Below are 220,381 nucleotides of genomic sequence, written 5' to 3'. Positions count from 1 at the left end.
CGTGCCAGCCCAGCGGGACCAGATGGGCGACCGACTCGGCGTGGTTGGCCCCGGCCGCCTGCCGGTAGGCCAGGTGACCGCCGAGCTGGCCGCCCAGCCCGGCCGCGCCCAGCGCCGCGAACGCCAGCATCCGGCCCTTCCGCTCGTCCCCGGACAGCCGCAGCGCCAGCGAGCCGGCGTAGAGCCCGAAGGCGGTCAGGTTGGCGATCGCGTGCACGAATCCGACCCGCTGCTGCTCCCGGTGGAGGGCGGACCAGTCGGTGATCCCGGCCGCGACGGAGGGCAGGGCCGTCGCGAGGCCGGTGGCGAGCACCGTCCGCGCCGCGCGCGGCTCGGAGTGGGTCAGGTCGAGCACCGCGGTCGCCGCCCAGCAGCCCAGGGTGAAGGTGACGAGCGGCGGGTGGAGGGGCTTGCCGGTGGGGACCCCGTGCAGCAGGTCGCGCAGCCGTCCAGGGCCGATCCGCCGGCGTACGGCCTTGGCCGCTATCCGGATCGGCCGGTCCATCCTGGTCGACCGTTCGATACGGCCGGCGAGGTCGACCGGGGGCACCAGGTGCCTGAAGCTGCGGCGTTTCGTTTTGACGGTTTCCTTCACGATCGCCCCCTTCTCAACCCATAGGGACCTACCCGGGAACCAGGTTATGCACGCGCCAAATGTCCCCGGCTGATGGACAGCTCGATGATCTCGGTGGCATAGGCCCCCAGCGTCGCCGATCCCTCCTCGATGATCTTCACCTTCTCCAGCACCTGCTCGGCCGTCACCTTGTAGAGCGACCAGGTGCCGCCCTCGTTGTGGTGGTTGGCCATGATCGGCGCGATCCTGTCGAGGGCCTTGGCGAACCTGGCCTCGGGGGTCTTGCGCTCCTCGAACTCGTCCCAGAGCGCGCGCAGCCGCGCCGCCTGGTCCTCGGGGAGCAGCCCGAAGATCCGGTCGGCGGCCTTGCGCTCGATGCCGAGCTGGGCCTCGACGGCGTGGGCGTCGTAGATGAAGGTGTCTCCGGCGTCGATCTCGACGATGTCGTGGACGAGCAGCATCGCGACGACCTTGTCCAGGTCAGTGTCCGGCGGGGCGTGCTCGGCCAGGATCATCGCCAGCATCCCCACGTACCACGAATGCTCGGCGTCGTTCTCCCGCCGCGACCCGTCCATCAGGGTGTTGCGGCGGACGATGCGTCTGAGCTTGTCGATCTCCATGGCGAAGGCGAGCTGAGCGTGCAGGCGGTCCTGTTCTGGAGGGGTGGTCACCCGCGCAAGCCTAATGCGCGCCGATCCCCCTTTACCGAACGATCATGTGATCACGCGGGACTGAGCGTGACCGGCACCCCGTTGAACACGGCGTTCCCCGAAGGGACGTCGATCACAGACCCGTCCGTCAGCGTGTTCGCGTTGACCCCCGCGTGCTCGGCCGCGACCAGTTGCGCGCTCCCGGCGTGCCCCCAGCCGTGGGGCAGGCTCACCACCCCCGGCATGATCGTGTCGGTGGGTTCCAGCGGCACGACGAGCTGACCGCCCGCCGAGCGCACGAGCGCGTGCTCGCCGAGCCCGAGCCGGGTCACGTCGCCGGGGTTGATCTGCAGGGTGCAGCGGTTGCTCCCGCCGACCAGCGGTCCCACGTTGTGCAGCCAGCTGTTGTTGGAGCGCAGGTGACGGCGGCCGATCAGCACCATCTCCGTGGGCGGCGCGGCCGGCCGGCCGCGCAGCCGCGCGAGGTCGGCCACCAACTGCGGGGGCGCCAGCTCCACCCGGCCCGAGGCGGTGCACAGCACCTCCGCCAGCCGGGGCCGGAGCGGGCCCAGGTCGATGCCGTGCGGGTTGGCGAGCAGCTCGGCCAGCGACAGGCCGTAGGGGCCGAGCTTCAACATGGCGTCCAGCCGCCGCTCGGCCCCGGTGCTCCCTTCCAGCGTGGCGCGCAGCTCCGCCACCTCGCAGCCCTCGAACGGCGAGCCGGGCGTCCCGGCGGCCTTGCGGAGCAGCTGGTCGAGGATCAGCTCGTCGAGCGCGGCCGGGTCGGCCTCCGCCCCCTGTCCCGAAGCGATCATCGTCAGCCGCGCCAGGATCTCGGCCTCCGACGGCCGCCCCGGCTCCAGCGGCAGGACCGGCGGGGAGAACCTGGCGTAGTTGCGCACCGCGACGAACAGCAGCGAGAGGTCGTAGTGCGGCGTCTGCAGCACGCGCGGCGGCGGCAGGATGACGTGCGCGTGCCTGGTCGTCTCGTTCAGGTAGGGGTCCACGCAGACCATGAACTCCAGGTCGCCGAAGGCCCGGTCCAGCCGGGGGCCGCCCGGCGCCGACAGCACCGGGTTGCCCGCCACCGTCACCAGTGCCCTGACCTGCCCCTCACCCGGGGTCTCGATCTCGTCGGCGAGGGTGGCCACCGGCAGCTCGCCGTTCGCCTCCGGCAGCCCGCGGACGCGGCTGTGCCAGCGTCCCGTGGTGTACGGTCTGCGCCTGCGGCCGTTCTCCACGGCGGTCCTGGCGAACATCACCCCGCCGGGCCGGTCGAAGTTGCCGGTCAGGATGTTGACCACGTCGACCAGCCACTGCGCGACGGTGCCGAACTCCGCGGTGCAGGTCCCGATGCGGGCGTAGACCGCGGCCGCGGGGGCCGCGGCCAGCTCGCGGGCCAGCCGCGCGATCTCCCCGGCGGGCACCCCGCACACCTGGGCCATGGCCTCCGGGGTGAACTCCGCCGCCAGCCGCCGCACCTCCTCCAGGCCCTCGACCTCGACCTCGGGCGCGGTGAGGCCCTCGGCGAAGAGCGTGTGGACGATGCCGAGCAGCAGGTGGGCGTCGGTGCCGGGCCGGACGAACAGGTGCTCGTCGGCGAGGGCGGCGGTCCTGGTGCGGCGCGGGTCGACGACCACGAGTTTGCCGCCGCGCCTGCGCAGCGCCTTGAGGCGGCCGGGGAAGTCGGGGGCGGTGCAGAGCGAGCCGTTGGACTCCAGCGGGTTGGCGCCGAGCATCAGCAGGTAGCCGGTCCGGTCCAGGTCGGGCACCGCGATGGCCAGCGGGTCGCCGAGCATGAGGCCGCAGGCGACGTGTTTGGGCATCTGGTCGGCGGTGCTGGCGGAGAAGACGTTGCGGGTGCCGAGCGCGCGGATCAGCGGCGGGCCGTACAGGGCGCCGGCCATGGAGTGGGCGTTCGGGTTGCCCAGGTAGACGGCCAGCGACTGGCGGCCGTGGGCGTCGATGACGCCCCGGAGACCTCGGTCGACCGCGCGGAAGGCCTCCTCCCAGGTGGCCTCGTGCCACTGGTCGCCGGTGCGGATCATCGGGACGCGGAGCCGGTCGGGATCCTCGTCCAGGCGGCCCAGGCTCGCGCCCTTGGGACAGATGAACCCCTGGGAGAACGGGTCGTCCGGGTCGCCCTTGACCGATGTGACGTGCCCGGTGTCGTCGAGTGTGAGCCGCAGGCCGCAGACGGCCTCGCAGAGGGGACAGGTCCGGTGCGCGGTTCTCATCGGCACTCCTGAGTTCGACGAATGAACTCATGATGGCCTCCGGTGGGGGGCGAGGGAAGCCCCGCACCGGTCCCGCGCGGATCATCGGGCAGACCGGTCCCGCGCGGACGCCCGGGGGAGTCTCGGCGCGGACGTTCGGGGGAGTCTCGGCGCGGATGCCAGGGAAGGTCTCCTGCGCGGACGCCCCGGGGAGTCTCCGTGCGGACGCCCGGGAAAGCGGGAGGACCCGCGCGGGCGCGCGGGTCCTCCGAGGCCGTACGGCCCGCACCCCGGCGAGGCGCGGGCGGTACGGCGAGGGCGGGGACGGGTCAGCTGCTGATGCCCAGACCCTGGGCGACGCCCTGCCCCAGGTCCTTGTGGATGTTGGTCCAGTACTCCACGACGCGCTTCTTCATCTCGGCCGTGACCTCCGGGGCGGAGGCGTGGCCGACGACGTTGCTCACCAGGTGGGCGCGGTCGGTCTCGGACAGGACGTTCTCCCACAGGGCGCGGGGCTGGACGTAGTCGTCGTCCTCGCGGTGGAGGGTGTAGGCGGAGCGGATGATCTCGCCGCTCACCTGGTAGTTCTCACCCTCGTACAGCGCCGGGTCGGCAGCGGGGCCGCCCACCGTGTTCGGCGCGTAGACCGGGTCGGCGGGGTTGACGAAGGCCATCTGGCCGTCCTTGTTGTAGCTGTGGACGGGCGACAGCGGCCGGTTGATCGGCAGTTGCAGGTAGTTGGCGCCGATGCGGTAGCGGTGGGCGTCGGGGTAGGAGAACAGCCGGCCCTGGAGCATCTTGTCCGGGGACGGGCCGATGCCCGGCACCAGGTTGGCGGGCTCGAAGCTGGCCTGCTCCACCTCGGCGAAGTAGTTCTCCGGGTTCCGGTTCAGGACGAACTTGCCGATCGTGATCTCGGGGTAGTCGGAGTGCGGCCACACCTTGGTCAGGTCGAAGGGGTTGAACCGGTAGTCGGCGGCGTCCTCGAACGGCATGACCTGGACGTTCACGGTCCAGGACGGGTGGTCGCCGTTCTTGATCGCGGTGTGCAGGTCACGGATGTGGTAGTCCGCGTCCTGCGCGATGACCGCGCCGGCCTCGGCGTCGGTGAAGTTCTTGATGCCCTGGTCGGTCTTGAAGTGGTACTTGATCCAGAACTTCTCGCCGGCCGCGTTGTACCACAGGAAGGTGTGCGAGCCGAAGCCGTGCACGTGACGCCAGGACGCCGGGGTGCCGCGGTCGGTCATCAGGAAGGTGACCTGGTGGGCGGTCTCCGGGGAGAGCGTCCAGAAGTCCCACTGCATGTTGTGGTCGCGCAGGTTGGTGTCGGCGCGGCGCTTCTGGCTGTGGATGAAGTCGGAGAACTTCTGCGGGTCGCGGATGAAGAAGATCGGCGTGTTGTTGCCGACGATGTCGTAGTTGCCCTCTTCGGTATAGAACTTGATCGCGAAGCCGCGCGGGTCACGCTGGGTGTCGGGGCTGCCCAGCTCGCCGGCCACCGAGGAGAAGCGCAGGAAGAGGGGGGTCTCCTTGCCCTTCTGGAACAGGCCGGCCTTGGTGAACTGGCTGACGTCCTCGGTGATCTGAAGGATGCCGTGCGCGCCGCCGCCCTTGGCGTGGACCACCCGCTCGGGCACGCGCTCCCGGTTGAAGTGCGCCATCTTCTGGATCAGGTAGTGGTCCTGCAGAAGCAGGGGCCCGTTCGGGCCGACCGACTGCGAGTGCTCGTCACTCGGAGCGGGGATTCCCGCATCGGTCGTGGTGATGGGCCTGGTGCTCATACGCGGTCCTCCGGGGGTTCTCTTCATCGAGCGTCTTCGGAACGGCATTCAGGACACACGCCCCAGTAGATGACGTCCGCCTCGTCGACCATGTATCCGGCGTCCGACGCGGGGGCGAGGCAGGGAGCGTGTCCCACGGCACAGTCGACGTCCGTGACCTTTCCGCACTGCCGGCAGACGAGGTGGTGATGGTTGTCACCGACCCGCGTCTCGTATCGGGCGGGACTGCCGGCGGGTTCGATCCGCCGGAGCAGGCCGCCGCGGTGCAGTGCGTGCAGGGAGTCGTAGACGGCCTGCAGGGAGACATGGCCGACCCGGTCCCGCACGCCACGGTGGACGGCGTCCACATCCAGGTGGTCGCCCTCCCGCACGGTCTGCATGATCGCCAGGCGGGCCGCGGTCACCCGCAGGCCTGCCTCACGGAGCCGGTCCTCATCTCCCATGGCCCCACATTATGGGGCAAACCGGAATCATTCAAGTAAATGAGTCATCCAAGTTTGGGAGAATCAGATCTCCAACGGCCGGGTTGTGCCGCTTAGGGACGATCAGATGGCATCCTCGGATACCGATGGACACGTATATTCCGCGCCGCCTCGCTGTGGCCACCGCTGTCGCCCTCTCCTGCCTGCTCCTGGCGGCGTGCACGGCGGTCGGCGCCGCCGCGCCGACGCCGGAGCCGGACGTCGCGGAGAAGCCCACCGCCTCGGGTGAGGCCGCGCCCACGCCCGAGCGCGAGCCCTACACCATCTCCTTCGGGGGCGACGTGCACTTCGAGGGGGTGCTGCTGTCCCGGCTGCGGGCCAACCCGCGGACCGCGCTCGGCCCGATCGCCAAGGTGCTCAGCCGTTCCGACCTCGCGATGGTCAACCTGGAGACCGCGATCACCACGGGTGGCACCCGCGCCCCCGGCAAGCAGTTCACCTTCCGGGCCCCCGCCTCCGCGCTGACCGCGCTGAAGGCCGCCGGCGTCGACGTCGCCTCCATGGCCAACAACCACGGCATGGACTACATGGACAGCGGGCTGTCCGACTCGCTGGCGGCGATCAGGCGCGCGAAGTTCCCCGTCGTGGGCGTGGGCGCGGACGAGGCCCAGGCATACCGGCCGTGGCGGACGACCGTGAACGGCAACCGCGTCGCCGTCATCGGCGCGACCCAGGTGCTGGACTCCGAGTTCGTCCAGGCATGGACGGCCTCCGGCGACAAGGGCGGCCTGGCCTCGGCCAAGAACGAGGCGCGGCTGATCCAGGAGGTCCGCAAGGCGCGCAAGAACTCCGACACGGTGATCGTCCACCTGCACTGGGGCACTGAGCTGCAGAAGTGCCCGAACGAGGCCCAGCGCAGCCTGGCCCCCAAGCTGGTCGCGGCCGGGGCCGACGTCATCGTGGGCGGCCACGCGCACATCCTGCTCGGCAGCGGTTACCTGAAGAACAGCTACGTCAACTACGGCATGGGCAACTTCGTCTTCTACAACTGGGGCCCGGAGACCGGCCGGACCGGCGTGCTCACCCTGACGATCAACGGCCGCAAGGTGCTCAAGGACCAGTGGACCCCGGCCACCATCCAGGGCGGGGTGCCGGTCCCGCTCACCGGGGCGGGCCGGCAGCAGGCCGTCGCCGGCTGGAAGGCGCTGCGCGGCTGCACCGGCCTGGCCGCCAAGCCCGGCTAGGAAGATCCCCTCCTGGCCGGTTACTGTTTGGACAGTCCGTCCAACAGGAGGCCGTGATGCGGTGGGTCGAGTCCGGTGACGTGCGGCTGGCGCTGTTCGAGGAGGGAGACCCGGCCGCTCCCACGGTCCTGCTGGTGCATGGCTACCCCGACACGCACCGGGTCTGGGACGAGGTCGCCGCCCTGCTGCGGGACCGCTTCCACGTGGCCCGCTACGACGTCCGGGGCGCCGGGCGCTCCGGTGCCCCGCGCGACGGCGCGGACTACACCTACGACCACCTGGCCGCCGACATGGCGGCCGTCCTCGACGCGCTGGACAGGCCGGCCGTGCACCTTGTGGGGCACGACTGGGGCTCCATCCAGGGCTGGGACCTGATCGGCCGGCCGGGGATCAAGGAGAGGATCGCCTCCTTCACCTCCTTCGGCGGGCCCGGCCTGGAGCAGGCCGCCCACTTCATGCGGCACGGCCGGCGCCGGGACGTCGCCGGGCAGCTGCTGAGGTCCTGGTACATCGGGGCGTTCCAGGCCCCGGTGGCCCCCGAGCTGGCCTGGCGCACCGTGCTGCCGCGCGTCCTGACACGGGTCATGCGGGTCTCCGAGGGGATCGCCCCGCGCCCCGGCCATCCGGCGGACACCCTCGGCAAGGACGGTGCGAACGGCCTCGGCCTGTACCGGGCGAACATGTTCACCGCCGGCCGCGCGCCCCGCAGCGAGCCGGTCGTCGAGACGCCGATCCAGCTCATCGAGGCCACCAGGGACGCCTTCGTCTCGCCCGCGCTCCTGGCCGCCCTGCGCCCGTGGGCGCCGCGGATGTGGCACCGGCGGATCACCGCGGGCCACTGGGCGCAGCGCAGCCGTCCCGAGACGATCGCCAGGATGATCGCCGAGTTCGCCGAGCACGTCGAGGGCGCGCCGCCGTCCAGGGAACTGCGCCGGGCCCGGGTGGGGGACCACACGCCGTACGGCGACGGGCCGGTGGGCGACCACACCTCGTACGGCGACGGGCCGGTGGGCGACCACGCGCCGTACGACGACGGGCTGGTGGTCACCGGGCCGTACGACGACGGGCCGGCGGGAGCCGCCGGGCCGTTCGAGGACCGGCTGGTGGTGGTCACCGGGGCGGGCGCCGGGATCGGGCGGGCCACCGCGCGGGCCTTCGCCTCGCACGGGGCGGAGGTGATCTGCTCCGACATCGACCTCGCCGCCGCCCGGCGCACCGCCGACGACATCTCCAGGACCTGGCGTACGGCGCACGCCTACCGGGTGGACGTCGCGGACGCCGCGGAGATGGAGCGGTTCGCCCGGCTCGTCCGGGACGAGCATGGAGTGCCCGACATCGTGGTCAACAACGCCGGGATCGCGGTCGCCGGCCCGTTCCTCGCCCACTCGCTCGAGGACTGGCGGCGGACCCTCGACGTCAACCTGTGGGGCGTCATCCACGGCTGCCGGCTGTTCGCCGCCCAGATGGTCGAGCGCGGCGAGGGCGGCCACATCGTCAACATCGCCTCGCTCGCCGCCTTCGCCCCCAGCAGGACGCTGCCCGCCTACTCGACGTCGAAGGCGGCGGTGAAGATGCTCAGCGACTGCCTCCGGGCGGAGCTGGCCGGCCAGGGGATCGGGGTCACCGCGATCTGCCCCGGCTTCGTGTCCACCGCGATCGCCGGCAGCACGACCTACGTGGGCGGCCGAGCGCCGCAGGCCCGGGCGGTCACGGCCGCGAGGGCGGAGAGGGCGCTGGCCATGCGCGGATACCGGCCGGAGCGGGTGGCCGCGCACATCCTGCGGGCGGTCCACCGCGACCGGCCGGTCGTCGCCGTGAACGCCGAAGGGAAGATCGGCTACGCGCTCTCGCGGATCTCCCCGGCCGTCCTGCGCCGCCTGGCCAGGCTCTCCGGCCCGGGAGAAATCCCGTGATTGCCGAAGAGAGACTGACCTGGAGGGGGTCCGGCGGGCAAGATGGTGGGGTGTCCCCCCTGTCTGCGGAGGAGCCCGACGAGGCCCCACTACGGCGTCAGCCCACCCAGCGGCGGAGCGCGCGGCGCGTCGAGAGGATGCTCGACGCCTGTGCCGACCTGCTGGACGAGGTCGGCTACGACGCGCTGTCCACCACCCGCATCGCCGAGCGCGCCGGGGTCGCGATCGGCTCGGTCTACCAGTTCTTCCCCGACAAACGGGCCATCACCCAGGCGGTGACCCGGCGGCACGTGGAACGCTTCATCTCCCGCGTCGGCAGGCGCTTCCTGTGGGAGGACTACGCCGGCTGGTGGGACGCGGTCGACGCGATCATCGACGAATACGTGGAGATGCACAGGACCGTTCCGGGCTTCCGGTCCCTGCACTTCGGCGACGTGGTCGACCTCAACCTGCTCGACGGGGTCTCCGACAACAACACGGTGATCGCGGGCCGGCTGCGCGGGCTCCTCCTCAAGGAGTACGGCCTGGCCGACAGCGAGGAGCTCGACCTGGCCATCCTCGTGGCGGTCGAGGCCGGGGACGCGGTGCTCAAGCTGGCCTTCCGGCGTGACCCCGCCGGGGCCCCGGAGATCGTGGCCGAGGCCAAGCGCCTGGTCCGGGGCTACCTCAACCGTCAGTTCGCCGGCAGCTCGGCCTGATCGGGCCCGGTCCCCGTGGGGATCCGCCGGAAGGGGCCGGACAGTGGCGGTGCTCCCTCGCCGGACACGCGCCGGTCTTCGAGCGGGCTCCGCTCCTCGGACATGCTCTGCTCGGAGATGACCAACTGCTCCTGGGGCTCCCGCTGGCCGCGCCCGCGCCGCTGCTCGGCGGAGGGGGGCCGGCCCCAGGTCTCGCTCCCGCGGGGCTCGGCCGCCTCGGGGCCGGCCGGTCTCGGCTCGGGCGGCAGAGGCTCGAACCTCAGCCCCTCGGTCGGCCGGGGCTCGGCGGACGTCGGCCCGGCAGGCGGCGGCTCGGCCGGCAGGGCCTCCACCGGGACGGGGATGAGCGCGGCGGGCATGGGCGCCTTCCGCCGCCTCGGATGGGACGGCGGCAGGACCTCACAGGGCATCGCCGGCACGGCGATCGTCTGGATCTGGGGCACGTCCTGGACCGGTGCGAGAAGCCGCTCCTCGCGGAGCCGGCTCTCCAGGGTCACGAGATCGCGGTAGGTCCGCTGGACGGCGTCCATCCTGGCGGAGAGGTATCCGGCCGAACCCGGGACGAGCACGGAGAGACCGACCAAGAACGTCAGCGTGAAGGTGGTCTGCTTGGACATGCCCATCGCAGCTCCTTCGAACAGTAGCGTCCCGCTGGCAGGAGTCGCCTGCCATATGCCCGTTTTCCTGCGGTAACACGCGTACTGTAGTCAATCGTTTACGAGGGGTTGCGTAAGGAATACCTGCCGTTGTGCGGACGTAGTCGAGCGCCGCTCGGTACTCTCGCGATGTGGCGCATGTGACACATGAGCAACTTGATCGGTTGCTTGAGCGGGCACTTCTGGCCGATGATCATGGAGACCTCGCCCGGCGGCTGGAAGCGCTGGTAGAGGCATACGTGTCCGGCGACATCTCGCGGGCGGAGATCCTGATGATCGCCGCAGAGGAGTGGCGGCAGGCCGGACAGCCCGCCCGCGCTCTCGACTGCCTCCAGCGGGCGGTGGACGACGGCGGCGAGGTGAGCATCGACCCCCGGGCCGAGATCGCCGACACCCTCTTCGAGCTTGAGCAGGCGGACGAGGGGCGGGAGGTGATCGAGGCGATCCGGGCCGACGGCGGGGTCACCCCGGCCACCGCGCTCACGGTCGCCGAGACCCTGGTCGCCTACGGGGACCTGCGTGAGGCCCATCGCTGGGCCACCGAGGGGGCCCAGGGGGCGGCGAGGGGCAGCGGGGAGCACACCGCGCTGCTCCGCACCCGCTACCGGATCCGGGTGGATCTCGGCCTCCCTGAGGACGAGCTCGACGCCCTCCTCGACGCCTCCCACTGACCCGGCGGGCCACACCGGCTCACCGGGACGGACCGTTCCACCGGTGCCGCACCCCGTGCGGCACCGGTCCCCGGGACGTCGCCGCACGGGCCGTACCGGGCTCCACGGGCGGCGACTCGCTGGGGCGGCCCTGCTCGGGCGGCCCTGCTCGGGCGCTCCTGCTCGGGTGGTCCTGCCGGTGTCTAGCGGAGCCCGAGGTCCGGGAGCACCCGGTCCAGGACCGGGAGCTCAGCGGTCTCCTCGGTGACCTTCGGCGGGGCGACCTCGACCGGGGCGGTCTCCGGCAGGTCCGGGACCTTCACCTCGGGCTCGACGGCGGCGGGGAGCTCCTCCGCCACGCCCTTCACCGAGACCGGGCGCTGCAGCGGCACGGGCAGCGGCACAGTCGTGCCGGACAGCGCGCCGGACGGGTCCGTCAGGCCCGGGACCTCGGGGACCGAGGGGACCGCCGGGGCCGGGAACCTGACGAGGTCGGTGCCCGGGGTGCCCGGCAGGCCGGGCAGGTCCGGCGCGGCGGCCAGGGTGCCGGCCGGGGCGTGGCCCGCGAAGCCGGGCATCCCGGAGGGCAGCGCGGGCATGCCGGCGCCCGCCGCGACGCCGGCCGTGTCGGCGAAGCTGGTCACCGCCGAGGCATGGGAGAGACCGGGCAGCCCGGCGAGCCGTGCGAGCCGCTCCATGGCCATCGGCACCTCGCCGTCGGCCGGGACCGTCATCCGGCCGACGCCCGTGGCCGCCCTGACGTCGCCGGTCTCGTCGCAGACGGCCGCCACCGACCCCGGTGTCTCCAGCAGCTCCACCATGTCCCGTCCCTGGCAGGACACGTCGCCGGCCGACGCGGGAGCGGCCCCCGACCAGCTCACCCCGGCCGTGAGCGCCGCCACCGCGAGGATCCCCCGGATGCGCCGTGATGTGTTGGACATTCACGTCCCCCTGTTGTTTTCGGTAGTCCGACGACTGCCGAAGGTAACATCGGGGGTCTGCCGAGGGGTGGGCTTAACCCAATGCTGGTCAAGCCCTTACCCGGACGGTGCAGTCAGGCCCTCACCGGGCCGATCTCCAGGGTGTCGTTCGCCTTGTCGAGGTCGACCAGGACCTCGTCGCCGTCCTGGACCTCGCCGGAGAGCACCTCCTTGGCCAGCTTGTCGCCGATCGACGACTGGACGAGGCGGCGCAGCGGCCGGGCGCCGTACAGCGGGTCGTAGCCCGTCAGCGCCAGCCAGTCGCGCGCGGCCGGGGTCACCGTCAGCGTGAGCCGCCGGTCGGCCAGCCGTCTGGCCAGGTGCGTCACCTGCAGGTCCACGATCCTGGACAGCTCCTCCACGCCGAGCGCGTCGAACAGGATCACCTCGTCGAGCCGGTTGAGGAACTCCGGCTTGAAGGAACTCCTGACCGCGTTCATCACGGCCTCGCGCTTGGCACCGTTCTCCAGCGCCGGGTCCACGAGGTATTGGGAGCCGATGTTGGAGGTGAGGATCAGGATGACGTTGCGGAAGTCGACGGTCCGGCCCTGCCCGTCGGTGAGCCGCCCGTCGTCGAGCACCTGGAGCAGGATGTCGAAGACCTCGGGGTGGGCCTTCTCGACCTCGTCCAGCAGCACCACGGTGTACGGCCTGCGCCGCACGGCCTCGGTGAGCTGGCCGCCCTCCTCGTAGCCGATGTAGCCGGGCGGGGCCCCGACCAGGCGCGCCACGCTGTGCTTCTCGCCGTATTCGCTCATGTCGATGCGGACCATCGCCCGCTCGTCGTCGAACAGGAAGTCGGCCAGCGACTTGGCCAGCTCGGTCTTGCCGACGCCGGTGGGGCCGAGGAACAGGAAGCTGCCGGTCGGCCGGTCCGGGTCGGAGATGCCCGCGCGTGCCCGCCGTACGGCGTCGGAGACCGCCTGGACGGCCTCCTTCTGGCCGATCAGGCGCCTGCCCAGCTCCTCCTCCATGCGGAGCAGCTTGGCGGTCTCTCCCTCCAGCAGGCGTCCCGAGGGGATGCCGGTCCAGGAGGAGATGACCTGGGCGATGTCGTCCGGGCCCACCTCCTCCTTGACCATCGGGTCCTCCGGCTGGGCGGCCGCGCTGGCCTCGGCCAGCTCGGCCTCCAGCTTGGGCACCTCGGCGTACATCAGCCGGGAGGCGGCCTCGAAGTCGCCGTCGCGCTGCGCCCGTTCGGCGGCGCCGCGCACCTCGTCGAGCTTCTTCTTCAGGTCGCCGACCCGGTTGAGCCCGGCCTTCTCCCGCTCCCAGCGCCCGACCAGCGCGTTGAGCTCCTCCTGCCGGTCGGCGAGCTCCTTGCGGAGCCGCTCCAGCCGCTGGATGCTGCCCTCGTCGGTCTCCTTGGCGAGCGCGAGCTCCTCCATCTTCATCCGGTCGACGTTCCGCTGGAGCTGGTCGATCTCCACCGGGCGGGAGTCGATCTCCATGCGGAGCCGGGAGGCGGCCTCGTCGATGAGGTCGATCGCCTTGTCCGGCAGGAACCGGGAGGTGATGTAGCGGTCGGAGAGGGCGGCGGCGGCCACCAGCGCGCTGTCGGCGATCTGGACCTGGTGGTGCGCCTCGTAGCGGCCCTTGAGGCCGCGCAGGATCGCGATGGTGTCCTCGACCGTGGGCTCGCCCACGTAGACCTGCTGGAAGCGCCGCTCCAGCGCGGGGTCCTTCTCGATGCGCTCGCGGTATTCGTCGAGCGTCGTCGCGCCGATCATCCGCAGCTCGCCCCGGGCAAGCATGGGCTTGAGCATGTTGCCCGCGTCCATCGCGCCCTCGGCGGCACCCGCGCCGACCATGGTGTGCAGCTCGTCGATGAAGGTGACGACCTGGCCGTTGCTCTCCTTGATCTCGCTGAGCACGGCCTTGAGGCGCTCTTCGAACTCGCCGCGGTATTTCGCCCCGGCGACCATCGCGCCCAGGTCCAGCGCGACGAGGCGCTTGTCGCGCAGGCTGGAGGGGACATCGCCGGCGACGATCCGCTGGGCCAGGCCCTCCACCACGGCGGTCTTGCCGACCCCGGGCTCCCCGATGAGCACCGGGTTGTTCTTGGTCCGCCGGCTGAGCACCTGGATGACCCTGCGGATCTCCGAGTCACGGCCGATCACCGGGTCCAGCTTGCCGGCCCTGGCCCGCTCGGTCAGGTCGACGCCGTATTTCTCCAGCGCCTGGTAGGTGTCCTCGGGCGTCTCGCTGGTCACCCGGGCGTGCCCGCGCACTTTCTCGAAGGCGTCGAGCAGGGCGTTGGGGGTGGCGCCGCGGGACTTGAGCAGCTCGGCGATCGGGCCGCCGTCGGTGGCGAGGCCGACCAGCAGGTGCTCGGTGGAGACGTATTCGTCCTCCAGCCGGCGGGCGCGCTGGGCGGCGGTGTTCAGCGCGGTGAGCAGCTGCCGCGAGCTCGACGGGGCGCTGACCGTGGCGCCCTGCGCCTTGGGCAGGGTGGCGAGCTGCCGCTCGGCCTCGGTGCGCAGCTGCTTCCAGTCGGCGCCGACGGCCTCCAGCAGGGGTATGGCGGTGCCGCCGGTCTGGCCGAGCAGCGAGGTGAACAGGTGAGCCGGGGCGACCTCCGGGTTGCCCTCGGCGGCGGCGCGCCTGATGGCGGAGGAGACCGCCTCCTGGCTCTTCTGGGTGAGCTTGTAGTCCATGGTTGTCTGCCCTCACTCCGTTCGGCGGCTGAGGCGCCGATGACCGGTGCCCTCACCGGTCGCGGGTCCGCCTGGCCCCCGCGCTCCGCAGGTGAAGGTCACCGACGCGCCCTCGCGTGTCGGTTGCGACGCTGAGCGTCGCGGCTCGCCCCCCGAGCCTCCGTGACTCAGGCGGGTGGCAGTTGGTACTGGATCAGTGCGCGGATCATGGTCATCTCCGCGCGCAGCCGGTGGTTCTCGTCGCGCAGGCGCAGGGCCTCGGTCTCCAGCGCCAGGATGCGTTTGATGCCCGCGAGGTTGATGCCCTCCTCCTGGGAGAGCCGCTGGACCTCGCGGAGCATCACGATGTCACGGGTGGAGTAGAGCCGCCCGCGTCCTGACGTGCGGCCCGGACTGACCAGGCCGAGGCGGTCGTACTGCCGGAGGGTCTGCGGATGCAGACCCGACAGCTGCGCGGCCACCGAGATCACGTAGACGGGGGTGTCGTCCGACAGATCGAAGTAGTTGGCTTCCATGGCTACTCGCTTCTGGCCTGTTGGATGAGGTCGGCCCGCGGGTCACCGCCCGCCGTGGCGTCGCGGAACTCCTCCAGAGCGTTGCGCGCCTTGTCCTCGAGCTGCTGGGGCACCAGGACCTCGACCGTGGCGAGCAGGTCGCCCTTGGTGCCGTCCTTGCGGGGCACGCCCCTGCCCCGCACCCGGAAGGTGCGGCCGTTCGGGGTCCCCTCGGGGATGCGCAGGGTGACCGGCATTCCCTTGAGGATCGGCACCTTGATCTCGGCGCCGAGCGCCGCCTCGGTGAAGGTGACCGGAACGGTGATCGTCAGGTTCTCGCCGGTCCGGCCGAAGACCGGGTGCGACTTGACGTGGATCTGGACGTACAGGTCACCGGCCGGCCCGCCGTTCTCGCCGGGCGCGCCCTTGCCCTTGAGCTTGATGCGCTGGCCGTCGCCGACCCCGGCCGGGATGCGCGCCTGGATCGTGCGGGTGCTCCTGCCCCGCCCGCTCCCCTCGCACACCGGGCACGGGTCGTCCACCAGCAGGCCGCGGCCCTTGCAGTCGCGGCACGGCTCGGAGAAGGCGAAGTTGCCCAGGTTACGGCTGGCCGCGCCGGTGCCCTCGCAGGTCGGGCAGACCCGCGGGGTGGTCCCGGCCTTGGCGCCGGTGCCGCTGCACGCCGTGCACGCCGAGGAGCTGGTGAGCCGGAGCGAGACGGTGGCGCCGTCCACGGCCTCGCCGAACGAGAGCGTGACCTCCGACTCGATGTCCTGGCCGCGCCGTGCCCTGGTGCTGGTCGTCCCGCCGGTGCGGCCGGCGGAGCCCCGGTTGAACAGGCCGCCGAAGATGTCGCCGATGCGCTCCCCGGCGCCGCCCTGCTGCTGGTTGGTGCCGCCGAACAGGTCCCCCAGGTCGAAGGGGAACCCGCCCCCGCGGGAAGCCCCCCCGGCTCCCGCGTAACCGCCGAGTCCCGATCCGAACAGCGTCCGCGCCTCGTCGTACTCCTTGCGGCGCTTGGTGTCGGACAGGATGTCGTAGGCCTCGGAGACCTCCTTGAACTTGGCCTCGGTCTCCGTGCTGCCCTGGTTGGCATCCGGGTGGTACTGCCTGGCCAGCTTCCGGTATGCCTTCTTGATCTCTTCGGCGGTGGCGGTCTTGGGCACACCAAGGACGGCGTAGTAGTCCTTCTCCAGGTAGTCCTTGGTGCTCATCTTCCGTTCCTTCTCAAAGAGGGGGTGTCAGTTGTCGTTCGAGGTGGACTCTTCGGGCTCGGCGACCGCGACCCGCGCCGGGCGGAGCACACGCTCGCCGATCCGGTAACCGGACTGCAGGATCTCCACGCAGGTCGGCTCGGTGACGTCGGGGGAGTAGCTGTGCAGGAGCGCCTCGTGCACCGTCGGGTCGAAAGGCTCGCCCTTGGTGCCGAAGGCACTCAGTCCCAGCTTCCCGGTGGCCGCCTCCAGCGACTCGCTCACCTTGGCGAAGCCGCCGGTGAGCTCTCCGTGGTCACGGGCCCGGCCGATGTCGTCGAGGACCGGCAGCAGCTCGGCCAGCACGCCGGCCACCGCCTGCTCCTTGACCGCGCTCCGGTCCCGCTCGACCCGCTTGCGGTAGTTGGAATACTCCGCCTGGAGGCGCTGCAGGTCCGCGGTGCGCTCGGCGAGCTGGGTGGCCAGCTCGACCGAGGCGAGGTCGGCGGCCGGAGCAGGCTGTCCGGCCTGCTCCTTGACCGCCTCGCGGACCTCGCCCGTCTCCGGGTCGATCTTGCGGTTGTCGCGGATCACCGGCTCCTCCGCGGAACCGTTCTCACGCGTGTTCACGCTCGCGCTCCCCTCGGCTCTCCCGCCGTCACTTCTTGCCGTCTTCGCGCTTCGGCTCGTCGTCCACGATCTCGGCCTCGACCACGTCCTCGTCGGCCTTCTGGCCGGCCGCGTCGTCGGCGCCGGCGGCGCCGGCCTGAGCCTCGGAGCCCTGGGACTGGGCGTAGATCGCCGAGCCCATCTTCTGGCTGACGGTGGCGAGCTTCTCGGCCGCGGTGCGGATCTCGGCCGAGTCGGTGCCCTCAAGCGTCTTCTTGAGCTCGGCGAGCGCCTCGTTGACCTCGGTCTTGATGTCGTCCGGGACCTTCTCGGCGTTCTCGCCGAGGAACTTCTCGGTCTGGTAGACGAGCGAGTCGGCGTTGTTGCGCGTCTCGGCGTCCTCGCGGCGCTTCTTGTCCTCTTCGGCGTAGGACTCGGCCTCGCGCATCATGCGCTCGATGTCGTCCTTCGGCAGCGCGGAGCCGCCGGTGATCGTCATCGTCTGCTCCTTGCCGGTGCCGAGGTCCTTGGCGGAGACGTTGACGATGCCGTTGGCGTCGATGTCGAAGGTGACCTCGATCTGCGGGATGCCGCGCGGCGCCGGGGCGATGCCGGTCAGCTCGAAGGTGGCCAGCTTCTTGTTGTAGGCGGCGATCTCGCGCTCGCCCTGGTAGACCTGGATCTGCACCGACGGCTGGTTGTCCTCGGCCGTGGTGAAGACCTCCGAGCGCTTGGTCGGGATCGTGGTGTTGCGCTCAATGATCTTGGTGAAGATGCCGCCCTTGGTCTCGATGCCCAGCGACAGCGGGGTCACGTCGAGCAGCAGGACGTCCTTGACCTCACCCTTGAGCACACCGGCCTGGAGGGCGGCGCCGATGGCCACGACCTCGTCCGGGTTGACGCCCTTGTTGGGCTCCTTGCCGCCGGTCAGCTCCTTGACGAGCTCGGCGACCGCGGGCATGCGGGTCGAGCCGCCGACGAGCACCACGTGGGCGATGTCGGAGACCTTGATGCCGGCGTCCTTGATGACCTGGTTGAACGGGCCCTTGGTCCGCTCGAGCAGGTCGGCGGTGATCCGCTGGAACTCGGCGCGGGTGAGCTTCTCCTCCAGGTGGAGGGGGCCCTCGGCCGAGGCGGTGATGTAGGGGAGGTTGACGGAGGTCTCCGACTGGCTGGAGAGCTCGATCTTGGCCTTCTCCGCCGCCTCGCGCAGGCGCTGGAGGGCCATCTTGTCCTTGGTCAGGTCCACGCCGTGGGCGTTCTTGAACCGGGTCGCGAGCTCGTCGACGACGCGCTGGTCCCAGTCGTCACCACCGAGGTGGTTGTCGCCGCTGGTGGCCTTGACCTCGACGAAGCCGTGGCCGTCCTCCTGGCCGACGTCGAGCAGGGACACGTCGAAGGTGCCGCCGCCGAGGTCGAAGACGAGGATGGTCTCGTCCTTCTCCTTGTCCAGGCCGTAGGCGAGCGCCGCCGCGGTGGGCTCGTTGATGATGCGCAGGACGTTGAGGCCGGCGATGGTGCCGGCTTCCTGCGTCGCCTGGCGCTGGGCGTCGTTGAAGTAGGCCGGGACGGTGATCACCGCGTCGGTGATCTTCTCGCCCAGGTAGGCCTCGGCGTCCTGCTTGAGCTTCTGCAGGACGAAGGCGCTGATCTGCTGCGGGGAGAACTTCTTGCCGTCGATCTCGACGGACCAGTTGGTGCCCATCTCGCGCTTGACCGAGCGGATCGTGCGGTCCACGTTGGTGACGGCCTGCCGCTTGGCGACCTCACCGACGAGGACCTCGCCGTTCTTGGCGAAGGCGACCACGGACGGCGTGGTCCGCGAGCCCTGCGCGTTGGCGATGACGGTGGGCTCACCGCCCTCGAGGATCGAGACGACGGAGTTGGTCGTCCCCAGGTCGATACCTACCGCACGTGCCATGAGTACGTCCTTGTAGTCAAAGTTGAGTCGGTCAGACTCATAGTGGAACCTCGCACGAGGTTTGTCAAACGACTTGAGTCTATGTCGCTCAACCCTGTGGGGCGTGAAAGCATTCCCGCCTTCCGGGAAACAGGAGGCGTTCCCTGTCTCCAACGAAGGAGCACGCATGATCGCTCCCACTGATCCCGGTCCGGGGGCCGAGACGTGATCGGCTCCCCCGATCTCGGGCTCGGGCTCGGGCCCGGGGCCGGGGCCGGCGAGTGGTCGCCGCGCGACGACTTCGACCGGGTCTTCGACGCCCACTTCGCCGAGATCCACCGCTACGTCGCCCGGCGCCTGGACACCGACGCCGCCGACGACATCGCGGCCGAGACCTTCCTCGTGGCCTTCCGCGACCGCGACCGCTTCGACGCCGAGCGGGGCGGCGTCCGGCCCTGGCTGTACGGCATCGCCACCAACCTGCTGGCCAGACACCGGCGGAGCGAGGTACGCCGCTGGAAGGCGCTCAGCCGTATCGAGGCGGCAGGTCATGTGGACAGCCACGAGAACGCCGTGGCCGTCAGGGTCGTCGCCGGGCAGGTGACCGGCCGGCTCGCGGGGGCGCTGGCCGGCCTGGCCAAGCGCGACCGCGACGTCGTCCTGCTCGTCGCGCTCGGCGGGCTCGCCCACGCCGAGGTGGCGGCCGCGCTGGACATTCCCTACGGGACCGTGGCGTCCCGGCTGAACCGCGCCCGCAAGCAGCTCCGCAGGGCACTGGGCGACGTCAACCCACTGGAGGCCGCCGATGGATGAGATCACCCTGCTGGCGTCCGCCCTGCCGGACGCGCCGCCGCCGACACCCGAGGCCGTCGCCCGCGCCCGCGCCCGCCTGACCACTCATGAGGTACGGCGCCGCCGTCACCCCACCTGGACACTGATCATTGGAGCCTCCATGGCCACCACCGCCGTCATCACCGCAGTCGCGCTGGCCGCGACCCTTCTGGCGCCGGCGTCACCCCCGGCGCTGGGGACACCGAAGACCGGTGGGCAACTGCTCCTGGAACTCGCCGACAGGGTGGAGAAGCTGCCGTCCGGGACCGGCGCCTACTGGCGTCTCCAGGCGACCAACGTCAGCCGCTATCCGGTCGGCAAGGAATCCGCGCGCTACTGGATCGCGTTCAGAAAGAACACGGTCCAGTGGACCCCGCGGGAGCCGGGAGACCTGTACGTCGAGGCGAAGGAGTCATCCGGCACCGGGCCGGACACACCGGGGGACGAGAAGATCTGGCGGAAGCAGGGCTCGCCCAGGCGCTGGAACCCGTTCGCGTGCGAGGACTCTTCTCCCGGCTGTCCCATCCTCACCGACAAGCCGTCGCCACGTCAGTACCGGATCATGGACAAGATCACCGACATCGGCATGGCCGGCCTCACCGTCGCCGAGCTGGACGCCCTCCCGACCGATCCGGCGCGGCTGCGGGAGCGCCTTGAGGGCTACCGCAAGGACTTGCAGAAGCAGGGCATCACACATCCCGGGGAGACATTCCTCCAGCAGGCCATGTTCGATCTGGCGGTCATGCCGGCCCCTCCCGGACTCCGGGCGGCGTTGCTGCGCCTGTACGCGGAAGAGCCCGAGGCCAGGACGGCACGGGAGGACAACGATCCGCTGGGCCGCCCCGCCGTCGCCGTCGGCCTCGGCGCGAGCCGTGCCCAAGTGGGCACCCGCGGGGTGCCGACCAAGCAGGAAATCCTCCTCGATCCTCGGACCGGTGAGGGCATGGCCCTGAGAATGGTCACGACGGCCGCGGAAGGCGGGGTCCCGAAGGGCACCGTGATGATCTACAGGGTCATCGACAAGATGGGTTGGACCGATGAGCGGCCCAAGCTTCCCTCGGGCTGCCGGCTGAAGGCCGGCGTCACCTGCCGCTGACCCCTCCGCCACGGCTCCCGCCGCGCGGCGGGAGCCGTGGCGGGCACAGGTCAGGGCTTGGCGCCGTCGACGACCTTGCGATCGCCGAGGGGGGCCTTGAGCTTGACGGTCGTCACCTTCTGGACGGCGATGGCGATGCAGGCCATGTTCCGGGCCTTGGCGCTCGGGCCCTCCCAGAGGGTGACGGTCACCCGCTTGGAGGTCTCCTTGACGCTCACACGGTCGAGCACGGTGCACGGCTCCACCCCGGACCACCAGGTGATCCGCAGGCTCCGGCCGTCCTTGGACGGCTTCGCCGTCAGCCACCGCACCTTGCGGGGGTTGACGGTGTGGCCCTGGGGCCTGGTCGCCCGGGGGCCCTGGGAGGGCTCGACCCGGGGGGCCACCGTGTGGGCCACCGGCCTGGAAGGGCCCGCGCCGGTGGTCGCGGCACCGGTGACGGCGCCGGCGTTGTGTTCGGCGCCGCAGCCCACGGCCAGCAGCAGGCTTCCGGCCAGAAGAGAGGTCGCGATCATACGCATACCCTTACAACGGACCGGGCCCCGGCCCGGTTCAGTGCATCCGGACGTCGCGCTGCAGGACCTCGGTCATGACCATCGAGACGGTGACGAAGTCGTCGTCGATGTGCAGCACGGTCAACCCGTGGTGCACGGCCGTCGCGCACAGCAGCAGGTCGATCGGTCCGGCGGAACGGTGCTGCCCTTTCTGGGTGAGTTTGTACTGGGCGTTCTCCACCCAGCGCCATGCGGCCTTGGGGACCGGGACGGACTTGCACAGGGCCTCCAGCTCGGCCTCCAGATCGTCGCGATGTGCGGGACCGGTCGCCGAGTAGAGGAACTCCGTCCTGGTCGGTTCGCAGATGCTCAGCACCCCGGATGCGATCCGGTCGGACCAGGCGTCTCGGGTCTCGGGGGTGCGCAGCAGGTGCCAGATGGCCGAGGTGTCGGCGAGATAGCGGATCAAGAGAGGAACTGCCGCCGCGCCACCTTGGCCGCCTGCCGAGCCTTCATCGCCTCGTCGAACTCACCCCGTTCCGCACGGGCCGCCAGCTTCTCCAGCGCTTCGATCCGCTTGACCCGGGCGACGTATTCGCGCAGGGCCGCGTTCACGGTGTCCTTCTTCGTCGAGGTGCCCAGCATCCTCATGGCTTCGGCGAGAGCTTCGTCGTCTATGTCGATCTGGGTGACGGTCACTCCACCCCTCCAATGTTGGTTACCACTAAATGCATTGTATATCGCCACCATAGGCGGCTGCCGGGGTCCGCGTGGGTGGATCCCATAGGCTGGTCAACCACTTCTCCTCAGGCAAGGTGCGCTGACATGATCGCGATTCTGGGAACCGGAAAGATGGGCGAGGCGCTGCTGTCGGGGCTGCTCCGGGCCGGGTTCAGGCCGGGTGACGTGATGGCGACCGCGCGGCGTGCCGAGCGGGCCGCGGCCCTCAGGGAGCGCTACGGCGTGCAGGTGGTCTCCAACGCCGAGGCCGCCAAGGGCGCCGACACGATCATCCTCGCGGTCAAGCCGCAGGACATGGGGTCCCTGCTGGCCGAGATCGCGGCGCACGTCCCGGCCGACCGGCTGGTGATCTCGGCGGCTGCGGGCATCACCACCTCGTTCGTGGAGTCGCGGCTCGGCGCCGACATCCCGGTGGTCCGGGTCATGTCCAACACACCGGTCCTGGTGGACGAGGCGATGAGCGTGATCTCGGCGGGCGCCCACGCCTCGGAGGAGCACCTCAGGCGGGCCGAGGACCTGCTCAAGCCGGTCGGCAAGGTGCTGCGCATCCCCGAGACGCAGCAGGACGCCGCCACCGCCCTGTCCGGCAGCGGCCCGGCCTACTTCTTCTATCTCGTCGAGGCCATGGTCGACGCGGGCATCCTGCTCGGCATGCCCCGCACCGCGGCCCTCGACATGGTCACCCAGTCGATCGTCGGCGCGGCCATCATGCTCCGCGACTCCGGGGAGCACCCGGTGATCCTGCGCGAGGCCGTCACCTCCCCGGGGGGCACCACCATCGCGGCCATCGCCGAGCTGGAGAGGCACAGCGTCCGCGCCGCCTTCCTGGCCGCCATCGAGGCCGCCAGGGACCGCAGCCGCCAGCTCGCCGGGGGCTGATCACCCGTCTTTTAGGAAACTTTCCTTAATAATGCATAATTCCCGCAGGACTCCGGCGGGAATGAGGCGATCGTGGCGCAGGCCGTACAGACCGGTGATCGGCGGGGACAGGCGGGGCCTGCGGTCTGGTCACGGAGTTTCGCGCTGTTCTTCACCGCGCGGTCCGTCTCCATGCTCGGGGCCGCGATGATCCCGTTCGCGACGGCGGTCGGCGTGGGCGGGCTCGGCTACGGCACCACCGGCGTCGGGCTGGCGCTGGCCGCGTGGATGGCGCCCTTCGCGGTGCTCATCCTGTTCGGCGGGGTGTTCGCCGACCGGTTCACGCCGCGGCGCATGATGATCGGCGCCGACACCGTCCGGGTGATGACCCAGGGGGCCGGCGCGGCGCTGTTCATCTTCGACCGGCCGCAGCTCTGGCAGATCCTGGCCGTCTCCGCGGTCAACGGCGTCGCCGCGGCGATGTACCAGCCCGGCGTATCCAGCACGGTCCCGCGGGTGGCCGCCGACGTGCAGCGGGCCAACGCCACCCTGCGCGTCTCCGAGTCGATCATGATGCTGGCCGGACCGGGCGTCGCGGGCGCCATCGTCGGGTTCTCCGGGGTGGGGGCCGTCTTCGCGATCGACGCGGCCGGGTTCGCGATCAGTGCGACCTGCCTGCTCCTGCTCCGCCTGCCGACGGTCGCGGCGCCCGCGGCCGAGGACTCGATGTGGCGCAACCTGCGCGGCGGCTGGCGGGAGTTCCGCTCCAGGACCTGGATGTGGTCGGTGATCCTGGTCTGGGCGGTCTTCGGCGTCACCCTGTTCGGCCCGATGATCCCGCTGGGCTCGGTGCTCATCACCGGGCGGCTCGACGAGGCCGCCTACGGCCTGGTCATGTCCGCCTCCGGGGCGGGCACCGTCGTCGGCGGCCTGATCGCGATGCGGATGCGCCCGGTCCGGCCGCTGATGGCCGGGGCGGTCGGCCTGTTCGGCTTCGGGCTGGAGCCGCTGTCCATCGCCGCCGGGGCGCCGCTGGCGGTCCTGATGGCCGCGCACGTGATCGGCGGCGCGGGCTGGGCGTTCTGGTCGGTCATGTGGGCCACGAGCGTGCAGACCCAGGTGCCGCCGGAGGCGCTCAACCGCGTCACTGCCTACGAGGTCGCCGGATCGACCCTCTTCGTCCCGATCGGCCAGGTGCTCGCCGGGCCGGTGGCGGGGGTGGTCGGGGCGCCGGAGCTGCTGATCGTGTCCGCGGCCGTCGCGGTCGCCGGCTGCGCCGCCCTGCTGCTGGTGCCCGCGGTCCGGGGCCTGCGCCGGGTGGTGCCGGCCTGACCGGCCCGGCATCCGGAGGTACGGCACGCCGTACTTCCGCGGAGCTGTACTTCCGCGGAGTCGTACTTCCGTGAAGGGGACGGATCTCCGTGAAGCCGTGTGATTAATCGGAATAAGACTGGATATTTCGCTCAGATGAAAACCGCCTTCTCCTCCGCGACAGCCGTGTAAACCCGTCCGCTCATCGGTGCGGTAACGTCGGCCGGGGTGGGAGATCGACCAGCGAGCGCGCCGCGACGCGTAGCGTCGCGATCAGACAGGGAGGGCGCATGAGCCGGTCCGTTCGGGTCGTCTGGGACGACGCGCTCACCTCCTACGACTTCGGCCCCGGCCACCCGCTCGCGCCCGTGCGGGTCGAGCTGACCATGGCACTGGCCAGGGAGCTCGGCGTGCTGGACGCGGTCGAGGTGGCCGGCTGTGCCCCCGCCACCGACGACGAGCTGGCGCTGGTCCACAAGCGTGACTACATCGAGGCCGTCAAGCGGGTCTCCGCGACCGGGCGGCCCGACATGGCCCACGGGCTCGGCAGCGAGGACAACCCCGCCTTCACCGGGGTGCACGAGGCCTCCGCGCTGATCACCGGCGCGAGCCTGGCCGCGGCCCGCGCGGTGTGGACGGGCGAGGCCGAGCACGCGGTGAACATCGCGGGCGGGCTGCACCACGCCATGGCCGCCACCGCGAGCGGGTTCTGCGTGTACAACGACCCCGCGGTGGCGATCGGCTGGCTGCTGGCGCAGGGGGCCTCCAGGGTCGCCTACGTGGACGTGGACGTCCATCACGGGGACGGCGTCCAGGCGCTGTTCCACGACGACCCCAGGGTCCTCACCGTCAGCCTGCACGAGAGCCCCCGCACCCTCTTCCCGGGCACGGGCTTCCCCGAGGAGACCGGGGCGGAGGGCAGCGCGGTCAACGTGGCGCTGCCGGCCGGCTGCGGCGACAGCGGCTGGCTGAGGGCCTTCCACGCGGTGGTGCCGCCGCTGCTGCGGGAGTTCGCCCCGGAGATCCTGGTCACCCAGCACGGCTGCGACAGCCACGCGCTGGACCCGCTGGCCCACATGATGCTCAGCCTGGACGGCCAGCGCACCGCCTACGCCGCGCTGCACGCGCTGGCCCACGAGACGGCGGGCGGCCGGTGGGTCGTGACCGGCGGCGGGGGATACGAGCTGGTGCAGGTGGTGCCCCGGGCGTGGACCCATCTGATCGCCGAGGTCTCCGGACACCCCCTCGCCCCGGCGACCGCCACCCCGCAGGCGTGGCGGCGGCTGGTCAGGGAGCGGACCAGGCAGACGCCGCCGCTGTCGCTGACCGATGGCAGAGATCCGGAATTTAGTGATTTCTCCGCTGGTTATGATCCAGCAGACCCGATCGACCGGGCCATCATGGCGACCAGGAAGGCCGTGTTCCCCTTCCACGGGCTGGATCCCCTCCCGTGACGCCGGCGGACACGCCCACCGGCCGGACGGGGAGTGCGGAGCGAGTGACGGAGGAGGTCACAGTTTGACAGCGCCCGGACCACGACGCACGGTGTCGCCGTTGACACGAGACGACCTCCGCGAGCACCTGATCCGCACCCGGATCGCCGGCGACGTGGCGACGAGCCGGGAGAACAACCTCGATCACTACAGGTCGCTGGCCAACCGGGACCCGCACCACATGTTCGGGCTGACGCCGGAGGGCCACTGGTCCTACCGCGACGTGCTGGCGCTGATGGCCAAGTCCGCCGGGGTGGTGGCCGACCCGGACCACTACGAGGGCCAGGACACCATCGACCCGGACCGCACGATCGGCGCGGTCGAGGCGATGGGCGACACGATCGCCGGCGTGCTCCGGACCGGCGCTCCCCGGATCCTCTTCGCCACCGGCCACCCCACCGGCCTGCTCACCATCCACATGGCCCTGGCCAGGCTGGCGCGCGAGCACGGCGCGACCCTGCTGGGCCCGGCCGAGGGCTGGTCCTACTGGAGCGCCGGGTTCGGCCGCAAGCGTGAGATCCGCTACATGGACGACGTCGCCATGCTGGCCGACCGGGGCGCCTTCGTGCACACCCACGACGCGGCCCCGATGCGGGCCATGCTCGATGAGCTCGGCGCCGACCGCCCCGATCTGGTGATCGCCGACCACGGCTGGGCCGGCGCGGCCGGCGAGGCGGGCGTCCTCACCGTCGGCTTCGCCGACAGCAACGACCCCGCGCTCTTCGTCGGGGAGGCGGAAGGCAAGATCGCCGTGACCGTCCCGCTCGATGACAACGTGCTACCAAGATATTACGATCCGCTGACACGCCATCTGGTCGAGAGGGTCGTGCGAGCCCTCTGAGACGGGGGTTGCGCAAAATGGGCCATCCCTATACGGGCTTTTCGCGCCTGCATTCCGTGGTGCTCGCCGACCGTTTGCCAACTTTTTGATGATTGTGGGCGACTCTAATAAGAGACAGTTGGTCCGTTCCAAGATCGAGGCGAGGGGCACGGTCCGGCTGCTGGCCAGCGAGTTTCTCCATTTCGCTGACATGGGGCTGCGGAGACTGAGAAAGTAGGGGGTTTGCGCACCCGGAGTCCCGACTTACGCTGACGGCAGTACACGTGCGTGAGCAATGGCACCAGTGGGGATAACCCGGAAACACGTGCGGAAGAGGCGTCCGATGGGTGCAGGCGAAAGACCTCTCAGCGAGGTGAAGTTCCTGACGGTGGCCGAAGTGGCCACAGTCATGAGGGTGTCCAAGATGACTGTGTACCGACTCGTGCATTCGGGCGAGCTGCCGGCCATCCGGGTCGGTCGATCCTTCCGAGTGCCGGAGCAGGCGGTGCACGACTATCTCAGGGATGCCTACATCGAGGCGGGTTGAAGCGGGCGGGCCCCGGGCGACGGGCGGGGTGACCGGTGAGGAGCCGGCCGGCCGCGTGGCCAGCGCGGAACGGCGGGCGACCAGCGGGCCGGAGTCTCCCGGCCGGACCGGCCGGACCGGCGGCGGAGGACCCATGCTTCAGTGAGGTAGCGGCGTGATCGCCACGCCGTGAGTTCCAGTACCCGGGATCCCCCCAGGGGCGATCTACCATGGATCGCCGGTAGTCTGTTGAGCCGGTGTGTTGTTCGCGCACCGGATTGACAATCTCGGCTACCAGCTACCTGGGGGTCCCGTGGGCTCTGTGATCAAGAAGCGCCGTAAGCGCATGGCGAAGAAGAAGCACCGCAAGCTTCTCAAGAAGACCCGTATTCAGCGGCGTAACAAGAAGTAGTAACGCGGATCTGCGAGGCGCCGATGACCCACACCGTGCTTGTCACCGGGGTCTCGCGCCACATCGGCGCCCGAGTGGCGAGCGTTCTCGCGGCTGACCCGGACATCGACCGGGTCATCGGAGTAGACACGGTGCCGCCGCCCTCGCTCTCACGTGATGGCGGCGTACCTCTCGGCCGGACGGAGTTCGTCCGCGTCGATCTGCGCAGCCCCGACATCGCCCAGGTGATCGCGGCCGCCGACATCGACACAGTGGTCCACATGAGCCTGGTGAGCGCCCCTCCCCGGAGTGGCGGCCGGATGCTCATGAAGGAGCACAACGTCATCGGCACCATGCAACTGCTCGGTGCCTGTCAGCGGTCCGCGACGGTCCGCCGTGTCGTCGTCCGCTCCACCACGGCGGTCTACGGCTCGTCCCCCCGCGATCCCGCGGTCTTCACCGAGGACGCGGAGCCGGGGGAGCCGCCGGCTCACGGATACGCCAAGGACGCCGCGGAGGTCGAGGGCTACGTCCGTGGCTTCGCCCGGCGGCGCCGTGACGTGACCGTGTCGACGCTCAGGTTCGCCAACTTCATGGGGCCCGGCGTCGATTCGCCGCTGACCCGTTACTTCACCCAGTCCGTGGTGCCGACCGTGTTCGGCTTCGACCCCCGGCTGCAGTTCGTCCACGAGGACGACGCGGTCGAGGTGCTCAGACGGATGGCGATGGAGGACCACCCCGGCACGTTCAACGTGGCCGGGGACGGCGTGCTCCTGCTGTCGCAGTGCGCCCGCAGGGCGGGCCTGCTCGCGCTGCCCGTGCCCTCTCCCGCCTTCCGTCTCCTGGGCGACCTCGCCCGCGGCGCGGGACTGGTCGACTTCTCCCCCGAGCAGCTCCGCCTGATGTGCCACGGCCGCGTGGTCGACACCGCCCGGCTGGCCGCCCGCCTCGGCTGGAGGCCCAAGTTCTCGACCGCCGCCGCCTTCGAGGACTTCGTCCGCGCCCGGGATCTGGCCGGCGGGCTCCCCGCGGCCATGGTGGACGCGCTGTCCCGGGTGATGACAGGGTGACTCGGATGGCAGGCGAACCCGCTGAGACAGATGACGCCGAGGTGATCCCCATCACCCGGGGGCGCTCCACGCACGTGCCGCCGCCCGTCGGCCCCGGGCCGTCGTCCGGCGCGGGGGACCCGCCGCCCGGCGCGGAGGAGCCGCCGCCGGACGACGGCGACGACCGCGGCCTCGCCGAGCTGTTCGCCTTCCTGCGCCGCCGCGTCACGGGCGACTACGAGGTCGACGAGTTCGGCTTCGACCCCGAGCTCACCGACAAGGTGCTGCTGGAGCTGATCCGCCCGCTCTACCGCCACTGGTTCCGCGTCGAGACCGTCGGCATGCACAACGTGCCGGGCGACTCCGGCGCCCTCGTGGTGGCCAACCACTCGGGCACCCTCCCGCTGGACGGGCTCATGCTCCAGGTGGCGCTCCACGACGACCATCCCGAGCGCCGCGCGGTCCGTCTCCTCGGCGCCGACCTGGTCTACCAGCTCCCGCTGCTCGGCCACCTGTCCCGCAAGACCGGCCACACCCTGGCCTGCCGTGACGACGCCGACCGCCTGCTGCGCAAGGGCGAGCTCGTCGGCGTCTTCCCCGAGGGCTTCAAGGGCGTCGGCAAGCCGTTCTCCGAGCGTTACAAGCTGCAGCGCTTCGGCCGCGGAGGCTTCGTCGCCTCCGCCATCCGCGCCGGGGTCCCGATCGTCCCCTGCTCCATCGTGGGCGCCGAGGAGATCTATCCCAAGATCGGTGACCTGCGTTTCCTGGCCAGGGCCCTGGGCCTGCCCTACCTGCCGGTCACCCCGCTGTTCCCCTGGCTGGGGCCCCTCGGCCTGGTGCCGCTGCCGTCCAAGTGGCTGATCGGTTTCGGCGAGCCCATCCGCACCGACCAGTTCGATCCCGCGGAGGCGGACGACCCCATGCTGGTCTTCAACCTCACCGACCAGGTCCGCGAGGTCATCCAGCAGCAGCTGAACGAGCTCCGCCTCCAGCGCGGCCACGCCTTCCCGCCCTTCTTCTGACCCCGGCCCCGCCCTTCTTCTGACCCCGGCCCTTCTTCCCCTGGCTCTGACTCGGTTCTGCCCCTGGCTCTTCTGGCCGCCGGCGCCGTTCCCCGCCCGCCGCGCACGCTCACCGCGCTGACCGGTCACGCCGGTTTTTTATTAGCCCTCGCGTCTAACAGTGGGCGCCCCGGGTGGCTATGGTGTCCTCGACATCGAGCCTCCGAACGCGCGGGAGTGGTCATGGGCGCACGCCGTACCGGGAGAAGGGCCGTCGTCACCGGGCTCGCTGTGGGAGCGGCGCTGGGGATCGCCGCGCGGCGGCGCAGGGCGCACGCAAAGACGGCCCTCGGCGGGCACCGCGGCAGGCAGGTCACCGTCACCACCGACGACGGGGTACGGCTCGCGGTGGACGTCGAGGAGGCCGAGTCGCCCGAGTTCGCCGTGGTCTTCGCGCACGGCTGGGTGATGAACCGGCACTGCTGGCACTTCCAACGGGAGGCGCTGGCGGGCAGGGCCACGCTGGTCTTCTACGACCAGCGCGGGCACGGGGACTCCTCGGCCGGGGCGCTCGACGCGTGCACGGTCGACCGGCTCGGCGACGACCTGGCCGCCGTGGTCGAGCAGGCCGTGCCCGGAGGGCTGCCGGTGGTGCTCGTCGGCCACTCGATGGGCGGGATGACGGTCATGGCGTTCGCCGGACGCCATCCCGGTGTCCTCGCCGCGCGCGTGGCCGGGGTGGCGCTGCTGAGCACCTCCTCCGGCCTGCTGGCCCGCAGCACGTTCGGGCTCCCCGGCCCGATCGGGCGGCTCGTCCCGCGCGTCACACCCGTCGTGTTCGAGCGCATGCTGACCCGCGCCACGCTCATCGACCGCAGCGCCGCCCTCAAGTCACGCACCAACCTGCCGGTGACCCGCTACATCGCCTTCGGTCCGCGGGCGCCACGCGGGCACGTGCGCTTCGTCAACGACATGGCCGCGGCCACCCCCACCGAGGTGATGGTCGGCTTCTTCCGCGACTTCCTCGTCCACGACAAATACGCGGCGCTGGCCGCGCTCGGCTCGGTGGAGACGCTGGTCATGGTCGGCGGCCGTGACCGGCTCATCCCGCCCGCCCACAGCCGCCGCATCGCCGAGGCGATCCCCGGCGCCGAGCTGGCCGTGCTCCCCGGGGCCGGCCACATGATCGGCCTCGAACGTCCGGAGGCCGTCAACCAGGCCCTGGTGGACCTGTTCGACCGGGCCGCCCGCCGTACGGGGGCCCGCCCGGAGCGGTAGGGGCGGCGCTCATCCGTTCTGTGGTGCCGCTCTGTTCTGTGGTGCCGGGTGCCCACCCGGGACGCTGGACGGCCATCCGGGCCGTGGGCGGTCACCCGGGACGCTGGACGGTCAACCGGAGGGCCGCGGGGCGGTGGTGGCCGGGCTCGCCTGGAGTCCCCGGGCGGTGGCCGCCGGGCTCGTCTGGAGCCGTCGGGCGGCGGTGGCCGGGGGCACTTGGGTTTCGGGTGGTGGTGACCGGGCTCGTCTGGAGCCGCCGGGCGGTGGCCGCCGGGTTCACCTGGAGTGCCGGGCGGTGGCCGCCGGGCTCACTTGGCGCGGTAGAGGCGGCGCAGGGCGACGGCGGCGGCCACGCCACCGGCGACGGCTCCGGCGCCCGCGGCGATGGGCAGGGCGACCATGGTGGCCTTACGCCCGGTGCGAAAGTCCTTGATGTCCCACTTGTTCTCCCGGGCGTGGTCACGCAGCTCGCCGTCGGGGTTGATCGCGACGGCGTTGCCGACCAGGGAGAGCAGCGGCAGGTCGTTGGCCGAGTCGCTGTAGGCCGAGCAGCGCGACAGGTCGAGCCCCTCCCGGCGGGCCAGCGCCCGGACCGCCTCGGCCTTGGCGGGGCCGTGGAGCAGGTCGCCGACCAGGCGGCCGGTGTAGACGCCGTCGACGGTCTCGGAGACGGTGCCGAGTGCGCCGGTCAGGCCGAGGCGCTGGGCGATCACGCGGGCGAGCTCCACCGGGGTCGCGGTGACCAGCCAGACGCGCTGACCGGCGTCCAGGTGGCTCTGCGCGAGGGCGCGGGTGCCCGGCCAGATCCGGTCGGCCATGGCCTCGTCGAAGATCTCCTCGCCCAGGCGGACGATGTCTTCGACCCTGCTGCCTGCCACGAACGCCAGCGCGGTCTCCCTGGCCTGGGCGATGTGCTCGGGGTTCTCGTCGCCGCGGACCCGGAACACCGCCTGGCCGAGCGCGAACTTGACCAGGTCCTTGGTGGTGAACAGCCCCCGCGAGGCCAGGCCCCGCGCGAAGTGGTAGATGGAGGCCCCGCGCATCATGGTGTTGTCGACGTCGAAGAAAGCGGCGGCGGTCGGGTCGGGATCGGCCATCGGCATCGCGACCGCTGCCGCGGCCGCCACCTCTCCGGCTATCTCCGGTCCGCCCCGCCGTCGTATCAGCCGCTTCATAGCACCTCAGCTTAACTGGCACAGGTGGGTGAAATCGGTGTACATCGCGTTAGCGGAAGGTGATGTCTCGCATGTGCGAAGGTCTTCATCCGGGCGGGGCCAGGCCCTCGATGTAGTTGAGATAGCCGTTGGCCCTGCGCCGTTCCTCGACGTCCATCTTGGGGAGCATCCCCTCGATCTGGTTGCGCTGCTTCTGGACGAAGCGCTTGAGCCGGCCCGTGCTCCTGGCGTCGCTTTTCGCGTCGCGGCGCCGCACCCGGGTCAGGGAGGTGACCGCGGAGCGGGTGGTGTCCTCCATGGCCTGGAGGGTCTCCTCGATGAGGTCGCTCTGGCGCCGGGTGGCGCCGAGGAGCTCCTCGACCTCGTGGGCGCGGGTCTCGGCGTAGTCGAAGGAGCGGCCCGCCCGTTCGGCGTCGTCGGTGCTCAGGTGGAACAGCGTGCTCTCGGCGGCGCGCTTGAGCGGGTAGAGCGTGTCTCCCGGCATCGACCGGTAGGTCGCCAGGCCCGCCAGGACCATCGTGGCCGCCAGGCCCAGGCTCAGGAACCGGGCCAGCGGACCCGGGCGCGGCCTCGGCCGTGCCGGGGCGGGCCGTTCGGCGGGCGGGCCGTCCTGGCCGGAGGCGTCCATGAGGCGGTCGCGGAGCGCGGAGCGGAACTCCGGACGGGGACCGCCTCCCATCCGGGAGCCGAGCCTCGTCACGCGGTTCTGGATGCGCGCCTGCGATCTCCGTGAGATCCCGGGCAGCCACTTACCCATGAACGCTCCCTGCCGCCCCCAGCTCACGATCCATCGTTGTCACTTGCCTAACGAGGGCTCGGCGCGCCAGGTTACGCGGTACGTCGCCATCGGAATCCGGCATGGCGGCCAAGGTCAGCTGAGGTCCGAGGGGAGTGCGCGGGCGAGCGCCCGGATCGCCCGGAACTGCAGCGCCTTGATCGCCCCGCTCTTCTTGCCCATGATGAGCGCGGTCTCCGCCAGCGACATGCCGTGCAGGAAGCGCAGGACCACGCACTCCTGCTGCTCGGGGCCGAGATCGCGGACGGCGCTGAGCACCCGATCGCTGATCATTGCGGTGACGACGGCGTTCTCCGGGATGTGCGGGCCGTCGAGCGGGGTGTCGATCACCTCGGCCGTCGAGACCTCAAGCCGGTACCTGCCGGATTTGAAGTGGTCGGTGATCAGGTTCCTGGCGATCGTCACGAGCCAGGCTCCGAAGTCGCGTCCCTGCCAGGTGAAGTCGGCGATCCGGCGGAGCGCGCGCAGGAAGGTCTCGCTCGTGAGGTCCTCGGCCAGCGGGTGGGATCCGACCCGGAAGTAGATGTAGCGGTAGACGAGGTCGAGATAGCGGTCGTAGAGCGTGCCAAACGCGTCCGTGTCTCCCGTTTTGGCACGCAGAACGAGCCTCCGGAGATCCTCCGAGGCGTCCTCGCGGGCGGCGAGCTCATTTCTGCGGACAGGCTGGGCCGCCCCGGAAGCGGTGGGGACAGGCCCGGCGAATGGCCACGTGTCTGGCATCCGGTATCCCTGTGGGGGAGGGGGTGCGGCGTGCTCGCTCACTCTAGAAATGAACAGGAAATTCCACAATCCACTTCGTAACGTCGTGACTAGGGGTAATCGGTCGATACGGTGTGGGGCCGGTAGTTTCTGGCCGGACCGAGGAGCCGACTACCAGTTCGGCTACCGGTTAGGGGGTAATGTCCGGCAGCATTGGAGACACCATGGAAGTCCTCGTCGCTGTCATCGCCTTTGCCGGTGCGCTGCTCGCCGCCATTGCCACAGTCGCCCTCGTCGGCCGTCTCCGCGAGGAGCCCAAAGGCTGGCTGATCGCCTGGAGCATTACGACGGCGGCGCTCTGCCTGTCACTCGGAGTGATCGGTACCGGTCATTTAGTGGGATTTGGGTCGGCCACATTCCGGATTTACCAGCTGACCGGCTCGCTGCTCGCCCCGCTCTGGCTGGCCGTCGGAGTGGTCCAGCTCCTGGCGCGCAAGTCCAGCGCCAGGTTCGCCTCCTGGCTGCTGGGGACCGCGTTCACCGTCGTCGCCGCGGTGATCATGATGGTCGACCCGCTCCGGCTGGACACGGCGTTCTCCAAGACGCTGCCCGGCAGGAACTACTGGGGGTTGCCGCCGACCTACCTGCTCGGGGCCGTCCACCTGGCCGTCGCGCTCGTCCTGCTGGCCGGCATCGCGTTCGCGGTCCTGCGCTGGCGCGGGGGCGACGACTACGACGCCGACAACATGCACGCGCTTCTGGCACTCGGTCCGACGGGCCTGGCCCTGCTCGGAGCCGTGAGCTTCACGGTCCCGGGGATGTTCACCGCGCTCCTGCTGTGCGTCACCGCCGCCGCGGTCTGGTACGTCGTGCTCCGCCCGCTCGCGCCCTACGAGGACGAGGACGACGAGGACGACGAGCCGGACGACGGCTGGGAGGAGCGCCGGCCGGCCGGCCGCCGCGCGGCCACCGATCCGCCCCGGGACGTGCAGGTCGCCGGCCGCCGCCGGGCGCTGCCCGAGGAGCCGTCCCGGCGCTCGGGCCTCGGCGACCTGGTGGCCGAATACCGCGCGGGCGAGCAGGAGGTCGACTACGCGGCACGCATGCAGCAGCCTCCCGCCCAGGGCGATCCGTTCGGCGGCCCCGCCACCGGCACCTTCATGGCCGGCGAGTACGGCATGCCGTCCCCCGGCCGGCCCGGGGGCGGCGAATACACCCAGCCGCCCCCGGTGACCGGCCAGTTCGGGATGGCGCCGGCCGGCCAGGCGACCGGCGAGTACGACATCCCGGCCAACGAGTACGGCAGGCACACGGGCCCCGGCGGGCCGGGCGGAGCCGGCAGGGCCGCCGGTCCCAGCACCGGGGAGTTCGCCAGACCCGACGCGGCCTACGGCACCCAGCCGGGCGGCAGCCTCCAGCCGATGCCCGCCGACCAGGCGTTCGGCACATCCTCCGGATACGGTCAGGGCGCCCCCGGACACGGCGCCCCCGGACACGGCACGGCCGGTTACGGCCAGGCCCCGGACCGCGGCCTCGGCGGCGCCCCCGGTTACGGCCAGGGCCCCGACCTGGGGCGCGGCGGCCCGCAGGCGGCCGGGCCCGGCTATCCGGGCGCCGCGGCCGAGCAGCCGGGCGGCTCCTCCCGCCCGTCCCCCAGCATCTTCGGCCTGCTGACCGTGTTCACCCTGATCGACGGCAGCGGGGAGCGGTTCGACCGGCTGGCCGAGGAGACGCTTGAGGCCGTCCGCCACTCCGAGCCCGACACGCTCATCTACGTGTGCCACTCGGTGAAGTCGGCCCCGCTCCAGCGCATCATCTACGAGCTCTACCGCGACGAGGTCGCCTACTCCGACCACCAGCGCCAGCCGCACGTGGAGCGTTTCGTCAGCGAGCGGCAGAACATGGTGCTGGCCACCAACGTGATCGAGCTCAATGTGAACGCCGCGAAGGTGATGCCGCTCCCGACGGCCTTCAGGCTCTGAGCGCGGCGCGCAGGCGGTTCTCGTCGACGCGCCAGAAGTCGTGCTGGACGCCGTCGACGAGGGTGACCGGGATCATCTCCCAGTATCGGGCCTGGTCCTCCTCGGAGGCGGTGATGTCGCGCTCCTCCCAGGGGACGCCCAGCTCCGTGGCGACCCGCTCGATCACCGTTCGAGCGTCGTCGCACAGGTGACAGCCGGGCTTGCCGAGCAACGTGATGCGGTGGTCCTGCGGTGCCATGCCCGTCACGGTAGCCGAGTCGCGGGCATGTACCGGCGATCTCCCCTTCCGCAATCAGGGAGAAAGCCATCGAGAGCGCGGCAGGTTACGCTGCTGGCACCGGGAGAGTGATCTCTCCGTAGTCGGAGGAGCGACGGGGAGGACACGCACCGTCAGCGCCGCGGCGGCGCCGCCGGCCCCCACTTTGTGCACCGGTTCACAAAGGGACTAACCTGAATGACAGTGGCCTCACCTCGTCATCCGTCGCGTCCGGGCCGCGCCGGCCGCCTGTCCCCCTGGAGCTCCGGCACGTGATCCGCCGTCTGTCCCAAGCCCGTGAACGTGGCATCCCCGAGGCGACCGTCGCCCGGCTGCCGCTCTACCTGCGCGCGCTGAACGGCATGGCCGAGCGGGGTCTGGCGACCGTGAGCTCGGAGGATCTTGCCGTGGCGGCCGGGGTCAACTCGGCCAAGCTCCGCAAGGACCTGTCCCACCTGGGCTCCTACGGCACCCGCGGGGTCGGCTACGACGTCGAATACCTCATCTACCAGATCTCCCGCGAGCTGGGTCTGACCCAGGACTGGGCCGTTGCCATCGTCGGAGTGGGTAACCTCGGTCGTGCACTTGCCAACTACGGCGGGTTCGTCTCGCGTGGATTCCGGGTCGCCGCTCTCCTCGACGCCGACCCCGAAGTGGTGGGCGACCATATCGCCGGATTGAATGTGGAGCACATCGACGAGCTGGAAGCCGTGATAAAGCGGCGGGGAGTGTCGATCGTGGTGCTCGCGACGCCGGCGGCGGCGGCCCAGCAGGTGGCCGACCGGGTCATCGCCGCTGGGGTCACCAGCATCCTGAACTTCGCCCCCGTCGTACTTGCCGTGCCAGAAGGCGTCGATATCCGTAAAGTCGACCTATCTATTGAATTGCAGATCCTTGCGTTCCACGAGCAGCGCAAAACGGATCGGATGACTGGGGGGCCTGCGATGGCCGAGGAGTGGCCTGAGGCGGTGGACCTGTGAGCGAGCACGAGGTGCGGGCCCAGGGTCGCCGCGTCTCTCGAAACGACGCGGGAGACCGGGCACGTCCGCGTCCGGGGAGAGGCGGGGAAGGCCGATGAGCGTTCTCGTCGTCGGCCTCAGCCACCGGACCGCTCCGGTGGCCCTGCTGGAGCGGGTCTCCGTCTCCGGTGACGCGCTGGTCAAGCTGCTCCACGCCGTCCAGCGGGATGCCTGCGTGGCCGAGGCCATGGTCGTCTCGACCTGCAACCGGGTCGAGGTCTACGCCACCGTGGACCGCTTCCACGCCGCGGTGACCGCGATCTCCGAGCTGCTGTCCGTCCACTCGGGCGTGCCCATGGAGCAGCTCTCGGCCCACCTCTACGTGCACTACGAGGACCGGGCCGTCGAGCACCTGTTCTCGATGGGGTCGGGCCTCGACTCGATGGTCCTGGGCGAGGGGCAGATCCTCGGCCAGGTCCGCACGGCCCTCAAGCTCGCCCAGGAGCAGGGCACGCTGGGCCCGACGCTCAACGAGCTGGTCCAGCAGGCGCTGCGGGTGGGCAAGCGTTCCCACACCGAGACCGGGATCGACCGGGCGGGCGCCTCCCTCGTGGGCGTGGGGCTCACCCTCGCCGAGCGCACACTCGGCCCGATCCAGGGCAGGCGCGCCCTGGTGGTCGGCGCCGGCTCGATGAGCGCCCTGTCGGCCGCGACCCTGCAGCGGGCCGGCGTCACCGACATCGTGGTGGTCAACCGGACCCACGAGCGCGCCGTACGGCTGGCCCAGACGGTGGGCGGCCGGGCCGCCGAGTTCGGCGACCTGACCCGCGAGCTGGCCGAGGCCGACCTCGTCATCTCGTGCACCGGCGCCACCGACGTGGTCATCACCGCCGACATGGTGGCGGCCCGGGAGATGTTCCTGCTGGACCTCGCGCTGCCCCACGACGTGGACCCCGCCGTACGGCGGCTGCCCGGCGTCACCCTCGTCGACCTGGAGTCGATGCAGGACGGCGCGGCCGACGCGGACACCGACGACGGCGGGCGCGCCGAGGCGGTCACCGCCGTCCGCCGGATCGTCGCCGCCGAGGTGGAGGCATACCTGTCGGCCGAGCGCGCCGCGCGGGTGACCCCGACCGTGGTCGCGCTGCGGACCAAGGCCGCGGACGTGGTCGAGGCGGAGCTCGGGCGGCTCACCGCGCGGCTCCCGGAGCTCGACGGGCGGGTCCGCGACGAGGTCACGCAGACGATCCGGCGCGTGGTCGACAAACTGCTCCATGAGCCCACCGTGCGTGTCAAACAGCTCGCGGAGTCTCCGGCAGGCGATCATTATGCGGAGGCGTTGCGTGAGCTGTTCGACCTGGACCCGAAGGTCCCGCGCGCGGTGAGAAGCATCGAGAGGGCGGACACCGAGACAACCAGGACGACCAAGAAGGGGGTGGGCAGGTGAGCGACGTCTCCTCGCCGCTCAGGCTGGGCACCAGGCGCAGCCTCATGGCGACGACCCAGTCGGGGCTGGTCGCCGACCGGCTCACCGAGCTGACCGGCCGGGCCGTCGAGCTCGTCGGCGTCACCACCTTCGGCGACGTCACCAAGGCCAACCTCACCCAGCTCGGCGGGACGGGTGTCTTCGTCAGCGCGCTGCGCGACAAGCTGATCGAGGGCGAGATCGACTTCGCGGTCCACTCGCTGAAGGACCTCCCCACCACGCAGGACCCGCGCGTGGTCATCGCGGCGATCCCGCCGCGCGACGATCCCAGGGACGCCCTGGTCGCCGCGGTCAAGCTGGCCGACCTGCCGCCCGGCGCGAAGATCGGCACGGGGTCCCCGCGCCGGGTCGCCCAGCTCAGGCTGCTCCGGCCCGACCTCGACTACGTCCCGATCCGCGGCAACGCCGACACCCGGATCGGCAAGGTCACCTCCGGTGAGCTGCAGGGTGTCGTGCTGGCCGCCGCCGGGCTCGGACGGCTGGGCCGCGAGGCCGAGATCTCCCAGGTCTTCGACGTGGAGGAGATGCTCCCGGCCCCCGGCCAGGGCGCGCTGGCCGTGGAGTGCCGGGCCGACCGGGCCGACCTCGTCGAGTTCCTGAGCGTGCTCGACGACGCCCGCACCCGCGCCGCGGTGACCGCCGAACGCGCGGTGCTCAACGCCCTGGAGGCGGGGTGCGCCGCTCCCGTGGGTGCGTATTCGGCCGATGACGGGCAAAATCTGATTCTGACCGCCGCTGTCGTCGCCGTCGACGGCAGGCAGGCGGTGCGCAAGTCCACCGCCGGGACCCTTTCGGCGCCGCTGGATCTGGGCCGCGACCTCGCTGCCCAGATGATCGCTGAAGGGGCCGGCACGTTGATAGGGGAGCAAGCACATTGAGCTCCGGAAGTACCACCTTCGAGCGCCCGGCCGGGTTCGTCGCCTTCGTGGGGGCGGGCCCCGGTGACGAGGGCCTGCTCACGCTCCGTGGCGCCGACCTGCTGTCGAAGGCCGATGTCGTCGTGCTCGATCAGGAGGCGTACGGAGCGTTGCTCCGCCACTGCAGAGAGAACGTCGAAGTCGTCGACGCGGCCGAGGAGGGCGCGGTCTCGCTGAGGGCCGTGGCGGAGGCCAAGGGCGGGCGCGGCGTCGTACGGCTCTGCGCCGGCGATCCGATGTTCTTCTCCTCGATCACCGAGGAGGTCGCGGCCTGCACCAAGGCGGAGGTGGACTTCGAGATCGTGCCGGGCGTGCCCCCGGCGACGGCGGTGCTCACCTACGCGGGCATCCCCGCCGCGGTGGCGGTGCCGGAGTTCCGGGTCGTGGACGCGGCCCAGGTCGACGACTGGTCCGCCCACGCCATGGGTGCGGGCACCCTGGTGATCTACAACGGCGTCTCGGCGGCGGTCGCGATCGGCAAGGCGCTGATCGCCGCGGGCCGTCCCGACTCGACGCCGGTTGCGATCAGCAGCGCGGGCACCACCACCGAGCAGTACACCGTGGTGACCACGCTCGGCCGGATGGCGCCCGACCTCAAGCACGCCGGGATGACCGAGCCCGCGCTGATCGTGGTCGGCGAGGCCGTCGCCATGCGCGACCGGCTGTCGTGGTTCGAGACCAAGCCGCTGTTCGGCTGGCGGGTGCTCGTGCCCCGGACCAAGGAGCAGTCGGCCGCGCTGGTCGAGCAGCTGCATTCCTACGGCGCGGTGCCGGAGGAGGTCCCCACGATCTCCGTCGAGCCGCCGCGCACCCCGCAGCAGATGGACCGGGCGATCAAGGGCCTGGTCACCGGCCGCTACGAATGGGTGGCCTTCACCAGCGCGAACGCGGTCAAGGCCGTGCGCGAGAAGTTCGAGGAGTACGGCCTGGACGCCCGCGCGTTCGCCGGGCTCAAGGTCGCGGCCGTGGGCGAGGCGACCTCCCGCGCGCTGGTGCAGTTCGGCGTCAAGCCGGACCTGATGCCCTCGGGCGAGCAGTCGTCGGAGGGCCTGCTGGCCGAGTGGCCGCCCTACGACTCGATGCTCGACCCGATCAACCGGGTGCTGCTGCCCCGGGCCGACATCGCGACCGAGACGCTGGTCGCCGGGCTGACCGAGCTCGGCTGGGAGTGCGACGACGTGACCGCCTACCGGACCGTCCGCGCGGCGCCGCCGCCGGCGCCGATCCGGGAGGCCATCAAGGGCGGCGGGTTCGACGCGGTGCTGTTCACCTCGTCGAGCACCGTGCGCAACCTGGTGGGCATCGCGGGCAAGCCGCACAACGTCACGGTCATCGCGGTGATCGGGCCGCAGACCGCCAAGACGGCCGAGGAGTTCGGGCTCCGCGTCGATGTGATGGCCGACAAGCCATCGGCTTCCGCCCTCGCGGCCGCGCTGGCCGAGTATGGTGCGAAGCAGCGGCAGGCCGCGCTCGCGGCCGGAGACGTCCCCCGCAGGCCCTCACAGACCCGGCGGGGAGCCCGGCGCCGCGCCAAGTAATCTGGAACCGTCGCGGACGCCCGCCGGACGAGGCGTCCGTGACGGTTCCCGTGAGCTCAGCGAGCCACATCCGAACACGGTCCCCCGGTTCCTGATCCCCTATGGCCGGGGGAGAGGGAGAGACCATGACCGCCCAGTTCCCCGTAGCGCGTCCGCGCAGGCTCCGCCGTACGGCGACGATGCGCCGGATGGTCGCCGGCACCAGACTGCACCCGGCGGAGCTGGTGCTGCCGATGTTCGTCAAGGAGGGCATCGACGAGCCGAACCCGATCGGCTCGATGCCCGGAGTGTTCCAGCACACCCGTGACTCACTGCGCAAGGCCGCCCACGAGGCGGCCGAGGCGGGGGTCGGCGCGCTGATCCTGTTCGGCGTCCCCGCGGTGAAGGACGCCCGCGGGTCGGCCGCCGACGACCCGGACGGGATCGTCCAGCAGGCCGTCGCCGACCTGGTCGCCGACGTGGGCGACGCGATGGTCGTGATGACCGACACCTGCCTGGACGAGTTCACCGACCACGGGCACTGCGGCATCCTGACGCCTGACGGCGAGGTCGACAACGACGCCACCCTGGAGCGCTACGCCGCCGCCGCGGTCTCCCAGGCCCGCGCCGGATCACAGGTCATCGCGCCCAGCGGGATGATGGACGGCCAGGTCGCCGCGATCCGCGCGGCGCTGGACGGCGACGGCTTCGAGCAGATCCCGATCCTCGCCTACTCGGCGAAGTACGCCTCGGCCTTCTACGGGCCGTTCCGGGAGGCGGCCGAGTGCGCGCCGCAGTTCGGCGACCGCAACGCCTACCAGCAGGACGCGGCCGGGCCGGTCGGCGAGGCGCTGCGCGAGGTGCGGCTGGACCTCGACGAGGGCGCCGACGGCGTGATGGTCAAGCCCGCGCTGGCCTACCTCGACATCCTGCGCCAGGTGCGCGACGCGGTCGACGTGCCGGTGGCCGCCTACCAGGTCAGCGGGGAGTACGCCATGGTCGAGGCCGCGGCGGCGAACGGCTGGATCGACCGGGACCGGGTGATCATGGAGTCACTGATCGCGATCCGCCGGGCCGGCGCCGACATGATCCTCACCTACTGGGCGACCGAGGTGGCCAAGAAGCTCCACTGAGACCAGCGGCACATAGCGAGAACTGGGGGTTTGCCGCTTGCTCGGGTGGTCTGTGCGTTAGAGTGCGGATACCGGTGCGGATGTGTCCCAGGTGGTGTGAGCCCTGGCTGTCTGACTTCCCTTGCTGACCAGAACGTGGCTACGCCATCGCATCCGAGGGCATCCGGGCGGGCGGACGACGGAGGACACAATGGTGGGGGTACCGCTGACTCGTCGTGGCAGGCGACGTGCTCATCCGAAGCAGATGATCGGCTCCGTGCTGGAGTACGCCGCCCTTGGCTGGGCGAGCTGTCCCGGCGCGCGGCCGCTGCAGGGCGGTCCCCGCGCCTGCTCCTGTGACCGCGTCGGCTGTCCCGACCCGGGCGCGCACCCGCTCTCGCGGGCCTGGCAGATGCAGGCCACGGCCGACCCGGCCCTGCTCAGCCACTGGTGGCAGCGCGACCCGGAGGCGAATGTGATCCTCCCCACGGGCCGCGTCTTCGACGTGTTCGACGTACCGGCCGCCGCCGGGCTCACCGCCCTCGCGAGCATGGACTCCGCCGGATCCGCAACGGGCCCGGTCGCCGCCAACGGCGACCGGGTCCTTTTCTATGTGGCCACCCGCAACATCGCCGAGGACGAGGACGAATGGTGGTCCTGCCCTCTCGACTTCGGCCCGGCGACCATCGACGAGATGCCCGGCCTGCGCTGGCACTGCCGCGACAGCTACGTCCTCGCCCCGCCCTCGACCCTGCCGGCCGGCAGGGCGACGTCATGGCTGCGCCCTCCGGACGGCCGTCCGCTGCCCGACCCGCTCCGCGTCCTCGACACGCTCGCCGACGTCTGCGAGTGAGCCCCGCCCCGGTCGGCCCCGCTCCGGTCGGCCCCGCTCCGGTCGGCCCTGCCCCGGTGAAGCCCGCCTCAGTGAGTTCCGCCTTGCTGGGCCCCGTCGCCCGCGCCCGTTGACGGGCCAGGCCGGGGGGAGCCGCCCAGGCCGGCCTCGCGGGCCCGGACGATGGCCTGGGCGCGGTCGGCCACCTGCAGCTTCATGAAGATGTTGGAGATGTGGTTGCGCACGGTCTTGCCGGACAGGAAGAGGATCCCGGCGATCTCGCTGTTCCCCCGGCCTTGGGCGACCAACTGGAGCACCTCCCGCTCCCGCTCGGTGAGCTCGGGGAAGGCGGTGCGCGACGGGTCGGGCATGCCGGTGAAGTAGGCCAGGACCCGGCGGGCGATCTCGGGGCCGTAGATGGCCTCGCCCGCGGCGACGGCGCGCACGGCGCGGCCGATCTCCTCGGCGCCGGCCTCCTTCAGCAGGTAGCCGCGCGCACCGGCGCGCATGGCGGCGAACACCGAGTCGTCGTCCCGGAACATGGTCAGCACCAGCACCCCGATCCGCGGGCTGGTCCTGGTGATCGTCCGGGTCGCCTCGACGCCGTTCCCACCGGGCATCTGCAGGTCCATCACGACCACGTCCGGCTGGAGCTCGGCGGCCAGCGCCACCGCCTCCTGCCCGCCGCCGGCCTCCCCGACGACCTCGATGTCCATGGCCGCAAGCAGACCGCGCAGGCCCCGCCGGAAGACCGGGTGGTCGTCCACGATCAGCACGGTGATCATCCGGCCCCCTCCGTCGGCAGTCTGGCGGTCACCTCCGTGCCGCCGCCCGGCCTGCGGCCGATCACACAGCAGCCTCCCACCTCGGCCGCCCGCTCGCGCATCGAGGTCAGCCCGACGCCCGCGGCCGGATTCTCGGGCAGGCCGATCCCGTCGTCGGTCACCTCCACCCGCAGCTCGCCCGGGAGCCTGCGCAGCCGGAGGAGGATCGTGGCCGGCCCGGCGTGGCGGCGGGCGTTGGTGAGCGCCTCCTGGGTGATGCGGTAGGCGGCGACCTCGACGGCGGCGGGCAGGTCGTCCAGCGGGCCGTCGACCGTCACCGCGCCCTCCCCGGCGCAGGCCCGCAGCGCGCCCTCCAGGCCCAGGTCGTCCAGCGCGGGCGGGCGCAGGCCGTACACCAACTCGCGGACCGACGCGATCGTCGCGGTCATCTCCTCGCGGACCCGGACCAGCAGCTTCTCGACGGCCCGCGGGTCGGCCTCCAGCCGCCTGCGCGCCTCGTCGATGGTGAGCGTGACGCTGGTCAGCGCCGGGCCGAGTCCGTCGTGCAGCTCCCGGCCCAGCCTGCGGCGCTCCTCGTCGCGGGTGGTGAGGATGCGCTCCCGGGAGCGGTGCAGGTCGGCGGTGAGCCGTACGGCGTGCGCCAGTTCGGCCAGGTGCCGGGCCAGCACCGCCATCGGCTCGCGGCCCGGCCGGACCCCCGCCACCAGCAGGGTCCCCACCCGCTCGGCGTGCCAGAGCAGCGGCACCTCCTGGGTCTGCGGCCGCAGTTCCCCGTCGGTGAACACGCGCGCCGCCCCGCCCTGCCCGGTGCGGACCTCGACGCGGACCCCGCTCGCGCCCAGCGCCCCGCGGATCACCGCCACGGCCTCGCCGAGCGCCGCCGCCGGGTCCCGCGCCCCCTGCCCGGTACGGCCCAGCAGGTCGGCGACCCGGTAGGGGTCGCGCTCGACGGCGAACACCCGGTCCACCGCCCGTTGCAGGCGCAGCCGCGCCGGGTGGAAGATGCCGCCCACGGCCAGTGCCGCGACCGCCCCCGCGACCGGGCCCAGGCCGCTGGCCAGGGCGTTGGCCAGCCAGATCAGCCCGAAGTAGACCCCTCCGGTGATCGCGACCAGGCAGCCGTAGACCAGCGTCCGGTTGGCCACGACGTCGATGCCGTAGAGGCGGTAGCGCAGCACCGCCGCGATGATCGACAGGGGGACCACGGCGATGAAGACGGTCTCCAGGGTGGCCAGCAGCCAGGAGCCGGTCACCACCCGGAGGATCCAGGAGACCAGGACCACCGCCAGCGCGCCGGTGTACCAGCCGATCTGGCGCCGGAGCTCGGCGTCGCCCGCCCGGTAGCGGAAGGCCAGCGACAGCACGCCGAGCGCGGTGAGCGCCATCATCGGGCCGCCGATCCACGCCTCCACGGCCGGCGAGATGTCACGCAGCGCCTCGACGCCGAACGGGTTCGCGATCGGGAGCTGGCTCTCGAACCCCGGATCCGGGGCCAGTCCCAGGAACAGGGAGTGCCCGGCCATGAGGACCAGGTTGGCGTACAGGACCGGCCGCCAGCGCCGGGAGGGCAGCCGGCCGTCGGGGAACAGCAGCGGCAGCAGCGAGATGTACACCGGCACGTACCACAGCCACAGCCACAGGCCCAGCCACATGAGGTAGGGGGTGATCCCCCCGGGGTCGGTGAGGTAGCGCCAGTGGGCGCCGCTGTAGGCCAGGTAGTAGAGGCTGCCGACGATCCCGCTGGCCCACAGCATCCACGGGACGGGCAGCCGGGGCCGGCGCGTGATGAGGAACGCGCCGGCGGCGGGGAAGAGGATGACGGTCGGGTCCATGGTGACGAAGCGGTCGGTCCAGGTCGAGGCGCTCAGCTCCACCATCCGGACCGCCAGGAGGTTGCCCACCGGCGCCAGCACCGCGCCGGTCCAGACGAGGACGGCCAGCGCCGTCCGCCGCCCCCCACCCGCGATCCCCGCGCCTCCGGGGGAGACCGCCGTGTCCCTGGGCGAGGCCGCCGTGTCCGCGTCTGAGGGGGAGGTCATGGCGTCTCCGTTCCGAGGGGGAGGCGGACGACGACCTCTGTGCCGCCGCCGGGACGTGGCCTGACCGTGCACGATCCGCCCGCCTCCGCCGCCCGCTCGCGCATGGACGCCAGGCCCACGCCGCCGCGGATCCGTCCGGGCAGTCCGATGCCGTCGTCGGCGACCGACAGGCGCAGCTCCCTTGACAGGCGTGGCCCCTTGTCCTCCGCCCCGTCCCCGGCCTCGGCCCCCCCGGCGTGCTCCGCCCCGGCCGGGAGCAGCTCGGCCCGTACCAGGGCGGTGGTGGCCTGGGCGTGGCGGCGGACGTTGGTGAGCGCCTCCTGGGCGATCCGGTAGGCGGCCGTCTCCACCGCCGGGGGCAGCTCGCCCAGCGGGCCGGTCACCGCGACGTCCACCCGTGGCCCCGGTGCGTCGGCCAGCGAGCGCAGCGAGCCGGTCAGCCCGAGGTCGTCCAGCGCGGGCGGGCGCAGGCCGTACACCAGGTCCCTGACATCGATGATCGCGACGCCGAGCTGGTCGCGCACCCGGATCAGCAGCCGCTCCACGGCCTCGGGATCCCGCTCCAGCCGGAGCCTGGCCTCGTCCACGGTCATCGCCAGGCTGGCCAGTGTCGGCCCCAGCCCGTCGTGCAGGTCGCGGCGGAGCCTGCGCCGCTCCTCTTCCCGGGTGGTGAGGATGCGCTCCCTGGAGCGCCGCAGGTCGGCGGTGAGCCGTACGGCGTGCGCCAGCTCGGCCAGGTGCCGGGCCAGCACCTCCAGCAGGTCCGGCGCGGTGTCGGGACCGCTGCTGAGCAGCCGCCCCACCGGCTCCCCGTGCCAGACCAGCGGGGTCTCGACCGGCCGCTCGCCCAGCTCGCCGTCGTGGACGGTCGCGGCGTGTCCGCCGTGGACCTCGACGGCGACGCCGTCGGCGTGGAGCGCCCGGCGGACCAGTGCCGCGGCGGTGGCCAGTCCCTGGGCGGGGTCGACGGTCTCCTGAAGGGTGCGGCTCAGCCGGTCGGCGACCCGGTAGGGGTCGCGCTCGACCCGGAACAACCGGTCCACCGCCCGCTGCAGGCGCAGCCGCGCCGGGTGGAAGACCGCGCCCGCGGCCAGCGCCGCGACCAGCCCGGCCACCGGGTCCCGGCCGCCGGACAGCGTGCCGGCCAGCCAGGTCAGCCCGGAGTAGATCCCGCCGGTGACCGCCGCCAGCGCGCCGTAGACCAGGACGCGGTTGAGTATCACGTGGACGCCGGGCGGCCGGTTGGCCGGGCGCCGGGCAGGGGGTGTCGTCACTGCCATGACCGAAGGATCCCGCACCCCATGTCCCGCTGTCCCGGGGCAGATGTCCCGTTCTGAGATGGATTCCGGGAAGTCGCCGGGGTCGGGCACGCCCGCGTGAGCCTGAAGGAGAACGGGGCCTCCGATCGCCGCCCCGGAGCCTTCAGCGGGAGACGCGGCCCACCCTGCCCGTACCGGCCAACCGGATCACCGGCTCCGGCGGAAGCTGTCCTGTCGGTGACCATCGAGGAGATGCCAGCTCGATCGGCTCGCCGACCTCTGCGGCTAAGCCGCATTCCAGAAGTTCCGCTTGTAACCGGCCGGGAGCCAGGGCTGGTCCACGGAGCGGCCTCACACCCGGTCACGCGCAGAACTTTTGGATAGGCACTTAGCTCACATCACTGGGAAGTGTGATGTTTGACACACGTCAACATTCTTGCCGTCTCTGGGTCAAGATGGATTGGCCGACTGTCGGCCACATTGTTCTGCCGAATGCTCCGTAATATGCACGCAAGCCTGAAGCGGGCTGCTGAAGGCCTCGCGGATGTTCTGGTCACCGCGAGTGCCGCCGAGTCGTGATGGACGCTGAATTTGATAGAGGCGGAAGGTCGGTGCGCTGATCGTCAAAGGGCGGGCCCGCCATCGAGCGGGCCCGCTCTCCGCAAGGTGAAGCAGTCGGAGAGGTTGTCGGTGGAGTTCGTATTCGAGGTAGAGGGCCTGGTGCAGGGATATGGTTCCCGTCGGGTGATCTCAGGTCTTTCCATGAAAGCCACCCGAGGCGCGGTGGGACTCCTGGGGCCGAACGGTGCGGGAAAGACAACTTTGCTGCGCACCCTGGCTACAGTGACGCCCCCCGGCGAGGGAACGATCCGGGTCTTCGGCCGAGAGTTGCGTGGCGATGCGGACGTGCGGGAAGCGCGGCGGGCAATCGGCTATCTACCACAGGATTTCGGCTACCACCCGGGATTCTCGGTGTACGAATTCGTGCGCTACTGCGCTTGGTTGAGAATGGTGCCGGATCGTACGGCAGGCAAGGCCGCGCTACGAGCGCTTGATCAGGTGGGCCTTGCGGACATGCGATCCCGGAAGATGAAGGAACTCTCCGGAGGCATGCTCCGCAGGGTAGGCATCGCCCAGGCCATCGTCGGTGACGTGAAGCTCGTTCTGCTGGATGAGCCAACGGTAGGGCTGGATCCCGAACAGCGACTGGAGTTCCGCGACCTTATCCGTGAAATCTCTTCGGAGGCGGCGGTCGTTCTCAGTACCCACCTGGTGGAGGACGTGGCTGCGGCGTGCAGCACCCTGCACGTCGTTCGCGATGGCACCGTGGTCTTCTCCGGAACGCCTCGGCAACTCGCCGACTGCGCGGCGCCGGATGGCCGAGGAGACACTCCGTTGGAGCGCGGCTACACCACTGCGCTTCGGGCGCCGGCGGTGACGACGTGAGTGGCACGGTCAATGGGCACTGCGGCCTTCCGATATGGCGCCTGGCGACCGAGGAGGGCACATGCGCTGGATGATCTGGGTGGAGTTGCGCCGTTCATCAGCTAAATGGGCATTTCTTCTCCTCCTCGCCCTGGGGGGCGGGTTGATGACGGTATGGGGCCAAGGGTGGTACCTGGTCTGGCCGGAGGCCAGTGTGATGGCGGCCAACGCCGCGACGTATTTCGCCGCGGCTGTCCTGGCCGGAATGGCCGCGTGGTCAGCGCAGCGCGATGTGCGGCAGGCGATGCGAGACCAGTTGACCGTGGTCGCCCGCCGCTCTTGGCAGGTCGAAGGTGCTCATCTGTCAGCGACCCTGATCTACGCTTGGTCGGGTATCGCGGTTTTCGCCGTGGTGGCAGCCGTGGTGGCAGCCGGTCCAGCTGGAGCAGGGTTTCTCTGGACCTCTTATCTGTTGCTGGTGTTCACGACGCTCACCGTATGCGTGGCGAGCGGTCATGTGGCGGGGCGCCTCTGGCCGTCACGGATTACCCCACCCCTCACGGCGGTGACCGTGCTCGTGATTCAGTTCCTGACCCCGACGAACGCTCCGTTTGACTTTTCGGTGGTCACCGGTCCGGCCCGCCTGGAGCTGAGCACCGGTGTGCTTGTGGCGCGCTGTTTTTTCGCCCTCGGCATCGTTGCTCTGGCGGTGTTGACGCCTTCCATGAAGTCTCGGACGGAGTCGTCACGGACACGGCCCTTGGTGCTGCTGGCAAGTGTGGTTGGGTTATTGGGATGGGTTGTCCTTTCCGGTCCTTTGCAGGTCGCCCGTACCCCTCCGGTGAAGCCGTTGTGCGCAAAACCTGGGGCTGGGGTGCCGACTGTCTGCCTCTGGCCGGAGAACCATGCCTACCTCGGTGCCGCCTCGGAGGCTGCCCGGCGAATCTCGGACGCCGCAGGAGACGCCATCCCCCTTCCGAAGGCGTACTACGACGGCGGACTGAAGCCGGATGGTGGCGGATACCCGTACTTCACCGCGTTGCCGGAGGTGGAGGCGATCAGCGCCAGCATGGCCCTCTCGGGCTTCCTCCCCCCGGGGAAATGTCCGGACGCCAGTGACGCCGCGATGGCGGCGAGATATGACATCGGGGGGAGAGTCTGGGTCTGGCACGCCGCAGTGGCGAAGGGGGCAAACCGGGTCAGCGATGACGATTCCTTCATCCTCCCGCCTGAGGTGGCCAGGGAAGTGGACACTGTTCTCGCCAAGCCCAGAGCTGAACAGCTCGCATGGGTCAAGAACCAGGTCAAGCGGACGTGGGCAGGCTGCGATGGCTGATGATTTCAGCGCCCTGCGGTCCTTCGTGGAGACCCGTAGGCTCCGGCCGGCGCTCGGTGCCTTGCTTGCGCTCTCTGTCGCAGCAGGACTCTGGGGGCGGCTGGACATGACCTTCCCCCAGGCGTTCGGTCATCTCCTCACGCCTGTGCCAGTCGCGGTGTTGATGCCTATTCCCTTCGCCTGTGTCGTCGTCGTAAGTTTGCACAGCACGATGGCCGGATTCGAGGCGGGGGCCGCTCGTCAGGTGCGCCGTATCGACGTGGGGCAGTTGGGAACTCTGGCCGTTATTTCCGCGATCGGGTTGATTGCCGGTCTGTGGCTGACTGGAACAGCGGAAACCGTGCCTGCGGCCTTGCGGAACTTGCTGTGGTGGCTCGGCATCGCTTGTCTGTCGGGATGGGGGTTCGGTAGACGGCTCGCTTGGGTGCTTCCCTTGGCCATAGCCGTGCCGGTCTATGTCTTCGGCGTTGTCGATGGGGAGGTCTCACCATGGGCGATTCCCAAATTGGAGGTGAACGTCCCCCACTCCTGGGTGGTGTCGGGATCCGTCCTTTTGCTCGGCTTCACGGTTCTGTTCCTGGAGCGGCGTTGGAGAGTGCCGCGCTGAGCCGAAGGGTCGTCGTTCGGTCATGAGGGTGATATCGCGGTAGGTGAAGCCCCTGTTTGTTTGTACGGGCCCCGCCTGGAGGGTGGATCTTGACCGCGAATCCTCTCGTGTCGACGGGGCGGGGCCTTGGCGGAATCTCCTTCTTCCGTGGCTACCCTGGAGGGCGTGAGCCGTACTGAGAACTCCGAGGAACTGTTCGCCCGCGCCCGTGAGATCGTTCCGGGAGGTGTCAACTCCCCGGTCCGCGCCTTCGGAGCCGTCGGCGGCACACCCCGCTTCATGGCCTCCGGCCAGGGCCCCTACATCACCGACGTCGACGGCAACCGTTACGTGGACCTGGTCTGCTCCTGGGGGCCGATGATCCTCGGGCACCGCCACCCGGCCGTGGTCGAGGCGCTGCAGGAGGCCCTCGCGGCGGGCACCTCGTTCGGCACGGCGACGCCCGGCGAGGTCGAACTGGCCGAGGAGATCGTCGCCCGGGTGGAGCCGGTGGAGAAGGTCCGCCTGGTCAGCTCCGGCACCGAGGCCACCATGTCCGCCGTACGGCTGGCCCGCGGCTTCACCGGCCGGTCCAAGGTCGTCAAGTTCGCCGGCTGCTACCACGGCCACGTCGACGCCCTGCTCGCCTCCGCCGGGTCCGGCCTGGTCACCTTCGGCCTGCCCGACACCCCCGGCGTGACCGGCGCCTCGGCGGCCGACACCGTGGTGCTGCCCTACAACTCGATCGAGGCGGTGACGGAGGCGTTCCAGACCTTCGGCGCCGAGATCGCGTGCGTGATCACCGAGGCGTGCCCGGCCAACATGGGCGTCGTCCCGCCGCTCGACGGGTTCAACGCCAAGCTCCGCGAGCTCTGCACCGCGCACGGCGCCCTGCTGATCATCGACGAGGTGCTCACCGGTTTCCGGGTCTCGGAGGCCGGATGGTACGGACTGGACCCGGTGGACGCCGACCTGATGACCTTCGGCAAGGTCATGGGCGGCGGCCTGCCCGCCGCCGCGTTCGGCGGACGCGCCGACGTGATGGCCAACCTCGCCCCCGAGGGCCCGGTCTACCAGGCCGGCACCCTGTCCGGTAACCCGCTGGCCTGCGCCGCGGGCCTGGCCACCCTGCGCGCCTGCGACGACGAGGTCTACGACCGGGTCGACGCCGCCGCCCTGGTCATCGGCCGCGCCGCCGCCGACGCCCTGGCCGCCGCCGGAGTGCCGCACCGCCTGCAGCGCGCCGGCAGCCTGTTCTCCGTCTTCTTCACCGACGAGCAGGTCACCGACTTCGCCGGAGCCCAGAGGCAGAACACCGCCGCCTACCGGGCGTTCTTCCACGCCATGCTCGACCAGGGCGTCTACCTGCCCCCGTCGGCCTACGAGGCGTGGTTCCTGTCGGCCGCCCACGACGACGAGGCACTGTCCCGCATCGCCGAGGCACTCCCGCTCGCCGCCAAGGCCGCCGCCCAGGCCTCCTAGCGGGGCAGCTTGTCCAGGTCGATGTCGAGGGGGAAGGGGACCGGGACGGTCAGCCGTCCGTGGTGGATGCCGGTCAGGCCGTAGGCGCCGGTGGCGGGGTCGAGCTCGTAGACGTAGACGACGGGGCTGCCGTCGTTGTTCTCGACCCGCCAGAAGTGCGCGATCCCGGCCTCGGCGTAGCGGAACGGCTTGGTCTTGCGGTCCCGGTCCTCGGACTCGGGGGAGACCACCTCGATGACGAGGTGGACCTCGTCAGGGGTGTAGAAGGTCCGGTCGTCGTCGTCGGCCGCCGCCGTGTCGACGATGACGACGTCAGGACAGGGCCGCATCCGGTGGCCGAGCTTGACGTCCATCTGATCAACCGCTGACAGTCGCTCCGGCGTCTGGATGTCGAGCGCCTCGGTGAGCCGGCGGATCATGCGCTGGTGGAAGCGCTTCTGGGGGGACATGAAGACGAGAGCTCCATCGATCAGTTCGACGTGCTTGAAGAAGTCGGGCTCGCCGTTCGGCCCCTCTGCCGGGAGGCGATCGAGGTCGTCGGCGGTCCATCCCCACGGGGGTGGGGACGGCCAGTAGTCAAGAGCGCTACTCACGTCGGTCACCGTAACATCGTCTCCGTCACCGGGTGTGTTCATTCAGATCATCTCCGTTGCCCTCAGTTCATTCTCTCCTGCTTCCGCCGCCGACGGCAGGGGTGTGCCTCTTCTCAAGGGGGCGAGTCGCGATCTGCATTTGAACACTATGTTTGCTTCAAATTGTTGACAACATAATATTGGGCAATCATGCTGGGCGTATGAACGCCGAATCCGATCAGACGTCCGACCCCTTCACCCCGCCCGACCCCGCTCAGGCGCGGGCGCACCGGGTGTACGCCTCGCTGATGCGCATCGCCGAGCGGCACGCGGCCACCGAGGCGCAGCGTTCCCGGCAGGTCCATCCCGACGTTCTCGGCCCGCACGAGGCCATCAGGCTCGTGTCCTTCCTCGCGGGGGGCAGCGCGGTGCGGGAGGAGACCGAGCCGGAGGTGGACGGCGCCGACATCACCGCCGCCCTGACCCTCATCCCGCTGGCGCGCGCGGAGATGGACCAGCTGGAGGCCGGGCTCCTGCTGATGGCGCGGGGCCGTGGCCTCACCTGGCAGGAGATCGCCTTCGGCCTCGGCCTGGGCACCTCCCAGGCCGCCAGGCAGCGCTACGAACGGCTGGCCGGCCGGGTGGCCGCCGAGACGGACCGGTAGCGCCCCCGCTCCGCGGCCGGCGGGGCGGGCCTCAGCGCGGCAGCTCGATCTGGTATCTGATGAAGCCGCGGTTCTCGGCGACCTTGTCGTACAGGCGCCGTGCCGTGCTGTTCGACTCGTGGGTGTTCCAGTAGACGCGGCTGCAGCCGCGGATCCGGGCCCGGTCGGTCACGGCCGCGATCAGCGCGCGGGCCACACCCCTGCCGCGCACGGCCGGATCGGTGAACAGGTCCTGCAGGTAGCAGACGTCGGTGTCGGGGGCCGAGGTGCTGGCGTGGACGAGGAAATGCGTGATGCCGACGAGCTCGCCGTCCAGCGTCGCCCCGAGGGCGTGCAGGCGCGTGTCCGCCTGGAACTCCCGCCACGCCCGGTCGTACATCTCCGCCGGCTCGGCCCGCTGGTAGAAGTCGATGTAGGCGCGGAACAGGTCTTCCCAGACGGCCCTGTCGGAGGGCAGGAGCCTGCGGACGTCGATCATGTGGTCTCCCCCTGGATCGCGCGGCCCGGAGGTCCGCGAGGCCGGCTCGCTCCCCGGCGTGGCGGGAGCGTCCTGCCGGCCGGCTGTGACGCGTTCAGGCGCCACAGCCTAGGGACAGGTGGCCTGCCGCCATACGGCCACTTTCCGGGGAAAGCAGGTGACCACTTCGGGCCGGCCCCTGGCGCGGTCCGGGCCGGGACCGTACGGGTCCCGATGCCGGACGGGCGTGTCCGGCCGGGGCGCGTGCGGTCAGCGGGCCGCCGCGTCCGTCCTGGGGCGGTCCGGCGGGGCCTGCGGCCCGCCGTGATCGTGGGGACGCGCGGCCGTTCCGGAGTGGGAGGGGGCGGCGCGGGACGTGCCGCGCGGGCGGCTGCCGGCGTACAGGACGCCGGGGATGATGAGGGCCGCGGCGGCGAGCTCCGCCGGGGAGATCGACTCGCCGGTGACCAGGAACGCCGAGGACATGCCGAAGACGGGGACGAGCAGGCTGTAGGGGGCGACCACGGAGGCGTCGTAGCGCCTGAGCAGGTAGCCCCAGACGCCGAAGCCGCCGAGGGTGGAGATCAGCGCCACGTAGAGCACCGACAGGGTGCCCTCCATCGAGAACTCCAGCCGAGGGACCCCCTCCACCAGCAGGGACAGCCCTAGCATGGGGACGGCCGCCACCGCGCTCAGCCAGACCATGAAGCGGAGCGAGTCCGGAGGGGACGCCTTCCTGACCGCGATGTTGCCCGCGCCCCAGCCCAGCGCGGCGCCGACGACCAGGACGAACGCGCCGACCGGGCCGCCACCGCCCAGGTCCAGGGCGATCAGGGCCAGTCCCGCGAACGCGACGCACATGCCGGTGACGCGGCGGGCGGTGATCCGCTCCTTGAGCAGGGCCACGGCGAGGACCACGGTGAAGACCGCCTGCACCTGGACGACGAGCGAGGTGAGGCCGGCGGGCATACCCGCCCGCATGCCCAGCAGGAGCAGGCCGTACTGCGTGACGCCGAGTGTGGCCCCGGCGATGAGGACCCACCGCCAGGGCACCCGCGGGCCGCCGACGAACAGCAGCGCGGGGAAGGCGGCCAGGGTGAAGCGCAGCGCCACGTACAGCAGCGGTGGGAAGTGCCGGAGCCCCGCCTCCATGACCACGAAGTTGAAGCCCCACACGGCGGCGAGGCCGATGGCCAGGAAGAGATGCCTGGTTCGCATCCACTCATCCTTATTTATAACGATAATTCAGCACAAGCGAGACTTTCTTACCTCGGTCGTTTAGAATCGCTTACATGTTGGATCTCAACCGTCTCAAGGCCCTGCACGCCGTGTCCGTCTACGGATCGGTCGGGGCGGCGGCCGACGCGCTCATGGTGACCCCGTCCGCGGTGTCGCAGCAGCTCGCCAAACTGGAGCGGGAGACCGGCGCGACGCTGCTGGAGCGCAATGGCCGCGGGGTGCGGCTGACCGACGCGGCCGGGCTCCTGGCCGACCACGCCGAGCGCATCCTCGCGCTGGTGGAGACCGCCGAGGCCGACTTCGAGGCGCTGCGCGGGGAGGTCGTGGGGCGGCTGAGCATCGGGGCCTTCCCCACGGCGGCCCGGGGGCTGGTGCCCGCGGCCCTGGTCCACCTGCGGGAGCGCCATCCCGACCTCCGGCTCCAGCTCATCGAACGGGAGCCCGAGCGGCAGATCCGCGAGGTGGCCAGGGGCGAGCTCGACCTCGCGGTCGTCCAGGACTGGACGAACCGGCCGATGGCCGTCCCCGAGGGACTGTCGCGCGCGACGCTCTTCGACGACATCGCCGACGTGATGTTGCCCGAGGCCCATCCGCTGGCCGGCCGCTCCGAGATCGAGCTGGCCGAGCTGTCGGGGGAGCGGTGGATCAGCTCCTCGCCCGGCACGGTCTGCCACGACTGGCTGGTCCACACGCTGCGCTCGGCCGGCCTGGAGCCGGACATCGCCTGCATGGCGGACGAATATCCGACCCAGCTCGCCCTGGTCGCGGCCGAGCAGGGGTGCGCCATCATCCCCCGGCTGGGCCGCGACTCCGTCCCCGCCGGGGTGCGGGTCGTCCCGATCCTGCCGCGCCCGGTCCGCAAGATCTACACGCTCTGGCGGAGCGACGCGGCCCGGCGCCCGGCGATCCGGGCCGCGGTCGAGGCGCTCAGGATCGCCTCCCTGCCTCACCAGCCGGTCGAGCCGGCCGACGGGCGGGCCGCCGGCTGAGGGCGACCGTCACCGCCGGCTAGGGCGATGTCACCACCGGTTGGGGGCGACGGTCACCGCTGGCTGAGGGCGATCGTCACCACGCCGCCGACGATGACGGCGGCGGCGAGCAGCCGGCGGGGCAGGTCGCCCTCGGCCAGCAGCCTGCCACCGAGCACCACCGCGACGAGCACCCCGATCTCCCGCACCGGGGCGACCACGCTGACCGGTGAGAACGTGAACGCGACCAGCACCAGCAGGTAGGAGAGCGGCACCAGCACGGCCGCGCCCAGCACGCGCGTCCGGTGCTCGCGCCAGACCGGCGGGATCAGGCCCCGGCGGCGGGCGGCCAGCGCCGATGGGGCCAGGACGAGGGCCCGGCCGAGCTCGCCGCCGTAGTTGAGCAGGATCGGCGCGACCGCGAAGGCGCTGACGACCTGCTTGTCCCAGACGGTGTAGGCCGCGATGAACACCCCGGTGACCAGCCCGAACCCGATCCCGGCCAGATCCTCGCGGCTGGGCCTGCGGACCGTGCCGAGCAGCAGGACGCCCACGCCGATCAGCAGGATCCCCGCGATTCCGCTCGGGCCCGGCTGCTCGCCCAGCAGCAGCACGGCGACGAGGCTGGCCAGCAGCGGTCCGGTGCCGCGTGCGATCGGGTAGACCACCGACAGGTCGCCGTGGCGGTAACCGCGCTGGAGCAGCAGGAAGTAGCCCAGGTGCAGCGCGGTGCTCACGGCGATCACCCCGGCGCCCGCCCAGGAGAGGCGGTCGCCGGTGAAGGCCAGATAGCCGAGCGCGACCGGGCTCCAGAGCACCGTGGAGGCGGCGGCCACCAGCCAGATGAAGACGATCGAGTCGGCCCCGGCCGCCTGCTTGCTCAGCAGGTTCCAGCTCGCGTGGGCCACGGCCGAGGACAGGACGAGGACCAGCGCGAACAGGCTCAAAGGCGTCCTTTCGAGCACGGGCCCCGGATCCGATCGTCTATGACACTAACCGCCCCCTCATGGCACGGTCAGAACCGCCCCTCCATACGCGCTATCCACCACTACCAGTCGGTAGGCTTGCGACACCATGGCTGAGACCACCGTCGTTCACCTCCTGCGCCACGGTGAGGTGCACAACCCCGCTAACGTCCTGTACGGCAGGCTGCCCGGCTACCACCTGTCGGAGACCGGCAGGCAGATGGCCGAGACGGTCGCCAAGTCGGTCGCCGGGCGCGACGTCGTCGCCCTGTTCTCCTCTCCGCTGGAGCGGGCGCAGGAGACCGCGGCCCCGCTCGCCGCGGCCTTCCAGCTGGAGGTCGCGACCGACGACCGGCTCATCGAGGCCGAGAACATCTTCGAGGGCATCTCGGTCGGCAACGGCGACGGCGTCTTCCGCAGCCCGCGTCACTACCGCTACCTGTGGAACCCGCTCCGCCCCTCCTGGGGGGAGCGCTACACCGACGTGGTCCGGCGGATGAAGGGCGCGATCGACACCGCCCGCGAGGCGGCGCGCGGCCACGAGGCGATCATGGTCAGCCACCAGCTCCCGATCTGGATGATCCGGCTCGCGGCCGAGCGCAGGCGGCTGCCGCACGACCCCCGCCGCCGGCAGTGCGGCCTGGCCAGCCTCACCAGTTTCTCCTTCGAGGGAGACCGGCTGATCAGCGTCGGCTACAGCGAACCCGCGGGCGCGCTCGCCAAGCGCCCCACTGTGCCGGGCGCGTGACCTCGCCGGTAGAGTGACTGCTCTACCGGTTGTAGTACAGGGAGACCCTTCCTCTGATGCGCGCACAATCCTTCGCCGCTGCCGTGCTGCTGCTGACCGTGGCCGGATGCGCCGGTAACCAGGGAACGCAGCCGCAGACCGGGGACACCCGTTTCGTGGCCGGTGACGGCAAGATCACCCTGTTCGAGGCCGCCGACCGCAAGGCCGCCCCCGCCGTCGAGGGGGAGACCCTCGACGGGGGCTCGGTGAACCTGGCCACGCACAAGGGCAAGGTCGTGGTGCTGAATTTCTGGGCCTCCTGGTGCGCGCCCTGCCGGGCCGAGGCCCCGGTGCTCAAGGACATCGCCGCCAAGACCAAGGCCACCGGCGTGGAGTTCCTCGGCATCGACTTCAAGGACCGCAAGGCCGACGCGCTCGCCTTCGAGCGCAGCCAGCAGTCCGGCTACCCCAGCATCTTCGACCAGCCCGGCAAGGTCGCGCTCTCCTTCCAGGGCACGGTCCCCCCGGCGGCGATCCCCTCGACGCTGATCATCGACCGCCAGGGCCGGATCGCCGCCCGGGCGCTCGGCGCGGTCAAATACAACGACCTGCTCAGCGCCGTCACCAAGATCGGCGATGAGAAGTGACCGCGGAGCGGCGGTGGACCCCCGATGAGCGCTGATCTGGTGAACACGGTGGCGAGCGGATCGCTCGCCCTCGCGCTGCCGATCGCGGTGGCGGCCGGCCTGGTCTCCTTCCTGTCGCCCTGCGTGCTGCCGCTGGTGCCCGGCTACCTGTCCTACGTGACCGGGATGAGCGCCGACCCCAAGCGGGGACGCATGGTCGCGGGGATCGCGCTGTTCATCCTCGGCTTCGCCGTGGTGTTCGTGGCGGGCGGGGCGCTCTTCGGCGGGCTCGGCGCGGTGCTGCTCGGCAACGCCGACATCATCACGCGGGTGCTGGGCGCGCTCACCGTCGTGCTGGGCCTGGCCTTCATGGGGGTCGTCCCGGGCCTGCAGCGCGACTTCCGCATCCACCGGCTCCCGGCCGCCGGCCTCGCCGGGGCGCCGCTGCTCGGCGTGGTGTTCGGCCTCGGCTGGACGCCCTGCATCGGGCCCACCCTCGGGGTCGTGCTCACCCTCGGCCTCACCGAGGGCAGCGCCGGCCGCGGCGCGCTGCTGGCCTTCGCCTACGCCCTCGGTCTCGGCCTGCCGTTCCTGGCGGCCGGGCTGGCCTACCGCAAGGCCCTGCACACCTTCAAGGCGGTCCGCCGCCACTCGCAGCTGATCACCCGGGTGGGCGGGGTCATGCTGGTCGCGGTCGGCCTGCTGCTCGTCACCGGGCTCTGGGGCCAGCTCATCGTGACGATGCAGGGGTGGATCGGCGGATTCGAGCCGGTGATCTGATGGAGGAAGTCGAGCGGACCGCGGCGCAGCGGGCGGCGAGCGCAACCAGTCCCGAGCCAACGAGCAGCCGAGCGAGTGCGAGCGTGAACACGACTCTGACCGAGGACAGACCCGACGTACGGCCGGTGGGGCTCGGCCCCGTGGGGTGGGCGCGCTGGTTCTGGCGCACGCTCACCTCGATGAAGACCGCGCTGATCCTGCTGTTCCTGTTCGCCCTGGCCTCGATCCCCGGGTCGATCTGGCCGCAGCGCGGCGTCTCCGACGCCAAGGTCTCCCAATACTTCACCGACAGCCCGACGCTCGCCGAGTGGCTGGACCGGTTCTGGCTGTTCGACGTGTTCAGGGCGCCGTGGTTCGCGGCGATCTACCTGCTGCTGTTCCTGTCGCTGATCGGCTGCGTGCTCCCGCGCACCACGGCCCACCTGCGTGAGCTGCGCAAGAAGCCGCCCACGCCGCCGCGCAACCTGGGCCGGCTGCCCCAGTACGCCTCCTTCGACGGCGACCTGATCGTGGAGGAGGCGGCCGCGCGGCTGCGGGCCAGGCGGTTCCGGGTGACCACGGGCCCCGGCTGGGTCTCGGCCGAGAAGGGCTACCTGCGCGAGACCGGCAACCTCCTCTTCCACGTCGCGCTGCTCGGCCTGCTGGTCGCCGTGGGGGTGGGCGCGCTGTACGGCTACCGCGGCAACGTGCTGGTCGTGGAGGGGGACGGGTTCGCCAACACGGTCGCGGCCTACGACCGCTACATGCCCGGCCAGCAGGTGAACGCCGAGTCGCTGGAGCCGTTCTCCTTCACCGTCGACGACTTCCAGGCCAGCTACATCGCCACGGGCGAGCGGCGCGGGCAGCCCCTGGACTTCGCGGCCGCGCTCAAGGTCACCGACGCCCCCGGAGCGCCCGAGCGCGACTACGTCCTGAAGGTCAACGAGCCGCTGGAGGTCAACGGCACGCAGACCTATCTGATCGACCACGGCTACGCGCCCACCTTCAAGATCACTGACGGCAAGGGGCAGGTCGCCTTCGACGGCCCGGTCCCGTGCCTGGTCGCCCAGCCGGCCAACTTCACCTCCGAGTGCGTGATCAAGGTGCCGGACGCCCAGCCGGAACAGCTCGGTCTCCTGGTGGCCTTCCGGCCGACCACCGTGCCGATGAACGGCGACTGGGTGTCGGTCTTCCCCGGGGCCGCCAACCCCACGGCCCAGGTCTACGGCGCGTTCGCCGGCGACCTGGGCATGAAGGACGGCCGGCCGCAGTCGGTCTACGAGCTCGACCCGACGAGCCTGAAGAAGATGAAGCCGCTGGTCATGAAGGCCGACCCGCTGGCCGTGGGCAAGAAGCTCGACCTGCCCGGCGGCATGGGCTCCATCGAGTTCACCGGCGTCAAGGAGTGGATCGCCCTCCAGATCGCCTACGACCCGGGCCGGATGCCCGCGTTCGTGGCCTCCGCCCTCGCCGTCGTCGGCCTGGTGCTGTCCCTGACCGTCCGCCGCCGCCGGGTGTGGGTACGGTTGAAGGGCGCGCCCACGCCGGCCGGACAGGCGGCGGGCGGGCCGGAGAGGACCGGGGGGCAGGCGGCGCGAGGCCGCGACCATGACCGTGGACACATCGAGGTGGGCGGTCTCACGCGCACCGAAGGCAGCGATTTCAGCGAGGAGTTCGCCGAGATCGTCTCTGTTCTGAACCCAGGAGTTAAGGATGTCCGCTGAGGTCGACGCCGGCCTCGCCCTGTTGAGCGATCAGCTCATCTTGGCGACGGTGCTGCTCTACGTCTTCGCAATGATCGGTTACGCCCTCGACCTCGGCTTCGGCCGGCCCAGGGCCGAGGCCAAGGCCAGGGCCAGGGCGGAGGCCGAACCCGCGCTCGTCACGGTCGGTGGAAGCACGGCCGCCGCCGCCCCGTCCGGTGCCGAGGAGGACCAGGGCCCCGCCGAGAAGGCGCCCGCCGCCTGGACGGTGTGGGCCGGCCCGGTCGCGGTCGGGCTGTCATGGCTCGGCTGGGCGACGAACCTCGGCTCCATCCTCACCCGCGGCCTGGCCGTGGACCGGTGGCCGTGGGGCAACATGTACGAGTTCGTGGTCGCGATGTGCTTCGCGGCGGTGAGCGCGTTCCTGCTCATGAACCTCCGCTACCGGGTCCGTTTCCTCGGCGCGTTCGTCACGGTCGCCGCCGCCCTCGGGCTGGGCTTCGCCGTACGGTATCTGCAGGTGCAGGCCGGTCCGGTGGTGCCCGCGCTCAACTCCTACTGGGTGGCGATCCACGTGTCGGCGGCGATCATCGCCAGCGGGCTGTTCATCATGGCCGGGGTCTCCGGCATCCTCTATCTGGTCAGGAAGGACACCGCGGTCCGCCTGCCGTCGCTGGCGGACCTCGACCGGGTCGCGCACCGGGCCATCGTGATCGCCTTCCCGATCTGGACCTTCGCCGTCATCGCCGGCGCCCTCTGGGCCGACAAGGCCTGGGGCCGCTACTGGGGCTGGGACCCCAAGGAGGTCTGGGCCTTCATCACCTGGATCGCCTACGCCGCCTACCTGCACGCCCGGGCGACCGCCGGCTTCAAGGGCAGGGCCGCCATGATCGTGCAGCTCATCGCCTTCGCCTGCCTGCTGTTCAACCTGGTCGGGGTGAACATCTTCCTCGGCGGCCTGCACTCCTACGCGGAGGTCCCGGGCTGATCGCGGCGCCGCGCGCCGCGGCCGGGTGACCCGGCGGCCGATCCCTCTCCCACGGGCCGGCCGCCCCGCCCCGGCGGGTCCGGCCTACTCCTCGTCGCGCAGCCGCCGGTCGAGGTCCTTGAGGAAGTCGGGGTCGTCGTCGGGGCCCTTCGGGGCCGCGGGCGGGGCCGGCCTGTCCTTGGGCAGGGGCGTGCGGGGCGCGTGGGGACCGAGGGGACGGCCGAGCAGCAACCAGAACAGGCCGCCCACGGGCGGCAGCAGCGCGATGATGATCACCCACAGGAGTTTGGGCAGGTTTCTGGCCTCCTCGTCCGGCGTGGTGATGGCGTCGAACAAGCAGTAGAGCCAGAAGGCGAGCAGCGCCAGACCGACAAGCAGGGGCATGCCCGAACTGTAAGCCATCCGGAGCCGGGGTGCGGCAAGGCACCTGTTCCGGGTGACTGTCGACGGGTCCACGTCGTACGGTGGGGGCCGATGCCACTTCCCCTGGGGGCGTGATGGCGAATTCGGCGGACAAGGGGCGTCACCGACGGCGCTGGTGGCAGCGGGGCCCGTCCCAGCGCACCGACGGTGCTCTCAAGGAGACGCCGCGTGAGGTCCCGCCGGGGCCCGAGCGCCGGGTGGGCACCGTGACGGCGCCGGTGGTGGACCGCCCGCAATACACCTGGCGGGATTTCGAGCTGGAGGACGAGCGCCCCAGGGCCCAGCCCAACGCCCCGGACGTCCCCGACCTGGGCGACGGCCTGCGGCACTGCGGCAGCCTCGAACGCATCCTGCACCGCCAGTGGGACTCCTGGCAGGGGCCGCCGTCCCCGGAGACCGTGCGGGCGGTGGAGAGCCTCGCCCGGCTGCCGGACGGGCTGAAGGCCAAGCTGGCCGACGGACTCACGGGCATCTACGTCGGCGAGGGCGGGGTCCCCGACCTGGACGACATGGGCTACCTGCGGGGCGCGCCGCTGCCCTCGGGCCGGGCCACCTGGGACATCTGCGCGGGGGCGTACGGCGATCGCAAGATCGTGGTGGGCGACCGCCCCTCGCCCACCCCCGACGTGATGATGCACGAGGTCGGGCACGCCCTGGACGACGTGGACGCGCCCCACGGGGAGTGGGTCTCCGACTCCCCGGAGTTCGCCGCCCTCTACGCCCAGTGCGTCCCGGCACTGGCCTCCGGCTTCCACCTGCAGCCGGGGGACCTGGGGCGCAAGGAGTTCTTCGCCGACGCCTTCGCCGCCATCGCCTCCCGGCAGCGCCCCGCGCTGGTGGACATGCTCGGCGGGGACACGCGGATGGCGCTCAATGTCATGTTGTTCTTCAACCGGCGTTACGGAATCTAGGTGATCTGGGATGTACGTCATCCGGCTCGCTGACGGCACGCTGCGGGTGCCGCAGAGCCTGTCCAGCGATGACGGGCGTCTGATCGGCAACGCGTACGTGGAGCTCTCACCGGGGGATCCGGACTACGACCGCTGGCTGCCCGAGGCGCTCACCGAGGAGGAGTCGGCGCGGCGGCGGCTGCGCTGGCTTGAGGAGAACGACGAGCTGGAGCGGGAGTTCCTGGCCTTCAAGGCCGAGCAGGAAAGTTAGCGCCTGAGGGCGCTGCGGGTCGGTCACGGGGGAGGTCACCGGCCGCGACGCCGGACGTGACGGTCTGTACGGCGCGATGGTCTGCACGGTGTGACGGTCCGGACGGTTACGACTCCACGGTGACCCTGCGGCTTCCGGGTAAGGCGCGCAGGATCACCGATGGTGTGACGTCATAAGTCGTCAGACGCGCGGGGACTCGCCTGCCGGCCGTTCGGCCGTCAGTACGTCCTCTCCGCGCAGAAGGGCGTGCACTTCCGACTCGCGGAAACGCCGGTGCCCTCCGGGGGTACGGATGCTGCTGATGCGGCCTGCCGCGGCCCAGCGTGTAACCGTCTTTGGGTCGACCCGGAAGAGGGCGGCAACCTCTCCAGGCGTCAGCAGACGCTCGCTGCTACTCTCCACAATCTCTCCCCCTCGCATCCCGCTTCCTGCCAGCGGGCGGACAGGTAACCAGTGTGCCGAGCGAAGCCTGATTTATCCGTGCTTTTCAACAAAGATCACGGGTTGTTATCGACTGACTGCCCGATTGTTATATGATAGAGCCTCTTTGGGACTCTCGTGGTTGTTTCTTTACGAAACTGATCTGATGGGCACACTAGCAGCGCTCGTGCTCGGTGCGAAGGGTGTCCGCGCCGTCTTCATGTCAGCGCTCATGCGGGCAGAGTGACGTAACCTCGACGCTGTGCATCCTGTCTTCGTTTACACCGCGTCCCGGCTGGGTCTGCTGGCCGTGACCCTCGGTGTGCTCTATCTCCTCGGCCTGCGCCAGCCATTGATCCTCCTGGTCGCCGCATTCCTGGTCAGTGGTGTGGCCAGTTACGTTCTGCTGTCAAAGCAGCGCGACGCGGTGAGCGAGCGAATCGCCAAGAATCGGGAGTGATCACGGCAGCGGGAACATGCCGACTCGGGCATGGTACTCGCGACCAAGCCGCGTTGTGTCGCTACCAACGAGTAGCCCACCCCGGTGGGCGAGGAATGCCTTGACGCCGATTCCGCGCTCCCTTGTCGGATTCCACTCCAGGGCCTTGCCGGTCCGCGGGTGGATCGCCCCGACGCCCGGCCGCTCCACCGCCCCCGGGCCGGCCGAGTCGCGGCCGAGCGGATTGTCCAGCCAGCGCTGGTGGCCGCCCACGTAGACGGCCGCCCCGGTGACCGCCACCGAGTAGAGCGAGTCGCCGCCGGTGTGGTTGACCCAGGTCGGCCGCACCTCGCCCCGCGCGTAGGTCTCGAACCGCGCGGCGGTGTCGCACGGCTTGCCCCGCCCGGCCGGGCCGCCGGTCGTGACGACCGCGAAGTAGCTGCCGTCGGGGGCGAAGTCCAGGCCCCGCACGTAACTGGGGAAGACCTCCAGGCACTTGGCGGCGTAGGCGTCGGTCCGCCAGTCGGCGACCTTCGCGGGCAGCGCGCCGACGTCGATCAGGCCGAGCTGGGGCCGTGACAGCCCGTCGAGGGTGGTGAAGTTGCCGTCGACGGCCAGGCGGTCCCGGCTGAGGGACATCGCCTGCACCCTGGTCCGGCCGCCCAGGGGCGCGCCGGGCCGGACGGCGAAGCCGGGGTCCACGGCGCCGGTGGCGGCCTCCAGCCGGGCGACGGCCGTGCGGAAGACGCGGCCCACGCCGGTGAAGTCGCCCCCCACGTAGAGGTGGGAGCCGCTCCGGGCCAGGCTGGTGACCGTGCCCCCGTAGACCTGGGCGCCGAAGCCGGGCACCGGCGAGCCGTCGGACAGCCGCAGGAGAGCCAGGCCCCGGGTCCTCGCCTCGCCGGTCACCGTGAACTCGCCGCCGGCGTAGACGGTGCCGCCGGTGCCCGCGGCGAGGGCGTTGACCGGCCGGTCGAGGTAGGGCGCGAAATCGGGCAGGATCCGCCCGGTGGCCAGGTCGTAGGCGAAGATGTTGTCGCGTTCCAGGACCGTCGCGTCACCGGCGTCGCGGACCTGGCTGAACCAGCCGCCGACCACGACCGTGCCCCCCACCAGGGCGATGGCGTTGACGATGCCGTCGAGCACGTGCGGGGTGGTGTCCACCGGATCGGCCGAGACGACCTTGCTGTGCTTGGTGGTGCCGGCTGCGGCGACCCCTGCGGGGAGCAGCATCAGGGCCGCGGTCAGCACGGAAGCGGTTCTGGCAAACATTCGGCAATTTCTAGCAGACTCTCGGTAATCGAGTAGCTACTTTCCGTGGATTGTCCGGTCGGGCCTAGGCTTGTCCCTATGACGCGCGCTTCGCTGGACAAACAACCGCATGAGGTCGCCGCGATGTTCGATCGCACGGCCCGGCGCTACGACCTGGTCAATGACGTGATCTCCCTCGGGCAGGTGCGGCTGTGGCGCAAGGCGGCCGCGGCGGCCGTCGACGCGGGCCCCGGCGAGCTCGTCCTCGACCTGGGCGCGGGCACCGGCACCTCCACCGACGCGTTCACCGCGCTGGGCGCCCGCGCGATCGCCTCGGACTTCTCGCTCGGCATGCTGCGCACCGGCGTGCGGCGGCGGGGCGGCTCCGGCCTCTCCGGCGGCGGGGTGCGCGGCGTCACCTTCGTCGCCGGTGACGCGCTGCGGCTGCCCTTCGCCGACGACACTTTCGACGCGGTGACGATCTCGACCGCGCTGCGCAACGTCCACGACACCGGCCAGGCGCTGCGCGAGATGCTCCGGGTGGCCAAGCCGGGGGCCCGGCTGGTGATCCTTGAGTTCTCCCACCCGACGAACAAGTCTTTCGACCTCGTCTACTGCCAATACCTCATGAAGCTGATGCCGCAGGCCGCCAAGTTGGTCGGCTCCAACGACGATTCATACGAGTATCTGGCGGAGTCGATCAGGGAGTGGCCGGACCAGGCGGCACTGGCGAAGATCATCCAGGCTGCGGGCTGGGAGCGGGTCGCCTGGCGTAACCTCACCATGGGCATCGTGGCGCTTCATCGTGCGTATAAGCCCGCTTAGAAGATTCGTCGGCGATAGCCGCACCCGACTGACACTCCGCCTCGTAAAGGGGTTAGACTTCGGGCCGACAAGTTTGTGAAGACCTTCACAAAGGAACGAAAGGCCCCTCACCCCGAGGCCGTCAAAGCTTGTAGGACAGGACAGGTCCCGTGACCGTGCCAGCCGCCACACAGCGGAATGTCGCTGAGGCTGACGCCGACGTAATCGTCGTCGGCGCCGGGCCCGCCGGTTCGACAACCGCATTCCATCTCGCACAGGCCGGACTCGACGTCCTGTTGCTCGAGAAGACCACATTCCCCCGCGAGAAGGTCTGCGGCGACGGGCTGACGCCCCGAGCGGTCAAGCAGCTCATCGCCATGGGGATCGACATCGACGCTCCCGGCTGGGTCAGGAACAAGGGCCTGCGCGTGGTCGGCGGCGGGCTGCGCTTCGAGCTCGACTGGCCGGAGCTGTCCAGCTACCCCGACTTCGGGCTGGTCCGCACCCGGCAGGACTTCGACGAGATCCTCGCCGCCAACGCGGTGCGCGGCGGCGTCCGCCTGCTGCAGGGGGTCAACGTCACCGCCCCGATCCTCGACGACCGCAGCGGCCACATCGTGGGCGTGGTCGCCAAGAAGGACGGCGAGGAGGTCTCCTACAGGTCGCGCCTGGTGGTGGCCGCCGACGGCAACTCCACCCGGATCTCCCTGGCGATGGGGCTGCACAAGCGCGAGGACCGCCCGATGGGCGTCGCCGTACGGACCTATTTCGAGAGTCCGCGCCACGACGACGACTACCTGGAGACCTGGCTGGAGCTGTGGGACGGCGACACCCTGCTGCCCGGCTACGGCTGGATCTTCGGCGTCGGCGACGGCACCTCCAACGTGGGCCTCGGCCTGCTCAACACCTCCGAGTCCTTCAAGGGCATGGACTACCGCGACCTGCTCAGGCGCTGGGTCAAGAACATGCCTCCGGAGTGGGGCTACACCGAGGAGAACATGACCACCCCCATCAGGGGGGCGGCGCTGCCGATGGCCTTCAACCGCCAGCCGCACTACACGCGGGGCCTGGTGCTGGTCGGCGACGCGGGCGGGATGATCAACCCGTTCAACGGGGAGGGCATCGCCTACGCGATGGAGACCGGCCAGATCGCGGCCGAGACCATCGTCCAGGCGCTGGCCCGGACGACCCCCGCCCAGCGGGAGCGCGTGCTGCGCGCCTATCCCCAGATGTTGAAGGACGCCTACGGCGGTTACTTCACCCTGGGCAGGGGCTTCGTGGAGCTCATCGGGCGCCGCGGCGTGATGGACTTCTTCACCCGTCACGCGCTGCCCCACCCCCACCTGATGCGGTTCGCGCTCAAGCTCCTTGCTAATCTCACCGACCGGCGAGGCGACGCGTCAGACCGCATCATCAACGCTCTGTCGAAGGCCGCGCCGTCGGCATGACCACACCAGCCGCCTCCCCACGTGGAACCAGAGCGATGATCCCCCTGCATAAACTTGCAAAACAAAACAACGTGATGAGCTGCGCGCCGGCGCGCGTGGAGATGGGAGAGGAGGCGTAGCGATGGAGCTGTATGCACCCATCCTGGTGCTCGCCGTTCTCGCGGCGGGATTCGCGGTCTTCTCGGTGACGATCGCGCCCTTCACCGGTCCCAGGCGCTGGAACCGCGCGAAACTCGACGCCTACGAATGCGGCATCGAGCCGACGCCCCAGCCGGTCGGAGGTGGTCGCTTCCCGCTGAAGTACATGATCACCGCGATGCTCTTCATCGTGTTCGACATCGAGATCATCTTCCTCTACCCGTGGGCGGTCGCGTTCGACCAGCTCGGGATGTTCGGGTTGGTCGAGATGGTGCTGTTCATCGTCACCGTGCTCGTGGCCTACGCGTATGTGTGGCGCCGCAAGGGTCTGGACTGGGACTAGATATGGGTCTTGAAGAGAAACTTCCGAGCGGGTTCATGCTCAGCACGGTCGAGCAGGTGGCCGGCTGGGCGCGCAAGAACTCCGTGTGGCCGGCGACCTTCGGTCTCGCCTGCTGCGCCATCGAGCTGATGTCCACCGGCGGTCCCAAGCACGACCTGGCGCGCTTCGGCATGGAGCGCGCTTCGGCGTCTCCGCGGCAGGCCGACCTGATGATCGTGGCCGGCCGGCTGTCGCAGAAGATGGCCCCGGTGCTCCGCCAGATCTACGACCAGATGGCCGAGCCCAAGTGGGTCATCGCCATGGGCGTGTGCGCCTCCAGCGGCGGCATGTTCAACAACTACGCCATCGTGCAGGGCGTGGACCACGTCGTCCCCGTCGACATCTACCTGCCCGGCTGCCCGCCGCGGCCCGAGATGCTCATCGACGCGATCGTGAAGCTGCACGACAAGATCCAGAACATGAAGTTCGGCGCGCACCGCGCCAAGCAGATCGACGAGCTCGAACTGCAGGCGCTGCGGACGCTGCCGCTGATCGACCAGGGGACCGCCAAATGAGCCGGAGCGGACCCGGCGCGGTGCGCGCGGTGAATGAGGAGTTGGTGAGCGACCGATGAGCACGGACAATCTCCCCGAGATCCCGGAGGAGCCGATCGCCCATCTGGGCATGTTCGGCGCCTCGGGCTCCGGTGACACCTCCGGCTACGGCGGCCTGGTCGTACGGCGCAAGCCCCAGCTGTCCACTCCCCGCCCCTACGGCGGCTACTTCGACACCGTCGCCGACGAGCTGGAGCGCGCGCTGGGCGGCGACCTCGGCGACGCGATCGAGCGCGTGGTCGTCGACCGCGACGAGCTGACCTTCCACGTCAAGCGCGAGCGCCTGCTGGAGGTCGCCAGGCTCCTGCGCGACGACCCCGCCCTCCGCTTCGAGCTCTCGCTCGGCGTCTCCGGCGTGCACTACCCCCACATGGAGGGGGAGGAGCTGCGCGCGGTGATCCACCTGTGCTCGATCACGCACAACCGCCGCCTGCGCCTCGAGGTGTCCTGCCCCGACGCCGACCCGCACATCCCCTCCACGGTCTCGGTCTACCCGACCCACGACTGGCACGAGCGGGAGACCTGGGACTTCTTCGGGATCGTCTTCGACGGCCACCCGGCGCTGACCCGCATCATGATGCCCGACGACTGGGACGGTCATCCCCAGCGCAAGGACTACCCGCTGGGCGGCATCCCGGTCGAATACCGCGGCGCCCAGGTTCCCGCGCCGGACCAGAGGAGGTCCTACAAGTGAGCGCCCCCTACGAGGAGGCCACCGAGGGCAAGGTCTACACCGTCTCCGGCAACGACTGGACGGAGCTGGTCGAGACCCTCACCGGCCAGCAGGACGAGCAGCTCGTCATCAACATGGGCCCGCAGCACCCGTCCACGCACGGCGTGCTCCGCCTGGTCCTGAACCTGGACGGCGAGACGGTCACCGAGGCCCGCACGGTCATCGGCTACCTGCACACCGGCATCGAGAAGAACATCGAGTTCCGGACGTGGACCCAGGGGACCACGTTCGTCACCCGGATGGACTACCTCGCGCCGATCTTCAACGAGACCGCCTACTGCCTGGGCGTCGAGAAGCTGCTCGGCATCACCGACCGGATCCCCGAGCGGGCCCAGGCCATCCGCGTGATGATGATGGAGCTCACCCGCATCTCCTCGCACATGGTCGCCATCGGCACCTTCGGCATGGAGCTGGGCGCGACCACGCCGTTCCTCTTCGGCTCCCGCGAGCGCGAGATGGTGCTCGACGTGATGGAATACATCACCGGCCTGCGGATGAACATGGCCTACGTCCGGCCCGGCGGCGTCTCCGTCGACCTCCCGGCCGGCGCCGTGGACAAGGTCGGCGAGCTGCTGAAGGTCATGCCGGGGCGCATCAAGGACATGCGCAAGATGCTCGACGCGAACCCGGTCTACCTGGCCCGCACCAAGGACGTCGCCTACCTCGACCTCACCGGCTGCATGGCGCTGGGCGTCACCGGCCCGATGCTGCGGGCCGCGGGCCTGCCGTGGGACCTGCGCAAGTCGCAGCCCTACTGCGGCTACGAGACCTACGAGTTCGACGTCCCGACCGAGAAGACCGCCGACGTCTACGGCCGTTACCTGGTCCGGGTGGCCGAGATGGAGGAGTCGCTCAAGATCATCGAGCAGGCTCTGGACCGGCTGTCCGGCCCGCTCAAGGGCGGCCGCGTGATGGTCGACGACAAGAAGATCGGCTGGCCCGCGCAGCTCGCGCTCGGCCCCGACGGTCTCGGCAACTCGCCCGACCACATCGCGCACATCATGAGCGGCTCGATGGAGGCGCTGATCCACCACTTCAAGCTGGTGACCGAGGGCTTCCGGGTCCCGGCGGGGCAGGCGTACGCCTCGGTGGAGTCGCCCCGCGGCGAGCTCGGCGCCCACGTGGTCAGCGACGGAGGCACCCGGCCCTACCGCGTGCACTTCCGCGACCCGTCCTTCACGAACCTGCAGGCCATGCCGGCCACGTGCGAGGGCGGCATGGTCGCCGACGTCATCTCGGCAGTGGCCTCGATCGACCCCGTCATGGGAGGTGTGGACCGGTGACGTATACGCCGGAAGTCCGCGAGCGTCTGGAACGGGACGCCAAGGAGATCATCGGCCGTTACCCCAAGACCAGGTCGGCCCTGCTGCCCCTGCTGCACCTGGTGCAGTCGGAGGACGGCTACGTCTCCGACGCCGGTCAGGAGTTCTGCGCGGAGATGCTCGGCCTGAGCAAGGCCGAGGTCGTGGGCGTGTCCACCTTCTACACGATGTACAAGCGCAAGCCGATGGGCGACTATCACGTCGGCGTGTGCATCAACACGCTGTGCGCGGTCATGGGCGGCGACCAGATCTGGGACGAGCTGTCCGAGCACGTCGGCGTCGGCCACGACGAGGCGACCCCGGACGGCAAGGTCTCGCTGGAGCGGCTGGAGTGCAACGCCGCCTGCGACTTCGCCCCGGTGATGATGGTCAACTGGGAGTTCTTCGACAACCAGACCCCCGACTCGGCCAAGCAGCTCGTCGACGACCTGAAGGACGGCAAGGAGGTCTCGCCGACCCGCGGCCCCAAGAAGCTGTGCACCTTCAAGGAGGCCTCGCGCGTGCTGTCGGGCCTGCCCGACGGCCTGGCCGGCGACGGCCCCTCGGCGAGCGGCCCCTCCCTTGAGGGACTCAAGATCGCCAAGGCCAACGGATGGAAGGCCCCCGAGGCACCATGACGACTCTCACCCCGGTCCTCACCGCGAACTGGGACCAGCCCAACTCCTTCACCCTGGAGGGCTACGGCGACTACTCGGCGGCCAGGAAGGCGCTGAGCATGGACCCCGACGCCGTCATCCAGGCCGTCAAGGACTCCGGTCTGCGCGGCCGCGGCGGTGCGGGCTTCCCCACCGGCATGAAGTGGGGCTTCATCCCCCAGGGCGACGGCAAGCCGCACTATCTGGTGGTCAACGCCGACGAGTCCGAGCCGGGCACCTGCAAGGACATCCCGCTGATGATGGCCAACCCGCACTCGCTGGTCGAGGGCGTCATCATCACCTCCTACGCGATCCGCGCCAACCACGCCTTCATCTACGTGCGCGGCGAGGTGCTGCACGTCATCCGCCGCCTGCAGGCGGCCGTGGCCGAGGCCTACGACAAGGGCCTGCTCGGCAAGGACCTCTTCGGCTCCGGTTTCGACCTGGAGCTCGTGGTCCACAGCGGAGCCGGCGCCTACATCTGTGGCGAGGAGACGGCGCTGCTCGACTCGCTGGAGGGCTATCGCGGCCAACCTCGGCTCAAGCCCCCCTTCCCGGCCGTGGCGGGCCTCTACGCCTCGCCTACTGTCGTGAACAACGTGGAGTCGGTGGCCAGTGTTCCCTCGATCATCTCCAACGGGGCCGAATGGTTCGCGGGGATGGGCACCGAGAAGTCCAAGGGCTTCGGAATCTTCTCGCTGAGCGGCCACGTCACCCGTCCCGGCCAGTACGAGGCCCCGCTCGGCATCACGCTGCGCGAGCTGCTCGACATGGCGGGCGGCATCCGCGAGGGGCACCGGATCAAGTTCTGGACCCCCGGCGGGTCGAGCACCCCGATCTTCACCGACGAGCACCTGGACGTCCCGCTCGACTTCGAGTCGGTCGGCGCCAAGGGGTCCATGCTCGGCACCCGGGCCCTGCAGATCTTCGACGAGACCACCTGCGTGGTCCGCGCCGTGCTGCGCTGGACCGAGTTCTACGCGCACGAGTCCTGCGGCAAGTGCACTCCCTGCCGGGAGGGCACCTACTGGCTCAAGCAGGTGCTCAAGCGGCTGGAGAAGGGTCAGGGCACCGAAGAGGACCTGACCACGATCACCGACATCGCCGACAACATCCTGGGCCGCTCCTTCTGCGCCCTGGGCGACGGTGCGACCAGCCCCATCCACTCGTCGGTGAAGTACTTCCGCGACGAATACCTCAAGCACTTCGAGATCGGCGGCTGCCCGTTCGATCACGCTCCGTCCACGGTCTGGGGTGTCAAGTGAGCGGGCGGATCGCGGCAACCAGCAAGCACAGCACCGTTTCGGTCATGGGGCCGACGGAGGAGGCGCCATGACCGTCGAAGCGACGACCCCGGCCCAGGCGCCGGTAGACCTGGTGACCGTCACGATCGACGGTTTCCAGGTGAGCGTCCCCAAGGGCACGATGATCATCCGGGCGGCGGAGCTGCTCGGCATCCAGATCCCCCGATTCTGCGACCACCCGCTCCTGGAGCCGGCGGCCAACTGCCGCCAGTGCCTGGTGGACATCCCGGACGCGGGCAACGGCCGCGGCTTCCCCAAGCCGCAGCCCTCCTGCGCCATCGAGGTCGCCCCGGGCATGGTCATCCAGACCCAGCTCACCTCCCCGGTCGCGGAGAAGGCCCAGCGCGGCGTCATGGAGCTGCTGCTCCTGAACCACCCGCTCGACTGCCCGGTCTGCGACAAGGGCGGCGAGTGCCCGCTGCAGAACCAGGCCATGTCCAACGGCCAGGGCGAGAGCCGCTTCGAGGAGAAGAAGCGCACCTTCGACAAGCCGGTCGCGCTCTCCACCGAGGTGCTGCTCGACCGTGAGCGCTGCGTCCAGTGCGCCCGCTGCATCCGCTTCTCCGACGAGATCGCCGGTGACCCGCTCATCGACTTCTTCGAGCGCGGGGCCAAGGAGCAGGTCGGCGCCGCCGACGGCGAGCCGTTCGAGTCCTACTTCTCGGGCAACACCATCCAGATCTGCCCCGTGGGCGCGCTGACCGGTGCCGCCTACCGGTTCCAGGCCCGCCCGTTCGACCTGGTCTCCACGCCCAGCGCGTGCGAGCACTGCGCCAGCGGCTGCTCGCTCCGGACCGACCACCGCCGGGGCAAGGTCACCCGCCGGCTGGCCGGGGACGACCCGGAGGTCAACGAGGAGTGGAACTGCGACAAGGGCCGCTGGGCCTTCACCTACGCGACCCAGCCCGACCGGCTGAAGACCCCCCTCGTCCGTGACGAGGAGGGCCGCCTGGTTCCGGCCTCCTGGCCCGAGGCGCTCGCCGCCGCGGCCCGGGGCCTGTCGGCGGCCCGCGGCAGCGCGGGCGTGCTCGTCGGCGGCCGCGTCACCGTCGAGGAGGCCTACGGCTACGCCAAGTTCGCCCGGATCGCGCTCGGCAGCAACGACGTCGACTTCCGCTCCCGGCCCCACTCCGCGGAGGAGGCGCAGTTCCTCGCGCACGCCGTCGCGGGCAAGGGCATCGAGATCCGCTACCGCGACCTGGAGAAGGCCCCGGCCGTGCTCCTGGTGGGCTTCGAGCCCGAGGACGAGTCGCCGATCGTCTTCCTGCGCCTGCGCAAGGCGTGGCGGAAGAAGGGCCTGAAGGTCTTCTCGGTCGCGCCGTTCGCCGGTGAGGGCCTGGCCAAGATGGGCGGCACGCTGGTCCGCGCGCTGCCCGGCGCCGAGGCCGCCGCCGTCGAGGACCTGATCTCCGGGACCTCGCCGGTCGCCGAGGCGGTCAGGCAGCCGGGCGCGGTCATCCTCGCCGGTGAGCGCCTGGCCACCACGCCGGGCGCCCTGTCGGCGCTGGTACGGCTGGCCGAGTCCACCGGCGCCCGCCTGGGCTGGGTCCCGCGCCGCGCCGGTGAGCGCGGTGCGATCGAGGCCGGAGCGCTGCCGAACCTGCTGCCCATCGGCCGCCCGGCCGACGACGAGACCGCCCGCGCCGAAGTGGCCAGGGCGTGGAACGTCGCCTCCCTCCCCGAGACCCCGGGCCGCGACACCTCCGCCATCCTGGCGGCGGCGCTGAACGGGGAGCTCGACGCCCTCGTCGTCGCCGGTGTCGACCCCTACGACCTGGCCGACCCCGAGGCCGCCCTGGCGGCCCTGGAGAACACGCCGTTCATCGTGAGCCTGGAGCAGCGCGCCAGCGCGGTCACCGACCGCGCCGACGTGGTGCTGCCGGTCGCCACGGTGAGCGAGAAGTCCGGCACGTTCGTCAACTGGGAGGGGCGTGGCCGCACCTTCGAGGAGGCGCTCCCGGTCCCCGGGATCATGAGCGACCTGCGGGCCGTCTCCGCGATCGCCGACCACATGGACGTGCACCTCGGTCTCCCGGACCCCGCCGCCGCCCGCCGCGAGCTCGGCTCCATCGGCGCGTGGCGCGGCTCCCGGGCCGCCGCCCCGGAGGTGGGCGCGCGGGCGACCGCCGCCCCGCGGGCCGGCGAGGCGGTCCTGGCCACCTGGCACCTGCTGCTCGACGACGGCCGCCTGCAGGACGGCGAGCCGTACCTCGCGGGCACCGCCCGCGCGGGTGAGGCACTGGTGTCGGCGGCCACCGCCGCGGAGTCCGGCGTCGCCGACGGCGACAAGATCATCGTCACCACCGGGCAGGGCTCGCTGAGCCTGCCGGTGCGGATCGCCGACCTGCCCGACAGGGTGGTGTGGCTGCCGTCGAACTCCGCCGGCCGCTCGGTGACCCGCGACCTGTGCGCCACGGCCGGTGACATCGTCAAGATCGGGAGTGCCTACGGGAACGGCCCCGACGCAATGAGCACCGCGCCCGCGGAGCGCGCCTCCGGCCCGACGGCCGGCGACGGACAGGCCGCCCCCGGCGCGGACGAGGAGCGGTGAGCGACCAATGAATGCCCGGACTCTTCTAGCGGCGGCCGATCCGACCCTTGCCGACTTCGGTAAAGACCCGATCTGGATCAGCATCATCAAGGCCGTCGTCATCTTCGCCGTCCTGATGCTGGGCGTGCTCTTCGGCGTGTGGTTCGAGCGCAAGCTGATCTCCCGGATGCAGAACCGGTACGGCCCCAACCGGGCCGGCAAGTTCGGCCTGCTCCAGTCGGTGGCGGACGGCCTGAAGATGGGTCTCAAGGAAGACCTGATGCCGCGGACCGTGGACAAGGTGATCTACTTCATCGCCCCGGTCGTCCTCGCGGTCCCCGCCTTCCTGGCCTTCTCGGTCATCCCCATGGGGCCGATGGTCTCGATGTTCGGCGTCCAGACGCCGCTGCAGCTCACCGACCTGCCGGTCGCGGTGCTGCTGGTGCTGGCGATGGCCTCGATCGGCGTGTACGGCGTCGTGCTCGCCGGCTGGGGGTCGCGCTCGCCGTACACCATCCTGGGCGGCCTGCGGGCCAGCGCCCAGGTGGTCTCCTACGAGATCGCGATGGGCCTGTCGTTCGTGGGCGTGTTCCTGTTCGCCGGGACGCTCTCCACCTCGGAGATCGTCAGCGCGCAGGCGTCCGGCGGCACGTTCACGCTCGGCGGCCTCAGCATCCCGATGCCCTCGTGGTACATGATCCTGCTGATCCCGTCCTTCCTGATCTACATCGTCACGATGCTGGGCGAGACCAACCGGGTCCCCTTCGACCTGCCCGAGGGTGAGGGCGAGCTGGTCGGCGGCTTCCAGACCGAATACTCCAACTCGCTGAAGTTCGCGGTCATCATGCTGGCCGAGTACGTCAACGTCTTCGTGGTCTCGGCCGTGTCGATCACCCTGTTCATGGGCGGCTGGCGGGCTCCGTTCCCGATCTCCATGTGGGACGGGGCGAACACCGGCTGGTGGCCGCTGCTGTGGTTCTTCCTCAAGATGGTGCTGGTCTTCTCCTTCTTCATCTGGTGCCGCGCCTCGCTGCCGCGAGTCCGCTACGACCAGCTCATGGCCCTCGGCTGGAAGATCCTCATCCCGATCAACCTCGGCTGGATCCTGCTGGTCGCCACCGTCCGGGCCCTGCAGATGGACACCGTCAACCGGTCGCTGGTGCTGATCCTGGCCGCGCTCGTGCTCATCGGCTGCATCGGCGTCTGGTGGCGTTTCGACAGCGTGCTGCAGAAGCGCAAGGAGGACAAGGCCGCTCAGGTCCAGGCCGAGTTCGAGCGTCTCGAAGCCGAACCGACCGCGGGTGGTTTCCCTGTGCCGCCGCTCGACCTGCCGCACTACCACGGGGTGGAGCGCAAGGAGGTTCCCAGTGGGAGCAACTGATTGGCTGAACCCCATCAAGGGGTTCGGCGTGACCTTCCACACCATGTTCAAGAAGGTCGAGACGGTCAACTACCCCGAGGAGAAGCGGCCCACGGCTCCGCGCTTCCACGGCCGGCACCAGCTCAACCGCTGGCCCGACGGCCTGGAGAAGTGCGTCGGCTGTGAGCTCTGCGCCTGGGCCTGCCCGGCCGACGCGATCTTCGTCGAGGGCGCGGACAACACCGACGAGGAGCGTTTCTCGCCGGGTGAGCGCTACGGGCGCACCTACCAGATCAACTATCTGCGGTGCATCCTGTGCGGCCTGTGCATCGAGGCCTGCCCGACCCGCGCGCTGACCATGACGAACGAGTACGAGCTCGCCGACTCCAGCCGCGAGAGCCTCATCTACACCAAGGAGATGCTCCTCGCGCCGCTCGGTCCCGGCATGGAGCTCCCCCCTCACCCCATGCGCCTGGGTGAGACCGAAGAGGACTACTACCGGCTGGGACGTAACAATGGGTGAGACCATCACGTTCTGGGTGCTGGCCGTCGTCTCGGTGTCGGCCGCACTCGGACTTGTCTTCAGCCGCAAGGCGGTCTACTCGGCTCTGATGCTGGGCGTCGTCATGCTCTCCCTGGCGGTGCTCTACGCCGTCCAGGACGCCCCCTTCCTCGCCGCGGTGCAGATCATCGTCTACACCGGCGCCGTCATGATGCTCTTCCTGTTCGTGCTGATGCTCGTCGGCGTCGACTCCGCCGACTCGCTGGTGGAGACGATCAAGGGACAGCGCTTCTGGGCGGCCGTCGCGGGCCTGGGCTTCGCCGCCCTGCTCGCCCTGGGGGTCGGCAACACGGTCTTCGCCCCCGCGGTGGGCGTCGGCGGCGCCACCCAGCAGGCGGGCGGCAACGTCCCGGCGCTGGCCCAGCTCATCTTCACCAGGCACGTCTTCGCCTTCGAGGTCACCTCGGCGCTGCTGATCACCGCCGCGCTCGGCGCGATGGTCCTGGCCCACCGTGAGCGGGTCCGGCCCAAGGCGACCCAGCGCGACCTGTCCCGGGCCCGGTTCACCGGCCCGCAGCCGTCGCCGCTGCCCGGCCCGGGCACCTACGCGCTGCACAACGCCATCGACATGCCGGCCCTGCTGCCCGACGGCTCGGTGTCGCCCAAGTCGATCAACCGGGTGCTCGCCCGGCACGAGGAGGACGGCGTCAGGCCGACCGACCCGGCGAAGGCGGCCCTCGTCAAGCAGGTCATCGACAATGACGTCGCCGCTGAGGAAGACGTCGTCGCGGAGGACGCGGCCCATCAGGAGGAAGCCAAGTGACCACTCACTACCTGGTGCTCTCCGCGCTGCTGTTCGCGATCGGTGGCATCGGCGTGCTGACGCGGCGTAACGCGATCGTGGTGTTCATGTGCGTGGAGCTCATGCTCAACGCCTGCAACCTCGCCTTCGTCACCTTCGCCAGGCAGCACGGCAACCTGGACGGCCAGCTCATCGCGTTCTTCGTGATGGTGGTGGCCGCGGCCGAGGTCGTGATCGGCCTTGCCATCATCGTGATGATCTTCCGAACCCGCAGGTCCGCGTCGGTGGACGACGCCAACCTGCTGAAGTACTAAGAGGTGGCCGGTGCAATCTCCTGTTGAGATCGTCCCGCACTCCGGTGGAGTGATCGGGGTCTCCTGGCTGATGATCGCGCTGCCGCTGCTCGGGGCCGCGATCCTGCTGCTCGGCGGACGCCGTACCGACCGCTGGGGCCACCTCCTCGGTGTCGCCATGTCGCTGGCCGCCTTCGTGGTGGCCGTCGTCTCCTTCGTCGAACTGCTCGGCCTGCCCGAGTCGGAGCGGCGCCGGGGGATCGAGCTCTACCAGTTCATCCCCGGCATCGCCGACATGGGGCTGCTGATCGACCCGCTGTCGATCAGCTTCGCCCTGCTGATCACCGGTGTGGGCTCGCTGATCCACATCTACTCGATCGGCTACATGTCGCACGACACCGACCGGCGCCGGTTCTTCGCCTACCTGAACCTGTTCGTCGCGGCGATGCTCCTGCTGGTGCTGGCCGACAACTACGTCGCCCTGTTCGTCGGCTGGGAGGGCGTGGGTCTCGCCTCCTACCTGCTGATCGGCTTCTGGCAGTTCAAGCCCACGGCGGCGGCCGCCGCCAAGAAGGCCTTCATCGTCAACCGTGTCGGTGACTTCGGCCTGCTGATCGCCATCTTCACGGTCTGGACGACGTTCGGCTCGGTCACCTTCGGCAAGGTCTTCCCGCTCGCGGGCGAGGCCTCCGACGGCACCATGACCGCCATCGGCCTGCTGCTGCTCCTGGGCGCCTGCGGCAAGTCGGCCCAGCTCCCGCTGCAGTCGTGGCTGCTGGACGCGATGGAGGGCCCGACCCCGGTCTCGGCCCTCATCCACGCCGCGACCATGGTCACCGCCGGCGTCTACCTGGTCGTCCGGTCCGGCGCGTTCTTCGAGGCCGCCCCGACCGCGCAGCTCGTCGTGACGATCGTCGGCGTGGCCACGCTGCTCGCCGGTGCGATCATCGGTTGCGCCAAGGACGACATCAAGAAGGGCCTGGCGGGCTCGACGATGTCGCAGATCGGCTACATGATGCTCGGCGCGGGCCTCGGCCCGGCGGGCTACGCCTTCGCCATCGCGCACCTGATCACGCACGGCTTCTTCAAGGCCAACATGTTCCTCGGCGCCGGCTCGGTCATGCACGCCATGAACGACGAGGTCGACATGCGCCGCTACGGCGGGCTGTTCTCGGTGATGAAGGTCACCGCGATCACCTTCATCGTCGGCTACCTGGCGATCATCGGCTTCCCGCTGCTGTCCGGTTACTTCACCAAGGACGGCATCATCGAGACGGCCATGGAGCACAACGAGATCCTCGGCTGGCTCGCGGTCGTGGGCGCCGGGATCACCGGCTTCTACATGTCGCGGATGATCTTCATGACCTTCTTCGGCAAGAAGCGCTGGGCCGACGACGCCCACCCGCACGAGTCGCCCTCGGTCATGACCGTGCCGCTGGTCATCCTGTCCATCGGTTCGATCTTCCTGGGCGCCTTCCTGATCCTGGACAACCGGTTCATGAAGTTCCTCACCCCGGCCGTCGGCCGCCCCGAGGAGCTGCCGGTGTTCCACTTCTTCAGCGTCCCCGGGCTGGCCACGCTGGCCCTGGTGGCCGCCGGCGCCGCCTTCGCCTGGTTCCGCTACGGCGCGGCCGAGGTGCCCCAGGTCGCCCCGCGCGGCTCCTTCCTCACCACCTTCGCCCGTCGTGACCTGTACGGCGACGCCCTGAACGAGACGCTGTTCATGCGCCCCGGCCAGTGGCTGGCCCGGATCGCGGTGTTCGTCGACAACCGCGGCATCGACGGCCTGGTCAATGGGCTGGCCGCGACGATCGGCGGGACCTCCGGCCGGCTGCGCCGTATCCAGACCGGCTACGTGCGGTCCTACGCGTTGTCCATTCTCTTCGGTGCCGCCGTGGTCGTTGGCGCGCTGCTCTACGTAGGGAACATGTGATGCCCTGGCTCTCGATCCTGATGGCCGTGCCCGTACTGGGCGCGGTCGGGGTCTCCCTCACCAAGAGCGACAAGCTCGCCAAGCAGGTGGCCCTCGCGGTCTCGCTGGTCGTGCTGGCGCTGACCGGTGTCGTGGCGGCCCAGTTCAACCCCTCCTCGGAGACGCGCTTCCAGTTCGCCGAGGTCTACGAGTGGATCCCCCGCTTCGGGGTGCACTACGGCGTCGGCGTGGACGGCATCGCCCTGGTGCTGATCGCGCTGTCGGTGGTGCTCGTGCCGATCGTGATCCTCGCCTCCTGGCACGACGCCGACGGCACCGGCGCCGCCGCACCGCCCAAGCGGTCGGTGAAGACCTACTTCGCGCTGCTGCTGGTGCTGGAAGCGATGATGATCGGCGTCTTCGCGGCGACCGACATCTTCCTCTTCTACGTCTTCTTCGAAGCCATGCTGATCCCGATGTATTTCATGATCGGGTCGTACGGCGGCGCCCAGCGGTCCTACGCGGCCGTGAAGTTCCTGCTCTACTCGCTGTTCGGCGGGCTGCTCATGCTGGTCGCGGTGATCGCGCTCTACGTGATCGCCGCCAAGGGCACGTTCATGTTCCCCGAGCTGGTCGGGGTCATCAAGGACCCGAACACGCAGAAGTGGCTGTTCCTCGGCTTCTTCGTCGCCTTCGCCGTCAAGGCGCCGCTGTGGCCGTTCCACACCTGGCTGCCCGACGCGGCCGCCCAGGCCCCGGCCGGCGCCGCGGTGCTGCTGGTCGGCGTGCTGGACAAGGTCGGCACCTACGGCATGCTCCGCTTCTGCCTGGAGCTGTTCCCGGACGCGGCGAAGTTCTTCACGCCGCTGGTGATCGTGCTGTCGGTGGTGGGCATCGTCTACGGCGCGATCGTGGCGATCGGCCAGACCGACATGAAGCGCCTGATCGCCTACACCTCGATCTCGCACTTCGGCTTCATCGCGCTGGGCGTCTTCGCGATGACCGCGAACGGCGGCGCGGGCGCCACCCTCTACATGGTCAACCACGGCTTCTCGACCGGCGCGCTCTTCCTGATCGCCGGATTCCTGATCTACCGCCGGGGGTCCAGCCAGATCGCCGACTACGGCGGCGTGCAGAAGGTCGCCCCGCTGCTGGCCGGCACCTTCCTGATCGCCGGCCTGTCCGGCCTCTCCCTGCCGGGCCTGTCCTCGTTCGTGAGCGAGTTCATGGTCCTGCTCGGCACCTACGAGCGTTACATGGTCCCGGCGATCATCGCCACGAGCGGTGTGGTCCTGGCGGCCATCTACATCCTGTGGATGTACCAGCGCACGATGACCGGGCCCACGGCCGAGTCGGTCAAGGGCTTCACCGACCTGAACGCGCGGGAGAGGTGGGTGGTGGCCCCGCTGATCGCGGTGATCATCGCCCTTGGCTTCTTCCCCAAGCCGGTCCTCGACGTGATCAACCCCGCGGTGGACCAGACGCTGTCCAACGTCCATGTGGACCAGTTCACCCCAGCCGTCGCTGACAAGAAGGGGGCCGGGCAGTGAACGGCACCATCCAAGCTCCGACGATCGAATACGCGCTGCTGTCCCCGATGCTGATCGTGTTCGGCGCGGCGATCATCGGGGTGCTGGTCGAGGCGTTCGCGCCCCGATACCTGCGCAAGTCGATCCACGTGCCGCTCACGCTGCTGGCGCTGCTCGGCGCGTTCGTCACGACCATCCTGACGGCCGCCAACGGCCTGCCGGACAAGGCCGCGGCCATGGGCGCGGTCGCGGTGGACGGGCCCTCCCTGTTCATCTGGGGCATCATCCTCATCCTGGCCTTCGTCAGCGCGCTGCTGATCAACGACGACGAGCAGTTCGTCGCGCAGGCGGCCGCCGTACCGGGCAGCCCCGACGAGGAGGAGGCGGTCCGCAGCGGGTTCGCCCAGACCGAGGTCTACCCGCTGCTGCTGTTCGCGGTCGGCGGCATGCTGCTGTTCCCCGCGTCCAACGACCTGCTGGTGATGTTCGTGGCCCTTGAGGTCATGTCCCTGCCGCTCTACCTGCTGTGCGGCCTGGCCCGCCGTCGCCGCCTGCTCTCGCAGGAGGCCTCGGTCAAATACTTCCTGCTCGGCGCGTTCTCCTCGGCCTTCTTCCTGTACGGCATGGCCCTGGTGTACGGCTACGCCGGCTCGATCGACCTGAAGGCCATCGCCGACTCGCTCGGCACGGTCGCCGGCCAGGACACGCTGCTGCTCATCGGCACCGCGATGCTCGGCGTCGGCCTGCTGTTCAAGATCGGTGCCGCGCCGTTCCAGGCGTGGAAGCCCGACGTCTACCAGGGCGCGCCCACCGCGGTCACCGCCCTGATGGCCTCCACCGTGCTGGTGGCGGCCTTCGGCGCCGTGCTCCGGGTCTTCTGGGTCGCCCTGGGCGGCCTGGAGTGGAACTGGCAGCCGGTCATGTGGGGCGTCGCGATCCTGACCATGATCGTCGGTGCGATCCTGGCCATCACCCAGACCGACATCAAGCGCATGCTGGCCTACTCGTCGGTGGCGCACGCGGGCTTCCTGCTCACCGGTGTGATCGCGATCGGCACCTTCGAGCAGAACGCGCAGGCCCTGTCGGCCATCCTGTTCTACCTGGCCGCCTACGGCTTCACCACGGTCGGCGCCTTCGCGGTGGTCACCATGGTCCGCGACGCGGGCGGCGAGGCCGGGCACCTGTCCCGGTGGGCCGGTCTCGGCAAGCGGTCCCCGGTGCTGGCGGGCATCTTCGCGTTCTTCCTGCTGGCCTTCGCGGGCATCCCGCTGACCAGCGGGTTCTTCGGCAAGTACGCCGTCTTCGCGGCGGCGGTCGCCGGTAACGCGCTGCCGCTGGTCGTCGTGGGTGTGGTGAGCTCGGCGATCGCCGCGTTCTTCTACGTCCGCGTGATCGTGCTGATGTTCTTCAGCGAGCCGGCCGCCGACGGGCCGACCATCGCCGCGCCCACCGTGGGCACCTCGGCTGTGGTCGCTCTGGCGGCAGCGGCTACGGTAGTGCTGGGGGTCTTCCCGCAGCCGGTGCTCGATCTGGCGGACCAGGCTGCGTCCGCACTGTTCATTCGTTAGAGGAGTAAGGCTTCATGGCTGCGCCACCGGTTGTTGATCTGCCATTCATCGACGAGCGGCTGGCGCAGGACCTCGCTAGCGGGCTGGCCGAGGTCGAGAAGCTGCTGCGGACCTCGGTCGAGAGCGAGGACGCCTTCGTCACGGAGGCGTCCAAGCACCTCATCGAGGCAGGCGGCAAGCGGTTCCGGGCCATGCTGGTCCTGCTCGCCGCCCAGTTCGGCTCGCCGGAGGCCCCCGAGGTGGTGCCCGGGGCCGTGGTCATCGAGCTGACCCATCTGGGATCGCTCTACCACGACGACGTCATGGACGAGGCCCCGGTGCGCCGGGGCTCTCCCTCGGCCAACGCCCGCTGGGACAACACCGTGGCCATCCTGACCGGCGACTACCTGTTCGCCCAGGCCTCGGACATCCTCGCCGACCTCGGCGCCGAGGTCATCCGCATCCAGGCCCAGACGTTCTCCCGCCTGGTCCGCGGCCAGATCCGTGAGACCATCGGTCCCCGTCCCGGTGAGGACCCGGTGGCCCATTACATCGACGTCCTGGCCGACAAGACAGGCTCCCTGATCGCCACCTCGGGCCGGTTCGGCGCCCTGCTGAGCGGCGCCTCGCCCGAGATCGTCGACCGGCTGACCCGGGCCTGCGAGGCCATCGGGGTGGGCTGGCAGCTCGGCGACGACCTGCTCGACGTCGCCTCCGACTCGGTCGAGTCCGGCAAGACGCCCGGCACCGACCTCCGGGAGGGCATCCGGACGCTGCCGGTCCTGTACGTATTGTCCTCCGACGCCCCCGAGGACGCCCGCCTGCGCGAGCTGCTGGCCGGGCCGGTGGCCGAGGAGGACGTCGAGGAGGCGCTCCGCCTGCTGCGCGCGAACCCGGCCATGGCCCGTGCCCGTGCCGAGCTCGCCGCCTGGGTCGACCGGGCCCGCGAAGATCTGAACGGCCTGCCGGACATCCCCGCCCGCGCCGCCTACCTCGCCCTCTGCGACTACGTCGTCGAGCGCTCCGGCTGACCGCGCGCGGGCTCCGACGGGGGCCCGCCCGGCCGTCAGATCCCTGCGGCGATCTTGAGCAGGACGACGCCGCCGATGATCGAGGCGAAGGAGACGAGCTTGGCCGGGGTGATCCGCTCCTTGTAGATGAGGGCCCCGAGCACGACCGTGCCGATGGAGCCGACGCCGGTCCAGATGGTGTAGCCGACGCCGACGTCCAGGGTTTTCAGGGCCAGGCTGAGGGTGAAGACGCCGCCGGCGGCCGAGAGCAGGGTGAAGACGGACGGCCACAGCCGGGTGAAGCCCTGGGTGGCGTTGGTGCCGAGCGCGAAGCCGATCTCGAAGACGATCGCGACGGAGAGATAGATCCAGGCCATGGTGGTGCTCCTTGGGTGGGGCGCGGGATGGGTAGCGCCGGGTGTGGTGTGCGGGACGGGCGTGGCGCGGGACGGGTCGAGCCGGGTGTCGTGTGCGGAACGGGCGCGGTGCGGGACGGGGCGTGCCGGCGGGTGCGGCGCGGAGCCGGGGAGATCGTGCGGGGTCAGGCGGCGACGTGCTCGGAGGCCGCCTGCTGGGGCTCGGCCCCGCGCTGGGAGACGCGGTCGGCGAGCTTGAGGCCCAGCACGCCGCCGATGATCAGGAGGAACGCCAGCACCTTCCACGTGTTGAGCTCCTCGCCGAAGATCACGGTGCCGAGGATGACCGTGCCGACCGAGCCGATGCCGGTCCAGACGGTGTAGCCGACGCCGACGTCCAGGGTCTTCAGGGCCAGGCTCAGGAAGAAGATGCCGCCGCCGGCGGCGGCCACCGTGAGCAGTGAGGGACCCAGCTGGGTGAAGCCCTCGGTGGCGTTGGTGGCCAGGGCGAAGACGACCTCGAAGACGGCGGCGATGAGCAGGTAGATCCAGGCCATTGGCGGGACTCCTCACGTAGGATATATTTGCATGTATATGCATGTTTTTGGCGACACGACAAAGCATGTATGCACATGTATATTGTGTCAAGTCCGGCTCATGGAGGGTCGGATGTGAAAGGAGGTGTGTGTGACCGTTTCAGCCCCCTCCGGGGTCCAGTTCCCCGCGCCGCCGGCGCCGTCCGGAGACGCCTCGATGTGGAACCGCGTCCTGGCCTTGCATGTGCGTGTGGAGAACCGGCTGGCCGCCGTGCTCCAGCGCCGGCACGGCATCGGCCTGTCGGAATACCGCGCGCTCGGCCATCTGGCCGCGGCCCCCGACCACGAGCTGCGCATGCAGGAGCTGGCCGACAGGATCGGCCTCAACCAGAGTTCGGTGACCCGCCTCGTGGCGCGCCTGCACGAGGCCGAGTTCACCTACCGGGACCTGTGCCCCAACGACAGGCGCGGGGTCTACACCGTGCTCACCGACGCCGGCCGCACCCGACACGCCGAGGCGGCGGCCACCTACGAGGAGACCCTGCGGGAGGCGCTGGAGGAGGCCGCGCGGGCCGACCCGGACCTCGCCGCCGTGGTGACCGCGCTGCGCGCCGCCTGAGCCTTCCCGGCCGCCGGGGTGGGTCCGCCCTGACCGCCCGCCGGCGTCCGCCCGCCCGAGCTTCTGCGGGCCGCCCGTCGCGGTGGCACGCGGATCCGGAGTTCCCCTCCCGGCCCCTACACGGTCACGGTCTCCAGTGCCGTACGGCGGGCCGCGTGGGCGGCGCGGAGGCTGTCCCAGGTGAAGACCGACAGCGCCAGCCAGACGATGGCGAACCCGATCCAGCGGCTGGGCGGCATGACCTCGTGGATGACGAACACGCCGACGAGGAACTGCAGCACCGGGGCGATGTACTGGAGCAGGCCGATGGTGGTGAGCGGCACCCGGATTGCGGCCGCCGAGAAGCAGAGCAGCGGGACGGCCGTGATCACACCGCTGCCGGCCAGGAGGAGGGTGTGGCCGAGGCCCAGGCTCCCGAAGGTGCCCGTGCCCTGCCCCTGCAGGTAGATCACATAGCCGAGCGCGGGTGCCAGCAGCACCAGCGTCTCGATGGTCATGCTCTCCGCCGCGCCGACCTGCGCGATCTTCTTGACCAGCCCGTAGGTGCCGAAGCTGAACGCCAGCACCAGCGCGATCCACGGCAGCCGGCCGTAGTCGAGGGTGAGGACGACGACGGCCAGGGTGCCCAGCCCGACCGCGCCCCACTGCCACGGCCGCAGGCGCTCCTTGAGGAGGAAGACGCCGAAGAGCACACTGACCAGAGGGTTGATGAAGTAGCCGAGCGCGCTCTCGACCACATGCCCGGTGTTGACGGCGTAGATGTAGACACCCCAGTTGACCGTGACGATCGCCGCGGCCAGGGCGAGGAGGCCGACCTTCCGGGGGGTGCGCAGCAGCTCGCGGATCCAGGACCAGTGGCGCCGCACCGCCAGGATGGCGACGACGGCGACGAGGGACCAGGCGACGCGGTGGGCCAGGATCTCCAGGGCGCCTGAGGGTTTCAGGAGCGGCCAGTACAGCGGGAACAGGCCCCACATGGTGTAGGCGGCGATGCCGTACAGGACTCCTTGGCGCGATTCAGGCATGTAGCCCATTTTGACTGCTTACGCGATTTAACACAAATTAGTGGTTCTTGCGTTACTGTTAAGTTGCTCTTACGGGAACACCGCACACCCCAGGATGGTTGCCTCTGTCAAAGGTGTCAGGAGGAGGTTCGCAATGGGCTGGCTGTTCGGTAAGGACAAGACTTCCATGGTGTCCCCGGAGAACGCGCTCCCGGGGCGGGACGTCCGCATGGCGGTGCCTGCGCGTCACGCGGTCCTCGACGCCCCGCTGGCTCCGCCGTACCCAGAGGGGAGCGAGATCGCCGACTTCGGCCTCGGCTGTTTCTGGGGCGCCGAGCGCAAGTTCTGGCAGACTCCCGGCGTGGTCTCCACCTCGGTCGGCTACGCGGGCGGCTACACCCGGAACCCGTCCTACGAAGAGGTCTGCAGCGGCCAGACCGGCCACACGGAGGTCGTCCGCGTGGTCTTCGACCCGTCCCGGATCTCCTACGAGGAGCTGCTGCGCGTCTTCTGGGAGGCCCACAACCCCACCCAGGGCATGCGCCAGGGCAACGACGTCGGCACCCAGTATCGCTCGGCCGTCTACTTCCACTCGCCCGAGCAGGAGAAGTCCGCCCTGGCCTCGCGTGACGCCTACCAGAAGGTGCTCACCGAGTCCGGCTACGGCCAGATCACCACCGAGATCGCCCCGGCCGGGGACTACTTCTTTGCCGAGGAATATCACCAGCAATACCTTTTCAAGAACCCCGGTGGCTACTGCGGCATCGGCGGCACCAACGTCAAGCTAGGTGACCCATCGGGATGGGGTGCTTGCCAGACAGGTCTGGTCCCGACCGAGGAGTAGCTTCACAGCGCTCCGCTGTACGGCTCGCGCTCAATTCCTGGGCGCGAGCCGTATTCGTTGATCGTCCGGTTCCACTGTCGTCCTCACCGAGGATGCTCCTTCGGTGGGCGACTGTGTTCGGTTGAAAGCAGAGTGCGATGGAAGTGTGGCCCATAGCATCAACGCTATGAGCTGGGGGTACCGTAGGACTGGAACCGGAAGTTCGGAAGTGGCTTGAAGGTCTACCTGCGGCATCGTTCGCGAGGGCGGCTTTCTATGTTGAGCTGCTTGCGGCGGAAGGGCCTCTGCTAGGGGAGCCCTACACGAAGCAGCTTGACGGCAAGCTACGTGAGCTCCGGTTTCATCTTGACGAGTTCGCCATGCGCATCACCTACTGGATCGCACCTCATCGCCGGATTGTGCTCTTGACCGTGTTTCACAAGACGCGGATGCGTGATGAACGTGAGGTTGAGCGGGCTCGGCGAGCCATGCGTCGCTGTGTCGAACTGGCGCACACCGTCGACGAGGAAGAAGAGACAGCATGAGCGAGCAGGGGAGCTGGCGAGAGCTCAGAGATCGTCGGATGGCCGAGCCGGGCGCGGCTGAGGCCTATGAGGCCACACGTCTCGCCTATGAACTGGGTAAGACGGTCAGGGGGATGCGTGAGGGGCGGGGCTGGAGTCAGAACGACCTGGCTCGTGCAGCAGGCATGACACAGTCGGCGGTGGCGCGGTTCGAGGCGGGCGGGACTATTCCCACGTTGCCGGTTCTGGAGCGTCTGGCGCGTGCCCTGGACGCGGATGTCGAGGTCCGCCTGACGCCACGGGCTCCCGCTGCTTGAGCTGAGGCCTCAACGCCGACAGGAAACCTATCGTCATGCTGCCGCCCCCTCGCGGGTTACTGCAGCGTTGGCGGCACCAGCGTCAAGCTAAGTGACCCATCCGAGTGGACAGCTTGCCGGCCGAGCCTAGTTCCCACCGAGGAGTAATCCTCTGGATCGCGCTGTATGGCTTTACTTACCTTCCGGTATGAGCTGTCTGGCTGGTGGGTGTGATCGAGTTGTTGATCTATCAACCCGGGCGGTACCACCGCCCGATAGCGTTCCTGCACCCCTTCATTGCGAGGGGAAGGCAGACACCTCGTCAGCGGGATTTTGCCCTATCCAGATGGTGGTCGCGGATCGGTGGAGAGCGATCCTGTAAGGCGGTGTTGCTGTATCGACGTTGTACACCACCTCTATGGACGCAATCCTTAGTGCACCCTCTCGTCGCGCGGAATGCTCGCTGCCCCAGCCTGCAGACTCCTTCTGGACAAGCGCACGCCCACCTGCTCGACTTCGAAAGTCCAAATGCAGCAAGTCGAAAGAGGACTTTACGAGCCCGTGACTCTCATCACCCTGCGGCAAGCCGCCGTCCGCCTCAACCTCTCCTCCACCGCCCTACAGAAGATTGCGGCCGCGGGTCTGCTTCCTGCGGCCGGCCAACACGGTGACAAGCTGGTCATCCCTGCGGACATGGCGCAACGAATCCGGGCCCGCTCCGCTGTAGCGCTACACCATCTCCTGCCAACGACAACGGGTAACGCCACGATGGCGGTGTTGCGCGTCGACGTGGCGAAGCATGTCCCCGATGAAGATCGCCCCTTCATCGGCTTTCGTACCGATCTAACACCTGCAGACCTGCTGGAGGCGCTGCGCGGATGGTGGGTAGGGAGACCTGAAAAGATCGCCCAAGCTGGCATTCTCCCGGTGACACTCGGCGGATTCGTCGTCGCCGTATTAACGGGGCTAAGCAGCTGGGACACCAAACTGGCCGACAATGGCCTGATCCGTCATCGTTTCGACGCGAGACTCGCCGGCTACATCAGCGACCTCGACACGGCCACCAACATGATCGATATCGGCACAGCCGACGACCTGCGAATCGCTGAACTCCTTCTCGGCAAGCGCCTCACATCAACGTCTGGCGGCCCGATTGCCTACGTGAGCGCAGCCAAAGCCTCCATATAGATGTAAACAGTTGGCTACCGTCATAAGGATGATCCCCAGGATGGAAATGCCGCGCTCCTCTTCGAGGCGCAGACCGGAGTGGCCTGAACCCGTGGACCGCCATTCGGCTGCTGGGGCACTGTTCGAGGAGCGGCCACCATTGCGGAAGCTGACCGTCCTCGTGGATACGGACGTCCTTGACCTCGACGAGCCTCCTGAGTGGGATCAATCCTTGATCTTGAAAGGGCTCCTCACACATTCCTATATAGCCCGCTACTGGTATGCGGACCAGGGGCCGCCCGCCGATGCGCCCCGCGTGAGCTTGGAACTTTGGACTGCTGTCAAAGACTGGGCGGTCCTGGGAAAGCGGGATGAGGACGGCTTTGCTCGGCCCGTCTCTTATGCGAACGATCATCAGATCCACCGCGGCGCCGTCGTAGGCAACGCGGCCGAGGTGGCCCGCTCAGACACGCGAGCGAAGTCCTACCGACAGCTCTCCCTTGAGGAAGCGGCCGAGAAGCGAGAAGCCGACGCACTTGCTGTGAGGGTGGCCGAGGTCATTGGTGCGGACATCTTCGTCACCCGCCGCTCCTACGTGCGTGAAAGCAAATGGGCGAGGAACTCGGGCCTCACCATTTGTGATGTGGATGAGTGCTTAGCGCTTGTGGGGCTCTATCTGCGATCGCAGCATGAGCATCTCTATTGGAAGTCTCCAGACGGCACAGGGACCTGCCAGATGAACCGAGGTTTATTCTTCTGGGTAGGCACGCGCGAGCTGATGCCATCGGCATGGCGATGGTTCTACGCCTGTGTGCAGCATTCCGTCGGCACTGGCAACGATGCACTGTCCTACCTGGGTGGTTCCGTTCTCCAGCGAATAGAACGTGCGCTCCAGACACGGGACGATGTCCACAGGGCGCTCAACCAACCCCAGAACAACGATACGGCAGACGCGGCGCTGGCCAGCCTGGACACAGTTCTCCTCCTGCTCATGGGGGCATTAGACGCGGCTGCGCGAGTGGCGCACACGGCCTTGGCCATGGACCCGGACAAGCTGTACACCGCCGCATGGCATCAGAAGAGCTGGCAAAAGGAACTCAAGAAAGTATGTCCCAAGCTGGCCGCCCTTGTGACCAACGACAGTCCAGGTCAGCACGTACTGACGATCCTCAAGCACCTGCGCAACTCTGTACATGGCTCCGCGCTGCAAGCGCTCAGCTTCCGCAAGGGAATTGAATCACCCCAAACCCTCCTGGGCCTGCCTAAAGCGGAGATGGCTGAGATCCGCGCCGCTATGAGGACCTTGGGTGGTGAGAAGCTATGGGGCGTGAGCCACGCGCTTCCGGATCGCCCCCATGTGGATCCGGGAACTTTGTTGGAGAGGCTGTTCCCTCTTGTGTTGGAACTGACTAACGGTCTGATGGACGAGACACCTGTTGAGAACCTCTCTCACGTGAACATCCGTCCGGAGAACACGAAGCCTCCGGAGAAGGGGCCTGACGACCCCTTCCATGAGCGGACCCGCCTCAGCATCCGCTGGCAGCTCGGCTTCTAGTACTTCTGATCTGTAGCCAGATCAAGGATGTCCGTGAGCGTCCACCTGAGGCTTCCTACACTGCTCACGGACACTTGACGCCGGGCAGGGTTCCATGGCCGTCCATGGTCATCCAGGACCGTTGTTAGCACTCGTGTTAGCAAGATCGACACTCGGCCGCGTCATTCGTTGGCAAGCGGACCCGGAGCGCAGGGCCGCTAAGGCCTGAGCACCGGAAGCCGCGCGGCAGTTCCAAACGCCGCGGCATTTTAATGACCGGTGCTGCATGGGTGAGCTTACCCTCTTCACCCTCTTTGCTTGCCTCTCACCGAATTTCGCGCATTCCGCCCAATGCGCGCAACTTCTCTACGGTGAGCAAAGAACTCTCGCCACCAGTATAGGCGATCCTTTGAGTTGGATGGAATTAAGGCTCTAATAATTCGGATTAGGATGCAGCCGACGGCGAAAACGATCGCTATGACAGAAATTACCCAGCTCGGTATGGCATTCAGCCACTCTATCGGGAGTCCGGGAATCACGGCCTTGGCCCCCTGATAGTGAGTGATGCACTACCAAGGAAAATTTTGCACACATTCTCGTGGATCTCAAATCCAACTCCGGAAATTCCTGACTCCGGATGCGTGAGCGCCGCAAAGAGGTCGTCTTGGTAAGGGTACCCATCCCATTCAAGCGTCCAGGAATCGCCCTCCCCAACAAGCCTTCGATCGTCGCCTCTAGGGCGATCATCAAATTTCCTACGCTGTAAGGGGTCCCAGAAGCACTGACCGATAGCCCATTTTCCGTCCGGATCTCGGAGCGAGATACGAGCCGCGAGTCCTGCTAGAAGTTTTTGCGCATCCCGAGACCACCTGGGAATACCAGCAAGGAGATCTTCGTCTCTATCGTCTAGTGGAAGGTCGATCCAGGAACGACGAGTACACGTCCCCTCTTTTCCCAGGGTCTTGCCGGACCTATTATCCGTAATAACTAGATTTGTCTGCGTTGGTAAATGTCTCAGCACGAAGCTGCCATACCCGTAGCGGGCCTCTAGTCGTATTCCTGGGAACCAGGAAAGGCTTGACTGTGATCGCGCCACATAGTTAGTAACATTATCTGGAGCTTCGGCAATCAGAACGAAGCGATCCCATCGGGGAGATATGGTGATGGTGTACGCGCTGAGGTAATGAATTCCCCATTTGGCGGCCGTACTTTCAGTGCGCGAAGTATTGAAAAATCCGAGCGCAAAAAGGGCCCTGAATTGCTGTTGTGTTGGGGTGCACTCATCTAGGCCAAGCGTTTTCCCGCGGCCAATTCCTTGACGGGCGGCATCCAGGCACTCACCTGTGAACTGAGCGCGACGTCTCGCGAGGGATTTACGAGTAGATTCGGGCATAGCTCCGCCTAAGCATCGCCTGGCCGATGACTAAGCTAGCTGCCGCTTTATGTCTCTCGCGTTTGCGAAGCAGGTGCACCACACCCTCGCACACATACATGGGAGCCAGGACCACATGTGTCGTGCGCCGCCGGGCCTTCGCGACCGGATGGGCGAACTCTAACACGCTGAGCACACGAAGCGGACGAAAGCTCAATTTTGGGTTCACAGCTCCGAGAGTCACCTTGTATGCATCGACTCACCGCGTAGCGACAGCGGGCTATAGGCGAAGTGTCAAGCCCGCCTTCGCGTGTCCGTTCACTGGTGGAGTTCTCGATCGTGCGGTGTCTCCGCCTGTACAGCTGGGTTTAGGTAGGAAGGAGCTGACCTGCTGGGCTCTGCCTGGGTCGATGGCAGACGCAATGGTCAGCCTTCCATCTCAACCGCTCGCAAGCGCAGTATTCACGAGGTGATCACCTCAGGGTCCGAGATCCACGCCGGAGGCAAGGTCTGACTATCACCGGCTGTGACCGGTAAGGGCTGCGCGTGGTCCTGCGTGTGCTGAGCTTTGATAGTCGTAGACATTCGCTGTGGCAGCTCAGCGCGTAGGCGGTGCTGGCCCGGACCGGCCGAAGAGCCGCAGCCGGGCCAGCGACCGTCCAACGCGCGGCGAGACGCCGCAGGCGGATCGCCTTTAAAGACGTATAGAAAGTTCTCATTCAGCAGGGCATCGGCTGTGCTGAGCTGGCCTCATGCGGCGTCGCGGTTGACGCCGGAGTATCGGTTGATGCTTGACACCTCGGGCCGTGTACCTCGCCTGTGATGACCTGTTGTCCTCGGGGAGTGCTGAGCTATTCGGCGGTGCTCTGGTCGCCGTCGGGTTGGCCGGCGAAGCTGCCGAGTCCTCGGACGGTGTAGATGGAGCCCTCGGCGCGGAGCGCCTTCATCACCTTGTGGGCGGTCATGCGGGCGATGCCGAACTCCTGCATCAGGTCGTTCTCGCTGGGGACGCGTGATCCGGGGCGGTAGGTGCCGGAGGCGATGCGCTCGCGGATGACCTCCGCTACCTGCTGCCACCTGGGCTGATCCTCGCGCCATTCGATCATGAGACCACTGTAGGAACCTCTGCTCAACCATCGGTCTCCGGATGGCCCTACAGTGCCTATAGACATCCATGAACCACCGTCTCTACGCTCGACTCATGACAACGACGGGATACGACCTCGATGCGCTCCGTGTGACGTTCCCCCGCTGGGTGATCTTCCGCAGCGACGCAGGCGCGTTCTATGCCACCAGACGCGGAGTCGCGCTCAGCGCGGCAGAGATCAGCGCCGGGATCCAGCAGACGGTCTGCGCCGATGACCTCGGTGGCCTCGTCGGCGTGCTCCAGGAGCAGGACATCCGGCGGTGAGACCATGACCAACCGTTCTCCTGGCATCGGGACGTATCACGGTGTCCATCCCGCCGCCCCGCAAGCAGACTACGAACGACTCATGTGGCGTGACTGCGCGCCGCGCGCCGACCGCGTGCGGATTCGCGAACACACCTGTGAGTGCCGGACGGTCGTCTACGAACTCTGCCAGGCGGGCGGGCTGCTGTTCATCCGGCGCACGTATCGCTCCGATGCCGTGCTCATGCACGAGAGCGAGTGGCTGCGGACCGCCGATGGAGAGCGGCTGTGGCTGCGGGTCCTGCTCGGCCAGGCACGCTGATCAGTCCAAACGGCCATGACGTGGTCGGCCGAAGCGGCCGGATAGGCGTCGGGACGGGTCGGCGGTCGTCGGCCGACTCCGGCAACGCGTGTGTAAGCGCTCGTGTAGATCACGTCCAGACGGGGGTGTAAGAGCCCGGCTAGATCAGCGTGATACCGAAACTCCCCTGCTCGCGGTGGACTTGCGGCATCCCGAAAGGCGATCAGACGCCTCGGGAGAGCAGGGGAGACCGCCGTGACCGCAGCCACCGGAGACACCCGGTGGCCTGCTGACGAGCATCTCCGGTCGTGGAGTCGTCGTCCCATCCGGCGGCCGTCATGAATGACGAGATAAGGGCGCGGGTCGCCGCCTCCCGCGCCGCACAAGGACTACCGCCGGTGGTGGAGGACCTGGCCGTGATCGAACGCGTCGCCGCCGTCTTCCGCCTCGTCGATCTCCCTGAGCCGCCTGCCGTGCCGGAAGCGGCTGCTTAGGCGATCCAGTCGAAGCTGAACCGGTCGGGGTCCCAGCGCTTGCGCGGGTTGGCCGGTCCGACCGCGACCGTGCGAACGGCTGAGGCGATGATCGCTCGTTGCTGAGAGACGTTCATCGCCTCCCAGCGGCTCAGCATCTCCTCGGCCGTGCCGATGAAGCCCAGCAGCGGCGACGTACGCGACATACGGGCCAGTTGGGCGCGGGACCTCTCCAACCGCGCGTCGATCGGAGCGCGGGCGGCCATCCACTCCTTACGGCTGATCTCCCGCGCCGCCCACGCCTGGGCCAGCTCCTCCAACTGCTCCTCATCCGCCCGCACCTCCTCGGCCAGGCCGTCATCGTCTCCGGCCTGGTGCCGTACCCGCTTGGCCAACTCGGCAGAGTCCAGCGCGGTCAGCACCATGTCCCGTACGTGCTCATCAGTGCGGGCGGCGTTGGTGGCCACTCCACTGCAGGCCGCAGTGCCCGGCACGTTCGGGCACACGTAGCGCGGCACGCCGGAGCGCGGGCGTCCGCTCATCCGCCAGCCACACCGGCCGCACCGCAGGATCCCGGACAGCAGATAGCTCCGGCCGGTGGCGGCCTGGGCGCGGAAGGCACGGGCCGGATCGCTCAGCAGGGTGCGCAGCCGGTCGGAGTCGGTGGCACTGATGATGGCGGGCCAGACGGCGTCGGCCACGATCTCACCCAGCAGCGGGCGCGTGGTCTCAGCAGCGCTGCGGGGCGTGTGCTCGCGCCGCCCGCTGATCCGCGCCGATGCCAGCAGCCGGCGCAACGTCGTCGGGACCCAGTGACCCCCGGCCGGAGTCGTGATCTCACGCGTGCGGAAGTCCCGGCACACGCTCGACAGCGACTCCCCGGCGAGCAGCCGTCGAGCGGCCTCCCGGATAACCTCGGCTTCCTCGTCGATGACCGTGATGCGATCCTCGGCGTAGCCGTACGGGCGCATCCCGCCGCCGGAGACCTTCCCGGCCTCGGCGCTCTGACGGCGCTGACGCTTCTGCCGCTCGGCCTTGTGCTCGGCCTCATGCCGAGCAGCGGCCCCGAGCATCCGGGCGATCAGACGCCCGGTCGGGGTGGCGAGATCGATCTCCCCGGTGACGGTGGCCAACTCCACGCCACGCCGGTCAGCCAGGTCGATCACGTCTTCCAGCTCACGAGGGGAGCGGGTCAGCCGGTCCACGTGCCAGCAGACGATGGCATCGACCGTCCCGTCTTCAATGTCGGCCAGCAGCCGCTTCCACGCGGGACGCGGTGCTCCCGAGTAGGCGCTGACGTCGTTGTCGGGGTAGACGTCCACGACAGTCCACCCTTTGCGTTCGATCAGGGCTCGGCAGTCGGCCTCCTGGCGGGCGATGCCCAACCCTGCGCCCTCGCGGTCCTGGCTGATCCGGCAGTAGATCGCGGCTCGTCGCATGGGTCACATAGATACACGTTGGTAGGGACGGGCGTCTCCTGCCCGGTCGGGCTGACGTCCTGAAAGGCATGGGCCTCGCTTCGCTCGGGCCGCTCTGATCGGGGGGGCGGAGCCCCCCGGGTGGGGGCTCCGCCCCGCACCGCTTGACTGCCTCGGTTTCGAGAGTCGAAGGCGGTGCGGATAGTGCTTGGGCGCCATAAGCTCAGGGGGCCACTGTGATAACCAGTGGCGGTCGCTGAGGATCCGTGCCGACGTGGTTGTCGGCACAAGAAAGCATCTCGCGCTCGCCCCGGCGGGCGCTCGGCGATCCCCGCTCGCCCACACAGTTCACGCCGGTATGTGCCTGAGGGGAATTATCGCTTCCTGGCGCGTGAACGTAGTGACTAGTCTGATCCCGGCCGATGATCAACATGGACAAGAGGTACATGCGGTGGGCGCCAGATCCCTAGTCGTTGCTGCGAGCGTGCTGCTAGCGAGCTGGTTTGGAGATCCTGCCGCAGTAGCGGCAGATCCGGTCGACGATCTGATCTGCGCTCTTGGTCCACTGGAAGGGACGGGCGTTGTCGTTCCAGACCTTGATCCAGCGTTCGAGGGCGGCGGTAAGCGCATCAAGTGAGCAGAACACACCACGATCGAGACAACACCGCTGCAGCTCGGCGAACCAGCGCTCGACCTGATTGATCCATGACGCGTAAGTCGGAGTGAAGTGCAGCACGAAGCGCGGGTGCGCCAAGAGCCAGCGATGCACCGCCGGAGCCTTGCGCGTGGAAAGGTTGTCGCAGATCACATGTACCGCCAGGCCGGGCTCGGTCTGGCGGTCGATCTCATCGAGGAAGTTCCGGAAGTCGATGGCCCGGTGCCGGGCCGACAGACGGCCGATCACCTTGCCGGTCGCGGTGTTCAATGCCGCGAACAGATCCACGGTGCCGTGCCGGATGTAGTCGAAGCTGCGCCGTTCAGGGGTCCCCGGCAGCATCGGCAGCACCGGCGTGCTGCGTTCCACCGCTTGGATCTGGGGTTTCTCGTCCACGGCGAACACCGCTGCGCCTGCCGGCGGGGCCAGATACAGCCCGACCACGTCGCGGATCTTGTCGATCAGCAGCGGGTCCGGGGAGATCTTGAAGTCCTGGGTCCGCCAGGGTTGCAGGCCAAAGGCCCGCCAGATCCGCAGCACGCCGGCGGGCGAGATCCCCACCTGTCTGGCCAGTTCCCGCTTCGACCAATGCGTTGCCCCCTCGGGTGCCGCTTCCAGGGGGCGGACCACCACCTCTTCCACCTGAGCGTCGGTGATGGTCCGTGGTGCCCCGGGCCGAGGCTCATCGCTCAGGCCGTCCAGGCGATCGGCCAGGAACCGGCTTCGCCGGCGGGCCACGGTCTTGCGATGGATCCGCAGCCCTCCGGCCACCGCCATGTTGCTGCCGCCCTCGGCGCAGGCCAGCACGATCCGGGCGCGTGAAGCCAGTCCTTGCGCAGTCGTACGGCGTCTGGCCCACCCCTGCAATGTCAGCCGCTCGGCCTCCGACAGCACCAGCGGCTTCAGTCGGTTGTCTCCCATTTCTCCAGCACAGCGCACTGCGAGGGCTCTACTGCTCCGGCCCCCCATTTGAGACGAAACGCGACTCATGTGGTGACGCCGAAACTCCGAACCAGCTCACTAGGTGACCCGTCCTCAATGGGACGCCTGCCAGACAGGTATGGTTCCGACCGAGAAGTAGCGCCTATTCGGGTCCTGCCGCGTCTCCTCTGAAGGTTGTTCCGGCACGGCTTGCGTCACTGTGGCGGGAGCCGGAGGTCGCGCCCATTACTCAACGTGTTTGCGCGAAAGTAAGCTGTGGCAGTACCCCAGCTCATAGCATCGATACTATGAGCTGGGGTGCCGTGGAGCTGGAACCAGAAGTTCGCAAGTGGCTTGAAGACCTGCCTTCGGCGCTGTTCGCAAGGGTGGCCTTTTATGTCGATCTTCTTGCGGCAGAGGGGCCTCTGCTGGGGGAGCCCTACACCAAGCAGCTGGACGGCAAGCTGCGCGAACTCCGGTTCCATCTCGACGAGCTCGCGATGCGCATCACGTAATGGATCGCGCCCGGTCGCCGGATCGTGCTCCTGACCGTGTTCCACAAGACGCGGGTACGTGACGATCGGGAGATCGATCGGGCTCGGCGGGCCATGCGTCGCTGCATCGAGTTGGCGCACGCCGTTGACGAGGAAGAAGAGGCGGTATGAGCGAACAGAGAAGCTGGCGGGAGCTCAGGGATCGCCGGATGGCCGAGCCGGGTGCAGCCGAGGCGTATGAGGCTGCGCGTATTGCCTACGAGCTGGGCAGAACGGTTCGTGCGCGAGGGGCGGGGATGGAGCCAGAGTGACCTGGCCCGGGAGGCCGGCATGACCCAGTCCGCGGTGGCTCGCTTCGAGGCAGGCGGGACCATCCCCACATTGCCGGTTCTGGAACGCCTGGCGCGCGCCCTGGACGCGGATGTCGAGGTCCGTCTGACGCCCCGGGCTCCCGCTGCTTGAGCTGAGATCCAATACGCCCGAAAACCACCGTTACGCTGTCGAGAGCCCTAACGGACACTGTGGGATCGGTGGCATCAACGTCAAGGTAGGTGGCCCGTCCGAGGAATAGCGCCGACTTCACCGATACGGCTCGCGCCCGGCTCCCGGGGTGAGCCCGTACCCGCTTGTGGGGCTCGCCTCTGCCTTCCTGGTCGTGAGCCGTGTCCGTCCGCGTAGCTTCGCCATTGCTCCTTCATCGAGCTGGGAACTGATTCAGGGCGACCTTTCAAGGGCTTCTGTGCGATTCATGGCCGTTTTTTGCGCTGAGAGTCATTTGGCCGCTCGATTTGGCCTGCTTACTGACGGGCGGTCGTGTGACGCGCCTTCCCTGGTCCACCAACTTCAGAACGTGTTCTGACTTACGATGGCAGGGTGAGCACCAGCAACGCCGACGCCGTCACCTTCTCGGACCTGTCGAGAAACCCCCGCGCCGTCGCCGAACGCGCCGCGCGCCTGGGGCGAGTACGCGTCACCCACCGCGATGCCCCGGACTTCTACCTGACCGCCGCCGATCGTGAGGATCAGCGAGGGCAGACACTGGCCACGGCATCCCGTCTGTTCCTCGCCCTCATCAAGCATGATCCGACCGCCCGCGCGCTGGTCATCGCCATGCCTGAGGTCTTCCCCTGGGTTCGCCACCTCACCTCCGCCGAACTGCGTGCCTTCACCCTCGAACTGGTGGAGGCGCTCTCCGACGCCGCGGAACTTGATGTCGATGTCACCACACAGGAAGTCATCGCAGGATGGCGGGCGACCGCTCGGATCAAGGCCGACCCCGCGGACTACGCCCAGGCTCGCAAGGCCACAAGTGGCGACTTCGGGTCGGTAGAGGTCTCAGCGTGAGCCCGAAGCGCGGTGACCGGGTCACGGTCCCGCCCCCGGATGACGAATGGGATATCCGGTTCGGTACCGGCGATGCGGTCAAGGGATGGGAGGAGTTGTGCCGTCACGCCCTGGGCAACACACGCCGATGTTTCGAGGCACTGCGCGCCGATCCACGCTCACGGGCGGATCGTGAGCGTCAACATCGCTTACGCGGTGACCTCGCGACTCATCGTCATAATGGCCAGGACCTGGAGCAATGGGAGTTCGAGGTCACCAGTGGCGGACGTGTCCGCTATGCCATTGATGACGCCACTCGCACTGTCTGGATCGTCTATGCCTCACCCCGCCACCCGAAAGACACCGACGGCTGAACCTGGAGGCGGGGAGCCAACCAGGTGATCTCTCATCCAGGCCACGGCCGCCTCCCGAACTCCGGCGGCTACTGCGGCATCGGCGGCACCAACGTCAAGCCAGGTGACCCGTCCCAGTGGGGCGCCTGCCAGACAGGCATGGTTCCGACCGAGAAGTAACTCCGCAGCACTCCGTCGTACGGCTCGCGCTCAACTCCGGGTCGTGAGCCGTACTGCTGTCCGGCCACATTTGATCCGCGACCGTCCGCCGTGTCGGCTGTCCGAACCTCAGCCGCTGCCTACAGCTCGGTGGGGACGTGCAGCAGCGCGGCCATGCTGGTACCGCTCATCGGTGACCATGGCACCGGATCCGGGTGCGGTGCGGATCAGTCGGCAATCCAGATGACAGCCTCATCGCTTGCGTTTATTTCGTTCGTTGCGGATACTGCGAGAAGGAGGTATGGCGATGACAGATGTGCAGGCCAAGCGAGTACAGCCCGGAAGCATCGATGCTGAGATGGCTGGCCGTGCTGTACGCCGCATCAAGGATTACCTCATGCGGTCTCACGAGCAGTCGGCCATCCGTGTTGTCGGGGAACACGGTGCTGAGGACCCATTGATCTTGCCTCGGGAAGCTGTGAGCCTGTTGGCCTTCATCCTTGCCCAGGCGGCTGAAGGACGAGGGGTTACGGTCATTCCCTCTCACGCCGAGCTGACGACCCAGCAGGCGGCGGACATGCTGAACGTTTCGCGCCCCTACCTGATCAAGCTTCTGGAGGAAGGAGGGATTCCCTTTCGCTTGGTCGGCAAGCACAGGCGTGTCACATATGAGGACCTTCAGGAGTACAAACGTCGCGATGATGCCAAGCGCCGTACGGCTGCCGATCAGCTTGCTGCGCTAGGCCAGGAGCTGGGCATCTGAGCATGAGCTTTGTGGTGGTCTACGACGCGAACGTGCTCTATGGCAACACACTTCGCGATCTGCTCATCCGCCTGGCCATGACGGGACGGCTTCAGGCCAAGTGGACCAGCAGGATCCTCGACGAAATGCAGCGCAACCTTGCCGCTGATCGTCCAGACATTCCGGAGGGGAAACTGGGCAAGCTTCGCCTGCTCATGAACTCTGCGGTCCGAGACTGCCTGGTCGAGGGGTACGAACCCCTTATCGAGGGACTTAAGCTACCTGACCCGGATGACCGGCATGTGCTTGCTGCGGCGATCAAAGTAGGAGCGCAGGTCATCGTCACGTCAAATCTCAGGGACTTTCCTTCAGAACACTTGGCGCCCTGGGAGATTGAGGCCAAGTCTCCCGATGACTTCGTACTGGACCAGATCGATCTCGATGGACGAGTGGTCTGGGCCTGTGTTCAGCAGATTGCGGACTCGCGGGTCAACCCGCCGGAGGCCGTAGAGGATGTGCTTGACGCTTTGGAGAAAGCAGGTCTGGTCGAGTCGGTCGCGGCCCTCCGGGCCGGTTAGCGGGCCGCCGAGGCTGGGGTGACAGTGAGAATGATTTGCTGGCTGAAGCGAACCGTTACGCTATCACCAGCAATATTTGTTCAGGTGCCCAGCGGCTACTGCGGGATCGGCGGCATCGGAGGTGACTGGCCGGTGGGCTTGACCTCCGGTGAGGCGTAGACCTGCGGAGGCAGTGAGGATCTGGCCACGCTCGGGCGCTACGCCGCACCCGTCAGGAGATCAGGGATGCCGGCCGCCATTTGAGATCAACATCCTTGACCGGAGATGGCGGCCAGATCCATGGCCATGTACTGCTTGTGGGCGTCATTCCTCCAGAACAGCAGCGGTCCGCCGGATGTGGAACCACCGACGCGGATGGACTCCGGCCCACGCTCGGCCGGCTCGTCTCTCTTCGGCCGGAGTACTGCTGTTTTTCCGGTGCAGCGGTCATAGATCACGCTGGCGTCTCCCAGCGATCCGACATGCCGGCCCGCGAAACCGATCAGCCCTCCACCGGACACCTGCGGCGGGTCGAAGAATCCGAACCTCTCATGGAGAAGGGGCTCCCTGCGGAACTGGCCGGGCACGGTCCTGCGCGCTGAGCCGTCCCGGCGCTGCACGATGACCTGTGTCAGCTCGTAGTTGCCGATATCGGCGCCGCTGACACACCACTCGGGGCCACAGCGCCGGTCGATACCGTCGACGTCTTCTGCGGTCCGTTTCTCTTTGGTGATGAGGTTGGTGACGGTCTCTTCCCCGTCGTGGACCCAGGGCCAGGTGGAGATGTAGCCGGATCCCAGCAGGGTCGGCGTCCCGCCCGCGAGGGGGACGCCATGGACGGGACCTCCGTTGTCGTCCCACCAGACGATCTGATCGCCCACGATCTCCAGCCGGTACTCCTGACCGCTGTGGGTGCTGATCCCGACCGGTTTGGGCGACACCGGGGCCACGGACCGGACCTGGCCTCCCGCGATCGGCACCGTCCACAGTTCCAGCCCGGCGGTCGTCCGGTCCGGACGGCGGACTGCGGCGATCCACACGATGTGCGAGTCGCTCACGGTCACGTTCTGGATCCAGTGATAGCGCGCGCCCTCGGGGACGGTGGCCAAGATCTTGTGCTTGCCGGTCCGTCGGTCGTAGCGGACCAGGACCGGCCGCCGCTCGTCGGGATCGGCCAGCAGCACCTCATGCTTGCTGAGCATGGCCAGCGGCTGAACGTCACGGACGTCGCTGAACCGACGCGGCACCGGAAAGAACGCCTCGGGCCAGACATTCTCAGCCGCCGGTAGCGTTGGCGCCCGGGGAAGAACGGCCGGTCGGGTCACCGGCTCCGGGACGTTGACCGTGCAGCCAACCGCACCGGCAGCGAGCACGACCACGAGCGACCCCAAATACCCCTGACGTCTCACGTGCTCTCAGACGTTTGGTCTCGCGAGCCGGTTCCCGGGGCCGTTCCCTCGTTGGGTCAGAGTCTGCGGTCTTTCGACCGGATGGGCCGGCGACGGAACGGAGGGGTATCCGCGCCTGGGTCCCCGTTCCAGTACTGCGGCCTGGGCTCCGCCGATCTCTCAGGCGCAGGTCGTCTCGCTGCGACGGTCCGGGCGCGGTCCGGTGATTGCTGTTCTGTATAGTTGTCTATATAGTTTTTGTATGGCTGTTCTCCATGACGCGACCGCGCTCACGGTCACCGAGGCCGCGCAGCGCGGGGTGGCCCGCCTGGTGGCCGAGGCGGAGCAGGGGGCGGATCTGGTGGTGACCCGTCGGCACCAGCCTGTCGCGGCGGTCGTGAGCATGCGGCGTCTCAACGAGCTGGAAGAGGCTGCGGCCGATCTGCGCGACCTGGCGCTGGTTCTCGTGCGGGCGGCGACCGACAGCGGGCGGCGAACGTCGATCGACGACGTCCTCTCCGCTTTCGGACATACCCGTGAGTCGCTGACCGCGCTCCCCGATGACGACGAGTAGCGGTGCCCGACGTCGTATTCACCGACCCGGCCATTGACGATCTCCGCAGGATCGGTCCGGACGCCGTACCCAAGATCCTGAAAAAGATCCTTCTGCTGCTGGAGAACGCCGAGGCCGGTTACCCGCTCGGTGGGGAACTGACCGGATTCCGCAAGCTTGTCGTCGGCCGGAACACCTGGCGGGTCGTCTACCGGATCACCGACGACAAGGTGGTCGAGATCTGTGAGGTCTGGGCGGTCGGGGAGAGGGCCGACGCGGAGATCTATGCCGAGGCCAAGGCGCGGGTCCGGGCGGCCGGCGGCTCGCGTCCCGAGGTTGTCCGTCTCGGTGAGGTCATCGACCGTCTCGGAGCTCTGACCGATCACATTCACACCGGCGAGGTCCCCGCGCGGGAGCCGGTTCCCGACTGGCTCGCCAGTCGGTTGATCTACACAGCTGGCATGGCCCGCGAGGATGTGGCGGCACTCGACCTGGAGGAAGCCGTCGATCTCTGGACGGAGTTCCGCTCGGGGCCGCGTTAGCCCGTGGTCGCCGTTCACGGACTGGAACCGCGTACGGCGAGAGCCGTTCGACGCTGGGCCGCTGCGGCACCGGCGTCACCGGCGTCAAGCTGGGTGACCCGTCCGAGTGGGGCGCCTGCCGGACAGGTCCGGCCGTGACCGAGAAGTAGTTCGATGGTGTTGAAACCTCTGCCTCGGTGCCGCGGAGGCCGAGGCGTGCGCCTCATCAGGAACATCCGTCACTCTGACCCAGCGGTTTGTCAGCCAGATCCAAGAGAAAGCAAGTCGTGGTGGCCACCATCTGAACAGGGCCGTAGATCGCGGTCCTGTGCAACCAGATGGGGTGTGTGCCATGAGTGGCATGCTGCGGATTGATGATCTTCCTGCCGGGGTCTCCGAGCTCGCGGGCGCGGACCTGGACACGGTCGCGGGGCTCGACGTCGTCCTGGACGACGGCATCTCGGCGGGCATGAACCCGGGGACGGGCTACGTGTCCACCTCCTACAACAACGGGAAGAGCACGGACACCCTCCCCGCCGACCGCTGACGGTGCGATGCCCGGCCGCGATGACCGCGGTCCGGCGCAGGCGATGACCGGCCGATCAGGTGCGGCCGAGGCCTGGCCCGGTAGTCCGGTCACGGACTGAAACACAAGGGGAGCCGGCGTCCGCGGGCGCCGGCTCCCCGACGCATGATGGCAAGGAGCCCCCGACAGTGTTGTTGATCATCAGCAGCTCCCGCGACGACTCGGTGCACACCGTGCTGCCGAAGCTGAAGGAGCGCGGTGTGCCGCTGCTGTGGTGGGACGAGGCCGACTATCCCAGGGCTTCCACGCTCACCATCGGCTATCTGGACGGCCGGTGGCGGCAGACGCTGACGTACCGGGGCGAGACGCACGACCTGTCGAGGATCACCGCGGTCTGGGACCGCCGACCCGACCGGCTGTCCTCTCCTGACGTGCGGGATCCGTCGCAGCGAGAGTTCGCCGAGCATGTGGCGAAGGTGGCGCTCACCGGTGCGTACGACCTCATGGTGGGGACGAGGTGGATGCCGGCGCTGCCGCAGCACGCCCGGGCGATCGACAACAAGCTGCTGCACCTGTACCGGGCCACCGAACTCGGGTTCACCGTTGTCGACACGGTCGTGACGAACGATCCGGACGAGCTCGTCCCGGCGTGGAACCGGGCCGGTGGCCGTCTCATCACCAAGACGCTCGGCTTCCGGTCGTTCACGCTGGACGGCGAGTACGGTCACCTCTACACGGCGGTGGTGCCCCGGCGGCGGCTGTCCGGCCGGCACCGGCTCCGGTACGCCCCCGCGATGCTTCAGCCCAATGTGCCCAAGGCGTACGAGCTGCGGGTGACCGTCGTCGGCGAGCAGGTGTTCGCCGCCCGCATCGACTCCCAGGCGTCACGGCTGACCTCCGTCGACTGGCGGCACTACGACGATCCCAAGGTGGGCTACTCCGCCTACGACCTGCCGCCGGACATCGCCGAACGCTGCGTCCGCCTGGTCGCGGGGCTCGGCCTGGCCTACGGCGCCCTGGACTTCATCGTGACCCCGGACGGCCGGTACGTCTTCCTGGAGCTCAACGTCAACGGGCAGTGGGCCTTCGTCGAGATGCTGACCGGCATGCCCATCAGCGACGCGATCGCCGACTGGCTGGCCGAGGCCGCCGCCCATCCCCATACCAAGGATCTCGCCGATGTCCACTGACCAGAGCGCCTTCCCCTCTCCGACCGGCCCCGCACCCGCCGGCGCGGCACCCGCCCACGCCGCCTTCGCGACGGATCTCGCCGACGCGGTCACGCTGCTGCGCGGGTTGCCGACCAGCCGGGACACGGTCGACGACGCGCACCGGTGCGTGCGGGGCTGGGGCGCCCAGCGGCCGTGGCTGCGCGCCCAGCTCGTGGTCGACGGGCCGCCGGGGACGACCCGGGTCGGCTACGACCTGCTCCTCGAACATCCCGAGGGCGGCTCTGTCGCGCTGTCCGCCGAGACGGCCGACGGCATTCCCTGGCTCGTCGACCACTCCACCCACTGGGCCGCGGGGCAGGTCCTCAGCGTCGACGGGACCGGGCTTTCGGTCCCGGCCGCGCTGTCCGCCATCCGCGCCCTCGGCACCCGCGACCGGCAACTGCATGAGCGGCTGGTGGACCGCTGCATCCTCCTCGGCGAAGTGGAGGATGACACCGAGCCGCTGACTGTCGCCGAGACGCAGCAGGCCGCCGACGAGTTCCGCCGGCGGCGCGGGCTCAGCAGCCGCGCGCAGACGCTGGACTGGCTCGCCGAAACAGGCATGTCCGAGGAGGCGTTCTGGAACCACGTCAAGACACAGGCACGCACCGCTCGGGTCCGGGGGCGCTTCGCCGGTGAGCCCGCCCGGCGCCATCTCGCCGAACACCCGGAGGAATTCACCCTGCGGCGCGCCGCGTGGGTGACCGGACCGCGGCCGGAGGAACTGCGCGCCCTCGTCGACGGCCCGGTGACGGAGTTCGTGAGCCGGGCCGCGACGGCGCTGGTGTCCGCGCCCGGAGCCGGGTCCCCGACCGTGCGGCGCGACGGGGGACGAGGGACGCACCTGCAAGCCGCCGCGATGCTCACTTCCCGGCTGCCGGAGCCCCTCCGGACCGTACCCGGGGGAACGGCGATCGGGCCGGTCCCCTACAAGGGCGGCCACCTGGCCGGGGTCGTGTACGAGGTCCTCCCTCCGGATCCCGGGGCTGCGGAGGTGCTCGACGCGGCGCGTGACGCGGCGTTCCAGGCGTGGCTGGACGAGCGGCGGCGCACATCGGATATCAGGTGGTTCTGGCTGTGAGAAGGCGAGTGCCGCTGCGGATGCAACTCACCCGCAGTGAGTGCGGCGCCGCCTGCCTGGCCATGGTGCTCAGCGGCCTGGGACGCCGCACCACCCTCGCGGAGGTACGCGAGCATCTCGCCGAAGGCGTCGACGGCGTGAGCATGCGCGAGATGATCCAGGCCGGTGCCCGCTTCGGGCTGCGGCTGCGTGCCTGCCGCGCCCCGATGGACACCATCGCCGGACTTCCCACGCCGTTCATCGCCCTGTGGGAGAACAACCACTTCGTCGTGGTCGAGCGGGTCACCCCCCGCGGTATCACCGTCCTCGACCCGGAGCGAGGACGGCGGTCACTGTCGAGGCGGCAGTTCAGGACCGGGTACTCCGACAAGGTGCTGCTCGCCGACGCTCCCGCCGGGCTCACCCCCATCACCAGGTCCCGGCCGTGGCGGGTGCTCCGCCCGCTGATCGCGCCCGCGCTGGTCAACCGGGGACTGATCGCCGCCGTGCTGCTGGCCTCGCTCGGCACGCAACTCCTCGGGCTGGCCGTACCGCTGTTCACCAAACTCGTGGTGGACCGGCCGGCGGCCATGGACGTGACGACGCTCGCGGCGGCCGCCCTCTGCGTCATCGTCGTGCACGCGCTGGTCTCGTGGGCCCGTGCCTGGGCGCTGATCAGACTGCAGACCTCGGTAGCGGCCGAGGTGATGCGCAAGCTCGTCGGCCACACGCTGGCCCTGCCGTACCGCTTCTTCCAACGCCGTTCCAAGGGTGACCTGCTGAGCAGGCTCAGCGGGGTCGCGATGCTGCGCGACCTGCTCACCGAACGGGCGCTGACCTTCCTCTTCGACCTCTTCACCGCGGTGTCGTACCTGACCCTGCTGTCCGTGGCCTCGCCCTGGCTGGCGCTGTTGACCCTCGCGACGGCCGCCGCCCAAGGCGCCGTGGTGCTGGCCACGGCCCGCCGCGGAATGCACCTGGCCCTCGCCGCGCTGCACACCAATGCCACCACCCAGTCCACCCTGGTCGACAGCCTCGCCGGCATCGAGGCCATCAAGGCCTCCGGTGGCGAAGCCGCCGCCGTCGCCCGCTGGCGTGCCCATCACGACGAGGAACTGAAGACCGGGGCGGCCCGTAACCGGCACGTGGCCGGGGTGCAGACGGCGAGCAACGCTCTGGGGATGGCGCTCGACCTGGGGTTGCTCGTCGCGGTGTTCGCCACCACCGGCGACGGTGCGACATTGGGCGACCAGCTCGCTCTGGTGTCCCTCGCCGCCTCGGCGACCACGCCGCTCACGTCGCTGCTCGGCATCGCGTACCAGCTCCAGCTCGCCGCCGCGCACTTCGGGCGGATCGCCGACCTGATGGGCACCGCGCCGGAGCGCACCGGCGGCGTCCGGCTGGACGGCCGGCTGCGTGGTGGGATCACCGTAACCGGGCTCAGCGCCGGCTATGACGCCCGCACACCGGTGCTGCGGAACATCCATCTGCGCATCCCGCCCGGCTCCAGGGTCGCGATCGTCGGCACCTCCGGATCCGGCAAGACCACCCTCGGACGTGTGCTGGTCGGTCTGGTGGAGCCGACCGCCGGGCAGGTCTGCTTCGACGGGACACCGCTGGAGGAACTCGACCCGCAGTGGCTCCGCCGGCAGGTGGGGGTCGTCACCCAGCAGCCGCACCTGTTCGCCGGAACCGTCATGGCGAACATCGCCGGCTTCTCCGGGTTGAGCAGACCCGCGGTCGAGTACGCCGCCCGCGTGGCCGAGATCCACGACGAGATCGTGCGGCTCCCGCAGGGTTACGACACCGACATCGGCGAGGGCGGCGGGCGCCTGTCCGGTGGCCAGCGCCAGCGTCTCGCCCTGGCCCGCGCGCTCGCCCAGCGGCCCCGGATCCTGCTGCTGGACGAGTCGACCGCCAGCCTGGACGCGGTCACCGAAGAGCGCATCCGCCGGAACCTGCTCAGGCTCGGGCAGACGCAGATCATCATCGCCCACCGGCTGTCGACCGTCCAGGACGCCGACCTGATCGTCGTGCTCGACCGCGGCCAGGTGGTCGAGGCCGGCACCCACCACCAGCTGACGGCCTACGGCGGACACTACGCCGACCTGGTCCGCCACCAGCACCAGCCGGCCGGTCCCGCCGTGGCACCGATCCGCGGCCCCCGCTGAACCGCCGCTCCTGCCGCGACTCCCGGCCCCCGCTGAACCACCGCCCGTGCCGTGGCCTCCGCCCGATGCCGACCGCCGCTCCCGGCCGCCTCCGGAGCCCGGGCCGGCGGTGGCCCGGGCCCGCGGTGGCGGAGCCGAGGGCGGCCGGATCAGCCGCGGACGGCGCAGAGGAGCCGGTTGTTGCCGCGCTGCCACAGGGAGCCGATCTCGGTGAAGCCGGCATCGCGGAGGGCGCTGACATGGGTGGAGAGCAGGGGGGACTCAGAGCCGGAGTGGTCGGCGCCCGCGGTGGCGCGTGCGGAGCTGAGCTCGGCGAAGGCGGGGTCGGCGGCGACCGCGTCCCACCACTGGCGCCATTCCTCGGGGCGTCGGCCGGCGAACACGCGCTCGGTCGCCCGGTCGTGCACGGCGCGTTCGAGGCGGGCGACGGCCGGGGCGGTGTCGTCGGTCTCCATGTGGTCGCCGTTGAGCAGGAGCCCGCCCGGACGCAACACGGTGGCCAGCTCGGCGTACATCTTCGGGAGGTCCGATCCGGAGATCCAGTGCAACGCGGTGGTGCTCACCGCGACATCGGCCGGCCTGTCCAGGCCCAGGGAGTCGGTCCATCCGGGAGTGCGCAGGTCAAGGGAGACGAACCTCAGATGAGGGTAGGCGGCCCGGCCGAGGCCGAGCAGCAGCGGGTCCGCGTCGACCGAGATCACCGTCGCCCCGGGCAGCCGCTCCAGAAGGCGGGCGGACAGTGAGCCCGGTCCGCAGCCGAGGTCGATGACCAGCGGATCGGGGCGGCCCGTCGCTTCGACAGCGTCGATCAGCACGGTGAAGCGCTCCTCGCGGTCGGGCAGGTAGCCCTCCTGCTGGCGGTCCCAGCGTGCGATCCAGTCGAGTGCGGCATCGTGGGTGAGCACAATCATCCCCTTGTGACTGTCGTTTAAGCTTATGGCAGTCACAAGCTAAAGTACGAGGATGTAACTGGTCAAGTGGATTTCAACAGTCACGCTGATATGATCGTCCGGATGGCGGTGAGTCTGGTCAACGAGCTGACCCCCGGGGAGAGGCGGGGCCGCGCCTTCCCGCCGCCGCGCGATCTCGCCGCCGCCGCCACCGAGGCCCTGCGGACCGGCTACCCGAGTTACCGCGAGGTCACTGATGAGGAGGCCGGTGAGCTCGTCGAGATCGCGACGCAGCTGCGCGTGGTCTTCGACGCCGTCGCGACGGGAGACATCGACGCGGCGGCCCTGCAGGTCAACGGCCTCCTTGAGGCGACCCGCGCCCGGCCGCTGCTCGAACGGCACGACGGGGAGCCGTGGCACCTGCACTTCCACGGCCCCGGCGGCACCATGGCCGGCGAGTGGGCGGCGAGCTGCGCCACCGGGCTCGCGATCGTGCTGGGGAGCGAGTTCCACGACCGTCTCGGAGTGTGTACGGCGCCGCACTGTGACCGGGTGTATGTGGACGTGTCCCGCAACGGCACCCGCCGGTTCTGCGGCACCGCATGCCAGAACCGGGTCAAGACCGCGGCCTTCCGCGCCAGGGGCAGGGTCCCGTGACGGCGCGCTCCCGACGGCTGCCGACCGCCGGGCGGGTGCGTGCATGCGTGCGCTTGTCTGAGCGTACGGGGGCGTGCGGGTGCGTGCGGTCGGCTGAGCGTGCGGGTGAGTGCGGCGGTCGGCGCGGGCGGGTGGGCGGCCCGGTTCAGGCGGTGCGGCCGCCCCGCGGCCCGCGGTCCCCGGGAGTCGGCGGGTGCCGCATGTCCACCATTGTTCTCCGTGGGGACGTGACGTATGTTCCGGCTATAACACCGCCGATAGCCAGGGAGAAGTCGTGCCCGAACTCGTGGCTCCCCAGCTCGTCGTCAACAGCCGGATGATCTACTTCGGCTGGGTGCCGGCCGATCCCGGAGCCGTCGCGGCCCTGGTCCCCGGCGGTCTGAAGCCCATGCCCAACCGGCAGGTCTTCATGAATCAGTACGTCGTCGACCAGCCCGAGCAGACCTCGGGCTTCGGCGCGTATTCGCTCACCTACATCGGGGCGGACCTGGAACACGCCTACGCCCCTGACGGCGTGACCCCCGGCCGCTGGTGGACGCACTACTTCAACTCCAGCGCGGCGGTGCGCGAGTACGTGGCCGCCCGAGGGGTGCCCGCCACCGCGGGCCGTACCACGATCGAGGTCAGGGGCAGGGAGCTGGTCGCGACGACCGAGTCGGACGGTGTGCCGGTGATCCGCACGACCGCGCGGGTCGGTGACACCGGTACGGCGGTCAACCGTGGCCAGCTGCGCTACATCACGGAGGTCGGCGGGCAGAAGCTCAGCGGGATCTACCCCTTCGTGGCGGAACCGGTGGACCCGTTCGAGGTCGTGTCGCTGGAGTTCCTGGAGCCGGACCACTCCGTCTACGCCCTCCGCCCCGCCGATCCGCTGCAGATCGTGTGGGGCTTCTACTCGCCCCGCTCGTCCTTCACCTATCCCGGTGGCGAGTCGGTGATGACCTGACGCCCGGCGCCGGATGGAAGGCGGAGCCAGGTCATGGCGGAGCCGTCGGCGCCGCCGCGTGCGGCCCGGGGATGCCTCCGCCTCACGAGGGGGCCAGAGGCTCGGGTCCGGCTGCTCAGACCTCGATGACGACCTTCCCCCGAGCACGTCCCGTCTCCAGGTATCCGACGGCGGTCGGGATCTCCGCGAACGGGTAGCAGCGGTCGATGACCGGAGTGACCCTGGCGTCTTCGACGAGTCCGGTCAGCGTCACCAGGTTCTGCCTGTTCTCCGTGCATCGGACCACGTCCGCCACGGCCGTTCGCTGGGACACGAACGGCGACATCGCGAGCGCCGAGAACACGTGACCGACCGGTTGCAGCCATCGGCCGCCCGGTCCGCCGACGACGACGTAGGTCCCCCGGCGGGTCAGCACCCGCCGGCATGCCGATCCCGGACGGCTCCCCGCGATGTCCAGCAGGAGGTCGTAGCGCTGTCCGTTCCGCAGGAAATCCTCCCTGGTGTAGTCGATGACCTCGTCCGCGCCGATCGATCGGACCAGGTCCACGTTCCGGGTGCTGCAGACGCCGGTGACCCGCGCGCCGAACGCCTTGGCGATCTGCACGGCGAAGGTGCCCACGCCTCCCGAGGCCCCGTTGACGAGAACGCTCTGTCCCGGCTGGATCCGTCCCTCGTCGCGCAGGCCCAGCAGGGCGGTGCCGGCCGCCAGAGGCACCGACGCCGCCTGCTCGAACGACAGGCTCTTCGGTTTCGGCGCCAGTTCGCTCTCCCGGACGCAGGCGTACTCGGCGAAGCCGCCCTGCTTGGGCATCGCGAACACCTCGTCGCCGGGGCGGAACTCCGTCACGTCCTTGCCGACCGCCTCGACCTGCCCCGCGATGTCGGCGCCCAAGATGTTGATCTTCGGCCTGCGCAGTCCGGGGCCCCCGGGCATCAGACGCGCGACGTACGGCTCGCCCCTCATCAGGTGCCAGTCGTAAGGCTGGACGGAGGTGGCGCGTACCCGGACCAGCACCTCGTCGTCGCCAGGCACGGGAATGTCGACGTCGGTGAGCTCCAACACGTCGGGTGAGCCATACGAACGCAGAACGAACGCCTTCATCGCACTCTCCTCCTCGTCCACCGCGGGTGCGGGTGTCGGTCATGCCGCGGGTCCATCGGGGCCGCCGCACTCACGGATCGACACCGTGGCCCGCATCGACAGGGCGCGGACATCACCGGCCGGACGGCGGCAAGTGTGCCCCGCGCCCTGAAAATCAGCGTAGAAGGCCGGCCCAGCGGGCTCATCGGCTGAAAGTACGCCTGATTGGCGGATGATCGGCCGACTCGGACCGGGCCGTTCTGCCGATGAGCCGTCACCGTCCCAGCCGTCACGATCGGGTCATGACCGACGAGAGTCCGACAGGACGCCTTCTGTCACCGCAGCCGCCGCGGAGCGGCCTGCCGGTGGATGACCGGGACACGACGGGGACTTCCGCCGCGGCCTCCTCCGCCAAGGCGGATTGGCTCGTACCCGCCGCGTTGATCGTGCTCAGCGCTGTTCCGGTGGCCGCCGGAGCCGTCCGCCTGGCCGAGCTGACGGGCGGAGCGGAGATCACCCCGGAGAACGCACGGTTCTTCGCGGCGCCCCTGCCCGTGGTGCTGCACATCCTCAGCGTCAGCCTGTACAGCGTGATGGGGGCCTTCCAGACCGTTCCCCGTCTCCGCCGGCGGAGGTCCGCCTGGCACCGCGTCGCCGGGCGGATCCTGATCCCGTGTGGACTCGTCGCGGCGTTCTCGGGGCTGTGGATGACCCTGTTCTACCCCCGCCCCGACGGTGACGGTGATCTCCTTTCCGGCCTCCGGCTCGTGTTCGGCTCGGCCATGGCCCTGGCCATCCTTCTCGGCGCCGCCGCGATCCGGCGGCGGGACGTCGGACGGCACCGCGCCTGGATGATCCGCGGTTACGCGATCGGCCTGGGCGCGGGCACGCAGGTGCTGACCCACCTGTTCTGGGTCCTGATCGTCGGCACACCGGGCGAGCTCCCCAGAGCGCTGCTCGTGGGCGCCGGCTGGGTGATAAACCTCGCCGTGGCCGAATGGATCATCCGTAGGCGGCCGGCCGGCCGGATCCCGCGCCCGGCCCGGTCCTAGACACGCCTGGTCGCATAGGCCCACATGGCGATCTCGACGCGGTTACGGGCGCCGAGCTTGGCCATCAGGCTGGCGATGTGGGACTTGACGGTGCTGAGAGAGATGTGGAGCTCATCGGCGATCTCGTTGTTGGTCCGTCCGCGTGCCACGGTGGCCAGGACCTGTTCCTCCCGGTCCGTGAGCACCTCGATGGGGCGCACCGGCGGTGTGGCGGGCCCGGTGCGGGCGAAGGTCCCGAGCAGTCGCGCGGTGACGCTCGGGGCGATGAGCGCGTCGCCGTCGGCGGCGGCGTGGACGGCCTGGGAGAGCATGTCGGCCCCGGCGTTCTTGAGCAGGAAACCCCGGGCACCGGCTCGCAGGGCGGCGTAGACGTATTCGTCGAGGTCGAAAGTGGTGATGACGACGACGGCGAGGGGGGAGTCGACGTCCGGTCCGGCGAGGGAGCGCGTGGCCTCGATGCCGTCGAGGCCCGGCATGCGGATGTCGAACAGGCACACGTCGGGGCGGAGGCGACGGGCGAGCTCGACGGCGCGGCGCCCGTCGGCGGCCTCGCCGACGACCTCGATGCCGGGCTGGGCGTTGAGGATCATCGTGAGCCCGGTGCGGACGATCTCCTGGTCGTCGGCGACGACCACCCGGATGCTCACCTCACCGCTCCGGCCCGGGGCAGGACGGCGGTCACGGTCCAGCCCCGGTCGGGGCCGGGACCGGCCTCGCAGGTGCCGCCGAGCAGGTCAGCGCGTTCGATCATGCCGATGAGCCCGTATCCCGGCGGCGCGGCCGGGCGCATGAGGCCGCTGTCGCCGTCGTCGCTCACCCGCAGGCGCACGGATGTGTCGTCGGCGACGACGCGGACCTCGACACGGGTGGCGTGCCGGGCGTGCCGCCGGGCGTTGGTGACCGACTCCTGGGCGATGCGGTAGACGGCGGCCTCGACCGACGGGGGGAGGCCGTCGAGGTCACCCGAGATCTCCACGTCGACGGACGGGCCGGAGCCGCCTCGGCTCGCGAGCTGTTCGAGGTCGGTGATGTGGCGGCCGGGCGTCAGGTCCGCGCGTCCGTCCCGGCGCAGGAGACGGACCATGGCGCGCATCTCGTCGAGGGCGCGTGCCGCCTCGGCCTCGATCACGTGGAGTGCCTCGGTCGCGGTGTCCGGCCGTGACGCCGACGTGGCGAGGCCCGCCTGTGCCCGGATCGCCATCGCCGAGATGTGATGGGCGACGGTGTCGTGCAGGTCGCGGGCGAGCTGTTCGCGTTCGAGCAGCTTGATCTGGTCGAGCTCGCGTGTTCTCGCCCCGGCCCGGTAGCGGAGCGCCCCGCCCAGGGCGACGGCCGAGAACGTGACGGCGAACGCGCCGACCGTGTCACCGGGGGTGAGGCGGCCGAGGAGCAGCGAGAGGGAGACCGCGGCGATCATGATCGTCAGTCCGGCCGTGACCTCGCGTCCGGACCCCCACCGGAACAGCGAGTACAGCACGATCAGCACGTACGTCAGCGTGTATGTCTCCGGGGCGTCGCCGGCCGTCAGCAGCGGGGCCAGGCTCGTGGTGGTGAAGACGATCGCGACCATCAGCAGCGGTCTGGTCCGGCGCCACAGCAAGGTGGGCACCAGCCCGACAGTGACGATCAGCGAGACGGCCCGCCAGGGAAGATCCGGCCGCAGGACTCCTTCGAGGATCGCGACCGGCACGAGCACTCCCACGAGTGCCCAGTCCCGCCACACCCGTGACGGCGGGTCGGCGGGACGGGGCTCGTCCCACACGGAGCGGAAAAGGGCGAGCACGTAGACATGGTACGAGAGCCCATGCCGCTCGGGACGGCCCAGAGCGTGAGAGGTGTATTCCATCGTCGTGCGGCCCCGGGGCGGAGGTCCGTGCGGCTCCGTCGTCGCCGGACGGAGGTCCGTGCGGTTCCGTCGTCGCCGGGCGGAGGCGCGGGCCGCGGGCCCGGCGTCATGGCGAGCGCCGGGCCGTCGCCTCCTGGCGGGAGGGCCGGGCCGTCGCTTCCCGGCGGGAGGGCCGTCCGGGTTTCACGCCCTGCCGTACCACGTGACGGTGGCGCCGTTGCTGAAGGACCGGCTCTGGGTCGGGGTGAAGAGTGTGGGGCGGAACTCTCCCGCGAAGGCGGGCAGGCCGGCGCCCGCGACCACGGGGTAGTTCTTGACGATCAGCTCGTCGATCTCCGGGAACAGGGCCCCGGCCAGCTTCCCGCCCCCGCACAGCCAGATGTCCAGGCCCTCCTCCCGCTTCAGCCGGCGCACCAGCCCGACGGGGTCGCCGGGGACCAACTCCACCGCGGGATCGGCGATCTCGGGGATCGTGGTCGAGACGACGTACTGCTTCAGGTGCGGGTAGGGGCTGGTGATATCGGCGTCGAGCGCCGGTTGGTAGGTGCCGCGGCCCATCACCAGCGTGTCGAAACGCCGGTTCGGCGCGTCGAGGCCGATCTGGGCGCGCACGTGGCCGGGGACGGTCTCGGGGTAGTCGGTGTTCATCCACGCCGCCATGTCGTCCGCCAGCGGGTAGAAGTCGAACTCGCCGCCGGGGCCGGCGATGCGGCCGTCGATGGAGAGGGCGACGTAGTAGACCAGCTTCCGCATACGATCACTCCGCTTGTAGTACTTCGCTTGTAGTGATTCAGACCGTAGTACTACAGGCGGAGTGGTGTCAACCGGAATACGCCGGCGCGGGTCCTACCGGCCCGTGGAGGGCTCCACGGTGAGCACGATCTTGCCGGTGGTGCGGCCCGTCTCGCCGAGCTCGTGCGCCTTTGCCGCCTGCTCCAGCGGCAGCACCGTGTCTATCTCGACGCGCAGCCCGCCCTCCTCGACCAGCGCGGCGATCGCCTTCAGGGCGGCGTGGTCCGGCTCCACGAGCATGGACTCCGAGCGGACACCCAGCTCCTCGGCCTGGGCGTGGAGGCCCGGACGCAGATCGGACAGCACGAGCGACACGATGACGCCGCCCCGGCGCAGGGTGCGCAGCGAGCGCGGCCCGTAGTCGCCGCCCATCGTGTCGATCACCACGTCGACGTCTCCGACCACCTCGGCGAAGTCCACGCTCCGGTAGTCGATGAGCTCGTCGGCGCCCAGCCCGCGCAGGAACGCGTGCTTGGCGGCGCTCGCCGTACCGATGACGTGAGCCCCCCGGGCCTTGGCGATCTGCACCGCGAGATGGCCCACCCCGCCCGCGGCGGCGTGGATGAGCACCCGCTGCCCGGCCTCCACCCCCGCGGTGTCCACCAGCGCCTGCCACGCGGTCAGCGCGGCCAGCGGGAGCGCCGCCGCCTGCACGTGGTCGATCCCCCGGGGCTTGCGGGCGAACGTGCGGGCGGGGGCGGCCACGTATTCGGCGAACGCGCCGTGGCCGTACGGGTAGCGCAGCATGCCGAACACCTCGTCGCCCGGCCGGTAGAGCGCCGTCCCGACCCCGACGGACTCGACGACGCCGGAGACGTCCCAGCCGAGGACGTACGGCGGCCGCCCCAGCTGGCCGCCCGTGGCGCGATGCTTCCAGTCGGTCGGGTTGACCCCGGCCGCGTGCACCCGCACCAGCACCTCGGTCGGGCCCGGCGCGGGGCGTGGTACCGCTGTCTCCTTCAGCACTTCGGGGCCGCCCAGGACGTCCTGGCTGATCGCGCGCATCATCGTCTCTGTCATGCCGGCAAGCATCGCAGTGGCCGGTTGGAGGCCGGAAGTGGCCTGATGGTCAATACACGAAAAGATCAGGCCAAGCGGCATGGGGGATCCGCCGCCGTCTCAACCGCCCACAAGTAAGCGACAAGTCCCAGCCAGCAGAGTTCGGCCGGTGGCGGAGACGCCGCCGGAGCGGACACCGGCCACCGGACGGCGCGGGCTCGTGACACCCGCACAGCAGCAGGGAAACGATGATGACTCAAGCAGACGAGCCGTACGTGCCCAGACGGCTGTCCGATCCCGCGGACGATCCACAACCGCCCGAGGAACCGTCAGGCTGCACGGGCAGGCTCGCCGCCGTCCTGATCACCGTCGTCCTGGTCTCCGTGCTGGGCGTGAGCTTCTGGTCGGCGTGGCGCCCTGAGGACGACGGCCGCCGGGAGAGCTCGGCCCACTGCGTGGATCTGGACTCGCTCGGGGCCGACGGCGGCTACCGGGTCGTCGACGACGAGAGGTGCCGGGCCGGCGACGACGGGTCCGGCCGCGGCTCCTACGGCTGGTACCACGGGGGTGGCCGCACCGGCGGCCGGGTGTCCTCCGGGACCACCGTCCGGCCGCCCGGCCACAAAGGCTCCGGCGTCGGTGGCGGGGGCTCCGACCTCCTCAGCCGCGTCGACGAGGTGATCGGATCCCTGTTCGGCGGCCATGGCTCGCGCAGATACTGACCGGTCGCCGGTGGAGGTGGCCGGCCGGGGCGCTCCGCGGTGCCGGCGCCGGGCCACGTTAGGGCAGGATCATGCTCGGCCCTGTGCTGACCGGGCCCGGCCTGGGGCCGCTGACGGAAGGTGACCAATGAACGCGACGGGGCGCGGTCGACGCGCGCGTGATCTCGGGATCGTGATCGGCGAGCACGGGCCGGGAGAGCACAACGCCATCACCGACGTGCCCGGCGTACGCGTCGGGCACTGCACCGTCCTGCGGGAGCCCGACATCCGCACCGGCGTGACCGCGATCGTCCCCGACGGCGTCGGCCCGCACGCGCCGCTGCCGGCGGGCCTGTTCGCCGGCAACGGCCACGGCAAGCTGGTCGGCGCCACCCAACTGGCCGAGCTCGGGCTGATCGAGGCGCCCGTCGTGCTCACCGCGACGCTGTCGGCCTTCCGCGCGGCCGACGCGGTGGTGAGCTGGATGCTGGCCCGGCCCGACTGCGCGGACGTGCGGACCTTCAACCCGGTCGTGGGGGAGTGCAACGACGGATACCTCTCCGACATCCGGGCCCGCCCGGTCGGCGAGGAGCAGGTGCTGGAGGCCGTCCACGGCGCCGCGCCGGGGCCGGTGGCGGAGGGGTGCGTCGGAGCCGGCACCGGCACCGGAGCCCTGGGGTTCAAGGCGGGCGTCGGCACCGCCTCCCGGGTGCTCGACCTGGCGGGCGGGCCGGTCACCCTCGGTGTGCTGGTGCAGGCGAACTTCGGCGGCACGCTGCGCGTCCTGGGCTCCACCGTCACACCGGCGTCCCTGGGGCTGACCGGATCCGACACCCCGGACGTGGGGTCATGCATGGTCGTCGTCGCGACCGACGCGCCCCTCGACGCCCGCCAGCTCACCCGCCTGGCGCGGCGCGCGGTGTTCGGGCTGGGCCGGGTCGGCGCCTCCTACAGCCACGGCAGCGGGGACTACGGCATCGCCTTCTCGGTCCGGCCCGGCGGCGCCCCGCCCCGGGACGCGGCGTTGAGCCCGCTGTTCGAGGCGGCGCTCGACGCCGTCGAGGAGGCCGTACTGAACTCGCTGTTCACCGCGACGACCACGACAGGCGTGGGCGGGCGGACCCTGCACGCGATACCGCTGCCCCACCTGCTCGCGATCCTGCGCCGCGGCGGGGCGCCCCTCGCGGGAGGCTGACGGCCCCGGAGCTGAGCGCGCACGCCGCGACGCCCCGGCGGGGGCGGCGGCGTCGCGCGGGCGGCCAACGTGAAGCTGACTCCAAGTTTGCAGTGAAGTAAAATTACCGATCGTGATCGATTCCGTCCCGGCCGGAGCCGGTGCCCCCGAGGGGCTGCGGGAGCGCAAGAAGCGCCGGACCCGGCGGCACATCACCACGGTGGCCACCGAGCTGTTCGTGGAACGCGGTTTCGACCAGGTCACCATCGCCGAGGTCGCCGCGGCGGCGGAGGTCTCGGTCAACACCCTCTACAACTACTTCGAGGCCAAGGAAGACCTGGTCCTGCCCCCCGAGGAGGTCTCCGGCCGGCGGCTGGCGGACATCGTCCGGGCCCGGGAGGCGGGCCGCTCCGCCGCGGCGGCGGTGCTCGGACACCTCCGGCAGGAGCTGCTCCGCCGCGACCGCAACCTGGGCCTGACCGAGGGGTTCGGGCGCTTCCTCGAGATGATGCGGGCCGCCCCCACCCTCGTCGCCCGGCTGGAGGGGCTGGCCTGGCAGATGACCGCCGCCCTGGCCGACGTGCTCGCGGAGGAGACGGAGGCCGCGCCCGACGACCCGCTGCCCAGGCTCGTCGCCGCGCAGATCGGCTGGGTCCACGCGCAGGTCCTCGGTGAGATCGGCAGGCGCACCGTCACGGGGGAGGATCCCGACGCCATCGCCGAGGCCGTGCTGGGCTTCCTCGACGTCATCGAGGGGCTGCTCAGCGAGCGGGTCCTGACGTACGCGATCCGGGAGGGGTGACGCCGGCGGGTCGCGGCGCGTCCTCCCGGCGGCGGCCGGCGGCGGGCACCCGCTGCCCGGCGGGCCGACGGCCACCCCCTGTGGAGTGGCCGGCCCCCCATTCAATATCGTCCGATGCATGAGCACTCACTATGACGTCGTCGTCCTCGGCGCGGGCCCAGGTGGATACACGGCCGCCGTCCGAGCGGCCCAGCTGGGACTCAGCACCGCCATCGTCGAGGAGCGCTACTGGGGTGGCGTCTGTCTCAACGTGGGATGCATCCCCTCCAAGGCGCTGCTGCGCAACGCCGAGCTCGCCCACCTGTTCACGCACGAGGCCAAGACGTACGGCATCCGCGTGGAGGGGCAGGTCACCTTCGACTACGCGGAGGCCTTCAACCGCAGCCGCAAGGTCGCCGACGGGCGCGTCAAGGGCGTGCACTACCTGATGAAGAAGAACGGCATCACCGAGTACGACGGCCGCGGCACCTTCGTCGACGCCAACACGCTGCAGGTGGCCGGCCGGGACGGCAGTGCCCAGACGGTGACGTTCGACCACTGCATCATCGCCGCGGGCGCGACCACGAAGCTGCTGCCGGGGACGTCGGTGACGGACCGGGTCGTCACCTACGAGGAGCAGATCCTGAGCGACGAGCTCCCCGGGAGCATCGTCATCGCGGGTGCGGGCGCGATCGGGGTCGAGTTCGCCTACGTGCTGCACAACTACGGCGTCAAGGTGACGGTCGTGGAGTTCCTCGACCGCGTCGTCCCCCTGGAGGACGAGGAGGTCTCGGCGGAGCTCGCGCGGCGCTACAAGCGGCTCGGCGTCGAGGTGCTGACCTCGACCCGGGTGGAGTCCATCGACGACTCCGGCGACAAGGTGCGGGTTACGGTCTCGCGCGACGGGCGGCAGCAGGTCCTTGAGGCCGACAAGGTGATGCAGGCGATCGGCTTCCAGCCGCGCGTCACCGGTTACGGGCTGGAGAGCACGGGCGTCAAGCTGACCGACCGGGGCGCCATCGACGTCGACGGCCGGTGCCGTACGAGCGTGCCGCACATCTTCGCCATCGGCGACGTGACCGCCAAGCTGATGCTCGCGCACGCGGCCGAGTCCATGGGGATCATCGCCGCGGAGACCATCGCCGACGAGGAGACGATGGAGCTCGACTACGTGATGATCCCGCGGGCGACGTACTGCCAGCCGCAGATCGCCAGCTTCGGCTTCACCGAGGCGCAGGCCCGTGAGCAGGGCTTCGACGTCAAGGTGGTCAAGTTCCCCTTCACCGCCAACGGCAAGGCCCACGGGCTGGGGGACGTCGCCGGGTTCGTCAAGATCGTCAGTGACGGCGAGCACGGAGAGCTGCTCGGCGCCCACCTGATCGGGCCGGAGGTCACCGAGCTGCTGCCCGAGCTGACGCTGGCCCAGCAGTGGGACCTGACGGTCCACGAGGTCGCGCGTAACGTGCACGCCCATCCCACGCTCGGCGAGGCGGTCAAGGAGGCGGTCCACGGCCTGGCGGGCCACATGATCAACATGTGAGGTCCGGCGGTGCCCCCGGGCAGGTGCGGGGCGGGCGGCCGACGGCGTGTCGGGGTGGGCGGTCGGCGGCATGCCGGGGCGGGCATGACCTGGGCATGACCTCTCCGGCCGCCCCTCCGGCGCCTCCCGCGGCGCCGGCGGCCGTCCTGCCGGCCCCTGGAAAACGGGGGTAAATAAGGCTTATCCTCAGGTTTGACGCTATGTTTCGCTTTACAGCAATTTTGTGATGTTGAGGATTTATATCCACCCTTGCTGAGGCTTTTGTCGTTATTTATCGTGCGATGGCTAAAGTCAGGCAATGGACATCATGGCCCGCAACAACGTCAAGGTCACCGGCCGCAGGGGCGGCAGGCCCATGGTCTTCTCCCATGGGTTCGGCTGTGACCAGGCCATGTGGCGATACGTGGCCCCCGCCTTCGAGGACGAGTACGAGGTCGTCCTGTTCGACTACGTCGGAGCCGGCCGTTCGGAGATGTCCGCCTACTCCGCCGAGCGCTACATGTCGCTCGACGGCTACGCGCAGGACGTCCTCGACGTCTGCGACGAGCTGGACCTCACCGGGGCCGTCTTCGTCGGGCACTCGGTCAGCGCGATGGTCGGCGTGCTGGCGGCCATCCGCGAACCCCGCCGGTTCGCGAAGCTGATCCTGGTGGCGCCCTCACCCCGCTACATCGACGACGGCGACTACGTCGGCGGGTTCAGCGGCGCCGACATCGAGGAGCTCATCGCCTCGCTCGACAGCAACTACCTGGGGTGGTCGAGCCGGATGGCTCCGGTGATCATGGAAAATCCGGACCGCCCGGAGCTGGGGGAGGAACTGACCAACAGCTTCTGCCGTACCGACCCGGAGATCGCCAAGCAGTTCGCCAGGACGACGTTCCTGTCCGACAACCGGGACGATCTCCCGAAGGTGACCGTGCCCTCGCTGATCCTGCAGTGCTCGAAGGACGCGCTCGCCCCGACGCAGGTGGGCCACTACGTCCACCGCGCGATCCCCGGCAGCGAGCTGACGCTGATGCGGGCGACGGGACACTGCCCCAATCTGAGCGCCCCCGAGGAGACCATCGCCGCGATCAAGGCGTTCCTGCGGGCGGAGGTCCATGGCCACCCGTGATGACGCGCAGGTGACCCGGGGCGCGGTGGAGGAGCTGGAGGAGCTGTACGAGGACGCTCCGTGCGGCTATCTCACCACGCGGGGCGACGGCACGATCACCAGGGTCAACCGTACGCTGCTTGCCCTGACGGGCTACCGCAGGGACGAGCTGGTCGGCCGGTACCGGATCCACGACCTGCTGGCGGTCGGCGACCGCATCTTCTACGAGACGCACTTCGCCCCGCTGCTGGCGTTGCAGGCGGTGGTCAGGGAGGTCGCGGTCGACCTGAGACGCGTCGACGGGCGCCGGGTCCCGGTCCTGCTCAACGCGGTGATGCGGGAGCGGACCCCCACCCGGCCGGAGCAGATCTGGATCGGTGTCGTCGCCGCCAGCGACCGCAGGGACTACGAGCGCGAGCTCCTGCGGGCCCGGCAGCGGGCGGAACGGTCCCAGCGGCAGGCGACCGACCTCGCCCGGACCCTGCAGCGGAGCTTCATCCCGCCGGCGCTGCCCCGCGTCCCCGGCATGGACGTGGCCGGGACCTACCGGCCGGCCGGACAGGGCGACGAGGTCGGCGGCGACTTCTACGACATGTACGAGATCGTGGACGGCTGGGCGCTCACCCTGGGAGACGTGTGCGGCAAGGGGGTGGCGGCGGCCGTCGTCACCAGCCTGGCCCGCTACACCCTCCGGGCCGCGCCCCTGCGGGACAGCAGACCCTCGGCGGTCCTCGCCGCCCTCAACGAGGTGCTGCTCGGCGAGCAGACGGACCGGTTCCTGACGGCCGTCTACGCGCAGGTGCACCGGGACGCGCACGACCGCTTCCGCCTCACCCTCTCCCTGGGCGGCCACCCGCCCGCCGTCCGCATCTCCCGCGAAGGGCAGCTCGGCCTGGTCGGCCGGCCCGGGACCGTGCTGGGGATCCTGGAGACCGTGGACCTCCACGACGTCGCCGTCGACCTCGCCCCGGGGGACACCGTCGTCTTCTACACCGACGGCGTCATCGAAGGGCGGGCCGGCGACGAGCTGTTCGGCGAGGAGAGGATGGAGCAGGCGCTCAGCGCCTGCCGGGACGCGGACGCGGCGGGCATCGCCAGGCACCTGACGGACGAGGTGGTGGCCTTCCAGTCCGGCCTGCCCTGCGACGACATCGCCGTGGTGGTGCTCAAGATCCCGGAGTGAAGGGCGGGAGCCGCCCGGCGGCCCGGTGGCCGGGCGGGCTCCGCCGTGACGCGGTCCGTGCGCGGGGGATCTACGGTCGGTGCGCGGGAGGAGCGGCGGCCGGCCGTGCCTGCGCCCTCAGGGGTCCCCGTCCCGTCTGGCCGGGGTCCGCAGGTCCGCCTCGTCGGCGAGCTGGTCCTCGACGACCGCGCACCAGCGGTGCCAGCGTGCCAGGTCGAGGTGCTCGTCGACATCGCCCACTCCCGCCCGGGCCATGAGCTCGTGGTTGTCGGCGGCGCTCTCGTGCGCGTTGACCAGCGCGTGGTGGCCGTGGTTGGCCAGCGCCTCGCTGACCGCCAGGTTCAGTGCTATCTCCCCCATCGTCCTGGGCCGGTCCGGGGGGCCGTCCCTGAAGTTGTTCCCGCGGAAGTCGTGGCTCTGTGAATCGTCGCTCATACGGGCTGAGTGCCCACCTGTCCCCGGAACTATCTGGGACCCTCGATCGGATGCGGGCGGCCGGCGCGTCCGGGGGGCCTCCGGCGTTGGTGCAGACTGGCTGCCATGCGAACACCTGCAGGAGCGGACGGCCCGTCGCGCACGCCCTTGACCGATCCGCCCGCGCGGGAGCCGTACGGCCGGCCGGTGGCCGCCGCCCCGGCCGTGCCGCCGGCGGCCGGGCCGGGAGGAGCGACGGGGGACCGGAGGGCTCCGCTCCCCGGCGAGGTCCCCGGTGAGGTCCCCGGGGTGAACGTCCCCGACCGGCGTGGCCGTACCGGCCTGGACCAGGCCGGGCGCGACCTGGACGGCAACCCCCGGGTCCGGGTGCGCGAGGTGGATCTGCTCTCGTCGAGCTGGTACGTGCTGCGCAGGACGACGTTCGACTACCTGCGCCTGGACGGGAGCTGGACCACCCAGGAGCGCGAGACCTACGACCGCGGCAACGGCGCGACGGTGCTGCTCTACGACGCCGACCGGGCGACGGTCCTGCTGATCCGGCAGTTCCGCTATCCGGCCTACGTCAACGGCCATCCCGACGGGTTCCTCCTCGAAACGGCCGGCGGCCTGCTCGACGACGACGACGCGGAGACCGCGATCCGGCGGGAGGCGTCGGAGGAGACGGGCTACGACATCGGCGAGGTCCGGCACGTCTTCGACGTCTACATGAGCCCCGGCTCGGTCACCGAGCGCGTACACTTCTTCGCCGCGCCCTACAGCCCGGACCGGCGGACCTCCGAGGGCGGCGGGCTGGCCGACGACGGCGAGGAGATCGAGCTGGTGGAGCTGCCCTTCGCGAAGGCGCTCGCGATGATCGAGTCGGGCGAGATCGCCGACGCGAAGACCATCATGCTGCTGCAGTGGGCGGCACTGTCCGGTCCGTTCGCCGGCCGAGATAGGTGAGGGGGCCGGGGTCGGCGACCGGGATCTCGTGGAAGCCGAGGCGGTCGTAGAAGGCCCTGGCCGGGGTGTTGGCGGTGACCATGCCCAGGTGCACCGCCGGCACCCCCTTGTGGTGCAGCGCGTCGAGGAAGGCGTTCATCAGCGCGCGGCCGTGGCCCTTGCGCTGGTGGTCCGGGAGCAGGTCGATGTGGAGGTGCGCCGGATACGCGGCCAGCTCCGGGAGGATCATCCGCTCGGGGCGGTACATCAGATCGATCATCGTCTCGCTCGGAGTGGCGGGCGGTCCGTCGAGGGCGGGAAAACGCTCTCTCATACGGGGCAGCCATGTGGAGCGGAAGGAGCCGACGAAGGCGGCCGTGTCGGCCGTGCCGAGCACGTAGCCGACCGCGCGGCCCCCGTCGTCCAGGACGAAGGTCAGCTCCGGCTCCAGAAACGCGTAGGGAGCTGCGAAAATGCTCGGCATCAGCTCCAGGTCGGGATAGATGTGCCGGGAGTCGCCACCGTCGTGCGCGGTCCGCACGCAGATGTCGTGGAGGGCGGCGCGGTCGTCGGGGTGGTACGGCCTGACTGTGGTCATGGAGGCAATGATGCCGTTCGTGGGAGCGCTCTCACAAGATCTGTGGATGGCCCGGGCCGTCCGGCGCGGTCGCGGGGCTTCCGGCATCCCCGCCGGGGCAATACCCTGCACGGCATGATCGAGGTGGAACTGCGGGGCTGGCGGCCCGACGACGCGCCGGCCCTGCTCGACGCGTTCGGCTCGCCGGACATGGCGCAGCAGGCGGCCCGGCCGATCGACACACCCCAGGCGGCGCTGGAGTGGATGGGAGTGTGGGGCTTCCGGGACGACGCGCAGGCGTTCGCCGTGGTGGTGGACGGCAGCGTCGTGGGGAACGTCGCGGTGAGCAACATCGACGCGCACGACACCGGCTGGGTGTCCTACTGGACGTCGCCGCACGCCAGGGGGCGCGGGGTGGCCGTGGCCGCGGCCCGCAAGCTGGCGGACTGGGCGTTCCGGGAGCGCGGGCTCTTCCGGCTGGAGCTGGGACACCGGATCAACAACGCGGCCTCCTGCGCGGTGGCGACCAGGGCGGGTTTCCGGCCCGAGGGGGTCGAGCGGGCCAAGCTGTGCTACGACGGGGTGCGGTACGACGTGGAACGGCACGCCCGCCTGGCCACCGACTGACCCGCAGCACGGGCCGGGGGCGGCGTCTCACCGCGCCGGTGAGCCGCGGTGCCCCGAAGGGGCTGCGTCCTGGAGGAGGCCGCGTCCTGGAGGAGGCCGCATCCCGGAGGAGGCCGCGTCCCGAAGGGGCCGCGTCCCGGAGGAGGCGGCGACGCGCTGGAGGCTACAGCGCCTTGAGGCCGGCGAGCACGTCCCGCAGCACGCTCTCCTGGGGGAACGCGACATCGCCCGCGGGGAGCCGCATGGTGATCAGGCCGGATTCGCGCAGGTCGCCGAGGAGCACCCGGATCACCCCGATCGGCATCTCGATCTCCGAGGCCAGCTCGGCCACCGAGATCGGCAGGCGGCAGGAATCCATGATCACGGTGTGTTCGGGCGGCAGGTCCTGCGGCGGTTTCTTGATCGCCACCACGATGGCGATCAGGTCGAAGCGGGCCCCGGCGGCCCGGGTCCGGCCGCGGGTGAGCGTGTACGGGCGGACGATGGGACCGGCGTCCTGGTCGAGCCAGCGTTCCGTCATTCCGCCCCGCTTTCCTGCTCCGCACGGCGCCATCCGTCGCGGAACGACGTCATCACACTGCTCGGGGCCGGCTCCGGCGCCTCGACGGGCACGGGCCGCCGCGCCGGCACGGCCTGGCGCTCGGGCGCGGCCTGCCGTACCCGCTTGGGGAGGCCGCTGTCAGTGGTGATCCACTCGACCTCGGCCGTGTAGGCGGCCCGCGGGCCGGTCGCGTCGACGACCAGCTCGCCCGGCAGGAGCACGATCGCCGTGGTGCCGCCGAAGGGGGAGGGGCGCAGCGAGACGCGGATGCCGTGCCGGGCGGCGAGCTGCGTCACGACGAACAGGCCGAGCCGGTCGCTGTCGGCCAGGTCGAACTCCGGCGGGTCGGCCAGCCGCTCGTTGAGCTGGGCCATCTCGGCCGGGGTGATGCCGAGCCCGCGATCCTCCACCTCGATGACGTAGCCCCTGGCCACCGCCTCGCCGTGGACGCTCACCGTGGTGTGCGGGGGCGAGAAGATGGCGGCGTTCTCCACCAGCTCGGCCACCAGGTGGATCACGTCGGTCACGACCGAGCCGACCACCGAGGGGCCCTGCGGCACGTTCACCGTCACGCGCTGGTAGTCCTCGACCTCCTCGACGGCGGCGCGGACCACGTCGTAGATCGCGACCGGCGTCCGCCAGCCCCGGCCCGGGACCGCGCCGGACAGGATGATCAGGCCCTCGGAGTGGCGGCGCATGCGGGTGGTCAGATGGTCCAGGCCGAACAGGTCCTCCAGGGTCTCCGGGTCGCTGGCCCGCCGTTCCATCGTCTCCAGCATGGAGAGCTGCCGGTGCAGGAGCGACTGGCTGCGCCTGGCCAGGTTCACGAAGACCTTGTTGACGCTCTTGCGCATCTGGGCCTGGCCGGCGGCCGCCTCGACGGCGGTCCGCTGGACGGAGGAGAACGCCTTGCCGACGTTCACGATCTCGGTGGTGGTGCCGTAGTTCAGCTCCCGGGCCTCGGAGCAGACGTCCTCGCCCTTGCGCAGCCGCTCGACCACGTCCGGCAGCCGCTTGTGCGCCAGGTCGAGGGCCGCCTGCTGGAGGCCGATGAGCTCGGTGCCGATCCGGCGGCCGAAGCGCACCGAGACGAAGATGGACACCGCGACCGCGATCAGGCCGAGGCCGCCGGCGATCCCGATCTGGACCAGGATGCCGGTGGCCAGCGGTCCGGACCGTTCGGTGATGCCCCTGCTGACCTGGCCGCCGAGGCCGTCGAAGGTGTCGGAGAGCTCGGCCGAGACCGTCACCCAGGAGGGTTCGGGCCGGGCCGCCGTGGTGACGGCCTTCTCGATCCGCTCGAACGAGGTGTAGGCGGCCGAGCTCTGCAGGTCCCGGTAGAGCCCCTGGAACTCCTCGTCGAACTGGTCGAAGCCCAGGGAGTAGAGCAGCCTGCGGCCGGTGGCCAGCTCGCTGAACGCGGCGCGCTCCTCGGCGCTCATGCTGCCCTCGGCCACGGCGCCGGCGATCAGGGCCGCCTGCCGACTGAGCATCTCGCGGCTGCGCCCCATCAGGACGACGGCGCGGGTCTGGTCGTTCAGGTCGATGTCCGAGGAGATCCGGATCTTGTCGTAGACCTCGAAGGCCGCCTGGATCATCCCGCTGTAGGCGTCGAGGGTCTGCATCCGGCCGGCGGTGTGGGTGTCGACCCCGCTCCGGACCTCGGTGAGCCGCTCCATCGTGGCCAGCAGACGGACCAGGCGGTCCCACACGGCCGGGGTGGTGCTCTCCTGGAGCGCGGGGACCAGCCGTTCCAGCTCCGCCCGCGCGGTGTTGGTCTGGATGCGCTGGGCGTCGAGGTCGGTGCGCGGGACGGCCGAGTCGCCCAGGGCGGCCAGTGACAGCAGCCGCTCGTGCTGGAGCGCGGTGGTGACCGTCCGGGTGGGCAGGATTCCGCGCTCGTAGCCTTCGCTGGCCCGCAGCAGATCCTGGCCGCTCCGCAGGGTGAGGGTCGCCGCAAATGCCCAAATCGCTACAAGCGAGACAATCGGCACGAGAAGGAGGGTGAAAATCTTGACCCTGATCGAGTGGCTGCGGCCGGCCATAGTACCTCGCACTACGGATATGTGCGGTTAACAGTGGCGAAACCCTAGCAACGCTGCTCATCCGCGACCAGAGATGTTGGTGATTCATATCAAGAAAGGATTTATAGCTTTTGGGCTACTGCGAACCATCGCGCCTCCGGGCACGTCCTAGTTATGGAGGGGGAGGGGCCCATGAAAGAGATCGCGGAGCTGATCGGGGCGGAGGCCGACCGCGCCGGGCAGGCGGCGTTGGCCCGCGGCGGTGAGCTGGAGAAGTCGGGCGCGGTGCAGCTGGTCAGGTTCAGCCCGTCGGTGGTGGCCGCAGAGGTGGACGACGGCGCCGCGCGCGTGGAGTTCCGGCTCGCCGACGGAGTCCTGCACTGGTGGTGCACCTGCGCGGAGGGCCGGGACAACGGGGCCATGTGCGCGCACTGCGTGGCGACGGCTCAGTCGGTCAGGAGCAGGACGGACAGGAAGGCCTCGCCGGGGGCGTCGTCGGCGACGGCCTCGGCGAGCACGGTGCGGATCGCCTCGTAGGCCGGTTGGTCGGCGGCCCGCAGCACCGAGGAGTCCGACCAGACCAGCAGGTGCTCGCCCGCCGGCAGCCACGTCAGGTCGGTCAGGCAGTCGTACAGCGCGTCGAGGTTGTGCCCGAAGTAGTCGGGGAACGACAGGGCCCCGGCGATCGCGGCCATGGCGTCGGCGGAGGTGGTGATCGCCGAGCCGTCGATCCGGTGCGGGGCGGCGTCGGGCCGCACCTCCCCGGGTCCGGTCGCCGCGCGCTCCTCGAACGTTCCCCTGGGCAAGGCGGGTCACCTCCGCACGTCGACGGCCACGAAGGACCGGTAGTGGTCCGCGGTGTAGTAGATCTCGCCGGCGCCGCCCCCGCTGACCATCCGCCGCGCGCCCCGGTCCGACCTCCGCGGGGTCGGCACGGTGTATTCGCGGTAGTGGCCCCGTGCCTTGACCGGCAGAAGGCGCTCCCGGTTCTGGAAGACCACGCCGTCGCGGGGGTAGGGGAAGGGCCCGCCGTCGCGGATCAGCCGCCAGGTGGCGGCGGCCTCGGGCGGTAGCGCCGACAGCGCCCTGACGGGCAGCGCGCCGGGCACGGGCCGGGCCGTGCCGGCCGTCGCCGGCGAGGCCCCCGGCCTGGCGGGTGCCGAGTGGCGGGTGTCCGGACCCGCGGCGGACCCGGCGGGCGCGCACCCGCTCAGCAATGCCACCGCCGACAGGACCGCGGCGATTCCCCGATGTCTCACCTGGCCAAGCTACCCGCGCGGATCCCCGGGAAAACGGGAGGGGGGTCGCCCGCGCTTGACTGAATTGTCTAGTTGTCAGACAATCTAGCCATGAAGCTCGCCGTTGTCGGAGCCGCCGTGCTCTGGGGCACCGCAGGCACCGCCGGACTGCTCGTCGCCGGCGTCGACCCGGTCTCCCTGGCCGCCGCCCGCCTGGTGATCGGCGGCCTGGTGCTCGCCGTCGCCGCGGGGCCGGCCCTCCGGTCTCTGCCGCACCGGGGCCTGCTGCTGGCGGCCGCGCTGGCCGTGGCCGCCTACCAGCTCTGCTTCTTCGCCGCGGTCAGCCGGACCGGCGTGGCCATCGGCACCGTGGTCGCCATCGGCAGCGGCCCGGTCTTCACCGGCCTGCTCTCCTGGCTGCTCAACCGGGTGCCGCCCACCCGGCGCTGGGCCGGGGCGACCGCGGTGGCGATCGCGGGCTGCGCCGTGCTCACCGGCGGAGGGGGCGAGGCGCGGCTGGACGGGATCCTGATCGCGCTGGTCGGCGGTCTGCTGTACGCCTTCTACGCGGTGGCGGCGGCCCGGGTGATCGGCGCGGGCGCCCCCTCCGGCGCGGTGATGGGGGCGATGTTCGGCGGGGCCGCGGTCGTGATGCTCCCGGTCCTGCTGTGGACGGGCACCGCCTGGCTCGCCGAGCCGCGCGGCCTGCTCACCGCCCTCTACCTGGGCTGCGCCACCACCGCGCTGGCCTACGTCCTGTACGGCAGGGGCCTGCGCACCACCCCCGTCGCGACCGCCGCCACCCTCGCCCTCGCCGAGCCCGCGGTCGCCGCCCTGCTCGGCGTCGCGGTGCTCGGTGAGCGGCTCACGCTCGCCTCAGCCGGCGGGCTGGCGCTGCTCGGCGCGAGCCTGGCCGTGGTGGCCCTGCCCGAGCGGCGTCCGGGCCGCCGGGGCCGGGTCGCGGCAATAGAGTCGTCGGCGTGACCATCCCGCTCCGCCCCGTCTCCGCCGTCAACGCCCTCGCCGACGCCCTGCGCCGCCGGGTGCTCTCCGGCGAGATCGCCCCGGGCACCCCGCTGCCGGAACAGGAACTGTCCACCCTGTACGGCGTGGCCCGGCCGACCGTCCGGGAGGCGCTGGCCGTGCTCGTGCACGAGGGCCTGCTCAGGCGCGAACGGCACCGCAGCGCGCAGGTGGCCGAGGTCACCCTGGCCGACCTGGACGACCTGATGTTCGTGCGGCGCCCACTGGAGGACCTCATGGCCACCGCCCTGGCCGGGCGGCGGGTCGAGGAGGCCGACGGGGCGCTGGCCCGGATGGCCGCGCTGCCCGGTGACGCCCCCTGGTCCGACGTGGTGGCCGAGCACATGGCGCTGCACCAGGCGCTGATCGTCGCGGTGGGCAGTCCCCGGCTGGAGCGGCTCTACGCCGTGCTGGCCGCCGAGACCCGCCTCGGCCTGGTACGGCTGCGCGCCGTCTACACCGACCGGGACGTCCTGGTCGCCGAGCACCGGGCGCTGCTCGACGCGATCGGCAGAGGGCCCGCGGAGAGCGCGCGGCGGGCCGTCGCCACTCACCTCGACCACGGCTGGGGCACGGACTGACGGCTCCCCGGCGGATCGCCGTCGCGGGCACGGGCGCGGGTGGGACCTGCCGGACATGGCCGTGCGGCGGACCACCGGCCGTGCGGCGGCCCACCGTGCGCGGCCGCGCGGCGGCAGGTCGCGGCCCGTGCCGGTGGCCGGACTTGCACGCTTCTATTGCACCGGACGCCCTGAAGTCGTCACAATCGCGGCCATGCACGGCAATTCAGTGCCGGATTCCTACGTATACGTCACCGAAGAAGGCGTGACCCGCCACTACGCGGACGGCAGCGTTGACGCCCTCGCGTGGGAGGACGTCGTCGAGGTGCGGGTGGTGGGCGATCCGGACGTCATCTACATACTCCTTGACCGTGAGGGCCAGGGATGCGTGGTGCCCCAGGCGGCCACCGACACCGCCTTCCTCACCAGGCTCCGCTACCTCCCGGAGTTCGACTTCGACAGGCTCGGTGAGGCGGTGGACGCCGCCCGCGGCGATTACGTCGTCGTCTGGCGCAGTCCTGAGCCCCCGTCCCCCCTGCCGGATTTCGAGTACGACTAATTCCTGCTCATCGGGCGGATCGTGGCAGGCGGTCCTACATGTTTGGACCGTTCCGTCAAGATGTTCTCTCTGCCCCACTTAGGCCAGTAGTGGACAGGAGGCCGGTATTCCCCTGCCGAATCTTGATCTCTAGGATTTCCATGGGTATCCACGCTCCTGATGCATTAGAGAAATCTGTCAACCAATGAAACGAGGCAGGCGTCTCGTTATCTGTTAATGCTGGGGCATCTGGGTGGGGTGGTATGAGAGTGGGGACAGAGGCGCCCGCTGTCGCGCTCCTGGGCAGTTCGGTGCGTACCGCTCCGAGCATCTGGACACGTTCCTATGCGCGGATTCTGCTGGCCGGCGACCTCGCGTGCGCGGTGGTCGCCTGTGAGTCGGTCCTCGGGGTCCGGCTCTGGTTCGGTGCCTTCATTCCGGGGACGGAAGCGCTGCTGGGGCTGGGTCTGGCCCTGGCGTGGCCGTTCTCGCTCGCGGTGGGAGGTGCTTATCGCAAGCGTGCACATGGTGAGGGGACGGAAGAGTTCCGGGCGGTCTTCGACGGCGGGGTCGGTCTGACGGCCGCTGTCGCGATCGGGGCCTACGCCACGCAGACGACCATCGCCCGTAGCTTCGTGATGGCGATGTTCCCTCTCGCGCTCATCCTCACGATCGTTTTCCGCTATCGCATGCGCAAACGGCTCCACCGGCGGCGGTCCTTCGGGGAATACATGCGCCAGGTGGTCGCCGTCGGGCACCGGGAGTCGGTGCTCGACCTGGTGATGCAGCTCCGCAGGCAGCCGCACCACGGCATGACGGTGGTCGCCGCGTGCCTGCCGTCGGGCTCCGACGGCCTCGACGTCGACGGCGTCCCGGTGCTCGGTGGCTTCGGCGACGTCCCCGACGTGGTGGCCGAGGTCAACGCCGACGCCGTGGCGATCCTGGCCTGCCCCGAGCTGGACGGCGCCGCGCTGCGCCGGCTCGCCTGGGGCCTGGAGGACGCCCGCACCGACCTGTTCGTCGCGCCCGCGCTGATGGACGTGGCGGGCCCGCGCATCAGCATCCGGCCGGTGGCCGGGATGCCGCTGCTGCACGTCGAGCACCCCGAGTTCGACGGCGCCAAGCACCTGGCCAAAAGCCTGTTCGACCGGGTCGGCGCGGGCCTGGCCCTGTTGGTGCTGGCCGTACCCATGCTGGTCATCACCGCGCTGATCCGCGCGACCAGCCCGGGGCCGGCGCTGTTCCGGCAGGTGAGGGTGGGCAAGGGCGGCCGGGAGTTCAGGGTCGTGAAGTTCCGCACGATGGTCAACGACGCGGAACGGCTCAAAATCGATCTTCAGCGGCACAACGAGTTCGACGGCGTGCTGTTCAAGATGAGGAACGATCCAAGGATCACCCGCGTGGGCGCCTTCCTCCGCCGCTACTCCCTCGACGAGCTGCCGCAGCTGCTCAACGTGCTCCGCGGGGAGATGTCGCTCGTCGGGCCCCGGCCGCCGCTGCCCGAGGAGGTCAAGCAGTACGGCGAGGACGTGCGCCGCCGCCTGGTCGTCAAGCCCGGCATGACCGGGCTGTGGCAGGTGAGCGGACGCTCCGATCTGACCTGGGAGGAGTCGGTCCGGCTCGACCTGCGCTACGTCGAGAACTGGTCGCTCTTCCTGGACCTGCAGATCCTCTGGAAGACCTGGAGCGCCGTCACCGGCGGAGAAGGGGCCTACTAGCCGTGAAAGCACTCGTGCTCGCCGGAGGGTCGGGCACTCGGCTGAGGCCGATCACCCACACCTCCGCCAAGCAGCTCGTCCCGGTGGCCAACAAGCCCGTGCTCTTCTACGGGCTCGAGGCCATCGCCGCGGCCGGCATCCGGGAGATCGGGATCGTGGTGGGCGACACGCAGGCGGAGATCGAGGCGGCCGTCGGCGACGGCTCCGCCTTCGGCCTGGAGGTGACCTACATCCGCCAGCAGGCCCCGCTCGGGCTGGCCCACGCCGTGCTGACCGCCCGCGACTACCTCGGCGACGACGACTTCGTCATGTATCTCGGCGACAACTTCATCGTCGGCGGGATCAGCGGCATCGTGGAGCGGTTCGCCCACGACCGGCCGTCCGCCCAGATCATGCTCACCCAGGTCGGCGACCCCCGGCAGTTCGGCGTCGCGGAGCTCGACGCCGGAGGCCGGGTGATCGGGCTGGAGGAGAAGCCCGACGAGCCCAAGAGCGACCTGGCGCTCGTCGGCGTCTACCTGTTCACTCCCGCGATCCACGAGGCGGTGACCGAGCTCAAGCCGTCGTGGCGGGGCGAGCTGGAGATCACCGACGCGATCCAGTGGCTGATCGAGACGGGGCACCAGGTCGAGTCCACCGTCATATCCGGCTACTGGAAGGACACCGGCAACGTCACCGACATGCTGGAGGTCAACCGGCTGGTCCTGGAGTCCCTGGACGGCCGCGTCGACGGCCGGGTCGACGGCGCCAGCGAGCTGATCGGCCGGGTGGTCGTCGAGCCGGGCGCCGTGGTCGAGCGGTCGCGCATCGTCGGCCCGGCGATCGTCGGCGCCGGGGCCCGGATCCTGGACAGCTACGTCGGCCCCTTCACCTCCATCGCGGCCGACTGCGTGATCAACGGCAGCGAGATCGAATACTCGATCGTGCTGCCCCGCTCCTCGATCTCCGGGGTGTCCCGGATCGAGTCCTCGCTGATCGGACACGACGTCGAGGTCACCCCCGCCCCCAAGACCCCCAGAGCCCACCGTCTCGTGCTGGGCGATCACAGCAAGGTTCAGATCAGCTCTTGAGATCCTCCCCACGGCCGGGGCCGGGACGTCCCGGCCCGCACGGCCTGGAGTCCCTGTCCCGCGGCCGGCCGCGGCCACCCCTGCCGGGTGCCGCGGTCCGCCCCGGCTCAGCAGGTGTTTCACCTCCCCGTCAGCCCGGCCGCGGGATCCTCGCGGCCGCCCGGGGACCGTTCGGTCATCGCAAGCCCGCGCACGACCACAATCGGAAGGAGGCAGGGGCGTCCCGCCCGTGGCCGAGGCCAGGGGCACACGCTCCGGAACGCCGATGAAGATCTTGGTCATCGGTGGGGCCGGCTTCATCGGCTCCCACTACGTCCGCACGCTCAACGCGGACGGTGCCACCGTGACTGTCGTCGACAAGCTCACCTACGCCGGCAACCCGGCGAACCTGGAGGGCGCCGCCCACGACTTCGTGCACGGCGACATATGTGACGCCGAGCTGATGGCCGCCGTGGTGCCCGGCCACGACCTCGTCATCAACTTCGCGGCCGAGACCCACGTGGACCGGTCCATCGCCGGCGCCGGGGAGTTCGTGCGGACCAACGTGCTCGGCACGCAGACCCTGATGCAGGCGTGCCTCGACGCGGGCACCCAGCGGGTGGTGCAGGTCTCCACCGACGAGGTCTACGGATCGATCGACGTCGGCTCCTGGAAGGAGGACACGCCGCTGCGGCCGCGCTCGCCGTACTCGGCGGCCAAGGCGGGCGGCGACATGATCGCCCTCGCCTACGCGGTCACCCACGGCCTGCCGGTCTCCATCACTCGCTGCGGCAACAACTACGGGCCCTACCAGTATCCGGAGAAGCTGATCCCGCTGTTCGTCACCAACCTCCTGCAGGGGCGCAAGGTCCCGCTCTACGGCGACGGCGGCAACGTCAGGGACTGGGTCCACGTCGACGACCACTGCGCGGGCATCCGGCTCGTCGCCGAGCGGGGCGAGCCCGGCGAGGTCTACCACATCGGCGGCACGGCGGAGATGAGCAACATCGAGCTCATCACCCAGCTGCTGGCGGCCTGCGGGGCCGACTGGGACATGGTCGAGCGCGTCGAGGACCGCAAGGGGCACGACCGCCGCTACTCCCTGGACGACTCCCGGCTGCGCGCCCTCGGCTACCGGCCGGGCGTCCCGTTCGAGCAGGGCCTGGCCGACACGGTCCGCTGGTACGCCGACAACCCGGGCTGGTGGAAGGCGGCGACGAACCGGCCCGACGGGCACGGCGCGCTCGCGGCCACCGACGCCGGGCGGCGCGGCGAGGAGAGCGCATGAGCCGGTGGCTGGTCACCGGCGCCTCCGGCATGCTCGCGACCGAGCTGCTGAGCCGCCTGAAGGCCGCGGGGGAGCCCGTCCTCGCCCTCCGCAAGGACGAGCTCGACCTCCGTGACACCTCCGCCGTGCACCATCTGGTGTCGGCCTGCCGGCCGGACATCGTGGTCAACTGCGCCGCGTGGACGGCGGTGGACGACGCCGAGACGCGTGAGGACGAGGCGCTGGCCGTCAACGGGCACGGGGTGCGGGCCCTGGCCGAGGCGTGCGGGCGCCTCGGCGCGCGGATGATCCACCCCTCCACGGACTACGTCTTCGACGGGAGCGGGGTGGACCCCTACCGCGAGGACGCCCGGCCCTGCCCGGTCAACGCCTACGGGCGCACCAAGCTCGCCGGCGAGCGCGCCGTGCTGGAGGTGCTGCCCGAGACCGGCTACGTCGTGCGGACCGCCTGGCTGTACGGCGCGGCCGGCAAGAGCTTCGTCGGCACCATCGCCGGTCTGGAGCGGACCCGCCCGGTGCTGGACGTCGTCGACGACCAGATAGGCCCGCCCACCTGGGCCGGCGACCTGGCCGCGGGGCTCGTCGAGATGGGGCGGACCGGCCCCCCGCCGGGGATCTACCATGCCACCGGCGCGGGTCAGACGAGCTGGTACGGCTTCGCGAGGGAGATCTTCACGCTGCTGGGCGCGGACCCGGACCGGATCAACCCGGTGCCGGCCAAGGAGTTCGCGCGTCCCGCGTCGCGGCCGGCCTACAGCGTGCTGGGACACGAACGCTGGGACCGGGCGGGACTGCCGCCGATGCGGGACTGGCGCGAGGCGCTACGGGAATCCGATGTGCTCGTCAACTGCTAGGCGCGGCCGGCCGGCCCTCGGGAGAGGCGAGGTCCTCGTAGTAGGCCACGCAGGCGCGGTAGTCGGGCAGCAGACCCGCGTCCAGAGCCTCCTTGAGGCTGGGGGCGGCGGCGTCCTTGTCCGACAGGATCGGCTCCACCCCGGCGGGCCAGTCGATCGCGAGGGTCGGGTCGAAGGGGTGGACGCCGTGCTCGCGCCCGGGGGCGTAGGGCTGCGAGCACATGTAGACGACCGTGGCCTGCTCGCTGAGCGCCATGAACCCGTGGCCCAGCCCCTCGGCGACGTAGAGGCCGCGCCGGGACTCGTCGTCCAGGCGCATGGCCTCCCACCGCCCGAAGGTGGGGGAGCCGACGCGGATGTCCACGACGACGTCGAGGACGGCCCCGGAGACACACGTGACGTATTTGGCCTGGCCAGGCGGGACGTCGGCGAAGTGGATGCCCCGCAGGACGCCCCGCTTGGAGACCGAGACGTTGGCCTGGGCGAGATCCAGCCGATGGCCGATGGATCGCTCCAGATCGGTGGAGCGGTACAGCTCCAGGACCGCGCCGCGGGGGTCGGAGTGGATACGAGGCGTATGGCACCAGATTCCGGCGATGCTGAGGGGTTCCATGGCCGAAGCATGCCACAGCGGACCCGTGTAACACCGCCGAAGTATCGGGCGAAATCCTAGGGTTCGCGCTCGATGAAATGATCTTTATGGAGACCGGTCGAGCCGCGTTCCGCGGCTAGGGAGTGTATTGATGACAACCTGCCGGCTGTGCGGCTCCCCGAGCCTCGCCAGCGTCGTCGACCTCGGCGCGACACCGCCCTGCGAGCGGTTCCTCACCGCTGAGCAGCTCGATGAGCCCGAGACCACCTACCCGCTGCACCTGCGGGTCTGCACCGACTGCTGGCTGGCGCAGATCCCGCCGCTGATCACGCCAGAGGACACCTTCACCGAGTACGCCTACTTCTCGTCGTACTCGACCTCGTGGGTGGAGCACGCCCGGGAGTTCGTGGCCGGGGCGGTCGACCGGCTGGGGCTGGACGGCGACTCGTTCGTGGTCGAGGTGGCCAGCAACGACGGATACCTGCTGCGGCACGTGGTCGATCGGGAGATCCGGTGCCTGGGCGTCGAGCCGTCGAAGAACGTCGGCGAGGCGGCCAGGGAGAAGGGCGTGCCGACCCTGACGGCCTTCCTCGGCCCCGAGACCGGCGCCGCGGTCCGTGCCGAGCACGGGCCCGCCGACCTGGTGGTGGCCAACAACGTCTATGCCCACATCCCCGACGTCATCGGATTCACCAAGGGCCTGCGCGCGCTCGTGGCCGACGACGGGTGGGTCTCCATCGAGGTCCAGCACCTGCTCACCCTGATGGAGCACAACCAGTACGACACGATCTACCACGAGCACTTCCAGTACTACACGGTCGCCTCCGCGCAGCGTGCCCTGGCCTCCGGCGGGCTGTCCCTCGTGGACGTCGAGCTGCTGCCGACCCACGGCGGCTCGATCCGCCTGTGGGCGCGGCCGCAGGAGGCGGCCGGCGAGCCGGGCGAGCGGGTGGACCGGGTGCTCGCCGCGGAGAAGGCCGCGGGCCTGCACGAGCTGGCCGGATACACCGAGTTCGCCGCCCGGGTGGCCCGGGTCCGGCGGGAGCTGCTGAAGTTCCTCGTCGAGGCCGCCGAGCAGGGCAAGACGGTGGTCGGCTACGGCGCCCCCGGCAAGGGGAACACGCTGCTCAACCACTGCGGGGTCCGCCCGGACCTGCTGTCGTACACAGTGGACCGCAACCCCTACAAGCACGGCAGGTTCACCCCCGGCACGCGGATCCCGATCCTGCCGCCGGAGCGGATCGCCGAGGACCGGCCCGACTACGTGCTGGTCCTGCCGTGGAACCTCCGCGAGGAGCTCACCGGCCAGCTGTCCTCCGTACACACATGGGGAGGCCGGCTGGTCTTCCCCATCCCCAGCCTGGAGATCGTCGAGGTGAACCCGTGAAGGTCGTGCTCTTCTGCGGCGGATACGGAACGCGGATGCGCACCGGCACCCCCGGTGACGTGCCCAAGCCCATGCAGCTCGTGGGCCCCCGGCCGCTCATCTGGCATGTGATGCGCTACTACGCGCACTTCGGGCACACGGAGTTCATTCTCTGCCTCGGTTATGGAGCGCACCACATCAAGGACTTCTTCCTCAACTACCAGGAGACCATCTCCAACGACTTCGTCCTGCGCGGCGGCCGGGTCGAGCTGCTGTCCACCGACATCTCCGACTGGTCGATCTCCTTCGTGCAGACCGGGATCGAGTCGCCGATCGGCGAGCGGCTGCGCCGGGTCCGCGACCACCTCGACGGCGCGGAGATGTTCCTGGCCAACTACGCCGACGTGCTCACCGACGCGCCGCTGCCGGAGATCATCGACCGCTTCGCCGCGTCCGACGCGGGCGCCTCCATGATGGTCGTCCCGCCGTCGGACACCTTCCACTGCGTGGAGCTCGGCGAGAGCGGGATGGTCGGCGGGATCACCCCGGTCAGCCAGATGCCGCTCTGGGTGAACGGCGGATACTTCGTGCTCCGCCAGGAGGTCTTCGACCACATCCCGCCGGGCGGCGACCTCGTCGCCGACGGCTGCGCCGAGCTCGCCAAGCGCGGCCGGATGCTCGCCTACCCGCACCGCGGATACTGGCGGCCGACCGACACGGTCAAGGAGCGGGTCGCCCTCGACGAGGCGTACTCGCGGGGCGAGCGGCCGTGGGCGCTGTGGGAGCGGGAGCCCGCGGGGCAGCCGGCATGATCGGATTTCGGCCGGCCAGGGCGGGCGGGACAGCCGGGAGCGGCGGGGTGCGGAGCGTCGCGCTGCTCGCCGCCCACTGCGACGACATCGCCATCGGCGCGGGCGGCAGCCTGCTGACCGTCTGCTCGGCACACCCCGGCGTCCGGGTGGACGCGCTGGTGCTCTCCGGCGGCGGCACCGAGCGGGAGGACGAGGAGCACGCGGCGCTGACCGCCTTCTGTCCCGGCGCCGACCTGCGGCTCACCGTGCTGAAGCTGCCCGACGGGCGGCTGCCCGCGCACTGGGACGAGGCGAAGGGCGCCGTGGAGGAACTGCGCGCGCGGACCGACCCGGACCTGATGTTCGCGCCGCACCCCGGCGACGCCCACCAGGACCACCGCGGGCTGGCCCGGCTGGTGCCCACGGCCTTCCGCGACCACCAGGTGCTCGGCTACGAGATCGTCAAGTGGGACGGCGATCTCGGACGGCCGTCGGTCTACCAGCCGCTCACCCCCGAGGTGGCGGAGGCGAAGGTGACCCTGCTCCAACAGCACTACCCCTCACAACGGCGGCGTCCCTGGTACGACCGTGAGGCGTTCCTCGGGCTGGCGCGCATCCGCGGGATCGAGTGCCATGCGCGCTACGCGGAGGCGTTCCACGTCAACAAGTTGACTCTCGATCTGGCTGGAGGATGAACCGGATGCGCGTACTGCTGACCGGGCACCAGGGCTACCTGGGAAGTGTGATGGCTCCGGCGCTCGCCGAGGCGGGCCACGAGGTGATCGGCCTGGACTCGGGGCTGTTCGCCGACTGCGTTCTGGGTCCCACGCCGGACGACCCCCGCGGTCACCCGGTCGACCTGCGAGACGTCACCGCCGGCGAGCTGGCGGGGGTGGACGCCGTGGTGCACCTGGCCGCGCTCTCCAACGACCCGCTCGGCTCGCTGGCGCCCCAGCTCACCTACGACATCAACCACCACGCGTCGGTGCGCCTGGCCCGGCTGGCCCGCGAGGCGGGCGTGCGCCGGTTCCTGTACGCCTCCACCTGCTCGGTCTACGGCGCCTCCGGCGGCGACGGCCTGGTCGGTGAGGACGCGCCGCTGCGCCCGGTGACCCCCTACGCCGAGTCCAAGGTCCGGGTCGAGGACGACCTGGCCGAGCTGGCCGACGGCGACTTCACCCCGGTCTTCCTGCGCAACGCCACCGCGTTCGGGTTCTCGCCCCGGCTCCGGGCGGACATCGTGCTGAACAACCTCGTCGGGCACGCGCTGCTGTCGGGCACGGTGCGGGTGCTGTCCGACGGCACCCCGTGGCGGCCGCTGGTGCACGCCGAGGACATCGCGGAGGCGTTCGTCCTGGCCCTGGCCGCCCCCCGGGAGGTCGTGCACGCCCGGGCGTTCAACGTCGGCACCGAGGAGAACAACGTGACCGTGGCGGAGATCGCCGCCGAGGTCGTCGAGGCGGTGCCCGGCTCCGAGCTGGTGATCACCGGTGAGGCCGGGGCGGACCCGCGCTCCTACCGGGTGGACTTCTCCCGCATCCGCGCCGCGCTGCCCGGCTACCAGGCGCGCTGGACGGTCAAGGAGGGCGCGGTCGAGCTGGTCGAGGCGTACCAGCGGCACGGCCTGACCGAGCACGACTTCCAGCACCGTTTCACCAGGCTCGCCCGGCTGTCGGCCCGGCGTGCCGAGGGCAGCGTCGATGGCGCGCTGCGCCCGCGCGGGGCGGTCGCCGGTGACGATTGAGACCGTGGGGCGTCAGATGCACGCCCTGGTCGAGCGGCTCTACCCGCTGTGCCGGAGCATCACCGGCGACGGGGTGCGCCGCACTCTGGAGATCGTCGGCGAGTCGGTCCCCCTGCGGATCCACGAGGTGCCGACGGGGACCGAGGTCCTCGACTGGACGGTGCCCAAGGAGTGGAACATCCGTGACGCCTACGTCAAGGACGCCTCGGGCACACGGGTGGTCGACTTCGCCGAGTCCAACCTCCACGTCGTCGGCTACAGCGTCCCGGTGTCGGCCGTCATGTCCCTGCGGGAGCTCCGCCCCCACCTGCACACCCTGCCCGAGCAGCCCGACCTGATCCCCTACCGGACGAGTTACTACGCCGAGACGTGGGGCTTCTGCCTGCGGGAGAGCACCCTGGCGGGCCTGCCGGAGGGCGACTACGAGGTCAGGATCGACTCGACCCTCGCCGACGGTCACCTGACCTACGGCGAGCACGTGGTGCCGGGGCAGGTCTCCGAGGAGGTGCTCGTCTCCTGCCACGTTTGCCATCCCTCGCTGGCCAACGACAACCTGGCGGGCGTCGCCGTGGCGGCCGAGCTCGCGCGGCGGCTGGCCGGGACCGACCCGTACTACACCTACCGCTTCCTGTTCATGCCCGGCACGATCGGCGCGATCACCTGGCTGGCGCGCAACCGGGAGCGTTCCGAGAGGGTCAAGCACGGGCTCGTGCTGGCCTGCGCCGGAGACAGCGGCACGCTGACCTACAAGCGCAGCAGGCGCGGGGACGCGGAGATCGACCAGGTGGTCCGGCACGTCCTGCGGACCTCGGGGCGCGAGCACGAGATCGTGGACTTCTCACCGTACGGCTACGACGAGCGGCAGTTCTGCTCGCCCGGTTTCGACATGCCGGTCGGCTCGCTGACCCGCACGCCGTACGCCGGCTACCCGGAGTACCACACCTCGGCGGACAACCCGGACTTCGTCTCACCCGAGGCGATGGCCGACACGCTGGAGACCTGCTGGGAGATCACGCGGGTGCTGGAGCGCAACCGGCGTTACGTCAACCTCAGCCCGTACGGCGAGCCGCAGCTCGGCCGGCGGGGCCTGTACGGGTCGCTGGGCGGCCGCAGCGACACCAAGCAGGCGCAGATGGCGATGTTGTGGGTGCTGAACCTCTCCGACGAGGAGCACAGCCTGCTGGACATCGCGGAACGGTCCAACCTGCCCTTCGCCGCCGTGGCGGATGCGGCACAGGCCCTGCGTGGTGCAGGACTGCTCAAGGAGAAGGGGAAATGACGCAGGTCCAGACCGTCATGGGTGCCGGGGCGCTCAACCTCCGGGTCGGTGAGCTGGTCGAGGTGCTCAGCGAGGCCGAGATCATGGCCACGCTGGACGAGAGGGGTGAGCTGGACGCGCTGCCCTTCATGCCGGAGATGCTGGCCTTCTGCGGGCAGCGGCTCACCGTGCACAAGGTCGCCCACAAGCTCTGCGACACGATCAGCCGGACCGGCATGCGGCGGATGGAGCGCGCCGTGCACCTGACCGGGGCGCGCTGCGGCGGCCAGGCGCACGGCGGCTGCCAGACGGCCTGCCTGATGTACTGGAAGGAGGCGTGGCTCAAGCGGGTGGAGCCCGGCGACCCCCCGGCGACCGCCCCGTCCGCCCCGCGGGACCCCGCGGCCTCCGGCGGCGGACCCGGGGCCGCGGGTCCGGGCGGCCTCGCGGCGGGCCGGCCCCTCCTGCCGATCCTGGAGGTCGCCGCCCGGAAGGAGCCCGGTCCGGACGGGGAGGAGCGCTTCTCCTGCCAGGCCACCGAGCTGCTGCGGGCCGCGCCCACCTGCCTGCCGTTCAAGGACGTCCGGCAGTACGTCATGGATGTGCGCACCGGCAACGCGGGCATGTTCTTCGCGCTCCGCGCCTTTCTCGTCGGGCTTTTCAACCGCTTTCAGGACCGGAGCGGACGGGTGCTGCCAAGCTGGCTGCGGATCAGGGGCGGCCTCCGGTGGGGGTTCGTCAAGGGCGGGCTCGTCGGCGCGACGCCGAGCGTCACCCTCGACCTCCGGCCGGGAGAGCTCGTCCGGATCAAGTCCAAGGAGGAGATCGTCAAAACCCTCAACCAGGACCTGCTCAACCGCGGGATGGGGTTCGAGGAGGAGATGTCGCGTTACTGCGGGCAGACGGCGCGGGTGCTCTCGCGGGTCGATCGGTGCATCGACGAGAAGACCGGCCGGATGCTCCAGATGAAGTCCCCGTGCATCGTGCTGGAGGGCGTCGTCTGCGCGGGCGCTTACACCGTCAGCTGCCCGCGTGAGTTCATCCCGTTCTGGCGGGAGATCTGGCTGGAACGGATCGAGGAGCCCGCCTGACCCGACCGCCGCCGCCGAGACGGCGCCGGCGGCCCGGCGGGCTGGCTGTGAAAGGTAAGACATGGAAGACAGACAGGGCGCGGAGCCGGCGACGGGCACGGACCCGGAGTCCGGGCCGCCCGGTCCGGCCGCCTCCCCGGACGGGGAGAACGGCCGGGTCGGGGAGATCGGCCGCCAGGCCGGTCGCGGGCTGCGCTGGAGCGTGCTGGGCAACCTGGCGATGAAAGTCGGCTCGTTCGCCATGAGCCTGGTCCTCGCCCGCCTGCTGGTACCGGAGGACTTCGGCGTCTTCGCCATCGCGCTGGCGGCCAGCCAGCTCGTCGTCCACATCAACGACGCCGGCATCATCGCGGCGACCGTGCAGTGGCGGGGCAGGCTTGAGGACATGGCGCCCACGGCGACGGTCGTGGCCATCGTGTCCAGCGGCGTCCTGTACGGGATCTTCTGGGTGATCGCGCCGTTCTTCGCGCAGCTGTCCGGGAGCGAGGAGGCCACCTGGGTGATCCGGGTGCTCGCGGCCACCAACGTCGTCTACGGCCTGACCGCCGTGCGCAGCGCGGCGCTGCTGCGCAGGTTCGAGCAGGACAAGCTCACCAAGGCCAACCTGGTGGGCTTCCTGGTGAACGCCACGGTCTCCATCACGCTCGCCGCCGGGGGCGCCGGGGCCTTCAGCTTCGCCTGGGGCCAGCTCACGGGCACCGTGGTCACCGGGGTGCTGGTGGTCGCCTTCGCGAAGCTGCGGATCCGGATCGGCCTCGACCGCGCGGTCGTCAGGCGGCTGCTGACCTTCGGACTCCCGCTGTGCGTGAGCCTCGGCATCGAGGGCGTGCTGCTCAACGCCGACTCCGTCATCGTCGGTAACGCCCTCGGGCCCACCCTGCTCGGCCTCTACCTGCTGGCCTTCAACATCTCGAGCTGGGTGCCCGGCCTGATCGGCACGGCCGTCCGCTACGTCGCCCTGCCCAGCTTCTCGCGGCTGGCGGAGGAGGATCCGCGGTCACTGTCGCTGGGCGTGCAGCGGGCGGTCCCGCTGCTGCTGTCCATCGTGCTGCCGATCGCGGTGATGATGGGCACCCTCGCTCCCGCGCTGGTGGTCTTCCTGTACGGCGAGCGCTGGGCGCCCTCCGCCGAGGTGCTGCGCTTCCTGGCGATCGTGATGGCCGTGCGGATGCTGACCGCCCTGGCCTTCGACGTCCTGGCCTCCCTCGGCGCGACCAAGTCCACCGTCTGGCTCAACCTGGGCTGGGCCGTGACGTTGCTGCCCGTGCTGACGGCCGGCGCGCGGCTGGACGGCATCCGCGGCGCGGCGATCGGGCACGCGGCGGTGGCCGTCCTGGTCGCCCTGCCGCTGGCGACGCTGGCCCTGCACCGGGCGGGAGTGGTCCTCGCCCCGGTCGCCTCCGCCCTGGTGCGCCCGCTGCTGGGCGGCGTGCTCGCGGTGGCCGTCATGCTGTCGCTGGCCCAGGTCACCCGTGGCGTCCCGCTGGTCCAACTGTGCGTGGCGGGCGGCACGGGGCTGCTCGCCTACGTCTTCGTCGTCGTGCCGCAGGCGGTGCTCAGGCAGCTGGGCGGCAGGGTGACCGAGCTGATCCCCTTACGCTCTCGCTGACTGGAGAAGGAAACCGGATGCTTGACTCCGACACCCTGGTGTCCATCGGACTGCCGGTGCGCAACGGCGCCGAGAGGCTGGACGGCGTGGTCCGGTCGGTCCTGGCGCAGGACCACACGGACATCGAGCTGGTGATCTGTGACAACGCCTCCACCGACGGCACCGAGGAGTTCTGCCGGGAGCTGGCGCGCTCCGACGACCGGGTCGTCTACCACCGGCAGCCGCACAACGTGGGGCTGCTCAACAACTTCGTGCACGCGGGGCGGATCGCCCGGGGGACGTTCTTCCGCTGGGTGGGCGACGACGACCGGCTGGACCCCGCCTGCGTCTCCCGCTCCCTGAGCGCCTTCGCCCAGGACGAGCGCCTCATCCTGGTCACCACGCAGGTGGCCTACACCGACCCCGACGGCACCACCAGCACCGGCGTCTACGACGGCGGGGGCCTGCTGTCCGACGACCCGGCCGAGCGGTTCGCCGAGATGCTGCGCATGCTCAACGAGAGCCACCTGTTGATCGATCCCCTGTACGGCCTGATGCGCCGGGCCTCCGTGGTCGGCATCCCCCGGCGCAACATGCTCCGCGAGGACGAGGTCTTCGCGGCGAAGCTCGCGCTGGCCGGGCCGTGGGGCCACGTGCCCGAGGTGCTGGCCCACCGTAACTGGAAGCACGAACGCATCGGGGTGGTCGGACGCCGCCTCGGCGTGCCCGCCTGGCAGGCGCGTTTCTCCTCGACCCTGCAGTACCGCGAGATCCTGCGCTGGCTGGGCGAGGCCCCCCTCACCGAGGAGCAGCGCCGCCGCGCGTACGCCGCCGCGCACCGGATGTACGCCCGCCGCCAGTGGCGGACGGTGTCGCATCGCAGCCGAAAGCTCGTGCGGCTGGGCACCGGGCTGCTCCTGCCCGGCCGGGCCGCCGGGCGCCCGTCGGGCAGAAGCTGATCATGAACCACCGTGCGCGTGCCCGGCGCACGACCGCATCAGTCGCATCAGTCGCATCAGTCGTGAACAAGTCGTGAACAAGGAGAGCGTTCAGGATGACCACCGTCTTTTCCAACAGCGTGGTGGACGACGACACCCGGCGCGGCCTGCTCTACGAGGGGAAGGTGTTCACCTACTCCGCGACACCGGCCTCCAAGGAGCTCGTCGGCCTCGCCCATCAGCTGATCAGCGAGGCGTTCGGCGGCCGTGACCCGGAGACCGCGCAGTTCGACATGCCGGTCGAGGAGTTCGCGGCGCTGCTCGCCGGGCTCAAGCCGAGGTTCATCCATCACCCCCGGTGCAAGGAGCTGCTGCCGGCCGTCCTCGCCGATCTCGGCTGCCCGCTCGACCGGACCTACTTCGACGTCCCCCGGCTGCGCACATCCACCTCCAACGACTACCTCACCTCCGGGATCTCCTACGCCTTCCACCCGCACCGCGACTGCTGGTACTCCGCGCCGTTCAACCAGCTCAACTGGTGGATCCCGATCTATCCGGTGGTGCCGGAGAACGTGATGGCCTTCCACCCGAAGTATTTCGACCGCCCCGTGCGCAACGGGAGCGCGCGCTACGACTACGCCGAGTGGAACCGGACCAGCCGGCTCAGCGCGGCCCAGCACGTGCGCAGCGACACCAGGGAGCAGCCGAGGCCCGAGGAGCCGGTCGAGCTCGACCCGCAGGTGCGGGTGGTGCCCGAGCCGGGCGGGGTGATGCTGTTCTCCGGCGCGCAGCTGCACTCGACGGTCCCCAACACCTCGGGCAGGACCCGCTTCAGCATCGACTTCCGGACCGTGAACATCGACGACGTGCGGGCGCGCCGGGGCGCGGCCAACGTGGACGCGGCGTGCACCGGCACGACCCTGCGCGACTTCGTGCGCTGCACCGACCTCGACCCGATGCCGGAGGAGCTGGCGCTGGAGTACGAGGCCGAGGCGCTGGCGCGGGTGAGCTGACGGCCCCGCCCGCCGCCTACGGCGCGGGACGTACGGCCGCGCGCATCCGTGACAGTCTGGCCCGTGCCGCCTCGCGCAGCGCGGGCCAGCTGCGGTGCCGCTGGAAGGGGAGCTCGAAGAGCGACGCGAACGTCCGGGCCGCCAGCAGGGCCACCGGTACGGCCAGCACGAGCGCGGTCAGGAACGCGGGCAGGCCCCCGGGCACGTTCGGCGCGACGACCAGCTGGTAGATCGCCACGACGATCGGGGCGTGGATCAGGTAGAGCGTGTAGGAGAAGGAACCCAGGCTCCGGAACGGCCGCAGGTCCAGCAGCCGGACCAGGGAGGCCGGACGGCCCGTCGCCACCGCGGCCAGCAGCAGGCCGACCGCGGGACCGAGCGCGATGTCGATCCAGAAGTAGTTCCCCACCGTCCAGACCGAGCCCCGCACGACGATCACCGCGAGCACCGGGACGGCGGCGAGCAGCGCCAGCCAGTGCCAGGGCAGCCGCCGCAGGCGGTCGCCCGCGGCGATGACACCCGCGGCGACCACGCCCACCGCGAACAGCACGGCGAACTGGGGCGTCAGCCGCATCAGCATGCCCACGGCCGGCACGGCGGGCGCGAGCAGGCCGATCGCCACCACGATCACGGTGACGGCGCCGAGCATCACGGCCGCGCCCGCCCTGCGCAGGACCAGCAGCAGCAGCGGGAAGACGAGGTAGAGCTGGGCCTCGATGGCGATGGACCAGAAGGCTCCGTTGGGGCTCGGCGCGCCGAAGAGGTCCTGCAGCAGCAGGCCGTAGACGGCCACCGACTTGGCGGTGGGCGGTCCCTCTCCCGGCTGGGGGACCAGGGTCCAGGCGATCACCAGGCTGAACGCCAGCGCGGCCCAGTAGGGCGGCAGGATGCGCCAGGCGCGGCGCTGGGCGAACCGGCCCATGCCGCCCAGCCGCCATCCTGACCGCGCGGGGGAGACGGCCAGCGAGAAGCCCGACAGGACGATGAACACCACCACCGCGATGTGCCCGTAGAGCAGCCAGCCGAGCCAGCCCGGGCCGGTGTCGGCCGGGTATCCGGGGAAGGCCATCAACCAGCAGTGGTGCACCATGACGAACAGGGCCGCGACGCCGCGGATCCCGTCCAGGCCCGCCAGCCTGCCGCGCTCTCCGGCCGCCCGCCCGACCGGCCCGCCGGAGTCTCCGGCCGCCCGCCCCTGATCGCCGGCTGGACCATCCCGAACATCCCTTTCGGGTGATTTCATCCGACAAACCCCCATCTTGAGGTGATGGGGGCGCTCGCATCTCCCCCTTTTTGGCCTATCGACGGGTCTATCGCTGTATCGTCACCAGACGTAACATCCGATGAGGGAATGCGACGTGGCCTGCCCGGTGTCCGGCTGCTGTAACGGGAGGTCCGCGCTCGCCGATGGGTAGTTGGTCGTATGTCTCGGGGGGTTGCGGTGCCCCGTCATAAATTAGGGGCGGAGAAATATGGACTTCTGGAAGGCCATATTCGGGCTCGTCAAGCGTAGAACCATCGGCCCTCCCCTGGCCGCACTCGCGCTCGCCGCGGCGACCCTGGTCTTCTTCCTGATGCCCACCTCCTACGTGTCGACCGCGTCCATGGTGCTGACGACCCCCGCGACCGGTGGAACGCTCCCGTCCGACCCGACCAAGCCGCTCGGGCTGACGAACCCGTTGCTTCAGTTCAGCGACGGTCTGCGGGTCACGGCCGGCATCCTCATCCTCTCCATGAACGCCCCCGAGGTCGCCGCCGAGCTGGGCGTGGTGAAGGACGGCACCACCGAGATCACGATCAACGACGGCCGCACCAACCCGAACCTGCTGGGCATCAGCACGAACGGCCCGTTCGTCTACGTGGAGGTCCAGAGCAGGTCCGCCGCCACCGCCCAGGACGTGGTGCTCAAGGCCAAGCAGCGCGTCCGCCGGGAGCTGGCCAACCGCCAGCAGGCGCTCAAGGCCCCGCGCTCCACCTTCATATCGATCGTCGACGTGGTGCCCTCCTCCACCCCCGAGGCCAAACTCTCGGGGAAGCTGACGGCCGCCGGCGGGACCCTGTTCCTCGTGCTCCTGGCCGGCATCACCATCGCCTACGCCGCGACCCAGATGCGCAGGGGCGGGCGCTCCGCCGATCCCGCGCCCGCGCCGGCTCCCGCGGGCGGGCGCGGCGGGCCGGGGTCGGCCGCGCTCTCCGTCCCCGACCCCGTCGACCCCCCCTTGACCGTCTACCCGCGCACGGATGTGCGAGAGTCCGCCGAAGGACCGTTCCAAGACGACTCCGAGCCGCTCGTCGTCCTGATCGAGAACGAGCCGTTCGCGCACCGGGACGACGAGGCCGGCGACACCATCGTGTTCATGCGGGCCAGCGGCCGCGACGACCACGAGAAGTGAGCGGGTCCGCGGCGTCCTGTCCGTGGCCGCCCGGCGGGCGGCCCGCGGTCATCCGGTGATCTGAGCGCACCGCTCGATGGCGGCCCGCCGCGCGTCCGCCGGGGTCTCCGACTTCGCCGAGATCATCATCGCCACCGCCTCGGGGCCCAGCCGGTCGGCGAACGCGATGGCCCCCTCGCGGTCCAGCGGGGTCCGCTGCCAGTTCTTGTGGCAGATCGTGGTGTTGGAAGGCGGGGGCGGCGTGTCCTCGCCCAGGACCTCGTCGACGAACACGCCGTAGAGCATGAACTCCGAGATGTGCAGGCGGGAGTTGAAGGCGTCCAGCCAGTCTCGCCCGGTGGTCTCGCTCACCCGCCGCTGCATGGCGCGGACGGTGGCCGGGGTCCAGAAGTTCAGAGCGGTCACGTAGTCGGTCAGCGGAGGCGGCGGCGCCGGGGGGAGACCGAGCAGCTCGCGGGAGACCTGGTGCCACAGGACGTGCCGCTCCATGTCCGCGGTCACCCCCTTCTCCTCCCGGTGCAGGCACAGCCGCCCGTCGGCGGTGAAGCTCTCCACGGTCGTCGGGCGGACCAGCACCACGTCGGAGTCGGCGATCATCACGGCGTCCGCGTCGAGCCGGCCGGCAAGGGCGATCTTGAGCGTCTGCTGCATGACCCAGCCCCGGACCGGGGGCCACGGCCTGCGGGAGTTGGCCCACAGGTGGTAGGGGGCCAGGCGGAAGTAGCGCTTCGGAAGGAGCTCCCCGTAGGTCCATATACGGCAGCGCGGCCCGGCGTACTTGGCGAAGACGCTCTTCCAGACTGGAGAGATGATCACGTGGTGCACGGTCTCGTCCGAGGTGTGTTCCAGAACCGACCGGTGCAGATCGGCGAACAGCTCCGCGTCGGGCCCGTGGCTCGGGGTGATGACGGCCAGCTCGGTCATGGACGGTGGGCTCCAGTCATGCGGGATCAGTGGTCATGAAACACCCCCAATCAGTATCGTCACATCAATTGCTCCGTTACGGCGGGCGTTCAGCGCAACCTCGGGCCCGTTCCAATTCCGAGTAACGCCTCGCCCCGGTCCGGGCGATGACCATTAGCGGGCTTCTGTGCGGTCGCCCGCCGTCAGGTTCGGGGAGGAAGCGCGCATGGACTTCTGGGGAACGGTCCTTGTCGTTTTCCGCCGCTGGTACATCTTCCTGCCGATATTCGCGCTGTCGTTGACCGCCGCCGGTGGCATCTACTCGACGATCCCGACGACCTACACCTCCAGCGCGGTCCTCATCCTGACCACGCCGACCACCGGTGGGAGCCTGCCGACCAACCCCGACATCCCCAACGGCCTGACCAACCCCATGCTCAACTTCGACCACGGGCTGAGCATCTCGGCCTCGATCCTCATCGCGGCGATGGGGACCTCGGACATGGCGGCCGAACTCGGCGTGACGGACGGCGGGGACTTCGGCTTCAAGGTCACCAACGGCGGCAACAACCTTGAGTCGCTCGCCACTGGACCGTTCCTGTTCATCGAGGGCGAGGCGTCCTCGGCGGCCGGTGCGCAGGACATCGTCAAGCGGGTCATCGTGCGGGCGAAGGCCGAGCTGGACCACCGGCAGAAGGTGGTGCGGGCCCCCATAGCGACCTACATCACCACCTACGAGGCGGTGCCGCCGACCACCCCGATGGCGCAGCGGGGCCGGAAACTGCGCGCCGTCGCGGCGGCCGCGGGCGTGGGCGTCGTGGCGAGTCTGTGCGCCACGTTCATGGCCGAGAGCTTCTTCCACAGGCGCAGGCTCCGCGGCCGGACCGGCATCCCGGACCACACCGGCGCGCTCCCGGAGGCGGATCCCACGCCGGTCAGGGCCGCTCTCAACGGCCGGTCGCCCGCCGACGGCCCGGTTGCGAGGCACTGACCCATGGTGGCCAAACTCGTCCTGCCGGCCCGCCGGCGTGCCGACGGCGCGACCCTGGCCGGGATCTTCGCCGTGACCCTGCTGATCGTCCCGGCCCGCATGGTCTTCCGGGCGCTGCCCCTGTCGATCACGCCGGCCAGCCTCATCGCCCTCGCCGCGGCCCTGCTGTGGCTGTGCGCGCACCTCACCCTCACGCTGGGGATGGCCAAGGGGCGCAACCCGGTGCGCACCGCGCTGTTCGTCTTCCTGACCGCGATGCTCGCCACCTACGGCTACGCCACCTACGGCTACATGCCGTCCGACGAGCTCAACCTCGCCGACCACGCCCTGGTCCTGCTGGTGGCCAACGCCGGGATCGCGCTCATGATGTGCGACGGGGTCCGCGGCGTCGCACGCCTCGACTTCGTGCTCCAGGCCCTCGTGGTGGCTGGCTCGGTCATCGCGGTGATCGGCGCCTGCCAGTTCCTGTTCGACCTCGACCTCACCCAATACATGCAGATCCCCGGCCTCCGCTACACCTCCGAGGACGGGTTCATCACCGCGCGCTCCGACTTCCGCCGGGTCGCCGGGACGACCGGCCATCCCATCGAGTTCGGCGTCGTGTGCGCGATGCTCCTGCCGATCGCCGTCCACTACGGGTTCCAGGCCGGCGAACGCGCCGAGCCCGCCCTGCGGTGGTGGGTGTGCTCCGGGCTGATCGGGATGGGCCTGATGTTCTCGGTCTCGCGGTCCGCGGTGCTCGGGCTGGCCGGCGTCGGTGTCATCCTGTTCCTCGGCTGGCCCGCCCGGCGGCGGCTGTACGCCCTGGGAGTCGTCGCCGTCTTCCTGGTCCTGATGAGGATCATGGTTCCGGGGCTGCTGGGCACGTTCTACGGCCTGTTCGCGAACTTCGGCAACGACGACAGCATCCGCTACCGCACCCACGACTACGAGGTCGCCGCCCACGAGATCGCCAAGCACCTGTGGCTGGGCCGTGGCGCGGGCACGTGGTACGCCCCGAAACATCAGGTCTTCGACAACCAGTACATCCTGTCCACGGTGGAGACCGGCCTGATCGGCATCGGGGCGATCGTCGGGATGTTCGTGTGCGCGATGTACGCGGGGCTCCGGGCGCGCCACCTGAGCAACGACCCCGGCACTCGCGACCTGGGTCTCACCCTGGCCGCCTGCATGGTGGTCCCGCTGATCGGGGCGGCGACCTTCGACCTGCTGTCCTTCGCCATCGTCACCGGGCTGGCGTTCCTGCTGATCGGTGCCGCGGGGTCGCTGCTGCGCAGCGTCACCGAGTCAGCCGCGGTCCGTCCCCGCGCCCCCGGCGCGTCCTGGCCGTCCTGGCGCGTCCGCACCACCATGGAGCTGTTGCGCGGATCCGGTGGCACGGGTGGTCAGACCGGAGCCTGACCGTCCGCACCCTCGGCTTCACACTTCGGACTCAGCCCTCACAGCTCAGCCTTCATCGGCCAAGCCTTCATCAGCTCAGCCTTCACACTTCAGCGGGCCGACGGTCGAGGTGATCCGGTAGTTCTGGTCGATCGTCACCAGTGAGTTGTCGGCCCAGTCGATGGACCTGCAGTCGGCCTCGACCGGTCCGAAGAGCCATGACTTGTCGACCAGCCTGTTGCCGCGCATGACCAGCTTTCCGCGTGCGTTCTTCAGCTGGATGCTGTAGGTGCCGCCCATCACGAGGTTGTCGGTGACGGTGGCGTCGACGATCTGGTCGTCGACCAGGAAGATCGGTGCGGTGACGTCCTTGGCGCCGCGCTGGTCGATGGTGTTGTGGTCGAAGATCAGGCCCTTGCCGGTGTCGTAGGTCTGGATGCCGTCGGAGTGGTCGCCGGGGTTGGAGCACAGGGCGGCGTAGGAGTCGCGGATGACGATGTCGTCGCCGGAGGCGCGGAAGCCGTCGCCGTGGCCGCGGATGTGCACGCGCAGGGCGGTGTATTTGTCCTGTCCGATGCCGGGCAGGGTCTGGCAGCCCTTGGCGGGTCCGATGGTCGAGTCGGTGATGGTGAAGCGGTAGGTCCTGGGCCCGTCGGCGTTGATGACGCCCCCGTCGATCTGGCTGTTCTTGACGGTCACGCCCTCGGCGTGGATCAGCAGGTCACCCCGGATGTGCACACCGTTCAGCACGGCGCCGGGCTTGGTGACCCGGTAGGCGGCGCCGTCCTCGTTGAGGGTCATCGCGGTCAGCGTGGTGCCGGGCGGCACGCCGGTGCAGGCCGGGGTCGGGTGGGCCGCGCAACCGCCGTTACCCGGGTCGGGAGTCAGCGTCGGCCCCGCGGTCAGCGTCGGCGTCACCTTCGGGGTCGGTGTCACCTTTGGAGTCGAGGTTGGTGTCACCTTCGGGGTCGGTGTCACCTTCGGGGTCGAGGTAGGTGTCACTTTCGGGGTCGGCGTCTGCTCCGGGGTCGAGGTCGGCGTCGGCGTGCCCGGCTCGGTGGTGCTCGCGCTCGGGCTGGGGCCGGTGCTGTCGCTCGCGCTCGGGCTGGGATCCGTGCTGTCGCTCGTGCTCGGGGTCGGGGTGCCCTCGCCGCTCGTGCTCGGGCTGGGACCCGTGCCGCCCGTCTCGCTCGGACCCGTGCCGGGAGTCTGGTCGGTGCCGGAGGAGGTGACGCCCGGAGTGGGCGTGTCGGCCGGCGTCCGCTCCGGTGCCGTCGGCTGCGACGGCTGGGGCGACTGCGTGGTCCCGGGTGCCGGAGAGCGGTCGCGCCATTTGAAGATGACGTCCACCCAGTAGTTGTAACCCTTGGGGTTCCACCGGCGCGGGAAGGCGCTCGTGCCGTACCCGAAGACTCCCGCGTTACGGGAGGCCGTGGTCAGCGGGCCGGAGCGGGCGGAGTCGAAGCCCGTGCTGCCGACATAGTTGCCGCCTGCGCTGTGGTAGGAGACCGTGTAGATCTGCTTGGCCTTGAGCTGGACCGGCGAGGCGAAGCGGGCCTCCTGCCAGCCCGCGGCGCTCTCTCCGGCGAACGTGACGCGCGCCAGCCGCTTGCCGCCCGCACTCCACAGGCTCCCGGTGTGCTTGCCCTTGTCGCCGCGGGCCTTGTAGAACCGGACCCCCGTCACCCAGCCGCTGTGGGCCGCGGTGAAGCGCATGCCCAGCTCGACGGGTGTGCGGTCCGCACGGGGTGATGCCTTCACCCGCGTGTCGGTCGACCAGAAGCTCGTCTCCTTGGGCTTGTACGGCCTGGCGGCGGGCGCGGGCTGCTCCGCGGCCGTCTGCTCCACGGTGGCGCCGTCACGGGTGAGGAACCAGACAGCCGGGACGGCCGCCGCCACGAGGGCCACACCCAGGACTGCCGCCAGCCCCGGTTGCGTCCGCCGGCGGCGGGGTGGTCCGCCTTCGCTGGCTCCACCCCGGCGTGGGGGGCGTGTACTGGTCATCTCTCTGACCTCCGCGCCGATCTGCGGTCGGCTCGACAATGTGTCCGTTTGGTCCTCGCGCAGAGGCCATTGTTGCGGCTGAGGTCATAGATACGCATCAGTTTTGCGGGTATTGGCTATAAGAGTTTTCAATGACGATTATCGGACTATGTCGTTTACTCGCCCTCTCAAGCGCGACGGGCATCTCCGATGATGCGCCAACAATGCGGAAAAGCTGATATGAAGGTCACCCCACGCAGCTCAGTGGGCCGACGGTCGAGGTGACGCGGTAGTTCTGATCGATCGTCACCAGCGAGTTGTCGGCCCAGTCGATCGCCTTGCATTCCGAATCGACCGGACCGTAAACCCATGACTTGTCGACCAGTTTGTTGCCGCGCATGACCAGCTTTCCGCGCCCGTTCCGTAGCTGGATGCTGTAGGTGCCACCCATGATCAGATTGTTGGTGATGACCGCGTCGACGATCTGCTTGTCCACGAGGAAGATCGGAGCGGTGACGTCCTTGGCGCCGCGCTGGTCGATGGTGTTGTGGTCGAAGATCAGGCCCTTGCCGGTGTCGTAGGTCTGGATGCCGTCGGAATGGTCGCCCGGGTTGGAGCACAGGGCGGCGTAGGAGTCGCGGATGACGACGTCGTCGCCGGAGGCGCGGAAGCCGTCGCCGTGGCCGCGGATGTGCACGCGCAGGGCGGTGTATTTGTCCTGTCCGATGCCGGGCAGGGTCTGGCAGCCCTTGGCGGGTCCGATGGTCGAGTCGGTGATGGTGAAGCGGTAGGTCTTGGGCCCGTCGGCGTTGATGACGAGCCCGTCGATCCGGCTGTTCCTGACCGTGACGTCGGCGGCGTGGATCAGCAGGTCGCCCGGGATGTGCACGCCGTCCAGCACCGTTCCGGGAGTCCTGACCCGGTAGGCGGCGCCGTCCTCGTTGAGGGCCAGCGCGGTCAGCCTGGTGCCGGGCGGCACGCCGGTGCAGGCCGGGGTCGGATACTCGGGGCAGCGGGAGGCGGCCGTGGGCTCGATCGGGGTGCCGGTGGGCCTGCCCGGCGGGCTCTCGGCCGAGGAGGTGCATCCCGCCAGGGACATCATGGTGATCGCTGAGACGGCGGCGGCCAGACTCACCCATCGCATTGTCGTTCACTCCATCGCGTCCGGACCGCGGAGCCGGTCCCGCAGCTGTGCCCATGATCCCGCAGAAAGATCCCGTCCGCTGATCGCCGTCACCGGGAGCGGCCAGTGGATCCGCAGCTCGGGATCGTCGTAGCGGACGGAGAGGTCCTCGGCCGGGTCGTGCTCCCGGTCGATGCGGTAGCAGACGTCGGTCTGCTCGGTCAGGGCCTGGAAACCGTGCAGCAGCCCGGGGGGCACGTAGAGGGTGACGAACGTCTCGTCGTCGAGCAGCACGGAGGTCTGCTCACCGAAGGTGGGCGAGCCGGGACGGGCGTCGACGAGCACGTCCTGCACCGCTCCGCGCGCGCAGCGCACCAGCTTGGCCTCGCCCCGGCCGGAGCGGCCGTGCATCCCGCGGACCGTCCCCTGCCGCGAGCGCGACTGGCTGTCCTGGACGAACGCCGCGGGGTCCAGCCCGGCCTCCTCGGCGACGGCCTTGTCGAAGGTCCTGGTGAACAGCCCCCGGTCGTCACGGTGTGGCGTCGGAATGAACAACAGCACCCCGTCGATTTTGGTCCGTTCTACTCTCATCGGGTCATCCTTTTCTCAGAGGCGAGTCGGCAGAGGCGAGCGGGAGGCGTTGCGGTGAACGACGCTGCGGATGAGGACGTTCCGCCGGACCCCGGACGGTCCGGCGAGCGGTGGCCGGTTGTCAGCGTCGTCGTGCCCGCGCACAACGAGGAGGCCGTCGTCGCGGCCGGCCTGCGGCGGCTGCTCGCGGGGACGGCGCCGGGCGAGTTCGACGTGGTGGTGGTCGCGAACGCGTGCTCCGACCGCACGGCGGAGGTCGCCAGGCGGGCCGGTGTGCGGGTCGTGGAGACGCCGGTCCCGGGCAAGGCCAACGCCCTGAGGCTCGGCGACGAGGTCTGCCGGACCTTCCCCCGCGTGTATCTCGACGCCGACGTCGAGCTGAGCGCGGAGTCGGTGCGCGCCCTCGTGGCCGCCGCCGGCCGGCCCGGCGTGCTCGCCTGCGCCCCGGTCCCGGTGCTGGACCTGGACGGGGTCGGCTGGATCGCCCGGCGCATGCACCGGGTGCACGACCAGCTGATCGCGCCGTTCCGGGCACTGGCGGGGGTCGGCGTCTACGTTCTCACCGAGCGGGGGCACGCCAGGGTCTTCCCCCTGCCGGATGTGATCTCCGACGACGGCTGGGTGCACGGCAGCTTCGCGCCCCACGAACGGGTGGTGGTGCCCGAGGCCCGGTCGCTGGTCCGCCCGGCGAGAACCGTCTCGGCGCACCTGAACCGGCGGGTGCGGGTGCGCCTGGGCAACCGGCAGCTCGCCGAGCTGGGCCGGTCCGCCGCCGAGGGCCGCCTGCGGCTGAGCTCCCTGGGCGCCCTGGTGGCGGGGCGGAAGGTGAGCCCGTCCGACGCGGTCTGCTATCTCACCGTCCTGCTCATGGACCGGGCACTGACCCGGGTGCGGGCTCGGCGCGGTGGCCAGGTCCAGTGGGGCACGGACGCCGGCAGCCGGGCGCAGCCGGGCGGATGACCCGCCCGGACCCACCGCACCGCCCACGCGGTCGGCGCCGCCCACGCGGTCGGCGCCGCCCACGCGGTCGGCGCCGCCCGTGCGGGCGGTCCCGCCGGGCGTAGCGGCGGCCGTGCGGTCGGTACGGCCGGCCACGGCGGCCGTGCGGGCGATGCGGTCGGCCACGGTGACCGTGTGCTCGGTACGGCCGGCCGTACAGGCCGTGCGCTCGGTACGGCCGGCCGTGCGGGCTGCTGTGCGGTCGGTACGGTCAGGCACCGGCCCGCTCGGTGATCGCATACACCCGGACCGTGCCGAACGGGCTGTCGTCCTCCGGGGCCCTCCGGCCCCGGGTCACCGTCCGGAGGTGGCGGAAACGGCCGGTGCCCAGCAGGAACGCCTCCTCGACCGGGTTGAAGTAGATCACCGTGACCGGGCGCGGGTTCCGGTCCACGGTCGCGAGCAGCTTCTCGATCGCGGCCGCGAAGATCTCGCCCCGGAAGGGGTTGTTGAGGAACACCACGCTCACGTCGTCGGGGATCTCGTATTCGAGGACATCGGACCGGACGAGGTCGATGTCCGCGCAGCGCAGGCGGAGGCGGGTGTTGGCGATGTTCTCCCGGGCGATGTCGTTGAGCTGCTCGGACAGCTCGACGCCGATCACCTTCCGGAACGGGTATCGCGACGCCGCCTCCAGCACCATGCGGCCCATGCCGGAGCCGAGGTCGATGAACACGTCGTGCTCGCCGACGTCGCGCAGGGGCAGCGTGCGCCGCAGGGTCTGCCAGTTCGCCGCCGAATAGTAGACCCGCTCCTGGTGGCCGAGCCCGAACTCGTCGAGGCTCACGACCTCCGCGGTCCGCACGCCGTACCGGCGTTCGAACAGGAGCTGGACGCTGCTGCGGCGTAACCACGCGTAGGACCGCCGCACCCCCTCCAGCAGCCCGGTCACGGCTGCCGTGCCCGCGTCGACGCAGCCCTCCACCAGGGAGGCGGCCTCCGCGGTGGACATGGTCTCGATGAGCACGCTCATGGCGGTGGTCCCTTTCTCACTCGGCGCCAAGGAACAGGCGCTTGTCACTCAGGTCTCAGGAACGGGCGGCCTCGTAGGCGGCCAGGAGCGCGACCCTGGAGCGTTCCCAGGACAGCGGGCCGGTGACCCGGGCCCTGCCGATCTCGCCCATCCGGTGCCGCTCCTGCGGATCGTCGAGCAGCCGGGCGACCAGCTTGGCGAACTCCGACTCGTCGTTGGCCGGCGCGTAGACGGCGGCGTCCCCGGCCGAGACCCTCGCCTCCCGGAGGTCGAAGGAGACGACCGGGCGGCCCATCGCCATGTACTCCATGATCTTGTTCATGGTGGACACGTCGTTGAGCGGGTTGAGCGGGTCCGGCGCGAGGCACACGTCCGCCGCGGACAGGTAGCGCAGCAGGTCCTCGTCCGGGATCCGGCCGGTGAACTCGACGGAGTCCGCAAGGCCCAGCTCGCGGGAGAGAGCGATCATGTCCTCGAAGGTGTCGCCGGCGCCGACGAACACCGCGTGCCAGTCGGTGCGGCCCAGGTCGTCGCGGAGCTTGGCCAGCGACCGCAGGGCGTAGTCCACGCCGTCCTGCGGGCCCATCACGCCGAGGTAGCACAGCAGGTGCGGCTTCCCGCGCCTGAGCCCCTCCTCCACGGGGACCTGGTGGAAGCGCTCGACCGCCGGCGCGCTGCGCACCACGAACACCTTCTCGGGCCGCTTGCCGCCCCGGGTGATCGCGACCTCGCGGTAGCTCTCGTTGGTCGCGATGACCACGTCGGCCGCCCGGTAGGTGAGCCGTTCGAGCCGGCACACGGCCCGGTAGAGGAAGTCCTTGCCGCGGTCGAAGCGGGACAGGTAGAGCTCGGGCACCAGGTCGTGCTGGTCGAACACGAACCGCGCGCCGCGCCGCTTGAGCATTCTCGCCACGAGGAACAGCAGGTCCGGCGGGTTGCAGGCGTGCACGACGTCCACCCGCCCGACACGCCGGGCGAGCCGGAAGGTGTGCCACAGCGCCGAGCCGTACTCCTGCAGGTAGCCGAGCGGGCCGCCGGTCGCCGCCCGCAGCGGATATCGGTAGATCTTCACCCCGTCTATCTCGACGCGCGGCTCGGTGTCGCGTCTGGTGCCCTGGGGACAGATGACGTGCACGTCCCAGCCGGCGTCGCGCAGTGTGGTGCTTTCCTGCCACACCCGCCGGTCGAACGGCACGGAGAGGTTCTCGACGAGGATGAGTGCTTTACCAGCCAAGGCCCACGTATCCAGGATGTGCCCGGCGCGTCTCGGCGTCGGGAAGGCGGACGAGGTCGATGATCGTACGGTCTCCCGCGCCGTCGAGCGCGCTCAGCACGGCCGGGTCCTTGCAACCGATGACGCACACGTCGGCGTGCGCGAGCACGTCGTCGGCGGAGTTGCTCAGCAGGTCGCCCAGATGCGGCAGCCTGCTCTCGATGTAGTCGCGGTTGGCGCCCATCAGGCGTGACAGCGAGACGTTGGCGTCGTAGATGCGCAGGTCGTATCCCTTGCCCAGGAGGCGCTCGGCCAGCTCGACCAGCGGACTCTCCCGCAGGTCGTCGGTGCCCGGCTTGAACGACAGCCCGAACAGCCCGACCCGGCGGCTGCCGGCCGCGGTCACCAGCTCGAAGGCGCGCCGCAGGTGGTCCTCGTTGGAGGGCAGGACGTGCGACAGCAGCGGCACCGAGACGTCGGCCCGCCGGGCGGCGTAGACCAGGCCCCTCAGGTCCTTGGGCAGGCAGGAGCCGCCGAAGGCGAAGCCCGGCCGCAGGTAGGCCGGGCTGATGTTGAGCTTGCGGTCGGCGAGGAAGACGTCCATCACCCGGTGCGAGTCCAGCCCGAGCGCCTGGCAGATCGCCCCGATCTCGTTGGCGAAGCTGATCTTCAGGCCGTGGAAGGCGTTGTCGGCGTACTTGGTCATCTCGGCCACCGCCATGGGGACCCGGAAGACCTCTCCCGGCAGACCCTCGTACAGCGCGGCGACCGCGTCACCGCTCGCGGTGTCGAACTCGCCGATGACGGTCTTGGGCGGCTCGAAGAAGTCGCGCACGCTCGTCCCCTCGCGCAGGAACTCCGGGTTGACCGCCACGCCGAAGCCGGTCCCGGCCTGTAGCCCGGACGCCCGCTCCAGGATCGGGATGAGCAGGTCGGCGCAGGTGCCGGGGAGCATGGTGCTACGGAAGACGATCGTGTGCCGTCCGCTCTTGCCGGCCAGCGCCTGGCCGATCTGCTCGGCCACCCGCTCCAGGTAGGTGGTGGACAGGCTGCCGTTCGGCGCGGACGGCGTGCCCACGCAGATCAGCGAGATCTCGGTCTCGCCGATCGCTCCGGCGACGTCGGCGGTGGCGCGCAGCGCGCCGCTCCGCACGACCTCGGCGGTCAGCTCGCCGATCCGCTCCTCGACGACCGGCGCCTGGCCGCGGGCGATGAGGTCGATCTTCGTGGGGTTGACGTCGACACCGATCACCTGGTGTCCGCTGGCCGCGAGACAGGCCGCGGAGACGCAGCCGACGTAGCCGAGCCCGAACACGCTGATTCTCATTGTGCGCTGCCTCCATCGCGTCACTTGCCGGCTGGGTTGCGGGGCAGGAGGCGTTTTCCAAAGCCTTGCCCGGATCACCCGTTAGTCGGATGATTTCCTGCGATCGTTACGATTTCGAGAAGTGACCGCCCCCGGAAGAGCGGGCGTGATTACTGACGTAATGTGCGTATTTTTCGCGCGATATGGCGCAAACCAGGGCCGAATGCGGATGATTTCGCTGTGGCGACCATGGAGTCCCGGGCCCGCCGCAGCGTCTGCCGGGCCGAGCTCCGGGTCACCATCCCCTGGCACACCGGCGTCTCGCCCGTCTTGGCGCGCCGTTTGTACTCGTCGTCACCCCGCCCGAGGTCGATCCGCGTGACGCCGAGAGCGGGAGCGGCGCAGACGAGCTCGCGCAGCAGCATCCAGCCGGGGGCGAGCCCGGCGAAAGCCGGGTCGTAGACCGGGAACCACCAGTGCAGCACGTTCTCCGAACGTATTCCGAAATGCGCCGCGACCAGATGGGGGCCGGCATGCAGAGTGGACAGAACGCCCCCGAATGAGGAATCGCGGGTGTGCAGCAGCCGGGTCAGCAGGTCACGGCGGTCCGGTCCGGCGAAATAGTCCTTGGCGCCGGTGGCGGCGTACTGCGCGCGCTTGAGCTCCACCACCCGGTCCAGAATCTCGGGGTCGACCACGTCGGCCGCGAACCGCACCGTGCCGTGGGTCCGCTCGGCCTTCGCGGCGCGGCGGCGGGCCTGCCCCATGTTGTCCTTGCCGCTGCGTGAGGCCCGGCCCAGATATCCCTCCAGGCCGCCGGAGACGTCCAGGAACGGTGACGGGCGCCGGGACTCCACCCACGGCTCGAAGTCGGCGCAGCTCTCGACCAGGTGGTCGAACGCGAAGGCGCGGACCCCGCCGGTGAGCAGGGCCAGCGGGGGGAGGGAGGTGCCCGCGGCGAGCACAGGCCCCTGGAAGTCCGCCGCCGGCCAGCCCGCGGGCCTGATCAGCGACCGCTCGCGGTGGTGCGGCAGCAGGGCGCAGACCTCGCCCGCCCCGTCCCGGCCCACGGCGACCCGGACCTCGCGCCCGCTGGCGTGCACGGCCGCGGCGAAGCCGGGGTGGAAGTAGGGGCTGTCCAGCAGCGGGTTGGCCGCCCGCAGCAGATGCCAGGCGTCCAGCTCCTCGGCGGTGAGCGCGTCGAAACCGGCCGTCCGGACCGTCCGGACGGTCCGCGCCGTCGGCGCGGCCGGTCCCGGGCGTGCCGTCCGCCCCGCCCCTGCCGCCCGCGTTCCTGCTTCCGCCGGTTCCGGGTGTGCCGTCCGCGTTCCCGGTTCCGCCGGTTCCGTCCGTGCCGTCGAGGGCCGGGCGGGCTCGGGCGCCTCCGGCCCGCCGGGCACCTGGCTCGCGGGCATGCTCATGGTCGTTCCTCTCGCCGGTCGCCTGGTCAGTCCGCGAGCTTCTGGAGCCGGCGCGACGGCCTGAGCAGCGCCACGATCGACGCCCTTGAGGTGCGGCGCCCCGCGAGCGCGCGCACCCCCTCGCCCAGGGCGACCGCGAAGTAGTAGACGAGCCAGGCCAGGGTGCTCCGCCGCCTGCGGAACAGCTTGACCTTGTTGACGGTGAGCAGCGCGGCGAGAGTGGGGTTGACACCCGAGTCGCCGCCGATGTGCTCGATCACCGACGCCGGTTCGTACCAGAGCGCCCAGCCCCGGTCGCCGGCCCGCAGCGCGTACTCGGTCTCCTCGCTGTAGAGCAGGAAGGACTCGTCCCACGGACCGATCTCCCTGATGAGGTCCGCCGACAGGAACATGGCGGCACCGGTCGCCCATGCCGCGACGCCGGGCCGTTCGTACTCCCGGGGGTCGGTGACCAGCTCGCCGAGGGTGCCGATCCGGCCCGCGAGGTCTCCGCCGATCATCGCCTCCACCAGCGCCCGGCGCACCGTGGGCGTCCTGCGCAGCGAGGGCTGCAGGCTGCCGTCCGGGTTGACCATGCGGGGTACGGCGATGCCGCGCCCCGGCCGGCGCAGGGCCTCGGCGAGCGGGAGGATCGAGCCGGGCCGCAGCCTGCAGTCGGGATTGATCACATACACCGCGTCGATGTCCTGAAGGTCCAGCGCCGCGACGCCCGCGTTGATCGCCGCCGCGTAGCCGGCGTTCCGGCCGAGCTGGACGATCTGGAGCGGTAGTCCGGTCACCTCACCGGCGATCTTGAGCGTGCTGTCCTTCGAGGCGTTGTCGGCCACGACGACGCCGGCGAGGTGCACGCCCCGTGCCCCCTCGGCGAGGGAGCGCAGACAGCCTTCCAGTACCTCCGCGCTGTTGTAGGTGACGATCACTATGGCGATCCGGGGGGTACCAGGTGTCATATATTCGTCATCGCCGGGGGCGGCGGTGTCGTTACCACGTTCCAAGTCCCGTAGGGGTCGCGGGACGCGTAGGGGTCGCGGGCCGCGAGCCCGGCCGAGGGGGAGGCGGAGGCGTCACCCGCGGGCGCGCTTGAAGGCCCGCGCGGCGACCCGGCGGACGCGGAGCGGCAGCGGCGGAGTGCCGTCCATGACCTGCGGGGCCCAGGTGGCGTCGATGTCGTGGCGCAGGCTGTTGCGCGGCTGGAGCCAGGTGCCGGGCCGGGCGCGGCCCCCGTCGCTGGTGTAGGCGCGGGTCACCTCCGCCCGCCGCAGCCTGCCGAGCACGTGCCGGTCGTAGGAGCCGAACGGGATGGCCACCCTCGACACCCGCCGCCCGGTGAGCTCGGTGAGGAGCCGGTTGGCCTCGGCGATCTCCTCCTCGGCCTGCTCCCCGTCCAGCCGCCGCCAGTCGCGGTGCGCCCAGCCGTGCGAGCCGACCCGCATGCCCGCCGCCACCAGCTCCCGCACCCCGTCGGCGTCCAGCCTGCCCGGCTCGCCGAGGAGTCCGGCCAGCACGAAGAACTCCGCGGTGAGGCCGCGTTCGAGCAGCCGCGGGAGGGCGATCTCCACATCCGAGGCGTTGCCGTCGTCGAAGGTGATGCGGACGTCCTGACGGCCCACCGCCGCGTCGAGGACCTGCTCGAACTGCTCCACGCTGACCCAGGTCGTGTCCTCGCCCGGGTCGAGCTCGCGGCTGGTCGGGCCGATGCCGTGCACCGTGAGGTTGACGACCGAATCCACCAGTGCCCTCGTTTCTGATCCGGCGTCCCGGTTACCGGAGGGCGGCGCGCACGGAGCCGGGCCCTCGGTTGATATCGGATTCCATGGCGTCCCGTTACAGCGTGCCCTCCGCCGGTATGGGCGTGGTGTCTGGTTACCGTGCTCTCGCCACGACGCTCTGGTTACCGTGCTCTGGCTACGGCGCTCTCGCTACGGCGCCCTCGCTACGGTGCCGCCCCCGCCGCCACGGTGGCGGGCTACGGTGCCGTCCCCGCCGCCGTGGCGGTCCCGTCCCGCCGCAGGCGCTCGGCGTACCAGGCCGTGGTCAGCCGGAGGCCCTCCTCCAGCCCGGTGACGGGGCGCCACCGGAGCACCTCGGCGGCGGGGGCGATGTCGGCGATCCGGGCGCTGTCCAGCGGGCGGTCGGAGATCGCGCCGTACCGGGGCCGCGCCGGGCCGCCGATGATCCGGCCCAGCAGCTCCACGGTGTCCCGGATGGACGTCCGCGTGCCCGTGCCGATGTCGAGACTCAGGCCGGCCGCCTCCGGGGTCATGCCCGCGGCGAGGAAGGCGTCGACCACGTCGTCGACGTAGACCCAGTCCAGTTGGCGGGTCCCGCTGCTGAGGCTGGGCGCCTCGCCGCGGAGCAGCGAGAGCGTCACGTAGGGGACCAGCTTCCTGGTGTCGTGCTGGCCCGGTCCGTAGACCATCCCGATGCGCAGGGTCGTCACGGGGACGTCCCAGAGGTGGTGGAACATCCGCGCGTAGCCGCTGGCGGCCCATTTGGCGACCGCGTAGGGCGAGGACGGCGCGGTCTCGCCCTCGGCCGGCCGGGGCTCCTCAAGCGATCCGGCGAGCACCACCCGGGTGCCCGGGCTGCCGGCGACCGCCGTCAGCAGGTTGACCACGCTGGCGAGGTTGCTGTCCAGCATCGGCCGGACGAGCTGCGGGTCCCTGGCGCCGGCGACCTCGCTGGCGAGGTGGAAGACGACGGCGGGACGGGTGGAACGGACGAGGTCCTCGACCGCGCCGGCGTCGCTGACGTCGGCGACGTGCCAGGTCTCGCCGTGGCCGGCCCCCTCCCGGGGGCTGCGGCTGACCGCGTGCACCTGTGCTCCGAGCGAGCCCAGGCGCTCCACCAGCCGGGCTCCGATGAATCCGGTGGCACCGGTCACGAGCACCTGTGAGCCGTACCAGTGGCGGTCCTGCTGTCGCTGGGCATGCGGGTCTTCGAGTGCGGGGACGGTGAGCACGGGCGGGTTCTCCTCGTGTGTCTGACGAGTCGTCTCGGACGCTGTAGCCGGCGTGCTTGGCTGGCGGGCCCTGGTTCCGGACGGGCCCACGCGTTCTCATCTTCTCTTGTCCCACGCGCCACGGCAGCCCATATCCGACTGTCCGGGAGAAAAAGCGATGGGGCCGCTCATCCGAGCGGCCCCATCGTCGTCGTCGCGCCTCCGTCAGCCGATGCGCCAGGTGTCTCCGGACAGCAGCAGGTCGTCCAGGTCGCCCTGGCCGCGCCCGCCGACGGCCTCCTGGAGCTGCTCGGCCATCAGCTCGTCGTAGGAGGGGCGGTCCACACTGCGGAAGACGCCGATCGGGACGTGCTCGAAGGCGGGCTCGTCCAGCCGTGACAGCGCGAAGGCCAGGGACGGGTCGGCGCGGTGGGCGTCGTGGACGAGGATCTCGTCCTCGCTCACCTCCGACCTCGGGACGACCTCGATGCCGCCGTCGGCCGCACGTCGCGCGGCCTTGGAGGCCGAGACGATCGGCCGGCCGTGCTCCAGGCGCAGCGTGATGTCGTCACGCAGCTCCGGGTCCTTCAACTGCTCGAAGGCGCCGTCGTTGAAGATGTTGCAGTTCTGGTAGATCTCGACCAGGGAGGTGCCCCGGTGCTCGGCGGCCTCGCGCAGCACCGACTGCAGGTGCTTGCGGTCGGAGTCGATGGTCCGGGCCACGAACGAGGCCTCGGCGCCGATCGCCAGCGAGATCGGGTTGAACGGCTTGTCCAGCGAGCCCATCGGGGTGGACTTCGTGATCTTGCCGATCTCGGAGGTCGGGGAGTACTGACCCTTGGTCAGACCGTAGATCCTGTTGTTGAACAGCAGGATGTTCAGGTTGACGTTGCGGCGGAGCGCGTGGATCAGGTGGTTGCCGCCGATGGACAGCGAGTCGCCGTCACCGGTGATCACCCACACCGACAGGTCGGGACGCGAGGTGGCCAGGCCCGTCGCGATCGCCGGGGCGCGCCCGTGGATCGAGTGGAACCCGTAGGTGTTCATGTAGTAGGGGAAGCGGGAGGAGCAGCCGATGCCCGAGACGAACACCATGTTCTCGCGCTTGAGGCCGAGCTCGGGGACGAAGGACTGGACCGCGGCCAGGATGGCGTAGTCACCGCATCCCGGGCACCAGCGGACCTCCTGGTCGGACTTGAAGTCCTTCATGCCCAGCTTGACGTCGGACTTCGGGACCAGGGACAGGCCCCTGCCGTTTGCAAGATCACTCACTGTCGATCACGTCCTGGATCACGCCGGCCAGCTCCTCGGCCTTGAACGGAAGCCCGCGCACGCGGTTGTAGCTGATGATGTCGACCAGGAACCGCGCACGCAGCAGCAGCGCGAGCTGACCGAGGTTGATCTCGGGGAGCAGCACCTTGTCGTAGGCCCGCAGGACCTCGCCGGTGTTGGCCGGCAGCGGGTTGAGGTGCCGCAGGTGGGCCTGGGCGACCTTGCCGCCGGACTTCCTGATCCGCCGTACGGCCGCCGCGATCGGGCCGTAGGTGGAGCCCCAGCCGATGACCAGCACCCGGGCGTCGCCGTCGGGGTCGTCGACCTCCAGCGGCGGGATGTCCTGGGCGATCCCGTCGATCTTGGCCTGACGGAGCCGGACCATCCGGTCGTGGTTGTTGGGGTCGTAGGAGATGTTGCCGGTGCCGTCGGCCTTCTCGATGCCGCCGATCCGGTGCTCCAGGCCCGCGGTGCCCGGGATGGCCCAGGGACGGGCCAGGGTCTCGGGGTCGCGCTTGAACGGCAGGAAGGTCACGCCGTCCTCGCCGTTGGGCCCGGTGGCGAACTCGGTGGCGATGTCGGGCAGCTCGGCCTTGCTCGGCACCTTCCACGGCTCGGAGCCGTTGGCCAGGTAGCCGTCGGACAGCAGCATGACCGGCGTGCGGTATTTCACCGCGAGGCGGGCCGCCTCGATGGCCGCGTCGAAGCAGTCGGACGGGGTGGCCGGCGCCACGATCGGCAGCGGCGACTCGCCGTTACGGCCGTACATGGCCATGAGGAGGTCGGTCTGCTCGGTCTTGGTGGGCATGCCGGTGCTCGGCCCCGCGCGCTGCACGTCCACCACGATCAGCGGCAGCTCGGTGGTCACCGCCAGGCCGACGGTCTCGGCCTTCAGCGCCACACCGGGCCCGGAGGTCGTGGTGACGCCCAGCGCCCCGCCGAAGGAGGCGCCGAGGGCCGCGCCGACGCCCGCGATCTCGTCCTCGGCCTGGAAGGTGCGGATGCCGAACCGCTTGTGCTTGGACAGCTCGTGCAGGATGTCGCTGGCCGGGGTGATCGGGTAGGACCCGAGGAACAGCGGCAGCCTCGACTGGACGGAGGCGGCGATCAGGCCGTAGGCGAGCGCCTGGTTGCCGGAGATGTTGCGGTAGACGCCGGGGGCGAGCTTGGCCGGCTTGACCTCGTAGGAGACCGAGAAGGACTCGGTGGTCTCACCGTAGTTCCAGCCCGCCTGGAAGGCCGCGATGTTGGCCTTGGCGATGTCGGGCTTCTTGGCGAACTTGGTCTCCAGGAACTGGATCGTCGCCTCGGTCGGCCGGTGGTAGAGCCAGCTCAGCAGGCCGAGGGCGAACATGTTCTTGGAGCGCTCGGCGTCCTTCTTGGACAGCTCGAAGCCTTCGAGCGCCTTGACGGTCAGCGAGGTCAGCGGCACCGGGTGGACGCGCCACTCGGCGAGCGTGTCGTCCTCCAGGGGGCTGCCGTCGTAGCCCACCTTCTGGAGGTTGCGCTTGGTGAACTCGTCGGTGTTGGCGATGATGTCGGCCCCCCGCGGCAGGTCGCCGAGGTTGGCCTTCAGGGCGGCGGGGTTCATCGCGACCAGCACGTTGGGGGCGTCCCCCGGCGTGAGGATGTCATGGTCGGCGAAGTGCAGCTGGAAGCTCGACACGCCCGGCAGGGTCCCTGCGGGGGCGCGGATCTCGGCCGGGAAGTTGGGCAGGGTCGACAGGTCGTTGCCGAACTCCGCCGTTCCCGCCGTGAAGCGATCACCGGTCAGCTGCATTCCATCACCGGAGTCTCCGGCAAACCGGATGATCACGCGGTCGAGTTGCTGAACCTGCTTGGTCACAGCTCAGACCTCCTCGACGCGGCGACGCGCCGTTGCTGGTTGCTTGTCATTTCCATGCTAGATCCCTCAGGGTGACGCATCGTCTTCCGCGTTGCTAGATCCTTTGGATGCAGACGAGTGCGATCTTTAGTGCTCCGTCTGGTGTCTTCCGCGTTTCGCCCAAGGGGGGTATGGCGCGCGTCATACAGCCTCGGCTGCCGTCGATCAGGAGCTGGGACGCCGCGTCGCCGGAACTGCCCGGACGGACGGGTGGGTGGCCTGCGTGGAGGTCACGATCGCGAGCGGTTGGCCCGACACAGCCCGGCCGCGAGCCGGCACAGGTCCACGTGCAGGCGGCCGAAGAGGACAGTTGGCGTCACGATGCCTAACTATATGTCCCGGCCGGAGGCCGTCCTCATCGCCTCCGGCTATGTGCTCATAGCCGCAGGTTATGGCACTGCCTGCTTCTCCAGCGCGCGGGCGAGGCTGCCCGTCCTGCCCGGACCGCCGCCGGACGCGGCCGAGTCGTAGGTCCCGCCCGGCTGCATCCCGCGCGGGCCGTACAGCTCGGGGACCGTGACAAAGGTGTAGCCCTTCTCCTTCAGTCGCCGCAAGATCTGGGGGGTGGCGTCCACGGTCGCGCCGTGGACGTCGTGCATGAGGACGATCGCTCCGGGCCTGGCCCGGGAGACGGCCCGGTCGGCGATGGCCCCGGGGTCGGGGTCGCCCTGGTCCTCGGTGTCGACGCTCCACCGCACGACCGACAGGCCCATCCTGCGCGCCACCGCGGCGACCTGGATGTTGCTCGCGCCGTACGGCGGGCGCATCAGTGTCGGGACCTGCCAGATCGCCTGGGTTATCGCGTACTGGGTGCGGTTGAGCTGGTCGGCGACCTTGCTGCCGGGCAGGGATGTCAGGTCGCGGTGGGACCAGGTGTGGTTGGCCACCAGATGCCCCTCCTGCCGCATCCGCCGCAGCAGTTCGGGGCGGGCGGAGGCGTTGGAGCCGACGCTGAAGAAGGTCGCCCTGGCGCCTTCGCGGGCGAGGGCGTCCAGCAGCCGTCCGGTGTGGGGCCCCGGCCCCTCGTCATAGGTCAGCGCTATGCATTTGGCCTTCGCGCAGTCCACCTCGCCCGCCTTGGAACTCCGCGCCGGGGGCTCGGTCGTGCTCGCCGCCTCGATGAACTCCTCCGACCCCGGCGGCGGTGTCTGCGCGGCCCTGGCCGCCCGCTGTGCCCGCATCCCCGTCGCCGACAGCAGCGGCTCCGCCTCGGAGGCCGGGACGGCGACCGCCACCCGACCCATGGACCCGCCGGCCACCTGGGAGTCGTCGAACTCCACGACGAGGTCGCCGCGTGGGTTGAAGCCGAGGGAGTCGAACTGCCGCGGGCCCGGCTTGATCGCGTGCGGGTTCACGCGCGGCCCCTGGACGGCCAGCCGCTCCCTGACGAGCCGGGCCAGCTCGGCCAGCGCGGCGTCGTCCCTCAGCAGGGCGGCGGAGTCCAGGGCGCGACTGTCCACCCGGTCGTACCAGACGGTGGTGCGGGCCTCGGACCAGCCGTTCCCGAGGGATTCGCCGATGCGCAGCCGTACGCCGAGCACCTGGTCGGAGGCGGCGGTGAGCTGCCAGTCCACGTTGAACTCCGGATGGGGGAGGGCGTGGTTCATGGAGGTGTCCCTGGTGAACCGGTCGAGCTGCTCGGTGACCGTCCGGCGGAGCTTCTCGGTGAGGCGGGGGGCGCCGTCGACCGAGGGGTAGGCGACGTGCACGCGCCGGTCGCCGGAGTCACCTCCGCTCAGGTTCCGGACGCTCAGCCCGTGGACCGCCGAGGGGTCCGCGTAGTTGATCATCGTGGGTTCAGAGGGAAGGGGGTGTTCCGCGCTGGGGGAGGTGGCGGCCGTGCCACATCCGGCTACCGCTGCGGCAATTAGCGCGATTCCTCCGGCGAATCGCAATTTAGGCATGCCTGACACAGTAAACGCGATATGTGCACTTTTGCCGATCTTTGGGATTAATCGGGAAGAGGTTTTGGCCGGATCCGGTTTGGCCGCTCCACCAGGTGACGTGGACGGTGGACACTGCTATAGCTGGGGGGAGAGGGCTCCGTCCGGCGGGGTCCTCGTGAGGAGGATCCATGGGCGGATACTTCGGCTCCTACGGGGTCGTCCTCGCGCTGCTGACGATCGGAGCGCTGATCGTCGCCGGGGCGCTGACGGTCAACCGGCTGCTCCGCCCCCACCGCCCGACCCCCGAGAAGCTGCTGACCTACGAGTGCGGCGTCGACCCGGTCGGCGCCGACTGGGCCCAGTCCCAGGTCCGTTACTACGTCTTCACCTACCTCTACGTGGTCTTCGCCGTGGACGCGGTCTTCCTCTTCCCCTGGGCGACGGTCTTCGCCGCCCCCGGCTTCGGGATGACCACCCTGGTGGAGATGTTCGTCTTCCTGGGCTTCATCGCGCTCGGGATCCTCTACGCCTGGCGTAAGCGTGTGCTCGCCTGGACCTGAGCCGGGCGGGCGGGACCATCGGCACTGAAGGAGAATGGGTGTCATGGCGGATCTTCCGATGCCCACGGTGGGGCCGGCCTCCCGGCTGGCTCCCAAGCCCATGCGTTTCGTCCTCAACTGGGGGCGGCGCTACTCGTTGTGGGCGTTCAACTTCGGCCTGGCCTGCTGCGCGATCGAGTTCATCGCGACCTCGATGAGCAGGCACGACTTCATCAGGTTCGGGGTGATCCCGTTCGCCAACGGCCCCCGGCAGGCCGACCTGATGATCGTCTCGGGCACGGTGACCGACAAGATGGCCCCGGCGGTCAAGCGGCTGTACGAACAGATGCCCGACCCCAAATACGTGATCTCCTTCGGCGCCTGCTCCAACTCCGGCGGCCCCTACTGGGACTCCTACTGCGTGACCAAGGGCGTCGACCAGATCATCCCGGTGGACGTCTACGTCCCCGGCTGCCCGCCCCGGCCCGAGGCGCTGCTCCACGGCATCATGATGCTCCAGGAGAAGATCGCCGCGGAGAACCTGAGTGACCGGTATGTCTGATCCCGCGAGGAGCCGAGCAGATGAGCAGCGGTGAGGGGCGGCCCGGTGTCGCCGCGGTCCAGGAGCGGTACGGCACGCGCGCGCAGGTGTCGGAGTCGTTCGGCGAGATCACGGTGGACGTCCAGGCGGGCGACTGGACCGGCCTGCTGGAGTCCGTCCGGGCCGAGGGCTACGAGTTCTTCGACTGGCTGACCGCCGTGGACGACCCGCCGGACGGGTTCTTCGTCGTCGCCCACGTGTTCGCCCCCGCGTCGCGCGGGCACCTGCTGCTGCGCACCCGGGTCCCCCGCGCCGACCCCCGGCTGCCCAGCGCGGTCGGTGTCTTCCGGGGCGCCGACTGGCACGAGCGCGAGACCTTCGAGATGTTCGGAGTGATCTTCGAGGGGCATCCGAACCTGGTCCCGCTGCTGCTGCCCGACGGCTTCGAGGGCTTCCCGCTGCGCAAGGACTTCGTGCTGGCCGCCCGGGTCGCCAAGGCGTGGCCGGGGGCCAAGGAGCCCGGTGAGTCCGACCACGGCTCGCCGAGCCGCCGCAAGACCCTCCCGCCCGGCGTGCCCGCCGACTGGGGGCGTGATGGCTGAGGTGTCCGACGCTTGGGAGGCGTGATGGCCGGGGTGCTCGACGTCGCCGTCCGGCTGGTGGGGATCGTCGTGGCCTTCCTCGTGCTGCCGCTGATCGCCGGGCAGGCCGAGCACAAGGTCATGGCGCACATGCAGGCGCGCCTCGGCCCGATGTACGCCGGGGGCTTCCACGGTTGGGCCCAGCTCATCGCCGACGGGATCAAGTTCACCCAGAAGGAGGACGTGATCCCGGCCGCCGCCGACCGCCGGGTCTTCGCCCTGGCGCCCGCGGTGGCGCTGATCCCCTACCTCGTGGTGATGGTCGTCATCCCGATCGGCCCCGGCCTGGTCGGGGTCGACCTGGACGCGGGCCTGTTCTTCGTCCTGGCCGTGATGGGGATCGGCGTGCTCGGCTCGATCATGGCCGGCTGGTCGTCGGGGAACAAATACTCGGTCCTGGGCGGGATACGCTCGGCGGCCCAGCTCATGTCCTACGAGCTGCCGCTGGTCCTGGCGGCCTCCAGCGTCGCCATGGCCGCCGGCACGCTCTCCCTGCCGGGCATCGTGGAGTCCTGGCAGTGGTGGTGGCTGCCCTGGCAGGCGATCGGCGGCGTGATCTTCTTCGTCGCCGGGCTCGCCGAGCTGCGCCGCCCGCCGTTCGACATGCCGATCGCGGACTCCGAGATCATCATGGGTCCGATGACCGAATACGCGGGGATCAGGTTCGCCCTGTTCATGCTGGCCGAATACGCCGGGATCATCGTGATCTCCGCGCTCACCGCCGTGCTGTTCCTGGGCGGCTGGCACGGGCCCCTCCTGCCCGGACCCGTGTGGATGCTCATCAAGGTCTCCGCCCTGGTGTTCGTGGTGATCTGGGTCCGGGTGAGCTTCCCCCGGCTCCGCGAGGACCAGCTCCAGAAGCTCGCCTGGGTCGGCCTGGTGCCGCTGGCGCTGGTCCAGCTCGCGCTGACGGGGGTCGTCAAAGTCCTCGCGGGCTGATCCGGGAAAGCCCCTCATGGGCTGGTCCGGGAAAGCCCCTCACGGGCTGGTCCGAGCCTGTCCGAGGTCTCCGGGAGCCGCCCGCGGCCCCTGCGGGCGTGGCGGGTCGCGCTCCACCCCGCACCGCCGTACATGATGGACCGACGCGGGAAACGCGCACGCCGGGCACGTTCGAAGCGCGTACGCCGGGCAAGGAGGAGTGCCCGTAGGTGACATCACAGGCCAAGGACGGACCGCATGACCCTCGCGCTCGCCGTGGACGACGACGATCTGGTCGTCGAGGTGCCGGAGCACCCGCCGGTACGGCTGCCGCTCGCCGGCCCGCACCGGGTGAGCACACTGTTGCTGTTCGGCTATCCGGGCAGGGGCAGGACGAGATACGGCCTGGCGGTGCTGGACGAGTCCGGCATGGTGCTGCTGCAGGCACCGGGCTCCCGCTCGCGCCAGGAGGTGGAGACGTTCGCCCGGGACAACGGCCTGGGCTTCGAGCTGCGGCGCTTCGCCACGGGTGAGGAGGCCCGGATCGCACTCGCCCGCAGGTCGCCGGGGTGGCACGTGGTGACCTGGCGCCGCCCGCCCCCGCCGCTGCCGCGGCTGCGCGTGCCGGGGGTCAGGAGCCTGCGGCCCCCCATGGGCTCGCCCAGGATCTGGTGGCGTGAGCAGCTCCTCTACGGGCTCATGTGGCTGGTGCTCGCCTACGGCGCCGCCTTCGCGACGCTGGTGGTCCTCAACATGACGCACCCCGGCCGTGACGTCACCCGGGGCATGGGCCCGCTCGGTGTCGCCGCCCTGGTCCTGGCGGGGCTGACCGTCGCCGGCGCCGCCGTCGTCGTCGGGATCGGCCGGCACCGGACCCGCAGGCGGATCGCCGACGCCCGCGTGATCCAGCGGCGGGGCGAGCCGCACTGCCGCCTGGTGGCCGTGCACGGCCGGCTGCTGCTGGAGACCGCGCGCCGGACCCGCGAGATCGACGCCTCCGAGCTGCTGCTCTACTCGGCGGAGCCCGGGGTGAGCGGGCTGATCGTCGGCGCGGGGCTGCTCCACCTGCCCGGGGACTGGGACCCCGGGGAAGTGGAGCGCTTCGCCGTACGGAACGGTCTGGAGCTCCGGACCCGGGCGCTGAGCGTCGAGGAGTATCTCGACCTGACGGCCCGGGTCCGCGACGCGGTGCCCTAGTTCACGATCCGCAGCATGATGTCGGCGGCCGTGGGCCGGTTGCCGGGCTGTTTCTCCAGGCAGGCCGAGGCCAGCGGGCGCAGCGACTGGGGAAGGGCCGACAGGTCGGGGTGGTGGTTGATCACCCTGTTGAGGATGGCCGGGATGGTGTCCTCGCCGAAGGCCACGCGGCCGGAGGCGGCGAAGATCATGGTGGCCGCCCAGCTGAACACGTCGGTCTCCGGTCCGACGGTGCCTCCGGCGAGCTGCTCGGGGGACATGTAGGCGGGGGTGCCCATGATGTTGCCCGAGGTCGCGGTGACCTGGTCGAGGGCGCGGGCGATGCCGAAGTCGATCACCCGTGGCCCGTCGGCGCCGATCAGCACGTTGGCCGGCTTGAAGTCCCGGTGCACCACGCCCGCCCGGTGGATCGCGGCCAGCGCGCCCGCCGTGGCCAGGGCCAGCCGGGTCAGCCCGTCCTCGGTGCGCGGGCCCTGGTCGCGGACGAGCTGCTCAAGGGAGACTCCGTCCACGTATTCGCTGACGACGTAAGCCTGGTCGTCGTTGATGTTGACGTCCAGCACCCGCGCGGTGGAGAACGTCGCCACCCTGCGTGTCGCCTCCACCTCCCGCAGGAACCGGTCCCGGACCACCTGGTTGCCGGTGAAGTGCTCGTGCAGAACCTTGATCGCGACCTTCTGCCCCTGGGGGGTGAGCGCGAGATGGACCGTTCCCTGGCCGCCCCTGCCCAGGCTGCCGATCAGCCGGTACGGCCCCAGCCAGCCCTGGGGCGTCTGGGCGCCGCTCTGCCGGGCGTCATACGGCTGGGCGCCGTGCCGGGTCTGGCCGTGTTGAGTCTGGCCGTGACGGATCTGGCCGTGCTGGGTCTGGCCATGACGGGTCTGGTCGTAGTGCGTGCGGCCGTGCTGGTTCTGGGGCTGGGTGTGATGGGGCTGGGGCCGGGGCGCGGGCCTCGACGAGGGCGCGGTGGGGCCGGTCGGGTACGGCACGGCCGGGACGGGGCCCGGGAGCGGGGCGGGCGCGGCCGAGGCGGGACCCGGGAGCGGGGCGGGGAAGGGGACGGGGGTCGGAGCCGGGGCGGGGAACGGCGCCGACGGCGTGCGCTGCCGGAACACCGCGCCCCTGATGATCAGCGCGTGGCCCAGGCCGCCGATCCAACTGCCGAACAGCCCGATCGTCGTCAGGACGTCCAGCCAGGTCGGGATCAGATCGGAGTCTCCGTAGGTCCCCGCGCCGATGAGGAACACCCCGATGCCGAGGCCGTAGAGGGCGGCGGCGAAGGCCAGCGGGACGCTCCGCAGCCTGCGAGCGGCGTGGCCGATGATGAACGGCGTGCCGACACCGCAGGTGAACAGGGGCACCAGCGTCCACACCACGCTCCACCCCGTGTTGGAGCGTGGGGGCGGCTGGGGGTGCCAGGCGGGACCGTACTGGTGGGACATGTCGCGAACAATACGTATTTCTGAAGCCGCTTGCAGTCTCCTTCCATATCGGTTCCGCAGTTAAGACCCGTTAATCGAACACACAGACTGTGGATAACCGTTGTGGATAACCGTGGGAGCTCGGGGATCATCCTTCCGTGCGGACCACCGCATTCCCGAGCGCACCCCCATGCGTCATGATGTTGAGTTGTGGGACGGATACCAGGAGTGGGGTTGGCGAAGGGGCTCTCCGTAACCCTCCGCCACATGCTGAGCAGATCGGTGACCCAGCAATACCCCGAAGTTCGGCCGGACCTGCCCCCGCGCAGCAGGGGGGTGATCGCCCTGGTCGAGGAGAACTGCACGGTGTGCATGCTCTGCGCCCGCGAGTGCCCCGACTGGTGCATCTACATCGACTCCCACAAGGAGACCCTCCCCGCCCCCGAGGGCGGCCGTCCCCGCGCCCGCAACGTGCTCGACCGCTTCGCGATCGACTTCTCCCTGTGCATGTACTGCGGGATCTGCATCGAGGTCTGCCCCTTCGACGCCCTCTTCTGGTCCCCGGAGTTCGAATACGCCGAAGGCGACATCCGCAACCTCGTCCACGAGAAGGACAAGCTGGCCGCCTGGGTCCAGACGGTCCCCCCGCCCCCCGCCCACGAGCCCAACGCCGATCCCCCGAAGGAGCTCGCCGCCGCCTCCCGTCCCGGCCCGGCCCCAAGGACCCCGGGCACGGCCCGCACCGCTCCGGGCGCCGGTGCGGCCGGCCGTGGCGTGGCTCCCGCCGCCCCCGGGGCCGGCCCGACGGAGCCTGATGCGACTTCCACCGCCCCTGATGAGGCGGGTCGCGGTGCGGCCGGCATCAGGACCGCCCCCGGCGCCGCCGGGACGGATCCCGGTGCGGTCGGCCCCGTCCCGGCCTCCGGCGCGACGGGGCCCCGGCCGGTCTCCGGCCCATCCTCGGCACCGGAGGACTCCGCTCCCGGCGCCGGTACGGCGGGCCGCGCGACGGGCGGGGCCGGCACGGCTGCGCCGGAGCCCGGAGCGTCCTCCGGGCCGGCCGGTCCGGCGGTCCCGGCTGAGGCCGGCGGCTCGACCGGCACGCCGGCTACGTCCCCCGGCTCCTCCGACACGCCCTCGGGCCCGCCCCACACACGGGGAGGCCCGGGAGAAACCGCCTCCAGGGCTGCCGGACCGGGCGGTACCGCGCCTGGGACCACCGCCTCCGGGGCCGGTGGACCGGGCGGTATCGCGCCTGGGACCACCGCCTCCGGGGCCGGTGGACCGGGCGGTATCGCGCCTGGGACCGCCGCCTCCAAGGGCGTCGGACCGGGCGGTACTGCGCCTGGGACCGCCGCCTCCGGGGCCGGTGGACCGGGCGGCGTCGCGCCTGGGACCGCCGCCTCCGGAACCACCGCCTCCGGAGTCACCCCACCGGGGGCCGCACCGGACGCCACTGCGGCGCGCGGCCCGGCGGACGGACCCCGCGCGGCGGAGCCGCCGCCCGGCCGGAGGCCGCCGAGGCCCGCGCGGACCGCCTCGGCGGGGCACGCGAACGTCCGGGCCATCCGGCCACCGGGAGCGCTCCCCAAGAAGGACGATTCATCCACAGGCAAGCCATCTGTCGAGAAGTCGTCCACAGGCGGGGGTGGCGCGCCCCCGGAGGCGGGTCGCCCGGAGCAGACTTCTTCCACGGATCCGAGCGGAGAGCCCGAGGAGGAGAAGTGACCGAGGTGCCGTCCTATCTGTCGCCGACCGGGCAGGAGATCGTCTTCCTGCTGCTGGGCGCGGTGGCCGTCGGGTCGGCGCTGCTGGTGGTGACCACCAGGCAACTCGTTCACGCCGCCCTCTGGCTGGTCGTCTGCTTCGGCGCGCTCGCCGGGAGCTACCTGATCCTGACGGCCGAGTTCGTCGCCTGGGTCCAGGTCCTGATCTACGTCGGCGCGATCGTCGTCCTGCTCCTGTTCGGCATCATGCTCACCCGTGCCCCGATCGGCAGGACCGCCGACCTCGACAGCCGCAACCGGCCGGCCGCCGCGGCGGTGGCGATCGCCACCGCCGTCGTGCTGGTCACCGTGGTGATCGACGGCTTCCGCATGGCCTACATGCCCCTGGAGCCCGGCCGGGGTTCGGCCAAGGATCTCGGCTCCAGCATCTTCCGCAACTGGGTGCTGCCGTTCGAGGCGCTCTCGGTCCTCCTGCTGGCGGCCCTGATCGGCGCCATCGTCCTGTCCCGCACCGACATCCGGGGGAGGGACTGACGTTGCACGTCGTCTATCCGGCTGTCGTCTCGGCGCTGCTGTTCTCCATCGGCGTGTACGGCGTGCTCGCCCGCCGCAACACGATCCTCGTCCTGATGTCCGTCGAGCTCATGCTCAACGCGGTCAACCTCAACCTGGTCGCGTTCGACGTGTGGCTGCGTGACCGGCTGCACAGCGGCCAGGTCCTCACCCTGTTCGTCATCGTGATCGCCGCCGCCGAGGTGGGCCTCGGCCTCGCGATCATCCTCGCGCTCTACCGCAACCGCCAGACCGTGGATCTCGACCGTCTGCGCGCTCTCGCCGAACCCACCGGCGCCGACCGGCCCCACCCTCCGGCCCAGGGTCAGGCCCAGGACCAGGACCAGGGCGGGTCCACCCCGCCACTGGGCCAGGACCCGGCTCAGGACGGCTCACAGCCTCAGAGTCCGGCCGAAGGGCGGCACCCGGCTCAGGACCCGGCGCGGAGGCGGGACGCCGCCGGATCCCACGGTGGTGTCACCGGTCCCGGCCTCGGCCACGTCGCGTCCGAAACGGCCACCGGACCGGGTGACACGCCATGATCACTGTTGCCGCTCTCGTCATCCTGCTGCCGTTCGTCGCGGCGGCCGCCGGGCTCCTCGGATCCCGGTTCCCCGGGGGTCTCCGGGACGGAGCCGCCGACGTGGCCGCCGGCCGCCGGGCCGCCTGGATCGCGATCGTGCCCACCGCGATCTCCACGGCGCTCGCGGCCTGGCTGGCCTACGCCGGCTGGGCCGGCGCGGGTGGAGGTCGGGGCGGGCCGTTCCCCACCGGGTCCGCCGGGCCGTCCGGGGTCACCGGCACGCTCGGCGTCATCGACACGGGCTCAGTGCCGATCTCCGTCGGGCTGCTCGTCGACGGTCTCGCCGCCTCGGTCGCGGTGCTGGTCACGGTGGTCGCGCTGGCTGTGCAGATCTACTCGGTCGGTTACCTGGGCGACGACCGGCGCTACCCGTCCTACAGCGCGTTCATCAGCCTGTTCACCAGCGCCATGCTCCTGGTGGTGTATGCGGCCGACCTCCTCGTCCTCTACGTGGGCTGGGAGATCATGGGGCTGTGCTCCTACCTGCTGATCGGGCACTGGTGGGAAGAACGGGCCAACTCCCGGGCGGCGGTCAAGGCGTTCCTGGTCACCCGGATCGGCGACGTGGGTTTCCTGTTCGGCGTATTCGTGCTCGGCACGGCGGCCGGCAGTTTCAGGATCGCCGACGTCGTCGCCAAGGTTCCGGAGATGTCCTCCGGCACGGTCATCGCCGCGACCATGCTGCTGCTCGCCGGGGTCGCCGGAAAGAGCGCCCAAGTGCCGCTGCACGTCTGGCTCCCCGACGCGATGGCCGGCCCGACCCCGATCAGCGCCCTCATCCACGCCGCCACCATGGTGGCGGCCGGCATCTTCATCGTCGCCCGCCTCTACCCCGTCTTCCTCGGCTCCGGTCCCACCCTGGACGTGCTCGCGGTGCTCGCCGCACTCGGCATGCTCGGCGCGGCCCTGGCCGCCCTGGCACAGGACGACCTCAAACGCGTCCTGGCCTACTCCACGATCAGCCAGCTCGCCTACATGGCCGGTGCCCTGGCCGCCGGGTCCGAGAGCGCAGCGATCTTCCACCTGGTCACCCACGGCGCCTTCAAGGCCCTGCTCTTCCTCTGCGCCGGAGCGGTGATCCACGCGGTCGGCTCCAACCTGATGAGCGCGATGGGAGGGCTCCGGAAGCAGCTTCCCGTCACCTTCGTCACGATGACGATCGGCTTCGCCGCCCTGATGGGCCTGCCCCCGGCGAGCGGCTTCTTCAGCAAGGACGAGGTGCTGGTGGCCATCGAGCACGCGCTGTCCGCGGGGCCGCTCACCGACGCGGCGGCCCTGCTGCTGTACGGCTGCGCGCTGGCCACGGTCGCGGTGACCGGCGCCTATGCCACCCGTGCTTGGCTGCGGACCTTCTTCGGGGAGCGCGGTGTCATCGCCCTCCCCGAGCCGGAGCCGGGCACGGCGCATGCCGCCGACACCCGCGAGGCGCCGGCCACCATGCGCTGGCCCATCGTCGTCCTCGCCGTCCCCGCCCTGCTCCTGGGCCTGGTCGGCATCGCCGACGTCCACTGGGGCACGGCCGTCCTCAGCGTCGTGCTGGCGCTGCTGGGCGCCGGCGTGGTCTACGCGATGTGGCGCGGCGACCCGCTGGGCGATCCGGCCCGCGTGCTCGGCCCGTTCCGTGTCCCCTGCGAGCAGGCCTTCTACGTCGATGCCGCCTACGCCGCGCTGTTCGTCCGGCCCGTGCTCGGCCTCGCCCGCCTGGTCACCCGCGCCGACGACCGCGTGGTCGACGGTGCGGTGCGCGGTTCGGGCCGGGCCACCGTGGGGCTGTCGGGCCTGGCACGCCTGATACAGAACGGCAACGCCCAGCTCTACGTCACCGGTCTGCTCGCCGGGGTCCTCCTCATCGCGGTCGGGGCGGTGATCTTCGGATGAGCCCCCCGCCGCCGTTCCCGGCCGCCATCGCGGTGCCGCCCCTGAGCCAGGTGGCAACGGCCGGGTTCCCGCTCCCGCCGTCGGTCCGGCCGGTGGCGACAGGCACCTTCCCCCTGCCGCCGTTCCCGGCCGCCATCGCGGTGCCGTCCCCGATCCGGGTAGCGATGGCCGGGTTCCCGGCCCCGCCGTCGGTCCGGCCGGTGGCGACAGGCCCCTTCCCGATCCCGCCCTCCGGGAGCGGCGGCCGGACCCCGGCCTCGGCCCTGAGCTCTACCCCAAGCTTGAGATCGACCCCGACCTCGGTCCGGGGCTCGATCACGATCTTGGGCCTGGTCCTGGGTGAGGTGGCCGGAGCATGAACTGGGTGCTGATCGCGCTTCTCGGGGTGCCGCTGGCCGGGGCCGCCGTGCTGCTCGCACCGTCCAGGACGGACGTCGCGGCCGGTAGACGGCTGCTCCGGGTGCACGCCCTGGCGGTAACCGGCGTCACGTTCGCGCTGTCGGTGGTGCTGGCCGCCGCCTTCGACTACGGCGGAGCGGCCCGGGTGCAGTTCTCGACGGACCTGGCCTGGGTCCCGGGGCTGGACCTCAGGTTCCATCTCGGCGTGGACGGGATCTCGCTGCCGCTGGTGGTGCTGACCACGCTGCTGACCTTCCTCTGCTCCGTCTACCTGTGCTGGGGCCGGGCCGACGGGCCCGGCCAGCTGCTGCGGTCCACGGCCGGCGGCAACCGGCCCCGGGCCCTGGTGTTCACGCTGCTCGTCCTCGAAGTGGGCATGGTCGGCACGTTCCTCGCCCTCGACCTGCTGCTGTTCTTCGTGTTCTTCGAGGTCGTGCTCATCCCGATGTATTTCCTGATCGCCGTCTGGGGCGGGCGCGCCCGGCGGGCGGCGGCGATCAAGTTCATCCTCTACACACTGCTCGGCTCCGTCGTGCTGCTCCTCGGCCTGCTCCTCATCTGGGCGCAGACCGGCACCCTGGACATGATCGCCCTTGCCCGCGCCCATGGGACCGGGATGTCCTCCTCGGTGCAGGTCCTCGCCTTCGTCGCCGTCGGCCTCGGGCTGGCGGTCAAGACCCCGATGTGGCCGCTGCACACCTGGCTGCCCGACGCCCACACCGAGGCGCCCACCGTCGGCTCGGTGCTCCTCGCGGGTGTCCTGCTCAAGATGGGCACCTACGGCTTCGCCCGCATCGCCATCCCGGTCCTGCCTGACGGCGCCGCCGCCGTGGCGCCCTGGCTCGGCGCCTTCGCGGTGATCGGCATCGTCTACGGCTCCCTCGCCTGCCTCGCCCAGCGCGACCTCAAGCGGATGATCGCCTACTCCTCCATCGGTCACATGGGCTTCGTCCTGCTGGGCTTCGCCACGCTCACCCCGGTCGGCTTCAACGGCGCCCTGTTCGGCAACATCGCCCACGGCCTGATCACCGCCCTGCTGTTCTTCGTCGCCGGCGCGATCAAGGACCGCTACGGCACTGCCGACATGCCCTCGCTCGGCGGCGGCATGCTGTCGAGCCTGCCGCGTCTCGGCTCCCTGCTGACCTTCGCCAGTGTCGCCTCCCTCGGACTGCCCGGCCTGGCGGGCTTCTGGGGCGAGATGCTGGCCCTCTTCGGCGCCTTCGAGCCGGCTACGGGCCTGTCCCGCCCGCTCTATCTGACCTTCATGGCCGTCGGAGGTCTCGGGACCGTCCTGACCGCCGCCTACTTCCTGGTCATGCTCTCCCGCGTCACTCACGGCCGGCCCGTCGAGACCGTCCATGCCCCGGTGCTCGCCGCCGTGGGCGGGGGAGGCGGCGGCCGGCCGGAGAGCGCGCCGGGCGCCGGGGGCTCGCGCCGGCGAGACGTCACCGGTTACGAGCTGGCCGCCTGGGTGCCGCTGGTCGTGCTCATCCTGCTGTTCGGCCTCTGGCCGAAGGCGCTCCTCCTCGTCACCGACCCGGTGGCCCAGACCCTCCTGGGGGCGCCGTGATCCAGTCGATCGACTACTACGCGGTCGCGCCGCTGCTGGTCCTCGCCTTCACCGCCGGACTCGTGCTGCTCCTCGACGCCTTCCTGCCCCGCAGGCCGTACGCGCGCCCCGCACTCGGTGGGGTCACCCTGGCCGGGGTGCTGGGCGCCCTGGGCGTGGTGGTCTCGCAGGCCGTGCGGGGCGGCGCCCCGATGCGGACCTTCTGCGTGCCTCCCGGACTCCCCGGCCCCGTTGGTGTGGGCCTCGGCGCGCCGGCCCCCGGGACGTCCGGATCGGGGCCGGCCGGTGCGGGCGGCGCCGCCCCGGCGCCGTGCTCGTTCGTGGTCGACGACTTCACGCTGATCTTCGCCGGGCTCGCGCTGGCCGCCGGGGTCATCGTGGTGCTGCTGTCGATGGCCGAGCTCTCCTCCGGTGACATCCCCGTCGGCGAGTGGCACTTCCTGCTGCTGTGCACGCTGGCCGGCGCGGTCGCCCTGCCCGCCTCCCGAGACCTGGTCATGCTCGTGGTCGCGCTGGAGCTGGTCTCGCTGCCGGTCTTCGCGCTCACCGCCCTCAGACGCTACGACGGCCGGAGCTCGGAGGCGGCGGTCAAGCTCTTCCTGGTCTCCGTGGTCTCCACGGCGGTGATGCTCTTCGGCGTCTCCCTGCTCTACGGCATGACCGGGACCGTCTACCTCGACCGGCTCGCCCAGGCGCTGCGCGGGCCCGTCGCGGGTCCCGTGGTCGGTCCGGAGGCGCAGCCGGCGGCCTCCGGGGCCTACACCGCCACGCTGACGATCGCCTACGACCTGCCGCCGGTGCTCACCGTGGCCGTGGTACTGGTGCTCGCCGGGTTCGCCTTCAAGGTCGCGGCGGTCCCGTTCCACGCGTGGGCGGGCGACGTCTACCAGGGGGCCCCGGTCCCGGTTGCGGCCCTGCTGTCGGTGATCTCGAAGGCCGCCGGGTTCGCCGGGCTGATCCTCATCCTGGTCGCCGGACTGAGGGCGCAGATCACTCTCTGGGCTCCGCTGGTCGCGATCATCGCCGCGCTGACCATGACCGTCGGTAATCTCCTGGCCCTGCGCCAGCGCCATGCCGTACGTCTGCTCGCCTGGTCCTCGGTCGCCCAGTCCGGCTACATCCTCGCCCCACTCGGAGTCCGTGACGACGAGGCGATGAGCGCCTCGGTCGCCTACCTCGTCTTCTACGCGGCGATGAACCTCGGGGCCTTCGCGGTGGTCATGCTGGTCTCGCGGCGCGGTGTCCGGAGCGAGCTGGACGACTACCGGGGTCTGGTGTCCCGTAATCCGGCGGCGGGGCTGGCCCTGGCCTTCTTCCTGATCTGCCTGGCGGGTCTGCCCCCGGGGCTGGCCGGGCTGTTCGCCAAGATCGTGGTGTTCCGGGAGATCGTCGACGGAGGCGGAGCCTGGCTGGCGGTGGTGATGGCCGTCAACACGGTCATCGGGCTCTACTACTACGTCGCCTGGGCCGCGCGGATCTTCACCCCCGTCCCGGTGACCGAGGCCACCGGTGTCTCCGCCGGGGCGGGCGCCGGTGTGGCGGAGGGCGGCTCCGCGGCGGCGGGCGGCGGCGCCGGTGATGAGGTCCCCGCGGCGGGCGGCCGTGTCCGATGGGTGCCGGTGGGTGTGGCGATCGCGCTGGCAGGGGCCGTCGCGGTGGTGTTCTCGATCGCCCCGCAGGTGGTGCTCGACCTCCTGCCGGAGATGTTCGTCACTCCCGGCTGAACGCTTTCGGGAACGTTCGGCCTGGCCGGAGACGTTGGCACTGGTGAATCAGCATCAACCGAAAGGGGGGTGCAGTGCACCACAACGGTCTGCGTACCGCGGTCCTTCTCGGCGCACTGTCCGCGGTGATCATCGCGGTGGGGGCGTGGCTGGGGGGCGGCGTCGGCGTGCAGATCGCGGTTCTGATCGCGCTGGTGACCAACGGCGTCGCCTATTTCTTCTCCGACCGGATCGCCCTGTCCGCCATGCGCGCCCGGCCGGTGGGCGAGGTCGAGCAGCCGACCCTCTATCGGATCGTGCGCGAGCTGTCCACCGAGGCCCGCCAGCCCATGCCCAGGCTGTACGTCTCGCCGACGATGCAGCCCAACGCCTTCGCGACCGGCCGCAACCCTCGCAACGCCGCGGTGTGCGTGACCTACGGCATCACCCAGCTTCTCGACGAGCGCGAGCTGCGAGGTGTCATAGGGCACGAGCTGTCCCACGTCTACAACCGGGACATCCTGGTCTCCTCCGTGGCCGGCGCGCTGGCCACCATGATCACTTATCTGGGCTACATCGGCCTGTTCTTCGGCGGCGGAGACGACGACGAGGGCCCCGGTTTCATCGGCGCCCTGCTCATGATGGTGCTCGGTCCGGTCGCCGCCGGGATGATCCAGATGGCCATCTCCCGGTCCCGCGAATATCAGGCCGACGAGTCCGGTGCCCGGTTGACCGGTGACCCGCTGGCCCTCGCCTCGGCGCTGAGGAAGATCGAGATGGGCACCCGGCAGCTGCCGCTCCCGGAGAACGGCCGGATAGCCTCCGCCTCTCACCTCATGATCGCCAACCCTTTCCGGGGTGCCGGACTGGGCCGGTTGTTCTCCACCCACCCGTCCACCGCCGAGCGCGTCGCCCGGCTGGAGCGGATGGCCGGCTACCGCCGTTGACGCCGATCACGGGCTGAGCCCGGCGACGATCGGGTTGTGGACCGAGTCGGGCACGGCGAAGGTGTCCACCACCTGGAGGTGCCCCGTTCCCTGGTCCACCCGATGCCAGGTGTAGACGGTTTCGCTCCTCTTCTCGCCCCTGCGGGCGACCGTCTGCAGGTCGAGGTGGCCGGAGCCGCCCCAGCGGAGCCGGGTGGGGATCTGCCCGGCGGGCAGGGCGATCGGCTGCCCGTCGGCCCGGCCCGCGGCCACGTCCCACAGGCTGATGGCCGAGTCGTCGTCGGTGAAGTGGGCGACGGTCGCGCCGTCCGGGCTGAGCGCACCCCCCACGGGGACACGTCCTTTCTCGGCCAGGGTGGAGATCGCGTAGATCCCCGCCCTGAACTCGTCGTCCACGGCGAGCATGAGTCCGGCGTCGGAGCTGAAGCTCCACGGCCGCAGTCCCGGCGGCACCACCGAGCTCTCCCCGCTGTAGGCGTCGAGCACCCTGTCGTCGCGCCCGCTGCCCAGTACGACGTAACGTCCGGCCGGGGCGAGGTCGATCCGCGTGGAGCGCAGCTTGCGCGACCACTGCATCCCGGGGACCTCGCGTACCTGGCCGGTGGACATGTTCCGGATGACGAGCGCCCGGTCTCCGCGCCGGAAATAAGCGACATATTCCCCGTCCGGTGACAGGGCCAGCGGCGCCCGCTGTTTACCCGCCTTCGACGCGAACACCCGGGCGTCAGCGAGTTTGATCACCTGGCCGCTCCAGGTCCAGAGCGTCCAGGGGGCGCAGACGCAGCCGGCCAGCCCCGCATAGCGGACCGAGGCCCCTCCCGCCTCCGGCTCCGCCCTCGCCCGCGCAGGGGCCTCCGCCCTCATGACCACGGTGAGTACGGCCAGCACGGCGACGAGAACGGCCGGTCGGCGGAGCAGGCTCATCGAGGCCCCCTGAGCTCATCGACAGGGGGACATCATTACCGGCCACTGTACGCGCCACTTACCGGCCACTGCAGGCGCCGCGACGGGCCTGCCACCGGTGCGGCCGCCAGTGTCACGGAATCGCGTACGGAGGGGTGAGTACCCCGAGATCGCGGCCGGAGGGTGAGCGCTGTGAGGCCGCCGAGGGGGTGGGTGGGGGATGGAGCGTGAGCGCCGAAACCACGGACAGGCCATGGAGCGGGAGCCGGGAGCCGGAGTGAGTAGGAAGCGGGGGCCGAGAGCGGGAGCGAGGAGGAAACAGGGAGGGGGGCGAGGCAGACAGCGGGAGCGGGCAGGAGGCAGGAGGGGGCGCGGGGCAGGGAGCGCGAGGCAAGGAACGGGAGCGAGGAACGAGAAAGGGAGAGGAACGAGGCAGGCAGGCCCCTCCCGCCCGCCGCGGGCGCGAGGGAGCTGGCGGGTTTCAGGAATGCTGGACGACCGGATCGGTCTCCTCCGGAGACAGGCCGGGGATGCCGTCGATGCTCTCGCGGTTGTTCTTCGCGCGGTAGGCGCGCTTCTGCTGGACCTCCTTGCGCTCCGCCCACTCGTCCAGCAGGGTGCGGTCCTTCTCGAAGGACATGAACGGCACCGAGAAGCCGCAGGAGTCGGAGATGCGGTCGCAGTCGACGACGATGATCGACCGGACGCCGGGGTGCGGGCCGAAGCTCTTGATCAGTTCGGGGAAGTCAGGGTCTTCCGGAACGACGACCCGGCCGGTGCCGTACAGGCGGAGGATGTTGGGGGGACCCGAGAAGGCGCAGAACATGACCGTGACGCGGCCGTTCTGGCGGAGGTGGGCGATGGTCTCCACGCCGCTGCCGTCCAGGTCCAGATAGGCCACCGTGGTGTCGTCGAGGACGGCGAAGGTGTCGGCGTATCCCTTGGGGGAGACGTTGACGTGTCCGCCCTGCTCGGGAGCGGTCGCTACAAAATAGACCGGCTGCGCTCCGATGAACGCGCGCAGCCGATCGTTAATTTTGTCATGAATTTTCCCCATAAGGGGAAGATAGTTCCTTGTTCATTCGCCGGGTAGCCACCAGGTCCACGGGTCGCTCCTGACCCTGAAGGAGTCGAGCTTGCGCGTGGCCCCGGTCTCGGCGTTCACTCTCCGCTTCACCGCGGAGACGACGGTGCCCTCCTCGTCGCCGGTGCTGGTCCAGAGCGTCAGGGTGCCGGCCGCGTCCCAGTAGAGGCGCTGCGCGCTCTCGCCCTTGGGCGTGCCCAGCGGGACCGGGTCGGAGACGGTGTCCGAGGCCAGGTCGTAGGTGCGCAGCCGCACCTTGCCCGAACCGCCGGTGATGATCAGCGTGACGGTGGTCCCGTCATCGGCCAGCGCGATCGGCGCGTTGTTGGACACGATCTGGGGGACGACCTGGCTTGAGGTCTCACGCCCCTCGGCATCGAAGACCGCGAACTCGGTGATGTTGTCATCGGTGAACCGGCCGGTCAGCAGGTGCTGCCCGTCGGGGCTGAAGCTCATCACGCTGTTCTTCGATGGCAGCTCGACCACCTTGCCGGTCTTCAGATTGGCGACCAGGCTGGGCAGCTTCTCGGCGTCGTCGAAATAGTCGACCACGGCGATCGAGCCGTCGGGGGAGAGCGTGGTGTCCACTTCGCCCTGGCCGATGCCCTTGGGCAGCTTGGCCGCCCGGCCGGGGAGCGGACGGACCTTTCCGCTGTTCACATCGCGGACGACAAGCTTGTCGCCCTTGATGTAGTTCACGGACCGGCCGTCACCGCTGACCGCGAACAGGGCGCTGGACTCCTTGTCCACCTTGCCGCCGGCCTGCTTGGGATTGACCCGCGCGTCGGTCAGCTTGATGGTCTTCCCGCTGCGCATGGCCAGCGTCCAGTTGCCACAGGGGATCTTGTAGTCCTTCTTGGGCTTGGGGCAGGCCTTGATCCAGGCGTACCGGACCGAATCGTCGGATGCGGCTCCCGTCCTCGCATCCGCCGGAGTTGTGATCATCGCGGCGGCCGCTGCCGCGATCGCCAGGACGGCGAATCCACGTGTGGGTCTCATCGGCGTTCCTTTCGTCACCTCGGTAGATGCGGCTCAGGTGCGAAAGGTTGCGTCACGAATCAGACACGTTCCCATGGTGTGCTCCCGTCCGCCGTCACAGGGGAGCCATGTCTGATCACCGATGGCCCGTGAGCCGGCCACCGCCATCGTGATGTGCGGGATGTCGGTGATCACGGTGCTGGGCCGCTGAGAGCCGCACCGCCAGGCGCCGCCGTACCCGGCTGTGCCCGGTGCCCCGCCGCCCGTTGCGCCCTGCCGCTGTCCACCCGCTGGGAGAGGGGCCGGACTGCCGCGCAATTTTCCGTACGCCGACCTCACCTCCGTACGCTGACCTCACCGGGGACGGATGCCGCGCACAGGCTTCAACCGGTCGGGCGCCGCACATGGCCTCAACAGGGCAGGCGTCGTGCATGACCTCACCGGGACGGATGCCGTACACCGGCCTCAGCCGGTCGAGAGTCGCACATGGCCTCAACAGGGTAGGCGTCGTGCATGGCCTCACCGGGACGGATGCTGTACACCGGCCTCAGCCGGTCGGGCGCCGCATGGCCCGGCGCCAGCGCATTCAGGAACGGGACCCGCTCCGCGTGGTCGTCCGCACCGCCGCCTGCGGGCTCCGCCGGGGAGCGGCCGGGGCACAGGCGGAGACATGCGTCGCCGGCCGTGTGCCCCGGATGTGCCTATTGTGCCGGGCTTGACCCTGAAGCTGCAGGTCAGGGCCTCGGCCGCCCGTTTCTAGCGGTAGTTCGTGAACTGCAGGGCGATCTCCAGGTCCTTGCCCTTGAGCAGGGCGATGACCTCCTGCAGCTCGTCCCTCTTCTTGGAGCTCACCCGCAGCTCCTCACCCTGGATCTGGGCCTTGACCCCCTTGGGCCCCTCATCCCGGATGATCTTCGAGATCTTCTTGGCGTGCTCCTGGTCGATGCCCTCCTTGAGGGTGACCACCAGGCGGTACTCCTTGCCGGACAGCTTGGGCTCGTCCGCGTCCAGAATCTTGAGCGAGAGCCCTCGCCTGATCAGTTTGTCCTTGAACACGTCAAGGACGGCGTTGGCGCGCTCCTCGCTGTTGGCCTTGATCTCGACAGCCTTCTGGCCGCCCGACCAGGCGATGGACGCGCCGGTGCCCTTGAAGTCGAATCGTTGCCCGACCTCCTTGACCGTCTGGTTCAGCGCGTTGTCGGCCTCCTGATGGTCGATCTTGCTGACGATGTCAAAACTGCTGTCGGCCATGCGTCGACTATCCTTTCTAGCTCTCATGCCGACCCTAGCGCTTCGCCTATCGGCTCATGATGAACGTGACCGTCAACGCTCAGATGGCGGTGTCGATGGAGCCTCTACGGCTGGTGCCGACCCGTGTCCCCCGCGCGGCACGACGCTCACCCTCGCCCGCCTCCGGGGAAGCCATCCCACCCGGGTGACGGGCGCCCCCCACCCCGGAGCCTTCAACCTCCCCAGCTCCCCGCCCGCCCTTCCGCCCCCGCAGCTCCCCGCCAGGTGCAGGCACAAGCCTCAGAAGTACAGGTGCGGCAGCCTGTCGACAGGCGGTCTCCGCCGATGTCACGTCACGCCCGGAAGTCCGCTATTCTTCTTCCTGTCGCCGCCTCAAGCGGATGACGCGGCAGGTTGCCCGAGTGGTCAAAGGGAGCGGTCTGTAAAACCGTCGGCTCAGCCTACGCAGGTTCAAGTCCTGCACCTGCCACCAGCCAAACTGGCAGCTCAGAGGCCCTTAGGGGCCTCTTTTGCTTTTCCGGGGTGTGCAGCCAGATGCCGCCCTGAGCGGCTCGATGTCGGTGGTCGCGCAATATACGCGCAATGATCTTGAGGCCGTTTTCCCAGGTGGCACCGGGCTTTCCGAGTGCCGTACGGGCGAGAACCGGCCCTGGAACGCCGAAGGGTCCCGGTGGTGTCCGGGACCCTGATTGTGCGGCGTGCGTCTCATGCGGTCAGCGCGTCACTGATCCGCTTGTTGGCGATCTCTTTCTGTCCGTCGAGGCACTTGGCGTAGACCCTCAGCAGGACGTCCACGCCATGGCCCGCCCGCTCGGCCACGTCGGGAGCTGAGACGCCCGCGTTGAGCCACAGCGAGACCGCCGCGTGCCTCAGGTCGTACGGCCGCCGGGCGAGGGGCGAGGCGACCTGAGCTGGAGTGAGGGCGAGTGTCCGCGCGTCCTGCCAGACCTCGGTGTAGGCCGTCGAGGCGATCACACCGCCCCGCTCGCTGCGGAAGATGCGCCCGTCCGCGCCGGTGCCGTACTCGTCGATGTGCTGCCGGAGGATCTTCACGAGTTCGGGAGGGATCGGCACCGGACGGACGTCGGCACTGCCACGGTGCTTGAGACCCCGTTCCTCGTGGGCGTCCCCGCTGTCCGTCCACTGCCTGTTGACCTCGGGCCGGGAGACGTCGACTGTTAACCGCCCCCAGCCTTTCGCGGGCAGGTGGCAGTCCTGGAGACGCAGGCCGACCGCCTCACCCGGGCGCAGCGCCGCGTAGTACATGCAGGCGAACAGCGCCATGAGCCGCCGGCCCCGGCCACGCCCACCCACGTAGGTGACCATGGTCAGGAGTTCCCGAGCCTGCCGCGGATTGACCGCCACGCGCGGGTCGACGGTCTCAGTGGTCTTGGGAGGTTTCCATCTGACCTTGTGCAACGGGTTGGCGTCCAGCTCTTCCAGCTCCACCGCGTACTCCAGCACGGCATGGAGAACCGCCCGCTTACGGGCGATCGTGTTCGGGGCCGCGGCCTTGCCGTCGAGTCGGAGGGCGAGCGCGTCGAGCGCCAGTCGTACGACCTTGGTCTCTCTCAGGTCAGCCAAGTCCAGTGAGGCGCTTTCAAGCCACCGAATCGCCTGCGCCATCTCATGAGGAGCATCGGGCCTCTTACCGGCGGGGAGGAGCGCATGCTTACGGAGCGCAGCCCGCAGACTCTCGGCGTCAGGACGGCCAGGCCGATCCTTGGCCAGCGCGGGGAGCACCGTTGAGAGCGCGTCGGACATGCTGTCCCGGCTCTTGGCCGCTGCGTGAGGCCACTTCATGTTGATGTAGGCCCGTACGAACTCGAAGATCGTCCGGGCGCTCTTGGCCTGGAGCATGGAGAGCGGGAGGCCGGTCTCCATGTCGAAGGCTTCACCCCGCTTGGCCGCCTGCCGCAGGTCCGACAGGAAGTTCTCGGCGAGAGCCTTGGTCCGCAGGGTCTTCGACTTCTGGCGACCGCCGACCTTCCAGCGGATCACGTAGGACGGCGTCTTGCTCGTCTCGTTCCGACGGATCTCCCAGAACTTCACGTCGTAGGAGGTGTTCACGCCGCCTCCCGGAGAGTCTCAAGCCAGGCGGTGAACTCGCTGCGCCAGATGCGGATCTCACCGTTCGGGAGCTTGAGACCTTGGGGAGCATGACCGATCTCCCGCCAGCGGTAGAAGGTTCGTCGTGACACCCCGCCGAGTTCGTCGAGGATCTCCGGAACGGTCATGAGCTGGTCGCGGCTCTTGCTCACGCTGCCTCCTGTAACTCGACTGCCGAAAGGTCTTGTCCGGTGGCTCTGGCCTCCAGGGCCAGCAGGGTTGCCCGCCAGCGCTGGCGTTCGGCGACCATGCGCAGCAGCCGCAGGGCCAGGGAGGGGATGTTGTCGTCGCCGGCCGGGACGGGCTTCCAGACGTAGCGGTGCGGGTCGGTGGGTTCGTCGGCCAGGCCGAGCGCTTCCAGGGCCCAGGTACGGCGGTCGCGCTTGTGCTCGGCCAGGGTCTTGTTGGACCACTTGCGGGAGACCAAGACGCGGCGGCCCGCGTAGCCGAGGTGTTCGGGCTTGTGTGCCTTGCCCCGGCACCGGCCCGGACTCATGCCCGCCCTGGCGTTCTTGGGCTGCACGCCGTAGCGCAGCCAGTTCGGGCAGGCCGCAGAGCACGGTTCGTAGCGCAGCGCCTCGATCATCCGGGCCGCGTGATCCCGGCGCGCGGGGTCGTCGGCGTCGAGGGTGTCACCGAGGCTCTTGGTCAGGTACTTGCTCAGGTAGCGGATGCACTGATCGGCGTCCGGGGTCCCGGCGAGGACACCTTGCACGTCGACTTGGGGGCCGAAGCGGACCACGTGCAGTGGTTCGGCCTCGTCGTCGGCGTCGAGCCGGTCGAGCGCCTCATGCCAGGTGGGCAGGAGTTCGCCGGTGACCGGGTCGAGGTAGTCGCCGTCTTGGCCGTCCGGGTACGGTTCCGCGCGTTCAGGCCGCTCGGTCCAGACGGGCAGGTGCTCGCCCTCGAAGCGCACTTCATCGACCGATGGCCACCACACCTGGTGATAGGTCGCGGCGGCAATCGCTTTGATCTCGGCGCGTGGCATGGTGCCCCGTACGGCCATGTGCAGGTGCGGCGCGAACCGTTTTTGAGGTTCGACGGAGGAGAAGTACTGCACGTCATAGCCCGCCACCCGGCGGAGGTTCTGCACGAAGCGGTCGACGAGCTTGGAGAAGTGCAGCGCGTCCCGAGCAGCCCGCGGGTAGTCGTAGGCGTCCGGATCGACCGGCACGCCTTGCCCGGCGCGGACACGGCCGTAGGAGGGCAGAGTCAAGGTGATGAACAGCGACGGCCGGTAGGTGGCCCCGTCCGAGCCGGTGAAGGTCCGCCCGAGCGTGGTGTTCCGCCGGACCCTCCTGGGCAGGTCGGGGGCGTCCTGGCGCCGCCTCGTCGAGCGGGTGCGCTTGGCGGTGGTACGGCCGAGCAGGGTGCCCCGCATCCCGGCGGCGTTGATCTCCTCATCCAGCCCGGCGAGCACCGCGTCGAGATCGGTGGTGTCGTCGCCGGCCTTGTCGGCGGCATCGCGCTGGGCCTGCATGTCGGCGCGGAACTCCACCAGCCAGCGCTGTTCCTCATTCGGCTCATCCGGGGTGGTGGAGGGTTCGGCGTCCAGGTGCCAGCCTTCCCGGCACTGGGCCATGCGCAGGTAGCGGTTGCGCTTGGCGCACGGCGGGCACTTGGCCTCCAGCGTGGTTCCGCATGGGACGTTGACGTCCTCGGTGGTGCCGGTATGGATGTCCAACCTGCGCAGGACCACCGGGCGGATGCACACGCCGTTGTGCTTGGCGATCTCCACCGCGACGTCCAGCGCCACCGGCATGGCCTGCCGTTCGGCGCGGGAGAGGCCGCGGCCGGTCGGGTCAGTCACGCTCGCTCCCCTCCATTTCGGACAGCTCGGCGGACAGGCGGACGACGGTGCCGTAGGGGTCGGTGTTGACCTTGATGTCGAACAGCTCGAAGGCCAGGACGGGCTGAGGGTGACGGAGCCCCAGGACGGCCAGGAAGGGCCGCTCGCACACTCGGGTGATCTCCTCGTCGGTGCCGTAGAAGCAGACCCTCATGCCGTCACCTGCCCGGCCATCGCACGGATGTCGGCATCGGAGACATAGGCCGCGCGGACCCGGACCGGATCGGGCGAGCACTCCAGCCGCACGTAGCCGACGCCGGCCCCCTGGGTGGGGATCGGCGAGATGTGATCGGCCAGCGCGCCCCGGTCGCGGGCCCCATCACCGAGGACCATGTCCACCTGCTCGGACTCGTCGAGCCGGAGCGCGATCTTGTCGGGGAACAGGTTGCGGATGTTCATGACCTCCTTGCGCGGGTCCTGGAGTGCGGCCAAGACGCCGACGCCGACCGCCCGCCCTTGCGTGGTGAGGGTCGCGAGCGCGGCCGAGATACGCAGCTTGAGGCCCTTGTCGGACTGGTAGGCGGTCAGGAATGCCACCTCGTCGACCACCACCAGGACAAACGGGTCCTCGACGGTCGGAGTGTGGTTGCGCTGGAGCCCGGCGAACCGGTCGGCCCGCTCCTGCATCACCGCCACGGCCGCCTCCAGCAGATCGGCGCAGTCGGCCGGGCTCGCCGCGTACCGGTCGCCGAACAGGGGTCGGCCGAAGGACAGCTCCATCCGTTTGGGATCCAGCGCCCACACCTGCACCAGGCCCGCGCGCACGGCGGGCAACAGGCCGCGGATCGTCGACCAGATGATCGAGCCCTTGCCCGCCCCGGTGGCGCCCGCGACCAGGATGTGGGTGCCGTGGACCTTCAGCCGCCAGGGGGTGCCGTCCTCGCAGGTGCCGATCTCCACCGGCCCCACCGATGCCTCCTCGGGGATCGGTACGGCCGCGAGCGGGGTGGCGAGGGGGTCGTGTCGGGGGAAGATGAGCAGCAGCCGGCCAGCCCGAGCGACCGAGACGCGGCACGAGCGCGCCCCGAACCCATGCGCCAGGTGGTCGATGCGGTCGGACCAGTCGGTGACGGCCTGGCCGGTGAGCATCTGCACGGTGACCAGGTCGGCCCACGAGGTGCAGGAGACCTTGACCAGGCGGGGCAGGTAGTCGCGGCCGCGCACGTGCCGCCCCAATCCGGAAATGATCATTACCGGTTGCCAGTGCCGCCGGTAGACCCACACCAGCCGCCACCAGGCCAGCAGCCGCCAGCCGATCCAGGCGTTGAACGAGGGCCGGTCGAACAGCGCCCAGGGGACGAGAGCCGAGACGGGGAGGGTGGCCACGATCAGGGCGACGCGCCAGCCGTACAGCCAGGCCAGCACGCACGGAGCGGCGACGATGGCCGCGGCGATCGGGTGCCGCCAGAGCAGGCGTACGGCGCCGGCCAGCAGCCGCCAGGCGAAGATGACGATGGTGACGATCGCCGGGGTTGTGACCACGGCCGGGCGGAAGACCACGGCGGTGTCGGGGGTGGTGGAGACGAGGTGGTGCGCCTCGTCGCCGGGCAGTTTTCTGAACATTAGGCTGAGGGCCTTCCTTGATGTGGAGTCGGGGGAGAACCAGGGGCCGCCGGAAGTTGCACCTTCTGGCGGCCCTGCCAATGTCACGCCGCTTCGCCGTGACGATCTACGTCGGAAGCCGCAGAAGCGGCCCTGCGCTCGGTGTGCAGCCGTTCGCAGTCGGCCAGGTAGCGGGCGGCGGCGTCGGCGATCTTCCGGGCGAGGGTGACGTCCTGCTCGGTGACCGGCCCCGCGCCGGTGGTGGTGATCGTCACGGTGGCCTCAGCGGTGGACAGGCTCAGGAACGGCCGCTCCCGCTGAGCGCCCAGCACCGCGACCGACACCTCCGGGGTGTGGAAGGAGACGTTGAGCTGGGTGCCGTGCTCGTCGAGGGATACCGAGGCGTGGGTGTAGGGGATGTGCTCGCTCATGCCGCCGCCTCCTTGCCGGCCGCTGCGGTGGTCTGCTTGGCCGGAGCCGTGGCGGTGCGGGGAGCGCGCATCGCGCGGGCCCGGATGGACCAGGCCAGGCGGCCGGTGGTCTGGCCGACGTACGGCGTGACGGTCATGGCGTCGAACTCGACCGGGACGAACGGCAGGCCGGGAAGCGGCGCCGGGGGAACCGGCTGCACCGCCGAGAGGATCTTGACCGACACGGTCTTCTGGCCGGCCTTGACGGTGGGGTCGGCGTCCATGACGGCGACCTGCCACACCGGCTCTCCGGTGGTCTTGTCCTTGGCGTAGACGGTGCGCCCCTTGGCGGAGGCGTCGAAGTCCTTGACCTGCTCGACCTCGCCGACGATGTAGCAGCCGTGCGGGAAGACCTGGTCGAAGCTGACGGGGATGGGGCCCTGGATGGCCATGGTGATGTTCCTTTCGTCCACCCCCCTAGACATTTGCGGCCGTTCCGCAAGGCGAGCTGTCTAGGGGGCTATGCAGATGAAGATAGAGGAGGTCTCCCCCAACTGTCTAGGGGGGTAAACGCGCGACGGGAATTTTCATGGCCGCCGATCCGTGAAGGTCGCCGGACATGGTGAAGAAAGCGTGCAAAAGGTGTGAAAGTTTCCCTGAAAGCCTGGTGACGGCTTCCTTCCTCCACGAGGCTGCGCCCCATGCTTCCCGTGATGAAAACCGCCCAGTGGTCCAGGTGGACGCTCTTCATGGCGTCGCTCGGATGGCTCCTGCTGACAGCCACTTCCTACCTGTGGATACCGTTGTTCAGGGTGAGCTGGCTGTTGGCAGGGCTTGCCCTCTCGGTGTCCTGGCTGTGGGCCGTTCTATGGTCCTTCGCCGCGGTGATGTCGCACCTTTCACTCAAGGCCTACATCCGAGCCTTCGTCATACTGGTGAGCGCAGTGACCCTTGGTGCCGCCGTCTGGGCGACCGACTGGAAAACCGTCTACGTGGACAGTCAGTTCTGGCTGCATCGAGACGAATTCGCCGCACTTGCCGCCGCTCACGACAATCATGAGCCGCTCGTTGTCCCTTGGTGGATGAAGTATCTGTCGAAGGACGGCCAGGCCTGGGATCAGGGAGACGTCCTCTACCTTCCCGTGTTCGAGGATTGGCGTGCAGAAACCGGTGCCGGGATCGCCTATCTACCAGGTCCGCCGGATTCTAGGATGATCATCCAGACCGCTGCCGGCGATCTGGGCATTCCGGTCCGCGCCCTCGGGGACGGCTGGTGGTGGGTGGAGTAGAGGTCAGATGCGGCAGTAGGCGGCTGTGGCGTCATCGAAGATCTTCCCGCGTGGCCAGCGGGAGCCGTCCGGATCGCCGTGTTCGACCTCGCGGACCCGGCGGATCAGTTCCTCGGGGCCGTCCTGGTCGAGGATGTCGAGTGCCTGCGGCCAGGTAGCCAGGTGGAAGCGGTCGATGAGCCGGGATGCTCCGTCACTCAGGATCGCGGCAGCCCGTACCCGATCGATCGGCACCGTTCCGGTCAATGCCTGTTCGGCGGCGAGAGGATCAACCGCGGCGACCCAGAATCCCCCGTTGACGTTGCGGTGCGCGCGCATGGCGTCCATATAGCGGCTGAGGGCCTGGAGGTGTTCTGGAGTCCCCCCAACAGCGGCGTCCATCGAAGCTCGGTAGCGGCTACCGGTCAGGGCTTGCCGCTCGTCACAGATGACCATGGGGTCGGCGTCGAGGACATCGAGGACGAGCACGGAGTCGGCCAGCACGAGCCAGTCCAGGGTGCCGGCCGTACGGCGGAGCATGACCACGGTGGCCGAAGGCGAGCCGGGGTGGGAGAGGTCGCAGCAGAAGTCGTGCATCGAGGCTGTCGCCTTGATGCCGGCGGCGAGGATCTCGGTCAGGGAGTCGGCGCGCTGGGTCATTCCGGCCAGGAGAGTCGAGCCGAGGGTGTGGGAGTACCAGGCGACACCGTGGGAGCAGCCCGATTCCAGATCCGCGGGGGTGCCGGCGCCGTCCAGGAGGACGACCGCGTCAGGGGTGGCACCGATGAAGTCCTCGTTCGCCCGGTCAGAAGAGGCGGGTTCGGTGGCGAGGCTGAGTCGCACGTCAGTCGTCCTCGTGCCGATAGAGCGGGCTGGCCAGTTGCGTACGGACCGGTTCCCCGGTGGCAGGGTCGTATTCAACGCCGACAACGGTGGAGAAGCGTTTGTCGCCGACCTGCCCCCAGATGGTGGCGACCTCGGAGGCGAGCAGGTCGACCACGCCGAGCGAGCCGTTCGGATGGATGCCCGCGATCGCCAGGAACGTACCGTTGCCGTCCGGACGGGGCAGGCGGCCGAGGTAGGCCGAGTCGGTCGGCTGTGGGGGGTCGACCTGGCTACCGGAGCGGTAGGCGACGCCGGTCCGGGTGTCGCGGAGCAGCCAGCCGAGGTCGTCGCGTTCCCAGGTGATCACTGGATCGGTGTCGTAGGCGGTACGCATCGCCGCGGACATCCGGGGGCCGCAGATGACGAGCAGGCCGGGCCGGTTGAGGTCGACCTGCCCGTCGACCGAGACGTTGTCGGAGGCGACGGTGAGCCCGAAGGAGCGTGCGAGATCTTCCAAGCGCTTGCCGGAGCGCATGTCGTCCAGGGCCAGCATGGGGCGGTTGCGCTCCGGGTCGAGCCGTAGCGGGGTCACCACCGTCACTGCGCCTATGCCGAGGAATGCACCTTCTGGGGCGGGTCCGGTGTGCTTGATCTGGTGGATGCGACCACGCGAGAGGCCGGCCTGTTCGGCGATCTGGGCATAGGAGACGCCTTGTGCGTGCAGCTCCTGAATGACGCGGCGGCGCATCCGGGCCAGCTCGGTGACCTCCTGCTGGGCGGCGCTGAGCCGTTCGGTTGTGACCCGGATCAACTGGTACGGGTCTTCGATGGCGGCGATCCGCTCAAGGTCACTCGGTGGCACGGTCATTTCCCCTCGGTGGTACTTCGCCGAGTCTAGCCCCCTAGACGAAATGTCGTCTATCCCCCTTGACGGTAGGGGTTTGAGCGGTTCGCCGGTTTTCGGGTGAACTGCACGGATCGCCGAGCGCCGTCGCGGTACACCCCTCGTCATCGGGCCTGGCCCAGCAGGATGGTCAGCCATAGTTTGTGAGCTTCGGCCGCGCGGGTCCGGCCGGTCTCGGTGATGGTGCGGGGCCTGCCCTGGACGATTCGGTGGACGAAGAACGCTCCGCCAGAGCTGCGCAGCTCGTAGACGACCGCCCGGCAGTCGCAGGTCCACGCGATCAGTCGATAGCGGTCGTCGTTGCGCAGTTCCAGCCAGGCCAGCCGTTCATGGGTCGCCTGGAGCGGCGCAACGTGTGGAGCGATGCAGCTCATCGCCGTGTCGCTGCTTCAGGGAGCGTCTTCAGGACAGCCCAGACAATGCGCCCCTTGTCGTCTCCGGTGACACCCCAGGCCGCCGAGAGTTCACCGACCAGCATCAGCCCACGCCCGTTTTCGGCGCTCGTGAGAGGCGGAAGTGCCCGAGGAGAGCGGGGACCGCCCTCGTCCAGGACGCTGAGCCACAGCCAGCTGTTCCTGGTCTCGATGGAGACAGTGAAGCGGCCCCCGAATCGGCCACTGTCGGAGTGCCGAACCGCGTTCGTGGCCAGCTCGCTGACGATGAGCTCAGCGTCGTCCACGCATGGCCAGTTGCGGAGAAACGCGGTGATGAACCGGCGGGCTTCGGTGATCGAGGCAGGAGAGCCGAGGAAGGTGCGGGAGATGCGTGACGGCGACATGGGGAAACTCCGATGTCTAGGGGACTATACATGCATGCCGTCAGCGTATGAGCGAATCCAGAAGACACTCAAGCTATTCGACGCATAAATACGCCACTTAGCTCAAGCGGGCCGCCAACTCCTGATAGTCGGCACCGATCTGCCCCAGAAGATCCCGTAGTTCCTCGCCGTACACAGCCGCCGCCGCGAACGCCTCGAAAGTCTCCCCATGGGCGGCCAGTTCCCCTGGTTCGCTCAACGTGAGATCGCCGGTCAGGCTCTCCACCACGCTCACCGACCCGTCATAGACCGTGAACCCGTGCAACGGGAACCCCGGCGCCTCCGTCGACCACGGCACCACCCCGAGCCCGACATGCGGAAGCGTCGAAACCTGCACCAGCCGATCAAGCTGCGCCCGCATCAACGCCGGCGACCCCGGCCACGTCCGAACCGCGCCCTCGGTCAGCACGAACGAGAACTCACGCCCCGACTCGAACAGGACGGCCTGCGCCTCCACCCGTACCGCCGCAGCCTTGGCCGCATCATCCTCGTCGACATCCCGCCCGAAGGCCAAGGCAAGCCGGGCATACTCCGCCGTCTGCAACAGCGCCGGGATCATTGCCGATTGAAACGACACCACCCGACGAGCCGACCGCAGCCGCGCAGCGTTCGCCGACTCCCGGCCGGCCAGCCCGCCCTTGAGGCGGGAGACCTCATCGCGCAGCCGTACGAGCAGAGCATCCAACTCCCTGCGGCCTACCTCGTCCAGGTCCAGCGCCTCGACGAGCCGATCAACCGTCTCCGGGACCGGAAGAAGCTGCCCCGTCTCGATCCGGGAGATCGTCGGCTGCGCCACCCCAGCCCGCAACGCCAGATCCTTACCGGTCAGTCCAGCATCCTTACGCAGCCGCCGCAACAGCTCACCCAACGCCCGCAGGCGATCCCGTCGATCCTCCACACCCAGCGTTCTACCAGCCGCTCACACATCGAGCGTCGCTCACTCCAGATCACTGCCGAATTGTTCTTATGGGTATCAAGCGGCGGCGCGCCGCGCCGCCGTACCCGGCCCTCTGCCGCACGCCGGCCGGGCGTGCGGCGTGGGCGCCGGTCCCGGCCGGCGGCGCCCCGGGCCGTAGCCGCACCGCGCACCCGCCGTACCCAACACACTCGCCGACCTCAGCGACGCGCCGCCACACATAGGTCAAGCGACCCTGTTTACGTGCCAAGGCTTGCTGGGAGGGTCATGACGCCCCCGGACGTGAGCGACGCGGTCTGGCTCTCCAAGCCCTCGGGTGTCGATCCAGCCCCGGCCGGTGAAATGTCCGGCGGCCAGCAGGCGATCCTGCTGACCAGGCGGCGCGAGCTCGCGGTTATACATTTGCGATAACCCCTCCCCAGTGTCGGGGAAAAGGTAGCGAGACGCGTAGACCTGCCCAGCGTGCAACCATTCATAGCGCACGACGGGACGACTGATGATGGCCTCGAACCAGTCTGCCGCCTGCTCTGCCAACTCTTCGGGAGAACCTGACACTTCCATCGCCAGGCTGGTAGGCACCTCAGGCAGCGTGAAGTCCTGATGGTGGAGCCTGTCACCGCGAAGGCGATGACCCTCCAGATGCACGCCAACGGTCAGAAGGACGAAGTTCTCCTGCGGTGCATCAATATTGAGGCACGCGACGAACGGATAGCCGCGCTCGGGTGGCACCAGACGACTATCGACCGGATCTGCCGCCCATGTCAGTGCACGTGCCCGTAGCGCAACAATGAAGACGTGCTGGACCTCACCCAGCTCTTCGTCACATTCGAACCAGTCATACTCATACTCGTCCACGACGATCACCCTAGATCACAACGCTCCAAACGAGCCGTCACAGGATGTGGAGAGAATCACAGGACATGAAGAGAAGCTGATGAACTTCCGCCTCCGGCGGGGGCACTTCGGCTCCGGGATGATCGACGCTCCAACACGAGAGCCGTAGGTGGCTGGGGTGGGCCGGATCTTCCCGTCTGCCACGTCCCAGGCAAGCCCAACATCTCGACTCCTCCGGATCAAGGCCGTCTGCGACCGTTGGCATCCCATGACTGAGGAACGTCTACCGGCTGACGTACACGCGAAGACGGCCTTGACCCTCCGTCCCCGAGCTGTTGCCCCTCCGGGGTGGGACGAGGCAGACGGGAAGATCCGGCGAGAGGGGTGTGTGCGTCCGCACGGGGTTCTCAGGCCGTGCCCGTTGCGTGCCCGTCAGCAGAGGGAGCAAGGAGAACTTACGGGGAATCACGGGCAACCGAAGCACTTCCCCGCAGGTCAGCGTCTTCCCAGCTCAACGACCAGGTGCGTTAGAGACTTCCCGAGCTGATACGCGAGCGTCCACCGCCCACGCCTGCCCCAACAACGGTCGATCTTGACGCTGCACCATGGCAATGCCAGCATCCAGCACTATGACCGCCGACTCTTCCGATCCGGACCGGCACAGTTACAGACCCTTCGCCGCCATCCTCCTGCTGTTGAGCGCGATCCTCATGGTCATGCCGGTACGCCGCGTTGTGATCGAGGTGAACGAGTACGGCCTACGGCAGTTGCTCGTTCCGGCGCTGATCCTGGTCGGTCTTCCTGCGCTCGGATCGCTCATTGGAGCCTTCCTGAGATTCCGAGGGCCGGGCGGTAGATTCTTCGGAATCGCATTGGGGATCTTCATAGCCAGCGTGGGCCTGATCGCGCTCCTCGCTTACTGGTTCTACTACTCAGTCACCCACATCTGAGCCGGCTCAACTCGGTGAAGCGCTTCGGGCTCTCGGGTGTTGAGGGTGTGCCAGTCTCCGGGAACCCTGGAGCGCTTCCTCAGAAGGTCAGGGCGTGCCCGCTGCGTGCCCGTCAGGAGGGGGACCAAAGGGGAATCACGGGAACTCGCGGGGAGAGTCACACCCGCCCTGACCTGGAGCGCAGCAGGTCACCGGATCGCGTGCCGAGATCTTCCAAACTGGTGACCGCGGGCTGGATGTATGTCCCCTCGTGGAGGATGACCGTATGGATCATGCAGAGATCGTCATCGGCCGCGGCAAGCAGTCCGATCATGTGCTGATCCGGGTTCTCGGTCGTATGCATCCTGGCCGTACCGATTTCTGGGACGGGAACTGGCTGACCTCACCGATCCACGTGCAGGTCGGAGGGTTCGTCGCCACGATTGACGCGGGGCTTCGGGCTGAGGAACTGCGCAATTTCCGCCTGGCTTTGGAGCGCGTCTACGCAGACGTCAGGGGAAGTGCCACCCTCTCCTCCCTTGAGCATTGGATAGAGCTCACCGTCGAATGCCACCCCACAGGCTCGCTGTCGATCTACGGGATTGCGGCTGACGATCCCGGGATGTGGAACACCCTGCGCTTCGAGATCGACGGCTTGGACCAGACGGACATCCCGCCGCTGGTGGACGCGCTCGTAGCGGTCGAGGAGCGATTCCCCGTTCTGGGACGTGAATGAGTGTTTCCTGGGAGCCATCTTGGGAGCCAACCGGGTGGACGATCATGAACCGAGGCGGACGGACCTGAACGGCCAGATCGCCGGTAGCCAGCGCCGCGAACTGGTCTGAACGGGCCTGGACAGCGTTTGGGGACCTACGGATCAGAAGGTCCGGGTATACCGCTCGCGTACCAGTATGGACGGGCAAGCCCAGGGGAATCACGGGAGCCGTGGACCTCGCGGGGAGTCAGGCGATTGTGGATGCGATGGCTCCGGGGTGAGGATTGATCACCGTTTAGCGTGATCTACGGTGCAGGAGGCGTCATGATCTGAACAGCAGACGTGACGGCTCGCTTTCTCGGCTACCTGGGGCCGAATGGCTCCGCCCGGCCGTCCCGAGGTGTGATGTCGGACAGAAAGGACGGTGCGTGGTGCCCGATACGGGTCGGCTGGAGATGGATGATCCCGAAGCATCCGGCCACGACACGACCGGGCCGCACGCGAGTGCTCCCCCCGACCTCGCTCGGCCCTCACCCGCCGACCTCGCGACGCCGGTCATAACGGTCGCGGAGGACACGATTCCCACTGGGAACAGGACCCCGATGGCTCCGGCTGTGACGGCGAGGCCGGTGCTTTCCCGCCGACGCCTCGGGTGGATCGCCCTGGCGATGGCCTGCGTGGTGCTTGTCGCACTCGTCGTGAACTTCTGGCCTTCCGCAGAGCTGTTGGGCCGCCATACCGGCTCTGTCCAGACAGTGGCGGTCGGGCAGGTCAACGGCCGACTGGTCGCTGTCACCGGTGGTGATGACGCAACCGTGCGGGTGTGGGATCTGATCACCCGTAAACCCATCGGCGAACCGATGACCGGCCATACCGATGCTGTTGCGGCGGTGGCGGTCGGGCAGGTGGACGGCCGACCGGTTGCCGTCACCGGCGGTGGCTCGGGCGACGCGACCGTGCGGGTGTGGGATCTGATCACCCGTAAACCCATCGGCGAACCGATGACCGGCCACACCGGCGACATCTTTGGGGTGGCGATCGGGCAGGTCAACGGCCGACCGGTCGCCGTCACCGGCAGCACCGACAAGACCGTGCGGGTGTGGGATCTGATCACCCGTAAACCCATCGGCGAACCGATGACCGGCCACACCGGCGACGTCTATGCGGTGGCGATCGGGCAGGTCAACGGCCGACCGGTCGCCGTCACCGGTGGCGGCTTGGACTACGAGAATGGCGGCGGGGACGACGAGAGCGGCGGCTGGGACGACGGGACCGTGCGGGTGTGGGATCTGATCACCCGTAAACCCATCGGCGAACCGATGAGCGACCGCGTCGGCACCGTTTTTGGGGTAGCGATCGGGCAGGTGGACGGTCGACCGGTTGCCGTCACTGGTGGTGATGACGGGACCGTACGGATGTGGGACGTGACCGCCCGTGTACCTATCGGCGAACCGATGACCGGCCACACCGATGCTGTTGCGGCGGTGGCGGTCGGGCAGGTGGACGGTCGACCGGTCGTCGTCACCGGCGGTGGACTGGACGACGCGACCGTGCGGGTATGGGACCTGAGTGCCTACACAGGATGAGTCATGACCGCCTGGAAGCCTTTTCGGCTATGCGGGGACGGCAGCGCCAGCGTTCCTCGCCCGCACGGACAACCGGCGTGAGCCCGTTTCCAGCCGTACTGGAAAACAGGTCTGAAACTCAGGTCGCTCGACGTCAGGTTTCGGGGTGGACTCCGAGACTGCCGTTCCTGCGGGAACACGGCCACCTGCCCCCTCCCCGGGCATCCCAGCAACGATGGCGGTCTCAGGCGATCAATGAGCCTTCAATGGTCGCCATGCAATATGTGTGCAATGATCATGGATCCCATTGCGGCAAGACGCGGTCGTGTCGCAGGTGAGAGGCCATGCCTCAGCCGGAACGGTCACGGGCTGTAAAACCGTCGGCTCAGCCTACGCAGGTTCAAATCCTGCACCTGCCACACCAGTAGAAGAGGCCCCTCATCAGCGAGAACGCGGTGAGGGGCCTTCTTCGTTCTCTGCCTCTGAGTCCCCGTGATTCCCCGCTGTCTCCCGTGTGATCTGGCACGCCTGCGGCATGCTGATCAAGTCTGTGACCGCTTCCTCGGCGGAATCGCTCCCTGTGTGTACGTCATGGGCCCTTGATGTTCCCGGCGGCTCAGGAAGACTGGTGTCGTGATACTTGAGACAGTGCGCCCCCGCGACTACAGCGAAGCGCTGTATGTGGGGCAGTACTTCCGCGAGGGCATTCCGGTCGTAATGGACCTCACGGCGGTGGCGGACGAGGAGGCAAAGCAGTTCGTGGACTTCGCTGCGGGTCTCATCTGCGGGCGGCGTGGCGACATGGAGCGTCTGAGTCCCAAGGTCTTCCTACTGCTCCCCTCGGGGCTGGCCAAGTCGAATGCAGCCGCGATGAAGGTCGAAGCGACCGCATCGGAATCGTCCTGATCGTGGGCTGGCGAGGGTATGGGCCGCACAAAGACGATCACAGTCAGCGTCCCCATCATGATCCTCGTCGCTCCTACGAAGGGTCACAGTCAAGCACGCATTCTCGGCTGCCATGGCATTCCGGTGGGCCGGGGTTGAGGAACGAAGCTCTGGACCTTCGATCGCCCCCGAGCACGTACAGCGACCGGCCACGACGTGGCGATCGTAGGACTGCATCTGTGCGGCGGCGTGGCATCACGGTCGGCGTGTTCGTGTGGGTGTGGTGTGGGGTGAGTACGGCGGGCGGTCCGTAGTCCCGCCGCCGGCCGAGACCGGCGCGCACGCCGCACGCTCGGGCGGCATTCGGGCGGAGGGCTGTGTGGCGGTGCCGCCGCCGTACGCCCCGCGACGGCGTCCGCGCGCCGCGCTGCGGCCTGGGCCGGTCACGGCGCGAGCACCGCGCGGGCATCGCCGTAGCGCGGCCCCGCCATATCCAAAGTCGCCCACAGACTCCAACGGCACGCCGCCCCGCTGCCGACCGCTACGTGACCTGCTGATACCTCGGATCGACGCAAGCCGCTCCGCCCCAATCGACCACTCGGCCTCAAGGAGGCGCTCCCGGCGATTAACGGTCCTATCAGCGACTATGCCAACCTCTACGCCATGCGCATCAGATCCGGAACCAGAGACGACGCCGAGCGCATCGCAGAGCTCCACACTCGTAGCTGGCTGACCGCCTATGCCGAGATCATGCCCGCCAGTTACCTGGATGGGCCCCTGCTCGACGAGCGCAAGGCCATGTGGAGCACGCGGCTCGCCACTGTCACCGCGGAACAGGATCACACCCGCTGCCTGCTTGTTGCCGTCGATGGCAACGCCCTTCTGGGGTTTGCCTATCTCGCAGTCGGAACCGACGGGCGCATCTTGCTCGACAACCTGCACGTCCAGCCGGAGCGCAAGCAGTCCGGCATCGGCCGCCAACTCGTCTACCACGCTTTTGGCTGGGCCTCCGAGCAACACCCTGACAAGACGGTCTATCTGGAGGTGTTGCGCGACAACGTCGCCGCGATCACCTTCTACCAGCGTCTTGGCGGCCAGCCCACCAAAGAGTTCTTGGAACGCTTCTCCGCAGGGTTCGAACTACCCGTCATCGAGTACATATGGGGTCCTGGCATCGTCCGAATTCTTGCCGACAACCGTTCCACCACCGATCGGCTTGCCTCCTAGAAGTCTCCGGCGGGGGCACTCTGACTCCGGGATGATCAGGCGCGTGGGGTGCGCGCGTCGCGCGACAAACACCAGGTCGCCGGCGAATCATCGTGCCATTAGCGTGCCATTAAGGGCGGTAACGAGAAGTCAAGCACGGTCACTCACGACCGGCCGAAAGCCCTGCTAACCGTCTCACCTGCCGTACTCGATGCACTTCCCAAGCTGACAGCGCGGGTTCGATTCCCGTCGCCCGCTCCAATAGAGAAAAGGCGGGTCAGGGACATGGCCTCGACCTGGCTGATCTTCTTGGGCTCGTTGCCGATCTTCCGTGTGGCTAACGTGCAATCAGATGGATCAGCCGTTCCGGCGAGCCAATTGCCGCACGAGGCGCGAGACCGCCCATGCCTGGAACCAGCCCGCGCCCATGAGGAGCAGGACGAGCATGATCGGATTCATCAACTCGATCGGCAGCAGGTCCCATGCCTGCCAGATCAACCAGCCGAGGGGGAACGTGAGGTACATGAGCGCTACCCCGGACAGCAGGATCGGATCCTGGACTGTCAGCAGGACCACGATCGAAAAGATACCCAGGGCCAGTACGAGGCCGGAGTAGGCGAGAGCAAGGCATCCGACGGGTCCGACCCTGTGGGGCTCTGTCATTCTGGCTCCATGCTTTGGCCTGAACAAGAGCGCCGAGTGTACTCACGGTCTTAACCTGTCCGTCTTCTCGATCATGTGACTGCTCAGCGATATGCCGGTCAATCGCACCGGTGCGTACCCGTTTCTAGGGCGATCAGCGGGAACTCACGGTCACTCGGCCCGCCCCGAACCCTTGCTTTACCAGCTCAGGACGGCAAGATCAGTAGATCATTCCCAAGCTGCCAGTGCCTTGGCTGTACAGCTACGAGTACAGCCAAAAGGACGAACGACGGCGGAACTCGGCGGACGTCTACGGACACCGCGACCGCAGGCCAGAGCCTCTGACCTTGGTCGAACCGACTTCTTTGATCCGCAGGTTCAGGGGTCGGGCTTGGCGGAGGAGTACGCAAGGCGATCTCGGACCAGTCGCTGGCGTTCCGCTGGAAGGCGGTGAGCATTCATCGCCGTCTGTAGAAGATCAGAATCGAATCCGTGGATGCCCATGTGGTCGAGGAGGGGTTCATAGCGATCAGGTCGATCCCGTAGGACCTCCGTGGCCAACCGGAGCTCCAGGCGGACCACCGGGACGCGATGAGAGCCGCACGTGACCACGACGTAGTGCCGCCATGGGCCAGGGCCAACGCATTCCATCCCGTCCGAGTCGACTTGCCGCTCGACGGTGCTGATCTCTATCTTCACTCCGTTGATCTCGTACCTGGCGAAGTACTGCATAGCCTCCGAGATCCAGGATGCCGGGTAAAGGCAAGGGAACGTTGAGAGGGCGGTGGCAAACGTGTCCACATCCTCTCGTCGGGCCATCAGGACGTCGATGTCTCCGGCCGGGAGATGGACACCCTGCAGGAGAGCAGCACTGGTGCCGCCCACCCGATAATCGAGGTCGGCGTCTGCGGCTCTCAGGGCCGTAAGTGCCGTGTCCAACGTGGTTGTGACGTCCGTCAGTCGCAGAGATGGTCCGCCGTCGCCCATGGGGTCAGAGTATCGATCACGGTGTGGGACCAGAAGTCCTGCGGGCTCAAGCGGGAGCCCCTTTTGGGAGCCACCCGCGTGTACGGTGGCGGGCTTCTGCGGACGGCATTGAACGGTGGAGTCGCCGCTGTACGAGGCGGCGAACGGCTGTGAACGCCGGTGAAGACCGTTTGTGGACCTTGTGAACAGAAGGTCGGAGGAGCCCACCCAGTTGCAGCTCCAGTTGCAATCCAGCGCTGTTCAGTGCCTTTCCAAGGTAGGTCGGCCGGATGCGTCGGTCCACCTGGAACCGATCGGGACGGGCAGGATCAAGCTGCTGATGCGGTTTGGTGCGTATGACGCCCCGCGCAGATGAACGCCCTCACGATCGCCCGTCTGTGGCCGGCCACAGTGGGCGGCTGGGGGCGATCGGAGGTCCGGGGCTCCGTTCCTCAGCCCGGCCCACCGGACGCCGTGGCTGACGTGCCCGTTGCGTGTCCGATGGGCGGGCCGTTGCGTGCCTGATGGGGAGGGCCGTTGCGTGTTCGATGGGGAGGGGAAACAGGGGAAAGCGGGGAGCTAGGGGGACGCGAGCTACGTGCTGAGCTGCGTCTTTGCAAGTCGAGCAAGATCGACATGCGTCTTTGCGATCAGCGGGAGCCGTTAGGGTGGGGTCGACCGGCGGGACGTCCCGCTATTGGCTGCCTGACGTCGCGGAGCTGTGATCCGTGCGGGCTGGGGACGCCCTACAGGGATTTCGGGGTAGCGAGGCTTGCTCAGGACGGACCGCGAGGGTGTCGTCCGGCGGTGATGTTCGCCGCAATGAGCAGCCCGGCAGGGATGACTGCGAGAAGGAAACCGCTCGGTCCGATCAGGCTGACGGCCAGCGCTGCCCAGGCGAGGATCACCCAGCCGACGTACCCGGGAACGCGTTGTCCCTGCCGCCCTGCCCGCGCCACCAGTAGCCCCAGCAGCACCAGCACCACGACGAATCCACCGGGCAGCGCCCAGAACGTTGCCACCGAGTCGCTGTCCGCGGCACGGTTGCGGAGGTCCCCGGCGAGCCAGCTGGACCAGGGGGCTAGGCGGGCGAACACGGCGGTGTGCGCCACGGCGATCAGGATCATGGTTCGGCCGGCCCAGATGGTGAGCCGACTCGGGGGCGCGGACAATGCGGATGCGTGGGCCGCGTGTGTGGAGCTCATGGTTGCCAGCTTCTCCGGGTCGCGGTCCGGTGCCCTCACCCGCAGGGGGGATGCCGCTCCCTCGCTCCGGGGAGTGGCACAGGTGCGGCGCCTACGGTCGCAGCCGTGGTCGACTCTTTTCGCCACGGCGCCAGGACGGCAGTAACTCGCGCTCCAGACCCGCGCCGCCAACCTGTACAAGTAGGCCGTTCTGGGAGCCCCCTGAGAGCCACCTGGACGGACGATCACGAACTGAGCCGGACGGACCTGAACGGCGGGGCGACGGCCGACCAGCACGGCGAACGACCCCGAACGGCAATGTAGATCGTTTGGGGACCTGCGGATCAGAAAGTGCTGATCATGGAGGCGTTAGTCCGTGGCTGAGCTCTCACCAGGAACAATCGAGTTGTGAGATCCCAGGACCCCTCTTCTGAGGGCGGCCCGGCTCTGTCCCGCCGACGCTCGAACTGAACTCGGTGTTGGCGTGCCCGACGTGCTGGAGTGCCTGAAGCACGACGAGTGGGAGACGGCCCTTCTCCTTCTCGAAGAACTCGGTGACGGCCCGCCGCCCGCCGCCCGCCGCCCGCCGCCCGCCGGGCATGCGGCCTGGGGCCGGTCCCGAACGGCGGCGGGACTCAGGCGAACGGCGGCGGGAGTCAGGGCCGCGCGCCGTACGCAGCATCCGCCGTACGCAGCATCCGCCGTACCAAGCCGCATCCGCCGGACCAGGGACGCGCCGCTGCCGCACAGGTGCCACACGCCGACCGCCATGCTGTGGCCGGCCATCACACGGGGTGGGGCGATCGGCGGTCCGGGACTCCGTTCCTCGGCCCCGGCCCGCAGGGAAGTTCCTCGGCCCCGGCCCGCGGGGGAATCGGGTCACTGTCCTGCCTGCCGCTGATGTCCTGCGGTACATCGGGAAGGTGCCGGGCGTGACCAGAGATCAGGACAAGGTGTCCTTGATCACGATCTGGCCGTCTTCGATGACGAACTTCTGGTTGGTGTTGCTGGGGTCGCACTGCCACAGATACACCTGGGTGCCGTTGCCGCGGCCGTTGGTGGCGTCCAGGCACAGGCGGTTGCCTGAGTAGAGGGTGGACCTGAGGATGATCAGGCCTCTCTGGACGACCCAGAGCTGGTTGGCGTTACCCAGGCACTGCCACTGGTAGACCCGGGTGCCGTTGGCCCGGCCGTTGGAGGAGTCCAGACACATCACCTGGCTCTTGCCGATGGTGTCCTCCACCTTGATGAGGCCGCCCTCGATGACGAACTTCTGGTTGGCGTTGTTGCTGTCGCACTGCCATTGGTACATCAGGGTGCCGTTGCCGCGATTGTTGCTGACGTCGACGCACATTGGGGTCCCGACCAGGGGGGTGCGGTCGGCGGGCCGGTGCGCAGAGGCCACGGCGGGCAGGGTGGTGAGTGTGCCCACCGCAGCGGAGATGACGGCGACGGCTAGCAGACGGCGAGCAAGCATGGTGCCTCCCAAGAGAGTTGATCAAGACTCAAGCACCATGTCATGACTGACAGTCATTGATCAATTACTCTCCGCACATACCCTCCGCGTGGCGGAATGTGACATCAGTCAGGGAGGCGGAGCTGTGACGGCTGTCGGGTCTGGACTGGACGATTCCGCAGCCAGGTGGCTTCAACTCCAGCGTCTACGCCTGGGCGGATTCGATCCGTACCCGTCGGACGGCCATCGCGCCGTTCGGTACAAGGGCTACGGGCGCGTCCCGATCGCCTGTTCAGGTGCGCCCCAGGCGGGACGGGAAAGATCAGCGTACGGCTTTGCGGGCAGGACGGCAGGGGCTCGAATCTTCCGGGGCCGTCCCACGTCGGAGTGGCGCACACCGGTCTCCGTGAATCCCGGAACGCTTCATTCGGCGCCAGCGGGACAGAAATGGCTCAATGGTGTCAACCGGACGCCTTTACGCCCCGTCTCTCCTGTGCCCCGTCTGTCGCAACAGGAGTCGTTTTGCGCATCCCCTTGATTCTCTCGGGCGCCGCCCTGGTCGGCGGCCTGATCCTGTTCTGCCAACCGGTGCATGCCGTCGTCTCCGAGCTGCGGCAGAGCGCGGTCGTCGGCACCGACATCGTCGATTACCGATGCACCACAACCGGCGTGGCCGAGAAACAAGACATCAAGGTCAAGGTCGAGCTGACGGTGCCGGCCGACGCTACGACGGGCCAGCCGATGACCATCGGCTGGCGCGGAACCTACGTCGACGACACCACCGCGCTGAGGGCGCCCACCGCGGGACTGGCCGACGGCACCAAGCTGTACGCGTACGCGTCCATCAGCGGGCTCGCCGGGTTGACCTCCGCCACCGGAGTGGGCGAGCTCGCCACCCTCGGCGTGGGCCGGATCGTTCCCCTGCCGACGGCCGTGGTCCCGCTGAGGACCGAATCCTCCGACGCGGGCACCGCGACGGTGAAGCCTGCCGCCATCAACTTCGGGACCGGGCCCAAGGGGCCGTCGATCCAGTGCGAGGTGCAGAACAGCGCGGCCCTGACGACCTACCCCCTCACCGTCGCTTCCGCGGACGGCCGGCCAACCGATGACGTACAGGTGACCCCGGACCCACAGGCGACCCATGCCGTCACGGCGACCGCGGATGATCAGTCATCCGATTCCGTACCGGTGACTTCGAGCCCGGAGCCGGTCCAAGGGGAGGAAAACGGCAGGATGTTCAAGACGCCGACAGGGGGAGCCGCGACCGGAGGCGGCGGTGAGTCCGGCCCCGACGGGCGAGCGCTCGTGTCGACCGGTCTCCTCATCACCCTCGCTGCCGCCGTCGGACTCCTGCTACGCCGTCGCACCCTTCAGGGGGTGATCGCCCAGTTCCCAGGCGATGACCACTCAGCTCCCAGGGGATGACCGCTCGGCGTCTCCCAGGGGATGACCGCTCGGCGTCCGCCTGTGGCCGACCGCCACGTCCGCGGCGTGGAAAGACGTGGAAGGAGGGCCTGGAAGGCGTGGGAGGAGGGCGCTGGGCCGGGTGCCGTCCTCTGCCCGACCGGGTCGGGAGAGCTCCCCGCGAGTCATCCGCACATGCGGTGGAGTGGTGCGGGCGAGACAGGGCCGGCTCAACCCGGTCGGACAGCCCGAGCAGGTCAGTGGCAGCGGAGGTCCAAGCCCGCGCCGGTGCCGTCGTTCAGTTCCACGATCACCGTCCGGCTGCTGTAGGCCGCGCGCTTCGACGGCTGCCGGGTCCACACCGTGACGTTCGGCCGGCCGGTCTCGACACCCGCGATGTCCGCCTGGTCGTAGTAGTCCGTGAGCTCGTCGACGGACAACTCCGTACTCAGCATGAACCGGGCGCGGTAGTCGCAGTGGTTGCCGTTGCCGCGCAGTGCGATGGAGCCCTCCGCGCCCTTGTCCGCCCAATACGTCTTCGGTGGTAAGGGGTAGCTCTCGAACCTTCCGATCAAACTGTCGAGCTTCGCGTCGTTGGCCCACATGGGGACCTTGACGAGAAGGAACAGCCCGATCACCGGCAGGAGCGCCACCGCCAGACAGCCTCCCTTCGCGCCGCGCCAGAAAGACCGCCTGATGGGCGGTGCTTCCAGCGGTGCTTCCATGGGAGCAGCGGGAGCGTTCTGCACGGCACCATCCGACGTCGGCCTATGTCACGTGTCACAGGATAGACATCCTTCGGTCCGTGAAGCTTCCTCGGCGGGGCCGCCTCCATCACCGTTCCAGGCAGCAGGGATCCCATCACACGTGCTCAGGGCGCGTCTCGTCCTTGATCGTATTTCTCGGCGGATCAGAGAGCACGGACGACACATCCCGAATAGGGTCCATAGGTGAACCTTGTCCGCGTGGCTCTCGTCATGATCGCCGTGATGGTTCTCACCGGATGCGACCTCGCGGAGGACCGGACCACACGTCTGGATCATGTCGCCGGCGCTTCCTGCCCGAAGGGCCCCGAACCGGACCGGTCCCTGCCACGCCAGACGCTTCCCGATGACTTTGTGCCGGTCCAGGTCATCCGCTGCCGCTGGGAGTCCCGCTACCTGCCCGGCAAGGGCCGCTGGGCGGTCGTGATCGAGGAACATGCCGATGGTCCGGCGGCCGACGAGCTGACGGCCGAGCTGCGCCGCCCGTCCGAGAGATCGATATTCGGCCAGGACTGCACCATGGAGCTGATTCTGGTCGACTATTTCGTCGTGGTGGACGCGTCGGGCAGGGCGGTGCTGCCGGACCTGCCGACCACTGTGTGTCGGAAGCCGTTCCGTTCCGCCCTCGACGCCATCCGCCGCCTGCCGTACCGGGTCGAGAAAGCGATATCCGTCCGGAGGATCGAGAGCGAAAAGGCCTTCCGGGCCGGCTGCGGCGACAAGTACATGGACGTGATCCTCACCGTCTCCCGGCTACGGACGGAGCCGCCTCAACCGCGGCAGGCGCGGCAGATGTGGAATCCCGCGCCGAAGGGACTACGCGTGTGCGTCTACCGCACCGTGGACAAGGCCAGAGGCACGATCGAGGGAAGGTTCGAATCCATGCGCATCCTCAAGGGCCGCAGCCTGCGCACCCTGCTCACCGCTCTGGACAGCGCGCCGGCCACCGACTGCCCGAGCGACCACACCCGGTTCGCGGTGCTGGACACCGGCTTCAGAGAGGCATATGCCGAGCTTGATGGCTGCCGCAACCTCGTGCGCCCCGACGGGTCCTTCGGCCGCCTCACTCCAGACGCCGTGGCGCTCCTCGCCGGTTGACCCCACCCGCCGGTTGACCCCACCCGCCGGACGCGCCAGTGGTCCCGCCGGACGCGCCAGTGGTCCCGCCGGACGCGCCAGCGGTCTCAGCCCGGCGCGCCAGAAGTCCTAAGCTGTCCGATCATGCGCTCCTTCCTGTCCGGCGCCGGCCCCCGGCGATCTCTCCGGAGTCTGGCTGTCCTCACGCGATGGGCCCTCCTGGTGGCCGTGTGCCTTGCCGTCCTGCCGTCCGGAGTGGCGCAGGCCGCTCCGCCCAAGAACCCGTTGCTGAAGATCGGCAGGCTGGCGGCCGCATCGTGCCCGGAGCCGCCGCTCATCGACGGAGGCATGCCTCGGACGCGCGAGTATCTGACGGCGTCCATGAAATGCCTGAACGGATTGTGGTCCGCTCACCTCGCCCGCGCCGGGCTGAGGTTCCGCGAGCCCACGGTCCGCTTCTACGAAGAACCCGCCCAGCGCGTGTGCGGAGTGCGCTGGCCCGCCAACGCGGCGGCCTTCTACTGCACGGAACGGGCCACGCTGGTGTTCCCGCTCACCGGTAGCTGGATCGAGGGCCGGACCGATCTGTATCCCCTCAAGGTGGCGGCCCATGAATACGGCCACCACCTGCAGAGCCTCACCGGCATCAGGGACGACTACGAGGCCCGCGCCCGCTCCGACCGGGCCCACCGGGCCGAGCTCGGCCGCCGTTACGAGCTCCAGGCGGACTGCCTGTCCGGCGTGTTCCTGGGCAGCGTGCGGCGGTCTCTGCCACGTACCGAGCAGGACTGGGAGGCGCTGTCCGGCGCGCTCCGCGCCAGCGGTGACATCGGCGACTACCGCACCCACGGCACCGGCGCCAACCGGGTCCGCTGGTTCGATCGCGGCTACCGCGCGGTCTCCCCGGCCGCCTGCGACACATGGGCCGCCACGCCGTCCATGGTGTCCTGACCCGCTCCGCCGGGGCGGCCCGCACCGGCTGCAAGGCAGCGCCCTCACCGGCTGAGCGCGTTCCACAGCGTGGTGAACTCCTCCGCCGTCAGCTGGTTCAGGCCGAAGTCGTCCGGATAGATCGGGCCTTCGGCCAGGAAGCCGTGCTCGTCCTCGATGTGACTCCACGAATACCGGCGGGCGAGGCCGTCCGATCCCAGCTCGGCATGCCTGACGGGCCAATACTCCCCGCCGTCGTCTATGACGGTCTCGAACAGCCACACATGGCCGTCGTCGTCCACCCCGTGCCAGTACCAGTGGGGCCGGTCACTCTCGTCGAGCGCCCGGATCGTCTCCTTGCGCCGGTCCTGCAGCATTGTGCTCCTCGATGTCAATCAAATGGCGATCAGGGACGCATACTCTGCCCCTGTTATGTTGCGTGTTCTCGGTCCGCTCCAGGCGGAGATCAACGGTCGTGCGGTGGATCTGGGCACCTCCCGGCAGCGGGCCGTGGTGGCCAGGCTGGTCGCCGCGGGCGGACATGTGGTCTCCACCGATCGTTTCATCGATGACCTGTGGCGGGGGCAGCCCCCGCCCAAGGCGCTGGCCGCCCTCCAGGTGTACGTGTCCAACCTGCGGCGGGCGCTCGAACCCGACCGGCCGCCCCGGACGCCCGCCACCGTGCTGGTCAGCGCCGCTCCGGGCTACCGCCTCCGGCTGGAGCCCGGAAAGGTGGACGCCTGGGTGTTCCCCGGTCTGGTCGACTCCGCCACGGCGGCGCTCGCCTCGGGCGACGGGACGCGGGCGCTCGACCTGGCCGACCGGGCGCTCGCGCTGTGGCAGGGCCCGGCCTACGCGGAGTTCGCCGACGACGAGTGGGCGGAGCCGGAGACGGCGCGCCTGGAGGAGCTGCGGCTGGTCGCCGTGGAGTGCCGGGCGGAGGCCCGGCTGGTGCTCGGACGCAACGCGGAGATCGAGCTTGAGCAGCACGTCCGCGCGCACCCGCTCAGGGAGAACGCCGTGCGTCTGCTCGCCCTGGCTTACTACCGGGCCGGGCGGCAGGCGGACGCGCTGGCCGCGATCAGGAAGGCCCGCGAGACCCTGGCCGGTGAGCTCGGGGTGGACCCCGGGCCGGCGCTGCGCGGGTTGGAGGCGGACATCCTGGCCCACGCGGGCTCCCTGCGCCGGGAAGCGCCGGTGGTCTCCGGCTCCCCGGTCCGGGAAGCGCCGGTGGTCTCCGACTCCCTGCGCCGGGAAGCGCCGGTGGTCTCCGGCTCCCCGGTCCGGGAAGCACCGGTGATCTCCGGTCCCCCGGCCGCCGCCCGAGTCCCCGGGCGGGCCGCGACTCCGGTGCCCGGGGGGATCACCGGGCAGACCACGGCGCCTGGGCCGACGCCGGCCGTACGTCAAGGGCCGGCGCGGGCCGTGCCGCGGCGCCCCGAGAAGGGCGACGGGCGGGTCCTGACCTGGACGACGTCCGAGGAGGGCGGGCTGATCGGCCGTACGGCGGAGCTGGCCGCGCTCCACGCCGTCGCCGGGGCGGCGGGGCTGCGCACGGTGTGGCTGGGCGGGGACGCGGGAGCCGGCAAGAGCACGCTGGCCGGGGCGTTCGCGGAGAGCCTGGCGGGCCAGGGATGGCTGACCGCCGCGGGCCGGTGCCCGGAGACGGACGGCGGCGCGCCGCCCGCGTGGGCGTGGAGCGAGGTCCTGCGCGGGCTGGCCGCCGAGCGGCCGCCGGCCGATGACGTGGCGGTACGGCTGGCGCCCCTGCTGGCCGACGACACCCCGGCCACCGGGCGGTTCCTGCTGGCCAGAGCGGTGGAGGACTACCTGGCGCAGGTCGCCGGGGCCGATACGCGCCTGCTGGTCGTGCTGGAGGACGTGCACCGCGCCGACGAGGAGACGCTGCGGTTGCTACGCCATCTGGCGGTACGGCTCGCGGCGGCGGAGATCATGATCGTTGCCACCTACCGTCCCGCCGAGGCCGCCGACCATCTCGGCGCGACCTGGGCGGCCCTCACCGGGCGGCACACCCACCGCCTCGACCTGCACGGGCTCAGCGACGACGGGGTGGCCCAGCTGCTGCGGGAGCGCTCGGGGCGGGAGGTCGACCCGGTGACCGCGCGCACCGTGGCGGAGCGGACCGGCGGCAACCCGCTCTTCGTGTGCGAGACCGCGCGGCTGATCGCCACCGACGGGACCCCGGCGGCCCGGGCGCTGCCGCCCGGCGTGCGCGACCTGATCCGGCGCAGGATCGCCCGGCTGCCCGCCACGGCCCAGACCATGTTGAGGGACGCGGCGATCGTCGGCCGGGACGTCGACGTGGACGTGCTGCTCGCGATGGACGGCGCCGACGAGGACGCGGTGCTGGACGGACTGGAGGCGGGCGTGCTGACCGGGCTGCTGACCGAGCCCGCGCCGGGCCGGGTCCGCTTCGCCCACGTGCTCGTGCGGGAGACCCTCTACGAGGACACTCCCGGCATCCGCCGTACCCGGCTGCACGGCCGGGTCCTCGGCGCGCTGGAGCGCCTCAGACCCGGGGACGTCTCAGCCCTGGGACACCACGCGCTCGCGGCGGCCACCACGAGCACCGCGGGACGGGCGGTGCCGTACGCGGTGGCGGCGGCGGAGCGGGCGGCGGCCCTGCACGCCTACCGGGAGGCAGCGGGCCTCTATCAGGGAGCGCTCGATCTCGTGGACGACGACCACCGCCGGTTCGACCTGCTCTGCCGACTGGTGGGCGTGCAGGCTCACGAGGGCAACGTGATGGCCGCCAGGGAGAACCGGGAGCGGGCGATCGCGGTGGCGCGGCGGCTCGGGACGGGGCTCATCCGCGCGCTGACCGCCTACGAGGCCCCGGTGACCTGGTCGATCCAGCCGGACCGCCGGATCGACGAGGCGTTCGTCGCGGCGGTCCGGGAGGCGCTGGCGGGGGACACGGCGGGCGAGGACGGCGACGAGGCCCGTTGCCGGTTGCTGGCCACGCTCACCTTCGAGCTGGAGGGGCACGACGACGAGGTGTGCGAGTCGTCCAGCGCCGAGGCGCTGCGGCTGGCCCGGAGGCTGGGCCGTACCGAACTGGTCTGCCTCGCGCTCAACGCCCGCTACTTCGTCCTGCTGACGCCGCACCGGCGTGACGAGCTGGAGGCGGTGGGCCGGGAGCTGGTGGAACTGGGCGAGCGTGCCGGGCTGCCCGGCTACCGGATGCAGGGCCACCACGCCCTCTACATGGTGAGCCTCGGCCGCAACGACCTCCCCGCCGCGCGCCATCACGCGGACCGGGCCCTGGAGTACTCCACCAGTGGTCAGCTCGGCCTGGCACTGAGCGTGCTGTCGATGCTGGACACGCTGGTCCTGCTGATCAGGGGCGAGTTCGAGCGGGCGGAGCGCTCCTATTCGACGGTGGCCGAGCGGATGGCCGCCACCGGGGGCGCCAACGCCACCGGCATCGGCATGGTGGGCCGGTTCCTGTCCCGGCTGGTGGGCGGCCTGCCGCAGGACATCCCGGAGATGATGGCCATGTACGGGTTCATCCCGGATGACGTCTCCGAACTGCTGGTCCGGGCTCTGATCGCCGAGGGCAGGCACGAGGAGGCCCGGACGTTCTGGGAGCCCGGCTGGGCGGCGCGGAAGGACTACTACTGGCTGATACGGATGGCGCTGCGCGCGGAGAACGCGGTCGCCCTGGGCGACCGCGAGGTGAGCGAGCGGTGCTACCGGGAGCTCCTGCCGTGGGACGGCGAGCTGGCCGGTCTCTCCTCCGGGTCGGTCACCATCGGGCCCGTCGCGCACGTTCTGGGAGATCTCGCCGAGTCGCTCGGCCGGGACGGGTCGGCCCACTACGCGACGGCGGAGCGCGTCGCCGAGCAGGCCGGCTCCTCGCACTGGGCCCGCAGGGCGGCCCGGGCCCGCGCCGCGGCCGCTGCCGCACTCGGGGACCGGTGCCCGGAGCCCGGACGGTAGCCCGGCCCCGTCGGGAGCGGCTGGGCACCAGCCGTGACCAGCCGACGTCCCACGCCCGATGTCCGGAGCCCGGGGCTCAGTCTCCGGTGTCCCACGCCCGGTGCCCGGTGCCCGGTGGCTAGTCTCCGGCGTCCCACGCCTGCTGCCTGTTGCCTGCTGCCTGCTGCCTGCTGCCTGCTGCCCGGTGCCCGGTGCGCGCCCGCCGTACGGTGCCCTGGAGCGGGCCGGGGCGCGGCTCAGACCTCGGCGAGAGGGCCGAAGACGAGCAGTTGGCGGCGCCGGTGGCCGCCGCGCAGCAGGGAGAGCAGCACCGTCAGCACGGGCCCGGCCAGCCTGCGGAGCCTGGCGAGCTCCGCCGGCCTGGCGTACTGCTCGATCCTCGGCAGGTCGACCCTGATGTTCCCGCCCTTGCGGACGGCGTCCTCGACCCGCTTCCAGTCGGCCACGGACACGTACTTCGTGATGATCGGGAAGAGCAGCCGCTCCTCCTCCTCGATGTGCTCGTCGAGCATGTCGGCGAGTCGGGTGAGCGAGACGGCGAGCGCGCGGGCGTCCCCGCCGGAGGCGAACGCGGTCACCTGGCTGTTGATCTCGGCCAGCAGGGGGTCCAGCTCGGAGTGGTCGTCGCTAAGGTCGCGCAGGTCCACCTCGGCGCCGGCGGCCCGCTCGATGACGGGCCAGAGCACCTGGTCCTCCATCGTGTGGTGATGGTGGATGCCATGGCACAGGGCCGTGACGAATCCGGCGATGGCGGCGGCGCGGGCCCGGGTGGCGGACTGCCGGCCATCGGCCAGATCCGTGGCCAGCCGGGCCAGCCGGCGGACGTCGCCGCGCATGGCTCGATGGGTGATCTGGAAGCCCAGCAGTTCGGGGGTCTTGGGGGCCATCGCGGGTGTCTCCTCGGTCGGTACGGCTTGCTACCCGGCCATGGTGTGACGGCCCGCTTATGACTTACTTGGTGATTTCTTATCGGATGACCGGGTCTGCCGGACAGCGGTCCCGCGCCGCCCGCTCTCACCGCATGTCCCAAGCGCGCCACGGAAAGTATTCGGAGCCGCCTGCCCGCCGGTTCGGCGGCCTCCGCCGTACGATTCGGAAGGCGGCCCGGCGGATGATCGTCACCCCGCCGGCCGGAAGGTCCTCCCCCCGCCCTGCCGACGCGCAGGGACAAGTGCACAGGAAGCGCAGACACAGCGCAGATACGGGGGGAAGGCATGCGCAGCAGCGCCATCGCCACAGTGGTCGCCGTGCTCGGGACGGTCGTCGCGACCGCGGGATCCGGGGCGGCCGTCGCCGGGACCGGGCCCAGGGGCCCTGAGCCGGTCTACGTGTTCAACCTCCACGGGGCCGAGGAGGGGCGGGCCGACCAGCGGCCGACGGACCTGGTCCTCTCCGAGAACAGCTCCATCAGCGAGGTCACCTGGAGCAAGTGGGGGCCGCAGGCGGCGCTCGGCACCGGCAAGCTGACCGGGACCTGGTGCCTGCCGGACTGCGAGACCGAGCCGTACACCGCGACGGTCCTGCTGGGCAGCGTGCAGCGGATGAAGGGGAAGAGATACTTCGCCCACTTCGGCGTCTCCGGCGACTTCCCCGAGCCCGAGGACCACATCGGCGCGCTGATCGGGGAACTGCCCACGCCTGAGCAGGCGGGCCGGACCAAGCAGGCCGACCGGACCGAGCGGACCGACCGGGCCGACCGGGCCGACCGGGCCGAGCAGACCGGTCGGGCGGAGCACTCGGGCCGGGCGGAGCAGGGCGGCCGGACGGAGCAATCCCGTCGGGCGGAGCACTCCGGCCGCGCCGAGCAGGCCGGTAGGGCCGAGCGCGGTCCCCGGTGGCGCTGACGAGTGAGCGGTGGCGATCCGGGGGCCGCGATTGATTTCGCATCGCGCTCCCGGGGCGTGTATGGTTACACCTGTCCGCAGCGCGAGAGCGAAGCAGACAGGCCCCTTTAGCTCAGTCGGCAGAGCGTCTCCATGGTAAGGAGAAGGTCTACGGTTCGATTCCGTAAAGGGGCTCAACAGCCTAAAAGCCCTAACCATCCGGTTAGGGCTTTCGGCTTGGGTGGACCTGAGGGCCACCCGGACAACACTCAAGGCTCCCGGCGAGCAGACGGGCATACTGGGGAAACTCAGGAGCGATGGCCCTGACCTGCACAAGTACGCAGGCACTCTGCGCGTCGGGTATCCTTGCGGGGGTCGGTCGATTTCGCCGGCCCAAGGCGGAGTAGCTCAGCCAGGCAGAGCAAACGGCTCATAATCGTTGTGTCGCCGGTTCAAGTCCGGCCTCCGCTACTACCCTCCCGGGTCCCCTCACAAGGGGAGCTGGGCTGGGTTGTCCTAGTCCCGAACGTAGAAAGGCACTCCCAAGTGGCTGCCACCGACGTTAGGCCGAAGATCACGCTGGCCTGCCAGGAGTGCAAGCACCGCAACTACATCACGCGGAAGAACCGGCGCAACGACCCGGATCGGCTTGAGCTGAAGAAGTACTGCCCCAACTGCAAGACGCACAGGGCGCACCGCGAGACCCGCTAAGTCTCTGCGAAGCCTCCCGGTCCTCGACGGGAGATGGCTACTTCAGTAGCACTCATACTCAACGCAGACCGGCGTCCTCCTCCTGGAGGGCGCCGGTCTGTCGTATCTGCACAGCTTTTCCGCATGGGTGTTGACCACGCTCGACAGCCGGTGCCGGGCGGAGCCGGGCTAGGGTTTCCTGATGGCCGACCCGGGGAATATGCTCCGGAATCTTGTTCTGTTAATGTCGGCCTCACCAGCTCGGTATCCGCAAAGGAGCACGATGGCTCTGAACCGTGATTTCGTCGGGCGGGCGTCCGCGC

Annotated in this window: 221 protein-coding genes, 3 tRNA genes and 2 pseudogenes (2 of these 226 running past the window's edge); 136 read left to right on the top strand and 90 right to left on the bottom strand. The window is 69.9% G+C overall.

What is annotated here, in order from left to right; genetic code table 11:
* The 5 genes from J2S55_RS13995 to J2S55_RS13975 form a co-directional block, all read right to left on the bottom strand.
* Positions 1-595, bottom strand: the 5' portion of a protein-coding gene (locus J2S55_RS13995; RefSeq protein ID WP_306860561.1) for a Rieske (2Fe-2S) protein. 317 nt of this gene lie to the left of the window's left edge; 595 of the gene's 912 nt are visible here — the first part of the coding sequence; its start codon is at positions 593-595; its stop codon lies off the left edge, out of view.
* Positions 596-639: 44 nt separating this feature from the next.
* On the bottom strand, positions 640-1,194 hold the full coding sequence (locus J2S55_RS13990) for an HD domain-containing protein (protein ID WP_306875415.1): 555 nt from the start codon (positions 1,192-1,194) through the stop codon (positions 640-642).
* 101 nt (positions 1,195-1,295) lie between these two features.
* A complete protein-coding gene (locus J2S55_RS13985) occupies positions 1,296-3,461 on the bottom strand; it encodes a molybdopterin-dependent oxidoreductase (RefSeq protein ID WP_306860559.1) in 2,166 nt (721 codons plus the stop codon).
* A gap of 308 nt (positions 3,462-3,769) precedes the next feature.
* Complete coding sequence (locus J2S55_RS13980) at positions 3,770-5,221, bottom strand: catalase (protein WP_306860557.1); 1,452 nt, start codon at positions 5,219-5,221, stop codon at positions 3,770-3,772.
* Between the two features lie 23 nt (positions 5,222-5,244).
* The gene (locus tag J2S55_RS13975; RefSeq protein WP_306860554.1) at positions 5,245-5,664 is read right to left on the bottom strand and encodes a Fur family transcriptional regulator; all 420 of its coding nucleotides are present in this window, start codon (positions 5,662-5,664) and stop codon (positions 5,245-5,247) included.
* A 125-nt stretch (positions 5,665-5,789) separates the two neighbouring features.
* Here J2S55_RS13975 and J2S55_RS13970 point away from each other — a divergent pair, with 125 nt between their 5' ends.
* The 3 genes from J2S55_RS13970 to J2S55_RS13960 are packed head-to-tail and all read left to right on the top strand — an operon-like array spanning position 5,790 to position 9,498.
* Positions 5,790-6,887, top strand: coding sequence for a CapA family protein (locus J2S55_RS13970; protein WP_306860552.1), 1,098 nt, complete (start codon positions 5,790-5,792; stop codon positions 6,885-6,887).
* Positions 6,888-6,943: 56 nt separating this feature from the next.
* Positions 6,944-8,800, top strand: a complete 1,857-nt coding sequence (locus tag J2S55_RS13965) for an SDR family oxidoreductase (protein WP_306860551.1) — start codon at positions 6,944-6,946, stop codon at positions 8,798-8,800.
* 50 nt (positions 8,801-8,850) lie between these two features.
* On the top strand, positions 8,851-9,498 hold the full coding sequence (locus J2S55_RS13960) for a TetR/AcrR family transcriptional regulator (RefSeq protein ID WP_306860550.1): 648 nt from the start codon (positions 8,851-8,853) through the stop codon (positions 9,496-9,498).
* Here J2S55_RS13960 and J2S55_RS13955 read toward each other — a convergent pair.
* Positions 9,474-10,115: a hypothetical protein gene (locus tag J2S55_RS13955; protein ID WP_306860549.1), complete on the bottom strand. Its 642-nt coding sequence runs from the start codon at positions 10,113-10,115 to the stop codon at positions 9,474-9,476. The genes J2S55_RS13960 and J2S55_RS13955 overlap by 25 nt on opposite strands.
* 179 nt (positions 10,116-10,294) lie before the next feature.
* On the opposite strand from J2S55_RS13955, the gene J2S55_RS13950 reads away from it, so the two are divergent.
* A complete protein-coding gene (locus tag J2S55_RS13950; RefSeq protein WP_306860548.1) occupies positions 10,295-10,825 on the top strand; it encodes a hypothetical protein in 531 nt (176 codons plus the stop codon).
* 182 nt (positions 10,826-11,007) lie between these two features.
* On the opposite strand, the gene J2S55_RS13945 is transcribed toward J2S55_RS13950, so the two are convergent.
* The 6 genes and pseudogenes from J2S55_RS13945 to dnaK form a co-directional block, all read right to left on the bottom strand.
* Complete coding sequence (locus J2S55_RS13945) at positions 11,008-11,745, bottom strand: hypothetical protein (RefSeq protein WP_306860546.1); 738 nt, start codon at positions 11,743-11,745, stop codon at positions 11,008-11,010.
* Between the two features lie 113 nt (positions 11,746-11,858).
* On the bottom strand, positions 11,859-14,441 hold the full coding sequence (gene clpB / locus J2S55_RS13940) for an ATP-dependent chaperone ClpB (protein WP_306860544.1): 2,583 nt from the start codon (positions 14,439-14,441) through the stop codon (positions 11,859-11,861).
* A 262-nt stretch (positions 14,442-14,703) separates the two neighbouring features.
* Positions 14,704-14,956: pseudogene (locus tag J2S55_RS13935) on the bottom strand (heat shock protein transcriptional repressor HspR); the annotation flags it as partial.
* 2 nt (positions 14,957-14,958) lie between these two features.
* Positions 14,959-16,149, bottom strand: coding sequence for a molecular chaperone DnaJ (gene dnaJ / locus J2S55_RS13930; protein ID WP_306860542.1), 1,191 nt, complete (start codon positions 16,147-16,149; stop codon positions 14,959-14,961).
* 27 nt (positions 16,150-16,176) lie between these two features.
* Positions 16,177-16,758: a nucleotide exchange factor GrpE gene (gene grpE / locus J2S55_RS13925; RefSeq protein ID WP_306860540.1), complete on the bottom strand. Its 582-nt coding sequence runs from the start codon at positions 16,756-16,758 to the stop codon at positions 16,177-16,179.
* A gap of 28 nt (positions 16,759-16,786) precedes the next feature.
* Positions 16,787-18,658 carry a molecular chaperone DnaK gene (gene dnaK, locus J2S55_RS13920; protein WP_306860538.1) on the bottom strand — a complete coding sequence of 624 codons (1,872 nt, stop codon included), beginning with the start codon at positions 18,656-18,658 and terminating at the stop codon, positions 16,787-16,789.
* A 204-nt stretch (positions 18,659-18,862) separates the two neighbouring features.
* Here dnaK and J2S55_RS13915 point away from each other — a divergent pair, with 204 nt between their 5' ends.
* Both J2S55_RS13915 and J2S55_RS13910 read left to right on the top strand, forming a co-directional pair.
* Entirely contained in the window at positions 18,863-19,450 is a 588-nt protein-coding gene (locus J2S55_RS13915) for an RNA polymerase sigma factor (RefSeq protein WP_306860536.1), read from the top strand.
* Positions 19,443-20,564 (top strand): CU044_5270 family protein, encoded by a 1,122-nt coding sequence (locus J2S55_RS13910; RefSeq protein ID WP_306860534.1) that lies wholly within the window; start codon positions 19,443-19,445, stop codon positions 20,562-20,564. The genes J2S55_RS13915 and J2S55_RS13910 overlap by 8 nt, the downstream gene beginning before the upstream one ends.
* Positions 20,565-20,614: 50 nt before the next feature.
* On the opposite strand, the gene J2S55_RS13905 is transcribed toward J2S55_RS13910, so the two are convergent.
* From J2S55_RS13905 to J2S55_RS13895, 3 genes are read right to left on the bottom strand one after another with little or no spacing between them, the layout of a single operon-like run.
* Complete coding sequence (locus J2S55_RS13905) at positions 20,615-21,079, bottom strand: hypothetical protein (RefSeq protein WP_306860532.1); 465 nt, start codon at positions 21,077-21,079, stop codon at positions 20,615-20,617.
* Positions 21,080-21,116: 37 nt separating this feature from the next.
* Complete coding sequence (locus J2S55_RS13900) at positions 21,117-21,527, bottom strand: PIN domain nuclease (RefSeq protein WP_306860530.1); 411 nt, start codon at positions 21,525-21,527, stop codon at positions 21,117-21,119.
* Positions 21,524-21,757, bottom strand: coding sequence for a type II toxin-antitoxin system VapB family antitoxin (locus tag J2S55_RS13895; protein ID WP_306860528.1), 234 nt, complete (start codon positions 21,755-21,757; stop codon positions 21,524-21,526). The genes J2S55_RS13900 and J2S55_RS13895 overlap by 4 nt, the downstream gene beginning before the upstream one ends.
* A 126-nt stretch (positions 21,758-21,883) precedes the next feature.
* On the opposite strand from J2S55_RS13895, the gene proC reads away from it, so the two are divergent.
* The 9 genes from proC (at position 21,884) to J2S55_RS13850 (ending at position 30,526) form a co-directional block, all read left to right on the top strand.
* Complete coding sequence (gene proC / locus J2S55_RS13890; RefSeq protein WP_306860526.1) at positions 21,884-22,678, top strand: pyrroline-5-carboxylate reductase; 795 nt, start codon at positions 21,884-21,886, stop codon at positions 22,676-22,678.
* Positions 22,679-22,750: 72 nt separating this feature from the next.
* Positions 22,751-23,989, top strand: a complete 1,239-nt coding sequence (locus J2S55_RS13885) for an MFS transporter (RefSeq protein WP_306860524.1) — start codon at positions 22,751-22,753, stop codon at positions 23,987-23,989.
* Positions 23,990-24,258: 269 nt separating this feature from the next.
* Entirely contained in the window at positions 24,259-25,422 is a 1,164-nt protein-coding gene (locus J2S55_RS13880; RefSeq protein ID WP_306860522.1) for an acetoin utilization protein AcuC, read from the top strand.
* Positions 25,423-25,513: 91 nt separating this feature from the next.
* A complete protein-coding gene (locus J2S55_RS13875; protein WP_306875412.1) occupies positions 25,514-26,302 on the top strand; it encodes a phosphatase in 789 nt (262 codons plus the stop codon).
* Positions 26,303-26,624: 322 nt separating this feature from the next.
* The gene (locus J2S55_RS13870) at positions 26,625-26,828 is read left to right on the top strand and encodes a helix-turn-helix domain-containing protein (RefSeq protein ID WP_012887307.1); all 204 of its coding nucleotides are present in this window, start codon (positions 26,625-26,627) and stop codon (positions 26,826-26,828) included.
* A 292-nt stretch (positions 26,829-27,120) separates the two neighbouring features.
* On the top strand, positions 27,121-27,219 hold the full coding sequence (locus J2S55_RS13865) for a 30S ribosomal protein bS22 (protein WP_018654693.1): 99 nt from the start codon (positions 27,121-27,123) through the stop codon (positions 27,217-27,219).
* 23 nt (positions 27,220-27,242) lie between these two features.
* Entirely contained in the window at positions 27,243-28,268 is a 1,026-nt protein-coding gene (locus tag J2S55_RS13860) for an NAD-dependent epimerase/dehydratase family protein (protein ID WP_306860513.1), read from the top strand.
* A 5-nt stretch (positions 28,269-28,273) separates the two neighbouring features.
* On the top strand, positions 28,274-29,269 hold the full coding sequence (locus J2S55_RS13855) for a lysophospholipid acyltransferase family protein (protein ID WP_306860510.1): 996 nt from the start codon (positions 28,274-28,276) through the stop codon (positions 29,267-29,269).
* Positions 29,270-29,491: 222 nt separating this feature from the next.
* Positions 29,492-30,526 carry an alpha/beta fold hydrolase gene (locus J2S55_RS13850; protein WP_306860508.1) on the top strand — a complete coding sequence of 345 codons (1,035 nt, stop codon included), beginning with the start codon at positions 29,492-29,494 and terminating at the stop codon, positions 30,524-30,526.
* Positions 30,527-30,834: 308 nt separating this feature from the next.
* On the opposite strand, the gene J2S55_RS13845 is transcribed toward J2S55_RS13850, so the two are convergent.
* The 3 genes from J2S55_RS13845 to J2S55_RS13835 all read right to left on the bottom strand — a co-directional run bounded on the left by J2S55_RS13845 (position 30,835) and on the right by J2S55_RS13835 (position 33,217).
* Complete coding sequence (locus J2S55_RS13845) at positions 30,835-31,701, bottom strand: HAD family hydrolase (protein ID WP_306860505.1); 867 nt, start codon at positions 31,699-31,701, stop codon at positions 30,835-30,837.
* An 85-nt stretch (positions 31,702-31,786) separates the two neighbouring features.
* Positions 31,787-32,458, bottom strand: coding sequence for a DUF5667 domain-containing protein (locus J2S55_RS13840; protein ID WP_306860503.1), 672 nt, complete (start codon positions 32,456-32,458; stop codon positions 31,787-31,789).
* A gap of 114 nt (positions 32,459-32,572) precedes the next feature.
* Positions 32,573-33,217 carry a sigma-70 family RNA polymerase sigma factor gene (locus J2S55_RS13835; protein ID WP_306860502.1) on the bottom strand — a complete coding sequence of 215 codons (645 nt, stop codon included), beginning with the start codon at positions 33,215-33,217 and terminating at the stop codon, positions 32,573-32,575.
* Positions 33,218-33,420: 203 nt separating this feature from the next.
* Here J2S55_RS13835 and J2S55_RS13830 point away from each other — a divergent pair, with 203 nt between their 5' ends.
* Complete coding sequence (locus tag J2S55_RS13830; RefSeq protein ID WP_306860500.1) at positions 33,421-35,178, top strand: antibiotic biosynthesis monooxygenase; 1,758 nt, start codon at positions 33,421-33,423, stop codon at positions 35,176-35,178.
* Here the strand turns inward: J2S55_RS13830 and J2S55_RS13825 are convergent.
* A complete protein-coding gene (locus tag J2S55_RS13825; protein WP_306860498.1) occupies positions 35,168-35,416 on the bottom strand; it encodes a glutaredoxin family protein in 249 nt (82 codons plus the stop codon). The genes J2S55_RS13830 and J2S55_RS13825 overlap by 11 nt on opposite strands.
* A gap of 290 nt (positions 35,417-35,706) precedes the next feature.
* Between J2S55_RS13825 and J2S55_RS13820 the strand changes: the two genes are divergently transcribed.
* From J2S55_RS13820 to J2S55_RS13795, 6 genes are all read left to right on the top strand, one after another.
* Positions 35,707-36,414 (top strand): redox-sensing transcriptional repressor Rex, encoded by a 708-nt coding sequence (locus J2S55_RS13820; RefSeq protein ID WP_012887317.1) that lies wholly within the window; start codon positions 35,707-35,709, stop codon positions 36,412-36,414.
* Between the two features lie 94 nt (positions 36,415-36,508).
* On the top strand, positions 36,509-37,840 hold the full coding sequence (locus tag J2S55_RS13815) for a glutamyl-tRNA reductase (RefSeq protein ID WP_306860493.1): 1,332 nt from the start codon (positions 36,509-36,511) through the stop codon (positions 37,838-37,840).
* A gap of 44 nt (positions 37,841-37,884) precedes the next feature.
* Positions 37,885-38,757 (top strand): hydroxymethylbilane synthase, encoded by an 873-nt coding sequence (gene hemC, locus J2S55_RS13810; RefSeq protein ID WP_370879781.1) that lies wholly within the window; start codon positions 37,885-37,887, stop codon positions 38,755-38,757.
* Positions 38,754-40,334, top strand: coding sequence for a bifunctional uroporphyrinogen-III C-methyltransferase/uroporphyrinogen-III synthase (locus J2S55_RS13805; RefSeq protein WP_306860490.1), 1,581 nt, complete (start codon positions 38,754-38,756; stop codon positions 40,332-40,334). The genes hemC and J2S55_RS13805 overlap by 4 nt, the downstream gene beginning before the upstream one ends.
* 125 nt (positions 40,335-40,459) lie before the next feature.
* A complete protein-coding gene (hemB, locus tag J2S55_RS13800; RefSeq protein ID WP_306860488.1) occupies positions 40,460-41,446 on the top strand; it encodes a porphobilinogen synthase in 987 nt (328 codons plus the stop codon).
* Between the two features lie 190 nt (positions 41,447-41,636).
* Entirely contained in the window at positions 41,637-42,278 is a 642-nt protein-coding gene (locus J2S55_RS13795; RefSeq protein WP_306860486.1) for a bifunctional DNA primase/polymerase, read from the top strand.
* Positions 42,279-42,346: 68 nt separating this feature from the next.
* On the opposite strand, the gene J2S55_RS13790 is transcribed toward J2S55_RS13795, so the two are convergent.
* The 3 genes from J2S55_RS13790 to J2S55_RS13780 are packed head-to-tail and all read right to left on the bottom strand — an operon-like array spanning position 42,347 to position 46,361.
* On the bottom strand, positions 42,347-43,042 hold the full coding sequence (locus tag J2S55_RS13790) for a response regulator transcription factor (protein ID WP_306860483.1): 696 nt from the start codon (positions 43,040-43,042) through the stop codon (positions 42,347-42,349).
* A complete protein-coding gene (locus J2S55_RS13785) occupies positions 43,039-45,081 on the bottom strand; it encodes a sensor histidine kinase (protein ID WP_306860481.1) in 2,043 nt (680 codons plus the stop codon). The genes J2S55_RS13790 and J2S55_RS13785 overlap by 4 nt, the downstream gene beginning before the upstream one ends.
* On the bottom strand, positions 45,078-46,361 hold the full coding sequence (locus tag J2S55_RS13780; RefSeq protein ID WP_306860479.1) for a sensor histidine kinase: 1,284 nt from the start codon (positions 46,359-46,361) through the stop codon (positions 45,078-45,080). Before J2S55_RS13780 ends, J2S55_RS13785 begins: the two co-directional genes overlap by 4 nt.
* A gap of 669 nt (positions 46,362-47,030) precedes the next feature.
* Between J2S55_RS13780 and J2S55_RS13775 the strand changes: the two genes are divergently transcribed.
* From J2S55_RS13775 to hemL, 4 genes are all read left to right on the top strand, one after another.
* Positions 47,031-47,786 carry an ATP-binding cassette domain-containing protein gene (locus J2S55_RS13775; protein ID WP_306860477.1) on the top strand — a complete coding sequence of 252 codons (756 nt, stop codon included), beginning with the start codon at positions 47,031-47,033 and terminating at the stop codon, positions 47,784-47,786.
* A 61-nt stretch (positions 47,787-47,847) separates the two neighbouring features.
* Entirely contained in the window at positions 47,848-49,101 is a 1,254-nt protein-coding gene (locus J2S55_RS13770; RefSeq protein WP_306860475.1) for a DUF7224 domain-containing protein, read from the top strand.
* Positions 49,094-49,708: a hypothetical protein gene (locus J2S55_RS13765; RefSeq protein ID WP_306860473.1), complete on the top strand. Its 615-nt coding sequence runs from the start codon at positions 49,094-49,096 to the stop codon at positions 49,706-49,708. The genes J2S55_RS13770 and J2S55_RS13765 overlap by 8 nt, the downstream gene beginning before the upstream one ends.
* Before the next feature lie 165 nt (positions 49,709-49,873).
* A complete protein-coding gene (hemL, locus tag J2S55_RS13760) occupies positions 49,874-51,169 on the top strand; it encodes a glutamate-1-semialdehyde 2,1-aminomutase (protein WP_306860471.1) in 1,296 nt (431 codons plus the stop codon).
* Here the strand turns inward: hemL and J2S55_RS13755 are convergent.
* On the bottom strand, positions 51,166-51,771 hold the full coding sequence (locus J2S55_RS13755) for a Uma2 family endonuclease (RefSeq protein ID WP_503167701.1): 606 nt from the start codon (positions 51,769-51,771) through the stop codon (positions 51,166-51,168). The genes hemL and J2S55_RS13755 overlap by 4 nt on opposite strands.
* Before the next feature lie 191 nt (positions 51,772-51,962).
* Between J2S55_RS13755 and J2S55_RS13750 the strand changes: the two genes are divergently transcribed.
* Positions 51,963-52,406 (top strand): DNA-binding protein, encoded by a 444-nt coding sequence (locus J2S55_RS13750; RefSeq protein ID WP_306860467.1) that lies wholly within the window; start codon positions 51,963-51,965, stop codon positions 52,404-52,406.
* Positions 52,407-52,437: 31 nt separating this feature from the next.
* On the opposite strand, the gene J2S55_RS13745 is transcribed toward J2S55_RS13750, so the two are convergent.
* Both J2S55_RS13745 and J2S55_RS13740 read right to left on the bottom strand, forming a co-directional pair.
* Positions 52,438-52,884: a GNAT family N-acetyltransferase gene (locus tag J2S55_RS13745; RefSeq protein WP_306860465.1), complete on the bottom strand. Its 447-nt coding sequence runs from the start codon at positions 52,882-52,884 to the stop codon at positions 52,438-52,440.
* Between the two features lie 249 nt (positions 52,885-53,133).
* The gene (locus tag J2S55_RS13740; protein WP_306860463.1) at positions 53,134-54,081 is read right to left on the bottom strand and encodes an EamA family transporter; all 948 of its coding nucleotides are present in this window, start codon (positions 54,079-54,081) and stop codon (positions 53,134-53,136) included.
* 74 nt (positions 54,082-54,155) lie between these two features.
* Between J2S55_RS13740 and J2S55_RS13735 the strand changes: the two genes are divergently transcribed.
* Positions 54,156-55,091, top strand: coding sequence for a LysR family transcriptional regulator (locus J2S55_RS13735; RefSeq protein ID WP_306860461.1), 936 nt, complete (start codon positions 54,156-54,158; stop codon positions 55,089-55,091).
* A 53-nt stretch (positions 55,092-55,144) separates the two neighbouring features.
* Here the strand turns inward: J2S55_RS13735 and J2S55_RS13730 are convergent, their stop codons facing one another.
* Entirely contained in the window at positions 55,145-56,017 is an 873-nt protein-coding gene (locus J2S55_RS13730) for an EamA family transporter (RefSeq protein ID WP_306860459.1), read from the bottom strand.
* A gap of 127 nt (positions 56,018-56,144) precedes the next feature.
* Between J2S55_RS13730 and J2S55_RS13725 the strand changes: the two genes are divergently transcribed.
* The 5 genes from J2S55_RS13725 (at position 56,145) to ccsB (ending at position 60,838) form a co-directional block, all read left to right on the top strand.
* On the top strand, positions 56,145-56,783 hold the full coding sequence (locus J2S55_RS13725; protein WP_306860457.1) for a histidine phosphatase family protein: 639 nt from the start codon (positions 56,145-56,147) through the stop codon (positions 56,781-56,783).
* A gap of 56 nt (positions 56,784-56,839) precedes the next feature.
* Complete coding sequence (locus J2S55_RS13720) at positions 56,840-57,409, top strand: TlpA family protein disulfide reductase (protein WP_306860455.1); 570 nt, start codon at positions 56,840-56,842, stop codon at positions 57,407-57,409.
* A 24-nt stretch (positions 57,410-57,433) separates the two neighbouring features.
* Positions 57,434-58,168: a cytochrome c biogenesis CcdA family protein gene (locus tag J2S55_RS13715; protein WP_306860453.1), complete on the top strand. Its 735-nt coding sequence runs from the start codon at positions 57,434-57,436 to the stop codon at positions 58,166-58,168.
* An 83-nt stretch (positions 58,169-58,251) separates the two neighbouring features.
* The gene (gene resB, locus J2S55_RS13710) at positions 58,252-59,871 is read left to right on the top strand and encodes a cytochrome c biogenesis protein ResB (protein ID WP_306860451.1); all 1,620 of its coding nucleotides are present in this window, start codon (positions 58,252-58,254) and stop codon (positions 59,869-59,871) included.
* Complete coding sequence (ccsB, locus tag J2S55_RS13705; RefSeq protein ID WP_306860449.1) at positions 59,861-60,838, top strand: c-type cytochrome biogenesis protein CcsB; 978 nt, start codon at positions 59,861-59,863, stop codon at positions 60,836-60,838. Before resB ends, ccsB begins: the two co-directional genes overlap by 11 nt.
* 84 nt (positions 60,839-60,922) lie before the next feature.
* On the opposite strand, the gene J2S55_RS13700 is transcribed toward ccsB, so the two are convergent.
* Positions 60,923-61,222 carry a PLD nuclease N-terminal domain-containing protein gene (locus tag J2S55_RS13700; RefSeq protein WP_370879665.1) on the bottom strand — a complete coding sequence of 100 codons (300 nt, stop codon included), beginning with the start codon at positions 61,220-61,222 and terminating at the stop codon, positions 60,923-60,925.
* A gap of 113 nt (positions 61,223-61,335) precedes the next feature.
* Here J2S55_RS13700 and J2S55_RS13695 point away from each other — a divergent pair, with 113 nt between their 5' ends.
* Together J2S55_RS13695 and J2S55_RS13690 are read left to right on the top strand one after the other, a co-directional pair.
* Positions 61,336-62,172 carry a hypothetical protein gene (locus J2S55_RS13695; RefSeq protein ID WP_306875319.1) on the top strand — a complete coding sequence of 279 codons (837 nt, stop codon included), beginning with the start codon at positions 61,336-61,338 and terminating at the stop codon, positions 62,170-62,172.
* A 10-nt stretch (positions 62,173-62,182) separates the two neighbouring features.
* A complete protein-coding gene (locus J2S55_RS13690) occupies positions 62,183-62,422 on the top strand; it encodes a hypothetical protein (protein ID WP_306860444.1) in 240 nt (79 codons plus the stop codon).
* Positions 62,423-62,602: 180 nt separating this feature from the next.
* Here the strand turns inward: J2S55_RS13690 and J2S55_RS13685 are convergent, their stop codons facing one another.
* A complete protein-coding gene (locus J2S55_RS13685; protein WP_012887349.1) occupies positions 62,603-62,842 on the bottom strand; it encodes a BldC family transcriptional regulator in 240 nt (79 codons plus the stop codon).
* Between the two features lie 262 nt (positions 62,843-63,104).
* On the opposite strand from J2S55_RS13685, the gene J2S55_RS13680 reads away from it, so the two are divergent.
* Positions 63,105-63,302, top strand: coding sequence for a DUF4229 domain-containing protein (locus J2S55_RS13680; RefSeq protein WP_306860439.1), 198 nt, complete (start codon positions 63,105-63,107; stop codon positions 63,300-63,302).
* Here the strand turns inward: J2S55_RS13680 and J2S55_RS13675 are convergent, their stop codons facing one another.
* Positions 63,303-64,553, bottom strand: coding sequence for a hypothetical protein (locus J2S55_RS13675; RefSeq protein ID WP_306860437.1), 1,251 nt, complete (start codon positions 64,551-64,553; stop codon positions 63,303-63,305).
* 78 nt (positions 64,554-64,631) lie between these two features.
* On the opposite strand from J2S55_RS13675, the gene J2S55_RS13670 reads away from it, so the two are divergent.
* The 17 genes from J2S55_RS13670 (at position 64,632) to J2S55_RS13590 (ending at position 83,358) form a co-directional block, all read left to right on the top strand.
* Positions 64,632-65,357, top strand: a complete 726-nt coding sequence (locus J2S55_RS13670; RefSeq protein ID WP_306860435.1) for a demethylmenaquinone methyltransferase — start codon at positions 64,632-64,634, stop codon at positions 65,355-65,357.
* Positions 65,358-65,506: 149 nt separating this feature from the next.
* Complete coding sequence (locus J2S55_RS13665; protein WP_306860433.1) at positions 65,507-66,784, top strand: geranylgeranyl reductase family protein; 1,278 nt, start codon at positions 65,507-65,509, stop codon at positions 66,782-66,784.
* A gap of 121 nt (positions 66,785-66,905) precedes the next feature.
* Positions 66,906-67,265 (top strand): NADH-quinone oxidoreductase subunit A, encoded by a 360-nt coding sequence (locus J2S55_RS13660; protein ID WP_012887354.1) that lies wholly within the window; start codon positions 66,906-66,908, stop codon positions 67,263-67,265.
* Positions 67,266-67,267: 2 nt separating this feature from the next.
* Entirely contained in the window at positions 67,268-67,819 is a 552-nt protein-coding gene (locus J2S55_RS13655) for a NuoB/complex I 20 kDa subunit family protein (RefSeq protein ID WP_184755084.1), read from the top strand.
* A gap of 55 nt (positions 67,820-67,874) precedes the next feature.
* A complete protein-coding gene (locus tag J2S55_RS13650) occupies positions 67,875-68,552 on the top strand; it encodes an NADH-quinone oxidoreductase subunit C (protein ID WP_306860426.1) in 678 nt (225 codons plus the stop codon).
* Positions 68,549-69,874: an NADH-quinone oxidoreductase subunit D gene (locus J2S55_RS13645; RefSeq protein WP_370879664.1), complete on the top strand. Its 1,326-nt coding sequence runs from the start codon at positions 68,549-68,551 to the stop codon at positions 69,872-69,874. The genes J2S55_RS13650 and J2S55_RS13645 overlap by 4 nt, the downstream gene beginning before the upstream one ends.
* Positions 69,871-70,530, top strand: a complete 660-nt coding sequence (gene nuoE, locus J2S55_RS13640) for an NADH-quinone oxidoreductase subunit NuoE (RefSeq protein ID WP_306860424.1) — start codon at positions 69,871-69,873, stop codon at positions 70,528-70,530. Before J2S55_RS13645 ends, nuoE begins: the two co-directional genes overlap by 4 nt.
* The gene (gene nuoF / locus J2S55_RS13635; protein WP_306860422.1) at positions 70,527-71,813 is read left to right on the top strand and encodes an NADH-quinone oxidoreductase subunit NuoF; all 1,287 of its coding nucleotides are present in this window, start codon (positions 70,527-70,529) and stop codon (positions 71,811-71,813) included. Before nuoE ends, nuoF begins: the two co-directional genes overlap by 4 nt.
* A 67-nt stretch (positions 71,814-71,880) precedes the next feature.
* The gene (locus tag J2S55_RS13630) at positions 71,881-74,403 is read left to right on the top strand and encodes an NADH-quinone oxidoreductase subunit G (RefSeq protein ID WP_306860420.1); all 2,523 of its coding nucleotides are present in this window, start codon (positions 71,881-71,883) and stop codon (positions 74,401-74,403) included.
* A 7-nt stretch (positions 74,404-74,410) separates the two neighbouring features.
* Entirely contained in the window at positions 74,411-75,763 is a 1,353-nt protein-coding gene (gene nuoH / locus J2S55_RS13625; protein WP_306860418.1) for an NADH-quinone oxidoreductase subunit NuoH, read from the top strand.
* Positions 75,750-76,265 carry an NADH-quinone oxidoreductase subunit NuoI gene (gene nuoI / locus J2S55_RS13620; protein ID WP_306860416.1) on the top strand — a complete coding sequence of 172 codons (516 nt, stop codon included), beginning with the start codon at positions 75,750-75,752 and terminating at the stop codon, positions 76,263-76,265. The genes nuoH (J2S55_RS13625) and nuoI overlap by 14 nt, the downstream gene beginning before the upstream one ends.
* Entirely contained in the window at positions 76,258-77,067 is an 810-nt protein-coding gene (locus J2S55_RS13615; RefSeq protein ID WP_306860414.1) for an NADH-quinone oxidoreductase subunit J, read from the top strand. Before nuoI ends, J2S55_RS13615 begins: the two co-directional genes overlap by 8 nt.
* Positions 77,064-77,360: an NADH-quinone oxidoreductase subunit NuoK gene (nuoK, locus tag J2S55_RS13610; RefSeq protein ID WP_306860411.1), complete on the top strand. Its 297-nt coding sequence runs from the start codon at positions 77,064-77,066 to the stop codon at positions 77,358-77,360. Before J2S55_RS13615 ends, nuoK (J2S55_RS13610) begins: the two co-directional genes overlap by 4 nt.
* Positions 77,361-77,430: 70 nt before the next feature.
* Positions 77,431-79,272: an NADH-quinone oxidoreductase subunit L gene (gene nuoL / locus J2S55_RS13605; protein ID WP_306875315.1), complete on the top strand. Its 1,842-nt coding sequence runs from the start codon at positions 77,431-77,433 to the stop codon at positions 79,270-79,272.
* A complete protein-coding gene (locus tag J2S55_RS13600; RefSeq protein WP_306860410.1) occupies positions 79,272-80,801 on the top strand; it encodes an NADH-quinone oxidoreductase subunit M in 1,530 nt (509 codons plus the stop codon). The genes nuoL and J2S55_RS13600 overlap by 1 nt, the downstream gene beginning before the upstream one ends.
* Complete coding sequence (gene nuoN / locus J2S55_RS13595) at positions 80,798-82,348, top strand: NADH-quinone oxidoreductase subunit NuoN (protein WP_306860408.1); 1,551 nt, start codon at positions 80,798-80,800, stop codon at positions 82,346-82,348. Before J2S55_RS13600 ends, nuoN begins: the two co-directional genes overlap by 4 nt.
* Positions 82,349-82,362: 14 nt before the next feature.
* The gene (locus J2S55_RS13590; RefSeq protein ID WP_306860406.1) at positions 82,363-83,358 is read left to right on the top strand and encodes a polyprenyl synthetase family protein; all 996 of its coding nucleotides are present in this window, start codon (positions 82,363-82,365) and stop codon (positions 83,356-83,358) included.
* 35 nt (positions 83,359-83,393) lie between these two features.
* Here J2S55_RS13590 and J2S55_RS13585 read toward each other — a convergent pair whose 3' ends face one another.
* Both J2S55_RS13585 and J2S55_RS13580 read right to left on the bottom strand, forming a co-directional pair.
* Positions 83,394-83,714 carry a DMT family transporter gene (locus tag J2S55_RS13585; RefSeq protein WP_306860404.1) on the bottom strand — a complete coding sequence of 107 codons (321 nt, stop codon included), beginning with the start codon at positions 83,712-83,714 and terminating at the stop codon, positions 83,394-83,396.
* A gap of 164 nt (positions 83,715-83,878) precedes the next feature.
* Complete coding sequence (locus tag J2S55_RS13580) at positions 83,879-84,250, bottom strand: DMT family transporter (RefSeq protein WP_306860402.1); 372 nt, start codon at positions 84,248-84,250, stop codon at positions 83,879-83,881.
* A 130-nt stretch (positions 84,251-84,380) separates the two neighbouring features.
* Between J2S55_RS13580 and J2S55_RS13575 the strand changes: the two genes are divergently transcribed.
* Positions 84,381-84,848, top strand: a complete 468-nt coding sequence (locus J2S55_RS13575; protein ID WP_306860400.1) for a MarR family winged helix-turn-helix transcriptional regulator — start codon at positions 84,381-84,383, stop codon at positions 84,846-84,848.
* 116 nt (positions 84,849-84,964) lie between these two features.
* Here the strand turns inward: J2S55_RS13575 and rarD are convergent, their stop codons facing one another.
* A complete protein-coding gene (gene rarD, locus J2S55_RS13570; protein WP_306860398.1) occupies positions 84,965-85,873 on the bottom strand; it encodes an EamA family transporter RarD in 909 nt (302 codons plus the stop codon).
* 133 nt (positions 85,874-86,006) lie between these two features.
* On the opposite strand from rarD, the gene msrA reads away from it, so the two are divergent.
* The 5 genes from msrA to J2S55_RS13545 all read left to right on the top strand — a co-directional run bounded on the left by msrA (position 86,007) and on the right by J2S55_RS13545 (position 90,217).
* Entirely contained in the window at positions 86,007-86,696 is a 690-nt protein-coding gene (msrA, locus tag J2S55_RS13565; RefSeq protein ID WP_306860396.1) for a peptide-methionine (S)-S-oxide reductase MsrA, read from the top strand.
* A 188-nt stretch (positions 86,697-86,884) separates the two neighbouring features.
* Entirely contained in the window at positions 86,885-87,220 is a 336-nt protein-coding gene (locus J2S55_RS13560) for a type II toxin-antitoxin system RelE/ParE family toxin (RefSeq protein ID WP_306875313.1), read from the top strand.
* Positions 87,217-87,516: a helix-turn-helix domain-containing protein gene (locus tag J2S55_RS13555; RefSeq protein WP_306860394.1), complete on the top strand. Its 300-nt coding sequence runs from the start codon at positions 87,217-87,219 to the stop codon at positions 87,514-87,516. The genes J2S55_RS13560 and J2S55_RS13555 overlap by 4 nt, the downstream gene beginning before the upstream one ends.
* 540 nt (positions 87,517-88,056) lie before the next feature.
* The gene (locus J2S55_RS13550) at positions 88,057-88,683 is read left to right on the top strand and encodes a hypothetical protein (protein WP_306860392.1); all 627 of its coding nucleotides are present in this window, start codon (positions 88,057-88,059) and stop codon (positions 88,681-88,683) included.
* A 139-nt stretch (positions 88,684-88,822) separates the two neighbouring features.
* The gene (locus J2S55_RS13545) at positions 88,823-90,217 is read left to right on the top strand and encodes a hypothetical protein (RefSeq protein ID WP_306860390.1); all 1,395 of its coding nucleotides are present in this window, start codon (positions 88,823-88,825) and stop codon (positions 90,215-90,217) included.
* A 2,202-nt stretch (positions 90,218-92,419) separates the two neighbouring features.
* On the opposite strand, the gene J2S55_RS13540 is transcribed toward J2S55_RS13545, so the two are convergent.
* Positions 92,420-92,674, bottom strand: coding sequence for a GntR family transcriptional regulator (locus J2S55_RS13540; protein ID WP_306860388.1), 255 nt, complete (start codon positions 92,672-92,674; stop codon positions 92,420-92,422).
* 95 nt (positions 92,675-92,769) lie between these two features.
* On the opposite strand from J2S55_RS13540, the gene J2S55_RS13535 reads away from it, so the two are divergent.
* The 3 genes from J2S55_RS13535 (at position 92,770) to J2S55_RS13525 (ending at position 93,753) form a co-directional block, all read left to right on the top strand.
* Positions 92,770-92,979: a hypothetical protein gene (locus J2S55_RS13535; protein WP_306860386.1), complete on the top strand. Its 210-nt coding sequence runs from the start codon at positions 92,770-92,772 to the stop codon at positions 92,977-92,979.
* Between the two features lie 4 nt (positions 92,980-92,983).
* Positions 92,984-93,280, top strand: coding sequence for a hypothetical protein (locus J2S55_RS13530; RefSeq protein ID WP_306860384.1), 297 nt, complete (start codon positions 92,984-92,986; stop codon positions 93,278-93,280).
* Between the two features lie 317 nt (positions 93,281-93,597).
* A complete protein-coding gene (locus J2S55_RS13525) occupies positions 93,598-93,753 on the top strand; it encodes a hypothetical protein (protein ID WP_306860383.1) in 156 nt (51 codons plus the stop codon).
* Here J2S55_RS13525 and J2S55_RS13520 read toward each other — a convergent pair.
* On the bottom strand, positions 93,750-95,171 hold the full coding sequence (locus J2S55_RS13520; RefSeq protein WP_306860381.1) for a recombinase family protein: 1,422 nt from the start codon (positions 95,169-95,171) through the stop codon (positions 93,750-93,752). The two genes, J2S55_RS13525 and J2S55_RS13520, sit on opposite strands and share 4 nt — an antisense overlap.
* A gap of 469 nt (positions 95,172-95,640) precedes the next feature.
* A complete protein-coding gene (locus J2S55_RS13515; RefSeq protein WP_306860379.1) occupies positions 95,641-96,726 on the bottom strand; it encodes an IS630 family transposase in 1,086 nt (361 codons plus the stop codon).
* A 308-nt stretch (positions 96,727-97,034) separates the two neighbouring features.
* On the opposite strand from J2S55_RS13515, the gene J2S55_RS13510 reads away from it, so the two are divergent.
* From J2S55_RS13510 to J2S55_RS13480, 7 genes are all read left to right on the top strand, one after another.
* Entirely contained in the window at positions 97,035-97,241 is a 207-nt protein-coding gene (locus J2S55_RS13510) for a type II toxin-antitoxin system RelE/ParE family toxin (RefSeq protein WP_306860377.1), read from the top strand.
* Between the two features lie 216 nt (positions 97,242-97,457).
* Positions 97,458-97,682, top strand: coding sequence for a helix-turn-helix domain-containing protein (locus J2S55_RS13505; RefSeq protein WP_306860375.1), 225 nt, complete (start codon positions 97,458-97,460; stop codon positions 97,680-97,682).
* Positions 97,683-98,093: 411 nt separating this feature from the next.
* Positions 98,094-98,564 (top strand): hypothetical protein, encoded by a 471-nt coding sequence (locus J2S55_RS13500; protein WP_306860372.1) that lies wholly within the window; start codon positions 98,094-98,096, stop codon positions 98,562-98,564.
* The gene (locus J2S55_RS13495) at positions 98,561-98,917 is read left to right on the top strand and encodes a hypothetical protein (protein WP_306860370.1); all 357 of its coding nucleotides are present in this window, start codon (positions 98,561-98,563) and stop codon (positions 98,915-98,917) included. Before J2S55_RS13500 ends, J2S55_RS13495 begins: the two co-directional genes overlap by 4 nt.
* A gap of 24 nt (positions 98,918-98,941) precedes the next feature.
* Positions 98,942-99,076, top strand: a complete 135-nt coding sequence (locus J2S55_RS13490) for a hypothetical protein (RefSeq protein ID WP_306860369.1) — start codon at positions 98,942-98,944, stop codon at positions 99,074-99,076.
* A gap of 286 nt (positions 99,077-99,362) precedes the next feature.
* Positions 99,363-99,818: a helix-turn-helix domain-containing protein gene (locus J2S55_RS13485; protein ID WP_306860367.1), complete on the top strand. Its 456-nt coding sequence runs from the start codon at positions 99,363-99,365 to the stop codon at positions 99,816-99,818.
* Positions 99,819-99,820: 2 nt separating this feature from the next.
* Positions 99,821-100,375 (top strand): PIN domain-containing protein, encoded by a 555-nt coding sequence (locus J2S55_RS13480; protein WP_306860365.1) that lies wholly within the window; start codon positions 99,821-99,823, stop codon positions 100,373-100,375.
* A gap of 245 nt (positions 100,376-100,620) precedes the next feature.
* Here the strand turns inward: J2S55_RS13480 and J2S55_RS13475 are convergent, their stop codons facing one another.
* Positions 100,621-101,601: a hypothetical protein gene (locus J2S55_RS13475; protein WP_306860363.1), complete on the bottom strand. Its 981-nt coding sequence runs from the start codon at positions 101,599-101,601 to the stop codon at positions 100,621-100,623.
* 403 nt (positions 101,602-102,004) lie between these two features.
* Here J2S55_RS13475 and J2S55_RS13470 point away from each other — a divergent pair, with 403 nt between their 5' ends.
* The 6 genes from J2S55_RS13470 (at position 102,005) to J2S55_RS13445 (ending at position 107,784) form a co-directional block, all read left to right on the top strand.
* Positions 102,005-102,316, top strand: a complete 312-nt coding sequence (locus J2S55_RS13470) for a type II toxin-antitoxin system prevent-host-death family antitoxin (protein WP_306860361.1) — start codon at positions 102,005-102,007, stop codon at positions 102,314-102,316.
* 2 nt (positions 102,317-102,318) lie between these two features.
* The gene (locus J2S55_RS13465; protein ID WP_306860359.1) at positions 102,319-102,837 is read left to right on the top strand and encodes a type II toxin-antitoxin system RelE family toxin; all 519 of its coding nucleotides are present in this window, start codon (positions 102,319-102,321) and stop codon (positions 102,835-102,837) included.
* A 340-nt stretch (positions 102,838-103,177) separates the two neighbouring features.
* A complete protein-coding gene (locus J2S55_RS13460) occupies positions 103,178-103,363 on the top strand; it encodes a hypothetical protein (RefSeq protein ID WP_306860357.1) in 186 nt (61 codons plus the stop codon).
* 167 nt (positions 103,364-103,530) lie between these two features.
* Complete coding sequence (locus J2S55_RS13455) at positions 103,531-104,532, top strand: MvdC/MvdD family ATP grasp protein (RefSeq protein ID WP_306860356.1); 1,002 nt, start codon at positions 103,531-103,533, stop codon at positions 104,530-104,532.
* The gene (locus tag J2S55_RS13450) at positions 104,522-105,634 is read left to right on the top strand and encodes a TIGR04500 family putative peptide maturation system protein (protein ID WP_306860354.1); all 1,113 of its coding nucleotides are present in this window, start codon (positions 104,522-104,524) and stop codon (positions 105,632-105,634) included. Before J2S55_RS13455 ends, J2S55_RS13450 begins: the two co-directional genes overlap by 11 nt.
* A complete protein-coding gene (locus J2S55_RS13445) occupies positions 105,631-107,784 on the top strand; it encodes a peptidase domain-containing ABC transporter (RefSeq protein ID WP_306860351.1) in 2,154 nt (717 codons plus the stop codon). The genes J2S55_RS13450 and J2S55_RS13445 overlap by 4 nt, the downstream gene beginning before the upstream one ends.
* 149 nt (positions 107,785-107,933) lie before the next feature.
* Here J2S55_RS13445 and J2S55_RS13440 read toward each other — a convergent pair whose 3' ends face one another.
* Complete coding sequence (locus tag J2S55_RS13440; protein ID WP_306860350.1) at positions 107,934-108,695, bottom strand: class I SAM-dependent methyltransferase; 762 nt, start codon at positions 108,693-108,695, stop codon at positions 107,934-107,936.
* A gap of 102 nt (positions 108,696-108,797) precedes the next feature.
* On the opposite strand from J2S55_RS13440, the gene J2S55_RS13435 reads away from it, so the two are divergent.
* Positions 108,798-109,331, top strand: a complete 534-nt coding sequence (locus J2S55_RS13435) for a CGNR zinc finger domain-containing protein (protein WP_306860348.1) — start codon at positions 108,798-108,800, stop codon at positions 109,329-109,331.
* Positions 109,332-109,605: 274 nt separating this feature from the next.
* Positions 109,606-110,277 (top strand): acetoacetate decarboxylase family protein, encoded by a 672-nt coding sequence (locus tag J2S55_RS13430; RefSeq protein WP_306860344.1) that lies wholly within the window; start codon positions 109,606-109,608, stop codon positions 110,275-110,277.
* A gap of 115 nt (positions 110,278-110,392) precedes the next feature.
* Here J2S55_RS13430 and J2S55_RS13425 read toward each other — a convergent pair whose 3' ends face one another.
* Positions 110,393-111,379, bottom strand: coding sequence for an NAD(P)-dependent alcohol dehydrogenase (locus J2S55_RS13425; RefSeq protein ID WP_306860342.1), 987 nt, complete (start codon positions 111,377-111,379; stop codon positions 110,393-110,395).
* Positions 111,380-111,660: 281 nt separating this feature from the next.
* Between J2S55_RS13425 and J2S55_RS13420 the strand changes: the two genes are divergently transcribed.
* On the top strand, positions 111,661-112,410 hold the full coding sequence (locus J2S55_RS13420; protein ID WP_306860339.1) for a DUF2306 domain-containing protein: 750 nt from the start codon (positions 111,661-111,663) through the stop codon (positions 112,408-112,410).
* Here J2S55_RS13420 and J2S55_RS13415 read toward each other — a convergent pair.
* From J2S55_RS13415 to J2S55_RS13400, 4 genes are all read right to left on the bottom strand, one after another.
* Positions 112,407-113,057: a response regulator gene (locus tag J2S55_RS13415; RefSeq protein WP_306860337.1), complete on the bottom strand. Its 651-nt coding sequence runs from the start codon at positions 113,055-113,057 to the stop codon at positions 112,407-112,409. The two genes, J2S55_RS13420 and J2S55_RS13415, sit on opposite strands and share 4 nt — an antisense overlap.
* Positions 113,054-114,193 carry a sensor histidine kinase gene (locus J2S55_RS13410; protein ID WP_306860335.1) on the bottom strand — a complete coding sequence of 380 codons (1,140 nt, stop codon included), beginning with the start codon at positions 114,191-114,193 and terminating at the stop codon, positions 113,054-113,056. Before J2S55_RS13410 ends, J2S55_RS13415 begins: the two co-directional genes overlap by 4 nt.
* A gap of 246 nt (positions 114,194-114,439) precedes the next feature.
* Positions 114,440-115,009 (bottom strand): dihydrofolate reductase family protein, encoded by a 570-nt coding sequence (locus J2S55_RS13405; RefSeq protein ID WP_306860333.1) that lies wholly within the window; start codon positions 115,007-115,009, stop codon positions 114,440-114,442.
* Positions 115,010-115,102: 93 nt separating this feature from the next.
* A complete protein-coding gene (locus tag J2S55_RS13400; protein WP_306860331.1) occupies positions 115,103-116,068 on the bottom strand; it encodes an NADP-dependent oxidoreductase in 966 nt (321 codons plus the stop codon).
* 227 nt (positions 116,069-116,295) lie between these two features.
* Here J2S55_RS13400 and J2S55_RS13395 point away from each other — a divergent pair, with 227 nt between their 5' ends.
* The 6 genes from J2S55_RS13395 (at position 116,296) to J2S55_RS13370 (ending at position 122,519) form a co-directional block, all read left to right on the top strand.
* A complete protein-coding gene (locus tag J2S55_RS13395) occupies positions 116,296-116,769 on the top strand; it encodes a hypothetical protein (protein ID WP_306860329.1) in 474 nt (157 codons plus the stop codon).
* 127 nt (positions 116,770-116,896) lie between these two features.
* The gene (locus J2S55_RS13390; protein WP_306860327.1) at positions 116,897-117,943 is read left to right on the top strand and encodes a P1 family peptidase; all 1,047 of its coding nucleotides are present in this window, start codon (positions 116,897-116,899) and stop codon (positions 117,941-117,943) included.
* Between the two features lie 112 nt (positions 117,944-118,055).
* On the top strand, positions 118,056-118,724 hold the full coding sequence (locus J2S55_RS13385; RefSeq protein WP_306860325.1) for a TetR/AcrR family transcriptional regulator: 669 nt from the start codon (positions 118,056-118,058) through the stop codon (positions 118,722-118,724).
* A 118-nt stretch (positions 118,725-118,842) separates the two neighbouring features.
* Complete coding sequence (gene lpdA / locus J2S55_RS13380; RefSeq protein WP_306860323.1) at positions 118,843-120,243, top strand: dihydrolipoyl dehydrogenase; 1,401 nt, start codon at positions 118,843-118,845, stop codon at positions 120,241-120,243.
* A gap of 298 nt (positions 120,244-120,541) precedes the next feature.
* Positions 120,542-121,357 carry an alpha/beta fold hydrolase gene (locus J2S55_RS13375; protein WP_306860321.1) on the top strand — a complete coding sequence of 272 codons (816 nt, stop codon included), beginning with the start codon at positions 120,542-120,544 and terminating at the stop codon, positions 121,355-121,357.
* The gene (locus J2S55_RS13370; RefSeq protein ID WP_306860319.1) at positions 121,344-122,519 is read left to right on the top strand and encodes a PP2C family protein-serine/threonine phosphatase; all 1,176 of its coding nucleotides are present in this window, start codon (positions 121,344-121,346) and stop codon (positions 122,517-122,519) included. Before J2S55_RS13375 ends, J2S55_RS13370 begins: the two co-directional genes overlap by 14 nt.
* A 117-nt stretch (positions 122,520-122,636) precedes the next feature.
* Here J2S55_RS13370 and J2S55_RS13365 read toward each other — a convergent pair whose 3' ends face one another.
* Positions 122,637-122,954 (bottom strand): hypothetical protein, encoded by a 318-nt coding sequence (locus tag J2S55_RS13365; protein ID WP_306860318.1) that lies wholly within the window; start codon positions 122,952-122,954, stop codon positions 122,637-122,639.
* A gap of 105 nt (positions 122,955-123,059) precedes the next feature.
* On the opposite strand from J2S55_RS13365, the gene J2S55_RS13360 reads away from it, so the two are divergent.
* The gene (locus J2S55_RS13360) at positions 123,060-123,896 is read left to right on the top strand and encodes an NUDIX domain-containing protein (RefSeq protein ID WP_306860316.1); all 837 of its coding nucleotides are present in this window, start codon (positions 123,060-123,062) and stop codon (positions 123,894-123,896) included.
* On the opposite strand, the gene J2S55_RS13355 is transcribed toward J2S55_RS13360, so the two are convergent.
* Positions 123,841-124,473, bottom strand: coding sequence for a GNAT family N-acetyltransferase (locus J2S55_RS13355; RefSeq protein WP_306860314.1), 633 nt, complete (start codon positions 124,471-124,473; stop codon positions 123,841-123,843). The genes J2S55_RS13360 and J2S55_RS13355 overlap by 56 nt on opposite strands.
* Positions 124,474-124,587: 114 nt before the next feature.
* Between J2S55_RS13355 and J2S55_RS13350 the strand changes: the two genes are divergently transcribed.
* Positions 124,588-125,079: a GNAT family N-acetyltransferase gene (locus J2S55_RS13350; RefSeq protein WP_306860312.1), complete on the top strand. Its 492-nt coding sequence runs from the start codon at positions 124,588-124,590 to the stop codon at positions 125,077-125,079.
* A gap of 163 nt (positions 125,080-125,242) precedes the next feature.
* Here J2S55_RS13350 and J2S55_RS13345 read toward each other — a convergent pair whose 3' ends face one another.
* Positions 125,243-125,599: a DUF742 domain-containing protein gene (locus J2S55_RS13345; protein WP_306860310.1), complete on the bottom strand. Its 357-nt coding sequence runs from the start codon at positions 125,597-125,599 to the stop codon at positions 125,243-125,245.
* Complete coding sequence (locus J2S55_RS13340; RefSeq protein ID WP_306860308.1) at positions 125,596-127,614, bottom strand: sensor histidine kinase; 2,019 nt, start codon at positions 127,612-127,614, stop codon at positions 125,596-125,598. The genes J2S55_RS13345 and J2S55_RS13340 overlap by 4 nt, the downstream gene beginning before the upstream one ends.
* Positions 127,615-127,836: 222 nt before the next feature.
* Here J2S55_RS13340 and J2S55_RS13335 point away from each other — a divergent pair, with 222 nt between their 5' ends.
* Positions 127,837-128,181 (top strand): hypothetical protein, encoded by a 345-nt coding sequence (locus tag J2S55_RS13335; protein ID WP_306860306.1) that lies wholly within the window; start codon positions 127,837-127,839, stop codon positions 128,179-128,181.
* Here J2S55_RS13335 and J2S55_RS13330 read toward each other — a convergent pair.
* On the bottom strand, positions 128,091-128,450 hold the full coding sequence (locus J2S55_RS13330) for a barstar family protein (RefSeq protein ID WP_306860304.1): 360 nt from the start codon (positions 128,448-128,450) through the stop codon (positions 128,091-128,093). The genes J2S55_RS13335 and J2S55_RS13330 overlap by 91 nt on opposite strands.
* 6 nt (positions 128,451-128,456) lie before the next feature.
* Positions 128,457-128,903 carry a guanyl-specific ribonuclease gene (locus J2S55_RS13325; RefSeq protein ID WP_306860302.1) on the bottom strand — a complete coding sequence of 149 codons (447 nt, stop codon included), beginning with the start codon at positions 128,901-128,903 and terminating at the stop codon, positions 128,457-128,459.
* A gap of 90 nt (positions 128,904-128,993) precedes the next feature.
* Between J2S55_RS13325 and J2S55_RS13320 the strand changes: the two genes are divergently transcribed.
* From J2S55_RS13320 to rfbD, 7 genes are all read left to right on the top strand, one after another.
* Positions 128,994-129,866 (top strand): DMT family transporter, encoded by an 873-nt coding sequence (locus J2S55_RS13320; RefSeq protein ID WP_306860300.1) that lies wholly within the window; start codon positions 128,994-128,996, stop codon positions 129,864-129,866.
* The gene (locus tag J2S55_RS13315) at positions 129,863-130,486 is read left to right on the top strand and encodes a GntR family transcriptional regulator (RefSeq protein WP_306860298.1); all 624 of its coding nucleotides are present in this window, start codon (positions 129,863-129,865) and stop codon (positions 130,484-130,486) included. Before J2S55_RS13320 ends, J2S55_RS13315 begins: the two co-directional genes overlap by 4 nt.
* 193 nt (positions 130,487-130,679) lie before the next feature.
* The gene (locus J2S55_RS13310; RefSeq protein WP_306860296.1) at positions 130,680-131,024 is read left to right on the top strand and encodes a hypothetical protein; all 345 of its coding nucleotides are present in this window, start codon (positions 130,680-130,682) and stop codon (positions 131,022-131,024) included.
* Between the two features lie 242 nt (positions 131,025-131,266).
* Positions 131,267-132,721, top strand: coding sequence for a sugar transferase (locus J2S55_RS13305; protein ID WP_306860295.1), 1,455 nt, complete (start codon positions 131,267-131,269; stop codon positions 132,719-132,721).
* A gap of 2 nt (positions 132,722-132,723) precedes the next feature.
* A complete protein-coding gene (locus tag J2S55_RS13300; protein WP_306860293.1) occupies positions 132,724-133,791 on the top strand; it encodes a glucose-1-phosphate thymidylyltransferase in 1,068 nt (355 codons plus the stop codon).
* A gap of 265 nt (positions 133,792-134,056) precedes the next feature.
* Positions 134,057-135,058, top strand: a complete 1,002-nt coding sequence (gene rfbB, locus J2S55_RS13295) for a dTDP-glucose 4,6-dehydratase (protein WP_306860291.1) — start codon at positions 134,057-134,059, stop codon at positions 135,056-135,058.
* Positions 135,055-135,912 carry a dTDP-4-dehydrorhamnose reductase gene (rfbD, locus tag J2S55_RS13290; RefSeq protein ID WP_306860289.1) on the top strand — a complete coding sequence of 286 codons (858 nt, stop codon included), beginning with the start codon at positions 135,055-135,057 and terminating at the stop codon, positions 135,910-135,912. Before rfbB ends, rfbD begins: the two co-directional genes overlap by 4 nt.
* Here the strand turns inward: rfbD and rfbC are convergent.
* The gene (rfbC, locus tag J2S55_RS13285) at positions 135,902-136,525 is read right to left on the bottom strand and encodes a dTDP-4-dehydrorhamnose 3,5-epimerase (RefSeq protein WP_306860287.1); all 624 of its coding nucleotides are present in this window, start codon (positions 136,523-136,525) and stop codon (positions 135,902-135,904) included. The genes rfbD and rfbC overlap by 11 nt on opposite strands.
* Positions 136,526-136,655: 130 nt before the next feature.
* Between rfbC and J2S55_RS13280 the strand changes: the two genes are divergently transcribed.
* The 9 genes from J2S55_RS13280 to J2S55_RS13240 all read left to right on the top strand — a co-directional run bounded on the left by J2S55_RS13280 (position 136,656) and on the right by J2S55_RS13240 (position 146,293).
* Positions 136,656-137,891, top strand: coding sequence for a class I SAM-dependent methyltransferase (locus J2S55_RS13280; RefSeq protein WP_306860285.1), 1,236 nt, complete (start codon positions 136,656-136,658; stop codon positions 137,889-137,891).
* Positions 137,888-138,682 carry a sugar phosphate nucleotidyltransferase gene (locus J2S55_RS13275; RefSeq protein WP_306860283.1) on the top strand — a complete coding sequence of 265 codons (795 nt, stop codon included), beginning with the start codon at positions 137,888-137,890 and terminating at the stop codon, positions 138,680-138,682. Before J2S55_RS13280 ends, J2S55_RS13275 begins: the two co-directional genes overlap by 4 nt.
* Entirely contained in the window at positions 138,679-139,356 is a 678-nt protein-coding gene (locus tag J2S55_RS13270; RefSeq protein WP_306860282.1) for a PIG-L deacetylase family protein, read from the top strand. The genes J2S55_RS13275 and J2S55_RS13270 overlap by 4 nt, the downstream gene beginning before the upstream one ends.
* 5 nt (positions 139,357-139,361) lie before the next feature.
* Positions 139,362-140,405 (top strand): NAD-dependent epimerase/dehydratase family protein, encoded by a 1,044-nt coding sequence (locus J2S55_RS13265; protein WP_306860280.1) that lies wholly within the window; start codon positions 139,362-139,364, stop codon positions 140,403-140,405.
* Positions 140,395-141,684 (top strand): DUF4910 domain-containing protein, encoded by a 1,290-nt coding sequence (locus J2S55_RS13260; RefSeq protein WP_306860278.1) that lies wholly within the window; start codon positions 140,395-140,397, stop codon positions 141,682-141,684. Before J2S55_RS13265 ends, J2S55_RS13260 begins: the two co-directional genes overlap by 11 nt.
* On the top strand, positions 141,681-142,754 hold the full coding sequence (locus J2S55_RS13255) for a hypothetical protein (protein WP_306860276.1): 1,074 nt from the start codon (positions 141,681-141,683) through the stop codon (positions 142,752-142,754). Before J2S55_RS13260 ends, J2S55_RS13255 begins: the two co-directional genes overlap by 4 nt.
* A gap of 61 nt (positions 142,755-142,815) precedes the next feature.
* Positions 142,816-144,363 (top strand): oligosaccharide flippase family protein, encoded by a 1,548-nt coding sequence (locus tag J2S55_RS13250; protein WP_306860274.1) that lies wholly within the window; start codon positions 142,816-142,818, stop codon positions 144,361-144,363.
* 17 nt (positions 144,364-144,380) lie between these two features.
* Positions 144,381-145,301, top strand: a complete 921-nt coding sequence (locus J2S55_RS13245) for a glycosyltransferase family 2 protein (protein WP_306860272.1) — start codon at positions 144,381-144,383, stop codon at positions 145,299-145,301.
* A 95-nt stretch (positions 145,302-145,396) separates the two neighbouring features.
* Positions 145,397-146,293 carry a phytanoyl-CoA dioxygenase family protein gene (locus J2S55_RS13240; RefSeq protein ID WP_306860270.1) on the top strand — a complete coding sequence of 299 codons (897 nt, stop codon included), beginning with the start codon at positions 145,397-145,399 and terminating at the stop codon, positions 146,291-146,293.
* 16 nt (positions 146,294-146,309) lie between these two features.
* Here the strand turns inward: J2S55_RS13240 and J2S55_RS13235 are convergent, their stop codons facing one another.
* Positions 146,310-147,536, bottom strand: a complete 1,227-nt coding sequence (locus tag J2S55_RS13235) for an acyltransferase family protein (protein WP_306860268.1) — start codon at positions 147,534-147,536, stop codon at positions 146,310-146,312.
* A gap of 229 nt (positions 147,537-147,765) precedes the next feature.
* Between J2S55_RS13235 and J2S55_RS13230 the strand changes: the two genes are divergently transcribed.
* Positions 147,766-148,686, top strand: coding sequence for a hypothetical protein (locus J2S55_RS13230; RefSeq protein WP_306860266.1), 921 nt, complete (start codon positions 147,766-147,768; stop codon positions 148,684-148,686).
* A gap of 48 nt (positions 148,687-148,734) precedes the next feature.
* Here J2S55_RS13230 and J2S55_RS13225 read toward each other — a convergent pair whose 3' ends face one another.
* Positions 148,735-149,610 carry a DUF6492 family protein gene (locus J2S55_RS13225; RefSeq protein ID WP_306860264.1) on the bottom strand — a complete coding sequence of 292 codons (876 nt, stop codon included), beginning with the start codon at positions 149,608-149,610 and terminating at the stop codon, positions 148,735-148,737.
* A gap of 205 nt (positions 149,611-149,815) precedes the next feature.
* On the opposite strand from J2S55_RS13225, the gene J2S55_RS13220 reads away from it, so the two are divergent.
* Together J2S55_RS13220 and J2S55_RS13215 are read left to right on the top strand one after the other, a co-directional pair.
* Positions 149,816-150,580, top strand: a complete 765-nt coding sequence (locus tag J2S55_RS13220; RefSeq protein WP_306860262.1) for a hypothetical protein — start codon at positions 149,816-149,818, stop codon at positions 150,578-150,580.
* Positions 150,581-150,583: 3 nt separating this feature from the next.
* On the top strand, positions 150,584-151,981 hold the full coding sequence (locus tag J2S55_RS13215; protein WP_306860260.1) for an O-antigen ligase family protein: 1,398 nt from the start codon (positions 150,584-150,586) through the stop codon (positions 151,979-151,981).
* Positions 151,982-152,056: 75 nt separating this feature from the next.
* Here the strand turns inward: J2S55_RS13215 and J2S55_RS13210 are convergent, their stop codons facing one another.
* The 3 genes from J2S55_RS13210 to J2S55_RS13200 all read right to left on the bottom strand — a co-directional run bounded on the left by J2S55_RS13210 (position 152,057) and on the right by J2S55_RS13200 (position 155,657).
* Positions 152,057-153,868, bottom strand: a complete 1,812-nt coding sequence (locus J2S55_RS13210; protein WP_306860257.1) for a DUF4082 domain-containing protein — start codon at positions 153,866-153,868, stop codon at positions 152,057-152,059.
* A gap of 322 nt (positions 153,869-154,190) precedes the next feature.
* Positions 154,191-155,087 carry a right-handed parallel beta-helix repeat-containing protein gene (locus tag J2S55_RS13205; protein WP_306860255.1) on the bottom strand — a complete coding sequence of 299 codons (897 nt, stop codon included), beginning with the start codon at positions 155,085-155,087 and terminating at the stop codon, positions 154,191-154,193.
* Positions 155,088-155,093: 6 nt separating this feature from the next.
* Positions 155,094-155,657 carry a dTDP-4-dehydrorhamnose 3,5-epimerase family protein gene (locus J2S55_RS13200; RefSeq protein ID WP_306860253.1) on the bottom strand — a complete coding sequence of 188 codons (564 nt, stop codon included), beginning with the start codon at positions 155,655-155,657 and terminating at the stop codon, positions 155,094-155,096.
* Positions 155,658-155,711: 54 nt separating this feature from the next.
* Here J2S55_RS13200 and J2S55_RS13195 point away from each other — a divergent pair, with 54 nt between their 5' ends.
* A complete protein-coding gene (locus J2S55_RS13195) occupies positions 155,712-156,617 on the top strand; it encodes a glycosyltransferase family 2 protein (RefSeq protein WP_306860251.1) in 906 nt (301 codons plus the stop codon).
* A gap of 250 nt (positions 156,618-156,867) precedes the next feature.
* On the opposite strand, the gene J2S55_RS13190 is transcribed toward J2S55_RS13195, so the two are convergent.
* The 11 genes from J2S55_RS13190 to J2S55_RS13145 all read right to left on the bottom strand — a co-directional run bounded on the left by J2S55_RS13190 (position 156,868) and on the right by J2S55_RS13145 (position 169,457).
* A complete protein-coding gene (locus J2S55_RS13190) occupies positions 156,868-157,629 on the bottom strand; it encodes a methyltransferase domain-containing protein (protein WP_306860249.1) in 762 nt (253 codons plus the stop codon).
* Between the two features lie 55 nt (positions 157,630-157,684).
* Complete coding sequence (locus J2S55_RS13185) at positions 157,685-158,863, bottom strand: glycosyltransferase family 4 protein (protein WP_306860248.1); 1,179 nt, start codon at positions 158,861-158,863, stop codon at positions 157,685-157,687.
* A complete protein-coding gene (locus tag J2S55_RS13180; protein ID WP_306860247.1) occupies positions 158,853-160,169 on the bottom strand; it encodes a nucleotide sugar dehydrogenase in 1,317 nt (438 codons plus the stop codon). Before J2S55_RS13180 ends, J2S55_RS13185 begins: the two co-directional genes overlap by 11 nt.
* Positions 160,170-160,318: 149 nt before the next feature.
* Positions 160,319-161,569, bottom strand: coding sequence for a GNAT family N-acetyltransferase (locus J2S55_RS13175; protein WP_306860244.1), 1,251 nt, complete (start codon positions 161,567-161,569; stop codon positions 160,319-160,321).
* A 26-nt stretch (positions 161,570-161,595) separates the two neighbouring features.
* The gene (locus J2S55_RS13170) at positions 161,596-162,519 is read right to left on the bottom strand and encodes a glycosyltransferase family 2 protein (protein ID WP_306860243.1); all 924 of its coding nucleotides are present in this window, start codon (positions 162,517-162,519) and stop codon (positions 161,596-161,598) included.
* A gap of 114 nt (positions 162,520-162,633) precedes the next feature.
* Positions 162,634-163,299 carry a polysaccharide deacetylase family protein gene (locus tag J2S55_RS13165; protein WP_306860241.1) on the bottom strand — a complete coding sequence of 222 codons (666 nt, stop codon included), beginning with the start codon at positions 163,297-163,299 and terminating at the stop codon, positions 162,634-162,636.
* Between the two features lie 236 nt (positions 163,300-163,535).
* On the bottom strand, positions 163,536-164,531 hold the full coding sequence (locus tag J2S55_RS13160) for an NAD-dependent epimerase/dehydratase family protein (RefSeq protein WP_306860239.1): 996 nt from the start codon (positions 164,529-164,531) through the stop codon (positions 163,536-163,538).
* A 204-nt stretch (positions 164,532-164,735) separates the two neighbouring features.
* Positions 164,736-165,782, bottom strand: coding sequence for a 2-oxoacid:ferredoxin oxidoreductase subunit beta (locus J2S55_RS13155; RefSeq protein ID WP_306860236.1), 1,047 nt, complete (start codon positions 165,780-165,782; stop codon positions 164,736-164,738).
* Positions 165,775-167,628, bottom strand: a complete 1,854-nt coding sequence (locus J2S55_RS13150) for a 2-oxoacid:acceptor oxidoreductase subunit alpha (RefSeq protein WP_306860234.1) — start codon at positions 167,626-167,628, stop codon at positions 165,775-165,777. Before J2S55_RS13150 ends, J2S55_RS13155 begins: the two co-directional genes overlap by 8 nt.
* Positions 167,629-167,897: 269 nt before the next feature.
* A complete protein-coding gene (locus J2S55_RS48290; RefSeq protein WP_369011196.1) occupies positions 167,898-167,987 on the bottom strand; it encodes a putative leader peptide in 90 nt (29 codons plus the stop codon).
* Positions 167,988-168,056: 69 nt separating this feature from the next.
* Entirely contained in the window at positions 168,057-169,457 is a 1,401-nt protein-coding gene (locus tag J2S55_RS13145; RefSeq protein ID WP_306860232.1) for a polysaccharide deacetylase family protein, read from the bottom strand.
* A gap of 284 nt (positions 169,458-169,741) precedes the next feature.
* Between J2S55_RS13145 and J2S55_RS13140 the strand changes: the two genes are divergently transcribed.
* The 5 genes from J2S55_RS13140 to J2S55_RS13120 all read left to right on the top strand — a co-directional run bounded on the left by J2S55_RS13140 (position 169,742) and on the right by J2S55_RS13120 (position 173,389).
* On the top strand, positions 169,742-170,113 hold the full coding sequence (locus tag J2S55_RS13140; RefSeq protein ID WP_306860231.1) for an NADH-quinone oxidoreductase subunit A: 372 nt from the start codon (positions 169,742-169,744) through the stop codon (positions 170,111-170,113).
* 43 nt (positions 170,114-170,156) lie between these two features.
* A complete protein-coding gene (locus J2S55_RS13135; protein ID WP_306860229.1) occupies positions 170,157-170,654 on the top strand; it encodes an NADH-quinone oxidoreductase subunit B in 498 nt (165 codons plus the stop codon).
* A gap of 20 nt (positions 170,655-170,674) precedes the next feature.
* Positions 170,675-171,235: an NADH-quinone oxidoreductase subunit C gene (locus J2S55_RS13130; protein ID WP_306860227.1), complete on the top strand. Its 561-nt coding sequence runs from the start codon at positions 170,675-170,677 to the stop codon at positions 171,233-171,235.
* A 21-nt stretch (positions 171,236-171,256) separates the two neighbouring features.
* Entirely contained in the window at positions 171,257-172,213 is a 957-nt protein-coding gene (nuoH, locus tag J2S55_RS13125) for an NADH-quinone oxidoreductase subunit NuoH (protein WP_306875311.1), read from the top strand.
* 237 nt (positions 172,214-172,450) lie between these two features.
* Positions 172,451-173,389 carry a hypothetical protein gene (locus J2S55_RS13120; RefSeq protein WP_306860226.1) on the top strand — a complete coding sequence of 313 codons (939 nt, stop codon included), beginning with the start codon at positions 172,451-172,453 and terminating at the stop codon, positions 173,387-173,389.
* Here the strand turns inward: J2S55_RS13120 and J2S55_RS13115 are convergent.
* Positions 173,386-174,831 carry a serine/threonine-protein kinase gene (locus J2S55_RS13115; RefSeq protein WP_306860225.1) on the bottom strand — a complete coding sequence of 482 codons (1,446 nt, stop codon included), beginning with the start codon at positions 174,829-174,831 and terminating at the stop codon, positions 173,386-173,388. The genes J2S55_RS13120 and J2S55_RS13115 overlap by 4 nt on opposite strands.
* 246 nt (positions 174,832-175,077) lie before the next feature.
* On the opposite strand from J2S55_RS13115, the gene J2S55_RS13110 reads away from it, so the two are divergent.
* From J2S55_RS13110 to htpX, 8 genes and pseudogenes are all read left to right on the top strand, one after another.
* Positions 175,078-176,538 carry a 4Fe-4S binding protein gene (locus J2S55_RS13110; RefSeq protein WP_306860223.1) on the top strand — a complete coding sequence of 487 codons (1,461 nt, stop codon included), beginning with the start codon at positions 175,078-175,080 and terminating at the stop codon, positions 176,536-176,538.
* Positions 176,535-177,071, top strand: coding sequence for an NADH-quinone oxidoreductase subunit J family protein (locus J2S55_RS13105; RefSeq protein WP_306860221.1), 537 nt, complete (start codon positions 176,535-176,537; stop codon positions 177,069-177,071). The genes J2S55_RS13110 and J2S55_RS13105 overlap by 4 nt, the downstream gene beginning before the upstream one ends.
* 2 nt (positions 177,072-177,073) lie before the next feature.
* Positions 177,074-177,391, top strand: a pseudogene (gene nuoK, locus J2S55_RS13100) (NADH-quinone oxidoreductase subunit NuoK); the annotation flags it as partial.
* Positions 177,392-177,627: 236 nt separating this feature from the next.
* Complete coding sequence (locus J2S55_RS13095) at positions 177,628-179,550, top strand: NADH-quinone oxidoreductase subunit 5 family protein (RefSeq protein WP_306860219.1); 1,923 nt, start codon at positions 177,628-177,630, stop codon at positions 179,548-179,550.
* Entirely contained in the window at positions 179,547-179,909 is a 363-nt protein-coding gene (locus J2S55_RS13090) for a hypothetical protein (protein WP_306860217.1), read from the top strand. Before J2S55_RS13095 ends, J2S55_RS13090 begins: the two co-directional genes overlap by 4 nt.
* Positions 179,906-181,519, top strand: coding sequence for a complex I subunit 4 family protein (locus J2S55_RS13085; RefSeq protein WP_306860215.1), 1,614 nt, complete (start codon positions 179,906-179,908; stop codon positions 181,517-181,519). Before J2S55_RS13090 ends, J2S55_RS13085 begins: the two co-directional genes overlap by 4 nt.
* On the top strand, positions 181,516-183,243 hold the full coding sequence (locus J2S55_RS13080) for an NADH-quinone oxidoreductase subunit N (protein WP_306860213.1): 1,728 nt from the start codon (positions 181,516-181,518) through the stop codon (positions 183,241-183,243). The genes J2S55_RS13085 and J2S55_RS13080 overlap by 4 nt, the downstream gene beginning before the upstream one ends.
* Positions 183,244-183,317: 74 nt before the next feature.
* Complete coding sequence (gene htpX, locus J2S55_RS13075) at positions 183,318-184,169, top strand: zinc metalloprotease HtpX (protein WP_306860211.1); 852 nt, start codon at positions 183,318-183,320, stop codon at positions 184,167-184,169.
* Between the two features lie 6 nt (positions 184,170-184,175).
* Here the strand turns inward: htpX and J2S55_RS13070 are convergent, their stop codons facing one another.
* From J2S55_RS13070 to J2S55_RS13055, 4 genes are all read right to left on the bottom strand, one after another.
* Positions 184,176-185,093, bottom strand: a complete 918-nt coding sequence (locus J2S55_RS13070; protein ID WP_306860209.1) for a WD40 repeat domain-containing protein — start codon at positions 185,091-185,093, stop codon at positions 184,176-184,178.
* 460 nt (positions 185,094-185,553) lie between these two features.
* The gene (locus tag J2S55_RS13065) at positions 185,554-186,129 is read right to left on the bottom strand and encodes a pyridoxamine 5'-phosphate oxidase family protein (RefSeq protein ID WP_306860207.1); all 576 of its coding nucleotides are present in this window, start codon (positions 186,127-186,129) and stop codon (positions 185,554-185,556) included.
* 21 nt (positions 186,130-186,150) lie between these two features.
* Positions 186,151-187,155 (bottom strand): hypothetical protein, encoded by a 1,005-nt coding sequence (locus tag J2S55_RS13060; protein ID WP_306860205.1) that lies wholly within the window; start codon positions 187,153-187,155, stop codon positions 186,151-186,153.
* 735 nt (positions 187,156-187,890) lie between these two features.
* Positions 187,891-188,385: a YajQ family cyclic di-GMP-binding protein gene (locus J2S55_RS13055; RefSeq protein ID WP_306860203.1), complete on the bottom strand. Its 495-nt coding sequence runs from the start codon at positions 188,383-188,385 to the stop codon at positions 187,891-187,893.
* A 387-nt stretch (positions 188,386-188,772) separates the two neighbouring features.
* Between J2S55_RS13055 and J2S55_RS13050 the strand changes: the two genes are divergently transcribed.
* Positions 188,773-188,857, top strand: a tRNA-Tyr gene (locus J2S55_RS13050).
* Between the two features lie 233 nt (positions 188,858-189,090).
* Here the strand turns inward: J2S55_RS13050 and J2S55_RS13045 are convergent.
* From J2S55_RS13045 to J2S55_RS13015, 7 genes are all read right to left on the bottom strand, one after another.
* Entirely contained in the window at positions 189,091-190,455 is a 1,365-nt protein-coding gene (locus tag J2S55_RS13045) for a tyrosine-type recombinase/integrase (RefSeq protein WP_306860201.1), read from the bottom strand.
* On the bottom strand, positions 190,452-190,622 hold the full coding sequence (locus J2S55_RS13040) for a helix-turn-helix transcriptional regulator (protein WP_370879779.1): 171 nt from the start codon (positions 190,620-190,622) through the stop codon (positions 190,452-190,454). The genes J2S55_RS13045 and J2S55_RS13040 overlap by 4 nt, the downstream gene beginning before the upstream one ends.
* Before the next feature lie 20 nt (positions 190,623-190,642).
* Positions 190,643-192,304, bottom strand: a complete 1,662-nt coding sequence (locus tag J2S55_RS13035) for a replication initiator (RefSeq protein ID WP_306860198.1) — start codon at positions 192,302-192,304, stop codon at positions 190,643-190,645.
* Positions 192,297-192,497, bottom strand: a complete 201-nt coding sequence (locus tag J2S55_RS13030) for a hypothetical protein (RefSeq protein ID WP_306860197.1) — start codon at positions 192,495-192,497, stop codon at positions 192,297-192,299. The genes J2S55_RS13035 and J2S55_RS13030 overlap by 8 nt, the downstream gene beginning before the upstream one ends.
* A complete protein-coding gene (locus J2S55_RS13025) occupies positions 192,494-193,906 on the bottom strand; it encodes an FtsK/SpoIIIE domain-containing protein (RefSeq protein WP_306860196.1) in 1,413 nt (470 codons plus the stop codon). Before J2S55_RS13025 ends, J2S55_RS13030 begins: the two co-directional genes overlap by 4 nt.
* A gap of 83 nt (positions 193,907-193,989) precedes the next feature.
* Entirely contained in the window at positions 193,990-194,316 is a 327-nt protein-coding gene (locus J2S55_RS13020) for a hypothetical protein (RefSeq protein WP_306860194.1), read from the bottom strand.
* Positions 194,313-194,747 carry a plasmid replication, integration and excision activator gene (locus tag J2S55_RS13015; protein ID WP_306860192.1) on the bottom strand — a complete coding sequence of 145 codons (435 nt, stop codon included), beginning with the start codon at positions 194,745-194,747 and terminating at the stop codon, positions 194,313-194,315. Before J2S55_RS13015 ends, J2S55_RS13020 begins: the two co-directional genes overlap by 4 nt.
* A 261-nt stretch (positions 194,748-195,008) precedes the next feature.
* Between J2S55_RS13015 and J2S55_RS13010 the strand changes: the two genes are divergently transcribed.
* Positions 195,009-195,584: a hypothetical protein gene (locus tag J2S55_RS13010; RefSeq protein WP_306860190.1), complete on the top strand. Its 576-nt coding sequence runs from the start codon at positions 195,009-195,011 to the stop codon at positions 195,582-195,584.
* Between the two features lie 3 nt (positions 195,585-195,587).
* Here J2S55_RS13010 and J2S55_RS13005 read toward each other — a convergent pair whose 3' ends face one another.
* The 6 genes from J2S55_RS13005 to J2S55_RS12980 form a co-directional block, all read right to left on the bottom strand.
* On the bottom strand, positions 195,588-196,406 hold the full coding sequence (locus J2S55_RS13005; RefSeq protein ID WP_306860188.1) for an integrase: 819 nt from the start codon (positions 196,404-196,406) through the stop codon (positions 195,588-195,590).
* A 1-nt stretch (position 196,407) separates the two neighbouring features.
* Positions 196,408-197,256, bottom strand: a complete 849-nt coding sequence (locus J2S55_RS13000; protein ID WP_306860186.1) for a sigma factor-like helix-turn-helix DNA-binding protein — start codon at positions 197,254-197,256, stop codon at positions 196,408-196,410.
* A gap of 140 nt (positions 197,257-197,396) precedes the next feature.
* Positions 197,397-197,666, bottom strand: a complete 270-nt coding sequence (locus tag J2S55_RS12995; RefSeq protein WP_306860184.1) for a hypothetical protein — start codon at positions 197,664-197,666, stop codon at positions 197,397-197,399.
* Positions 197,663-198,070, bottom strand: a complete 408-nt coding sequence (locus tag J2S55_RS12990; protein WP_306860182.1) for an ATP-binding protein — start codon at positions 198,068-198,070, stop codon at positions 197,663-197,665. Before J2S55_RS12990 ends, J2S55_RS12995 begins: the two co-directional genes overlap by 4 nt.
* 97 nt (positions 198,071-198,167) lie before the next feature.
* Complete coding sequence (locus tag J2S55_RS12985; protein ID WP_306860181.1) at positions 198,168-199,007, bottom strand: helix-turn-helix domain-containing protein; 840 nt, start codon at positions 199,005-199,007, stop codon at positions 198,168-198,170.
* A 243-nt stretch (positions 199,008-199,250) separates the two neighbouring features.
* Positions 199,251-199,880, bottom strand: a complete 630-nt coding sequence (locus tag J2S55_RS12980; protein ID WP_306860180.1) for a hypothetical protein — start codon at positions 199,878-199,880, stop codon at positions 199,251-199,253.
* 608 nt (positions 199,881-200,488) lie between these two features.
* On the opposite strand from J2S55_RS12980, the gene J2S55_RS12975 reads away from it, so the two are divergent.
* From J2S55_RS12975 to J2S55_RS12955, 5 genes are all read left to right on the top strand, one after another.
* Positions 200,489-200,809, top strand: coding sequence for a hypothetical protein (locus J2S55_RS12975; RefSeq protein ID WP_306860178.1), 321 nt, complete (start codon positions 200,489-200,491; stop codon positions 200,807-200,809).
* Between the two features lie 265 nt (positions 200,810-201,074).
* A complete protein-coding gene (locus J2S55_RS12970) occupies positions 201,075-201,524 on the top strand; it encodes a WapI family immunity protein (RefSeq protein WP_306860176.1) in 450 nt (149 codons plus the stop codon).
* Between the two features lie 407 nt (positions 201,525-201,931).
* Positions 201,932-203,089, top strand: a complete 1,158-nt coding sequence (locus tag J2S55_RS12965) for a WD40 repeat domain-containing protein (RefSeq protein WP_306860175.1) — start codon at positions 201,932-201,934, stop codon at positions 203,087-203,089.
* Positions 203,090-203,716: 627 nt separating this feature from the next.
* Positions 203,717-203,974, top strand: coding sequence for a cell division protein SepF (locus J2S55_RS12960; protein ID WP_306860173.1), 258 nt, complete (start codon positions 203,717-203,719; stop codon positions 203,972-203,974).
* A gap of 642 nt (positions 203,975-204,616) precedes the next feature.
* The gene (locus tag J2S55_RS12955) at positions 204,617-205,180 is read left to right on the top strand and encodes a GNAT family N-acetyltransferase (protein WP_306860172.1); all 564 of its coding nucleotides are present in this window, start codon (positions 204,617-204,619) and stop codon (positions 205,178-205,180) included.
* A 336-nt stretch (positions 205,181-205,516) separates the two neighbouring features.
* Here J2S55_RS12955 and J2S55_RS12950 read toward each other — a convergent pair whose 3' ends face one another.
* From J2S55_RS12950 to J2S55_RS12935, 4 genes are all read right to left on the bottom strand, one after another.
* Complete coding sequence (locus tag J2S55_RS12950; protein WP_306860170.1) at positions 205,517-205,822, bottom strand: SCO4225 family membrane protein; 306 nt, start codon at positions 205,820-205,822, stop codon at positions 205,517-205,519.
* Between the two features lie 357 nt (positions 205,823-206,179).
* On the bottom strand, positions 206,180-206,788 hold the full coding sequence (locus J2S55_RS12945) for a hypothetical protein (RefSeq protein WP_306860168.1): 609 nt from the start codon (positions 206,786-206,788) through the stop codon (positions 206,180-206,182).
* A gap of 755 nt (positions 206,789-207,543) precedes the next feature.
* On the bottom strand, positions 207,544-207,939 hold the full coding sequence (locus J2S55_RS12940; RefSeq protein ID WP_370879777.1) for a DUF6463 family protein: 396 nt from the start codon (positions 207,937-207,939) through the stop codon (positions 207,544-207,546).
* A 955-nt stretch (positions 207,940-208,894) separates the two neighbouring features.
* Positions 208,895-209,428, bottom strand: coding sequence for an RICIN domain-containing protein (locus tag J2S55_RS12935; RefSeq protein WP_306860165.1), 534 nt, complete (start codon positions 209,426-209,428; stop codon positions 208,895-208,897).
* 501 nt (positions 209,429-209,929) lie between these two features.
* Here J2S55_RS12935 and J2S55_RS12930 point away from each other — a divergent pair.
* On the top strand, positions 209,930-210,832 hold the full coding sequence (locus tag J2S55_RS12930; protein ID WP_306860163.1) for a hypothetical protein: 903 nt from the start codon (positions 209,930-209,932) through the stop codon (positions 210,830-210,832).
* Positions 210,833-211,068: 236 nt separating this feature from the next.
* Here the strand turns inward: J2S55_RS12930 and J2S55_RS12925 are convergent, their stop codons facing one another.
* Entirely contained in the window at positions 211,069-211,464 is a 396-nt protein-coding gene (locus J2S55_RS12925) for a hypothetical protein (RefSeq protein WP_306860161.1), read from the bottom strand.
* A gap of 297 nt (positions 211,465-211,761) precedes the next feature.
* On the opposite strand from J2S55_RS12925, the gene J2S55_RS12920 reads away from it, so the two are divergent.
* Together J2S55_RS12920 and J2S55_RS12915 are read left to right on the top strand one after the other, a co-directional pair.
* The gene (locus tag J2S55_RS12920; RefSeq protein WP_306860159.1) at positions 211,762-212,673 is read left to right on the top strand and encodes a hypothetical protein; all 912 of its coding nucleotides are present in this window, start codon (positions 211,762-211,764) and stop codon (positions 212,671-212,673) included.
* A gap of 207 nt (positions 212,674-212,880) precedes the next feature.
* A complete protein-coding gene (locus tag J2S55_RS12915; RefSeq protein ID WP_306860157.1) occupies positions 212,881-213,603 on the top strand; it encodes a neutral zinc metallopeptidase in 723 nt (240 codons plus the stop codon).
* Between the two features lie 44 nt (positions 213,604-213,647).
* On the opposite strand, the gene J2S55_RS12910 is transcribed toward J2S55_RS12915, so the two are convergent.
* Positions 213,648-213,959 carry a hypothetical protein gene (locus tag J2S55_RS12910; protein ID WP_306860155.1) on the bottom strand — a complete coding sequence of 104 codons (312 nt, stop codon included), beginning with the start codon at positions 213,957-213,959 and terminating at the stop codon, positions 213,648-213,650.
* Between the two features lie 55 nt (positions 213,960-214,014).
* Between J2S55_RS12910 and J2S55_RS12905 the strand changes: the two genes are divergently transcribed.
* Complete coding sequence (locus tag J2S55_RS12905) at positions 214,015-217,545, top strand: ATP-binding protein (RefSeq protein WP_306860153.1); 3,531 nt, start codon at positions 214,015-214,017, stop codon at positions 217,543-217,545.
* Between the two features lie 236 nt (positions 217,546-217,781).
* On the opposite strand, the gene J2S55_RS12900 is transcribed toward J2S55_RS12905, so the two are convergent.
* Positions 217,782-218,432, bottom strand: coding sequence for a hemerythrin domain-containing protein (locus tag J2S55_RS12900; protein WP_306860152.1), 651 nt, complete (start codon positions 218,430-218,432; stop codon positions 217,782-217,784).
* 327 nt (positions 218,433-218,759) lie between these two features.
* On the opposite strand from J2S55_RS12900, the gene J2S55_RS12895 reads away from it, so the two are divergent.
* The 5 genes from J2S55_RS12895 to J2S55_RS12875 form a co-directional block, all read left to right on the top strand.
* Positions 218,760-219,389, top strand: coding sequence for a hypothetical protein (locus tag J2S55_RS12895; protein ID WP_306860151.1), 630 nt, complete (start codon positions 218,760-218,762; stop codon positions 219,387-219,389).
* Positions 219,390-219,490: 101 nt separating this feature from the next.
* A tRNA-Thr gene (locus J2S55_RS12890) sits at positions 219,491-219,563 on the top strand.
* A 202-nt stretch (positions 219,564-219,765) separates the two neighbouring features.
* A tRNA-Met gene (locus J2S55_RS12885) sits at positions 219,766-219,839 on the top strand.
* Positions 219,840-219,914: 75 nt separating this feature from the next.
* Complete coding sequence (gene rpmG, locus J2S55_RS12880; RefSeq protein WP_036325591.1) at positions 219,915-220,079, top strand: 50S ribosomal protein L33; 165 nt, start codon at positions 219,915-219,917, stop codon at positions 220,077-220,079.
* Between the two features lie 262 nt (positions 220,080-220,341).
* Positions 220,342-220,381, top strand: partial view of a MaoC family dehydratase N-terminal domain-containing protein gene (locus J2S55_RS12875; protein WP_306860142.1) — the 5' portion only. 407 nt of this gene lie beyond the right edge of the window; 40 of the gene's 447 nt are visible here — the first part of the coding sequence; it begins with the start codon at positions 220,342-220,344; the stop codon falls past the right edge of the window.

This window comes from Streptosporangium brasiliense (genome assembly GCF_030811595.1).
Lineage (GTDB): Bacteria > Actinomycetota > Actinomycetes > Streptosporangiales > Streptosporangiaceae > Streptosporangium > Streptosporangium brasiliense.
Note: the sequence above shows the minus strand (reverse complement) of the source record. Positions and strands in the feature narration are given on the sequence as shown.

What these genes read in the sequence shown, in the direction of transcription:
- J2S55_RS13990 (WP_306875415.1), bottom strand. Translation starts at nt 1,194, where the DNA reads ATGGAGATCGACAAGCTCAGACGCATCGTCCGCCGCAACACCCTGATG.
- J2S55_RS13985 (WP_306860559.1), bottom strand. Translation starts at nt 3,461, where the DNA reads ATGAGAACCGCGCACCGGACCTGTCCCCTCTGCGAGGCCGTCTGCGGC.
- J2S55_RS13980 (WP_306860557.1), bottom strand. Translation starts at nt 5,221, where the DNA reads ATGAGCACCAGGCCCATCACCACGACCGATGCGGGAATCCCCGCTCCG.
- J2S55_RS13975 (WP_306860554.1), bottom strand. Translation starts at nt 5,664, where the DNA reads ATGGGAGATGAGGACCGGCTCCGTGAGGCAGGCCTGCGGGTGACCGCG.
- J2S55_RS13970 (WP_306860552.1), top strand. Translation starts at nt 5,790, where the DNA reads ATGGACACGTATATTCCGCGCCGCCTCGCTGTGGCCACCGCTGTCGCC.
- J2S55_RS13965 (WP_306860551.1), top strand. Translation starts at nt 6,944, where the DNA reads ATGCGGTGGGTCGAGTCCGGTGACGTGCGGCTGGCGCTGTTCGAGGAG.
- J2S55_RS13955 (WP_306860549.1), bottom strand. Translation starts at nt 10,115, where the DNA reads ATGTCCAAGCAGACCACCTTCACGCTGACGTTCTTGGTCGGTCTCTCC.
- J2S55_RS13945 (WP_306860546.1), bottom strand. Translation starts at nt 11,745, where the DNA reads ATGTCCAACACATCACGGCGCATCCGGGGGATCCTCGCGGTGGCGGCG.
- clpB (WP_306860544.1), bottom strand. Translation starts at nt 14,441, where the DNA reads ATGGACTACAAGCTCACCCAGAAGAGCCAGGAGGCGGTCTCCTCCGCC.
- dnaJ (WP_306860542.1), bottom strand. Translation starts at nt 16,149, where the DNA reads ATGAGCACCAAGGACTACCTGGAGAAGGACTACTACGCCGTCCTTGGT.
- dnaK (WP_306860538.1), bottom strand. Translation starts at nt 18,658, where the DNA reads ATGGCACGTGCGGTAGGTATCGACCTGGGGACGACCAACTCCGTCGTC.
- J2S55_RS13910 (WP_306860534.1), top strand. Translation starts at nt 19,443, where the DNA reads ATGGATGAGATCACCCTGCTGGCGTCCGCCCTGCCGGACGCGCCGCCG.
- J2S55_RS13905 (WP_306860532.1), bottom strand. Translation starts at nt 21,079, where the DNA reads ATGATCGCGACCTCTCTTCTGGCCGGAAGCCTGCTGCTGGCCGTGGGC.
- proC (WP_306860526.1), top strand. Translation starts at nt 21,884, where the DNA reads ATGATCGCGATTCTGGGAACCGGAAAGATGGGCGAGGCGCTGCTGTCG.
- J2S55_RS13880 (WP_306860522.1), top strand. Translation starts at nt 24,259, where the DNA reads ATGAGCCGGTCCGTTCGGGTCGTCTGGGACGACGCGCTCACCTCCTAC.
- J2S55_RS13870 (WP_012887307.1), top strand. Translation starts at nt 26,625, where the DNA reads ATGGGTGCAGGCGAAAGACCTCTCAGCGAGGTGAAGTTCCTGACGGTG.
- J2S55_RS13860 (WP_306860513.1), top strand. Translation starts at nt 27,243, where the DNA reads ATGACCCACACCGTGCTTGTCACCGGGGTCTCGCGCCACATCGGCGCC.
- J2S55_RS13855 (WP_306860510.1), top strand. Translation starts at nt 28,274, where the DNA reads ATGGCAGGCGAACCCGCTGAGACAGATGACGCCGAGGTGATCCCCATC.
- J2S55_RS13850 (WP_306860508.1), top strand. Translation starts at nt 29,492, where the DNA reads ATGGGCGCACGCCGTACCGGGAGAAGGGCCGTCGTCACCGGGCTCGCT.
- J2S55_RS13845 (WP_306860505.1), bottom strand. Translation starts at nt 31,701, where the DNA reads ATGAAGCGGCTGATACGACGGCGGGGCGGACCGGAGATAGCCGGAGAG.
- J2S55_RS13840 (WP_306860503.1), bottom strand. Translation starts at nt 32,458, where the DNA reads ATGGGTAAGTGGCTGCCCGGGATCTCACGGAGATCGCAGGCGCGCATC.
- J2S55_RS13835 (WP_306860502.1), bottom strand. Translation starts at nt 33,217, where the DNA reads ATGCCAGACACGTGGCCATTCGCCGGGCCTGTCCCCACCGCTTCCGGG.
- J2S55_RS13830 (WP_306860500.1), top strand. Translation starts at nt 33,421, where the DNA reads ATGGAAGTCCTCGTCGCTGTCATCGCCTTTGCCGGTGCGCTGCTCGCC.
- J2S55_RS13825 (WP_306860498.1), bottom strand. Translation starts at nt 35,416, where the DNA reads ATGGCACCGCAGGACCACCGCATCACGTTGCTCGGCAAGCCCGGCTGT.
- J2S55_RS13815 (WP_306860493.1), top strand. Translation starts at nt 36,509, where the DNA reads ATGAGCGTTCTCGTCGTCGGCCTCAGCCACCGGACCGCTCCGGTGGCC.
- hemC (WP_370879781.1), top strand. Translation starts at nt 37,885, where the DNA reads ATGGCGACGACCCAGTCGGGGCTGGTCGCCGACCGGCTCACCGAGCTG.
- hemB (WP_306860488.1), top strand. Translation starts at nt 40,460, where the DNA reads ATGACCGCCCAGTTCCCCGTAGCGCGTCCGCGCAGGCTCCGCCGTACG.
- J2S55_RS13795 (WP_306860486.1), top strand. Translation starts at nt 41,637, where the DNA reads ATGGTGGGGGTACCGCTGACTCGTCGTGGCAGGCGACGTGCTCATCCG.
- J2S55_RS13790 (WP_306860483.1), bottom strand. Translation starts at nt 43,042, where the DNA reads ATGATCACCGTGCTGATCGTGGACGACCACCCGGTCTTCCGGCGGGGC.
- J2S55_RS13785 (WP_306860481.1), bottom strand. Translation starts at nt 45,081, where the DNA reads ATGACCTCCCCCTCAGACGCGGACACGGCGGCCTCGCCCAGGGACACG.
- J2S55_RS13780 (WP_306860479.1), bottom strand. Translation starts at nt 46,361, where the DNA reads ATGGCAGTGACGACACCCCCTGCCCGGCGCCCGGCCAACCGGCCGCCC.
- J2S55_RS13770 (WP_306860475.1), top strand. Translation starts at nt 47,848, where the DNA reads ATGCGCTGGATGATCTGGGTGGAGTTGCGCCGTTCATCAGCTAAATGG.
- J2S55_RS13765 (WP_306860473.1), top strand. Translation starts at nt 49,094, where the DNA reads ATGGCTGATGATTTCAGCGCCCTGCGGTCCTTCGTGGAGACCCGTAGG.
- J2S55_RS13750 (WP_306860467.1), top strand. Translation starts at nt 51,963, where the DNA reads ATGAACGCCGAATCCGATCAGACGTCCGACCCCTTCACCCCGCCCGAC.
- J2S55_RS13745 (WP_306860465.1), bottom strand. Translation starts at nt 52,884, where the DNA reads ATGATCGACGTCCGCAGGCTCCTGCCCTCCGACAGGGCCGTCTGGGAA.
- J2S55_RS13740 (WP_306860463.1), bottom strand. Translation starts at nt 54,081, where the DNA reads ATGCGAACCAGGCATCTCTTCCTGGCCATCGGCCTCGCCGCCGTGTGG.
- J2S55_RS13735 (WP_306860461.1), top strand. Translation starts at nt 54,156, where the DNA reads ATGTTGGATCTCAACCGTCTCAAGGCCCTGCACGCCGTGTCCGTCTAC.
- J2S55_RS13725 (WP_306860457.1), top strand. Translation starts at nt 56,145, where the DNA reads ATGGCTGAGACCACCGTCGTTCACCTCCTGCGCCACGGTGAGGTGCAC.
- J2S55_RS13720 (WP_306860455.1), top strand. Translation starts at nt 56,840, where the DNA reads ATGCGCGCACAATCCTTCGCCGCTGCCGTGCTGCTGCTGACCGTGGCC.
- J2S55_RS13715 (WP_306860453.1), top strand. Translation starts at nt 57,434, where the DNA reads ATGAGCGCTGATCTGGTGAACACGGTGGCGAGCGGATCGCTCGCCCTC.
- ccsB (WP_306860449.1), top strand. Translation starts at nt 59,861, where the DNA reads ATGTCCGCTGAGGTCGACGCCGGCCTCGCCCTGTTGAGCGATCAGCTC.
- J2S55_RS13700 (WP_370879665.1), bottom strand. Translation starts at nt 61,222, where the DNA reads ATGCCCCTGCTTGTCGGTCTGGCGCTGCTCGCCTTCTGGCTCTACTGC.
- J2S55_RS13695 (WP_306875319.1), top strand. Translation starts at nt 61,336, where the DNA reads ATGGCGAATTCGGCGGACAAGGGGCGTCACCGACGGCGCTGGTGGCAG.
- J2S55_RS13690 (WP_306860444.1), top strand. Translation starts at nt 62,183, where the DNA reads ATGTACGTCATCCGGCTCGCTGACGGCACGCTGCGGGTGCCGCAGAGC.
- J2S55_RS13685 (WP_012887349.1), bottom strand. Translation starts at nt 62,842, where the DNA reads ATGCGAGGGGGAGAGATTGTGGAGAGTAGCAGCGAGCGTCTGCTGACG.
- J2S55_RS13675 (WP_306860437.1), bottom strand. Translation starts at nt 64,553, where the DNA reads ATGTTTGCCAGAACCGCTTCCGTGCTGACCGCGGCCCTGATGCTGCTC.
- J2S55_RS13670 (WP_306860435.1), top strand. Translation starts at nt 64,632, where the DNA reads ATGACGCGCGCTTCGCTGGACAAACAACCGCATGAGGTCGCCGCGATG.
- J2S55_RS13660 (WP_012887354.1), top strand. Translation starts at nt 66,906, where the DNA reads ATGGAGCTGTATGCACCCATCCTGGTGCTCGCCGTTCTCGCGGCGGGA.
- J2S55_RS13655 (WP_184755084.1), top strand. Translation starts at nt 67,268, where the DNA reads ATGGGTCTTGAAGAGAAACTTCCGAGCGGGTTCATGCTCAGCACGGTC.
- J2S55_RS13650 (WP_306860426.1), top strand. Translation starts at nt 67,875, where the DNA reads ATGAGCACGGACAATCTCCCCGAGATCCCGGAGGAGCCGATCGCCCAT.
- nuoF (WP_306860422.1), top strand. Translation starts at nt 70,527, where the DNA reads ATGACGACTCTCACCCCGGTCCTCACCGCGAACTGGGACCAGCCCAAC.
- J2S55_RS13630 (WP_306860420.1), top strand. Translation starts at nt 71,881, where the DNA reads ATGACCGTCGAAGCGACGACCCCGGCCCAGGCGCCGGTAGACCTGGTG.
- nuoH (WP_306860418.1), top strand. Translation starts at nt 74,411, where the DNA reads ATGAATGCCCGGACTCTTCTAGCGGCGGCCGATCCGACCCTTGCCGAC.
- J2S55_RS13615 (WP_306860414.1), top strand. Translation starts at nt 76,258, where the DNA reads ATGGGTGAGACCATCACGTTCTGGGTGCTGGCCGTCGTCTCGGTGTCG.
- nuoL (WP_306875315.1), top strand. Translation starts at nt 77,431, where the DNA reads ATGATCGCGCTGCCGCTGCTCGGGGCCGCGATCCTGCTGCTCGGCGGA.
- J2S55_RS13600 (WP_306860410.1), top strand. Translation starts at nt 79,272, where the DNA reads ATGCCCTGGCTCTCGATCCTGATGGCCGTGCCCGTACTGGGCGCGGTC.
- J2S55_RS13590 (WP_306860406.1), top strand. Translation starts at nt 82,363, where the DNA reads ATGGCTGCGCCACCGGTTGTTGATCTGCCATTCATCGACGAGCGGCTG.
- J2S55_RS13585 (WP_306860404.1), bottom strand. Translation starts at nt 83,714, where the DNA reads ATGGCCTGGATCTATCTCTCCGTCGCGATCGTCTTCGAGATCGGCTTC.
- J2S55_RS13580 (WP_306860402.1), bottom strand. Translation starts at nt 84,250, where the DNA reads ATGGCCTGGATCTACCTGCTCATCGCCGCCGTCTTCGAGGTCGTCTTC.
- rarD (WP_306860398.1), bottom strand. Translation starts at nt 85,873, where the DNA reads ATGCCTGAATCGCGCCAAGGAGTCCTGTACGGCATCGCCGCCTACACC.
- msrA (WP_306860396.1), top strand. Translation starts at nt 86,007, where the DNA reads ATGGGCTGGCTGTTCGGTAAGGACAAGACTTCCATGGTGTCCCCGGAG.
- J2S55_RS13555 (WP_306860394.1), top strand. Translation starts at nt 87,217, where the DNA reads ATGAGCGAGCAGGGGAGCTGGCGAGAGCTCAGAGATCGTCGGATGGCC.
- J2S55_RS13540 (WP_306860388.1), bottom strand. Translation starts at nt 92,674, where the DNA reads ATGATCGAATGGCGCGAGGATCAGCCCAGGTGGCAGCAGGTAGCGGAG.
- J2S55_RS13535 (WP_306860386.1), top strand. Translation starts at nt 92,770, where the DNA reads ATGACAACGACGGGATACGACCTCGATGCGCTCCGTGTGACGTTCCCC.
- J2S55_RS13530 (WP_306860384.1), top strand. Translation starts at nt 92,984, where the DNA reads ATGACCAACCGTTCTCCTGGCATCGGGACGTATCACGGTGTCCATCCC.
- J2S55_RS13525 (WP_306860383.1), top strand. Translation starts at nt 93,598, where the DNA reads ATGAATGACGAGATAAGGGCGCGGGTCGCCGCCTCCCGCGCCGCACAA.
- J2S55_RS13520 (WP_306860381.1), bottom strand. Translation starts at nt 95,171, where the DNA reads ATGCGACGAGCCGCGATCTACTGCCGGATCAGCCAGGACCGCGAGGGC.
- J2S55_RS13515 (WP_306860379.1), bottom strand. Translation starts at nt 96,726, where the DNA reads ATGGGAGACAACCGACTGAAGCCGCTGGTGCTGTCGGAGGCCGAGCGG.
- J2S55_RS13510 (WP_306860377.1), top strand. Translation starts at nt 97,035, where the DNA reads ATGAGCTGGGGTGCCGTGGAGCTGGAACCAGAAGTTCGCAAGTGGCTT.
- J2S55_RS13505 (WP_306860375.1), top strand. Translation starts at nt 97,458, where the DNA reads ATGAGGCTGCGCGTATTGCCTACGAGCTGGGCAGAACGGTTCGTGCGC.
- J2S55_RS13485 (WP_306860367.1), top strand. Translation starts at nt 99,363, where the DNA reads ATGACAGATGTGCAGGCCAAGCGAGTACAGCCCGGAAGCATCGATGCT.
- J2S55_RS13480 (WP_306860365.1), top strand. Translation starts at nt 99,821, where the DNA reads ATGAGCTTTGTGGTGGTCTACGACGCGAACGTGCTCTATGGCAACACA.
- J2S55_RS13470 (WP_306860361.1), top strand. Translation starts at nt 102,005, where the DNA reads ATGGCTGTTCTCCATGACGCGACCGCGCTCACGGTCACCGAGGCCGCG.
- J2S55_RS13460 (WP_306860357.1), top strand. Translation starts at nt 103,178, where the DNA reads ATGCTGCGGATTGATGATCTTCCTGCCGGGGTCTCCGAGCTCGCGGGC.
- J2S55_RS13450 (WP_306860354.1), top strand. Translation starts at nt 104,522, where the DNA reads ATGTCCACTGACCAGAGCGCCTTCCCCTCTCCGACCGGCCCCGCACCC.
- J2S55_RS13440 (WP_306860350.1), bottom strand. Translation starts at nt 108,695, where the DNA reads ATGATTGTGCTCACCCACGATGCCGCACTCGACTGGATCGCACGCTGG.
- J2S55_RS13435 (WP_306860348.1), top strand. Translation starts at nt 108,798, where the DNA reads ATGGCGGTGAGTCTGGTCAACGAGCTGACCCCCGGGGAGAGGCGGGGC.
- J2S55_RS13425 (WP_306860342.1), bottom strand. Translation starts at nt 111,379, where the DNA reads ATGAAGGCGTTCGTTCTGCGTTCGTATGGCTCACCCGACGTGTTGGAG.
- J2S55_RS13420 (WP_306860339.1), top strand. Translation starts at nt 111,661, where the DNA reads ATGACCGACGAGAGTCCGACAGGACGCCTTCTGTCACCGCAGCCGCCG.
- J2S55_RS13405 (WP_306860333.1), bottom strand. Translation starts at nt 115,009, where the DNA reads ATGCGGAAGCTGGTCTACTACGTCGCCCTCTCCATCGACGGCCGCATC.
- J2S55_RS13400 (WP_306860331.1), bottom strand. Translation starts at nt 116,068, where the DNA reads ATGACAGAGACGATGATGCGCGCGATCAGCCAGGACGTCCTGGGCGGC.
- J2S55_RS13395 (WP_306860329.1), top strand. Translation starts at nt 116,296, where the DNA reads ATGATGACTCAAGCAGACGAGCCGTACGTGCCCAGACGGCTGTCCGAT.
- J2S55_RS13390 (WP_306860327.1), top strand. Translation starts at nt 116,897, where the DNA reads ATGAACGCGACGGGGCGCGGTCGACGCGCGCGTGATCTCGGGATCGTG.
- lpdA (WP_306860323.1), top strand. Translation starts at nt 118,843, where the DNA reads ATGAGCACTCACTATGACGTCGTCGTCCTCGGCGCGGGCCCAGGTGGA.
- J2S55_RS13375 (WP_306860321.1), top strand. Translation starts at nt 120,542, where the DNA reads ATGGACATCATGGCCCGCAACAACGTCAAGGTCACCGGCCGCAGGGGC.
- J2S55_RS13370 (WP_306860319.1), top strand. Translation starts at nt 121,344, where the DNA reads ATGGCCACCCGTGATGACGCGCAGGTGACCCGGGGCGCGGTGGAGGAG.
- J2S55_RS13365 (WP_306860318.1), bottom strand. Translation starts at nt 122,954, where the DNA reads ATGAGCGACGATTCACAGAGCCACGACTTCCGCGGGAACAACTTCAGG.
- J2S55_RS13360 (WP_306860316.1), top strand. Translation starts at nt 123,060, where the DNA reads ATGCGAACACCTGCAGGAGCGGACGGCCCGTCGCGCACGCCCTTGACC.
- J2S55_RS13355 (WP_306860314.1), bottom strand. Translation starts at nt 124,473, where the DNA reads ATGACCACAGTCAGGCCGTACCACCCCGACGACCGCGCCGCCCTCCAC.
- J2S55_RS13350 (WP_306860312.1), top strand. Translation starts at nt 124,588, where the DNA reads ATGATCGAGGTGGAACTGCGGGGCTGGCGGCCCGACGACGCGCCGGCC.
- J2S55_RS13345 (WP_306860310.1), bottom strand. Translation starts at nt 125,599, where the DNA reads ATGACGGAACGCTGGCTCGACCAGGACGCCGGTCCCATCGTCCGCCCG.
- J2S55_RS13335 (WP_306860306.1), top strand. Translation starts at nt 127,837, where the DNA reads ATGAAAGAGATCGCGGAGCTGATCGGGGCGGAGGCCGACCGCGCCGGG.
- J2S55_RS13320 (WP_306860300.1), top strand. Translation starts at nt 128,994, where the DNA reads ATGAAGCTCGCCGTTGTCGGAGCCGCCGTGCTCTGGGGCACCGCAGGC.
- J2S55_RS13310 (WP_306860296.1), top strand. Translation starts at nt 130,680, where the DNA reads ATGCACGGCAATTCAGTGCCGGATTCCTACGTATACGTCACCGAAGAA.
- J2S55_RS13305 (WP_306860295.1), top strand. Translation starts at nt 131,267, where the DNA reads ATGAGAGTGGGGACAGAGGCGCCCGCTGTCGCGCTCCTGGGCAGTTCG.
- rfbB (WP_306860291.1), top strand. Translation starts at nt 134,057, where the DNA reads ATGAAGATCTTGGTCATCGGTGGGGCCGGCTTCATCGGCTCCCACTAC.
- rfbD (WP_306860289.1), top strand. Translation starts at nt 135,055, where the DNA reads ATGAGCCGGTGGCTGGTCACCGGCGCCTCCGGCATGCTCGCGACCGAG.
- rfbC (WP_306860287.1), bottom strand. Translation starts at nt 136,525, where the DNA reads ATGGAACCCCTCAGCATCGCCGGAATCTGGTGCCATACGCCTCGTATC.
- J2S55_RS13280 (WP_306860285.1), top strand. Translation starts at nt 136,656, where the DNA reads ATGACAACCTGCCGGCTGTGCGGCTCCCCGAGCCTCGCCAGCGTCGTC.
- J2S55_RS13270 (WP_306860282.1), top strand. Translation starts at nt 138,679, where the DNA reads ATGATCGGATTTCGGCCGGCCAGGGCGGGCGGGACAGCCGGGAGCGGC.
- J2S55_RS13265 (WP_306860280.1), top strand. Translation starts at nt 139,362, where the DNA reads ATGCGCGTACTGCTGACCGGGCACCAGGGCTACCTGGGAAGTGTGATG.
- J2S55_RS13255 (WP_306860276.1), top strand. Translation starts at nt 141,681, where the DNA reads ATGACGCAGGTCCAGACCGTCATGGGTGCCGGGGCGCTCAACCTCCGG.
- J2S55_RS13250 (WP_306860274.1), top strand. Translation starts at nt 142,816, where the DNA reads ATGGAAGACAGACAGGGCGCGGAGCCGGCGACGGGCACGGACCCGGAG.
- J2S55_RS13245 (WP_306860272.1), top strand. Translation starts at nt 144,381, where the DNA reads ATGCTTGACTCCGACACCCTGGTGTCCATCGGACTGCCGGTGCGCAAC.
- J2S55_RS13240 (WP_306860270.1), top strand. Translation starts at nt 145,397, where the DNA reads ATGACCACCGTCTTTTCCAACAGCGTGGTGGACGACGACACCCGGCGC.
- J2S55_RS13235 (WP_306860268.1), bottom strand. Translation starts at nt 147,536, where the DNA reads ATGAAATCACCCGAAAGGGATGTTCGGGATGGTCCAGCCGGCGATCAG.
- J2S55_RS13230 (WP_306860266.1), top strand. Translation starts at nt 147,766, where the DNA reads ATGGACTTCTGGAAGGCCATATTCGGGCTCGTCAAGCGTAGAACCATC.
- J2S55_RS13225 (WP_306860264.1), bottom strand. Translation starts at nt 149,610, where the DNA reads ATGACCGAGCTGGCCGTCATCACCCCGAGCCACGGGCCCGACGCGGAG.
- J2S55_RS13220 (WP_306860262.1), top strand. Translation starts at nt 149,816, where the DNA reads ATGGACTTCTGGGGAACGGTCCTTGTCGTTTTCCGCCGCTGGTACATC.
- J2S55_RS13215 (WP_306860260.1), top strand. Translation starts at nt 150,584, where the DNA reads ATGGTGGCCAAACTCGTCCTGCCGGCCCGCCGGCGTGCCGACGGCGCG.
- J2S55_RS13205 (WP_306860255.1), bottom strand. Translation starts at nt 155,087, where the DNA reads ATGCGATGGGTGAGTCTGGCCGCCGCCGTCTCAGCGATCACCATGATG.
- J2S55_RS13200 (WP_306860253.1), bottom strand. Translation starts at nt 155,657, where the DNA reads ATGAGAGTAGAACGGACCAAAATCGACGGGGTGCTGTTGTTCATTCCG.
- J2S55_RS13190 (WP_306860249.1), bottom strand. Translation starts at nt 157,629, where the DNA reads ATGAGCGTGCTCATCGAGACCATGTCCACCGCGGAGGCCGCCTCCCTG.
- J2S55_RS13180 (WP_306860247.1), bottom strand. Translation starts at nt 160,169, where the DNA reads ATGAGAATCAGCGTGTTCGGGCTCGGCTACGTCGGCTGCGTCTCCGCG.
- J2S55_RS13175 (WP_306860244.1), bottom strand. Translation starts at nt 161,569, where the DNA reads ATGAGCATGCCCGCGAGCCAGGTGCCCGGCGGGCCGGAGGCGCCCGAG.
- J2S55_RS13170 (WP_306860243.1), bottom strand. Translation starts at nt 162,519, where the DNA reads ATGACACCTGGTACCCCCCGGATCGCCATAGTGATCGTCACCTACAAC.
- J2S55_RS13145 (WP_306860232.1), bottom strand. Translation starts at nt 169,457, where the DNA reads ATGATCAACTACGCGGACCCCTCGGCGGTCCACGGGCTGAGCGTCCGG.
- J2S55_RS13140 (WP_306860231.1), top strand. Translation starts at nt 169,742, where the DNA reads ATGGGCGGATACTTCGGCTCCTACGGGGTCGTCCTCGCGCTGCTGACG.
- J2S55_RS13135 (WP_306860229.1), top strand. Translation starts at nt 170,157, where the DNA reads ATGGCGGATCTTCCGATGCCCACGGTGGGGCCGGCCTCCCGGCTGGCT.
- J2S55_RS13130 (WP_306860227.1), top strand. Translation starts at nt 170,675, where the DNA reads ATGAGCAGCGGTGAGGGGCGGCCCGGTGTCGCCGCGGTCCAGGAGCGG.
- J2S55_RS13120 (WP_306860226.1), top strand. Translation starts at nt 172,451, where the DNA reads ATGACCCTCGCGCTCGCCGTGGACGACGACGATCTGGTCGTCGAGGTG.
- J2S55_RS13115 (WP_306860225.1), bottom strand. Translation starts at nt 174,831, where the DNA reads ATGTCCCACCAGTACGGTCCCGCCTGGCACCCCCAGCCGCCCCCACGC.
- J2S55_RS13110 (WP_306860223.1), top strand. Translation starts at nt 175,078, where the DNA reads ATGCTGAGCAGATCGGTGACCCAGCAATACCCCGAAGTTCGGCCGGAC.
- J2S55_RS13095 (WP_306860219.1), top strand. Translation starts at nt 177,628, where the DNA reads ATGATCACTGTTGCCGCTCTCGTCATCCTGCTGCCGTTCGTCGCGGCG.
- J2S55_RS13090 (WP_306860217.1), top strand. Translation starts at nt 179,547, where the DNA reads ATGAGCCCCCCGCCGCCGTTCCCGGCCGCCATCGCGGTGCCGCCCCTG.
- J2S55_RS13085 (WP_306860215.1), top strand. Translation starts at nt 179,906, where the DNA reads ATGAACTGGGTGCTGATCGCGCTTCTCGGGGTGCCGCTGGCCGGGGCC.
- J2S55_RS13070 (WP_306860209.1), bottom strand. Translation starts at nt 185,093, where the DNA reads ATGAGCCTGCTCCGCCGACCGGCCGTTCTCGTCGCCGTGCTGGCCGTA.
- J2S55_RS13065 (WP_306860207.1), bottom strand. Translation starts at nt 186,129, where the DNA reads ATGGGGAAAATTCATGACAAAATTAACGATCGGCTGCGCGCGTTCATC.
- J2S55_RS13060 (WP_306860205.1), bottom strand. Translation starts at nt 187,155, where the DNA reads ATGAGACCCACACGTGGATTCGCCGTCCTGGCGATCGCGGCAGCGGCC.
- J2S55_RS13055 (WP_306860203.1), bottom strand. Translation starts at nt 188,385, where the DNA reads ATGGCCGACAGCAGTTTTGACATCGTCAGCAAGATCGACCATCAGGAG.
- J2S55_RS13040 (WP_370879779.1), bottom strand. Translation starts at nt 190,622, where the DNA reads ATGACCGTTCCGGAGATCCTCGACGAACTCGGCGGGGTGTCACGACGA.
- J2S55_RS13030 (WP_306860197.1), bottom strand. Translation starts at nt 192,497, where the DNA reads ATGAGGGTCTGCTTCTACGGCACCGACGAGGAGATCACCCGAGTGTGC.
- J2S55_RS13025 (WP_306860196.1), bottom strand. Translation starts at nt 193,906, where the DNA reads ATGTTCAGAAAACTGCCCGGCGACGAGGCGCACCACCTCGTCTCCACC.
- J2S55_RS13020 (WP_306860194.1), bottom strand. Translation starts at nt 194,316, where the DNA reads ATGAGCGAGCACATCCCCTACACCCACGCCTCGGTATCCCTCGACGAG.
- J2S55_RS13015 (WP_306860192.1), bottom strand. Translation starts at nt 194,747, where the DNA reads ATGGCCATCCAGGGCCCCATCCCCGTCAGCTTCGACCAGGTCTTCCCG.
- J2S55_RS13010 (WP_306860190.1), top strand. Translation starts at nt 195,009, where the DNA reads ATGAAAACCGCCCAGTGGTCCAGGTGGACGCTCTTCATGGCGTCGCTC.
- J2S55_RS13000 (WP_306860186.1), bottom strand. Translation starts at nt 197,256, where the DNA reads ATGACCGTGCCACCGAGTGACCTTGAGCGGATCGCCGCCATCGAAGAC.
- J2S55_RS12995 (WP_306860184.1), bottom strand. Translation starts at nt 197,666, where the DNA reads ATGAGCTGCATCGCTCCACACGTTGCGCCGCTCCAGGCGACCCATGAA.
- J2S55_RS12990 (WP_306860182.1), bottom strand. Translation starts at nt 198,070, where the DNA reads ATGTCGCCGTCACGCATCTCCCGCACCTTCCTCGGCTCTCCTGCCTCG.
- J2S55_RS12975 (WP_306860178.1), top strand. Translation starts at nt 200,489, where the DNA reads ATGACCGCCGACTCTTCCGATCCGGACCGGCACAGTTACAGACCCTTC.
- J2S55_RS12970 (WP_306860176.1), top strand. Translation starts at nt 201,075, where the DNA reads ATGGATCATGCAGAGATCGTCATCGGCCGCGGCAAGCAGTCCGATCAT.
- J2S55_RS12955 (WP_306860172.1), top strand. Translation starts at nt 204,617, where the DNA reads ATGCGCATCAGATCCGGAACCAGAGACGACGCCGAGCGCATCGCAGAG.
- J2S55_RS12950 (WP_306860170.1), bottom strand. Translation starts at nt 205,822, where the DNA reads ATGACAGAGCCCCACAGGGTCGGACCCGTCGGATGCCTTGCTCTCGCC.
- J2S55_RS12945 (WP_306860168.1), bottom strand. Translation starts at nt 206,788, where the DNA reads ATGGGCGACGGCGGACCATCTCTGCGACTGACGGACGTCACAACCACG.
- J2S55_RS12935 (WP_306860165.1), bottom strand. Translation starts at nt 209,428, where the DNA reads ATGCTTGCTCGCCGTCTGCTAGCCGTCGCCGTCATCTCCGCTGCGGTG.
- J2S55_RS12910 (WP_306860155.1), bottom strand. Translation starts at nt 213,959, where the DNA reads ATGCTGCAGGACCGGCGCAAGGAGACGATCCGGGCGCTCGACGAGAGT.
- J2S55_RS12905 (WP_306860153.1), top strand. Translation starts at nt 214,015, where the DNA reads ATGTTGCGTGTTCTCGGTCCGCTCCAGGCGGAGATCAACGGTCGTGCG.
- J2S55_RS12900 (WP_306860152.1), bottom strand. Translation starts at nt 218,432, where the DNA reads ATGGCCCCCAAGACCCCCGAACTGCTGGGCTTCCAGATCACCCATCGA.
- J2S55_RS12895 (WP_306860151.1), top strand. Translation starts at nt 218,760, where the DNA reads ATGCGCAGCAGCGCCATCGCCACAGTGGTCGCCGTGCTCGGGACGGTC.